Here is a 230,686-nt window from a genome sequence, read left to right as displayed (position 1 = left end):
TGGCCAGTAAGTTCAACCGTCATTATGTATCGGGCAGATGGGCGCAGGTAACGCAGCCGCAGGCTATTCACAAAGAGCAGCACCGCCAGTGTTTAAGCAGGAATCTTTGCATGCGCGGTTGTCCGCTGGGCGGGTATTTTAGCTCAAATGCGGCTACGTTGCCGGCAGCGGAAAAAACGGGCAATTTAACGATCCGGCCTTTTTCTGTTGTGCATTCCGTTATCTATGATGAACAATCCGGTAAAGCAACGGGCGTGAAAGTGATTGATGCCAACACAAAGAAGGAAATCATCTTTCATGCAAAGATTATTTTCCTTAATGCCTCTGCATTAAACACGAACCTGGTGTTGTTAAATTCCACCTCCAGGCGGTTTCCAAACGGACTCGGGAACGATAACGGGTTGCTTGGGAAATACATTGGCTTTCACAATTACAGGGCAGGAATGAGCGGAGAGTTTGATGGTTTTGAAGATAAGTATTACAAAGTATCGAAGCCTTCGGAATGTATTATTCCCAACTTCAGGAATGTGTATCAGAAAGACACAGATTTTGTTGGCGGTTATGTCATCTTTAGCGCTGGTTACCGGGAGAAGTTAAATGATAAAAATATCCCGAAGGCACTGGGCGCTGCATTTAAAGACGCTATTAGTAAACCTGGTAAATGGGGAGCATACATGTATATGCAGGGAGAAACAATTCCCAAAGAAAGCAATCATGTAAGATTAAGCAAAGATAAAAAGGATGAATGGGGAATTCCTTTGTTAATAACATCTGTAGACTATGATGATAATGATGATAAAATGGTAAAGGATTTTATTGAACAGGGCAGGGCTATGCTGGAGGCAGCAGGCGCTAAGAATATTGTGGTAAATGAAAACCGCCAGCCACCGGGATTGGATATACATGAAATGGGCGGCGTACGTATGGGAAAGGACCCTGCCAATTCATTGCTGAATGAATGGAATCAGCTGCATCATTGTAAAAATGTATTTGTTACGGACGGCGCCTGTATGACAAGTACCGGCAATCAAAGTCCTTCTATTCTTTATATGTCACTAACTGCAAGAGCTGCTAACTATGCGGTGGAGCAACTAAAAAAAGGAGCGTTGTAAATGAATCGCCGGGAATTAATAAAAACGATCTCTGTGCTTACAGGCGCAGCATTGGTAGGGGGAGAACTGTTTCTTGCGGGATGCAGGGAACGTAATGAACCGATTTTTGGTGAGCATGACATTGCATTCTTTGATGAAGTAGCGGAAACTATTCTTCCCCGCACAAATACACCGGGTGCAAAGGATGCAGAAGTGGGAAAATTTATTGCATTGTATGCATCGGATTGTTATAATAAGATGCAACAACAAACATTGAAGCAGGGAATTACCCAATTAAATGATGCCTCGCTTAAAGAGTTTAAGGCAACTTTTGTAAAGCTTTCTGCTGAACAAAAAAATGTTCTGCTTACCAACGTGGATAAAGAGGCGAAAGATCACAGCAGGAACAACACTGCATCTCCACATTACTTCATCCTGGTAAAGCAGTTGACTTTACTGGGATTCTTTACATCAAAACCCGGTGCTACGGAAGTATTACGCTACCTGCCTTTGCCCGGGGGCTACCAGGGATGTATAGATTACAATGGAGAAACAGCGTGGAGCTGATAGCACAAGAGAAAGAACAGTATTCAATGAACAAATGAACACATGAAAAGAATTTCGTTAATCTTTGGCCTGGCTGGTTGTTTTTCATTTTCAGCTTTTTCACAGTACAAGGGAGAAGTTGACCGCAACCATTTACCGGCATTAGGCAGTCACTATCAACCGGAATACACCTTCGATAAAACAACCGATGAGCGGGCATGGGCTGCGCAGGGCCACGGCCTGCATGTATCTGTAAGCACTACCGATAAGCTTTATTTCAGAACAGAAGTACCGGTGCAAAAGGCAGTCACCACCTGGGATGCCACCGGCTGGAAGGGAGAAAGACTGAATGCACAATTGCTGGTATGGTCGCCGGACACGCTGAACCAGGTTCGCTTTACATTAAGCGATCTTACCGGCGCCGGCGGCAATGTAATCAGCCGGGAACATACCAGTTTGAACATGGAGCGCTACGTACTTTCTAACTATCCATACGGCGCCAAAGATGCTGTGTGTGGTGAAACGCCGTATAAGAGCGGTTACCTGATGCCGGACCGGTTTGAACCATTTGAGCGTTTTGATGTTCCCGGCGGAACGGTAAGACCGGTATGGCTGTCGCTCAATATCCCGGCCAATACCCCGCCGGGCACTTATTCAGGCACCATACAGGTAAACACGGATAAATACAGCACGGCATTACAGGTCAACATCCGGGTGCAGCCGCAGCTACTGCCTCCGCCGCGTGAATGGTCGTACCGGCTTGATTTGTGGCAGAACCCCTGGGTTGTCGCCTGGCATAATCAACTGCAGCCGTGGTCCGCAGAACATAAAGCACTGTTGAAAAAACATCTGCAATTATATGCCGATGCAGGCGGTAAATATATTACTACCTATGCCGTACATTCCCCGTGGTCCGATAATTCGTACATGATAGAAGGAGGAATGATCGAATGGATAAAACAAAAGAATGGCAGCTGGAAATTTGACTATCATATTTTTGATGAATACATAGAGATGTGTATGGCGTTGGGTATTGATAAAGCAATCACCCTGTATACCGCTATCCCGTGGGCCAACCGGTTCCGTTATATAGACGAGGCCACCGGTAATTACCAGTATGCTTACTGGGCGCCGGAATCGGCAGCATATAAAACGCACTGGCATATTTTTCTCAACGATCTGCAAACGCATCTGCAACAAAAAGGATGGTTTGATAAAACATACCTGGGCATCAACGAGAATGAAATGAAGCAGACATTGGCCGCCATTAAGGTGATTAAAGAACATCCGGCGAAATGGCGTATCACCTATGCGGGAAACTGGCACAAAGAGCTGGATACGCTGCTGGATGATTATTCTTTCCTGTATGGCAATGAACCTGCTGCTGCTGAATTGAAGCAACGCGCCGCACGAGGCGCTTCCTCTACCTTTTATGTTTGCTGCAATCCTGCCAAGCCAAATAATTTTGTTTTCTCGCCTCCTTCAGAAGGACGATGGATCAGCTGGTATTCTGCCGCTGTTGGATACGACGGTTTTTTACGATGGGCATACGACGCATGGGCGGAAGATCCGGTAAGGGATGCACGTTTCGGTTCGTGGCCTGCCGGCGATTGTTTTCTCGTGTACCCGGGAGGTAACAGCTCTGTACGTTTCGAAAAATTAAGGGAAGGCATCGCCGATTTTGAGAAGATCCGCATTTTAAAAACACAGGCGCTGGCATCAAAAGATAAAGCGGTAAAAGCCCTGTGGCAAACATTTGAGCAACATCTGCAACGCTTTGCTGCGGAGAAGGATTTTAATGAAGATAAGATCATCGAAGATATTAATAAAGGAAGAAGCCTGGTAGATGCATTAAGCGATAAGCTGGGCAGGTAAAATGTTATCTGAAAAAAACGGAATAATGCATATCAGGATATTGTTATTGCTGCTTGCAGGTAATATTGTTGGCAAATGTATAGGTCAGCCTGCCACTGGTAAAGTGGCCTGTTCTGAACACAGCGACTACCTGCTTACCCATGTGCTTACGCCCGCCGGCCCGGTTCCCCCGGTGTTTGATCCAAACGGGGTATATCCGTACACCAGTTATGCAGAAACATCCAACAGACCGGTGTTGAAGAAATATCGCTTTGTGACGTTGGAAAATGACCTGCTGAAAGTAACGGTATGTCCGGATCTGGGAGGTAAAGTAGTTTCTATGGTTCATAAGCAATCAGGAAAAGAAGTGTTGTATGTGCCGGATGTAATCCGGCAAACAAGGATACTGCCCCGGTTTTATTTCGTGGCCGGTGGCATTGAAGTGAGTTTCCCGATTTCACATTCACCTTCTCAGAATGAATCTGTGCTTTACAGGATTGACAGTACGCCGGGCAGGACCTATGTTACCTGTGGAGAAAGGGAGCTGCATTTTGGTATGCAGTGGTCTGTTGAATATTCCCTGGGCCCTGCGGATAATTTTTTAACCGAGCGGGTTAAATTTTATAACCCCGGCGCCAACGCCTATCCCTGGATGAGCTGGTCCAATGCAGCACTGCCTTCCGCTGCCGACACGAAATATAATTTCCCTGAAGGCCGGGTATTGTTGCATGCTTCGCATATTGATACCATTGACTGGGCCAGCCAGGGACCGCGGGTGGAAACCGATATCCGGGAAATGACCGGCTATTTCTGGAAAACAAAAAATGCGAATGCCTTTGGCGCCTATACCCCTTCACTTGGCACAGGGTTATATCATATTGCCGATAATGCGGTTGCGCCGGGCATTAAGCTGTGGAGCTATGGTGATGGAGCCGACAGCACATGGGCAATGTTGAGTACCGCACGGCGCGCACCATATATTGAATTGCAGGGCGGCCCTATATCAGATCAATCCATCAAGCTGGAACTGCAGCCGAAAGAAATGCGCTGGCATGTGGAATACTGGATACCTGCGAACCGGGAACTGGATATTCATTCCCTGCAAACGCCTGCTATTAAGCTAAGGCCGGTAACGGACATCCCTTTATTTGACTGGGCCAGGAACACGGACGTGCAGGTTTGGAATGAGCTGGCGAAAGCCTGTGCTGCTAAAACAGCATTGCCTTTGCCTCCGCCTGTTGACCAATATACATGGGCGCCTTCAGGTATGGAAAACATGGACGCTCCCTTTAAATACGCCATCAGTAAAACAAATGGAGAAAACAGGGAGATGTGGGAATTTTATTATGCTGCCTGGGAGGCGGGCAGGGGAAGAAGCAAAGAGGCGATACAAATGCTTACTGCCAACAGGATGGGGCTTGCAAAAGTGCTGCTGGCGAGGCTATTGAAATTAGATGGGAATCTTATAGGCGCCTGGAAAGCAATGGAAGCGATCAGTGAAAAATGGGTACAGTTGCATCCGCAGGTAGTGGTGGAAAGAGATAAGCTGCTGCGCGCTATGGGACCACAAATGATAGCTGAGCGGGAGCACTGGTTATCGGCTGTTGAGGCATTGGCAGATGAATGGGTAATTGAAAGAAGGGTGCAGTTGCTGATCGACAAAAAACAGGTGCAGCAGGCGAAAGACTTACTGCTCTCCACACAATTTCAGAAAGTACATCAAACCTATACCCGTACTGGTTTATGGATGCAGATATGTGAACAGCAGGGAATTCCTGCATTTCCGGTACCAGCGCAGCTGGGAGAGGACCAACTGGCAAGATTCGGCGCTTATAGGGAATATGAATAGTGCCAGGTTGTTCATCATTAGCACTATTCATGGTTTTTTTCTAAATTTGGCCAAACGCGAAAGGTTGGGCAATCAGCATGATCATATCAATATAGCCAGTGATAGGAAAATCCCGGAAGAAGATGTAAGGCAATTCTCCATTTTCTATGATAAATATAGCGCTGCAGTATATAATACCGCTATGGTGTTTACCAAAGGGGATCAGTCGTTATGTGAAGATATTGTGCAGCTTGTTTTTATGCGTATGTGGGAGAACCGTACCAAGCCGGGAACACTTGAAAAACCGGAACATTATCTGTATATACTTGCGCGGAATATTATTTTCGACACCTTTAAAGCGCGTGCGCGTCAGCTGCATCACCAGCTGCAATTGGGCGAATTGCTTCACGACGGCCCGGATTCGCCTATTAAGATTTTAGCAGCCAAAGAATATTCGGGGATTTTGAAGCAAGCGGTTGAAACCCTTACCCCGCAGCAACGTATTATATTTCAACTGGCAAAAGAATCGGGCATTCCCCATGCCGATATCGCAGAACAAATGGGGATTAGTATCCAGACTGTTCGCACCCACCTGAAACTGGCTACCCGTGCGGTTCGTCACTATGTAATGGCCCATATAGAAGACCCCGAGATAATAATGATTTTGTTGGTGTTACTGATGCAATAATCGTCAACCCAAAAATTTTTTCAAATTCAGCTACCCACTTTTTGTGTGGCTGTCGTCTTTATATTGTACCGCTTTAAAAGCTGTTTATGGATGAGATTTATTTCCAATCCTTACTGGATAAATACCGGAAGAATGAAATTTCCGCCGGCGAGTTGTCTGAACTTACCGCAGCTGTAAATACGGGTGTTTACGATGAAACCGTGAAAGCCTCTGTGCAGGCTTCGCTTGAATCAGGGGAGCAGCAGTGGGATAAAACCCGGCAACAGGTTGTGTTCGGGGAAATACTCCGGCAAATTGAAGCAGAAGCGCCTGTAAGAAGAATCATGCCTGAAAAGCGGAGATGGCTGGCTGCTGCTGCCGCCGTGCTTGTTATACTGACTATTGGCTGGTATACCGTTAACCGGTTGAAAACGGGGCAGGTCCGGGAGAACCAGGTAGCTGTACAGGACGTTGCAGCGGGACGGCCTGGTGCGGTGCTTATGCTGGCAAACGGCAGTAAAATAGTGCTGGATACTGCGGGTAACGGAACAGTGGCCTCCCAGGCAGGAGTTGACATCGTATTGAATAACGGGGCGTTGGCCTATGAACATGGTGCACTTGATGAAGCAGGTGCAGAAGCGCTGAATACGGTGCTTACACCAAGAGGAAGACAGTTCTCCATTGTTTTACCGGACGGTTCAAAGGTTTGGATTAACGCGGAGTCCTCACTTCGTTTTCCCGTTCAATTTTCGGGAAAGGAGCGCCAGGTGCAGCTAACAGGGGAGGCTTATTTTGAAGTGGCAGAGAATGCATCCCAACCTTTTAAGGTATTGGTTAATAATAAAACCGAAGTGTTGGTGCTGGGTACTTCTTTTAATATAAACGCATATGCCGGTCAGCCACGGGCAAAAGCCACGCTTATAACAGGTAAGGTAAATATCCGCAGCGGGAAGGCAGCTGCTGTCCTGGTACCCGGGCAGGAAGCCAGTATAGCCGGCGATATTACCGTTGTTGATAATGCAGATATCAATAAGGCTATTGCCTGGAAAAACGGCGCCTTTGATTTCAATAATACTACCATAGAGGAATTGGCTGCACAGCTGGAGCGCTGGTATGATATAGAGGTAACTTATGATCAGCATATTTCGCAGATCCCATTTGGCGGCAAAATAAGCCGGAAGGTCAGCCTGAAAACACTGGTCAGGCTAATGGATGGTACGGGACTTGATTTCCGCCTGGCAGAAGGCCGTAAACTAATAATAACAGAAAGAAAATAACACTTCAGGAAGAAGTATATGTAAGAAAAAACAAGTGCCAACCAAAAGAAAAAACCGGAAGTGATTGGAGCCACTTCCGGTATAAGGTTTAGTCATTAAAGAGCGTGCGGCTCAATTTATCAACCAAACACCTGCAAATTATGCAAAAAACTGCTTATCAGCTAAGCATTTCCGGCGCGTGCCATATGGCGGCGGTCCGGAAAAAAAAGATTATCAACCAAACGTTGCTGGTAATGAAATTAACCATCCTCCTTTTAACAGGAGCTCTTCTACAGGTATCTGCATCCGGGCTGGCCCAATCGGTTACTTTTTCTGCAAAAAAAGCACCGTTGATAAAGGCTTTAAATGCACTGGAACAACAGACGGGCTATTACACTTTTTTTAAAAGCCGCGAAATTCAGCGGCTGATGGAATCCCGTAGTATCACCATTGCGGCGAAGAATATGCCTCTTAAGCAATTCCTGGACGAGTTGCTTAAAGAAACTCCTTTCACCTATGAGCTGGATGATAATACGATTGCACTACAGATGAAAGCTCAGGCGCCATTACCGGAAAAGAAGGAGGTGAGCACCCCCGCAGCTTCACTTTCCGGACAGGTAACAGATCTTGACGGAAACCCGCTTCCGGGGGCAACAGTGATGGTAGTGAAAACAACGATTGCTACTTCCACCGACGGACAAGGCCGTTTCCAGCTGAATGGTTTACCGGATAATGCCAGCATTGTTATTTCATCTATCGGTTATATGCCAATGGGGCTTCGCCTGCTGGACAATAACACTATTGCCACCGATCCGATACGCCTTATAACAGGCAACGGGCAACCTGATCAAACCGAAGGCAATGCCCAAAGCAATTTTCGCATGCTGTCTTCCGGTATGGTAAATGTGCGCCTGGCCCGGCTGATCAAAGGCATTGAAGGAGTAGTGGTAACCGGGCTTTTCCAGCGCTCGGGCAATAATTTTACCGGGGCATCGAAAACAATTTCCGGTGCGGAATTGAAAAAGGTGAGCGCCAATAATGTGTTTGCAGCGGTGTCGGCACTTGATCCTTCTCTCAGGATTGTACCCAACAATGTTGCCGGCGGCAATATTAACCAGCTTCCTGAAATCCAGATGCGCGGGCAAAATTCATTTCCCAATCTCACTGGTGAGCTGTCTGCCAATCCTAATGCACCGTTATTTATCCTTGATGGATTTGAAGTAACGCTCCAGCGTATCGTGGACCTGGACATGAACCTGATCAACAGTATCACTTTGCTGAAAGATGCGTCTGCCACTGCCATCTATGGTTCCCGCGGAGCAAACGGGGTAATGGTGGTTACTACTGTTACACCAAAACCTGGCAGGATCCAGGTAACATTCAACAATGATTTCAGGTTTACCTCGCCGGACCTGTCTGTATATCATCTTTTAGATGCTGAAGAAAAACTTGATTTCGAACAACGGGCGGGGGTATATACTTCTACAAGTTCGCAGGCACAGCACAAACTCAACGTGTTGCGTAATGAAAGATATAAAGCCATGAAAAGCGGGGTGAATACTGACTGGCTCAGGATCCCGGTTCAGGATGGCATTAGTAACCGTAGTTCATTATACCTGCAGGGCGGCGACCAATCGATCCGGTATGGGTTACAGTTTTCTGCCGACTTGCAATCAGGCGTAATGAAAGGACAGGACCGGAAAAATTATTCCGGGCAGTTTGATCTTAACTACGTAGTCAATAAACTACAGTTTAAAAACTCTGTCCGCATCTTCCAGAATAAGTCAAATGAATCTCCTTACGGCAACTTCAGTGAATATGTAACAATGAATCCGTATTGGGCCCCTTACGATGAGAAAGGAAAACCAAAGCAAATGCTGGAGAATCTGTGGATAAATAACACCTACTACAGGCAAGCGAATCCCGCGTATGATGCGGGTCTTCATTCTGTGAACAGCAACCAGTACTTTGGTATTTCCAATAACTTCCAGATGCGTTATACGCCGGTACCATTCCTGTACATGGAAACAAGCCTGAGTATTAATAAACAGAATGCCTCGGGAGACCAGTTTTATTCCGCCCAGGATTCCCGTTTTGCAGAGATAACGGACCTCAGCAGAAAGGGAAGTTATACCGTAAGAAATGAAAATAGTTTTAACTATGAGAGCCTGACAACCGCTAACCTCAATATCTCACGGGGACCTCACCAGTTGTTTTCAATGCTTGGGTTTAATGTTTCCAGCAGTAATAACAACTATTATTCAGTAGTGACTGAAGGTTTCCCTTTTGATAAACTGGATAACCTGTTGTTTGCTGCGCAGTACGAGACAAACGGACGACCAACAGGAGATGAGAGCACCATCAGGAGAGTGGGTGTGGTATACAGTGGAAGTTATAGTTATGACAACCGTTTCCTGGCCGATGTTTCCGCCCGCCGGGACGGATCATCACAATATGGAACTGAAAAGAAATTTGGAACATTCTGGTCGGCAGGTATTGGCTGGAATATCCATAATGAAGCATTTTTCAATAAAAGCAGCCTGGTGAACAGGCTTAAACTGAGAGCCAGTTACGGTTCTACGGGTTCACTCAATATTCCGGCTTACAGCGCCCAATCCCGGTATAACTTTGGTGTAAATACCAGCTATTTCGGAGAACTGGGAGCGGTCCTCATCGGGCTGGGCAACGAGTTCCTGAGCTGGCAGAATGTGTATAAGGCGAATGTTGGTATGGATGCGGTATTATTAAGAGAGAAACTGGATCTCCGGTTGGACTTGTATCGTGAGAATACCAAAAATTCGCTGACACAGATCACCCTTGCTCCATCCACAGGCTTTAGCAGTTTTGCGGAGAATTTAGGCCAGATCCAGAATACAGGGCTCGAATTCTCTGTACGCTATAAAATCCTGGAGAAGCCCGCTAAGGGGCTCTTATGGTCAGTGAACGTAAATGGATTCACCAATAAAAATATTCTGAAAGAGTTATCCAATAAATTGAAGGCTTCCAATAATAAACTCAATGTGGCTAATAGTGATCAGGTCACTCCCAATATACTGTTTGAAGAAGGAGAATCTATTAACACCATTTATGCGGTTCGTTCGCTGGGTGTAGACCCGGCAACCGGTTCGGAAGTCTATCTTACAAAAGACGGAAAAAGAACTTTCACCTGGGACGCAGCAGATAAAGTACCGGTGGGCATTAACCAGCCTAAATGGAATGGTAATTTTGGCACCAACTTTATGCTGAAGGGCTTTGAGGTCAACCTGATCTTCAATTACCAATGTGGTGGCCAGCTCTATAATCAGACACTGATAGACCGTGTTGAATCAGTGAATCCCGCGTTTAACGTAGACCGGAGGGCATATGATCTCGGCTGGTCCGGCCCGGGAGATGTAAGCCCATATACACGTATCGGTGTTTCCACCCAACCTACCCGCCTGACCTCCCGTTTTGTTCAAAACGATAACAACCTGACACTTAGTTCGGCCTCCTTCGGATATAACTTTTACAGGAGTCCGCTTATAAAGAAACTTGGCATGCGGAGCTTACAGGTAACAGCCATCACCAATGACTTTTTCCGTGCAAGCAGTATTCAGATAGAACGTGGTACCAGCAATCCATTTGCCCGTACTTATTCCCTTTCACTCAGAGCCGGCTTTTAAAATTATGAATATGAAAAAGAGTTTGACTATAATAATATGCCTGGTCGCATCTTTGGTGTTCAGCAGCTGTAAAAAATTCCTGGATGTAAAGCCTAAATCCGTTATTTCGGAAGATCAGCTGTTCGCTTCTGAAATTGGTTTCCAACAGGCGCTTACCGGTGTATATTCCCAGCTGGCCAGCCGGGCATTATATGGCGACAACCTGTCAATGGGATTTGTGTCAGCACTGGCGCAAAACTACGCAGTGTCCGGAGCCGGCGCGCCATTTGTTCAAACACGGGCATTGAACTTTGCATCTGCAGAGGTAATTGGATATACCAATAATATCTGGGATACGGCATATGCTGCCATCGCCGGTGTAAACAAGATCATTGCCAGCACTGAAAAAAGAAAAGATGTTCTCTCTGCCACCAGCTATGCGCTTATACGGGGAGAGGCGCTTGCGCTCAGGGCATTCCTTCACTTTGAAGTATTGCGAATGTTTGGTCCTGAGTATACCACAGGCGCAGCGATGAAGGCTATCCCCTATAAAACCACCGTTGACCAATACGCAAAAATACCTTCTGTTACGTCGGAAGTAGTGACATTGGCGCTCGCAGATCTTAGCGAGGCGGCAGATCTGATGAAAGATGCTGATCCTGTTTTAACTGGTTCACAGAACAGGCGCATCAGGATGAATTATTTTGCTGTAAAGGCCCTGGAGGCAAGGATCTGCATTTACGCAGGAGACAAACAGGGCGCTTTCCAGGCAGCTGCTGTGGTAGTGAACTCCGGTAAATTCCCGTTTGTAACCCCTTATGCCGCTTCATCCGCCGCAGGTTACCGGGATCGTCTTTATATTGATGAAGAGATATTTTGTATCCGTGTGCGTGATATAAAGAACTGGGCGGAACGGCAATATTTCCGCTTTAACGGAAGCGCCAGCCAGAAGCTGACAAGAAGTGCCGGCAACTTTAGCACACTTTATGAAACTGCAGCAGGCGGCGCCACTGATTTCAGATTTCTTTACCGTATTGAACAGGACGGAGGCGTCCCCTTTCCTTCTAAATTCTGGCAGACATATCAGTTTAATACACTGGATTCAAACAGACTGGATCAGCATGTACCAGCCATCCGTTTATCTGAAATGTACTATATCATGGCGGAAGCGGCTGTAACACCGGAAGAAGGCGCCGGTTATCTGAATACAGTGCGGAAAAACAGGGCGCTGCCTGAGCTTCAGGCAGGTACCATTACCCAGCAAATACTGGAGAAAGAAATCACTAAAGAGTATCAGAAGGAGTTTTACGCGGAAGGGCAGTTATTCTTTTACTATAAACGAAAAAAGATAACCAAAATGCTGTTTATGACCGCTGAGATTCCGCTTAGTAAGTATGTGCTTCCTATACCTGAGTCTGAACTGGAATTTAATCCTAACTACAACTGATAAATCCTGTTTTATGAAGTACCTGTTATTTCTCAACATATTGTTTCTGATGGCAGCCTGTAAAAAGGAGAATATATCAACCTATAAAGGTCCCGACGGGATTACATTTTATGTAGATGAGTATGAAGCAGACAGCCTCAGTTATTCCTTTGCGTATTCCCCGGTTCTCAAAAACAGGGATACCGTTTTTCTTAAAATGCGTGTGGTAGGCGCGGCAGCCGACTATCCCCGGGTTATTTCCGTAACAGCAGGCGCGGGGTCAACAGCCAGGCAGGGTAAAGACTACGAGCTACCGGAAATTACGTTGCCGGCCGGCGCTTTAACTGTGCTGTATCCTGTGGTGCTGTTGAATTCACCGGAGATGACTACCACCACTTTCCGGCTTGTTGCCCAGGTTGCCCCGGGTAAGGATTTTCAGGTAGGCGCCACAGGGCGTGAGACCGGAGGAACAACCAGCCTCGAAAAAATTATCATTGACGTGAGTAACAAGATCATTAAACCTTCTTATTGGGACGAGGTAGAGAGTGCATTCGGAGCATTCAGTGAGCGTAAGTTCAGGTTTATGGTGCAAGTTACCGGTCTTTCTGATTTTTCTTCCGATGCAATCGGCGTGGATGGTTATTACAATTTGCCGGTTAAATTACGAAATGCCCTTGCCGAATATGAAGCCGTCAATGGGCCATTGATAGATGAATCCGGCAACGTGGTCACCTTTTAGTTCAACTCAAAATTAAATTCATGCGTAAATATATATTCAGAGCATTCCTCGCAATATTGGCGCTGGCCTGGGCTTCCTGTCAAAAGGATAATCAGCGGTTTGTTTATGATAAACTAAACACAGTTTCCATCAAAACAGCTGATTCGTCATTTGTGATAACACAACTGGATACACTTAGTATTCAAACACAACTGACAGAGTCTATACCTTCAGGGGATAGTTATACTTATGAGTGGAAGGCCTATATGGTAGGAGAAAATGCCGTGATATTATCTGATAAGAAAGACCTGAAAGTGGCAGTTAACCTGTCACCAGGCTCATATGACCTGATATATACCGTAACAAGTGTGAAGACGGGTATATCTTCTTTTATGTTGTATCCGCTTACTGTAAACGGAGCATTTTATGAGGGGTGGCTGGTGGCTGCAAACCAGGATGGGAAGGCCCGGTTGTCTTTTATCCGGGCAAACGATTCCGTGTTTTTTTCTCCGGCGGAAGATGTGAACAAGACTACTTACCCTGGAAAGGCCCTGGGGGTCAATGCCGGTATTACCAGTAGCTATGCAAATCTTGCGCTGGTGATGTTTTATACAGACCAGGGTGTTTACAGGTTCAATGCCGACAATTTTATTCAGAATGGTACTACAGCAGATATTTTTCCGGAGCCGAAGCAATTTTCTGCTTCATGCGCGTATGCCATGAGTAAAATACCTTACGATCAGTATATTGTCGCTGACGGAGGACTGTATGCAGGCATCGGACCTTTGTTTTATCCCCAGGATGTGTTGAAGCCTTATTCTGAAAGATTAACAGGTGATTATACCCTTTTCCCGGTGGTGATAAACTCCGCCACTGCTGTCACCTTATTTTATGATAATAAGTACAGGCGATTTATGTCTGTTCCGCTGGGCGACAGAATGTTGAGTCCTGTATCTGCGAGTCCGGGCGCTGTTTTCAATATGGCTGATGTTGGAAAGAAGATGATTGGCTGGGACTATGGAACGCAGTCTGTAATTTCATCTGATGAAATCTACTTTGTTATGCAGGATGATGCCGGTATCCGCTACCTGTACTCGCTTAAAGGGGCAACCCCGGAATTAAGCCAGCAGATCGGCAATAGTCCGGACATAGAGAAAGCCTCCGCTTTTGCTGCTTCCGGGGTTGTAAAGCATCTTTATTATGCTGCAGGTAATAAAATTTATCTCTATGATATACTGGCGAATTCTTCGAAAATGGTATACACGTTTCCCGACGGCGTAAAAATAAAAGACCTGAAAATGTTGTCCATCACCAGTAAAAGAATTGTGGTGGCTACTAACACAGGAACTGCGGGGGAAGTATATTATTTCGACCTGGATAATCTGGGAGATATTATCAATCACACCTATGTTAAGAAATTCACCGGGTTTGGTGAGATTATAAATCTCAGCTACAGATCAGCTAACTGAGATAGGCAATAATTTTTTTCATTTTCTATTATTAACTACAAGTATGAACAGCAATAGACTATTTTTTTTCCTCGGTTTTATATTATTTTCCCTGACCGCGTCCGGACAGCAGAAAAAAAATGCAAAATATACCTTAACCGGTAATATTGAAGGCCTGGTGAGTAAGGCCGGATATGCTAAAGGGAAGAACTTTACAGCAGGGTATGTTTACCTTTCAGGAATAGTACGTAACGGTGCCTACACAACGGATTCCGCCAAACTAACTGATGGCCGTTTTATATTCACGGGAAATGTTGATGAACCTTCCATGGCCTATATTTTCTGTAAGCCCGGAGAACGTAATTCCCCTGTTGTCCTGATGATGTTTCTTGAAAATTCAAATATCTCTGTTACCGGCAAATACAGCCCGGATGAAAATTCAGTAAAGGATCCGCAAATAAAAGGATCTGCAGTACAGGATGAATATGCCGGGTTATTTGAAAATGCGAACAACATTTCAGGAAGAACTGAAATAAGGAGGCAGTATGAAGTAGCCATGAAAAAAAATGATACCGCGAAACTTGCCGCCCTCAGAAAGGAAGGAACAGCAGCGATGGAAAAGTATACTGATTATATGAGAGAATACACAAGTACGCATCCTGCCAGTTTTGTTAATCTGTACCTTTTAAGTGATTACATACCCCGTGAAGAAAGCGGGCTGACGGAACTGGAGAATGAATTGAAGAAGTTCGATAAACAACTTCAATCATCTTTCCTGGCAAAAAATATTATCAGTGCAATAGCTGATCAAAGAAAGCGGTTACAAATTGGACCCGGTATACAGGCAATTGATTTTAGTCAACCTGGTGTTGATGGCAAGATCGTTAAACTGTCCGATTATGCCGGCAAATATGTGCTGTTGGATTTCTGGGCGTCCTGGTGTGGCCCTTGCCGTGCTGAAAATCCCAATGTGCTCAAAGCCTACAACACTTTTAATAAAAAAGGCCTTGAAATATTATCCGTATCATTGGATGAAAACCGGGCAGCATGGTTGAAAGCGGTGAAGGCAGACAAGTTACCCTGGTTACAGGTTTCCGATTTGAAGGGCTGGAAAAATGAAGCCGGTAGCAAATATATGATCCAGTCAATTCCCGAGAATTTTCTGATTGATCCAAACGGGAAAATTGTGGCTAAAGGCTTACGCGGGGAACAATTGCATAAAGAATTAGAAAAGATATTTCATAGAGGCGACATCACTTCCAGGTAATAGCTTAAAAAAAGAGAACGTCCATTTGGACGTTCTCTTTTTTCTTAAAACAAAGTTATTGTTTCACTACTTTCATCGTCTTGCTTTGAGGGCCCTGACTAATATTGATATAATAAATACCTGGTTGCAGGTTTTGACCAACCTGGTAATAGGCACCGGTATTTATCTTTGCAGAATAAATGATGTTGCCGGTGTTATTAACAATAATAAGCAGCGCCGGTGCTTTCGAGGAAGAAGTCATTTTTACATTAAACACGCCACCGGAAGGATTCGGATATACTTCCGTTGTAAAATCCAGTTTGCCATGGTTGTTTAATTTGTTATCCACCACGGAGATGCTGTTTTGATTTTCCGTTATACTTTCCAGGGAATCTGCAGCTGTTAATGTCCGCACTTCGATGGCAGCTATTGAGCCGCTATAAGGATCATACAACCCTGTTTTAGGATAAAACATTACCGTTATCAGACCCGTGCTGTTTGCTGTTGCCCTGATGGTCCGTATAACAGCGGTATTCAACCTGTTGCCTGCGGCCTGGTAGATATTAAAGTCTGTAAGGCTGTCAAGGCCGTTGCTGGCTTTTACACTGAATATCCTTTTGTTTTTTTCCGTCTCCTGTGCTTCAACGAAATGCATCCGGATATTATACGTGGTGTTAGGAGTGAGTCCACGCAGGTAATAACGCATCTGGGAGACATTGCTTTTGAACACGCGTATATACTCGTATACCTGTGGTGGAGCGGGGTCGGTTACATATGACACATTTACGGGGGAAGTCACTCTTTGTACCCAGGTATAGCCTGCATGCCATAGCTTATCGGTACCGGTGGGTCCTTCCGGAACATATTGCGCAAAGGTGGTATTTGCATACGGGCCGGGAGGCGTAAGCGTAGTGCCCGCGTTGATACCATAAACGGCCGATTTATTTGTCTTTAAAACTTCTATACAATAGTCATCCACCCATACTGTGCCGGGTCCAACTTTGGATACCCAGTAAGTAAGCCCTGTTGCACTGTCGGGCACATTGATGGTATCTCTTATCTGGGCCCAGTTCTCCCGGTATGCGGCCACATTGTCTATCTGTTTTGAATAAACGGTATCCGTAGGAGCGCCCAGGCTATCTACAAACCCAATACCATATCCTGACCACCAGGGATAACCACTGGCGTCTTTTTCTACTTTAACCCATTGACTAAATACGATAACGCTGCCGCCTCTCACTGGTATGGAATCTTGTATGTTCAAAGAGGTGTTTGCTGTAGTGAAACCCATTGTGGTGGCTTTGTCGCCGGAATGGCCTTTCCCGCTAACGGTGTATGCAGCGCCTACTGTAGCAATGCGGTCTTTATAAGCTATCCAGTTAATAAGTCCACTTTCAAAACCATAATTGGGTATTCCTCCACATGAATCAAACGGCACCACTGTTACCGGCAAGGCAGCTGAAACGCCTGAGCTGTCCCGGGTATTGACGTTAATGGTAGCGGCGCCTTGTTTAATAGCGGTGACAAGACCGGTACTGTCGACGGTAGCTACTGTTACATTGGAACTACTCCAGCTTACTTTTTTAATGGTGGTATTAGCAGGCAGGAAGTTAACTTTTACCCGTAGTGTATCCTTCTCCCCGATAATGGCGGTAGATGGTTGCAACGTAAGACCGGTAGCCAGCACATTGGCTACATGAATATTGGCCTGTACAGCAATAAGCGGGTTATCGACCGAGGTGGCGGTTACTATTACGTCGCCTTGTTTGATACCGCTGATAGTGCCATTGCTGCTTACTTTGGCGATGGTTGTATCTGAGGATGTCCATACTACTCCTTTATTGCTGGCTTTGGCCGGGTTGATGGTGGCATTCAGCTGGAGGGTTGATCCTGCAAACACATTAGCCGAAGTGCTATCCAGCGTTAAGGATGTAACAGGTATGTAGATCACCGTATAGGTTTTGGCAGCGGTAAAACTGCTTTCCGCAGAGGTAGCGGTGATGGTAACCGTGCCGGCAGCTTTTCCTGTTACCACGCCATTCAGGTCTACAGTAGCGATGGCGTCATTGGAAGATTTGTACACCAGGTTGCGGTTGGTAGCATTTGCCGGTGTAGTGGTCAGTTTCAGCGTATCCGTATAGCTTACATAAAGATTGCTGCTGTCTGAACTGATGCTGATTCCCTGGAGTGGGATGATAGATACCTCAAGGGCGGCTATAGATGCGCTGTAAGGATCGCCGGTGCCAGTTTTAGGAATGAACATCACAGTGATTACACCTGCGTTGTCAGCTTTTGCCTGCAGGGTGCGCGTGATCACTGTATTCAGTTTATTGCCTGCAGCCTGGTAAATGTTGAAGTTAATGAGGCTGTCGCCGCTGGTTTTCACATTAAACACCCGGTTGGCTTTGTCGGTATTGCTGGGCTCAACAAAGTGCAGGCGCAGCGAGTAGTTGGCATTTGGAATCAGGTTGCGGAAGAAATAACGCAGCTGGCTCGCACTAATTTTACCGATGCGCATATACTCATATACCTGGCTGGGAGCAGGTGCTGTTACCTGGCTCTGGTCCATCGTTGCCGCGTTACGAACGCTCCAGGTATACCCTGCATGCCATAGTTTATCGGTTCCGGTAGGCCCTTCGGGTATATACTGGCCGACCGCCGTATTCTGGAGTGGCGTTGCCGGACTTCCCGTGGTGGCTGTTGTACCTGCATTAATGGCTGTTACAATGGTATTCACGACCAGCTGCACGGTTTTAGTGGCGCCTCCGTCTGCGGTGGAAATGGTGAGAGTGGTAGTGCCCAGTTTTAAGCCGGTAACCACGCCGTTGGCATCCACTTTTGCAATAGTACTATCCGCCACGGACCAGTTCAGGGTTTTATTGGTGGTATTAGCGGGTGTAATAGCAGCAGTGATCTGCTTAGGTGTATTCATGGTACCATACGCCACACTGTCTATCGTGATACCGGTGGATATAGTGGGAGGAACGACGACGATCTGTCTTGTATCTGTTTTTCCTCCATCGACCGATGTAACGGTAATAGTAACGGTACCTGCATTAATGCCGGTCACCTTCCCGACCAGATCCACTTTAGCGACGGCGGTATCAGAGGAGCTCCAGGTAACAGCCGGATTGGTGGGATACGTAGGCGTGAGCTTTGTGTTCAGCTTCACAGAGAATCCTTTTACAATAGTGTCTGATGCGGGGTTGACTATTTCTACCGACTGAACAGGGCCGGCTACCGGGGAGCCGAAAAAGATGCCATTCCCGCTGATGGCAAGAAACATTCTTCCCTTATTGTCTGCTGTAATATTCTGCACTACGCCTGGGACCCGGTCCAGGATGGTGGTCCAGGTACGGCCGGTATCATCTGAGCGGAAGGCGCCGTAGGTGATGCCATTGATGGGAAGGACCTGGGCGGTGGCGTACAAAGCCAGGTGCGCATTGGCGGTGGTGTCGGACATGGCGGCAGCTATCCACTTGGGTTTGAAATTTTCGCCACCCACCTTACTGAATGTTTTACCGGTGTCTGAGGTATGATAAAGAGCGGCGTATTGAGGATAGGCGTCATCGTAAAATGCGATCCATACATCTCCTGTTTTCCCCGGCGTTGCTTCAATGTTGGAGGTAGTGGCATAAGAAGAGCCATTGGGATTGCTGCCTGCGTTTGCAGTAAGACCTGTGGCGGTTGTTTTCTGGAATGATCTCCCGCCATTGGCGCTTACATAAAAGGAACCACGGTCCCATATATAGAAATAATCGCCGTTCACCTTATCCGCTACGAGATGGTTTTGCCCGGGATACAGGTTGAACTGCGGGCCCGAGGGTAAGATGCCCGAAGAAGTACCGGTGGATTTTGTCCAGGTGGTGCCCAGGTCTTCTGACCAGTAAACATTACCGGGAGCATTCGCATCTATTTGGGTAAGCCAGAGGATGTTTCTGCGGTTAGCGGATACGGCTACACGCCCACGTAAGCCAGGCGATTTTGGAAAAAGCGTATAGGTATCGCCACCATCGGTGGAGTAACCCGCGCGCGATTTATCGATTTCCGAAGCCGCCGGGCCGTCGCAGCCTACCCGAACAATAAAATCAGGGTCGGTATACTGGAAAGCAACACCCTGCATATTAAACGCGGAGTAGATGCCGTAATGCAGCGCGGTGCCGGAAACGGCGCCCTGGTTCAGCGGCTCCGTAAGGGAACGGTGATGGGCGCCTCCCACATCTGCAGTAGCGGTGAGCAACAGGTTCTTGCCACTGGGAGGAGCTGACATAGGACCTGTTATCACGATTTCTTCCAGGCCCACCACGCGGATCTTCCAGTTGGAAATGGGGTCAAAGATATTATCGGTGCAGAGCACGTCCAGCATATCATTGATCCATATCCTGTTTGGGTAAAAAGGGTCCCAGGTAAAAGCAGCAGCATTATGCCCTGGCGAATTGTAATATAACCCGTCATTCGCCGAGTGCGGCGCTTCAGAATTATCGCGGGTAATTTTTCCCTGTGTATAGGAGCCGGGGGCGCCGCCCTGCCTTGAAATATAATAAGGATCTTTTTGCCAGCTGCCACGGGTGCTTACAACAATATCATTTGAATTAGCGGGGTTCACCGCTACTTTGGAGAAGTACCTATCGCTGTTAATAGGATCAGGATCTAAAGTTACAGGAGAGACGTCCTGCCAGCTACCGTTCTTATACTTGTAGACGCCTTTTTTTTGATTCTCTGTTCCGGCAGATACGTACAGGGTTCCATCTGCGTGAATCGTGGCCCGGGCAGAAAACTGGGGGCTGTTACTCATCAGTGTGAAAGAAGCACCACCGTCATCAGATATGAGTATACCTGTGGACTTGCCGATGTAAATGCGCTTGCTAACATTCTGGCCGTTTATGGAAACCGTACCGGAACTTTTGTCGAAAAGAATAAAAGAGCAGACACCTGTTGCTGTGACGGCGCTTACCTGCGACCAGCTGGCGCCGGCATTCTCCGTTTTCCAGGCGCCATTCTGGTCTGTAACCACCCATACATTGTTACCATTGGAAGGGTCTACCTGAATACGATCCCCGTAATTCTGCGTACTGTTGGGATGTACAACGATGGGAACATTGAGGTCGGTCCAGGAGTCACCCCTGTCGGTACTCTTCATGATAGTACCCAGCGAGCTTGAACCTTTGCCAGGCGAAGGACCGGCGCCATTTTCCACGGTCGCATAAAGAATATTGCCGGTGGCATCGCTGGGATCTACCCCGATGCTGCCGCAACGCTGGTTAACTTCCCAGTTCCAGTAGTTGACGGGTATTTTTTTAAATAGCATTAAATGCTCCCACTTCTGCAGGGTTTTATTCCATCGGTATGGAGTGCCTACATCGGTGGTGATGAAATAAAGATCAGGTACCATCGGGTGCGCCACAAAAGAGGGCAACGAGCCGGACCCGCCTATCCGGACCTGGTTCCAGGTATACGTTTGCGCGCGTATGGCCTGCGAGCCGGTTAAGTAAAAAATTGTTAGCAGTAAAGTGTAGAAAATCTTTCGCATGTTCATAGTGGAATTATTAAAGGATTGTTTAGAATATCCTATTTGGTTACTTGTCCATAGGTCGGAATATGATGTGGCACAGCATGCTGTTCATCCCTGGCAAAAAATCCGGTAACAGTGCGCCGACGTCCAGGTGAAGTTTATCTGAACTTCATTAAAGCCTACGGTAGAGATTATCTGGTTGATAATGTTTAAAGCGACATTATGCGCTGACTACGGATATTTTCTTTGCCTGCTCTTTTAATTAAATGAACCAGGTTTTCATAAATGTTCTACTGTGGCCGTTTTGAAGAGAATCGTGCGTTCTCAATGGAATTACTATGTCCCAGGTACTGCTTTAGTGCATGTATTAAAATTGAAGGGTGAAAGAATAGTAATTGGTTGATAAATAGGTAATACGTTTGTGAAAGACAGACTACGTAGCCGGAACGAAAAAATATTTTTGGAATGGGGAATTCCTGCGCGATCTGCGCAAAACAGGTGAAGGAAGGGGGCTATACGCCTGTTTTAATAATACCCCCGGCATGCTATAAAAAACGGCGGCGTTAAATGAGTTGGTGTTGCTCATTTAACGCCGCCGGTATGGAGGAAGTGGATTATTTTTTTGCGGCTACCCGCCAGATAGTATTGGAGGCATCATCCGATACCAGTAATGCGCCATCTTTAGCCATAGTAACACAAACAGGGCGGCCATGAACCTCACTTTTAACTTCATTTGCGATAAACCCGGTCAGGAAATCTTCTGCTTTACCGGCAGGTTTACCATCTTTGAACGGCACATAGATCACTTTGTAACCAGAGAGATAGTCGCGGTTCCATGAGCCATGTTGACCAATAAATGCGCCGTTGCGGTATTTTTCGGGAAATGCAGTGCCTTTATAAAAGTGCAGTCCAAGTGATGCCGAATGCGCCATCAGGGCAAAGTCCGGCACCAGCGCACTTTTTACCAGTTCGGGCGCCTGGCCTTTAAGACCTGGATCTTCATGCTGACCAAAATAGGAATAAGGCCATCCGTAAAATGCGCCATCTTTCACGCTGGTAAAGTAATCAGGCACGAGGTCGTTACCCAGCTGATCGCGTTCGTTTACTACCGTCCACAGGGTATGTGTGCCCGGTGCCCAGTCCATACCAACCGGGTTGCGTAACCCGCTCGCATATACTCTGACGCCGGTGCCATCCGGATTTACTTCCAGGATGTTAGCCCTGTTTTTTTCATTTTCCATTCCGTGTTCTGCGGCATTGGTGCCGGAACCTACGGAGACATACAGTTTGGTGCCGTCTTCACTCCGGATCACATTGCGCGCCCAATGGTTATTATAACCACCTGCGGGAAGATCTAAAATTTTCTTTCCTTCTGCTTTCATTTCCGTCATGCCGGCAGTGTATGGATATTGTACCAGTGCATCGGTGTTGGCCACATAAAATTTGTCGTTCAAGATCAGCATGCCCATTGGCTGGTTGAGCTTTTCCAGGAAAACATGCCGCTCATCTGGCACTCCGTCCTGGTTGGTATCACGGAACATGGTGATCCTGTTGGCAGTAATGCTGTTATTTTCTGATTTGGATTTGCCACTGACTGAATTGATCACTTCCTGGCTAAACCGTTTGATGGCATGTGCTTCGGAAACAAAGATGTCGCCGTTGGGCGCCACGTAAATCCATCTGGGATTTTTCAGGCCGTCGGCAAACTTGTTGACTACAAATCCTTCCGGGGCAATTGGTTTGCTGTCATCTTTCCAGCCGATAACGTGACTGAAATTGGTGACCGACGGCGTAGCACCGGGGGCAGGCAGTGAGTCGGGGGGCGTGTTGTTGATGATTTCCAGTGAATCAGCTGCTTTATGCAGCGTTTTTGGCTTGCCACCATTGCATCCATTCAGAACAGTGATCAACGCCATAAAACCGGCAGACAGTAATAGTCTTTCCATACTTAGTATCATTTATATTGTCATAGGGCGATTAACGCCGGGATGTACGCCTTGTTCGAACAGCGCATTTAATATTCTTTTTTATTGATTACCCGGGGTTCAGGTTAAATGGAGGCCATATATAGAAACTTACGCCTGGCCTTCGAAAAAAAATGCTGACAGATCCACCCTCGTATTATTCCGGCTTTATGGTATGTTAAATACCTCCGGCTTTAATCCACGTTAAATATAGGATTCTTCTCTGGAAAATTTCTGCTTAAATTGCAGATAATCATAGTCCCCGCAATGGACGGGACCAGATATACCTCGCCCAATGGGAGCTCAAATTCGCTGAAGTGCTCATTTCATTATACGACTTATGCCAACCACTTAGGCTCGTATTCAGTGGCCTAAGTGGTTGGCATAAGTCGTAGTATCCTGTTATTTTACTTCAATTCCTTTTTGTAACCGGCAAGTTTCTTCTCCGATTCTTTAATGGTATCTTCCATAATGAAACCAGCGAATTTACCTTCCTTCAGGAATTGTCTGGCAGTTGCAATGGCTTTCTCCTGGTATTGCACAGCGCTTTTGTAATCATTCATATTTGCATATGCGCCTGCCATCTCCTCGTAGACCATAGATGCCGGCATCTGTGGCACTTGCAGCTGTGCATTCAGCAACTCTAAAGCATATTCATAAGTTGACTTCTTCCATCCCTTTTGCCTTGCAATTACTGCCGCTGTAGAACCTACATATCCGGGTTTAGTAGCTTGCCAGGGTCTTACAAAAGCCATTGCCGAATCTTCACTGACATGTTCAAGTAAGGTTTGGAACTTAAAGAACCCGAATGTTCCGGCAAAGGGAGGCATGGTGCCAATACCCGAATCCAGCAGCTCAATGGCTTTGCTGTACTGTTTATCAGCAATGGCTTTTTCATAGTCCTTCATTAGGTTTTGAAAGGGAGCCGCCGCAGCATCTGACTGTTCATTTCTTTCCTGTATCTTCTTCCTGGCAGCGGCTACATCGTAATTTCCCGACATTACCACATTTACTACGGAATCCAGTTCGACCGGATGACCTATCCACATAATAATGCCATCCTTCACCATAAATGTGCAGGGAATACCACCTTGTCCGGCAGCCTTCATCCATTCATTTCCCATAAACTGGTCTTTGCTGTCAGTGATAACATTGAAGTCCATTTTGTTGCCGATACCCTTCACAAATTTGCTGACTTTGGGAAGCGAAGATTCATAAGGTTTGTCACCGGTTTTTTCCCAGATATTCACAGCAATTACGGTAGCTTCTTTTTTGTGTTCCCGTGCAAATTCAGAAAGATGTGGCATAGATGCAATGCAGGGGCCGCACCAGGTTGCCCAGAATTCGAAAAGATAAAGATGACCCTTTTTGTACTCCTTAACAGGTGTGCCTTTTAACCATTTTCCGTAACGAAGCTCCGGTGCTTTGTCGCCCACAAATAATTTAGCTTTTTCCTGTCCCAATGAAACAACTGTGAAACAAAGGATAGAAAGAAAAGTCAGACACGCAGTCCTCGAAATCTTCAGATTGTAACTCATTTTTTTGTTAGTTTTTGAAATTTTAAATGCAAAATATTGTCCTTTAGAAGCCATTGGGCTTCTATGAAAAAGTTAATTATGACAGTAAGGGCTCTTAGAAGTTCGGTATAGTCAGTACCACTTTAGGATCGTCCGGTTGAATGATCAACGCTTTCCCGTTGTTATCGGCAGCCTTTCTGATCATGGGTAATCCATTGCGGAAATAGTCATATCCGGCATGTCCTTCAAACGCAAGCTCCATACGTCTTTCTTTGAGAATAGCAGCAAGCAGGTCCTGATCGGCGATGCTGGTGATGTCCGATTCGGGCAGTCCTGCACGGGTGTGGATGGTGCTGAGATCGGCCCTGGCCATTGTGTAATTCTTCATTTTAGCATACGCTTCCGCCCTGTTCAGGTACAATTCGCCGGTGCGCAAAAAGATGTTCGGAGCGCGGGTGATGAGCTGGTTTAGCAATACCAGTAATTTGGTGGTTTCCGTCAGCCCCGTTGCGGCATTAACCCTGAAAAAACTACTGCGTATATCCTGTGCAACAAGTAACTGCTTAAGATCCGAAGAAGGCATAAATATTCCACCCATGCCATAAAGCGGATCATAGTTGTAGAGAATGCCGATCCGGGTATTGCCTGTCATGTTGTCAAAGGCAAAGATGATTTCTTTATTGGAGGCAAATTTAGCGCGGCCAATAGATCCATCCTGGTCATCGGCAAACAGGTTTTTATAGTCGTTTCCCTGCAGCAATGCTAATTTCCCGTTGTTTTGAGTCAATGCACTGTCTGCATAGGTTACGGCTGCCTGGTTATAAGTAGCATCCGGATTGATCATGCTGCCGCCCATATACAGGTACACCCTTGATAATAATGCCCATGCAGCCTCTTTGCTGGCAAAGCTGTTTGTTTTTACCACGGGGGTTTTCATCAATTGCGCCGCTATTTTCAATTCTTCTGTGATATAATCGTACACTTCCTTAACAGTAGATGGTGCTGGAATCTCCTTTGTATCACTTGTCTTTTTTAACGCAACACCGGAACTGTTAGCAGCATTCTGATAGTAAGGCTTGCCGTATAATCTGATCAGGTTAAAATAAGCAAGTGCCCTCAGGAAATGATTTTCGCCTTTTGCGTATAATACATTATTCCGGTCGGCTTCGGATGAGGAGGCGAGATTTGCTTTCTCGAAATCAGCGATTCCCTCCAATGTGGTATTAATGCTTACAATTAACTGATAGGAGCCGCGATAGAAGTCATTGCTGAAACCGAGCGTAGGGCTGTTACTGTTTTGATAGAAGAAGCCGTCCGTCGTTTTTTCTGCAGGGCCGAAGATGCGCAAGGTTACATTGTTGCCACGGCTTTCGGACAAGTTTACCAATGGTTCGTCGTAATACGGAGTGGAATTATCGCGTAGCAAGGAATAATTGCCTACTGTAGCTTCTACAATCCCGGCAACAGACGACAGCTCTCCGTCTTTATCAATTTTAATCAATGGGCTGATCTCATCGATCTTTTTATCGCATGCCGTCGCAAGGAGAGATATAAAAAATATAATGGCGTAATTTTTCATTTTAATACTTTTTAACTTTCAACTAAAATGTAACCTGTAGTCCAAATACATATCGCCGTGGGATACTTAACGGGCCGCCCGCATTACCAAAGTCCTGTGCCTGTCCTACAGAAGGGCCTTCGGGACCGGAGGCCACGATATATTTATTGTAGATGGTGTACAGGTTATCGGCACTTACATACGCGGTAAAGTTGGATAATTTCAGGCGGTTGGTCAGCGATTGTGGCAGATCATAACTTAACCGGATATTGCGCAGGGAGGCATTACTGGCATCGCGCATATATTTGCTTGATCCGAAATAGTCAGTAGTTGCCTGGTAATAAAGTTCCGGCTCGGTAGCATTGGTTTGTCCGGGTGTTGTCCAGGGAATTTGGCTTTTAGTATAGGCCAGCTGGTTAAACCGGTCTACATGTGCTACCTGTGAAGACGCCGCATAGTTATCGATGATCGTATATTTCAATGCAAAAGTTATCAACACACTCAGTGAAAAGTTTTTGTAGGTAAAGGTGTTGGTAAGACCACCATAGAACCTCGGCTGGAAAGAACCAATTGTTTGAAACTGCCTGCTGTCTGAAGCTGCGTCTACTTCAGCAATTGTATTTACATATTCCACGCCGATTCTATTACCCTTCGCATCGAAGATCAGCTTTTCAAATCTCGGTTTTCCTGACTGCGGATCCACACCGGCGTACTTAACAGCTTTTAATGCATTGATATCATCTCCTTTAAAAAGATAATAACTGTTCTGCGGGTAATATCCCTGTCTTAATGAATCATTGGCCACACTAACAATCTGATTTCTATTAAAGCTGATGTTGAAGGACGTACTCCAGGAGAAATTTTTTCTGTTTAAATTTTGAGAATTCATCACCAGTTCTATTCCCTTGTTTTCTACTGTAGCTGCATTCTGCCATTGTGTTGGAAATCCCGACAAAGCTGGCAATAACACCTTCTGCAACAGGTCCTGGGAGCGGCGTTTGTAAACGTCTATTGTAGCCGTTAAACGTTTGAAGAATTCCATGTCAATACCTGCACTCCATGATTTGGTTACTTCCCATCTGATATCCGGATTACCTAATACTGAAATGGTGGCTGCTCCGGCTCCGCTGTACGTGTATCTTGGATCGTACAACGTTCTTGTGAGAAAGTTGTCGCCAAGTTGCGAGCCACTGGTGCCATAGTTGGCCCGTAGTTTTAAATAACTGATCCATTTTACATTTTGCAGGAATTTTTCCTCGCTGGCAACCCATGCACCACCTCCGGAATAGAAAGTACCATAGCGGTTATCACGGCCAAAGCTGCTGGATGCGTCCCTGCGTACAGAAGCACTTAAACTGTATTTACCTTCGTAAGTATATCCGGCTTCACCAAACAAAGAATAAATGGCTTTTACATCCTTTCCACCCTCAATATTACCCGCTTTGGTAGTGGGAATACCGAAGATTGATAAATCTGCCGAGCCACCTATTTCCCGGGCAAGAGAGATAACCGGGTAACCGGCACGCACATGATTTACATTTACCAGCATGTCTTCAACGGTGGTTTGTCCGAATTCCATACCCGCCAGGGCACGGAACACATGGTCGCCCGTTTTTTTATTAAAGGTTAATTGGTTTGAGGTGAGGTAAGACATCAGGTTGCCGGTGGTGGTACCCAAAAATCCCTGAGGGGCAAAATAGGAACTGCCTCCGTTGTAAGTTCTCACATCTGTGTACCGGGTGTTTTTAGTATAGTTAAGATTGCCAGAGTTGGTACTGGAGATACTTAGCCAGTCGGTAATTTTATAGTCCAATTTAGCGGATCCGAAAAACAGCTGTGATTGGAGTTTTGAAAAATTATACTGCCTGTTGAACAGGGGATTGTCGATGATCTTCTGTGTCCCGCCCATTTTAAAGTTAAGCGCCTGGGTAACCGACCCATCTGCAGCATAAGGATTTGCCCACGGGATAAGGGTTTGAATGCCATCAACGGTGTAACCCTGGTCCTGACGACCATCATTCATAATGCCATTAATGGAAACAGTGGCTGTAAGCCTGTCTGTTAAACGGCTTTCAAGGTTCAGCCGGAATGTTTTCCGGATTAAACTGTTGAGGATACCGGTAGCCTGCTCGTTGTAGTACGAGCCACCCATATAGTATTTAGTACGGTCGTTTCCTCCGCTGGCAGACAAGTTCACTTCTGTAGTATTGCTGGTAACGAAAGCGTATTTAGTCCAGTCGTAGGAATTATTCACCTGTTCCAGTGTAGGCAGGCGATAGTCCAGATAATTGTCCAGGGTAGGGAACATGGGAGAGAGGCTGGCATTATTCTGCTTATAATCTTCGGTGTAAAAGCGTTTTTGCAGATCATAGAGTTCTGCACCGTTCAGAAATTTCATGCGCCCGCGATTAGGCTGATTAATTCCGTATTTCACTTCGGCGTTAATGCGTGGTTTTGCATTACTTCCTCTTTTGGTGGTGACTACCAGTACTCCGGCTGCTGCTCTTGATCCATAGATGGCAGTAGCGGCTGCGTCTTTCAGTACAATGATGTCCTGGATTTCCTGTGGTGTAACCAGTTCTTTCAGATTTTGATTCGGCATAATTACTCCGTCCAGTACAATGAGTGGGCCGTAGTTGAGTGCGGGTACCACAAATTCATTGACCTGATCTACACCAACTCCCGCCACACTACTCTGGCCCCTTACAAATATTTGTCCCCCGCTGCTGGTGGGGTCGGCGGCATTCTGTTCAGAAATATACAGACCCGCTGCTCTTCCTTTCAGTAAAGATGCGGGATCAGACGATGTAATGCCCCTTCTGATTTCGTCGCCTGATATTTTCTGTATAGACCCGGTCAACTCTCCGGGCTTTTTAGCCATGTAACCGGTGGAAATGACTACTTCTTTTTGTTCGATCGCTTCCTGCTGGAGCGTGAAGGCGAGTTCCAATGGTTTATCTGTTACAATCAGTTTTCTGCTGATCGTGGAATACCCGATACTGGATATTTCCAGTGTATAAGTACCTGGCGGCACATTCGGCAACACAAATATCCCATCTTCATTGGTAGTTGTGCCTATCGTTGATGGCTTTAATTTTACTGATACACCTGGTAGCATTTTACCATCGGACCCCGCAATAATCCCTTTTATGATCACCGGCGTATTGGCCGCATTATTCTCCTGCAACGACGGATCAGTGCGGGGAGTCACTGGCGTCTTAATTGAAAGTGTGATGGTGGTGTTCCTTAAACTGTACTTTAATGGTTGCTCCTGAAAGAGCAGGTCAAGAAACTTTAATAATGGTAAGTCTTTGACCGTAATTGTCACTGGTTTGGCGATAGACAGCAGTTTCTCATCAAAGAAGAAAACATACCCGGTTTGTTTTTCAGCAAGCGCCAATACCGTCGATAGGTCTTTGTCTTTAACAGACATAGACACGTTACCCTGTGCTGCTATCTTTGCACTAACATGCAGTGTGGCAACAAGCATTAAAATAAATGTAATCCTCATAACTCGCAATGTTTGGTAGAGACAACGAGGCCCGGAGCTGCGGGTCCGCATGCTTTTCGCATTTTTTTGCATAATTTTGGTTGGTTTGGTAAATAACAGGATCTGTCCAGACTTGACTTTTGCCAAATTATAGCCGGGTATGTTGACGCATACCGGCTTTTTGTTTTTTGAAACGATTGGTTTTTGATTGTTAATTATATACTACTATTGTTTTTCCCTCCATTTTAAATTTAATATTCACATCCTGGAGTACTTCCAGTACTTGCGTTAAGCTGAGGTCGCGTTTGATTTTCCCTCTGAATATCCGTGATGGAATTTGTCCCTCATAACGCACATCTACATCGTACCAGCGGCTCAGCTCATTCATGACGGATTGCAGGTTAGACCGGTCAAAGTTAAATAGCCCATACCTCCAGGCCATTACCTGGTCGATGTTGGCATCGTTCACTACCTTAATCTCTGCTTTTCCGGCCGCTGCCTGTTGACCTGGTTTGAGTAATACAGGTGAATTGGCCGGGGTGGACATTGATACGGCGCCTTCCAGCAAAGTGGTTTTAATGATGTTTTCCTCCGGATAAGCGTTTACATTAAAATGAGTACCCAGTACTTTTACCTCCGCCCTACCATTTACACTTACTTTAAATGGTTTTTCCTCACTCTTCGCCACCTCGAAATAGACTTCCCCGCTCATTTCTACCCGGCGCTCCTGCCCCAGGAAAGCAGTTGGGTACCGGATAGAGCTGGCTGCGTTTAACCAAACCGTGGTACCGTCCGGGAGAATGACTTTAAATTGCCCGCCACGGGGAGTACGCAACGTATTATATGTTACTGCATCCCTATCCGACGAAGCCGCATATACAAGCTGTCCTCCCTGTTGCCGTATTGACGAGCCGCCTTGTTGTATGGTGCGGTTACCCGCACTATCCAGTTGCACTACGGAGCCATCGTTCAGGGTAAGGGTAGCACGCTCGTAGCCCGGCGTTACCTTTTCTATTTTTGCGACGCCCGTAATTTCCTGCTGATGCTTTAACTGGAAATAGCCGCCAATACCCAGAAGAAGCAATACCGCTGCTGCTGCTGCCCAATGCCAACGTTGCCTTACAGGCTTCATCTGTACCGGTTTATTAAGAATAGCGGCCAACACGTGGGCTCCACTGGGCGTCTGAACCGTGGTTCCCTGCAGTGCTTCCCATCGTTGGCGCATAACCGATTCCAGCAGCACATCGTCCGATTCCATCACGAACTCCATTAACTTCTGGCGGTCGGCATCAGTGGCCGTACCGTCGAAATAACGATTAAACAATTCAGTCAACTGCTCATTCATGTGGAATAAATTAACGGGTATATATAAATGACACCTGGCTTTTCAAAAAGTATATGGGGAATCTTATTTTTTTTCAAAAAAGATAGAAAGTAGAAGAGTCAGGGCAAGACCCAGTGAAGAACGATCTTTTACGTACTGTGTAATCAGGCCGATGGCCTGCTGCATATATTTTTTAACTGTCGGCAATGCAATTCCCAGTGCTACTGCTATTTCTGCCTGCTTCATTTTCCCGATCCGGTTCATGGTCCATACCTGGCGACAATGTTCCGGCAACTGTGTAATCGCCTCGTCTATGAGGGAAAGATGCCATTCCCTGTTTTCTTCCGTTTCGGCGGTGGGGACTTGCCTGGCAAAATCGTCTAACAACGCATTGCGGCGCGCCAGGTTGCGCATGACATTGAGGGCATGGTGACGGGTCATCACCCAGAGGTAAGGACTGAATCGCTCTACATATTGCAAGGTTTCCCGCCCCTGCCAGATCTTCATAAAAATATCCTGTAAAATACTTTCGGTTTCCGGAGCGGATTGGATGATGCGATTGACGTATGTGTAAAGTAACGGGTAATATTGGTCGAATATGATAGCATATGCCTGCTCATCGCCTTCTGCTATCCTCGACAATAGTTCTTTTTCGTTATATGTTTGATTGGCTGACACCCGTTAAATGAAACACAATCTAGGAAAATTTCTGAAAATCCGCCAATATATGTTGGCCCACTAATTTGAATGCAACAATATAACCCATGCCATTTTTTATTGATTTTTTTACCAGTAACTATAAATAGGGCTTCACCTGCAAATTGTTACTGCTATTACAATTGCAGGAGCTTCTTTATGATTCACAATCTACTAAACCGGACATCAACTGTACAAAACCGGACAGGTTGAAAAATACCGGCAACTTTAATTCATTGGTTTTTATAATATTAAAAACTGGTATTTTATTAGCGATGGGAGTATTCAAACCTATCTCCATGTTTAAAAATTATTTTAAACTCGCCTGGCGTAACCTTATCCACAATAAATTATACAGTCTGCTGAATATATTGGGCCTGGCCACGGGGATGGCAGTAGCATTGATCATTGGTTTGTGGATCTGGTATCAGTATTCTTATGACAGATTCCTTCCTGATAGTCAGCAGATCTACAAAGCCGGCTTAAAAGGTACCGCGAGTAATGGAGAGGTATATGCTTACCTTGTTTCACCTATGCCATTGGCTGAAGCATTGAGAAGAGACGTTCCAGGTATCAGGCATGTGGTCATGACGGACTGGATAAAACCGCATGGGCTGGTTGCGGGGGAGAGGAAGATATATCTGCCGGGAATAATAGCTGAAAATGATTTTCTGAAAATATTTCAATATCCTTTGTTAAAAGGCCGTAAAGAGCAGGTGTTAAATGATCCTTATTCGATTGTATTGACGGAGTCGACTGCAAAATCGTTATTTGGAAATGAAGATCCGCTGAATAAGATTGTTCGTATCGATAATCAGAACGATCTGAAAGTGACAGGTGTGTTAAAAGATATTCCGGACAATTCTACTTTGAAATTTAACTACGTTATTCCTTACGAATACCTTATTCAGAACAGCAATACCAAGGATTACCTTAGCATGTGGGGCCAGATTACAGCCAATGTGTATGTGTCATTACAGCCCGGAGTTTCCTACGCGAAGGTTGAACCGGAACTAAAGAAGATCATAGCCAGGTATAACCCCGAAGAATATAAGCATTCGCGTACTGAAGTAATCATGCAGGGGATGAAAGACTGGCATCTTTATACTGAATTTAAAAATGGGGTGGCTACCGGTGGGATGATCAGCTATGTAAGAGTATTTAGTATTACCGGGATACTTGTGTTGCTGATTGCCTGTATCAATTTTATGAATCTTTCTACAGCGCGATCTGAAAAAAGAGCAAAGGAAGTAGGCGTGAGAAAAGTCATGGGCTCCCAGCGATATGAACTGATTTTACAGTTTCTGACAGAATCTTTTGTTATCACTTTTTCCGCATTTATCCTGGCGTTGCTATTGGTACAAACTGCATTACCTTCATTTAATACACTAACACAGGCAACTATCCGCATTCCCTATACGAACGGAATATTCTGGATCGTTATGATCAGTTATTTGCTGCTCACGGGGCTACTGGCGGGCAGCCGCCCTGCTTTTTATCTTTCTTCTTTCAGACCTGTCAGGATATTAAAAGCAGATCGTGGCGCGGTCCGTTCAAGAAAAATGCTGGTATTAATACAATTTTCCTGTTCTATAACACTTATCATCAGCACCATCATTATTTATCAGCAGATAAAATATGCACAGGAACGCCCCGTAGGTTATGATCAGCAGCGGTTGATGATGACAGATGCCAGCAGTGATCTGAAAAAAAATTATCCGGCTTTAAAAAATGATCTGCTGCAGAGTGGTGTGGTAACAGCTGTAACTATGTCTTCAGAAACAGTCATTGCACTCAGGAACTTCAGCAGTATCGAAAACTGGCCTGGAAAAACACCTGTGGAGGAAGTGGGCGCAGCAGTTGTGTTTGTTGCGGATAATAATTATTTCAGAACGATGGATATAGATCTGGCGGCGGGCAGGGACTTTACCGGTAATACAAGCGTCGATTCGTTGAATGTAATTGTGAACGAAGCTGCTATTAAACGGATGAATCTGAAAGACCCGATAGGACAGGTTATTGCTTATAATGGCCGTCATAACTTAAAGATCATAGGTGTTGCTAAGGATGCTATTATGGAATCTCCTTTTTCATCGCCTACTCCCACCGTCTTTATGTATAGTCCTGGCGGAGCAAGATTTATTACCTACCGGTTGTCTCCAAAGGTGAGTACATCAAAAGCGATTGACAGGATTGCCCGGATCTTTGGACAGTATAATACAGCTTACCCCTATGTCTACAATTTTGTTGATGAAGCTTATGCAAAGAAATTTGAACTGGAAATGCTGATCGGTAAATTAACCGGTCTGTTCTCTCTGCTGGCAATTTTTATTTCCTGTCTTGGTTTGTTTGGACTGGCTTCCTATATGGCAGAACAGCGAACGAAAGAGATTGGCATACGGAAAGTATTGGGAGCGTCTATCATGCAGTTATGGGCATTATTATCCCGTGAATTTATTGTACTTGTGATGATCAGTTGTTTGATCGCCTCTCCGCTGGCCTTCTATTTCCTTAATAACTGGCTGGATAAATATGTATATCGCATCAGCATAGGCCCACTGGTTTTTATCCTGGCGGCCATCATCACTGTCGGTATCACAGTGCTTACTGTGAGTTTCCATGCAGTAAGAGCCGCTATGGTCAACCCGGTGCGAAGTCTGAGAGCTGAATAGCTTTAAGATGGACGGGTTTCAAACCTTTCCGGAGATGATGTCAAATTCAATCTCAAACTATATGAAAAAGCCTTCAGACTATTCATCTGAAGGCTTTTAATTTTTTACTTCTCTCCCTTCAAAAGAAATAATTTTTATTGTAACGGATAATTTAATAGTCCATATTTTTTTATCAACCAGCCGGATCCAGCCATTGTCCCATTTATCTTTTCGAATCCATCCAATGCGCACTCACAGTCACCAACAGGCCCAAACATACCGTAATTATATTTCGCCCTGTAGCTCAATCCAGCGAGCTGGAAATAACGATTACCTGCTTTTACAATCACCTGATCTGTAATGCTCACTTTATCAAAAGGCAGCATAACCTTCTGGTATTCAACGACAGGGTTAACATCCACTTTTACCACACTATCCCGCATGATTAATTTGTTCCGAACAAGATAAAAACGAACTTGCCTGATTTCTTCTTTACTGAACCCACTAAGTGTAAAATCAATTTTTCCATTTACCGTTGTTATGGTGTCACAAACCTCTTTTTGATAACGGATTGCCTCTTTCCCTTTTGAATAATTGCCCCATTTCACATTTCCCCAAAAAAGCCCCATAATTAATAGGAGAAGACAGATGAGGGTCAAGATAGCAGCACCAATTATTTTAAAGAATTTATTCATTACTGACTTATTGTTCTATTTTCTTAAAATATAAGGTCGAAGAAATGCGTATAGTGTTTGCCCAATTTTCTTCTCTGTACAATACCAAGCTGTCTTGATCAACTTTCTGTATGCCATAATGGATGGTTTTACCATTTCCCATAAATTGAAGTACGTTGTCATTTACGGAATAGTCATAACTTAACTTTGTTGTATTTGTGGTAATTTCTAAATTTTTAGCTGTTTTGAAATTGAACAGATCGTAGGTAAAGTCTGAAATCTTTACTGTGGTAGTATCAATTTTGGTATCCTTAATTTTATTAACCTCTTTTACAACCTGCCATTTCCCTATAATAGGATCGTTTGTACCAGCTCCGCAAGCGTATATTAAAATAATATATGGAATTAAGAGGCATCTGAATTTAAGCATCGTATATGAATTTTAAAAAGCCCAAAGCGCGGGTTAACGTTATTTAATTTTACCAAGTGTTTGGGCGATTAGGGAAATATGCTCTTTTATTTTTACTATCTGAAGGTGCGCTGCTTTCTCTTGTCCGCCTATACCCAGCAGGGGCACATAACCGAAGCATTCATCATATCCCGGTTCACCTAAATTTGCTTTAGCGGCCACGTAGTTCTTATCATCTAAATTATCCCTTAAAAAGCCCCCGTCGGCTAAATCCATATCAAAAAACCACTCCATATCGTCCCCACTTTCGATAATGGAATCGTAGCCGTTTTTGAAGTAAACAGCCCGTATTGCATCCCCTGTCCATGTCAGGAAATCCCCAAGACCGGTAACAGCAAAAACAATTTCGTTGTTCATATTATTGTAGGCTTCATCAAAAAGCTGTTGAAATTCTGAAGGATCAACCATTTTGAGATAGCCGTTCATATATGTTCCAAATCCATAAGCATTCCAGAAATCCATAAGTTGAATGGGCAGTTTGCCCCTAAACTTATCCAATACATCTACTGTTGGCTTCTGTACGGTTGAATAATCCGGATATTTTTCAAAAAATGTATCAAACATACTTCGTACGTTTTTTTAATCAAGTAAACTCTTGTAAACAGTTTTTTAAAGGAAGGCAATCCAGAATCTTTTTTCTACAAAGGGCTTTTAAAAAGCCTTTAACACTTTTCCCTGAATTTGTCGGGATGCTGCACAAAGGTTTCCATAGCCGTATTGTATTTATAAAAGAATATAAATAAATGTAGCAAAAAGTTCTGTCAATAAAAACAAACAGGTAGCATTATCAACGTCAAATCTTCCTGGCCTCATTATAAAAGCGACCCTTTGGGGCCCCGCCCCCATGTTGCAGAAAGAAAAGAAATACTGTTTGAAATTCCTATTTATTCCTATTATTGTCTAAGTTATTTTTATTGGTCCGACACGTTATATTCAAACTATCTCTTCATCTAAAGGGAGCATTTGCCAATGAGCATCAATTACATACAGGACAATTTGGAGGGTGTGCCTCCTGATCATCTATGGTTTGACAAAGCTGCCTTTAAGGAGTTATTTACAAAACACTATCCCCCTCTTTGTATTCATTGCAAATTGAAATATGGCTTTGATATTCACCTGGCAGAGGAGGTGGTTCATACCGGCTTTATCAAACTTTGGGAAACACGCCAAACGCTTGTTCCTGGCATATCTCCAATATCTTATCTGTATAAAATTATTCACAATCTTAGTTTAAATACTATAAGACACGAAAAAGTAAAGCAACAGCATACGGCCTATTTATTGAAAACAACGGCCGAAGATATTTCGGAAACGGGCCTTAATAGTATTGATTTAAAACAGCTGAGTTCTGCTATCGACGCTGCTATTGCAGAACTGCCGGAACAGATGCGTATCATATTTGAACTCAGAAAATTTGAAGGACTGAAATATACAGAAATAGCCGACCGGTTAAATATATCTGTAAAAACAGTGGATACTCAGATCTATAGGGCTATGATAAAATTGAAGGAGAAACTATCGAAGTTTCTCATTATTCTCATTGTATTGACTTTCAATATTTTATTAAAAAAGTAAGAATATTTTTTTTCGTTGTAGGGAAGAATTCATCATTAGGTGTATATATAATATAGCGCACATGGAAGACAACAATCAATATGACGAGCTTTTGGTCAGGTACTTGTTTAATGAGGAAACAGCAGAGGAGAGAGTATTTGTTGAAAACTGGCTCAATGCCAGTGAGGAGCACCAGCGCTACTTTAATCATTTGAAAAAAGTCTGGCAACTAACAGAGATAAAGCAAGACCTGACATATCTGACGGACGAAGCGACCCTGGAGGAGAAATGGAATCGACTGGAGCAAGATCTGCCAGGGGCAGAAGTCCGGAAAATATCCAGGCCGGTCAACATGCTGGTTGCAGTAGCTGTTGCGGCATCCGTGCTGTTGGTGATTGGTTTGAGCTGGATGTTTTTTAGTAACAAAAAACAGGATCTACCTGTTGTACAACATACCGGAGGAAAGGCGGATAGCCTGATGTTGGTAATGCGGCATGAAGTCAATACAACAGGTAAAGAGAAAAGAATTCAGTTGGCAGATGGCTCCCTGATCGTTTTGGCAAGCAGCAGTGCAGTCACTTATCGCGAATCATTTACCGACAGGCGGGATATAACACTGACCGGTAAAGCGTATTTCAAGGTCGCTCCTGACAAAGCAAAACCTTTTACCGTTATCAGTGGTGATATATCCATCACTGCATTGGGAACTGAATTTACTGTTACTTCCTTTGCCAATTCAACAAATGTGATCGTTCGTTTATATAAGGGAAAAGTGGTTGTGAAGAGAGTAGATAAATCGAATCGTAAAATGAACGAAGACGTATACCTGTTACCTGGCCAATCGTTTGTGTATGGCAGTCGAACAGCTAATGTGAAGACGTTTAAATTAAACAATCATGCTGTTCCGGAGCAAATCATCAACGATGAGTTATCTGACGATAAACCTTCGCTACCCGGCAATACAGAAGGTTCCTGGTATCAGTTCAATAATCAATTGCTGCCGGAAGTATTTGATCACCTGTCGCAAATGTTCAATGTACCAATAGTCTATAAGAAGAAGGATATTCAAAACATATATTTTACAGCCAAATACAACAGAACAGATTCTTTAGAGAGTATTTTAAAAGAAATAGCCGTCCTTCATAATTTAACGATTACTAAGAAGGACAGTGCTTTTATCATAAGTAAGTAAACTGATAACACGTTATAAATTGCATCCTGCAGGATGAACCTTCAGTCATACTGATACAGACTTTTACTTTTATAAAAAAGAATTCCACATGAAATTTGAACTGCTTAAACTCAGGGCTGTTCTACCAGCTCTTCTATTGCTCATACAAATCCTTTCGCCATCCGATACAAAGGCGCAGGAAGCCACCACTATAGTAAAAGGGATTGTGCATGGTAGCGATAATGAACCGCTGGTTGGCGCATCGGTGATTATCCGCAACAACAAAACAAACTTTACATCCGGAACCAAAAGCGATACAGCCGGCGTATTTACCTTTTCCAGTGTGCCTGCCGGTGGTCCATATAGCTTTGTGGTAACAATGGTAGGTTATGAATCGCAAAAATTATCGGGTTATACGCTTAAAGGAGGCGCTACTTTTTCTTTGGTGATTGACATGAAACCATCTGCTACAGGCCTGGGAGAAGTGGTGGTTACCGGGGTGTTCGACAAACGGAAAAAGATGGAAGCCTCAGTAGCTATCAGCACTATTTCTGCCGCCCAGGCATCCAAAATGTCACTGGTAAGCGCAGCCGATATCCTTAAAAATGTGCCCGGTGTGTATGTTAACTCTTCCCTGGGAGAAGTTCGTAATACCGTTTATTCCCGTGGCGTATCAGTGGGTTCCAATGATGGCGCTTCTGGTTATTATTATGTGAGTATGCAGGAAGATGGATTACCAGTAACAAACGTTACGTGCAGTAATTACGGGCCCGATTACTTCCTTCGTGCTGATGCCACAGTAGGACGGTTAGAAGCCGTTCGCGGTGGAACTGCATCTATCCTGGGCGCTAATGCACCGGGTGGTATCTTCAATTACATCACAAAAGAAGGAGGTGAGAAAACACAGGGAGAAGTTGTAGCCAAATATGGCCTGGAAGGAAACGGGAAAAACAGTTTCTATCGTACAGACGTTAACATCGGCGGGCCTTTGGGAAAAGATTGGTATTGGAATGCCGGTGGGTTTTACCGGTATGCTGAAGGGGCCAGATACCCCGGGTACCCGATGAATAATGGTGGACAATTCCGCGGCAACCTGGTGAAAAAATACAAATCAGGCTCACTGAAGTTTTATGCCAAATACTTAAATGATCACAACGGCTGGTTTGAATTTACGCCAACGCTTGGTTTTACGGATCCTAAGCCGGCACCCGGTTTTTCAGGCAATTCCAATGTGCTGATGCCTTCCATTCAGCAAAATTTCAACATCAACAAAACAGGCCAGGACGGTATTTACAATAACAAAGATCTGATTCATTCGACAGATAAATCTGCCGGGTTTAACTGGGAACAGCGGTTTGGTAATGGCTGGTCGTTTAATAACGCCATGCGCTACTCTGATAAAAGCACTACCTGGAATACCAACGGATCTGTTTATCCAATACAACTGACTGATCAGGCGATCTATACCCGTATGAATACGATAGGACAACCGGGTACTTATCACATCCGCGACATAAAGAGCGGCCGGGATCTGGCCACTGTAGCAACGTTGGATGGTCGTAGTTTTACCGTTACCAACAGTGATTTGCCGGGTAGCCAGGTAGTTCCTAATTCATTATTCTACGAACCGCTGCTGTTTGTCAGCAATAAAGCAAAGGAATATCTCGACCAGTTTTCTTTCACCAGGAAGTTAGAGAATATGAGCTTCACTTTGGGAGGATTTTTTGGTACTACCCAACTGGACAGGCTTAACGGGCGCATAGGTTTTGCGCTGGCTACGGTAGAAGAACATCCGCAGGTAGTAGGTATTACACGTACTAATCCTGACGGCACCACCGCATTGGTCACAAATGCAAACGGTGTTATGACCGTTAACAGGGTCGGCCAAACAATTAACCATGCCACTCAAAATCAACTGGCTTTTTTCTTCGGCCACAACTGGCAAATTACACCGGCATTAAACTTCGATTGGGGAGTGCGTTACGAAACAGTACGGGTGAAAGGATACAACAGCCCTTCTGTGGCTAACCAGGATACCGCGGGCGGACTGGATAAAAATCCACTCACCTTATACGACAATGCCTACGCCACCACTCCGGCTACCTTCAACTTTAACGAGAGTTTAAACACTTTTTCTTATTCGGCAGGTCTGAATTATAAGATTAATAGTCACTTCTCTGTTTACGGGCGTTTTTCGCAGGGTAATAAAGCGCCTGATTTTGATCTGTATATTAATGCTACTACCGATTTCCTGGTGAAAACATTAGACCCGCAGGCACAGAAAGTGAGTCAATTTGAATTGGGACTGAAAGCAAAAACCGGTAACCTGAATTTATTTGTAACACCTTTTTACAGCGTGCTGAGTCACGTCCCTAACCTGCAAACATTTCAAAATGCTGACCAGACTAATTATAACCCGGCACCGGTTTATAATAAATACAGGACTTATGGGGTAGAAGTAGAGGCTGATTATAGCTTCGCAAAACATTTCAATATTCATGGCGTACTTACTTTGCAAAGATCAAAAGCTTTAGACTTCAAAACATGGTTGGCAAACAACCCCGGACCACAGGATGATTCTTTGGTGACTACTTTTTCCGGTAATGAAACAGATAACATTGCCAGGAGTATGATCAACATTACTCCGTCGTATAACCTGGATAAATTTTATGCGCAGCTTACCTGGTCATTTATGGGCAAGCGGCAGGCAAATGTGGCCAATGCTTTCTTGTTGCCGTCATTCAGTCAGTTTAATTTTAGCGCTGGTTATGATATATCCAAAAGCTTCCGGCTAGGTTTTATCGTCAATAATATTTTCAACACTTATGGTGTAATGAGTTGGAGCCGGCCCGGTTCATTCAACGAGGCGCTTGACAGGCAAGGATTCACCAAACAAATGTATCAGGATGCTGTTAAGAGTAACCGCCCTTACTCCACCGTTGCTATTGCGCCAAGAGCATATTTCATGACTGCAACATTTAAGTTTTAATTTTTAATCGTTACAAATGCACGAATACGCTCATTCGTGCATTTGTAATATTCATTCATTCTAATTTTATTATTGTGCACAGGACACTAATATTTTTTGTGTTTATTTTTCTCTTTGTCAAAGGAAATGCACAACGGGTAAACAGCGATACCCTCTATAGAAATTTTATTAGCCCGCCCAATGAAGCAAAGCCCCGCGTGTGGTGGCACTGGATGAATGGAAATATTACTAAAGACGGCATCAGGAAAGACCTGGAATGGATGCACCGGGTAGGTATTGGTGGTTTTCATCAGTTTGAGGTGGAACTGGGTCGTTCGGATAAGTCGCAGATAGTTGATAAGCCACTGGTATATATGACACCGGAATGGTTGGATGCTTTCAGATTTGCTGCTAAAATGGCCGATTCTCTGAAGTTGGAAATGGCTATTGCCGCTTCGCCAGGATTTAGCGAAACGGGTGGTCCCTGGGTAAAGCCGGAAGATGGAATGAAGAAAATTGTGTGGACAGAAACCCGTGTAAAAGGTGGCGCCTCAAATATTAAACTAGCCGCAGCACCGGGTATTACAGGGCCTTTCCAGGATATGCCCGTTCAACCTTACGGGGAACGGAAGGTGGATATTTCAAAGGATATTTTATTTTACAGAGATGTGGCCCTGCTGGCGTACAAAGTGCCGCAGGCCGACAGATCGTTGGCCGACTTAGGCGCAGTGGTAACGTCAGGCAGTAATAATTTTACCTTATCTCAACTTACTGATGGTGATTTACATACAAGCGTTCTTTTACCAAAAGATACGGTGAAAGGATATGCATGGATACAATTTGCCTTTCCTCAACCACAAACTATTAAAGCGATAAGCATGGTTGGCGGTGGCAATCCCGGCATGTATGGTAAGGGTGCAGATCCGGCAGATGGCCGTGCGTTGGAAGCAAGTAACGATGGCGTGAATTATCGCTTCATTACCTACATTCCACCAGGCGCCATTTTACAGCAAACCATCCCGGTGCCGGCAACAACGGCAAAATATTTTCGTATCACGGTTAAAAATCCCCCCGTCCCTTTTAACAGGGCGGCCACCATGGGACTCGCCGATAAGAGCAAAAGAAATGTAGCCGGAACTGAGATCGCAGAAATCGTGCTGTATACTGCTGACCGGATAAACAGGTTTGAAGAAAAATCGGCCTTTGCACCAGCAGGCAATTTATTAGATACCAAAACAACTGCTGCCAGTAAAGATGTGGTGAATGCAAACGAGGTGATTGATATCACAGATAAGCTACAGGCCGACGGATCAATCAATTGGACCGTGCCGGAAGGAGGAGAGTGGAGAATAATCCGTTTTGGGTATTCGCTGCTTGGTACGATCAATCATCCTGCTTCTTACCCTGCAACAGGACTGGAAGTGGATAAGCTGGACCCGGTGGCGGTGAAAAATTACTTCACCAACTATTTAGACCGGTATAAAGATGCCACTGGTAGCCTGATGGGAAATAAAGGCCCTTTGCAATATCTTATCACAGATAGTTGGGAAGCGGGTGCACAAAACTGGACGGCTGATTTTCCCGCTGAATTTCAAAAACGCCGCGGTTACAGCATTATTCCCTGGTTGCCTGTAATAACAGGGGCAATCATTAAAAGCGCTGATGCCAGTGAGGCTTTTCTGTTTGATTTCAGGAAAACACTGGAAGAAATGGTGGCAGCATATCATTACGATGCACTGACCAATATCCTGGCACAATACGGTATCAGGCGCTATTCCGAATCGCATGAAGATGGTCGCGCATTTATTGGAGATGGTATGGAGGTGAAAAGAACGGCAGCCATCCCTATGTCTGCATTATGGACACCCAGTCCTGTTATTAATGAAAACGATCAGACAAGATATACGATCGATATCCGGGAATCTGCATCAGTAGCGCACCTGTACGGACAAAACCTCGTAGCTGCAGAGTCCTTAACCGCCCTGGGGATGGGCGGATCCGCATGGGCGTATTATCCCGGAAATTTAAAATCAAGCGCGGATCTGGAGCTGGCAAGTGGTGTAAATCGTTTTGTGATCCATTGTTCACCCCACCAGCCGTTAGATAACAAAATTCCCGGTCTCGGCCTCGGACCTTTTGGCCAGTGGTATACACGCCATGAAACATGGGCGGAACATGCAAAAGCATGGAACGACTATCTGGCCCGCAGCAGCTATTTATTACAACAGGGCAGGTTTGCAGCTGATATTGTTTATTACTATGGAGAAGACAATAATATCACCAACCTGTTTGGTAGAAAACCACCTGCCATTCCTGAAGGATATGATTATGATTTCATAAATACTGATGCGCTTATCCATTTGTTGTCGGTAAAAGACGGCAAATTAGTTACGCCAGGCGGTATGAGTTATAGTGTACTGGTGCTGGACAGCAGCGCCGTTAAAATGACTTTGCCTGCCTTGCGTAAACTAAGGGAACTGGTAAGATCCGGCGCTACTGTTGCCGGTGTAAAACCATTGACCCCGCTAAGTTTAACAGACGACCCCAACGAATTTAATCAATTAGTAAATGAAATATGGGCTTCCTCAAATCCCAAAGTCACCACAGCCAAACCATTGAGGGAAGTTCTTTTTGCTTCAAATATGCTACCTGACTTTGAGTACGCCAAACCACACGATAGTACGCAATTACTATATGTGCATCGCAAGCTGCCGGGTGGCGATATCTACTGGGTAAATAACCGGAGCGACCGGAATGAAGCCGTGAAAGCTGTTTTCCGGGTTAGTGGAAAAACGCCACAGATCTGGCATCCGGAGACAGGGAGCATGGAACCCGCTTCTTACAAAATAGAAAATAACCGCACAACAGTGTCGTTAAAGCTGACACCGAATGATGCCGTGTTTGTAGTATTCCTTTCGCCAGCCACCAGGAAGGCAAATGACCTTCCTGCTAAAACAGAAAAAGAAATCACAACAGTAGAAGGTTCCTGGAGGGTGATGTTTCAGCCCAACCGGGAAGCGCCGGCCAGCGCCACTTTCGACCGGCTCACCTCTTATACGGAAAACAGCGATGCCGGTATCAGGTACTTTTCCGGTACCGCTACCTATACAAAGCATATTAATCTTCGTAAGAGCCTTATCGTGAAAGGTGTACAATTGTGGTTAGACCTGGGCGATGTAAGAAACCTGGCCGAAGTAGTGATAAATGGAAAGCCGCTGGGTATTGTGTGGAAGCAACCCTTTCGTGTAAACGTTACCAGTGTTTTGAAAGCAGGAGATAATAAGCTGGAGATAAAAGTCACCAATCTTTGGGTAAACCGCTTGATTGGTGATGCGCAACCGGGTGTTACCAATAAGCTTACTTATACAACGCTACCTTTTTACCATGCCGATTCGCCCTTGCAGTTATCGGGTTTATTGGGACCGGTGAAAATAATCTCAGTTAAATAAATCTTTATAATACTTTAATCATAACGAGAGTTAATCCGGCTGCTATTCCTGGCAGCCGGTTTCTTTTTACAGGTGCCGTTAGCAGGAAATTTGAAGTAGGTAAGAGTGCTTTTGTGGCATATACTTATGTTGGGGCGGCGCAGTTTTACAGAACTGAACCGGCGCCTGGGTCGCCGCTTTTGGGCTTTGCTACCCGATTGCTATTCAAACTGCCTCAGCGCAAATTCTCTCCCAATCTCTGGTGAAAAGTTGACCCCTCTGTGAAAAACAGAGAAAACCTTCTTAAGAAGCTAGTAGAAGCTATACCTGAATAAATTTTAGAAGTTCAGATTTGATCCGACAGAAAGATAAATTTTTGGGCAGCTGGAGGTGGATCATCCAGCTGCTTTTCTTTTGCCAGATGTAACGTTTTTTCAAAAGTTTGTGCCGGTGTCCTGCCAAAGCAATAATCTATGGTACTTTCTGAATCCTAGAAAAACATCTATTGGCGCTGTACATCGCTATTGGTAGGGAGGCTGTAAATATAATTGCATCTTAGTAAGTGATAGTTAACCTTAATAAGGTAGCAAAAAAAAGCAGGAGAGGATTAACCGGTACCCGACTAAACACCCGACTTAAAATAGAAAACCCGCGACCAGCGCGGGTTTCTTCGAGATTTTGCGGACCGGACGGGACTCGAACCCGCGACCTCCGCCGTGACAGGGCGGCATTCTAACCAACTGAACTACCGATCCTTCCTACAGGCAAGCTTTTCAGCCATTCTGTATTCCCCATTTGGGGCTGCAAATATATAAATAATAAATTCATTTCTCCAAATTTTTATACTCCAGTAATGCCAGCCGTCCGTAATGATCGGAGATCCGGGTGGTTTCCGGTAAGCGGTATTGTGTACAAAGTTTCAGTACAATGTCAGTGGCAGTGGCCAGCGATATTTTATGTCCTGTGGAAACAAATACCGGGTTGGTAGCGGTTTGTGTTCGCAGGGCGTTGCCGATATGTTCATTGCTTTCTATTAGTGGTGCAATGCTGCCTCTTTCTTCCCCGAGGTCGTGATATTCGCCGCATAGCCGTGTTTTGCCACAGCCGATTACGGGTTTGTTAACCGTTACTCCAAAGTGGCAGGCCATTCCAAAACGGCGCTGATGGGCCAGTCCCTGGCCATCGCAAACAATGAGGTCCGGGAGCAGCGGGAGTTTTTCCCAGGCTTTCAGGAGGGGAGGCATCTCCCGGAAGGAGAATAATCCGGGGATATAGGGAAAGGTAACTTCCATGCAATGGGTGGCTACGGCCACTACCTGCAGGGTGGTATAATCCAGCAGTACAATGCTGCCTGCAATCAGGTTGGAATCTTTGTCGTATTCCACATCGGTGCCGGCAATAATTTTAATGGTATCCGGCAATTCATCTGTGGTGATTACCTGCCGGCGTAATTCTTCCTGTATGGCGATAGCTGCATCTTCGGTAAGCATAGGTAACTTTTAAAACAGGTAGAAAGATACCGTTTTTGAGGTAAGATGTACGCTTATAAATATTCTTTCCCGTTTGAAAAAGTAAATTTATATTTGATTGACGCCAATCAGTCCACATTAAATTATCAATCAAAATACAGTAACAATTTAATTTTCAGTTCACGATGAAAAGTACAGGAGCAATGTCACGTCTTCTTGTAAGGTCTTGCTAAATCGATTTTTAAAAAGAAAAGAAGCCTGGAATTCCTAACGTTAATATCCACGTAATATTAGACATTTACTTTTGTAGGGACTGTTATATTCAACTTATGTCTGCGCTTAAGAAAATATCTTTCCATCATACATCCGGAAGTTCCGGCCAGGCTGAATTTGAGGCGGCTGTAGCGGCCTATTGGGATAAGTTACTCGGCATCGCCGTGGCGAAAACCAACCCGCACGACGCCTTTGATATTGTGCAGGATGTACTGCTTTCACTATGGGTGAAATGGGAAGATGTGCCCAAAGATGAAACGCTGGAGTTTTACCTGCTCCATGCCCTGAAACTGCGCATCTTTAAGTACTATCGCACCAATGGCCGTTACCAGGCACACCTGAAAAAACTGGAAGTATTATTAAACGATACACTGGAATCACCGGATGCAATAAACTCCGATGAACTGCATGGACTGAAAGAAACCATTATCTCTGAAGCGCTGGAAATCCTTTCTCCCAGTCAGCGCCAGCTATTTATCCTTCGCGTAAACCATCACTATTCTTACCAGAAAATTGCGCAGCAACTAGGTATAGACGCAGGATCCGCGCGCGTTTTATATAGCCGTGCCCTTAAACAGGTAAAGGCACATATTAAAGCAAATCCGGCTTTGTCTGCCAGCCTTATCTCCTCTTTTTTGTTGTTTACAATTCCTTAACCTTAGATGGAGTTAACATTTTTTGTGTTGCGGGTATTCATTAACAGATGGCAACACAAAAATATCCGAGGGCTGAAGCCCTGTTGAAAAAGTTTCATGAAGGAAAATGTACGCGGGAAGAACTGGCGCTACTGGACAACTGGTATGACGGTTTAAACAGCGAGGCAGACTTGTCTGCCCTGGAATCAAACCTTTACCGGCAGCAGTTCCTGGCTAATTTTCACAGCATGCTCCCGGCAGCTCCGGTAGCCTGGTGGAAGAAACGTTCCATTCAATGGGCCGCTGCAGCCAGCATATTATTACTGGCCGGCGCAGGATTTATGTGGCAGCGTTATTCACAACAACCGCCCGCCCGCCTGGCTTATAATAAGTCATTCCAGGTTACCAATGAAACCAGCGATATTAAACTGGTAGTACTGCCGGATAGCTCCCGTATCTGGCTGAATACCGCGGCCTCCCTTAAATGGAAGGAAGACTATAATAAGCAAAGCCGCAACGTACAACTCACCGGGGAAGGCTTTTTTGAAGTACAAGGCAACCGGAACAAACCATTCGTGATCCACACCAGGGATCTCGCTATCCAGGTACTGGGTACGCAGTTTAACGTGGAAGCCTATGCCGGCGAAGGATTAACCCGTGTATCACTGGTACAGGGTAAAGTAAAAGTATGCTCGGGAAAAGACAGTACCCTACTAAAGCCCGGCTACGCCGCCGCCTATAATAATGAAGATAAAGCACTGAATATTTCCGCTACAGAAGCCGGTAAAGTAGCCGCCTGGAAAGAAGGCGCCTTCAGCGCTACTGATCTGCCTTTCAAAGATGCCGTTATGCGATTGTGCACACGCAACGGTTATCAGGTGAAATGGGAGAACACACAAGGCATCGAAAAGAATGTATCTGTACTCTTCAAAAAAGACAGCTTCGTAAAAATGCTGGGAAATCTATGTTACATCAGCCGTAAACAATTCCGTATTTCCGACAAACAGGTGATCATCTATTAAATAACACGTGAACGCTCCTGAAAATTTCAACACATGAAAATGACATTTACTTCCGCTGATCAGCATACCCGCAGCAGCGGGCGGGCTGTATCCCGCATCAAACAATTCCTGCTAATGGGATGTGCCCTGTTGCCAGCTACCTTCGGATACGCCAGGCAAAACGGGTTGAGCGAAAAAGTGAAACTGGATATTTCCCGTGCCTCCCTCTCCCAGGTGCTGAGCGCACTGGGACACCAGAGCAGCTTTACATTTAACTATGTAAAACAGGACTTCGACAAAATTATTGTCAGGGATTTCAAACCGGATAATATTACGCTGAACGAAGCCCTTAACATGCTCCGTAGTAAATCAGGTATTGAGTACAGCGTGAGCGACAAAGCCATCCTGCTCCGGAAAGCAGAGAAAGATCCGGAAGTACAAACTACCCAGGCAGTTGCCCGCAAAATCACTGGTCGTGTTACCACTGAAAATAAAGAACCGATTCCCGGCGTATCTGTTTGGGTAAAAGGCACTAAAACAAGAACCGTTACAGATGCCGATGGCAAATTTGAAATCACCCTGGAAAGTGATAAAGCCATACTCAGCTTCAGCTATGTAGGCTACGAAACTGTGGAAATGTCTGCCGGTAGCTCAGATACGGTAAACCTTACACTGAAAACCAGCAACAACGCACTGAATGAAGTGGTGGTACTTGGTTACGGCACCGCAAAAAAAGGTGACCTCTCCGCTGCCGTAGCAGTAGTACCAGACATGAAGCAGATCAAGGAACGCCCGGTACTGGATGTGGCCAATATGATCCAGGGTAAAGTACCCGGTATCACGGTGGTAAGCAATGGTGGGCATACAAGTAGTGCCAACAAAGTAACCATCCGTGGTGTGGGTTCCGCTAACAGCGAAAATGTGCTGTATGTGGTGGATGGTGTACCCGGCGCCCCCTACAACCCCGCAGATGTGGAATCGATCACGGTGCTGAAAGATGCGGCTTCTGCGGCTATTTACGGCGCTTTCTCCGGTTCAGCAGGAGTTATCCTCATTACTACCCGCCAGGCGGCAAAAGGGTTGCCTAGTGTACAATATACCGGCTTCGTAGGGGCTAAACAGGCCTGGCGTACGTTGCAGTCGCTTACGGCTGAAGAACAGGGCAGGGTATCCAACCTCGCACAAACCAATGCAGGCAAGCTCCCGCTCGAAGGATGGGATCCTGCTAAGAACCCGGATGGCCTGGTAAACCGCACCAACTGGATGGATGAAATTTTCCGTACCGGCCTTGTACAACGGCACAACATCAGCGTAAACGCCGGAACAGATAAATTTTCTACCCTCTTCCAGGCACGTTATGAAAAAGAAGAAGGTACGCTGATCAATACCTATAATAAAAATATTTCCCTGAGATTTAATGCAAATTACCAGTTTAGTAAGAACGTAAAACTGCGCCAGGATATCTTCTGGAATAACAATGATAACAGGGATGCAGAAACAGCCAGCGGTTACAGTGGCGTAATTCTTTCCGCCCTGTACATGCCCCGTTCTGCTACCCCGTACTACAGCGATGGTACCTTTGGCGGCGTAGGGCCGAGAGGCGCCCAGTACAACGGGATCTATGGAGATGTGATCAACCCGGTAGCTACGCTGCTGAGAAATAAACCCTATAACAAAAGAAATGATCTGCAGTCGGTAACAGAGTTAACAGTGTCTGATATCATCCCTGGTCTTACTTATCTTTCCCGTTTTTCTTACCGTCAGCAAAATGCACTGTGGAAAAATTTTGAACCTAAAAGAACAGAACCCGGAAAACCGAATGAGCAGAATACGTTAACTTATTCTACAGATAAAGGCTACAACTGGATCTGGGAAAACACCCTTAATTATAACAAAATCATCAACCGGCATAACATTGGTGTAATGTTATCTATGACCGGGCAGGAAGAATCCAACCGTAATTTCTCGGCTGCTGCAAAAGGATTTGAAAACGAAGCAGCGTGGGCGCAGTTTTTTACCAACGCCACTATCTTTGACCAGAATTTTCCGGGAGATGATGAATGGAAAGACAGAACAGTTTCCTACGTAGGAAGATTATCCTATAGCTGGGCAGACCGTTACTTTGTAACCGCCAGTTACCGTAACGATGTGGCCGGCAGATTAGCGGAAGGTTACCGCTCCAAAGGTTTTCCCGGTGTAACAGCCGCATGGAAAATCAGCTCAGAGTCTTTCATGGATAATGTAAAATGGCTGGATCTGTTCAAGATCAGGGGCAGCTGGGGAAGAATAGGTAATATTGGTTCTATGGTGCATTACTATGGTTACGCCAAGCTCACTCCGGATTATACATTTCAGGTTGGCGATGGTGCACCCAGAAGCAACTCCCTGGCAATGACAGAAGCCTTCAATCCTACGCTTTCCTGGGAAACTTCGCAGCAAACAGACATCGGTATTGATATCAGCCTCCTGAAACAACGCCTGTCCATTACCGCCGATTATTTTGATAAACTCACCTATGACCTGATCCAGCGGCAGAAAGCCAGCTGGCCTAATACCTTTGGGCTGGATGCACCCTGGGTTAACAAAGGAGAAATCAGTAATAAAGGTGTGGAAGTAGCTGTGTCCTGGAATGATCATATCGGCCAGGTTGGATATAACCTGAGCGCCAATATTGCCACGTTAAAAAACAGGGTGGAATACATAGATGCTGATCCTACTTCTGTAATGATACACGATGATGCCTTCAGAGGTGCACTCACGCCTTTCCGTTCCAAAGTAGGAGAACCATTTTATTCTTACTGGCTGATAAAAACTGCCGGCATCTTCCAATCAGATGACGAAGCAAAAGCCTATCAGAAAGATGGTAAAATGATTCAACCCGACGCAAAAGCCGGTGATCTGAAATTTGTGGATCAGAATGGCGACGGCTCCATCAACGACGGCGACCGCGTATACATGGGCAACGCATTTCCAAAACTCACTTACGGATTCACCGCCAGCTTCACCTGGAAAAATTTTGATCTGAGCCTGTTTATGCAGGGCGTAGGCGGCGTAAAGCTGTTCAATGCTTTCAAGATGACTACCTTAAGCGGCTCCGAACAGGGATACAACCGTTGGGATAAAATCCTCGATGCCTGGTCCCCTGAAAATAAAGGCTCCAACATCCCCCGTATCTCAGCAAATGATCCCAACAAAAATTTCCAGACCAACTCCGACTGGTATCTTGAAAATGGTAACTACCTGAGATTAAAGAACCTGCTGATCGGCTACACCTTTAAGAAAATGAGCTGGAACCAGGGCCTTCGCGTATACTTCAGCGGCGACAACCTCCTCACCTTTACCAAATACACCGGTATGGACCCGGAAGTAGGTGGTGTTGGTCTTGATGGCGGCCAGTTCCCGGTATCACGCGTGTTTTCCCTGGGTGCAAATATTAAATTCTGATCAAACCAAATGCTTTTATGAAAACAACATTCAAACATATATTTCTCGCGGGGTCGCTGATGTTGGGTGCAAGTGCCTGTAACAAATGGGTAGATACAAAACCCAACGGCGCACCTACTACTGCTTATTTCTGGCAGAGTGATAACGATCTCCGGAAGGCTACCAACGACATGTACGTAGCCATGCGTTATGAATCTACCTGGGGACGTGACCTCTTCTGGGTACAGGACGCCAGCGACGACCTCATTGTAGGAAGAGCGAAGGCCGATGGGGAGAATATCAAGAACTTTATTCCAAGCGGCCGTGAAGGGTACCTGAAAAACGGATGGTCCGATCTGTATAAAATGATCAACCGCGCCAACCAGGTGATCCAGAATGTACCTACTTCAAAAAATACCACAGAAGCCGCACGCAACCAGGCTTTGGGCGAAGCGTATTTTATGCGCGGATTTGCACATTTCTGGGTGGCTTATCTCTGGGGACATAAAGACCAGGGCGTTCCTTTCGACGGACCGGAAAATCCTGAATTTGGAAAACGTATCCCTCCTCAGTTGCCATCTGTAACGGATAACTATGCGCAAATTGTCAGCGACATGGAAAAGGCAGCCTCCCTGCTGCCCCTCTTTGAAACATATAGCACCTCCGACCAGGGACGCGCGCACAGAGCTGCAGCCTGGGGGTATATGGTGAAAGTATACGCTTACTGGGCACAGTACGACGCTTCCAAATGGGCGCTGATCCCCGCACTCGCCGATAAGATCAGGGATGAAGGACACCGTGCCCTTATCAAAGGAAAAGAAACCAGCCAGCAGAATTACCGCGCCGTTTTCAGCATTGCCAATAACTGGAGTTCAGAATATATGTGGTCTGTTACCTCCGGTGTACAGGGCGGTTCCGAATTTCCGGGCGTAGTACTGGAAAATACCGGTTGGGCTATCTTCAACGGCTGGGGCTATTTTCAGCCAACGGAAGAACTGTATGAAGAATACGAAGCGAATGATCCAAGACGTGAAGTGACCATCCTGAAATTTAATGATAAGTTCACCTTCTTTGGCCTGGTGCGTTCTTACTACTCTACCAACAGCCTCTCCGGTTTCCAGATGAATAAGTATATGGAGCCATACTCCTATGGTAAAGATGGCGTGGTTAATACCAACACCAATATCAATCAGAGCCCCGATTATCCAACTACTGCACTCAATTTGCCATTGATGCGCTATGCGGAAATCCTGCTCTTTAAAGCAGAAGCGCTGATCAAACTGGGCCGGAGTGGCGAAGCCGCTGCACCGCTGAACGAAGTACGCAGCCGCGTAGGACTGGCAGCTATTGCAAATCCTACGATGGAAAATCTCAAGCATGAACGCCGGGTAGAGCTGGCCTGCGAATGGACCGACAGGCTGCAGGATCTCAAGAGATGGGGTGATTATGCAAAGATCAATGCGCCTTTGCATGGCCGTATCCACAGCGATAAGGTAAACCCGTTGTCTTCTTACGAAATAAAACAGGTATGGCCGGCACGTAATTTTGATCCGGCCAAACATATGGCATGGCCCATGAATCCTGATGTAATAGCGCAGAGTAACGGCGTATACAAACAGGTGCCGGGCTGGAGAAACTAACAGGTAATAGCGAACAATGATACAGGCGGATGGTAAGAGTGAGGATATTTATATATCTTCACTCTTACCATTCGCCTCTTTTGTTTCACTCCTTATGCTCATTGTACTATGCCACGGAATTATTTGTTTACCACCATCGTCTTCTTTACTGCTCTTATGACCGGCTGTGCAGAACATGGTCCTGCACAAACAAGCCAGGCAGCCACCGATTCCATACCGGTTACCAGCCGGCCATTGTTCAGGGATTTTATGGGCATCAACGGGCATCTTACTTTCAAGCCCGATTTATATAAGCAGGTTTGCCGGCTGGTGCGCAGTTATCATAACATCAGCTGGGATGTGAAAGCGCCCGGCGATGCCATTACCATACCTAACACCATCAATAATATTAACTGGAAACGGGATGCCTACGGTCCGTGGAAAGCCGCCGGGTTTGAAACAGATATCTGTATGCAGTTCCTGGGAGTAGGATTGGGCAGTCCGGATTACAAACAATTGTGGGCTGGTAAGGAGCAATGGGCATATGATTACGGGAAAGCGATGGCCGCTTATTATGGGCCTTCGGGGGCGGAAAAGTTATGTACCTCCCTGGAAATTGACAATGAGCCGGGCACCCGGTTTGATCCGGCGCTTTTTAAAATCCTGTTCACAAAAATGGCGGAAGGGGTACGTGCCGGTGATCCGGCGATGAAGATCGTTACGCCGGCAGTGGCGGTAAAAGCAGATCCTTATTCGCAGGGATTGAATGATTTGTATATAGATAAAAAAATACTTCCCCTCTATGATGTGATCAATGTGCATACTTATCCTACCATAGAAAAATCTGCTGATAGTGAAAACAGCTGGAACCGGAGCTACCCGGAAGATAATTCCCTGCAGTATCTCAAAGTAATTGAAGACGCTATTGCATGGCGCAACCAGCATGCAAAAGAGAAGGAAGTGTGGGTAACCGAATTTGGATATGATGCGTGTACGCCGGAGGCTATGAAGCACCGGAAAGACTGGGCGCTGAAACTGAACTGGCAGGGCGCCAGTGATCTGCAACAGGCGCAGTACCTGGTGCGGTCATTCCTGGTGTTTGCCCCGCTTGATATCCGGCGCGCTTACCTGTATTATTATAACGATGAAGACGAAGCCTCTTTTCACGCCGCTTCCGGGCTTACGCGGAATTTTGTTCCGAAAATGTCGTTCTGGGCAGTGAAGCAGTTGTACCAGACGTTGGGCGATTATCGTTTCCGGCGTGTGGTAAAAAAAGAAACGGATTCCCTGTATGTGTTTGAATTTATAAAGGGAGATGATCCGAATTTGCTGGTGTGGGTGGCCTGGTCGCCTACCGGCGCCAGAACCCATCAGCAGAAAGGCTATCAACCGCACGTAATAAATGCGGTACTTGATAACCCACCGTCGTGGCCGGTTAACACTGCTGCCATGACCACGGCCGATGAACCTGCAAAGCAAGTGAAGTGGGAGAAAGCGGGGGATACGGCTATACGTTTGGAGGTAAGGGAGAGCCCTGTGTACATCATGTTTCAAACGGGCCAATAAAAAGGTTTTTTTATATTAGCCGGATGAATGAACAGCAAACCCGCCCACCTGTGAAACGACCATTTGTTTTATCCGGTGGTGGCGCCAGGGGATATGCCCACCTGGGCGTTTTAAAAGCATTTTCCGAACAGGATATTTACCCGGAAGCAATTTCTGCTACCAGTGCGGGTTCTATCGCTGCCGCTTTTATTTGTGATGGATACAGTACCGATGAGGTGAGGGAAATATTCCGGGTGCATAAGCTCGGGTTGTCGATGCACTGGCGGAACTGGCGAGCCGGTTTCCTGTCTCTCAAAAAAGTAGCGGAAGTACTGAAGCAAACACTCAGGCATCAGACATTTGAAGAACTGGATACTCCTTTATACGTAACAGCCACTGATTTTTTAACAGGCAATCAGCGTATTTTCAGTGAAGGCCCGCTGATCCCGGCCATCCTGGCGGCATCTTCTGTGCCGCTGTTGTTTCCGCCCGTGGAAATAAACGGGGTGCAGTATGTGGATGGCGGTCTTTCCGGCAACCTGCCCATAGAGCCGCTGCTGGCGGAATACCGCGATATCATTGGGGTACATGTAAATCCGCTTACGCCTTATAACCCGGCAGAAGGCTTCCTGGCCAATGTGGAAAGAACCCTACACCTGGCTATCCGTGAGCCGGTGCTGAAGAATAAGTTGTTGTGCAGTTATTTTATTGAGCCGGAAGATCTGGGCAAATTCGGCATGTTTGATTTCAAGCGGCTGGAAGCCATTTATACATCCGGCCTGGAATACACCCGCCGCCGGTTACAGGAACAGCCGGTGATGCTACAAGGATAAACAGCCGGTATTATTGATGCGATCTGTTAATTTGTAGTACATTTAAACAAAATATCACACCTGTTTTATGGGAATTGGGAATTTACATATCGATATTGAAAAAGTGAGTTATAAAACGATGGCAGATGAAGTGGAGATGAAGCTGCTGGAGTATCTCAAAAAGCAATCCTTCAAACCCGGGGATGCATTGCCAAAGGAAATGGAGCTGACCGAAGCCCTGGGCGTGAGCCGCAACGTATTGCGCGAAGCCCTCAGCCGTTTGAGGATGCTGGGCATGATTGAAACAAAAAAACGGCGGGGCATGGTGCTGTCCAGCCCCGATATTTTGGGGTCGCTGGAACGGGTGATGGACCCGCTTATCATTGACGATGCCACACTGCAGGATATTTTTGAATTGCGGCTTACGCTGGAAATGGGACTGGCAGACATCTTATATATCCGCAAAACAAAAAAGGATATTGAAGAACTGGAGAAGATCGCCCTCAGCCAGAAAACAACTCCCACCAAACAAAATTTCCGGATCAAACATGAAGTAGAGTTTCATGGCAAAATTTACCAGATGACCGGTAACCGCACCATGCAACGATTTCAGACGATGTTGCTTCCTATTTTCGGCCACCTGGTGAATGAAGAAAAAGTACCGATTGTAGGCAAGGTGTCGCATATCGACCTGGTAAACCTGCTGAAGAATGGTACCCGGGAACAGTTCCGCGAAGGCATGCGGAAACATCTCGAACATCATTTCAAGAAGTTGAAAAAGTAAGCACGATAAGTTACAGCATACCACTGCCTTGCTTTCAAAGTGGCCACAGCATTTACTTTCATACATTATTCCATACACATCCTTTTCTTTTTTTTGAGAAATGTTTTGCGGTATGGATTTTTTTAGGCAATTTTAATATGTAGTACATAAGTATTTAAGAATATTAGTACAAGTTTAATTGTCTAAACAAATTCCCGTATGAAAATTGCTCTCAACAAACTGATGGGGGTACTCCTTGCCATTGCCATCAGTACAATAGCTGTAGCTCAACCAAAGAAAATCACCGGCAGGATCATCTCTTCGGAAGATCAGCAGCCACTACCCGGTGTTAGTATTGTCATCAAAGAAAAGAAAACAGCTGCCATTACCAATGCTGAAGGCTATTTCAGCATAGAAGCCGCACCCGAAGATGTGTTGCGCATTTCCTATATCGGGTTTACGCCGCAGGAAATTGCCGCAGGAAACCGCAGCACGGTAAACATCTCCCTAGTATCTGCTACTTCCAAAATGGATGAAATAATAGTAGTGGGATATGGCACGCAAAAGAAAAGCAGTCTAACGGCATCGGTAGCACGACTGGACAAACGTATCCTCGAATCCGGTATACGCGCCAACCCCGCACAGGCACTGGCCGGTACCATTGCCGGGGTGAGAGTGTCTACCAACTCCGGTAAGCCCGGCGCTATCCCCAACATCATCCTCCGTGGAGGTACCAACTTCGACGGCTCCGGCAGCCCGCTCATCATCATCGACGGACAATTCCGCCCCTCTTTAAGCGATATCAACCCGGAAGATATTGCCAGCATGGAAGTACTGAAAGATGCATCCGCCACCGCCATCTATGGCGCCCGCGCCAGCAACGGCGTAATCATGATCACCACCAAAAGAGGAAAATCAGGGACATCTGAAATAAACCTGAAAGTAAAAACAGGCTTTAACTATTTAAATTCTCCCTATACCCTGCTCACCCCGGAAGAATATTTATACTGGGGCAGAAAAGCATTGGTAGAAACCTATAAGGTAAACGGTAACCAAAGCCTGCTCAATGCTTCCGGCCCACGTGGCACCGGTAACGTTTACAAAGATGCTGCAGGAAATATCATTGACGGCAACTACGACCTCAATGCCTTATTCAGTCCCATGCGCCTAACAGATCAGAACAGAGAACTGCTCTCCGCCAACGATGGCTGGAAAGTGATGAAGGATGCGATCCCCACTAATGCCGCCGGTCAGTATGATCCCAACGGTACCTATGCAGACCTTATTTACAAAGGCTTTAGTTATGGAGACAATGCCTTCAATAAAAAATCACTCACACAGGATTATAATATCAGTATGACCGGTGGCAACGAAAAAGGCGCTTACTACGCTAACCTCGGTTATTATAATGAAGATGGTATTGCGCGCAAGTCGTTTTACAAACGACTGAATTTTACACTCAACGGTGACTATAAAATAAGAACCTGGCTGAAGTCGGAAAGCAACGTATCCTTTTCCCGCGCCAACTCCAGGGACCAGGCGCAAACCAGCGATGTGAATTACTGGGGACGTTTACTGATGGCCGCACCCACCATGCGTGGCAATAACTCCAACGGAGAACCGCTCCTGGGAAGGAATGCAGGCGATGGTAACCCTGCCGTGAACATGGATAAATATTCCCGGAAAAACCAGGCGGACAAGTTTACCCTCGCGCAGTCTTTTAAAGTAGACCTCTATAAAGATCTATATTTCAGAGTGGGCGCTATTCTCATGTACGACGAAAGCTTTAACGAATCATTCAATAAAGATTTCCGTACCGGCGTAATGAGTAAAACAGATCCTAATGCGGGGTGGGACCGCACCCGCAGCAGCAATGCTGCCTTCGACCGCACGGTTCGTCAAACCTATAATGCTACTCTGAACTACACCAAAATTATTCATGATGATCATAGCATCGATGCGATGATCGGTGGTGAATTTTTTGACGCTTATAACTATGGATTATCTGCCAGCGGAAAACTGGCGCCTACGGATGATTTTCCCACACTGGGGTTAACTTCCAGCGACGCCAACACCCGCGGGCAAAATTCGTATCACCTGCGGGAACGCATCCTGTCAGGCTTTGGCCGTATTAACTATGACTGGAAAGGAAGATACCTCGCTACGTTTACTGCCAGAAGAGACGGTTACTCCAGGCTGATAGGCGATAACCAGTATGGCCTGTTTCCCGGTGCTTCCGTAGGCTGGCTGTTGCACAAAGAAAACTTTATGGTGAACACCAGTAAGTGGTTATCCTTCCTGAAACTCCGTGGCAGCTGGGGAAAGAACGGTAACATCGGTGAAGTGGGAAAGCGCTCCGACGGCACTATTGATGTATACTCCCTGCAGGGAGGTTACCCGGCTACTACCCGCTATGAAAGCATAATCGGTTTTTCACTGGGCGGTATCCCCAACCCCGGCTTACGATGGGAGAAAACAAACACCATTGAAGGCGCCGTGGAATATGGCTTATTCAATAACCGCCTGAACGGAAGCATTGCCTATTACAACAGGAATACAACTGATAAAATTGCAAGCGTAAGTTTGCCCGGATCTGCAGGTGTAAACAGTATCCTCACCAACAACGGATCCATGCGGAACAGGGGATTTGAAGCAGACCTGAATTATAAAGTACTGCAGTCGGGCAACTGGAATGTTAGCGTGGGCGCCAATGTAGCGTGGAATAAAAATACGGTGTTGAAACTGCCGTTTAACGGAAATGAAAAGAACCGTCAGAATGGGGCGCAGATTTACGATCCAGCCAGCGGCAGAGTGATATGGGCCGGCGGTTTGCAGGAAGGACAGGAGCCAGGCGAAATATTCGGTTACTTAACGGATGACATCATCAGAACCACCGCTGATTTAGCGGCATATAACAAAATTGATCTCGCCGCCGGCCAGGTGCAGCTGAACAACGCCGCCGGGCGGCCTGTTGCGAGTCAGCAGCTGATAGATAAAAATGGCCTCACCGGTTTCTGGGCCACCAGCCTCGGTGATATGAAATGGAAAGATCTTGATAGAAACGACACCATCGATTTCAGGGACCGCGTATCATTAGGCCGCACTATCCCACGATGGACCGGCGGATTCAATGTAGCCGCCGGCTGGAAAGGCTTACAGTTGTTTGCCCGTCTTGATTACGCCATCGGTTTTATACAGATGGACGTAAAACAGATGTGGGCGTTGGGTAGCATGCAGGGCGAATTCAACGGCACCGACCTGGTGAAAGACACCTGGACACCGGAAAATCCCAACGCAAAGTATCCTATCTATGTAAACCAGGATCAGCAGCTGAAAAAGAACTACGACCGGCACAGCGATATGTTCTGGAAAAACTCCAGCTATCTCGCTTTCCGGGAAGTAACGCTGAGTTATATAGTGCCGAAGAAGATACTCAATAATGCAAACATTGCCGGCTTAACGGTGATGGTAACCGGGCAAAACCTCGGATACATCAGCAATAAAATGCTGGCGCTGCCGGAACGCACCGGGCAACAGGATGGCGTATATACAATTCCTACTTCCCTGGTCTTTTCTGCTAACCTCACTTTCTAACGTATCAAATCAGCACTCATGAAAACAACATATATTTTCCTGCTGGCACTGATATTAATTGCTGCCAGCTCCTGTAAGAAAACATTGCAATTATCGCCGGAAGATTCTTTCGGAGATGCTAACTTCTGGAAGAACGAAGCACAGATCACCAATTACATGGTAGGATTGCATAACGAGTTCCGCAACGACCAGTTCCAGTTTTTCCGGTTGGGTGAAATGCGCGGTGGTGGATTAACTACAGAAGAGGCATTTACCTTGTCGTTGCAGGAAAGCCCCATCATTGAACAACGGCTGGAAGAGAATGTTTCCGGCGTGAATAACTGGGCCGGATTTTACTCACCTATCTTACAAATAAATCTCTTTATACAAAAAGTAGAAGCAGCGGGTTTTTTGGGAGATGATAAAAAGAAGTACCTGCTTGGCCAGGCATATGCCATGAGGGCCTATTACTACTTTCACCTGTTACGTACCTACGGTGGTGTGCCGCTGCGGTTAACCCCTGATGTAGCCAACGGTATAACAGACCCGGTATTGCTGCGCATGCCACGGGCCACGGAAGCAGAAGTGCTTGCATCGGTGAAGTCGGATGTGGATAAGGCGGTTGGCAGTTTTGGTACAGCCACTGCAAAGGGCAAAGGACAATGGTCGCCGGCGGCGGCATTAATGCTGAAAGGTGAAATATATTTATGGTCTGCCAAAGTGTATGGTAACACGGCGGATCTGGCTACCGCAAAAACGGCGCTCAACGCCGTAACAGGTACCAGTTTGTTGCCAAAGTTCAGCGACGTGTTTGCTTATGCTAATAAGAAAAACAGCGAAATTATTTTTGCGATTTCTTTCATGGTAAATGAAGCCGAAATGTCTACGGTGTCATTGTTTACCTACGACCTGCCCGGTATAGCGCAGGACTGGTACGCGGATTCACTCGCCTCTGCGCCAAAGCTCACCGATCCGCTGAACATCGGACAGGTAAATTCAAAACAGATCATTCAACGTTACCGTTATAGCTTCAGATTATTCCAGAGCTATGATAACCTGGACCAGCGCAAAGCAGCTACCTTCTATGATCTTTATAAAGTAGATAAAACCAGTGGCGCCCCGGTGGTGAAAGTAAGGAATACCGTATTGCGTAAATTCCTGGGCACTTTTGATGCGGTAACGCAAAAGCGCTATTTCTCCGACGACTGGCCCATTTACCGCGAGGCAGATCGTTTGCTGATGCTTGCGGAAATAGTGAATGCAGAAGGAGGTGATCCGTCGCCTTACATCAAAGCCGTGCGCGACCGTGCTTTTGGCGGTCCGGGGATAGATCCTGCTCCTTTTGTAAATTCGTTTAAAGATGCCAATGAACTCGCCATCTTCACAGAACGCTGCAAAGAATTTGTACATGAAGGCAAACGTTGGTATGATCTGCGGAGGATGAAATACGGCAATGAGCCACTGGCATTTATCAATGCAGGTCATCCTTTTGGCGTGCTGAATAAAGCCACGCAGGCATATAAAATATTATGGCCAATCGACGCCAATGTATGGACCACCGATTTACTGGTTAATCAAACACCTGGTTACGCTACTTCAAAACCCGAATAACCCAATATAAAAGTATCATTTCATGAAGCATGAACATATCGAAGGACTGATTGCTGCCGCATTTACTCCCTTTCACGGGGATGGTTCCCTGAACCTGGAGCTGATACCTGCTTTAACAGATAAGCTGGTAAAAGATGGTTTAAAAGGAATATTTGTTTGCGGCAGTAATGGCGAAGGTCCTAACATGACCACCGAAGAAAGAATGCAGGTAGCGGAAGCATTTGTAAAAGCAGCCAGGAAGCGTTTGCTGATCATTGTGCACGTTGGTCACAGCAGCATTGCCGAATCCCGGAAACTGGCTGCGCATGCCGCGTCCATCGGTGCGGATGCATTTTCCTCGGTAGCGGCATTTTATTTTAAACCCACTTCCGTACAGGTGCTGGCGGATTGTATGGCAGATATTGCCTCCGCCGCGCCCACGCTGCCGTTTTACTATTATCATATTCCTACGCTTACCGGTGTAGGCATGGATATGATGGAGTTCCTGGAAATAGCCGGCAGCAGGATCCCCAACCTGGCAGGGATCAAATACACTTCGTCCACCATTCAGGAATATCAATCCTGTTTTAATTACCAGAACGGCCGTTTCGATGTGCTGTTCGGGTTCGATGAGTTGTTGCTGCCCGCGCTGGCAGTAGGCGCAAGAGGTGCTATCGGAAGTACGTATACTTTTGCAGCGCCACTATATCTGCAAACAAAAGCGTATTTTGAAAAGGGCGATATAAAGGCCGCACAGCAACAGCATTTATTCATGGTGGAGGTGATCAGGATCTTTGCAAAATACCCGCCTATACCTGCTCAAAAAGCCATTATGAAGATGCTGGGCTGGGACCTGGGGCCGTGCAGGCTGCCATTAACCACGTTTACACCTGCGCAATACGATAAATTGTACCAGGAGCTGGAAGCCATCTCATTTTTTCAGAAAGTACAACCTTCATGAAACGGATACTTTACTCAATATTTATGATAATGACGGTGAACACAATCAACGCCCAGGAAAAGAATGTGGATAAAGTGCAGTGGTCGGTGGCAGCGGTGCTGCCGCCTGCATCCGGGCAATCTGTACAACCCGGTGTAGCCGGGCCGGTAGCAGGCATCAGTAATAATGTAATGATCATTGCCGGCGGTGCTAATTTCCCGGCCGCCATGCCCTGGAATGGCGGTGTGAAAAATTATAAACAGGACATTTATATTTTCCGGAAAGATGAAAAAGGCAACGTGCTGCCCGGCATTGTAAGCCGGCAAACATTGCCGCAACCACTGGCCTATAGCGCCAGTGTGAGCACATCAACAGGACTTATTTACGCCGGTGGTGAAAACGATCACGGTCCCACGGATAAGGTGACGCGACTCACCTGTGATGCTACCGGTCACATTGATTTTGCAACGCTGCCATCGTTGCCGGTGGCGCTCACCAATTTATCAGCTGCGTGTTATCAGCATACGCTGTATATAGCCGGTGGCGAATCGGTGAACGGACCATCCGCTAAATTCTTTTCGCTGGATCTGTCCAGGCAGGGCGCTGCCTGGCAAACGCTGGCAGATATACCGGTGGCCGTTTCCCACGCAGTGATGGCCATACAGGATGGCGGCGTGTACCTGATCGGTGGCCGGCGAAAAAACAGCAACGGCATCAGCGATATTTTTAATACCACCTACCGCTATGATTTGCATACAAAAGTATGGACGCTCAAAGATCCACTGCCTTACCCCGTTTCCGCAGGAACGGGACTGGCCGTGGGGGATCATGAAATCCTGTTTTGCAGCGGCGACAAAGGAGAGGTGTTCAGCAAGGTAGAAGTACTGAATGCCGCCATCATCGCGGCTACTGACAGTATCAAAAAAGAAACGCTGACAAACGAAAAGAAGGCATTGCTAAACGCTCATCCGGGGTTTACAAAAGAAGTATGGTTGTATAACACCACCACCGGCCGATGGAAAGCAATAAATGCTTTAACGATGGAAGGTCCGGTTACCACCACTGCATTTTTGTGGAATGGGGTTATCATGATTCCTTCAGGAGAAATAAAAGCAGGGGTGCGTACGCCGGTAATAATTTCAGGTAAATTATTTTTCAACTGATCTGAGTATCATGTCCAATAAAGGAAGTTATCGCTGGGTAGTAGTAGGATTGCTATGGGTAGTAGCATTGCTGAATTACATGGACAGGCAGATGCTGTCGACCATGAAACCCGCCATGCAGGTGGATATTGCGGCGTTGCAATCGGCTGCCAATTTTGGCTACCTGATGGCCATTTTTCTGTGGATCTATGGATTTATGAGTCCGTTGTCGGGCATTATTGCGGATAGGCTCAACCGGAAGTGGCTCATTGTGGGAAGTCTGTTTGTATGGTCCGGAGTAACGTTTGCAATGGGGTATGCCACTACTTTTCAGCAGCTGTATTGGTTACGTGCTGCGATGGGTGTAAGCGAGGCATTGTATATACCGGCGGGACTGTCGCTCATTGCGGATTTCCATTCCTCTGCCACCCGGTCACTGGCCGTGGGTATTCATATGACCGGGCTTTACATGGGGCAGGCGCTTGGTGGCTTTGGCGCTACTATCGCGGCCAGGTTCTCCTGGCATGCTACCTTTCATACGTTTGGCATCATTGGCATTGTATACTCGCTGATACTGATTGTATGTTTGCGGGAAGCCGTGAAAGATGCTCCCGGTGCGGTGAAGGAGCGGCCGCCTTTCGGGAAAGGGTTAGGTTTACTGATGACGAATATTTCTTTCTGGATCCTCCTGTTTTATTTTGCTATTCCGAGTTTCCCCGGCTGGGGAATAAAAAACTGGCTGCCGACTTTATTTTCTGAAAGTTTACAGATAGATATGTCGGCCGCAGGCCCTTTATCTACCATTACTATCGCGGCCTCCTCTTTCCTCGGCGTTATTTTCGGAGGCATATTATCTGATAAATGGGTACAGCGGAATAACAGGGGGCGAATTTATACCAGTGCCATTGGCTTATCGCTTACTATCCCGGCATTGCTGCTGATAGGACTGGGGCATAGCTTGGTGCATGTAATGGGAGCAGCCATCCTGTTTGGCGTTGGCTTTGGTATGTTTGATGGCAACAACATGCCTATCCTTTGCCAGTTTGTGCCATCGGGTTCACGGGCTACCGCCTATGGGATCCTGAATATGTCCGGCGTATTTGCGGGCGCTATTATCACCGATCTGCTGGGACGCTCCACGGATGCAGGCAACCTCGGACAAAGCTTTGCTATGCTGGCAGGGATTGTACTGGTAGCGATTATCATTCAACTATGCTTTTTACGTCCGCAAACAAATGATATTGACCTGATAAATAAATAATGATGATTAAAAAGATAATGGCTGTGCTGCTGATAATGTGCTTCGGCACTGCGTATGCACAACAAAAAGAAGTACCTGTTTTTATTTCGGGAACCGACGGTTACAAAACATTCCGTATCCCCGCAATTATTGCGTTGCCCGATGGCGATTTGCTGGCCTTTGCCGAAGGCCGGGTAAACGGTATGGATGATTTCGGGGATATTGATATGGTGATGAAACGCAGCAAGGATAAAGGCAAAACCTGGTCGCCCATGCAGGTAGTGGCCGGCGCCGATAACCTGCAGCTCTCCAACCCCGCGCCGGTAGTAGACCTTACCGATCCGGCCTATCCACAGGGAAGGATCTTTCTTTTTTACAACACCGGTACGCACCGGGAAGGGGATATCATTAAAGGCAAAGGGATAAAACATTGCTATTATATCACCTCTGCGGATGGTGGCCGTACCTGGGCCGCGCCGGTAGATATTACGCTGCAGGTGCACCGGCCGAAACAACCGGATATTGACCCGGCGTTTAATTTTGCGGAAGACTGGCGCTATTACGCCAATACCCCTGGCCATGTGATGCAGTTTCCCGAAGGTATTTTTAAAGGAAGAATTTTTATTGCTGCCAATCATACCGCGGGTAAAGCATTGCCCGGCGCGCGGCATTATGTGGCGCATGGTTACTACACCGATGACCATGGTAAAACATTCCACTTAGGCAACAGTATTAATTTGCCCGGCAGCAATGAATCGATAGCGGCTCCGCTCTCCGGCAACAAGCTGATGATGAACAGCCGTAACCAGGCAAAAGATGTGAAGGTGCGGATCGTGTCTATCAGCAGTGATGGCGGCGCCACCTGGGATACTACCTATTTCGATCACCAGCTGGTAGACGCCATATGCCAGGGCAGCATCCTGAATATAGGTACTTCCAAGGGAAAAAATATACTCGCCTTTTGCAACGCTGCCGATTCGCTGGAAAGGGATAACCTCACACTCCGCATCAGCTTTGATGATGGCCGCACCTGGAAAAAAAGCTATGTAATATATAAAGGCGATGGCTCAAAGAAATCCGGTTATGGCTATGCCGCCTACTCCGATATTGTGCAGCTGGCCCGGAAGAAAATAGGTGTGCTGTACGAAAAGGATCACTATTCTTCCATTGTATTTACGGTGGTAAACTGGAAATAAACCGGTATTGCGGAGGCTGTCGCAAACAGGATGCTATTTTGTCGTATTTAGCCATGCCGGGAATAAAATAGAGGTGCTATGTTTGCATTAACAATAACGATTAACATTTAAATCTTAAAAACATGCAAACAGCCAATAGCACAAAGATCACCGTAAGCGCCACTATTAACGCACCTGTTGCAAAAGTATGGGAGTTATGGAATGCGCCTGAGCATATTGTTAAATGGAACACCGCTTCCGACGACTGGCACAGCCCAAAATCTGTAAACGACCTGCGTCCGGGCGGTAAGTTTGAAACACGTATGGAAGCCAAAGATGGCAGCTTCGGTTTTGATTTCGGCGGTGTATACAACGACGTGATAGAACATGAACTCATTACCTACACCATGGGCGATGGCAGAACAGTAAAAGTGACTTTTTCTGCAACAGGTAACACTACTGCCGTTACAGAAACTTTTGATGCAGAGGATACCCACAGCATTGAAATGCAACAAGGTGGCTGGCAGGCCATCCTGGATAATTTTAAGAAATATACAGAAGCGTTGGCGTAATAGTCTTTCTGAATGAAAACCGCTCCTGTTCTGCAGTAATATATAGCCGCATGGATCTATGGGTTCATGCGGTTTTTTATGATGCACTACCTGTTTACCGGTATATTTAAATAACTGTTTGCAGGTATTGCTAAAGTGCCGCGGTATGCCGTCTTTTGGGGGACAATTCTTCCCGTGATTATCATGTTACAGGGATATTAAAAAAGGAGCTTGTTATGAACCGGAAATCACTGCTGATCAGTTGCATATTATACTTTGCATCGGCTTCTATTACGGCGTCTGCGCAGAAAGGGGTGGAATATGTTCTTCCTGCTGCATCCTTCGATGAGGCAGCTACCAGCAAGTTACTGGAGCCAGGTACCGCTACCATCCGGGGCAATGCTTCTCTGAAAAAGAAAGGCAAAGTAAATTTTGCTACAAAAGGCCATAATATCATCCTGTTTCCGGTAACCCCTTATTTTACTGAGTTTGTTGAGCTGAAGAAAAAGTACAACAGCCGGAAGAAACAGGCTACCATGACTAATGATGCCTTCACTTATCGCATAGAAGGCCGTTACCTGGATGACCAGGGCAATTTTGAATTCACTGAATTAAAACCGGGCAGGTATTATCTCGTTACCTGGATTGAGTATGAGCGGAAGAAGAATATGGTTCTCCGCACCGGCACCCGTACCTTTTACAACGTGTATAGCGGCAATGAAGTTGGGTCTGAACCTATTTATAATGCCTATTCCTACCACTATAAAGCAGAAGATGAAGTAGCAGGGTTTGTGGAAGTAAATAAAGAAGGAGAAGTAGTGAATACTGTTATCAGCAATTAAACAAAGCCATGAAAAAGATATTCTTATTTGCTATTCTTTTGATGGCATTGCAAACACAAGCACAAACCATCAAAATTCCGGATGCCAACTTCAAAGCGGCACTCATCAACCAGGGATTTGACACCAACAACGACGGGGAGATACAGGTGGCCGAAGCCCAGAAGGTGACCAGGCTATATGTAAATGGCGCCGGTATTACCAATCTCACCGGTATCAAAAGCTTTACCAGGCTGGAGGAATTCGGTTTTTATGATAACCAGATCAAAACGCTGGACCTCGAAGGAATGAGCAGTCTGAGAAGTATTTATGGTGGTAATAATAACATGGAGTACGCACGTGTGAAAGGCCTCACTAACCTGGAAACCATGTACCTCCATGATAACAAGATCAAAGCGCTGGACCTCACCGGGCTTAATAAGCTAAATGACCTGAAAATGTACAGGAACGCTTTGTTTAAAGTGAACTTCAGTCATCTGCCAAACCTGGAGAATGTGGAACTGCAGTACAATAGCCTGGTGGACTTTGTTGCAGAAGGATCGGGGGTGAAGAAACTAAACCTTAGCAATAATAATATTACTTCCATCGATCTTACTTCCATGAAAAAACTGGAAAGTGTGAACCTCGATGACAATATGTTTTTGTCGACCCTGAAAATCCGTGGATTACGGTCTCTCAGATCATTGTATTGTAGCCCCAATTTAATAAAGAACTTAAATATGAGTGGTACGGTGAGCCTGCGGGAATTCAGCTGGTAAATCTGTTATAGTTTATATGAGGGGGATGTTATATTTTCACGTAAGATCTATTGTCCGCATCATTTAAACTTTTGGCACATGGGACTTACTTTCCTGCAGATTTTACTGGGAATGACGGCTGTCTCCACTGCATTAATGGGAGGACTTTTTTACGCCTATTCCTGTTCTGTAAACCCGGGGCTTGGCCGCTTATCTGATATGGGTTATCTGTCTGCCATGCAATCTATCAACCGGGCTATTCTCAATCCTGCATTTTTCTCTTCTTTCCTGGGTTCCCTGGCTTTGTTGCCTGTTTGTACGTGGGTGTATTTCAGTTATTCCGTGTCGCCGGGAAGCTGGTGTGTATTGGGTGCTACGGTTGTTTATTTTACAGGTGTTTTTGGCGTGACGATGGTTGGCAATGTTCCGCTCAATAATGCGTTGGATAAGGCGGATCTTGCGGCTGCTTCTGCGGGGCAGCTGGCGCAGCACCGGGCGGCGTTTGAGGAAAGGTGGAACCGGTTGAATACCGTACGGACGGTGGCAGCTGTTGTTACCGTGGCGCTGATGGTGGCGGGATGTATTGGGTTTAAATGAGGATATATTTTTAATGTACGCCCGTTTCCCATGCACATAATAATAAAACAATCCTCCGCCAAAGTAAGCTGCCACATCCCGGATATCGCCGGTATAGTCAACAGAAAACCGTGGCATTACCCATTCAAAAACCACCGACATATATAGCGCAATGAACAGCAGGTAAGAGAGGGGATAGGTGTAATGTTTGTCGCGGACAATACAGTTACGCGTAAAAGTAAGCGCAACATGCGCCATAGCAGGTACTGCAATAAAGTCGGTGAGGTACCCGTTGACCAGCGGCACCGGCTGTTGTATATACCTGAAGAAGTGGATGATGCCCCATAGTCCGCAGTAGATAAGGAACAACGGATCCAATAAACCTCTCATCTTACAATACAAACATGATGGCGCCTCCGAGCAGCAGCGTCACAAGTAATGCCATTACGGCAAACAGGTAAAATGCACTGTCTTTCAGCAATTTTACGGATGTGGTATCTGTTGGCTTAACCGGGAAAACGCTGCCTCTTAGTCTTTGCAGTAAGGGTTTATCTTCCTCCTGCTGATCATACGATTCGTTATTCATATCGCCTGTATTTAGAACAAATGTACTAATTATTATTATTTTTAGAACAATTGTTCTAAATTTGGATATGGATACGAGGACAAATATTCTCAAAACGGCGCTGGAACTTTATAACAGCCAGGGTGTAAATACAATTACCAGCAGGCATATTGCGGCGAAAATGGGGATCAGCCCGGGTAATCTTCATTATCATTTCAGGCAGACAGATGAAATCATAAAAACACTTTATGAACACCTGGCTGCTGATTTTGATGTGCTGGTGTCGGAACTGGAGTCAATTCATCCTGTAAGCCTGGATACGCTCCGGGATTTCTCGGTCCGCTCGCTGGAACTGGCATATAAATACCGTTTTATATTTTTACATTTTGTGGAGATAAGTTTGCGTGTACCGGCTATCAGGAAAGACTATTATGCGCTCACACAACGCCGGGAAAAGGAATTCTTTGCTATTTTCAGGCAGTTAAGAAAAGAAGGGATTTTCCGGACTGATCTGCCGGAAAGTATCTGGGAAGCATTGGTGACGCAGATATTTATTATGGGCGACTTCTGGTTGTCAAATAATGAATTAACCGGGAGGCTGAAAGGAAGCAATGCTATAAAACATTACAGCGAAATTTTTTCCGGCATGTTTTATCCCTATCTCACCCCCGCGGCGCAGGCGCGTATGGCGGAATAAATCTGTTCTCCGCCATGTTATTCTTTCAAAAATGCTATAATCATCGCTGTTACCAAAGCAGGTATTTTGCTTTGCTTGCCGGGCGCACAAATTTCCCCGATATAATCGCCGTGGCCGCCCGGCAGGATAGCCAGTTGTGCGTGTGGTAAAGTGCGCGCCAGTAACAGCGCATGTTCCGGCAGGATCGGCTCTGCATAGCCGTTTATCACCAGCGCCGGCGCCTGGATACCTTTTATTTTTTCCGTGCTGATATCTTTAAAATTCTCCATCCTCGCCACATCCCGGTGAAACATCGCTTCAAGTCCTTTGGGATCGGGATTGGCCTCTAAGTATGCCTCCTTTAGTTGCGGCGGCATTTTGTCCATAGTCGCATTTTTGAATCCATCAAAGAAACCGGGAGGCGTGCCATCGCGCCTGTAAAGTGTAGAGGCCAGCACCAGTTTATTTACCAGCTCCGGATGCCGTATGGCGATTTGCAGCGTAGTGGTGCCTCCGTTGCTGAAGCCCATAAAGTTGGCTTTGGCAATATGCAGCTGCCCGAGAAGTGCGGCCACATCATCCGCATCCTGCTCAAAGCTCAATGGCCGGTCGATATCAGGAGTATGACCATGCGCCTGTAGCTCTACGGCAATCACCTGCTGTGTTTTTGCCAGCTCAGGGAGAATAGCGCCGTAATTGGACTTAATGGTGGAACCTCCGCCGTGGAGCAGTACCAGCGGGGCGCCGCTGCCATGGATCTCATAATACATCTTTAAGCCATTCACTGTTGCATAATGGCCTGTTTGTTTTTGCTGTGCGTTCATCTGCAAATGTGTTACGAATAGCAAAAGTATAATAATAATGGAGGTGCGTTGCATACGATATTTATATTTTGATAGGGTAAACCTACATCAAAACGGAGGATACGGATGGGGGCAAAAACGCCAATTTGCAGGGAAATTCCGACAATAGAGTGCATATGCCAGCGTTGCCGCGCATGCGCCTGGTGATGAATATGGCTTTTTTCACAACTTGGCTTATATTAGAGTTGTTTATTTGTATTAACCTACTATTCTTATGACACCAGAAGAGTACAAACAAAGATTCCGCGAAGATGATGCCGTTGGATGGCTTTCAATAGATAGCGCCCTGGAAACGGTTTATGGTAAAACAGAACCACGTCATTATGGCCCGCTCTGCGGCATCCATTTTATGGCCGGAGGTACTGATCCGATAGACGGCGCCAGCATCTACGATTCCAACAAATCTGAATACCACAGGCATATCATCAGTTATGGCATGTCGGAACTTTACTACGATCATGAAAAGGCCGGCGGGGAGTTCAGTAAATGGGGTTTTGAATTTACCTTCAGATTGAAACCATTTGCGGAGGATAAAGATGATCCGTTGTGGACAGTTCATGTAATGAACAATCTTGCGCGATATGTATTTAACAGCGGGAAATGGTTTGAGGAGAATCATTTTATACCTGCCAAAGGTCCCATCCGGCTTGATACCCAGACGGAAATAACCGCTTTTGTACTGGCGCTTGACCCCGAACTGGGCAGGATAGAAACGCCACATGGCGAAGTGTCTTTCCTGCAATTGGTGGGAATAACAAACGCTGAACTGGAAAGGTTAATGCGGAATCCCACCACCACTGAAGTGGCCACGCTGATTAATGAATTGCGGAAAGATAATCCCCTGTTGATAACTGATCTGAACAGGAAATCTTAGTAAGATGCCGGAGTTGTTGTCTCTTCAAAAACAAAAATACAATGCTGGAAAATTTCGATAATGGCCGATAATGAGACAAAGCGACTTTCACGACTGGCTGCAATTTTAACCCAATTGCAAACGAAACGGCTTTTGACAGCACCGGAACTGGCCGGCAAATTTTCGGTCAGCAACAGAACCATTTACCGGGATATTAAAGCGCTGGAACAGGCTGGCGTGCCAATTCTGACAGAAGAAGGAAGGGGTTATACCTTAATGGAAGGGTATAGAATTCCACCGGTAATGTTTACGGAAAACCAGGCCAACGCCTTAATTCTGGCAGAACAATTAGTGCTGAAAAACAAAGACGCTTCTTTTGTTAAGGATTATTCGGAAGCTATTGAAAAAATCAAAGCTGTATTAAGGCATAATGTAAAAGATAAAGCTAATCTCCTGGCCGAACGCACACAATTTGACCAGAATATTAACCGGGAAAGAAACAGCAATAACTTATCTGATCTGCAGTTTGCCCTTACCAATTTTTATGTGACAAAAATTGAATATGCCAATGAAGCCAACAAAGTTACTAGCAGATTGATTGAACCTTTTGCTTTACTAAGCACACAGGAAAATTGGTTATTGGTGGCATGGTGCCGCTTACGCAGTGAATTCCGGTATTTCCGGCTGGACAGGATTAAAAGACTGGAAACCCTTGCTGAAAAGTTTACCCCTCATAAAATGACCTTGCAGGAATACTTCGACAAATATTATTAACTCCTTCCTACCCTTGACATAGGGCTGTCATTACCTCCCTATAATTTTGCTGAAACATTAAATTAGTAAAAATGAATCTGCAAAATTTAGTTACAAATTATGCCGGCTATAATTTGTCGGTAAACCAACAATTCGTGAATTGGTTGTCCAGAAAATCAGATGAACAATTGCACCAGGAGGCGCCGTCGAGTTTTTCCAGTATTCTCAAAACCTTGAATCATATTTGGGGGATGGAGGAATATTGGTATAGTATTATCTGCCAGAAACCAGACTTTGTAAATCGTTATGGTATAGAGGATCTGAAAAGGGAAGAAGTTTTTCAGGGACTGGTGAACAGGTCGCAAATACTGGCAGATGAAATAAAATCATTTTCGGAGCGTGATCTGGTGGAAAAAATAAAAGTGGTAAGTCCGTGGTTTGAAGCCAATCAATCCCGCTATGAATACATACAGCATTTTGTGAATCATGGCACTTATCACAGGGGGCAAATAGTAACTATTGGTAGGAATATCGGAATAACTGATGCCCCAGGAACAGATTATCTCTTTTTTAACTTAATGAAGGAGCAAGAATAAAGTGGTCCGGCATTTTGCTGAATGGCCCCTGCAATGGAAATTTGCAGGGGCTCTTTGTTTTAGGTACTTTTAATTAACTTGCTTTCTCATGCCGGACAACAGGAAGGTCAATAGTTTATTTAACTGATAGCATCTGTTTATGCGTTTTCTTACTTTAATATTGCTTTTATTCGCTGGTAGTGTATCTGCGCAGTTTGCCAATGCTGACCAATTTGTCCGTTCCAGGGAGGGGAAAAATGTGTGGGAGAAAAGTACCATGTTCTGGCGTTGTATGAAGGCCATGAAAGCGGATCCCACAAATAAAGAAGCCGTTCAGATCTGCAATTGCCAGGTAGACCAGATTGATGGATATTTTCCCATGAAACTGATAAAAGAATATGAATATTTATATCCCAATTTATCATTGGCTAAACTTATAGAAGCAGATACTGTACTGCAGGCACGCATCGACCAATGTTACAAAGATGTTTCGCAAACCAACCTTTTTTTCTCACCCGCCCAGATTATATCCTACCGCGATTCTATGGCCGCTTATATTCGCAGGAATAAAAAGGAGGAACTGGATGAGAGCAGGGTAAATTCCTATTGCGATTGTGCCGTATCTGTAATGGCTAAACGAAAAATAAATGCGCAAACCATTAACGATATGAATGATCCCAATTCCATGCTGTTTAATGAAATAGCTTACCGTTGTGGCGGATATCCCTATAAAAGAGTATCAACTACCACCGCCTGGAAAGCCACCGACAGTTTGGATGTAACCAGTAATAAAAGGATCGATTCTATAGATGTAATTACCGTAAGCGCTATGACGAAGCTGAAAGTAAAAATAGGACCGCTGGTAAACGTATGGATGCTCGATTGCGGCGCCACGGATATGCTGGTGTCGGACACGATGATCAATAAATTGCTTCAATTGAAACTGGTTTCCGGAAATGATTTCCTGGGGCGGCAAACATACACCCTTGCCAATGGAAAGGAGATTTTATGTGATGTGTATAGAATCAACAATGTTCAGGTAGGGAAGTTCACCGTTAATAACCTCGTAATTGGCGCTTCAAAAGAAACGGATACCTTTTTGCTGGGTAAAACTTTTCTTAATAAGTTCCGGCGCTGGTCTATTGATAACCAGCGTAACCAATTGATTTTGGAGAGATGATTTTCCTATGTTAAAGCAAATAATTGATTTAATAGTTAAATTACATGATAACCAGTAAAAAACAGATTATGACTGTGGATGAAATTTATTCAAGCATAGGACAAGGTATTTCCAACGCCATCGAAGAAAGTAACTGGACAAATGCCAAACTGGATATAGAAGTTGTCGGAAACGGCGTTGTGGGTTACACCGGTGATTACCAGGTTGATAATACAACCGTTAATCTGTCTGTTAGAAAAATCCCCAGGGATATTAGAAATTGGCTGAAGGAATTACACAGTATTACTACTGAGGGAGGGAAAAATAAATGGAACAGGGCCATTTTCAGATTGGAGCCTGATGGTAAGTTCAGTATAGAATTTATCTGGGATCAGCAGTTACATGACCAGGTTGAAGAATTAAACTAATAACAAAGCCAATATTTAAAACCCTATCATATCCATTTGTTTTTTGTAGTTCCCCGGAGACATCCCGGTGATTTTTTTAAAAATTTTAGAGAAGTAAAACACATTTTCAAAACCCGTTTGTGTGGCAATTTCCGAAAAGGTCATCTGTGTTGTTACAATGAGGTATTGGGCCCTTTCAATTCTTTTTTCGTGTATATACTTTACCGGCCTTTCCCCGGTGTGTTGATGGAAAAGACGCGAAAAATAATCTGTATGCAGGTTTGCTCTTTTCGCCAGGGAGGTTACTGATAAATCGCGACTCAGGTTTAATTGAATATAACTGATAGCATTTAAAATTTTAACCGGCACATGACCTCCGTCTTTATATTTAAATATCTCCTGTGTCAAAAAACGGGAAACCAGTTGTAAGAGAATGCCGTGTGTTTCCGTAAATGTTGACATGCTTTGCAGGTTATTAAGATCCTGATACTCTTTATAGAAGACGTTTTTTTCATATATCCTCGGATTGTCGGAACGATTAATGCCCCTGCCTGGATTTATTTCCAGCAAACGTGCAAAATTCAGTATATCAATATCCGTCGCTTTTACCTTAAAAATGGACCTGTTATTTTCGAACAGGGAAATACCATCCGACGATTCCTCAAAAAACTGGACGAAATACTGACTAAGATGGCTGGGGCAAACCAGGTTACACAATGTAAAGCTTGGTATGATGTACAGAAAATCGGGCTCAAGTTTGATTTTAGCTGAAACGTCCCAGATCTCTCCTTCTCCGCCGTCAATATAATATAGCCTGAAGTATGGGCTGATTACGTTTTTGTAATTCCACCTGGAGTCAAGCTTTACATGATCAACGTTCAATAACGTGAATGTATGTTTTAGCGCTCTTTTAATCATGCTGTATAATTAATTAACAATATCAGTTGAAATGCCCCCGTATGGAAGGCTGCTTCCACTTTTCAGATATTACGTTTTTTTAAACATTACGATTCCGATACAGCAATAATACACAAATAGTCGGTTTTGTATAAAGAAAAGTCCTATTACGCCAAATGTTTGATGAGTATTTCGGAGTAAGTTTGATTTATCAATTATAAGCGGCGGATTATTCATCAATCAACCGGTAAGCCGGAACTTATATTAGAGCTAATAAAATAAATTCCATGAAAAGAAGAACGCTGATAAAAGGCATAGCCACAGGCTTGTCTTCTCTATATCTATCTGATCTTTACGCACACAGTTTGCTGGCATCTCAGCCAATTCCACGCATGGCACCAGGTCCATTTCTACCTACCTGGGACTCACTCAGGCAATACCAGGTTCCGGACTGGTTTCGTGATGCAAAGTTTGGAATCTGGGCCCATTGGGGGCCGCAATGCCAACCGGAACGCGGCGACTGGTACGCCCGCGGCATGTACCAGGAAGGCAGCGACCAGTATAAATATCACCTGGAAAAATATGGACACCCTTCAAAATTTGGTTTTAAGGATGTCATAAACGAATGGAAAGCAGAGAACTGGAACCCGGAAGAACTGGTTGCTTTATACAAAAAAGCCGGCGCCAAATATTTTATGGCGATGGCCAATCACCACGATAATTTTGATCTGTTCCCCAGTAAATACCACAACTGGAATTCTACTAAACTGGGACCCAAAAAAGATATCATTGGCGGCTGGGCAAAAGCAGCCAAAGAACAGGACCTGCCCTTTGGCGTTACTGTTCATGCCTCCCATGCCTGGACCTGGTATGAGGTGGCCCAGCGATCAGACAAGAGCGGCCCCTATGCCGGAGTTCCTTATGATGGTAAACTGACTAAAGCCGATGGTAGCAATAAATGGTGGAATGGTTATGATCCGCAGCAGTTGTATGCTCAAAATCATGCATTGAGTAAGGATAGTCTTAATGATGGCAGCATGGGCGGCTATTGGGATTGGGGTAACGGCGCAAGTATACCTGATAAAGCTTACTGTGACAGTTTTTTAAACCGGACCATTGAACTTATCAATAAATATGGCCCCGAGCTGGTTTATTTTGATGACAATGTGCTGCCGCTTTTACAGGTAAGTGATGCGGGCCTTAAAATAGCCGCTCATTTCTATAACACCAGCGTGAAGAAACATGGAAAATTACAAGCTGCCCTATTTGGAAAAATGTTGAATGAGCAGCAACGTAAATGCATGATCTGGGATATTGAGCGTGGCCAAAGTAACCAGATAGAACCCCTGCCCTGGCAAACGGATACCTGTATCGGTAGCTGGCATTACGACCGCCGCCTGTTTGATAACAAAGGCTATAAGAGCGCCAAAACAGTGGTGCATACCCTGGCTGATGTGGTAAGTAAAAATGGTAATCTCTTACTGAATGTTCCTGTACGCGGTGATGGTAGTATCGACAGTGAAGAACGCGCGGTAGTAGAACAGGTGGCGGACTGGATGAAGATCAACAGCGAAGCAATTTATGGTACACGTCCCTGGAAAACATTTGGAGAAGGCCCGGCGATACAGTCTGTTGTGGCTTTGAGCGCACAGGGTTTTAATGAAGGGAAAGGCAAACCATTTGAAGCAGGAGATATTCGTTTTACTACAAAAGGCAAAACACTTTACGCAATAGTGCTCGGATGGCCGTCAGATAAAGTTACTTTAATTAAATCTTTGGCCCCGGATAATCAGGCGGGAAACGTAAGCCACGTAAGCATGCTGGGAAATGACCGGTTGAACTTTGAGCAAACATCCGAAGGGTTGAAGGTGCAGTTACCTGACCAGCCACCGCGGAAAGAGGCATTTGTGTTGAAAATTGAAGGAGCGATCGTATAAATGTTTTTTTGTTTGATCAGTCAATGTAAATTTTAGATTTTAATATGGCAAAGGCCCGTACACTTTTCCCGTTTATATTGATTACAAGCCTGTTCTTTTTATGGGGTTTTGCACATAATCTTGATCCTATACTTATACCACATTTGCAGAAATCATTTACACTTACCACTGTACAGGCTACGCTGGTTGATTCTGCAGTGTTTATCGCGTATTTTCTCATGGCTTTGCCCGCTGGGTTCATCATGAAAAAATACGGGTATAAAGCAGGGATTATAACGGGACTGCTGGTTTTTGCACTGGGTTCGTATTTATTTATCCCGGCTGCCAATACCCAGCAGTATACCTTTTTCCTGATAGCCTTGTTTATCATTGCCTGCGGACTCACGATCCTGGAAACGGCGGCTAATCCTTATGCTTCCTCGCTTGGCGATCCTGAATCCTCTACCCAGCGGCTCAACCTTGCACAATCATTTAATGGCCTGGCGGCCACACTTGCGCCCGTGATCGGGGCACGCGTTATACTTACAAAAGGTTATACTGCAGCACAATTAAGTACAATGACGGAAGAAGGCCGGAAGCTGGCCCTTGCTGCTGAAGCTGCCACCGTGAAGATGCCTTATTTTATTCTCGGCAGTGTGCTGGTGTTAATAGCTGTGGTTTTTGCGTTTACCCGTTTGCCGGCCATTCAAACAAATGAAGGACATGTAGCCAGTAAGAATATTTTTCACGCTTTTAAACACCGTCATTTAACCTGGAGCGTTATTGCCCAGTTCTTTTATGTAGGCGCCCAGGTGTGCGTGTTTAGTTTGTTTATCCTGTACGCACCAAAGGCCGCCGGTATATCGGAGGTAAAAGCCGCTGATTATTTAGGGTTATGCGGACTGGCATTTTTAATTGGAAGATTTATTGGCACCTATCTGATGCAATACTATAGTTCGGCAAGGTTGCTTGCTGCATATGCCGTCATCAACATTTTGCTTTGTATCATCGCCATCTGGGGATATGGTATGATCACTATCTATACGGTTGTTGGTATTTGCTTTTTTATGTCCATTATGTTTCCTACTATTTTTGCGCTAGGCATAAAAGATTTACGCGGCGATACTGAATTTGGAAGTAGTTTAATTATTATGTCCATTGTTGGGGGCGCCGTTTTGCCAAGAGTATTCGGTTACATAAGCGATGTAACAGGTAATATTCAGTATGGTTACGCAGTACCATTGATCTGTTTTGCGGTAGTGGCCTTTTTTGGAATAAAAGGTCACCGCGTAATAGTGAAGCCTGAAAATTTACCTGTTTCAGCTATTCTTTGAAAATAAGAGATTTTTATATGGAGGAACTCACACTGCCCAAAGTAATTTTTGGCACCAGCGGGTTGGGGAATTTATATGTTGCGCTACCGGATGAAGTGAAACGGTCTATTGTTAATGAAAGCATCAAATATTCCCCCAGGCCGGCTGTATTTGATTCCGCCGGTAAATATGGCGCCGGGCTGGCGCTGGAGTCCCTGGGACGATCCCTGAAGGAATTAAATATCAATCCGAAGGATGTACTGATCAGCAATAAGCTGGGTTGGCTGCGTACTGAATTAAAAACAGCCGAACCCACTTTTGAACCCGGAATATGGAAAAACCTGGAATATGATGCCGTTCAGAAAATAAGTTACGATGGTATCCTGGAATGCTATGAGCAGGGGAATAAACTGCTCGGTAACTATCATGCGCAGCTGGTATCTGTACATGATCCCGACGAATACCTCGCCGCATCAGACGATGAGGAGGATAAAAAAAGGCGCTACCAGGATATTCTGGATGCTTACCGGGCATTAAATGAATTAAAACAGGCCGGCAAAGTTAAAGCGATCGGGGTGGGCGCAAAGGATTGGCGCATCATAAGAAAAATAACGGAGGACGTAAAACTGGACTGGGTAATGATTGCCAATAGTATGACTATTCACAGTCATCCCACGCCGCTGGTGGATTTTATGCAACAACTTTCGCATCAGGGTGTTGCAGTTATAAATTCTTCTGTTTTTAACGGAGGCTTTTTAACAGGATCGGCTTATTATAATTATCAATTGACAGATCCTGAAAAAGATAAAAATTTATATCACTGGCGGCAACAGTTTTATCAATTGTGCGAGGATTATAAAATAAGACCGGTAGAGGCATGCGTAATTTTTGGCCTGAATGCACCCGGAGTTACAAGCATTGCTTTAAATACCACCCAGGCAGAAAGGGTGGTACAAAATGTTGCATTGCCCAACTCAATAATCCCCGAAGGATTTTGGAAGAAGATGAAAGAACGCGGACTGATTGATCAGTTCTATGCTTCCAGCTATTTGTAAAAGTTAATTGAATTTATGAAAAGATACTGTTTAGCCCTCGATTTAAAGGATAATCCGGAGCTGATAGCAGAATACGAGTATTGGCACAGGGCAGAAAATGGTTGGCCGGAAGTACGGAAAAGCATTCTTGATGCAGGGATTGTGGAAATGCAGATCTATAGAACCGGCAATCGCTTAATGATGATCATGGAAACCAATGACCAGTATGATGAAACAGCAAAAAATGCTTCGGATGCAGCCAATCCAAAAGTACAGGAATGGGAACAGTTAATGTGGAAATTCCAGCAACCGTTGCCCTGGGCGAAAGAGGGAGAGAAATGGCTGTTGATGGAACAGATATTTCAACTTTAAAAAATAAAATATAAGGCACCTGGCGTTTTAATGCTTCAACAAAAGAAAAATCGTTACAGCAAATTTGTCATTTGATTTGGACATGTTATCCCAATCATTTTATTATCTTAGTTCTTGATTTTACGGGATTGTAGACCGGACAACGCAAATTTTTATATGTCAAATCAGATGCAATGCGTTACCTTTTTTGGATTATTTTGCTGTTACAATCTCTTTCTGTTTTAGCACAAAGCGAACATTATAATTTTTCCAAGCTCAATACGTATACCGGTTTGTCACATAACCAGGTAAATACTGTGCTAAAGGACCCTGATGGGTTTTTATGGTTTGGTACTACGTATGGACTTAATCGTTATGACGGATATTTCTGTAAAGTATTTCGTAAAGATCACAATGACAGTACTTCCATAAAGGACAACAATATCTTGTCACTTTATGAACTTCCTGATAGAAAAATGTGGATATCCACAATGGGCGGCCCCTGTATTTATAATCCGGATACGGAAAAATTCAATGGCAGCTCTGATGACTATTTACATGCTATCGGTTTGCCGCCTGGTACTATTGCCAATATAGTAAAAGGAAATAATAACAGGTACTGGTTCCTGTATGAGGATAAGGGTTTGTTCCTGTATTCCGCTGACAACAGAATAGTAAAGCCATTCAAACCGGAAGCAACACAAATTTCCGAAAAGATTACTTCCATTGGTGAAACAAACGACGGAAAGTTATGGCTGGTATATCAATCAGGTTTTTTACAGGAGTATGATATAAAGCTGGACAAAATAATTTCTTCCACCACTGCTTTCCAAAAACGTAATAAAGATGATAACCCCTATAAGCTGTTTATAGATAGCGATAATGATCTCTGGCTTTGGCGTTATAACTTCGGTGTTTTTCTTTTTCACCCGGAAGATAACACCATCACGCAGTTTGATAAGAATTCGTATCCGGCGAGATTGAATTCAGAACTGGTAAGCCAGGTGGTTCAGGATGGCAATGGTTTGATCTGGGTAGGAACCGATCATGGAGGAGTAACGTTGATCGACAAAAAGAACCGGCTCAATACCAGTTACCTGCTGAACAACCCCAATGATCCCAAAAGCATCAGCCAGAATACCATTACCACGATGTACAGGGATGATCAGGGGATTATCTGGCTGGGAACTTACAAGCAGGGCGTGAATTATTATAACGGAAACATCGTTCAGTTTTCGTATTACCATCACCAGGAATTAAATGCAAAAAGCCTGCAGTTCGACGATGTAAACCGTTTTGTTGAAGATAAGATGGGTAATGTCTGGATTGGAACCAATGGTGGAGGATTGATCTATTTTGACAGGAAAAATAATACTTTCAAACAATACCTGTACGATCCAAAAAATGAAAACAGCCTGAGCAACAACGTAATTGTGAGCCTGTGCATGGATCATGAAGATGTTCTCTGGATTGGAACCTACCTCGGTGGCCTCAATCGCTTCGATGGTAAGAAGTTCACCCGGTACAGGCATAATGAGAATGATTCCTCCAGTTTGACCGACGACAAAGTTTGGGAAATTTTTGAAGACAGGAACCGGAATTTATGGATCGGTACTTTAGGTGGTGGTTTGGATCGTTTCGACAGAAGGACTAACCAGTTTAACCACTATAAAACCACGCAGGGAGTATTACTGTCCAATTATGTTTCTGCTATTATGGAGGACAGAAAAGGAAATTTATGGATCGGTACAGGTTACGGCATTGCTGTTATTGAAAAGAATAAACCCGCTGCTGTCTTCTACCTGGATACAAATACAGGGAATAGTTTAAGCGATAATGGTGTTATCTGTCTTTTGGAAGACAGTAAGGGACGGGTTTGGGTAGGAACCAGGGAAGGTTTGAATTTGTTTGATGAACAGAAAAAGGAGTTTCGGACATTCACAGCATCAAACGGCCTTCCCGATAATATGATCCTGAATATTCTTGAAGATGACCGTCAGACCCTGTGGATTTCCACGCCCAGTGGGTTATGTAACGCCATTCCCCGCCAGGATAATAAGCATCTTGATTTTTCTGTTATCAGTTATGATGCAACAAACAACCTGCAGAACCGCGAGTTTAACGATAACGCGGCACTAAAGCTGAGGAGCGGCGAATTAATCTTTGGTGGGCCATCGGGGTTTAATATTATCAATCCGGCTGCTATCGGTAATTCTGTTTATCACCCTAAAATTGTTTTCACCGGTTTTCAGATATTAAATAAAAATGTTGAACCCGGAGAACTGGTTAATAACCGCGTGCTGCTCAAACGCTCCTTATCCCAGCTGCAAAGTATTGACCTGAAGTATAAAGAAAATGTTTTTTCTATCGACTTTGCTGCGCTCGATTTTTCTCATAACGCATATGATAAATATGCATATATGCTGGAAGGGTTTAATGAAGACTGGTTGTATGCAGATGGTCATCAACGGAGAGCCACTTATACCAATCTCAATCCCGGGCATTATGTTTTCAAAGTAAAAGTGTTGAACAGGGCTGGTTTGTGGAGTGAGGTGAAAACGCTGCAGATCAATATTGAACCCCCATTCTGGAGAACCCCTGTTGCATACATTATATATCTGTTGATCGCTACGGGATTGTTCCTGCTTATCCGGCGCATTACATTAGACAGGATACATATGCGCTTTGAAGTTCGTCAGCAGCGCAGGGAAGCAGAAAGAGCGCATGCACTGGAGCAGTTAAAAACAAAATTCTTTACCAATGTAAGCCATGAGTTCCGTACGCCGCTGAGCCTTATCATCGCGCCATTGGATAAGATCATTAAAAATACGGCAGATGAAGAGCAGGTAAAACAACTAAACCTGGTACAGCGTAACGCAAAACGCCTGTTAAGCCTTGTTAACCAGCTACTCGATTTCAGGAAAATGGAGGTACAGGAAGTAAAACTACATCCTTCCATAGGCGATATCGTCCGGTTTTGCAGGGAAACCAGTTACTCTTTTACTGATATTGCAGAAAAAAAGAAGATAGGATTTTCATTCTCATCTGACATTGATAGCCTCGAAATTTATTTTGACAAAGACAAAATTGAAAAGATTTTATTCAACCTGTTGTCCAACGCTTTTAAATATACGCATGATGGTGGGATGGTGAGCGTTAATTTAGTGTATAGGCAGCCGGCAGATAATGGTTCCGATGGAACGTTTGCTATTGAAATAAAAGATTCAGGTATCGGCATCCCGGCCGATCAGCATGAAAAGATTTTTGAACGGTTTTTTCAGACAGATGTTCCGGAGAGCATGGTAAACCAGGGAACCGGTATAGGGTTGGCCATCACAAAGGAGTTTGTAAGATTACACAACGGGATCATCACCGTAAAAAGCGAACCGGATCAGGGCACCTGTTTTACAGTATTGCTTCCTGCAAAGAAAGTGTATGTTTCTTCCGGCCGGACCTCAACTACGCCCACATTCCCGGAGGAAACGGAGCAAATAATAGTGGAAGAAAGAAAGAAAGGGGATAAGAAGAAGACAATAATCGTAGTGGAAGACAATGAAGATCTGCGCTTTTATTTAAAAGATAACCTGAAAGGGCAGTACCATATTGAAGAAGCCGCAAACGGGAAGGAGGCCTGGGAGAAAATAAAGCTGTTAAATCCTGATCTTGTGGTAAGCGACATCATGATGCCTCTAATGGACGGCGTTGAACTTGCCCGGAAAATTAAAACCGAAACACTCACGGCTCATATTCCTGTCATTTTGCTTACCGCTATGGGAAGTGAAGAAAAACAGCTGGAGGGATTGAAAGCCGGCGTGAACGATTATATTACCAAACCCTTCACCTTTGAGATCCTGGCTTCGCGGATCAATAATTTGCTGGCACAACAAAAATTATTGCAAAAGAGGTTCCAAAAGCAGATTGAAGTCAACCCCGGGGAGGTGACCATCACCCCTGTAGACGAAAAATTCCTTAAACAGGCATTGGACATTATCGAAAAACAAATAGACAATCCGGAATTTTCCGTAGATGAGTTCAGTAAAGAGATGTACATGAGCAGGGTTACCCTGTACAGAAAGATACAATCGTTAACCGGTAAGTCGCCGTTAGATTTTATCCGTTCAATCCGTTTGAAAAGGGCTATCCAGTTATTAGACAAAAGCGGCATGTCTATTTCAGAAGTTGCCTACCAGGTAGGATTCAATGACCCCAAAATATTCCGTAAACTTTTCAAAGAAGAATTCAAAACCACCCCTTCAGAGTACCTGGCAAATCTTAAAAATAAAGGCCTTTAATAACCCGCCTCCCGAAATCCTACCAGTGATATTCAGGCATTTGTAACATTTGAACCCCTTGGTTGAATCATTTGACGCCCCGGTTTCTGGCGCCATAGCAATAGTTTTACGGCATCTAATCCACGTATATGAAATTACGATTGCTGCTGCTTAGCCTGCTGACTTTTACGTTATTTAATAATTTATTGGCGGCGCCACCTGCTTACATTAAACTTCCGGATGGGGTTATAGTTTTTACAGACTCTCTGCTTACAGGCGCTACAAATGCTGTTAAACTTGAAGTTGTTTCGGATGATATTATAAGAGTGATCGCTGCTCCCGGAAAAGAAATAGTAGCCGGTAACAGCCTGGTAACCGTTTATCGTAAACAACCAGGGCTTACCTGGGATATCAGTACTTCCAAAGAAACACTGACGCTCAAAACAAAGAAATTGATTGTCACCGTCGACCGGGGCACAGGGGCCGTTACTTTCACGGATCTGGCAGGCAAAAAGATCCTGGCTGAGAAACAACCGTTCGGACGGGACTTTCAATCCGCCATATTCGACGGCAAACGGTATTACGCGATTACCCAAACATTTCAGACGGCCGCCGGAGACGCATGGTATGGGCTCGGGCAACATCAGGACGGGATTATGAACTACCGTGGTCAACAGGTCACTTTCTTCCAGAACAATACAGAAGTGGCCGTTCCTTTTATGATCTCCAATAAAAACTATGGTATTCTGTGGGATAACTATTCCCTCACCAGGGCCGGCGATATCAGGCCACTTCATCCACTTTCTTCCATGCAGCTTTTTTCAAAGAAAGGCGAAGCCGGCTGGCTTACTGCCTCTTATTCCAATAATGCGCATAAACCGCAGGAAATAAGTACCGAAAGAGCCGAGACCAATATTAACATGGAGTTCCTGGGAGATTCAAAAGTCCTCTTGCCACGGGAATTTACACCTGCCTCCGGCATGGTGACCTGGGAAGGAAGTCTTTCCAGTTATCTCTCTGGTCTTCATCAGTTCCGTTTCACTTATGGCGGCTCCGTGAAAGTATGGTTGGATGGAAAACTTGTTTTGGATCGCTGGAGAAAAGCATGGAACCCCGCATCTGCACTGGTTTCCTGGAACTTCAAAAAAGCGGAAAAAGTACCTGTCAGAATTGAGTGGATACCTGAAGGCGGCGAATCCTATTTTTCTTTGAAATGGCAGGAGCCATTGAGCGAGGAGCAGCAAAACAGTTTTGGTTTCTGTTCCGAAGCCGGCAAACAGGTTGACTACTATTTCGTGTATGGCAATAATATGGATGAAGTGATTTCGGGTTACCGGTCGCTTACAGGTAAGGCGCCTATTGTTCCAAAATGGGCATTAGGCTTCTGGCAAAGCCGGGAGAGATACAAAACACAGGAGGAGTTACTGAACGCAGTTGCTGAATTCCGCAAAAGAAAGATTCCCATTGACAACATTGTGCTGGACTGGAGTTATTGGAGAGAAGCCGAATGGGGCAGCCAGGAGTTCGACGAAAAACGCTTTCCTTCTCCCGATAGCATGATTGATTTGCTGCATAAAAAGTACAACACTCAAATCATGATATCAGTATGGCCGAAATTTTATGATGGCATATCAGCTTACCATGAATTTGATAAGAAAGGATGGCTTTATAAAAGAAACATCGCTGATCAACAAAAAGACTGGATAGGTAAAGGATATGTTTCTACTTTTTATGATGCTTTCAACAACGCGGCCCGGAAAGGCTTCTGGGAGCTGATCAACGAAAAAATATATAGTAAAGGAATTGACGCATGGTGGATGGACGCCAGTGAACCGGACATTGTTTCCAATGTAAATCCCGAAAAGAGAAAGCTGCAAATGACACCCACTGCTTTGGGTAGCGCGGCAGAGTTTCTGAATGCTTATCCCCTGCAAAATGCAAAAGGAATTTATGAAGGACAACGTTCAACGGATCCGGATAAAAGGGTCTTTTTGCTGACACGTTCCGGCTTTGCAGGTTCGCAGCGCTATGCTGCCGCGATATGGAGTGGTGATATTGGTTCTACCTGGAATGATATGAAAGCACAAATAGCAGCAGGCGCTAATTTCTCTATGTCCGGACTTCCTTACTGGACGATGGATATTGGTGGTTTTGTGGTACCCCGCAAATTTGAAAACCCGGACGCAGCGGGCCTGGAGGAGTGGAGGGAACTGATGACCCGGTGGTCACAGTTTGGCGCTTTCGTTCCTTTGTTCCGGTCTCACGGGCAATTCCCTTACCGCGAAGTATTCAATACTGCTCCTGAAGATCATCCTGCTTATGAAAGTTTCCTTTATTACGATAAGCTGCGTTACCGTTTACTGCCATACATCTATTCGCTGGCCGGGTGGACTTACCACAATGACTACACTATTATGCGGGGACTTGCGATGGACTTTGCAACAGATACCGCCGTATTGAATATTACCGATCAATATATGTTTGGTCCTTCGCTGCTAATAAATCCCGTATATGAATACCGGCAAACGAAACGCGCCCTGTATCTACCCAGGAGTGCAGGATGGTATGACCTCTATTCCGGGAAGTGGTATGCAGGTGGTCAGAAAATTACTGCCGACGCGCCATACGAACGGATGCCTTTATTTGTAAAAGCCGGATCCATCGTTCCCTTCGGACCCGGGTTACAATACACCACAGAAAAACAGGCCGATACCCTGACGTTGAACATCTACACCGGTGCAGACGCGTCTTTCAACCTGTATGAAGATGAAGGGGCCAATTACAATTATGAAAAAGGCGCCTTTTCCATTATCCCGGTAAAATATACCCAGGCAACAGGAACTGTTACTATCGGAGACCGGAAGGGATCATTCAATGGCATGTTACAGAAAAGAACTATCCGTATCAATATTATTGCGCCCAATGAACCCAGGCGTCTGGATCTTGATGCAAAATGTGATAAGGAAGTAGTTTATGAAGGAAGAAAAATAGATATAAAAAAGTAGTCAGTTAAATCCACAATTATGAAATCAGCCAAACTTTTTTACTTGCGAGTATTGCTGCTGTGGGGCGCGCTTTGGGTCTTCGCCCCGGGCAAAAATGCCTATGCCCAAACTTCAAAGGTGAGTGGAACGATCACCAGTCAAAGTACTTCCGTTCCGGTTCCTGCAGCATCAGTAACCGTTAAAAGCACCCGTGTCTCCACCATTGCGGATGATGCAGGAAAATTTACTATTGAGGCATCAATTGGTGATGTGATAGTAATTACATCCGTTGGTTTTGTTGAAAAAGAGGTAAAAGTTACCTCACGCGAATTGAAAGTTCAGTTGCAGGACGCCGAAAGCCAACTGGAAAATGTAGTGGTAATTGGTTATGGCGTACAGAAGAAAAAACTGGTTACAGGCGCTAACATACAGGTAAAAGGCGCCGACATCCAGAAACAGAATACTACCAGTGCAATGCAGGCTTTGCAGGGACAGGCGCCTGGTGTGCAAATCACTTCCTATTCGGGACAGCCAGGCTCAGGAATGAATGTTATCATTCGTGGTAAAGGTACTGTTGGTAACTTTGCTCCTTTATACATTGTGGATGGTGTTCAGACAGGTGACATCGCCTACCTGAACCCGGCGGACATAGAATCCATCGACATCCTGAAAGACGCTGCATCTGCTGCTATTTATGGTTCCCAGGCCGCCAACGGCGTTATCCTCGTTACCACAAGAACAGGAAAAGCCAACCAAAAACCACAGGTCACCCTGGATGTTTTTTATGGCGCCCAACAGCTTGCCCGCAAAGCCAAACTGTTGAATGCAAAAGATTATGCTACCATTATAAATGAAGCCGCTGTTAACTCCGGTAAAGCGCCTTATTTCAGCAATGAGGTAGTCAACAACCTGCCGGTAAACACAGACTGGCTTGACCAGATGTTTAAAAAGAATGTACCGACTCAAAACTATGTATTGGGCGTACAGGGTGGCGGACCTGCTTCCACCTATTCCTTATCCCTGGGATATACCAGCCAGGGCGGCATCGTGGGCGGATCTGATATCTCTTACCTTGACCGCTACACGTTCAGAATAAATTCTGAACATAACTTATACCAGAATATCGTTAAGCTGGGAGAGCATCTTACGTTCAACTATCAAAACAGCCACGGAATTGCTGTAGATGGTCAGTATAATAATACACTACGTTCTGCTTTTACTACCAGCCCGTTCCTACCAATGTATGATACAGATGGCAGTTATTTCAGCAGTGATAAAAAAGGCTGGTATCCGGGAAAACCTGATCAGGCATGGAATAATACAGAAGCCAATCCGTATGCAGTGATGGACTATAACACGCGCAACCGGAACAGCAGCCAGGGCCTATTTGGCGATGTGTATTTACAGGTGGAACCTGTTAAAGGTTTAAAATTCCGCTCCAGCCTCGGTTTAAATTATTCCGCTAACCAAAGTCATGGTTATACACCGGTTTATCATCTTTCTATTTATTCCTTGAATGATACCGCTAAGGTGAGTCAATCAATGGGCAATGGACGGACTATCCAGTTCGACAATTTAATCAGCTATGATTTTGATGTTGCTGCTGATCACCATTTCGGCGTAATGGCGGGTAGCTCTTCGCTGAAAACACAAACTGTTGGTATGAATGGTTCCAACTGGGATCTGCGTGTTGCCGACATGCAACATGCCTACCTTTCTGTTGCTCAGAATGTGACCAGGGGCGCTCCTTATATGAGTCTTGGCGGCGGTCCGTCCGAAAATGCGTTGATGTCTTACTTCGGACGGTTGCAATACAACTTCCGGGAAAAATACCTGGTTAATGTAACATTCAGGGGTGATGGATCTTCCAAATTCGCTCCGGATCATCGCTGGGGATATTTCCCTTCCGTGTCTGCAGGATGGGTAACTTCTATGGAGAACTTTATGGAGGGCGTACAATGGTTGAATTTCCTTAAACTTCGCGGCAGCTGGGGCCAGGTTGGTAATCAGAACGTAGCGGCGTACCAGTTTGTATCTCCCATCAGCTTCAGTAATGCAGGTTATATATTCGGACCGGTAGAAGGAGCCAATACACAGGGCGCTTATCCGAGCCGTATTGCCAATCCGGATGTAAAATGGGAAACATCCGAGCAAACCAATATCGGTTTTGACGCTACCATATTACAGCGTCTGAATGTGACATTTGATTATTATGTCAAAAAAACAAAGGATTGGTTAATTACAGTGCCTATTCTGGCTACTGCCGGAGCAGATGCACCGCTGATCAATGGTGGTGATGTGAAAAACACCGGCGTTGAACTGGCGCTGAATTACCGTAACAGCATCGGTAAAAACTTCCATTATTCAGTTGGTGTAAACGGCGCCTATAATAAAAACAGGATAGGAAATATTCCTACAAACGATCATGTGCTTCATGGCAATACCAACGTGCTGTATGCCAATGCCGGTGAGTTTTACCGGGCAGCAAACGGTGAACCGGTAGGTTATTTCTGGGGACTTAAAACCGCAGGCGTTTTCCAGTCGGATGATGAGGTAGCGGCTTATAAAGGCAAAACAGGAACTCCGATTCAGCCCACCGCTAAGCCCGGAGATGTTCGTTATATCGATTTGAACAACGATGGTGTTATTGATGCCAATGACAAAACCAATATCGGTGATCCCAATCCTGATTTTACCTATGGTTTTAATATATCGCTCGATTACAAAGGGTTTGATCTCCTGGTACAGGCCTCCGGTGTAACAGGTAATCAGCTTGTTCAGTCGTACAGAGGACCGGGCGGCTTTGGTAACTATACTTCAGAAATACTGGACCGCTGGCATGGCCCGGGAACTTCCAACAGAATTCCCAGGGTAACAGAAGACGGTGCTAACTGGGCACAGTTCTCTGATCTGTACGTTTATAAAGGAGATTATCTGCGTATCAACACTATTACCCTTGGTTATGATTTTTCTAACCTGATCAAAAAAAATTACCTGGGCAAAGTAAGATTATATGCTTCCGTGCTGAATGCTTTCCTGTTCACCAAATACAATGGTATGGATCCTGAAGTTGGGTATAACGAGGGCTTTTCATCGGGAGTGGACTTAGGATATTATCCCAGGCCCAGAACATTTATGGTTGGAGCAAACATCCGGTTTTAAATTAAAAATGATTTGGCGATGAAAAACTTGAAATTTTATATACTGGCTTCTGCATTGTTGACATTGATTGCCTGTAACAAGGACTTTCTGGACTCAGAAGATGTAACTGCTGCCACAGAGCAGAATTTTTACAAAACACAGAATGATGCCTGGAAGGCATTGGTAGGCGTATATGATGGATTACAGCGTGTTTGGTCAGGTGGCGTTGCTTTTCCTGTTGCGTCGGAAATCATGTCTGACGATGCATTTGGAGCCACCGGTAATGCTGACGGCTTCGGCTTTCAGATGATGGACGAGTTTGACAAACTCCGTTCGCCCTCAGATCAAAATATGTTTGGAGATAGCTGGGCGCTTTACTACAAGGCTATCTATCGCGCCAATATGCTTTTGTCGCACCTCGACGGAATAGATTGGAAAGGAGATAACAATTTGCGTAAGACATATGAAGCGGAAACCAGGTTTATACGCGCCTATTGTTATTTTGATATGGTCCGGTTATGGGGAAATGTCCCACTGATCACCATACCTACTACCGATAATGTGCCGCAGGCCAGCGCAGACAGCGTTTATAAACTCATTACCGACGACCTGATATTTGCAGCTTCCAATCTTCCTGCTACCGGTTATGGTGCACAAAGCCCCTCTACCCGTGGACGGGTAACCAAATGGGCGGCCGAATCACTGATTGGTCGTGTGTTCCTTTGCTATACCGGTTACTACAATAAGCCCGACCTGGTAGGAACTGTTTCAAAAGCCCAGGCGCTTGCTTACCTCGAGGATGTTATCAGTAATGGAGGATTTGGGTTGGTTGACAAATTTGCCAATTTATGGCCTGCTGCCTCTCTCAATAATTATGTAGGAGAAGATAATAAGGAAACGGTGTTTGCCATCAAGTACACTTACACCAGCGATTGGAATGGAAATGTGGATGGTAACCAGTGGATGGTGATGTTCGGTATTCGCGTTCAAAGTATTTATCCGTATGGAATGGGCTGGGGCGGCGCCACCGTGAATCCAAAACTTTGGAAAGCTTTCCCTGCCGGCGACAGCCGGAGAAATGCCTCTATCATTTCAATAGTGGACGAGGGGCTTGATTTTCAGAACATAAAGGATCAACGGGAGTATACCGGCTACTGCATTAAAAAATATACCCCCATGGCTGATGAGGCAGGAAGAAGTCTTGCAGAAAAAATGGGCGGCGCGAGCTTCATGATCAGCCAGTACCAGGATTATGTATCTATCCGCTACGCTGATGTTTTGTTAATGGCGGCTGAATTGGGCGCCGGCGGCGCGCAGGGTTACTTTGATGATGTGCGCAGAAGGGCACTGGGAACCAGCTTTGTGCAGGTTCCGGTAAGCCAGGCAAATATTATAAATGAAAGAAGGCTGGAATTTGCGGGAGAAGGGATCCGTTACTGGGATCTTCTTCGCCAGGGGCTGAATGTTGCGGCATCAGCTATTGCCGAGTCGGTGACCCTTCAAAATGGCGGTGTGAATACCACCAAAACCATTTTGGCATCGAAGGTAATAGAAACAAAGGGCTTCGTGCAGATCCCTTATTCACAAATTACATTATCGAATAACGTATTAAAGCAAAATGCAGGATGGTAATAAGCTAAACCATTCTATAATATTATCAGGAAGACCGGGTAGGTAGAAAATGTGGTTGTTGGATGAATGCAAGATGGTGGCCCCGGTTTTCCTGGTTTTAAATTCAAGCGCTGTCAAATCATTGGCAGTGATATTCACCGAATTGTAACATTCGGGTCTTATGGTTGAATCAAATGACCCCCTTGATTCAGGCAACATAGCAATAGCTTTACAATATTCAATCCACGTATATGAAACTACAATTGCTGCTACCTTGCTTGCCGGCCTATGTCTCGTATGGAGACTTATTGGCAAGTCCTTCTGCTCATAGTGCAGATCCTGACCACCTGTTTACTTTTTCAATCTCTCTACTTAGTCATTCACCTCAGGCTGTTAAACCTGAGGTCGTCACCAATTACATTAAAAAAGTGACTAATAGGAACTATAGAAGTTGCTGAAAAAGAATTGGCGCTTAACAATTGCCTGGTTCCTGTTACGAGTATTCTGGCCTTATGAAATATCATCCTCGCTGAAAATGCCGCTGAGGATCATCATCCGCACACGTTAAAATGAAAAAAATGAAGTCAACCAAAATGATTCGCTTGCGAATACTACCGCTATTGGGTATCCTTTTGGGATTCCTTTCCAGCACAAACCTCTCCGCACAAACAACAAAAATAAGTGGTAGAATCATCAATAAAAGTAATTCCTCCCCGGTTCCGGGTGCAACTGTTACCTTAAAAAACACCAGCCGCTTCACTATTACCAGTGGAGAAGGAAAGTTTACGATCGACGCTCCCACCGGAAGCGTATTGGTAATTACCATGATAGGTTTTCAGAAAAAAGAAGTGGTGGCCAAAACACCTTCCCTTGAAATAGAAATGAGTGAGAATATTTCACAACTGGAAGATGTGGTGGTGATTGGTTACGGTAAAGCAAAACGGAAGGACGTTACCGGCGCCATATCTTCTGTTTCCGGTGATGAGCTCCGTAAAACACAGCCTGTAACCTTTGACCAGGCTTTGCAGGGAAAGGTTCCCGGGTTAGTGGTGCAACAAATATCAGGTCAACCAGGTGGAGCTGTATCGATACAGATCCGTGGCTTGTCTTCTTTTGGGGGAGGTTCACCTATGTATGTAATAGATGGAATCATTATTGGCGGCACCGCCACATTGGGCTCAGGCGTGAATCCATTGGCGGGTATCAATCCTTCTGAAATTGAAACCATTGATGTATTGAAAGACGCATCAGCCACGGCCATTTATGGTTCACAGGCAACAAATGGTGTAATAGTAATAACCACCAAGAGGGGGCAGGTCGCTCCGCCAAGCATTTCCTATGATATGTATACAGGCTACCAGCAAATACCTAAAAGGTTGCCTGTAATGAATTTAAGGGAATACGCCACTTTTATAAATGAAAGAAATACCGGGTTAGGATGGGGATTTGATACCCGCCCGGAATTTGTAAATCCAAAGTACCTGGGCGAGGGCACCAACTGGCAGAAAGAACTTTTCAGAAATGCCCCGATGACCAACCATACATTATCCATTAATGGAGGAGATACAAGAACACAATACCTCCTGTCGGGCTCCTATTTCAACCAGGAAGGTATTGCGCTCGGTTCCAATTTCCGCAGGCTTTCATTAAGACTCAATCTCGATAATAAAACAACCAACTGGTTAAAGATCGGTACCAGCCTGCAATTGGTTAATATCAAAGAGAACGTAAATTCAACCAGCTCGAATGTAATTAATACCGCATTAAGCCAAACGCCGGATATAGCCGTAAAGAATGAGGATGGCAGCTGGGGAGGAGCCTATAACCCGAATGGATGGGTGAACAGCACCGTGAACCCATATGCGATCGCCCTTATTAATAAAGACGAAGCAAAAAGAAACCAGCTCTTTGGTAATATATATGCAGAAATTGCTTTTACCAAAGACCTGACCCTCCGGAATGAAGCAACAGGAAGTTTTTCAATGGCAACGCAGGACAGGTTTAATCCTTCCTATACATTTGGCCTTGTAAAAAACAATACCAACAGCGGGTCTTATGAATTTTCGCAAAATTTATTTACAACTTTAAGAAACTTCCTTACCTATTCACATCTGTTTAAAGAGAGATACAATGTAAACGTATTACTGGGGCATGAGGCACAGCTAGGCACCAGTGAAGGTTCCAGCGCGTCCAGGTCAAATTTCCCTTCAAATAGTGTGCAGGTAATCAGCAGTGGTGATCCTACCACCGCCACCAATAGCGGCAGTAAAGGACAAAGTGCCCAGGAATCGTACTTTGGCCGTATTAATTTCGGCATCAACGACAAGTACCTGTTTACCGTTAATCTCAGGGCAGATGGTTCTTCAAAGTTTGCTCCTGAAAACCGCTGGGTGAATACCTACTCAGGTGCATTTGCCTGGAAATTGAATAACGAAGAATTCCTGAAAACGGTAAAGGAGGTTAATGAGTTAAAGCTGCGCCTGGGTTATGGATTAACCAATAATCAGAATATCCGGGATTATGCCTATACCTCCACACTGGCTACTGTGGCTACCGGGTTAACGGGTATCGCACAACTTACCCAGAATGTGGGCAACCCTTACGTACAGTGGGAAAAAACAAAATACGCCAACATCGGACTGGAAGGAACGCTTTTTAACTGGAGATTGAATTTCTCTGTTGATTTTTATAATCGCAAAACTGATGGTCTTGTCCTGCAGATCCCTTTACCTATGTATTCCGGAACGGCGATTGGTTATTCGCCAGGCGCGATGGAAGCCCCATATGTGAATGTTGGTACTGTTAATAACAAGGGCTTTGATTTCAGAATCAGTTCCACCAATATTAAAACCAAAAATTTCAGCTGGAAAACTGATGTGACGGTTTCCCGCAATATTAATGAAGTGCTTAAGCTCAATACCGATGGCGCTTCACTGAACAGGCAGTATAGTAAAACAGTTGTAGGCAGATCTATCGGCGAGTTTTATGGCTATGTCATTGACGGTGGCGTATTTGCAACGAAAAAAGATTTTGAAACCCACGCATTACCCACTAAAAATGGTGTGCCATTGCCAGTAGGGGCTGCAGGTGGAAGTATCTGGTATGGTGATCTGAAGTTTAAAGATTTTAATGGCGACGGCGTTATTAATGAATCCGATCAAACCTTTCTCGGTTCACCCATACCTAAATACCAGATTGGTTTCAATAACACTTTCTCCTATAGAAATTTTGATGTGAATATATTTTTCGCAGCAAATATTGGCAATAAAGTATTTAACCAACTTCGCGTAAATGGGGAATACCCAGGTACCAGCTTTGGTTATTTCAAGTCATTAAATGACTATGCGAAACTAACCCTGATTGATCCGAAAGGAAGTGCCACTGATATTAATAATATACAGGTCACTAACCCGGAAACAAGGATAGTCGGCATTAGGAATGATAACACTAATGATAATAACAGGAATTCTGACAAGTTCGTAGAAGACGGAAGCTTTTTGAGATGTAAGAATATTTCCTTAGGATATACCCTCCCCGAAAAGCTGCTTGCTAAAGCCAGCATTAAATATCTGAGAGTTTATTTCAATGTTTCAAATGCATTCATTATTACAAACTATAAGGGAATGGACCCGGAGATTGGATCATGGGACCCGCTGAGTGCTGGTGTTGACGGCGGTTTTTATCCGCAACCCCGTGTGTTTACCATTGGGGCGAACATTAAACTGACTAAATAAAATATTCATCTGTTAATATAAATAGTTATGAGATTAATATTGGATAAAATAATTGCCTTCCTGCTGGTTACGATAGCTATAACAGGATGCTCCAAAAGTTTTTTGGATCGTCCGCCCCTGTCGCAGATAAGTGCTGATAATTTTTATCAAACTACGGGTGATCTCAGGTTGGCAACAGCTGCATTGTATGCTGGTACACCCTGGGCCGACTGGAACTATACTTGTTATTTACCTGTTGGCGAAGTGCTGAGTGGAAATATGGCGGTTGGTTATTGGGGAGATGCTGTGCAGCTGAATACTTTTACAGTTACTGGTTTAAATGGTATCATGATTTCCAATTGGAAAGGAATGTATAATATCATTGCACACTGTAATGTTACCATCAATGCCATCGCGCAAAAAGCGCCGGCTTCCATCACTGATAAGGACAAAAATGCTGCTATCGCTGAAGCCCGCTTCATACGTGGATTTGCTTATTATAACCTGGCGGTATTATGGGGGGCTGTACCCGTTATTGAAGATAACAGCCAGCTGATTGTATCTCCATTGATTAACCGTATAAAAACGGAGGATGTATATAAATTCGCCATTAACGACCTGGCTTTTGCAGCTGCAAATCTCCCGCCTACTGATGCCGCCGGAAGGGTAACTACCTGGTCGGCACAAGGCATGTTAAGCAAGGTTTATTTGACAGTAGCCGGATTAAATCAGCAGGGAGGTACCAGAAACCAGGCTTACCTGGATAGTGCAAAAAAATACGCCGGGAATGTGTGTAAAAACAGTGGCCGGGCACTCGTAAATAATTATGCCGACCTCTTTAAAACCCAGTTTAACGACAATCCGGAGTCATTGTTTGCATTGCAGTGGGCCCCGGGTGGAGGTTGGTTGGAAGGAAATATGCTGCAGATCTATTCTCCGGGAGGTGTAGAAATATCTGCCAATGGCTCGGCTGGCTGGTTTGCTATTAGCCCAACCATAGATATGTACCAACTTTACAAAGCAAAGGATTCTGTAAGGCGTAAAGCCACTTTTATGATTAACGGGGATTATTACCCGGAGTTGAACGCAGCAGGCGGAGGATTTAAGTATACAGGCAGTTCTGGATTGAAGAAGCATATTATCGGCACGAACAAGGATAATAGTGCCCCAACTATGACGCTGACTTCCTCCACAGAGCATAATGCATTATTAAGACTGGCGGATGTTTACCTCATTTACGCTGAAGCCATACTCGGTAACAGTGGTTCTACTGCGGATGGCGAGGCGCTTCACTACTTTAACGAAGTTCGTACAAGGGCCGGGATGGCTCCTGCTCCCAGAATAGATATTGACTCCGTAATTATTGAGAGAAGAATTGAACTGGCGGGAGAAGGACAATATTGGATAGACCTGGTTAGATTATCTTATTATAACCCAGTCAAGGCAATCAGCAAATTAAATGGAGAAAGGCGTGCACCATTTACCATTTCGAATGGTGTTATAACGCCAGGAGATCCATATGGTATTGTTACGCCTGCAACTATTCAAAGTTTCACTTTTCCAATACCTTCTTCTGAGGTTACGGCCAATCCAAAATTGTTGGAAGCTCCGGTGTCATATTATTAAGAACTACTAAAAACATTATACCGTGAATAAAATACTATTCAACCAACGCTATTGGAGGTTGCCGTTTTTGGCGCTTGCTGCTGTTTTTGCACTGATGCAATCAGCCTGTAAGAAAGATGTAACTGAAGCAGCTCCAGTTATAACCTGCGTTAGAAATTATGCAGCTTCTCCTGCCGATACGCTTGTTAATTCAATCATTACCGGGCAATGGGTGGTGCTCGTCGGGCATAACTTAAAGGATGCGGTACAGATCTCTTTCAACGGCGTACCCGCTACTATCAACAGCATCATGTTTTCAGATACCAGTGCTACCGTATTGGTACCGGCTGTGATACCATTTCCGTCGGTACCTGCAGAAAGTCTGAATACCATCCGTTATGTTACCAGGCATGGGGCTACCACTTTTACATTCGGCATCGTGGCTCCACCACCTACTATTACCAGCATTTCCAATGAAAATGCCAAAGCGGGCGATTCCGTTTATATCTATGGGTTAAATTTATTTTTTATAAACGAATTGACTTTTGCCGGCACGCCAATAACCGATTATGCTGCCGCCGGCGATGGTACGTCCATCGGATTTAAACTGCCAACGCTTACACAAAGCGGCCCCGTAGTGATCAACACAAAATCCGGCATAGTGTCCACCGCCTTTAATGTAAACGATCCCACGACTGGGGTTCTCTGCGATTTTGATAATATCAATACGCTCAGCTGGGGCACCGGCACTGATAACAGCAGCACCAATTTTCCTGGCAACAAGGGCTATTATGCAGTGTTAAATAATGACGTGCTGCCTGCCGGCGATGGTAACTGGTGGAACTGGCAACGGAGTATAAATACCAACGACGTGCAGTGGATTCCGGTTGATAGTTTAAGCGTTCCTATTGATCAATATGCCATTAAGTTCGAGATCAGTGTTCCCACTGCATGGACCGGCACTTCTATTTATGTACTAAAAGGTAACTCATTTGATTATATGGCCCGTTATGAGCCGTGGCAAAGCGCCGATGGCGTTATTCCCTTTGTCACGAAGGGTTGGCATACAGTAACCCTTCCGTTATCAGAGTTCAGGGGCAGTGACGGTAAAGGTACGGCAGCGGCAAGTCTGACCACTTTACTGGGTAGCTCAGCTAAAGGATCTGTAAATATTCATACTAAAAACTTTTCTGCATCTCCCTCGGCTTCCGGTTTAAAAGCCGCTATAGATAATATCAGGGTGGTAAAAATTAAATAGCAGGAAAAATTTTTAACCAAATATCATGATTATGAAAACCAGAAACTTGTATGGACTTATCGGACTTGTGGTGTCCGCTGTAATGTTTGCTTATTGTAGTAAGAAGAGCGTCGTCACGCCTGAATTGTCAGTTTCTTCATCTGAAATTGCTTTTCAGGCAGATGGCGGCGCTTCCGATGTAACCATTGCCAGTAACGTGGTATGGAATATTAATAACCCCGCTTCTTCCTGGTTGCAGGTAAGCCAGTCGACCGGTAGCGGCAGCAAGGCTTCTATCCGGTTGACCACCGTTCCCAATACCACAGGCGCAGCGCGCTCCGTTGTACTGGAGGTGAATGCCGGAAGTAGCCAGCTGCGCAGGGTTAAAGTAACGCAGGCCAGCAGCATATACCCGGGCTACAATACATCGCCGGCACCGGCCAATTCAACCGGCATGGGAAGTAACGCGGTGCAGTTGGCCGCTAAATTTAAACTGGGCTGGAACATTGGCAACACCCTGGAAGCTATTGGCGGAGAAACCGCCTGGGGAAATCCTTTGATCAGCGAAAGCTATATACAGGCGGTAAAACAGCAGGGATTTACTGCCATCCGCCTTCCATGTTCATGGAACCAGTACTCCGACCAAACTAACGCTAAGATCCAGGATACCTGGCTCAACAGGGTAAAACAGGTAGTTCAGTATTGTGTGAATAACGATATGTATGTTTTACTCAATATCCACTGGGATGGTGGTTGGCTGGATGCCAATATCAACAGCGCAAAGAAAGATTCCGTTAATGCCAAACAAAAAGCATTCTGGGAACAGATTGCTACTACCATGCGTGATTTTGATGAGCATGTGATGTTCGCCAGCGCCAATGAACCTCCCGCTGAAAATGCGGAGCAGATGGACATCCTCAACAGTTATCATCAAACTTTTATCAATGCAGTCCGTTCCACCGGCGGACGTAACAGCTACCGTGTACTGGTGGTGCAGGGGCCGTCAACCGATATTGATAAAACCAATAACCTGATGAATACGCTCCCCACAGATGCAGTGAGTGGTCGCATGATGGTGGAAGTACACTATTACACGCCATACCAGTTCTGTTTAATGGATGCTGATGCTTCCTGGGGTAAAATATTTTACTACTGGGGCGCCGGACATCATTCTACCATTGAACCTGACAGGAACGCCACATGGGGAGAAGAAGGTGATGTAAATACCGCCTTTGGCAAAATGAAAACCAAATTCACAGACAAACAGATTCCTGTTATAATGGGTGAATACGGCGCTTACAGACGTGGCGGCAGCAATTATGTGCCCAAAGATCTGGCCACCCATAACGATGCCGTGGATTATTGGTTGACCTATGTAACCAGGCAGGCAATCGCCAATGGTATTAAACCCTTTTTCTGGGATACAGGTGGCGCTTTGGACAGACGAAATAATACCGTGCGTGATCAACGCACTATTGATGCGCTTGTAGCTGGTGGCAGATAATTCACCGGCAGATAAATTGTTTCCGGAATGTATAAGGGATGAAGTTTAACGAATCCCTTATACATTTCTTTCGTAAAAACAGGTATGGTTGCGATTGAACGTATTGAAACAGGAAATTAACATAAATGAAAAAAATAGTAAGGCAGTTAGCACTCGGTTTTACCGGCATAATGATGACAGGTATAGCCAGTGCGCAGCTGGTGGTAAACGACAAAATGCAGGAGGAGAAGATCCACTCATTAATCAGGCAGATGACCCTGGAGGAGAAAGTTAGTCTCCTGCATGGGAATTCAAAGTTTTATGTATCAGGAGTAAAAAGATTGGGTATCCCTGAATGGGCATTGAGCGACGGGCCTCATGGCGTGCGGGCAGAAATAAACCGGCACGACTGGGCCTATGCAGGATGGACCAATGATTCGGCCACCTGTTTTCCTCCGGGCACAGCGCTGGCTGCCACCTGGAATCCCAGGCTGGCTTATGAGCGGGGAATTGTATTGGGTGAGGAAGCTCGCTTCCGGAAAAAAGATATTTTACTCGGACCGGGTATCAACATTATCCGTTCGCCGCTTTGCGGAAGAAATTTCGAGTATATGAGTGAAGATCCGTTTCTTATCTCAAGAATGTCGGTTGCTTATATCAAAGCGTTACAGTCAAAAGATGTGGCGGTAAGCGTAAAACACTGGCTGGCCAATAACCAGGAGGAGCACAGGGATTCTATCGATGTATACATGAGCGAAAGAGCATTGCGTGAAATTTATTTACCAGGATTTAAAGCATCCGTAACGGAAGGCGGCGCCTACACGGTAATGGCGGCGTACAATAAATTCAGAGGCGACTGGTGTTCTGAAAATAAATACCTGGACAGGGAAATCCTTCGTAAAGAATTTGATTTTAAAGGGGTGTTAATGACGGATTGGGCGGCTGCACATTCCACTGTAAAGGCTGCTTTAGCCGGGCTTGACCTGGAAATGGGCACAGATAAAAAAGATTACAACGAATGGTATTTTGCGAATCCGCTGATCAAGGCAGTAGAAGAAGGAAAAGTGCCTGTTGCTGTTGTTGACGAAAAGGTTGCCAATGTGTTGCGGGTAATGATAAAAACAAAAATATTTGATGAAGGAAACCGGGAGAAAGGGAAAATGAATACGCCGGAACATCAGCAGGCGGCATATAACGATGCAGCGGAAGCAGCTGTATTATTACAAAACAACGGAAACATACTTCCACTTAATTTCAGTAAAATAAAATCAGTGGCGGTTATTGGCGATAACGCCACCCGCAGGCATTGTGACGGAGGACTTAGTTCCGAAATAAAATCGTTGTACGAAATTACCCCGCTTGAAGCCATCCGGAAAAAGTTTGGGGCTACCGTGAAAGTGAATTTTGCACAAGGGTATGCCAGACAATCCACTTTCAAAGAAGGCAGTAATGCCGGCCAAACAAGCGCAGATAAGATTGATTGGAAATTGATTGAGGAAGCTGTTGAAGTTGCAAAACAGTCGGAAGTAGTGATCGTTTTCGGAGGATTAAATCATGATTTTGATACAGAATCTTTCGACAAGCAGAATATGGATTTACCTTATGGGCAAGATGTTTTGATTCGTGAGGTTGCCAAAGCAAATCCTAATACAGTGGTGGTTATTATTGCCGGATCACCGGTAAAATTATCGGGCATTGTTCAGCGGGTGCCTGCTATATTGTGGTCGTGGTTTGGCGGCATGGAAGGCGGCAATGCAGTAGCCGATCTGTTGAGTGGTAAAATAAATCCCTCTGGCAAACTTCCTTTCACATTACCGGTATCACTGGATCAGTCACCTGCACACGCATTGGGTAATTTCCCGGGAAGAAATCTTATTGTAAATTATGAAGAAGATATCCTGGTCGGATATCGTTGGTTTGATACAAAGAAAATCGTTCCCCAGTTCCCATTTGGTTTTGGTCTTTCTTATGCAGGCTTCTCGATTAATAATTTTTCTACAGACAAAAGTAATTACGGGAAAGGAGAAACCATTCACGCAAAATGCACTGTAAGAAACACGGGTTCCCGCGCCGGAGCAGAAGTGGTACAGCTGTATGTCAGTGATCCGGTTTGTTCTGTGTTGCGTCCTGAAAAGGAATTGAAGGGTTTTGAGAAGATTTTCCTGCAGCCTGGCGAATCAAAAACAGTTGAGTTGACAGTGAAAATTTCAGATCTGGCGTTTTATGACGAAACAAAAAAAGCCTGGAATGTAGAAGCTGGCGATTTTGTATTACACATCGGGAATTCATCACGTGATATTTCAAAATCGGTGAAAGTTTCGGTTAAGTAGTTAAATACAATGGCCTTAACCCATTTTTCCGGGATAGCGCCGCTGCTAAATAAAAAACAATGAATCTTCAGATGAATAAACGTGCAATACTTGTTATTATAACCATTTTAATCTCAGGATTGAATGCAACCTCGCAGGTAGCCAATCGATTTTTTCCTGAGAAGGATCTCACCACTACCGGCATCTATTATTATCCTGAACACTGGAACGAAAACCAGTGGGAACGGGATATAAAGAGAATTGCAGATATGGGCTATGAGTTTGTACATCTGGCCGAATTTGCCTGGTTTAAAATGGAACCCGAAGAAGGGAAATTTGAATTTGCCTGGCTCGACAAAGTGATAAGCCTCTGCGCTAAATACAATTTGAAAGTGCTGATGTGTACTCCTTCCGCAACTACACCGGCCTGGATGAGAGCAAAGTATCCTGAAACTTTTGTGATGGATGGCCATTACATCCGTGGTGAGCACGGCACACGCGGATTAGGATCTATCGTTAATCCGGCCTATCGCAAATTTGTAGAAATAGTGGTGGTTGAAATGGCCCGCCGTTATGGTCAGAACAAAAATGTAATTGGCTGGCAACTTGATAACGAGCCTGATGCCAAACCCGATTACAGTCCGTCTTCGCAGGAGGCATTCAGGCAGTGGCTGCAATACAAATACAAAACGGTAGATGCGTTAAATGCTGCCTGGGGAACCGCTTTCTGGAGCCAGTGGTATAATAATTTTAGCGAGGTTATTATTCCCAATACCAACCTGGTAGGCTGGTGGGGCAATAATCCGCACGCCTTGCTTGATTTTAAAAGATACTCGGCAGATGTACAGGCGGAGTTCCTCGATTTTCAGGCAGCCACATTACGGCGCTCCATTTCGAAGGACCAGTTTGTAACGACGAATTATACGGCCGTTTCCACAGGTGCTGATCCGCGGCGGACAAAACAGCTTGACTTTGCAACCTATACGGCCTATCCCAATGGAGGTACCAACAATATCGGTGATCTCGGATTCAGGCTGGGAAACAGCAGGGTTATCCTGTTTGCTGCCGAATATTATAAAGCAGTTGGCGGGGTATCCGGCGTCATGGAAATTCAGCCGGGCCCGGTAAACTGGGGCAATTACAACCCCTTGCTTTTACCAGGTACCGTACGTATGTGGCTGTACCACACATTTGCAGCAGGCGGAAAGCTTGCCAGTTCCTACCGGTTCCGTCAGATCAATTATAGTTCAGAGCAATATCATGCCGGCGTAATGCAAACAGATGGTGTAAGTCCTTCGCAGGGCGGTGTGGAGTATATGCAATACATGAAAGAAATAAAAGAGCTGCGGAAACAATACAAACCCGGCGCTTCAATGCCTGAAAAACTGGCTGCACGGTCAACGGCTATTCTTTGGAACCTGGAAAATTACTGGACCATCGACCGGCAGAAACAGACTTGGCAATGGGATACCTGGAATTACCCGATTAAGTTCCTGGAGATAGCAAAATCATTTGGTGCACCCGTAGATCTGGTCGCGGAAACGGCTGATTTGTCGAAATACAAATTTGTGATTGTCCCGGCGTACGAAATGGTTGATAGTGCTTTGGTGAAGAAGTGGAAGGAATATGCCGCAAACGGAGGACACCTGATTATTACCTGCCGCACAGCCACCAAAAACCGCATGGGACATTTCTGGGAGGCAGAATGTGCCGCTCCCATATCCACGCTGATAGGAGCGCAGGTGAAAGCAACCGATATGCTTTCAGGCAGCGCCAAAGGAGATATCCTTATGGGATCTACCCATTACAGCTGGAACAACTGGGCCGATTTACTGGCGCCGGATAAAAACACGGAAACCCTTGCAGTATTTGATAACCAGTTTTATAAAGGAAAAACAGCAGTGGTAAAACATAAGGTTGGCAAAGGTGCTGTTACCTATATCGGTGTGGATACAGATGATGCCAGACTGGAAGCGGACGTACTGAAACAGGTTTATACCGGCGCAGATGTTACCACTGAAAATTATCCTCCCGGCGTATTTGTTTACTGGCGGGATGGGTTTTATGTGGCTGTAAATTATTCCTCGGATAATTATGAAATGAAAATACCCGCCGGAGCCAAAATACTGATCGGGAGCAAAGTACTGGAGCCAGCGGGTGTATTGGTTTGGAACGAATAAAAGTAACATTATGAAAAATAAAATGAGTAACAGGTATTTATTTATTTTGATTGTATTTATTGTGGCCGGTCATATCTGCCTGGCGCAAACAGGTAAGGGTTCTTTTAAAACGGACTCTGTTCCCACGTTTCCTGATCCGCCGGCCGGATTTAATGTGCAGCGTAGTAATGTACCTCACGGAAAATTAACCATCGTTCAGTACGATTCAAAAACGCTTGGGAAACGCCGGGAAATGAATGTATATACGCCTCCGGGATATTCTGCTGACAAGAAATATCCTGTGCTGTACCTGTTGCATGGTTTGGGAGCAGACTATCGTCAATGGACGGAATGGTGCCAGGCAGATAACATTATGGATAACCTGATTGCAGATGGTAAAATTCAGCCTGTAATAATGGTTTTCCCAAACTGCGATTCAAAGCTGACAGTGACAGATACATCAACAGCAAACCGTTCCGGGAGGGCGGATGGTTTTGAAGGGTACAGGAAACCATTTGAAGAGGATTTATTGAAAGATATAATTCCTTACATCGATGCACATTATTCCACTATTAGTGACGCTGAACATCGTGCTATAGCAGGTTTGTCGATGGGTGGAGGACAGTCGTTGAATATAGGTTTGTACCACCTGGGAACTTTTGCCTACATCGGCGGATTTTCTTCTGCCCCTAATACGAATATGTTCGGTGGCATGTATACCGATGTGAGATTTGTGCCGGATACTAAAGTGGCCCGGAAAAAGTTGAAACTGTTATGGATAGCATGTGGCAACAAAGACGGTCTTTTTGGGATTAGCGAAAAGGCCCATCAATATCTTAATGAAATAGGTGTCACCCATGTTTGGAATGTGGATACTAACGGGCATGACAACACGGAGTGGGATCGTAACCTGTATCTATTTTCTCAGCGCATTTTTTAAACGGTTATAGAAAGGTAAATATACTTAAAGATGAAAAGAATTTTATTACTGTTAATGCCGCTGCTTTTATCCATTTCAGGAATACTGGTAGCTCAAACCACAAAACAAAAGCAGCCGGCCACACAGGAAAGGATTATCAATATTGACTTCAACAAAACATCCGGAAAGCTGAACAGGATGTTTAATGATTGTGTTGGCGCTGGCCGTGCCAATGAAGGGCTCCGGGCAGATTGGCAACAGCAGCTGGCATATGTAAGAAAGGAATGCGGTTTCAGATACATCCGTATGCACGGTCTTTTAACAGATGATATGGCTGTATATACAGAAGATAGTAAAGGCAACCCGGTGTACAGCTATATGTACATTGATGCTTTATTCGACTATTTACAAAGTATTGGCATGAAACCCTTTGTTGAACTGGGTTTTATGCCTTCCGCACTGGCCAGTGGTTCTAAAACAATCTTCTGGTGGCGCGGTAATGTAACTCCACCAAAGGATTACGAAAAGTGGGCAGCATTGGTGCGGGATCTTACCAGGCATTTTACGGAGCGTTACGGCGCAGAGGAAGTGAAAACCTGGTATTTCGAAGTTTGGAATGAGCCAAACCTGGGTGGTTTCTGGGCCGGTACGCAAGAAGACTATTTCAAGTTATACTCCTATAGTGCAAAGGCCATTAAAAGCGTTAATTCATCTTATCGCGTTGGAGGTCCAGGAACAGCCGGGGCTGCCTGGGAACCTGAAATGATTGCCTACTGCAATAAAAATAGTGTACCGATAGATTTTATAAGCACGCATGCCTATGGCGTAAAGCAGGGATATCTCGATGAATTTGGCAACTCGGGCACAGTACTCGACAAAAATCCCATGAGCGTTAGCGGTGATGTGCTTCAATCACGTAAGGAAATTGCCGGTTCTGCTATGCCAAACCTGGAGCTTCACTACACCGAATGGAGTGCCTCTTATACCCCGGCAGATCCTATCCACGACAGCTATCACGAAGCTGCGTATGTTTTGCAGAAATTAAAACAGGTGGGTAAGGCCGCCAATTCAATGTCGTATTGGGTTTTTACGGATATTTTTGAAGAACCCGGTCCCCGTTTTACACCGTTCCACGGAGGCTTTGGCATGCTGACTACGCAGGGTATTAACAAACCTGTATTCTATGCTTACCAGTTTTTGAACAGGCTGGGAGATATGGAATTGGTAAATAGCGATTCCACTTCATGGGTATGCAGGGATGCTGCAGGAAATATCCAGGCACTCGCCTGGGATTTTACCCATACTCACCCGGGAGATTCCGTACATAATCAGCAATACTATATCCGTGATCTTCCTTCAAAATCAAAAGGAAAGTTGAAGGTCAATATTGCAAATGTACCGGATGGTACCTATACCCTGGAAGTATACAAAGTAGGTTACCATAGCAACGATGCTTATTCCACTTATCTCTCTATAGGAAAACCGGCACAGCTTAACAGGCAGGAAGTTGAACAAATTAAGAAGCTAAATGATGGTTCGCCCGTTACCAGGGAAATTATTACTGTAAAAGCCGGGGTCCCTTTCACAAAGGAGCTGGAGATTCGGGAGAACGATGTTTTCTTCTTGAATATTATCAAACTGTAATGATTGCAAACAACTACTAAAAACAAAACCAATGATCAGGAAAACCCTTTTGTTTTTGTTGTGCCACATCATCCTTTATACAGCCGTTGCACAAAACGTTACTATTTCAGTTAATCCTACACAAAACAAACGCCTGATTTCCCCATACATATATGGCCGGAACGAAGGCTTTGATAAGCCTGCACAATTTTACAAGGATGCAGGTTTACGTTTCGCCCGTATGAATGGAGGTAATAACGCAACATGTTATAACTGGCGCAAAAAAATTACGGTCCATCCCGACTGGTATAATAATGTTTATGGTACCGATTGGGATGCTTACGCACAAAACATTGCGACCAATTATCCTGGTATGCAGGGAATGTTTGCCTTTCAATTACTGGGCAGGGCTGCATCCAACACCAGTAACAACTTCGATGATTGGGCTTTCAACCAGGCGCAGTATTGGGCCGGGGTTGGTCAGAATTTAGCTGGTGGCGGCGTACCCAATACTGCCAATCCTTCCGGTAAGGCGTTGGTAGAGGGGAATACCGATTTGTTTACGCAGACATGGCCTGCCGACTCCTCAGTGGGCATTCTTAATCATTGGTTTGGAGCCAATGGTTTAGGGCTAAACAGAAATCAATTTTTATACTGGAATATGGACAATGAAGTAGATATATGGAATGGCACACATGACTATGCTATGCCAACACAAATATCGGCTTCTGTTTTTATGGATCATTACATAGAATTAGCAAAGAAAGCAAAAGCTTTATATCCCGGCATCAAGCTCTGCGGGCCTGTTACAACCTCGGAATGGCAATGGTATAAATGGTCAAATGAAAGTTTATACATTAATGGCCGGTATTATTCCTGGATTGAGTATTTTATAAAACGTCTTGGAGATGAGTACAAAGCAACCGGTATCAAGCTGGTAGATGTTGTAGATATTCACAACTACCCCTGGTATAATAATGATGACGCTGCGGCATTACAAGGACACCGGATTTATTATGATACGACGTATGATTACCCGGGTTCAAACGGTATCAAAACAAGTACCGGCGGATGGGATGCGTCACTTACCAAACAATATATTTTCAAACGTATCGAGGGTTGGTTAACTGAACATTTTGGCGCCAACCACGGCATAACATGTGGTATAAGCGAATGGGGTACCATGTCAAGCAGCAACCCTAGCCTTGAATCTGTTATATATGCTTCGCATCTTGGTACATTTGCCAACAATGGGGTTGAATTCTTTTCGCCATGGAACTGGTCTGTTGGCATGTGGGAAACATTGCACCTTTTTAGCAGGAATGCAAAAAAGTATAGTGTTTCAAGTACTTCTTCTCTCGAAAACACGGTATCAGCTTACTCTTCAGTAAATGAAAATGCCGACTCGTTAACGGTGATGCTGGTAAACCGGGATAGAACTGCTTCCCGCACTGTTACCATCAATCTAAGTAATTTTACTGTTGCTGATGGGAATTATCAAACATTGCAGTTGTCGTCTTTACCGGCACAGGAAACTTTTGTGTCGCACACGCAGAATGCGCTGAGTCAAAATACAGTGGCGGTAAATTCAAATTCACTTACTATAACTGTACCGGCTCTTTCTACAACGGCAATTCTGCTGGTGAAAGCCGGAGGTGCTGCCAGTTACATTACGCTGACCAACCATGCTACCGGGTTAATGCTTGATGGTATGTACCGGTACTCCGATGGCGCCAATGCGGGGCAATGGAGTAGCAGTGGCAGTGATGCACAGCAATGGGCGCTGGAAACAAACGGAAGTTATGTAAAGTTGAAAAACCGCGCTTCAGGTCTGTATCTTGATGGTATGGGAAGAACCACCAGTGGTGGCCTGGCTGGTCAATGGAGCAATAGCAGCAGCTATAACCAGCAATGGCAACAGGAAACAGCCGGCAGCTATGTGAAACTAAAGAACCGTGCCACCGGGTTGTACCTGGATGGTTTGGGTCAGATTACCAACGGTGCCGATGCCGGTCAGTGGCCGGAAAGCAGTAGTTATAACCAGCAATGGACAACAGGGACTGTTGCACTGGCACGGAGATCGACGGTTATAGATACTTTATCATCATCACTTAAAATGTCTGAGCCTACCAGTAACAATGTGTCAGTATATCCAAATCCTTTCTCATCAACATTCAATATAATGATTGACAAACCTGCTGAGGTAGAACGGATTGCTATATTTGACGTTATGGGCAAGCAGGTTGAAATGGCGAAACGTATCTCAGTTTCAAGCTTAATGTCTATGGGAGGAGCCCTGAAAGCCGGTACGTATATAGTCCGGGTAGAAGCAGCAACATGGTTGAAGACATTTAAAATTGTTAAGGTAAATTAGCAGGAAATAGGTTCTCAAAATAATATTAACAATATGGTTCTTAGTACGATGAGGTATTTGCTGTGTGGAATCGTTTCTTTCCTGTGTTCAATCAGTATTAGCTATTCCCAGGTGAAGGCTCCCGGTCCATTTGGCCCGGTACCAACGGAAAATCAGATGAGATGGCAGGAAATGGAATACTATGCTTTTGTCCATTTTTCTTTAAATACTTATACAGATCAGTCGTGGGGATTTGGCAATGAAGATGTCAAATTATTTAACCCGCAAAAGCTGGACTGCCGTCAGTGGGCCCGTATATGCAAAGAAGCGGGTATGAAAGGAATAATACTTACGGTAAAACACCACTGCGGTTTTTGCATCTGGCCGTCTAAATACACGGAGTATTCTGTAAAAAATGCTCCCTGGAAAAATGGGCATGGAGATGTGGTGAGGGAAATGGCGGACGCCTGTAAAGAATACGGCTTAAAACTGGGAATATATTTGTCGCCCTGGGATAGAAACCACCCGGATTATGGAAAGCCTGAGTATATCACCTACTTCAGGAATCAGCTTACAGAACTGCTCACCAACTACGGACCAATTTTCGAAGTGTGGTTTGACGGGGCTAACGGCGGTTCCGGATATTACGGCGGCGCTAATGAAACCCGTACTATTGACCGCACTACTTACTACGACTGGCAGAATACATATAAACTGATCCGCAGGCTGCAACCGGATTGCGTGATATGGAACGATGGCGGCGACAGGGGAGACCTGCGCTGGGTAGGTACCGAAGATGGTTTAGTGGGTGAAACGAACTGGAGTTTACTAAACGGTAAGGGCGAGGTGGAATGGAATATGTTGCATCATGGCCTGGAGAACGGGGATTCCTGGGTGCCGGCCGAAGTAAATACTTCTATCAGACCGGAATGGTTCTATCATCCACATGAAGATAACCACGTAAAAACAGTGCCGCAATTAATGGAAACGTACTATAATTCTATAGGTCGCAACGGCACCTTGCTGCTAAATTTCCCGATTATGCCAAATGGGCTGATTCATCCAAATGATGAAAAAGCTGCGCTTGGATTGGCCAAAGCCGTAAAGGAAGCATTTGCCGTGAATCTTGCCACCAATAAGAAGGCGGAAGCCTCCAATGTTCGCGGAAATGCGAGGCAGTTTGGAGCAGATATGTCCATTGATAACAATAAGAATACCTACTGGACAACTGATGATGAGGTGACTAATGCGTCGCTAACGATAGATTTGGGTAAACCAACCACGTTCAACCGTTTCCTGGTTCAGGAATACATCCGGTTAGGACAACGTGTGAAAGCTTTCACGGTGGAGGCTTTTGTTGATGGAAACTGGAAACAGCTGGCAACAGCCACCACAATCGGATATAAGCGAATCCTCCGTTTCCCGGCTGTAAAGGCAACGCAGGTTCGTCTTAATATTACCGGTTCGAAAAGTAGCCCTTTAATTTCCAATATCGGCATTTATAATGCACCACAGATTCTCGCCGCTCCTTCCATTATCAGAAATCAATCCGGTGAAATAACTATCACTCCGGCGGATATGGAGTCGGTGGTTTACTACACGTTAGGTAGCGCGCAGCCTACTTCTAAATCAAAAAAATACACTGGTCCCTTTCAATCAGAAGGGAAACTGGAAGTAAGCGCTATTGCTTACGAACCAGCTACTGGTAAAAGCAGCCCTGTGTCCCGGGAGAAATTTGATATTTCCCGGAAGAACTGGAAAGTTATAGCACAAAATGATGAAAAGGCCAACCTGATCCTGGATGGAAATCCATTTACTGCATGGCATCAAAACAAAAACAAAGAAATGCCTATTGATCTGGTGCTCGATCTGGGAAGCGAGCAAAAGCTATGCGGTTTCAAATATCTGCCAGACCAGGGAAATACCTCCGGTGCAATTGCAAAGTATCAGTTTTTTGTTTCGCAGGATAATAAAGAGTGGAAGCTCGTAGATGAAGGCGAATTTGCCAATATAAAAAACAATCCATTATGGCAAACGAAGAGCTTTACAGCAGTAAAGGCCCGTTATATAAAGCTTCGCGCGGTGCGTGAAGTGAATGGTAACAATGATGCCGGATATGCGGAAGTAGATGTGATCACTCAATAGCTGATGTCTGCCCATATACTTTATATGCCGATTTAAATAAAATTTACAAGGATTGTAACGAATGAAAAAGATCAAAGCACGTTAATATTTTTTCTGAGAATCCCTGTTTATATTAAAGAGGATGTATCAAAAGTAATTTAACAGTTTTGAGAAACCGGGTAAATTACTTTTGATACATCCTTTTTATATATTCACTTATTTTGCCTGGATACTTTTGAAAAACGTATCCACCTCTTTCACCCACAATTCCGGCGCTTCCAACGCTGCAAAGTGGCCGCCTTTTTCCATGATGGTGAACCGTTTTACATTAGTTTTTCTTTCCGCCCATTCCCGTGGTGTTGGGGCATCACCGGGGAATATTGCAACGCCGGTGGGGGTATTAACCTTTTGGCCTGAGGCCAGTTGCTGAAAGGAGCCTACGGCATAAGTGCGCATGGAGGAGTTAATCGTTTGGCTTACCCAATAGATCATGATGTTGGTGAGTAGTTCGTCTTTTGTGAAATGATCTTCAATAGTGCCACCCGGAGTACCCCAGGTATTGAACTTCTCAACGATCCAGGACGCCAGGCCTACAGGGGAATCATTCAGGCCATAGGCCTGCGTTTGCGGTTTGGTGGCGTGCAGCATGGCATATGCACCTTCCCGGTACCACCATTGCTGTATAACCTGTCCGAATTCCTGCTCAGCTTTGGACATGGTACTCCAGTCTTCCGAACCGTTGGGATATCCCACGTCCGTCAGGTGGATGGCTGTTACATTTTCAGGATAAAGATTGGCGATTGATTTGGCGATGCCGCTGCCTACGTCGCCTCCGGCCACCAGGAAAGTCTGATAGTTGAGTACCTCTTTCATCAGCGTAGCAAAAATTTTTGCAGAACCGTCGTCTGTCATGGCTACATGACCGGAGAAACCGAAGCCGGGAATGGAAGGCACTATCAGGTCGTAGTCGTCTGTTAACAGGGGAATGACTTTGTAAAAGCGATAAAAACAGTCAGGCCATCCGTGTAAAAGCAGCAAGGGCCTGGCATTTGGGTTTTTACTTTTGATGTGCAGGAAATGAATGGGGAGGCCATCTATTTCCACTGTGAACTGTGGAAATTGGTTAAGGGTGGCTTCCTGCCTGCGCCAGTCGTACCCATTTTGCCAGTAGGCTACGAGGCTTTTGAGAAATTCAGGGTCAGTGCCGTATTGCCAGCCAATGTTTTCAGGCGCATCGGGCCAGCGGGTTTGGCGGAGACGGTTTTGGAGGTCGTCCAGTACAGTTTGTTGTACATCGATTTTGAAGGGCTTTACAATGAACATATTGTTATTTTTTTTGGTTTGCGCGTGGGAGGTTACTGTTATCGTTGCGATGACCAGTAAAATAATGAATTGTTTCATATCTGTGTGTTTGTTGAAACAAAATTATATACGGGTTGTGACAACAGTATGTCAGTTGCAAACCGGCAATTTTATTAATTTTTTTTGACTGCTTTTTAATGACTTTAGAAGATTGGCCCGGTTTGCTCCCTTAGCCCTGATCACATTGGTATCGGGCTTAAGGGAGACGTCAAATTCCCGGGATTTTAGGGGTTGAATATCTTATGGTTTATTATTCTGCTGCTATAACAAATCCTCCATTTGCATTTATGGAAACGGAGAGCATGCCGTTATCCGGGATAGCTGTTTTTTCCTGTTTCAACAGGTTTTTATCATCATCAGAGATCAGTATTGCTTTTTTCTTTTTAAGGAAGGATAAATTAAGAGGAAGGGTCTTTGCCGTGGATTCTCCATTCATTCCGGCAATAAACCATTTCGTGCCTTTCCGTCTGGCAATCACAACCAGTTTACCGGGGTAGCCGTCTATAAAGCGGGTTTCGTCCCAGGTATCAGGCAAGGTGCGCAGATAGTTTTTAGCAAAATCAGGTACATGCTCCATTCCTTCGGGAGACTCCGCCAGGTGTTGAATGCCGGATAGGAAAACAATGGTAGTGGCCAGCTCAAAAGCTGCTGTGGTTTTACGGACACTGGTTGATGGGATTTTGTAAAGATTCATGGGCGTAAAGTCCATCGGATCGAATACGTTCCGGGTAAAAGGCAGCATGGTGGCATGGTTTGCCTCCAGGTCCGCATCCTCCTGGCTGAATGTAATGTACTCAAAACCCCTCACTGCTTCGGCAGTCAGCAAATTCGGATATGTGCGCGCCCATCCTCTTGGCAGTGTTGCCCCATGAAAGTTTACCATCAGGTTATAGCGGGCTGCATCCTGCAGAATGTCGTGGTAATACTTTATCATTGACTGGCCATCGCCTCCAAAAAAATCGATCTTAACTCCTTTTATTCCCATCGACTGTATAGTGGAAAATTCCTTTTCCCTTGCTTCTTTGGTAAGAAGAATATTGCGGGGAGTATATTTTACCGTGTTCCAGTCGCCGGCAGAATTGTACCAAAGTATCAACCCAACATTTTTTTGCCTGGCATAATCCGCCAACTCCTTTATCTTTTCATAACCGATTTTCTGGTCCCAGTTTACGTCTATCAGGCAATACTGCCAATGCATATAGGAAGCAAAATCAATATATTTCTTCTGCTCATCGTAAACAATAAAATCATCTTTACTATTAATCCAGCTCCAGCTTGATTTTCCGGGCTTTATAAACGAAGTATTTGTAATAACGGAGGGAGTGGCAACGTCAGTACCCAATGTTGATTCCACGATGGTTTTTAATGAGCCAATGGTAACAATGCGCCAGGGAGAAAAGCTATTCATTTGCTGCCGCGGCAATAAGCCATCGTGATACATCACTTCCCGGGGATCGGGGAATTTTACCTGGTAGAGAGGGCTTCCTGCTTCACAATTGAGACGGGTAGCGCACCAGTCGGCTCCTACTGCGGCTTCCGTGATCAGCAGCCAGGTATTGTCCACTTTAAATAGTGCAGGATATACAAAGCCGGCGCCGAGTTTTGATGTTGTACCTACGGGAACATCCTGGTAATAGTGTTCTTCATAAGATGGGTTTGCCTTTTCCCAGCCGGATTGAGCAACGGCTATTGGTTGTATGAAGGCTTTGGCAGAGGAAGGAAATTTAAAAGAAGTGTTTTCGGAGCGGACAATCTTAATTTCCGGACCGTCTGAAAACTGGTACCTGAACGCAAGGCCATCATTTGAGACCTGGAATATAATGGTAAACTTCTTACCATCTTTATTCTGAAAGGTGAAACTGGTTTTTCTTGCCTCATATTGAATGGATGATCTTTTGCCACTCAGCATGTTGTAATGATCGTGTACTGTACTGGTAGCCGATACGGTAGTTAATTGTAAGCCATTGGAGAAATTGATTCCGTCAAGTTCAATTCCCAAAGGAGAGGGCTCTAACACCGTTGTCTTACTATATGTGACGGAGTACCGGGGAACACCGTTGTTGTCTACAAACACGGTCACTGCAATCTTTCCATCGGGACTGGATATTTGATTCGTTGCGAATAGCTGCAGGCAAAGCAATATTGGCAATGCCATCAGTATTATGGTTTTTTTCATCAATTGATTATTTTAATATTAATATCTAAAGAAGCAGGATGTTAGTAACAGGTAACGGTTTTTTCATGACGAAGAATTATTTGTATGGAACAATGCATCAAAATTATGCAGTTCTATTGAAAAGAAGGAGTGCAGATGTTTAGAATTAGGGTATGAAATGTTACAATTGTGCGTAGAATGCCAAATAATGGGGCGATACCCGGTTTTATAAAGAATATGGTTTGTTCTTAATTTTTACTCATAAAATGCTCCTGCAATTCCCGCTTGTAGGTTTTACCAACCGGCAATATCAAGCCATTTTCAAGATGCACCTGTGTTCCTGCCAACTGTTGTATTCTTGCCAGCGCAACGATATACGACCGGTGTATCCGTTTAAAGTACCGCTTATCTAACTGTTGTTCTATTTCGATAGTAGTTGATGCACTCAGGTACATTTTCTCATCTGTAAATACCTTGACATAGTTACCATAGCTTTGTATATGTGAAATAGAGCCGGTTATTATCCTGATTATCCCGCCATCAACTTTCAGCATTAAGGAGTTGTTTGCCATCTGTCCTATTGTTGACGCAGTATTACTGGCAACCGGCGGCTTATAACGGGCAAACACTTTATCTATTGCGGCCATAAATTTGGCAAACTCAAAAGGTTTAACAAGATAGTCTACCACCTGATATTTGTATCCTTCCAGTGCATACTGGGTGTAAGCAGTGGTTAACACAATTAATGGCGGATTGGACATTGCCTCCAGCATTTCCATCCCTGATAAACCTGGCATGTTTATATCCAGGAAAAGCACGTCGACGGGATTTTTAAAGATGAAATCCATAGCGTCAACGGCGTTATAAAAATTCCCCGTTAATGCGAGGCTGCTTGTTCCTTTTATATAATGACCAAGAACCAGGTGCGCTCCTTCTTCGTCATCGACGATAATACAACGTAGTGATTCCATAAACTACCGGTGATTTAATAGTATTTTTAAAACGACCCTGAATTCGCTTTCATGCTGAAAAGTATCGAGTTGATAATTTCCTGCGTATAGCAACTCCAGTCGCTCCCGGATGGTTGCCAGCCCAATTCCTGTAGAATCTCTTTTCAGTGCTTCATCTCCTAAAGAATTTACAATATCAACGATTAATGTCCGTTGTTCCAGTTGTATGTTAATATGTACATACCATTTCCGGGTGATGGTAATACTGTGTTTAAATGCGTTCTCAATTAACGTGATGAGGATTAATGGCGCAATGGAAAGCTTATCCGGTTCCAGATCTCCTTGTTGTACAGTATAAGAAATTTCACAACGCTTTCCAATCCGTTCCTTTTCTATGGCTATATAATTTTCGATGAAAGCTATTTCTGCCTGCAGCGCAACGAGGGGCCTGCGCCCATCTTCAAGCTGATACCGTATCAGGTTGGATAGTTTCAGAATTAAATCAGGCACCCGTTCAGGCTCTGCCAAACTCACACCATAAAGATTATTGAACATATTGAAAAGAAAATGCGGGTTCAGCTGAGCATGCAGCAGCCTTATATTCATTTCAGCGAGCAGCAGCTTGTCTTCGGTTCTCTTTCGGATTTGCGACGCATGTTGCCTGATTAAAAACAGGAACATGATGGTACTTATGCTGGCGATACTGATAACAAAATGATAGAGTAAAACAGACATGACACTCTCTTGCTGTAAAATACCCGGTTCAATCCAGAAACAATCTACCGGAAAAAGTACCAGTGTTCCTATGAGCAAGGCACCGAATGTTACGACGGCATATGTTCCATATTTCCTGTTCCAGAATAATGGCAGGATGAAATGCCAGTGAAACTTTGCCTGTGCATATAGAATTACAAAGAAAACCAACCCCTTTATAATGGCATTGAATGAATCCAGCTGGAACCACTGATTCACCATAGTCAAAATGAACATGGCTGCAAAAATTCCGATTTCCTGCAGGTAACGCTTATTAAACCAATTTATCGTATATGCCATCTTCTGTGTTTTTCCGGGATACCCAAAGGTCATTCTTTCATGTAAACAGGAAAAATTCAAATGACGAACGTCGTTCGTCATTTGAATGGCGGTTTTGCTCATTCTCTTTTCCCGCTGAAAAATTAAACTTTTTCCTTTGCCTGTAGTAAGATAAAACTTCATTATTAAAAACTAACAATTCCGATGGCTGGAAAATTTCTTGCTTTATTATTGCTGATACTCGCTTCAGTGGCAGTTAAAGCCCAATCTATACTCTCCGGCGGAAAAGCCATCTTTCAAATCAAAGGTATTGTGATGGACACCGCAGAGAACAAGCCCCTGGACCTGGCCACAATCATCCTGCGATACAAAGATAGCGCTGTAGCTAAAACTGCTGTAACCGGCAATGATGGCCGGTTTATTTTGACGGCGCCCGTACGCGGGACTTATGTCCTGAGTATTTCACACACCGGTTATGAATCATATTCAGGAATTGTAGAGATAAATGTGCCGGACCTTGACCTCGGCAAATTTATCCTGATGAGGCAAAGCAAACAGTTAAATGAGATAGTTGTACAGAGCCGTAAAGCTTTGCTTCAGAACAAGGGGGATAAGCTGGTGTACAATGCTTCCGCCGATATCGGAAATAAGAGCGGGTCGGCAGCGGATGTTTTGCGCAAGGCGCCGATGGTAACTGTTGGCTCAGATGGCGTTGTAAAACTTCGGGGAGATGCCAATGTCAAAGTTTTACTCAATGGCATTCCATCCGGGATTCTCGCTAAAAATCTTAAAGAAGCCCTGAAAGTAATCCCGGCCAGTTCCATACAGTCTATTGAGGTGATCACCGCGCCTTCTGCCAGGTATGAAGCAGAGGGTGCAGCCGGCGTCATTAATATCGTTACGCGGAAAAAAGTACAGCATACATCCGGCAGCCTTAACCTGGGTGCCGGCAACCTGGAACAGTCTGCGAACCTCGGTTTGAACATCTCCCGGAATAAATTTGATGTTAGTCTCATGGCGGGTGGCAATGTTGAAAAGGAACGGAGAAAAACTGACTTAAGCAGGGGGTTACTATACAACGGACTAAATACCGGCAACCTTGTTCAGCGTTCCGACGCGACACAGAAAACCAAAGGGGCAAGTATAGAACTGGGAGCGGAGTACCGTCCTGATTCATCACAAAAGATAGGCGCTACACTTTCTTACTGGCGTGAACAATGGCCCATGAAAAGCAGCTTATATAATTATTATAAGGATGCCAAAGGCATTACCGAGTATAATCAAAACGCTGATCAGCAAGGAAGTTATCACTACTATGATCTTGCACTCAATTATCAGAAGCGTTTTAAACGTAAAAAACAGGAGTTGCAGTTATTGGGAAATCTGAGCCGTTCCACAGATCGCTCTGACTACAGCACAGATCAGTTCGGTCCTGATGGCAGGCATTTCTTTCGGGAGCTGAGTCCTAATAAAGGACGCAGCAGGGATTATAGTTTCCAGTTGGACTATACCCATCCACTCAGCAAAAGCGGAAAAAATTTCCTGGAAACCGGTATGCGTTGGAGTAAAAATAATGCTGCCAGTAACTATACGGTGTTCAATAACCGTAATAACCCCGGTAGCAGTGATCTGCAGCAGGACCTGGAGCGTAGCGATTCGATGACTTATTTCCAGGATATTATGGCGGCTTACCTAAGCACGGCATTTGAAACCCAAAGCGGGTGGCGCTTCCGGCTGGGCGCCCGTTATGAATATACCCGGCTTGGTGCCCGCTTCAGAGGAACAACCCCTTCTTTTGAAATTGGTTTTAGTAACCTGGTGCCCAACATCCTGGTTGCGAAGAAAGTAAGTGAGGAAGAGGAATTTAAATTCAATTATACAGAACGCATTCGCCGGCCTTTTATCTGGGACCTTAATCCCTATGTAGATGCAAGTGATCCCCGTAACCTCATGCAGGGGAATCCCCGTTTACGCCCGGAAATTACGCGTATGCTGGAAGTTTCTCACGCTTACAATATGCCATCTGGTTTTACCCTGATCAGCAGTGTCTACTTCAGTTTTAACTCAAATTCAATAGAGTCTCTTGCAACAGTTGACAGCAACGGTATATCAAGGACCATTCCCCGGAATATTGCCTCCAACAGGCGTTTGGGCGCAAATGTCAATGCCTACACTGTAGTGAACGACAACTGGACCATCAACGGTGGCCTGGAATTTTACCAGGTATGGTTTAAAAGCCAGGCTTTACAGGTTGGTAATAACGGCTTCTTTCACTCTTTTAATATCAACACTTCTTATACCGCTCCCGGTGGTTACATATTCGAACTATCCGGTGATTATAGTAATGGTTTTATTACGCTGCAAGGAAAAAACACTGCTGACTATACCTACCGTCTGGCCATTCAAAAGGAGATCTTGCAAAAGAAGGGAAGTATTACCCTCTCATTCAACAACCCTTTTCAGCATTACGTAAAACGGCGAAGTATGGCTACCGCCCCTTCTTTTCAAAGTGAGGCCACTACGCGGTATTATAACCGCTCCCTGTCGGTAGCCTTTAACTGGCAATTCGGAAGGGTTCATAAAAGTGATGAAGAGAAGACGCCAATTGAGCAGGCAGAGTATCCAGGTCGCCGGAGAAGGAACAGGTAGTGGTTAATCAGAATGGAGGCGGATCCGTTTCCCGTGCATGAAATCTCAGGGCATACATTCGGGCTAATTTAAATCCGAAATTAATCAGCTGGTCTTTCTAGCAACAAATATTTGAACCTTTCAGCAATAAATAGCAATTGTAATTGGTAGAACTTTGCTCTGTACTTTTAAATGAATATAAAATGAGCAAAACAATTTTGATTACAGGTGCGGCAAGCGGTTTTGGGAAAATCGCAGCATTTGATTTGGCGAAAAAAGGACACAAAGTCATCGCAACAGCAGAAGTTTATCCTCAAATGAGTGATTTGATCCGCGAAGCAAAAGAATCGGGTATCGAATTAATCGCGGATAAATTAGATGTAACCAATTCCCGTGATATTGAATACATCGTAAACAAATACAACATTGATATCCTTATCAGTAATGCCGGAATCATGGAAGGTGGTCCCATCGCGGAGCAGCCTTTGGATTTAATCCGCTATATGTTTGATGTGAATGTTTTCGGTGGATTGCAGTTAGCACAAGGATTTATAAGAAAATGGATAGATCAGAAAAAGGCTGCTAAAATCGTTTTCACTACGTCCATGGGCGGTCTTTGGACGGTTCCCTACGTTGCGGCGTATTGTTCTTCCAAACATGCCATGGAAGCCATTGCAGAAGGTTTGAGAACTGAATTGAAAGAATTTAATATCAAAATCGCTACCTGCAACCCGGGCGTCTTTGGTACAGGATTTAACGACCGTGGTGTGGATTCCATTTTCCGTTGGTACAATCCGGAGAAAAACTTTACACCGCCAGCAGCGTTTGACGGCGCGGCAGCATCGCTGAAAGATCAGTTAGACCCTCAATCCATGGCAGAAACGATTGTGAATGTGGCATTGGATGATAACTCTTATTTCAGAAATGTACATCCAAAAGAAACGGAAGATTATGTGAAACAATTGCAAGCGGAAGCCTGGACTGCAAAAAGCTAAATGAAACTTGAAGCACTCTACTAAAAATTACAATTCAAACAAGATGAGTATAACTTATAGCGAGGCAATACAAGTGTTGAATGCTTCGATTGAGAAAGCAAAAGAATTGAATATTCCTGTGAGTATCGCGGTGGTAGATACAGGTGGTCATTTGGCGTCTTTTGCACGATTGGACAGTGTTTATGGTGTAATTGATTTCGCCGTAAAAAAAGCAAAAACAGCTGTGATGTTTGGTGTTGACAGTGATATTATGGGCGCTATTATTGCAGGCGCAGAACTTCACAGCTATGGAATGATTAATTCAAACGACGGACTTTTGACTATTGCCGGCGGTACTGTGATAAAAGATAGAAACGGGAATATCATTGGCGCGGTCGGTTCTTCAGGAGGAACACCCCAGCAGGATAAAGAAATTGCTGAAGCAGGCGCAAAAATGTTTGCTTAATTTTTTAGACATTTGCTTAATGGGAGAAAGTAGCGAAATCATATTTGATAAATTGGTGTATTCCTGTGCATTTGAAAAACGCAGAGGGGACGAAGAGTTTATACCGGAGCATTTTTTGGGATTCCAGTTGTCGGGAGAAACCCACGCTTTTTATGCGGGCGGCAATACGATTATTTCTGAAAATAAAATTGTCCTGGTTAGGAGAAACCAGCTCATCCGTACTGTGAAGTATCCCGGAAAGTCAGGCAAATATCAATTCCTTTCGATTTCATTGGATAGTGAAACCCTTCGCCAGTATGCATTGGAGTTCAAAATAACAGTGGGAAGCAGTAATAACAAACAAAAACTGTTTTTTGAACCTGATGAGTTTCTAAATGCTTATTTTCTTTCACTCAGTCCGTATATCAACAAAACGAAAGAAGCTACACCCAAGCTGGCAAACTTAAAAATCAGGGAAGCCATTGAACTGATCCTTCAAAGCAACCCTGATTTGAAAAACATTTTATTTGATTTTTCCGATCCTTACAAAATAGATTTGGAAGAATTTATGAACCAAAATTATATGTTCAACGTTTCGGTGGAAGCCTTTGCAACATTGACAGGAAGAAGCATTTCAGGCTTTAAACGTGACTTTGCAAAAGTATTCAACACCACACCTAAACAATGGTTGAAAGAAAAACGACTGGACGAAGCGATGTATCGCATCAAACAAAAAAGGGAAAAGCCTGCGGATTTTTATCTCGACTTAGGATTTGAAAACTTGTCTCATTTTTATTTTACGTTCAAACAAAAATTTGGACTCACTACCACCGAAGTATAATGGATTTTAGCCTTAATGAGGTAACATAAAAACGGGAGAAATTTAACCGGACCCCGGCTAATACCCGACTTAAAATAGAAAACCCGCGACTAGCGCGGGTTTATTCGTGTTTCTGCGGACCGGATGGCCCCCAGTTATGAAAGGAACCGGGAATGCTTTGCTGGAGCATTCCCGGTCATTGGCGAAAAAATTGTCAATTAATGACGAGTTTCTTAGTGGAACTAAATCTTTTCGATTCTATCGTGATAATGTAGAACCCTGGATTGAGCCGTGAATCGATCTCTATCTTTTTATTCCCGTGAGTTTTCTTTTCATAGAGCATTCTGCCATGGTTATCATAAATTCTTACGAACGCATTTTCCGGAATTTCCGGAAGAAGAATCGTAAATTTTCCTGTACTGGAAGGATTCGGATATAGGCTAACAGCATCGTCATTAATATTTACGTTCGATGATAATTTGGCTGCCAAAGTACCGCCTGTTCCCGGAATGAAGGGGGAAAGGTAGTTTCCGGCGATTACCTGTTGTGAGATACCAGGACCCTGCCAGGCTACAGATATATTATCTCCACCACTACTTTCTTTATGAAGGACCTCAATGTAGTATTTCTGACCGGCAACCAGGTTAATGGAAGCAGATTGCTGTGTGCTGTATTTATTCCATTCTCTGGAATTGGTCCACCCATTCACATAAGCTATCCTTGAGCTATTGGCTGCGTTGTCGCCGGAGCTCAGGTATAAATCGGCGTTGTCATCTCCCGCTACCCAGAAGGTATAGCTGCCGCTTGCAGGAGGATGGATATATCCACGGATCCTGGTTCCATAGTTATCCGACGAATTTGTGGGGCCTTCCAGGCTGGTGATCTGATCTCTGCCTGTAGGGTTGTTGGGATAATTGGTAGTAGAGGTCAGGCTATTGACAGCAGTTCCGCTAATTCCGGTCCAGGATTCCCTCAGTATGGAGCCGGTCAGGGTAATGCTGAAAGTTTGGGTGCTCTGGCATCCGCCGCTATTGGTATAGGTGGCTACATAGTTCCCTGCCTGGTTAGCCTGGATATTTGAAATGAATACTTCACGGGTAGCAGCACTAAAATTATTTGGCCCGCTCCAACTCCATGATCCTCCCTGCGTAGGCTGAGGGCCCAACTGAATGGTGCCGCCTGCAGTTAAAGAGGCACTGGCTGTTTGCTGCCAGGTTCCGCCATTAATCTGTAAGTACGGGGTAATGGCAGTAGGTGTACAGGCGGATGGATCTCCATAAACGATACCTCTGCCTGCTGTACTCATATATACTCTTCCGAAGATGTTCATATCTCCCTGTACGAATTGCCCGTTACCCGGACCTCCGTATTCATGCGTATCATCATTTACACGAACCCATGAAGCACCCTGGTCTGTGGAGCGATAAACGCCTTTGACATTATTGACGGTACCCCAAATGTAAATCGCAGGATAATTTGCCCCGGGTGCAGCCACCCCAAAACCAACGGCTCCGCAATTACTGACACCGCTTATGGTGGAAAATGATTGCCCTGAATTAGTTGAACGTGCCAGTCCTCCGTTGTTCAAAGCTATCCAAACATGACCTTCCCTTCCAGGCGCCAGGCGAATGACTTTGGAGCCACCGCCCGCAACTGAACCAGCCTGGGAAAAAGAAGATCCACCGTTGGTACTCACCATTACCGCTCCATTTCCGGGATTATAGGCATAAAATTTATCGGAATTGACCGGATCGCCAACCGGCCGTGCTTCATTAAAACTCAAACCACTTACCGCAGACCAGGAGGATCCATTATTAGTTGACCGGTATGTAGCAGAAGATTCCTTCGGGGAGTGCAGCACAGTATTACCATTAGCTGATAATGCCACCTGTCCGTGAGAGCCATTCATACTATTTTGCGTCCAGGTTAACCCCATATCATTGGAATAATACATAGCGTTTCCTACCCGAACAATTTTGTTTGTATTTTGAGCAGCTACTGCCAATCCGCTGGTGGTCCCCATTTGCGGATTATGAATTGGTGCATATTGGCTAACATTGGTGGTGTGTCTGAACCCATCATAGTCGCCAATAACAGAAATCACAGGACCATTGGAGATACTTTCCAGGCCAAGCGGTACCGTTTCTTCCAGCCCTCTTACTGCAAACCGCCAGGTGCCGCTGGAGCTGATATTATCATTTCTAAAAACACCATTACCTGAAGTGACCCAAACCTTTTCAGTATTGAAAGGGTCGAATTCTATTGAGCCTGCCCAATGGATGGCATGACCGCTAACCCAGGTGATACCATCCGGGTCCATGGTAAATCCCCTGTCTACCACATCCACCCAGCTTGAACCACCGTTTGTACTCAGTAACATCCTGTCGCCCCAGGCGCCATTTTGGTTCATATAGGTGTTGATGGTACTAGCCACAATCCTGTTGGGATTATTGGGATCAACGCTGATGCCTCCGAATGCCTTGTTGAAACCGGAAGGTGTAATGTTTGTCCATGCGCCTGTGGAAATGCTGTACTTCCAGATCTGTCCGTTATCCATAGGTTCCGGTAGCGACCAATGCCCGCTTGGCCCCGCACCATTGGCATAAGTGAGATACAGGTTTCCGTTACTTGCTAAAACAGCCCGGTGTGGCATATAAGTGGTGGTAGCGCCGGAAATAGCGGAAAAAGATTGTCCGCCATTATCACTTCTGTACAGGTTGGTACTCCCGCTGCGTGAAACTCCGACAATGATCCTTTGGGTAACTCCTCCTGAAACACTGCTTCCGTCTAAAACCACAAAGCTTATCCCGTTTTCATTAGGGGTTGTGGTTACATCCAGTGAGTTCAGCCTGCTCCATGTAGCACCAGCGTCGGTACTTCTGAATAATCCATTCCAACGGGTACCACAATATAGAATATTGCTGTTGTTAGGGTCTACTACAAGCTTTTCTCCGGTTTGCCGGCCCATACCATTGCCATGTGCCTTGAATTGTGTAGTAACGTTTGTAACGGCAAAGGTATTGCCGTAATCGGTAGACCGGAGTATAGCTGTTTTCCCGCCGTTGAAATAAGAGATACCTACCAGCATATAGACCCTGCCGGGCGATTGGGGATCTATCGCTAAAGACTCGACACCGAGATACCCGACTTCATCGTCCGACACCCAATCTAACAACGGCACCCAACTTGAAGTGGATGCATTCCAGCGGTAGGCTCCTCCCACATCTGTCCTGGCATAAACCAGGTTTTGCTCAGTTTTGCTTGGAATTATAGCGGAAACAAATCCGCCACCACCAATAGCTACATTCTTCCAGGTATAGCTGGCTGTGGATTGGGCCTTCAGTTCATAGGCATGAAACATAATAAAAACGGGAAGTAAATGGAGGATGGCAAGTGATTTTTGCCTGACCTTCGAAAATGTTCCGGTGGATTTAAAAAATCCGAAATCCAAAAGAAGCATAATCGTTTGTTTAAAAGGTGTCTGTGATTTTGTTTTCATAAAGGTTAATGGTTTAAGTAAATTAAGCCCGGAGAAGGCAAAATTGAAAAGATAGTGTTACCCTTTACCTGCCGCTTTTTATCCTCGTCTAAAGTGCCATTTACCAACCCTGGATTGAGTAAAAGTATCATCGCCAGTGATGAAAAGTAATAAAGTACCGATAACAGCAATAGTCGAAAGCGGGTGGTTTGGTTGACTCATATTTACAGATTAATTGAGTGGATAATGGCTACAGAAACACAGCATCCCATCGGTTTAGAATGAGGCTGCAATTTGGAATGGAAAAGAGAAATTGACTTTGTGCGGAGAAAAATTGGTAAAACGATTAGCGCTAACCTTTGTTTGGGTGTATGACGATGGTGCTGACAACATGTCAATACACAAGGGCGTGCCCTGAAGGATTAGTCGCAACAGACATATTTTCATAACTGGAATCTTTCTCTTAATCGAATACTATAAAACTACAGAGATTATCTTTGGGGCAGGGTACTCAAATGTCGCAAATTAGGGGTGGAAATGATACAGATGTGGATTACATGCTGATAGTCATACTCTGGGCAACAACAATCATTTCTCTGACTGTCATACCCGTATTCATGTACCATCCAACAATCTTTCCGCTGGCGAGTCCATGATCGTAATCAGATAAAGCCAGTCGCTTTTTACGATTACGGATACTTAAGTGTCAAAGTGACATGTGTTTCGCCTGTTACATGTGAGGCCGATGGAATGCCGGACATCGTAGGGCATTTCCCTGATAGTTATGACATCATTTTATATATTTTTCAGAAATATTGGCTATTCTTTTTTTCTTTTTATAATTTCAGCAGAAATTAATAATAAGGGAAGTGGATATCATACAAACCACCGATGAGAAGGAGCTGTTACGCAGGTTGCGGGAAGGGAATGAGTTTGCTTTTAAAGCCCTTTATGAAATCTATGCCCCCCGCCTGACTATGAAGTTACTTCAATTGCTGCGATCTGAAGAATTAGCAGAGGATATTCTCCAGGATCTGTTTATTAAGATCTGGGAGGTCCGTCATAGTATCAATCCGGAACTTAGTTTTGGTGCTTTGGTATTTAAAATGGCAGCCAATCTTTCAAAAAACGTATATAGAAGAAGTGTATATGATCAGTTAATGCGCAAGCAAATTAATGCGGATGGTAGTCATAATCCCATAGAAGAATCCCTTAATCAATCTGAAGCCAAAGAGTTACTGTATGCTGCGTTAAATAAACTTACACCAAGGCAGCGGGAGGTATATACCATGCATAAGATAGATGGCCTCAGCTATCAAGAAATAAGCAGCCGGTTAAATATTAGTGCCTCTGCTATCAATCATCACATACAAGAGGCTAATAAGCAGCTAAGAAATATATTAAGATCCAACTACATTTATTTGTTCGCGATGCTAGTCCCGGTTTTTTTTGAAAAATAATTTTTTCCAGGGGTGCTATTTTTTATTTCCCGTGTGTATTTATCTGTAATCATGCATTAACAGGGCTGTTTGCTAAGATGGAAAACATTAATATAGAAGAACTTTTCAAAAAATATATTGAAGAAACAATTACCGATGAGGAATTATCCCACCTGTATGATTTTTTCCAGCGTAAAGAAAATCAGGCAGAACAGGATGCCCTGCTCATATCCCATTTTTTAGGGGAGAACAGCATGTCATCATTACCGGATACAAGAGTCAGGATAGTTAAAGATCAGGCGTGGAATGGTATCCGGGAACAACTAGGTATAACACATGCGCCAAAATATAAGCAAATATCATGGTGGAAAGGGGTAGCCGCCGCCGCAGGCTTACTACTCGTATTGTCGTCCGGATTTTATTTCTATAAAGAGTTTGCACATAACCGATATGCCACCTCGCAGTTGGCCAGCCGTGATATTCCACCTGGTACAAATCGTGCAACCCTTATCGCATCAGATGGAACGGTATATCCATTGAATGGTGAGAAGCAGGAAATTGTGGTAGACAGGGAAAGTATTCATTACAAAGATGGTGATACCCTGTCTGTAAAAGAATCTATCCAACGGGTCACCTTAAGTACGCCAAGGGGGGGACAATACCGTGTTACCTTAAGTGATGGCACACGGGTTTGGCTGAATGCAGCGTCTTCGCTTTCATATCCAACGGTATTTAATGGAAAAGACCGGCGGGTAATCCTGAATGGGGAGGCGTATTTCGAAGTAGCACATAATGCCTCCCAGCCATTTATCGTGCATACATCCAACCAGGATGTAACAGTATTGGGCACTGGTTTTAATATCAACTGTTATAAAGATGAGAACAATACAGTGACCACACTTGTAAGCGGCAGCGTAAAATTAGACGGCAGAGAAGGAGCAGCGTCGGTACAATTGCATCCGGGGGAGCAGGCAGTACTGGATAAAGCAAATTTCGATGTAGCAGTTGTTGATGTATCATTGTACACTGCATGGAAAGATGGTGACTTCCGGTTTAAAGCTACGCCATTGGCTGAGGTGTTGCGCCAGGTAGCACGATGGTATGACCTGAAGGTGGATTACACCGGAGTTCCGGAAGATATTAAAGTTCATGCGTCTATCAGGAGAGATAAAAAATTGTCAACTGTGCTGCACGCACTTGAAAAAATAGGAGATATAAAATTCGAAGTAAAGGAAAGGAATATTAGCGTAGTGCATTAGTAAATTACCAAAATCATTTATTGGCTGTCATTTGGAGTTGCATGTTGATAACATGCCAGCTGGTGGGAATCTTATATTTATAATCAACCAAAAACCAACTATTCACTTATGGGCGCTTCCCTTTTTCGCAAAGGCAAAGGAAGGTATGTACTTTACCGTAAGCATTCGGCAAAGAACAAAGATGGTAGCACATTATCCTTTCCGCACAAATTTTTTTCTATCCTTTTCCCTGTTCTGTTCTTACAACTGTTCACGTCTGTATGGGCGCAAACAGTTACGTTGAATGTGAAGAATGCTCCCTTTGTGAAGGTGGCAGAAGAAATCAGTAAACAAACGAAGTATGATTTTTCTTACAATGACCGCATTCTGAAAAAGACCAGGCCCGTTACACTGAAGCTGGTAAAAGAGCCGCTTACCGGCGCGTTGCAAAAACTTTTGTCAGAACAACCGTTGAGCTATGAAGTCAGAGACGGTTTGATCATCATTACGGAGAAAAATCAAACCGTTGCAGATCAGAATGCCGGTTTATTATCTGACATTAACGGCCGTGTTACCAACGACGCCGGAGTACCACTGGAGGCAGCTACCATAAAAGTCAAAAATACCAACTTCGGTACCAGAACGAATAAAAACGGTGAATTCATCATTCCGGGCAAGTATGCCAATGATATCCTTCAGATACATCTGCTCGGATATGCAGATTTGGAGATAGGCGCTCAGAGAGCCCGGATAGTAACCCTTGCACTGACTACCGCTGACCTTAACGAGGTAAACGTAGTGGTTAATACAGGTTATCTGAAAATAGACAGACGTCATCTTACCAGTGCTGTCACTACTATCAGGATGGACGATATCAGAACCCCCGGAGTGAATACTATTGACAAATTGCTGGAGGGTAGGGTACCTGGAATGATATTCATGCAGAACTCCGGCCAGGTAGGTGCAGCTCCCAAACTAAGAATACGCGGAACATCCACCATTCTTGGCAACCGTGAACCTCTCTGGGTGCTCGATGGTATTGTACTGACTGATCCTGTGAATGTAGATCCGCAGCAGATCAATGACCTCGATTTTGTGAACCTGCTGGGTAATGCAATTGCAGGCCTGAATCCTGACGATATTGAGCAGATTGATGTGCTGAAGGATGCTTCTGCAACTGCGCTATACGGGGCAAAAGCCGGCAATGGTGTGATCGTGATCACTACCAAAAAAGGAAAGCCCGGAAAGCCTATGATATCTTACTCCTTGTCATCCGGGTATACACGACGCCCGAGATATGCTGATAGAGGCATGTATATGATGACTTCCAGGGAGCGCATGGACGTATCCAAAGAAATGGTGGAACGTGGCATGCATTATAACAATATAACACAATGGTCAGGATATGAAAGGGCCTTGCAGGATTACTACGAAGGCAAGATTTCCTATGATGAGTTCAAACGCTTAAGTGATTATTATGCGAATGTGAACACAGACTGGCTGGGACTCATTACACGAGACGCTTTTACCCAAAATCATACGCTAAACCTCTCAGGTGGATCAAATGATATCAAGTATTATTCCTCGATCGGTTATCTCAACGAAAATGGCGTGATCAATGGAGAAAATAACAAACGTTACTCCTCCATGCTGAATGTCACCGCTGACTATAAGAAGTTCATGGCCCAGATCGCATTCAACGGTAGCTACCAGGTGAGGAATTATACGCCATCGGATCTGGGTATCATGAACTATGCCTATAATACCAGCCGTACGATCCCGGCTTATAACCCGGATGGAAGTCTCTTTTATTACCCGCAAACCAATGGGTTGCTCAATTATAATTACAATATCCTGAACGAGCGTGATAACAGTAATGATCATACTGACCTCATTTCTGCCAACATCAAGGCCCTGTTAAAATGGCGGATAACAAAGGGATTAGATGTGGAAGGCACTTTCGCCTTTGGCATCAGCAACAACAACAGGGAATTGTACTATACCAAAGATTCCTATTATATATTTAAGCTGCGCGCTGATCAGACAACCAGGTGGGACCTGGCCCCGGTCGGAGGTGAACTGCAGAAGTATGAAACGCGGAATAAAAGTTATACCGGCCGTTTGCAGGTAAATTACATAACAACATTGGATAAATCCGGCAGACACTCTTTAACAGCTACTGGTGGTGTGGAAGTAAAATCTAATGGATACGATGGGTTCAATATTACCAGGAGAGGTTATTTCAGAGAGATGGGTGGGTACTTTGATATTGTACCTACCACCTACACAGGATATTATCAGCAATGGATGTCAACAAAACCTGCCTTGGGCTATTTTAACCGCCAGCTCACCAATGATTTTGCCTGGTTTGGTACAGCGGGTTATTCGTATGATAACCGCTATCTGCTGAATGTCCATATCAGGGGGGAACAATCCAACCTTTTTGGATCCAGGACCAACAATCGCTTTCTGCCTATCTGGGCGGTTTCAGGCCGGTGGAACATGAAGAACGATGTACTTAGTGATGTAGCCTGGATCAATGACCTTGCGCTCAAAGGATCCTGGGGCTGGCAGGGGAATATGTTGCCTGGCCAGTCTGCCAACATGGTGATCCGCCAGAACCTGAATACAAATCCCTACTATAATGAAACATCTTCCAATATTATAAACTACCCTAACCCGGATCTTAAATGGGAAAAGACGTCATCGTTTAATGCCGGCCTGGAATTTTCGATCTTAAAAGGAAAACTCAGCGGATCGCTTGCCTATTTCTATAAGAGAACCAAAGATGCATTTCTTGACAAAACAGTATCTGAGATCAATGGGGTAGAAAAGTATGTTATCAATAGCGGGACCCTTGAAAATAAAGGTATAGAGGTAGCATTGTCGATAAAGGCTGTTGATAACGCCTCTTTAAGTAGTTCCCGCCGCGGATTTGTATGGCGTATAGATCCGCAATTGGGACAGGTATTGAACAAAGTTTTGAACAGGGCCATCAATAACAGGAACAATGTGCTGGTAGACAACATTACCTATGATGATTTCCTGAATGGTACTGTACAATTGTCCGGGAAGCCGATCAATACTTTTTACTCCTATAAATTTAAAGGTCTGAGCCCTGTTGATGGTTCTCCCATTTTTTATGGTGCAGAACCAGGATTGGCAGATGAATACAACAAGAAATACTCCCAGATGAAAAGGGAGGATGTATATCTGTCCGTGATGAGTGAGTCCGGTCGCAGAGAGCCTTTTATACAAGGTGGTATCTCCAACTATTTCGGCTGGCGTAATTTTGGTCTGTCCTGCAATATTACCTATTCTCTTGGCAACAAGATCAGGATGCTGAAAATAGCGTCCGGATATGCTTCTTCTGTTACTTATCCACAGCAAAACCTGCGGAAAGAATTTGTAGACAGATGGCGCCGGCCGGGTGACGAGAACTATACCAATATTCCCGGTTTACAGGCCACTAACGCTCTTAACGTTCCCTGGTGGAATATTTATCCGGCAAGTGCTTATTCTTTTGCAGGCAGCGTATACGACATGTATGACAACTCGGATGTAAGGCTGGTAAGCGCTGATTATGTGAAACTTCAGTCTGCTTCGTTCAGGTACAACTTCAATGAGAAAATGATGCGGAAGTTAGGATTTGCTTCAGCCTATGTCAGCATTACCGGAACAAACCTGTTCACCATCACCAACAGGCTGTTAAAAGGTCAGGACCCGGAACAGTCAGGCGGCTCTCCCAATATCAACCTTTCGATAAGACCTACCTATACCGGTAGTATTAACGTTTCATTTTAAAATATAAGCACCATGAAAAATGTATTTGTTCTGCTTACGTGCTTACTGTTGTTGTCATCATGCCGCAAATTCCTGGAGGAATATACTACAGATCAAAAGTATGCCTCCACCACGGCAGATCTCGAGAGTCTGATGATCGGCGAAGCTTTTATAAATAATATACAACTATCTATCTACAGCCAGTCCACCCTGTCGGATATATCATCAGAATTGAGTGTCTTTGCTCCATGGCTGCATGTAATGGATGACGACAGTGAAGCATTTGTGGCGGACGTCGTGGAAACAAGTCAGGCCACCCCACTTTACAAACTGTCCGGTTTTCATAACTGGGGCCAGGTGCCTGCGGTTGATATTCTGAACGCCACGTGGGAAGAAACTGCCTGGCGTAGATTGTACAAACGTATTGGAGCTTTGAATGCAATTCTTTTCCAGGCGGCTAAACTGGCCGACGGTTCAGCCCAAAATCTGCAGTTAAAGCATTTACGCGGCGAAGCTTATTTTCTCAGGGGATATTATTATTTTATGCTGCAAAATATTTATGGAGCTCCCTACCGGAAAAGTACTGCTACAACAGACCAGGGTGTACCTGTAAAAGTTTCTGAAAAGATAGACGACCAATATTTTATCCGCGATAATAATGAGAAGGTCTACAATCAGATCATAGCAGATCTTAATGAAGCGGCCACCTACCTGGAAGGGTATAATCCAGACAACAGGATAAGGGTTGGCATTGCAGCTGTTAAGGCTTTGCAAAGCCGGGTATACCTGTATACAGAGCAATATGATAAAGTTGTTGCAACAGTGAAGGGTTTTGAAACAATGGGCTACAACCTTACTGACCTCAATCAGTATGTAGCGGGCAACAGCTTCACCTACCGGGGCGCTGGTGAGTCTATTTTCACCATGGGCTCATATGTTATTCCTGCCGTTTTTATGAACGACTCACTTTCTCAGTGGAGTGGCAATGATAACCGGGTTTCTGCCTTCAAAGCTTCTAATGATTTAGTGAGTATTTATGATACGGCGGATCTGAGACGTGTTGCTTTCTTCAGCAGGGCTGCTAAAAGTAAGTCCTGGTTACCGGCCAAATACCGCGCCTGGAGCACGTATAATGATCCTGACCAGGTATCCTGCATTTTTTCTTTCCGCTACGCAGAAGTAATATTGAATCGCGCAGAAGCATTGGCTATGACGGGGGCGGACGGCGAGGCACGGGCTGAATTACAGCTTCTGCGCATGAAACGCTTCAGGAATGCCGGTACTGACCAGCTCCCTTCATCCAATGAGGCGCTTGTTAATTTTATCCGTGCTGAACGGCGTCGTGAACTATGTTTTGAAGGACATCGCTGGTTTGATCTCAGACGTTATGCGGTGAATTCAAAATATCCATTACCATCTTCCTTTGTTATCAAACATCCTGTATACAGTTATGATGCGCCATCTAACACGCATACGCTGGTGGGTAATTATGTACTTAAATCCGTTGCGGAGGACGGTGCAGGCTGGCAGGTACCAATCCCTGACTATGCCATAGAATTCAATCGTGGCACTCTTACTAATCCAATTCGTCCTGTTCGTCAGATTCAACCACTATAATCCAGTGCACATGAAAAATAAAATATCTCTGATCGCCTTTTCTTTATTGACTTTGGCGGCATCATGCAGAAAGGAGGAAGAAACAGTTTTTCCTGACTATGATAAAAACTGGCTTGTGGTGGCGGATGATCCAAATGATGCAACGATTCATGCCAATTACCTTTTCTACAAGGAAACCGGGATACCTATATACATCAATGATACCATTGGTTCCCAGCAGCGGCGGGATGTGTTTGGACATGATTATACTTATTATGAAGTTTTGTCGATGAGCTACTCATTGGGTGGCCTGCAATCCGGAGCGCCACCAATAGTGCAGTCATTTACTTATTGTTCAAAAGCAGATGCGCCTGCTGCATTGGATTTTCTGAGGGCAGAGATCATACCGGCACTGCCGAAGGGAGTGCATATACCCAGTATCCTGCTTGTAGATACACTGAACAGCAATGCATTTGGTAAATATGCCTTTAAGGGATTCAATACAATTGTTATAGGCGCTGTGCCACAAATCCCAGGTATGAACGAAGCCACCAGGGCTGCTTATAAAGGAGCTATCCTGCGTGCTTTTCTTACCAATGCAGTACTCAGTGATAAATACAGCGCTACCCTGGAAAAATTTTACAATGCCTCCAGAAAATTTGTGACCTCGCGCGATGTATATGGTGTGTATCAATTCCAGCTTGCCAGCCTGGTAACAGGTCTGCCGCCAGGGGTGGCGGCTACACCACAGGCCATTGGATTCCTGGGTACCGATCCAAGAAATACGTATTACACGCCGATTTCAACATGGATGGATGTGTGTATGTACCTGGAGGCCGCGCTGGGCAATTCAGAGGCGCAGTTTAAACAGCTTTATGGAAACCAGGATAATATCATGATTAAATACAGTTATATCAAACAGATACTTACTGATATGGGAGTGCCTCTTAAGTAGCCGGTAAGGAAGCAGATCCCGGCAAAAACATACTATAAATAATAATTAAAATCAAATATGAAAAAGACAGTTTTATCTATCCTGCTGCTGGGTATTTCAGCGGCGGCCTGGGCGCAGCATGCCGTGATCAAAGGTAAGTTTGTGAAAGAAAATACCATTACAATGGGTACCAGCCAGATGTACCTTTTCAAGGCAGCTGATGGTGGTATGGTACCTGTGTCTATGATCCCGGTAGCCAGGCAAGACCATTCCTTTCAGGCGCAGCTGGCAGACAGTGATCTGAATGTGATCCGCTATATCGGATTCGCTGATGAAGTATATCCGGTATATATGCGGAAAGGCGATTCACTGACGATCGATGCAGGCTTAGGGAAGATCACCTACTCCGGCAAAGTAAATGCGGAGAATAAGGTGTTTGCTGATTGGAATAAAATTGTAGCGCCACTTAGAAATTTTAACTATACCAAAGATGGCTGGAAACGGGCAGCGGACGATTATGCCCCTACACTTGATTCCCTGGTAAAACCGGCAGAAGCATTTGTGAACAATATCAAAACAGGCAACACAAAATTTGACCACTATCTAAAAATGATGCTGCCATACAGTTTCAGATACGATGCCTTAGGTCCGTTTTTACAAGGGTTGGGATATGCCCGGCATGATCAATACCCGGCTTTTATTTCCAACATGTTTAAGACCGAGAATTATTCAGATCAGCAGATATGGACACTCCCTTTTGGTTATAGTTATATCCAGAATTCAGCATTTGTAAAACACTTCGTTTATAATTTAGAGAATGGATACCTGGAGAACGTCATTGTTCCTGAGATCACTAACCCAAAAATGAGAGCTGACTATGTGCTTACAGTATTAGCTCGCAAGGAATATCAGAAAATGGCTGCTTTTGTAAGTAAGAACAAACAATATATGGTCACAGATCAGCAGAAGAGCAGGATGAAAGTTTTTGAGAAAAGAGCCATTTTGAAGGAACCCGGCGGCGAGTCAATTGATTTTGCATATCCTGATAGAAATGGTAAAGTACATCATCTTAAAGATTTCCGGGGCAAGGTAGTATTGGTTGATGTTTGGGCTACCTGGTGTAAGCCTTGTCTTGCAGAACAGCCGGCGCTGGAAGCACTCGAGAAATCATTCGAGGGGAAAGAGGTGGTTTTCCTCAGTATTTCAATAGACACCGAGAAGGATAAATGGACGAATATGGTAGAGACAAAGAACTTATCGGGCATCCATTTATACTCTAACAACCAGGGAAGTTTGATCCAGGATTACGAAATAACAGAAGTGCCACGGTTCATCCTGTTTGACAAAAACGGTAAAATGGTGAGTTATGATGCCATCAGGCCCTCTGATCCGAAATTAAAAGAGTTAATCGAGTCAAAAATTTAATACTTAACAGCATATGAAATTTTTTTTCATTTCCATTCTGTTAACAATAGGCGTTTTGGGTAAACAGCATACTATTGCACAGGGAATAATATTCCAGGAGCTGACGCTTCAACAGGCCATGTCGAAAGCTGCTGATCCGGCAACGCCAAAACTGATCTTTGTTGATTGCTATACCAGCTGGTGTGGACCTTGTATTGAAATGGCCAAACAAGAATTTCCTAAAAAAGTATCAGGAGACTTCTTCAATCCTAAGTTTATTCCTGTCAAATTCGATATGGAAAAAGGAGAGGGCATTGATATCGCTAAGAAATATGATGTCAAAATGTTCCCGACATTCCTGATCCTCGATGCAAAAGGGGAGGAAATTAACAGGGTAGTAGGAAAAGCGGGTGCAGAGGAGTTTATTGAAAAGGTGAAGGTGGCTTTAAACCCTGATAATTCAATGGCAAAGTTGAAGGCAGCTTACGAGAAGGATAAGAATTTTCGTACAGGATTGCCTTATGCAAAGGCGCTATACGAAAATGCAAAGGATCCGTCTGTTGTGCTGAGTGAGATTTTTGACAATGCGATGGATTATGAGCGATTCAGTGTTGACTATTTAGAATTGACGCTGGGAGCGGTGGAATTTGGCAGCCCTTTCTTCAGAAAGCTGATGTTAGATAAAAGCAACATTGACAAGGCATTGGGTACAGAGGTTGCCAACAGGATGATCTTTGACAAAGTCCGTAAGCATATGTATCTGATCGCAAATGAAAATGGCGCCAGGTACAATGTGTTTTACACGCCCCGGCAGGTGGAGGATATAGCATATACCATTGCATTGCTGAAGCTGGATCCGATGAAGCAGGAGGCCCACCTCTGCAGGGTTGCGTTGTATGTTGTTAACAAGGACCTGGATGGGATGATTGATTACTATAAGCGGTATATAGTGTATTTACCGGATAATGATGTCTTTAAAGGTATACTGGATGGTATCCTGGCGGGTAAAGTATCTAAGGCTACAGATGCCCAGAAAACTGCTATCAGGGAGTATTTTCAGATGGGAAGCAGGAATGCTGAAAGGCAGGCAAAGCATTATAAGTCCCAGTTAGAAAGCATCAGTAAATAAGGGGAAGCATTGAGGTCCCCGGAATTTTAAAAAGAAGTCAAATGAGTTTTTTTTCGAAAGGATATGCAATCAAATGGACCGTTTTATTGGCAGTGAATATTTTATTTATAGCTGGTATAGCGGTCGGACAGACGTTTACGGACGATGCAAAGATAGCTGCCGGCTTCCTGAAATCTTTCGATTCCTTATCTGCAAAAGAAAGGAGTATTAGTGCAGAAGACGCACAAAAGGCACTTATTGCAGAACGGAGCGGGGTAACGGCGGACCTGGTGAAGCCGGTTTCAAAAGAGCTGTCAGCCCATACCCTGTACGAAAAGGCAAAAAACGCAACCGTTATTACCGGGGTGGCCTATCTGTGTCCCAGGTGTGAAAACGTGCATCTGAGCGAATCAACAGGATATATCATTGATCGCAAAGGAATCATGGTTACCAATTACCATGTTGCGGCTTCCTATGCCTTTATGAAAGACGGCAATAAACCAAAAGGCTTTGTAGCGCGTATGGCTGATGGACGTACCTATGCAGTAAAGGCCGTTCTTGCATCGTCTAAGAAGAATGATCTTGCCGTCCTTCAATTGGATACCCATGGTGACGTCTTACCCGCTCTTTCGCTGGCTGATTCAGTTGAAGTTGGCGACAAGATCTATATACTTGGTCATCCCAAAGGAATACATTATTTCTTTTCCCAGGGGAATGTGAATAATAGGTATTTGGAAGAAGTTGGTGAGGGCGACCAAAAATTCTTCCGCGAGATGATATCTGTATCAGCTGACTACGCCACCGGTTCCAGCGGCGGACCTGTAATGGATATTTACGGTAATGTGGTTGGCACGGTAGCCAACACACGTATGTTTTTGCATAGTGATATAAATGCAGGTGTACAAATGGTGCTGAAGAATACGGTGCCTGTTGAATCACTGTGGAAGCTGATACGGGAATAGTTTTTACGCGTGGGATTTTTATTGGCCCCTCTGGTTTATTGGAGGATCGTTTTTTAAAAACGATCCTCCAATTTTGTTAAAAAGTATCGTTCAATACTCGGAGCAGGACGGGGTGCTTCCTGGGAATTTGAGAAGGCTTTTAATTTTCTGAATGGAATTGAAACAACTTCTGCAGAGCAATTTTCAATTATCAGGTATGGGTGTTATATTTACCCCCCAAAGTATTAAGCGCGATTATGAAAAAACTCCTTCTTTACGGTATTGTGTTGCTGTTGCCTGCGGTACTTCATGCCGCCATCAGGTTACCGGCACTCGTTGGCAGCAATATGGTGCTGCAGCAAAACGACAGCATAACCATCTGGGGATGGGCAAGCCCTTCAGAAAAGATTACGGTATTTACAGGCTGGGATAACAAAACGGCGACTGTTACCACCAGCGGAGATGCGAAGTGGGCTTTAAAAGTACATACTCCGGCAGCAGGAGGACCTTATGAAATAAGACTGAAAGGATCCAATGAGATTATTCTGAAAAATGTCCTGATCGGCGAGGTATGGCTATGTTCAGGGCAATCCAACATGGAATACAGTTACTATAACGGTATCCGGCAGATAGCTGCCGAATTGCCTGTTTGCAGTAACAATAACATCAGGTTCTTTAACATACCCAAAACTACTGCGCCATATCCACAGGACGATTGTCCGGGAAGCTGGGAAGTATGCGACAGCAATAGCCTGAAGCCTTTCAGTGCAGTAGGATACTTTTTCGGGGTACGCCTTCAGAAATCGTTGGGAGTACCTGTTGGCCTGATCAATGCCAGCTGGGGAGGAACACCAGCAGAAGTATGGGCGCCGGAGCATCTTGTAGCCGATCAGCAACAACTTTCTGCAGCCGCTGCCAAGCTGGCCCCGGCCGCATGGTGGCCACATAAACCAGGTTATGCTTACAATGCGATGATAGCTCCTCTTATCAATTTTAACATAAAGGGAGTTATCTGGTACCAGGGAGAAGCCAATGTGAACACCGCCGATACCTACATGCCATTGTTCACCGGCATGATACAGGCATGGCGTGAGGCGTGGCATAAGCCGCTGCCCTTTTACTATGTTCAGATTGCACCATTTACCTACGAAAAGGAGTATCAGGCTGCATTCCTTCGGGAGGCACAGGCACGCAGCAGCGTCCTTCCCGGAACTGGTATGGTTGTAGTATCTGACGTTACAGAAAATGTGAAAGATATTCACCCGCAGGATAAGAGATCAGTTGGTAACAGGCTGGCCGCCTGGGCCCTGGGGGAGAACTATGGCAAAACAGGGTTTACCTGGAAAAGCCCTGTACTCAAAGAAATGAGCATCAGCAAAAACAAAGCAGTACTTCGTTTCACCAACGTTCCCACTTCTCTCCGGATCAATGGCAAAGCACCGGTTGCCCTGTATATAGCAGGAGCGGACCATATTTTCTATGAAGCATCCGCAAAGGTGGAGAAAGGTGCACTGATCGTTTGGAGTAAAAAAGTAGAGAAGCCAGCATCGGTGAGATACGCTTTCTCCAATGCTGCTATCGGTAATGTTTTTTCTTCCGAAGGTTTACCTGTTGGTCCTTTCCGTACTGATAGCTGGCCAGTTGCACAGTAAATGAAAATAGGAATTGGGAAAAGCTGAAAGCTTGTTTTTCAAAGCCGGAGTGAAGAAGTCGTTGATGCCGATTATTGATGCCATGAACCAATGGGGTAATGCTAATCGCAGCTTTTGGGAGAATGTTATTAAGAATGATCCTAAGATTGGAGAAACTTCAAAAGCGACGTGCCAGAATTATAGGAGCATGAATATAGAGCGTAAGATCGATCGGATGAGGGTTTCTCAAATTCTTCAGAAAAAAAAGCCTTCAAATCTTTCGACTTGAAGGCTTTAAAGCTTGTGGCCCCAGGTATCGTAACCTCGAACAAATTATGCAGGATTGGGTGGATTTGGGAGGTGTTGTAGTTTAGCCATGCTGATATGCTTCCTGCAAAAACGTTGTTATCGGAGTTAGTTTTCTGCCGATAAGTTTTTCCATATCATCACTTACCATCTCTGCATCGCCCTGCGCTTGTGCCAAAATAATACTAATGTATTCTTCAGGAATGCTTACGCCTTGTTGCTGCAATGTTTTCCTGAATTCTTCTTCCGTCGGGGAGATATAATTAATGGTCTTTCCTGTGAACTCAGAAATATATCTTGCTATATCTTCATATCCGTAGGCTTCCGTATTCACAAAATGATAGGACTTGTTTTCATGTCCTTCCATAGCAAGAATGGTTGCGGTTGCCTCCGCCATTTCTGAACGTAAGGCCACACTTATTTTCCCGTTGCCTGCGGGCAGATAAATTATTCCAGTTTCCAGCACATTACCAATAAAGTAGGGTATATACTCCATATACAAACCGTTTTTCAGAATGGTATAGGTTAATCCGCTTTCTTTTAACCACTTTTCAGTTTTAATGTGCGCTTCAACGAAGTTCCATAGTGGAGAATCCTGACCTTCTATCCTAAACTCGCCGCTAGTGTAAATGATATGTTTAACACCTGCATCCATCGCTGCTTTTAGAACCTGTTCATGTTGGGAAGTGCGATTGGGTATGTCAGTTCCAGAAACAAATAGTAACTTATCGATACCTCTGAAGGCTCTCACCAAAGATGAGTAATCATTATAATCTCCCACACGGATGTTTATGCCTTTCTCGTTTAGATCTGTCGCTTTTTCTGTATTACGCACTAGTACGGCTATCTGACTGGTTTCAATTCCTTTCTTCAACAAAAAATCAATGGTTAATTTTCCGAAATGTCCTGTTGCTCCTGTTATTAAAATCATCTTTTTGAATTTTTACTTTTAAAAAATACATTTGTTACCTAAAGGAACTATAATAGTTTCAGATGTTAACCTGTTACAAGAAGGTAACAGGCAAAATAGTGGTAACGATATGGTAACTAAAGAACGCAGTTGTAATGACTTTAATAATTGCCCAATAACGACGGCAATGGAGATAATCGGTGGAAAATGGAAACCGGTAATTTTGTATAATCTTCTTTCTGGTACGAGACGGTTTGGTGAAATCGCAATTCGTATTCCGACCATTTCAAGAAAAATACTTACTGAACAATTGAAGGAATTGGAAAAAGACGGATTGGTCATACGTAAACAGTACCAGGAAAACCCACCCCGCGTTGAGTATTCTCTTACTGATAAAAGCAAAAGTCTTATATCCGTGTTTGAGAGGATTGCTGATTGGAGCAATGAACACCTATTGACGAAGTCCCCTCCGGATAGTAAATGATAAACAACCTGAAATCGAACATGGTTTCAATGGCATACTATCTATAATATCCCCCATGCGCTCTGAGCAAACATTTTGAATAAGCAAAAAAATTACGGTTAGTGGTGAGCAGGCTTATGATTTTGAAGAAGTGGCTCAGCTCATTTCTGAGGCAAGTGGCATTAAGATCAATTACGTTTCTCCATCGGAAGCCGAATTGAAAAAACACTAAAAGATTACGGCCTTCCTCCAACTTTAATCGAACTGAGTTCATTATCTGCTAAGGTAATAGTTGAAGGCGAATTTGATAAAACATCAGATCCATTTGAACTGATCAGTGGCCGCAAGCCGATCAGTTTAGCAAACTTTCCAGGCCAACAATATGGTGATGAAAACAATTAAGTAATATTCTATAATTCAAATCAGCTGCGGGGACCCCGCCCCGTCAAACATGGGATCTTTATTTGAAGGCAAACACCCACCAAAGAAAAAAGGACAAACTATCTTTCGATAATTTGTCCTTTCTTGCGGACCGGACGGGACTCGAACCCGCGACCTCCGCCGTGACAGGGCGGCATTCTAACCAACTGAACTACCGATCCTTAATACAGACGGGCCTTTCAGCCGATCTATATCCCCCTTTGGGGAGTGCAAATGTAGCAACATTATTTTCAAACAACCAAATTTTTTTGAAGAAAATCAGAAATTTATTTCCCTGCGGGAGAAATGCAGATCGCTGTTACCCGCTACTGTAGGATATTTTGGACGTAAGCATCTAACGGGAACGGTTATATCACCGGGAAAGAACTATCACCCGGATTTTGATATATTTAAAGTATTTCACATATTGCAGAGGTGTTTGTAAACGACCCGTAAATAAAATGAGTTATACCGGTATCATCACCCTGGCAATTATTCTTACTAATGTGGTTATTTCCTGGAAAGGATTTAAAAGCCGCGCCTTTTTCAATAAGTATGAATTTGAAGTGGAGAGGATCCGGCTATACAGGGAATACCGGCGTTTAATCACCTGCGGATTCCTGCACGTGAGCTGGAAACACCTGATCTTTAACATGATCTCCCTCCTGCTTTTCAGCGGGATGCTGGAAGCGGATATGGGGCCTGCAGCTTACGTTTGTATTTACCTGGGAAGCCTTATCGGGGGGAACCTGCTTTCCCTGTACATTCATCGGCGTGAAAGCGACTATAGTGCAGTAGGCGCATCCGGGGCGATCTGTGGAATCATTTTCGCTTCCATCGTCCTGTATCCGGGTATGATGGTGAGCTTCTTCGGACTGTTTCCCGTGCCGGGATGGGGGTATGGCATCGTGTATATATTGTATTCTATTTACGGCATTAAGTCGCGCCGCGATAATATAGGCCACGACGCCCACCTGGGAGGTGCTATGGCGGGCATGCTCATCGGGCTGATGATAGAACCGGCGGTGATCATGCAGCATATCGCTGTTATCATTGCGCTTACGGTACCCTGTGTATTCTTCATGTATGTAATTATCCACAAACCTCACATTATCCTGGTTGATAACTACTATTATAATCAACACCATGTGCTGGCGGATATCGATGATGTATATAATGTGGAAAAAGCCAACCGCCAGAAAGAACTGGATGCTATTCTCGACAAAATTCATCACAAAGGGATCAACAGCTTAACCAAAACAGAAAAGGAAAAGCTGGAACGATACTCCCGCCAGATAAGTTAATAACGGAGCAGCCGACGGCCGGTTTCCTGGATGAAACCTGATCCATCCGGACCGGCAGATAGGTAGGGGGCATGTGTATCCGCCCAATTTTCATTACTTTAGTGGCGATACCACCAACCTTATCAACCATCAGCGTATTCTGCAACGATAATGCACGATAATATCTATATTGACAAATCACTGTTTCAGCGCATTTCTGAGGGCGATGAAGCGGCATTTGGTATCCTCTTCAATACTTCCCTGACAACGCTGGAGCCATTTATCCGGAAAATGGTGAAGTCGCCCGAAAACGCCAAAGAAGTGATCCAGGCTACTTTCCTGCGGGTATGGCTTAGCCGCGACAAGCTTGCGGACATCGATCATCCGAAAGCCTGGCTTTATAAAGTAGCCGCCAACGAATGCTACACTTACCTGAAGAAAGAAGCTACTGAATACCGGTTGCGCGGAACAGTAGCGGCAACAGCCGACGAAACCGACACCGCTACCAGGCGGCTTACCTTAAAAGAATTGCATACTATTATTGAGGAAGCCGTGATGTTACTGTCGCCGCAACGCCGGCGTATTTACCAGATGAGCCGCAACCGGGGCATGAAGATCCCGGAAATAGCCACTGAACTGGATTTGTCGCCCAGCTCCGTAAAAAATGCACTGGTATTTTCCCTGAAAGCCATAAGGGAACACCTGCGCCGCAACGGGCATGCCATCCCGCTTGTTTACCTGATCTTTATCTGTAAGTAAAAAAATATTTTTAAACAGATAGGTCCTTTATGTCGTCAGCCTATTCTTAATACCGGGGAGCCGTTTAAATCCCGGTTTTCTTTTTACGCATGCAGGAGCAAAGGGTTATATATTTATTGCAGCAGCGGCTTTCCGGGAACGAAACCGCCGCAGAGCAGGAAGAGTTGTACACATTGCTGGAAGATGACGGCAATATGGAAATACTCATGGCCGCGCTCACGGATCTGATGTGGCAGGCCCCTGCTGATACAGCAACGCCGGATACAGCCGCCCGCACCGCTTTACTGCAAAGTATTACCGGCGCAGATCTTACCACTCCCTTTGTGGAAACAGCACAACCCGTGAAAACAGTGTACCGCTTCTGGTGGGCTGCCGCCGTTGTGGCCGGCCTGCTGTTCGCCACCGGTTTATATTTCCTGTTCCGGCCGGTAGCATCCGTAAAACCCACTCCTGCACTCGCACAGCGTTATAAGAACGATATCGCCCCCGGCGGCAATAAAGCCATGCTTACCCTGGCAGATGGCTCCCGCATTGTACTCGACGAAGCCAAAAATGATACACTCGGCAAACAAGGCAGTACCAGCATCATCAAACTGCAAAACGGACAGGTGCTGTACCATGCCACCGGCGCCACCGCCCCGGTTACTTACAATACATTAAGCACGCCCCGCGGCGGACAATACCAGCTTACCCTGCCGGATGGCACACGGGTATGGCTCAATGCGGCCAGCTCCCTGCATTTCCCCACAGCCTTTACAGGTAGCAACAGAACAGTGGAACTCACCGGCGAAGGGTATTTTGAAGTAGCGCCACTATCCGGAAAACCTTTCCTGGTAAAGGCCAACGGCGCCGATATCACGGTGCTGGGCACTCATTTTAATATCATGGCTTACACCAATGAAAGCGCCCTGGCGGTAACCCTGCTGGAAGGCGCCGTAAACGTAGGCCGTAACGGTACCATAAAGAAACTGCTGCCCGGACAACAGGCACGCATCAGCAACAATAACAACATCACGGTAACAGGCGCTGATGTGCAGGAAGCCGTAGCCTGGAAGAACGGCTTTTTTATCTTCGACCGCGCCGACATTACCACCGTGATGCGGCAGCTGGAACGCTGGTATGATATAGAAGTAGTGTATGAGGGCACGCCGCCTCAAATGCGCTTTGGTGGTGGTATGCAGCGCAGCCTCCCGCTGTCGGGTATCCTGAAAATCCTGGAAAAGAATGGAGTACTGTTTAAAATAGAAGGAAGAAAAATAACCGTATTACGATCGTAAACAAGCCATATTTTTTAACACTTAAATCTGACCAGCTATTGTATTAGAAGTAATCAGGATCAACTAAAACCAGCGCCATTAAAAAACCAGTGATGGGCAAACATCACTGGTTACAGGCAATAAATTATTCGTGTAAACTCATTTTTATCACCGAAATCAAATGTATGATTTTAACTGCTTTGTTCCAAAACAGAGAAGAGGGATCGTATTCCCTTGTCCGCAGGCCTGATCATCACCACATCAACACTTCCGGAAAGCATCACCACCAATGCAGATCTTACACACCGGTATTTGCCGGTACAATGAAAAAAAATAATCTGCCAACCAAAATTTGGAGGATCATGAGGTTATCTGCTTTATTACTAATGGCAGGCATGCTGCAGGTCAGCGCAAAAAGCACTGCACAACGCGTAACACTGTCTGTCAGAAACACACCGTTATCAACGGTCTTTAACACTATCAACCGGCAAACGGGGTACATCGTTTTTTATAACTACGATGCACTGCAAAGTTCCCGCCCCGTTACGCTGGATATGAAAAATGCTACTATCCAGGAATTACTGCATGCCTCGCTGATGGGGCAGAACCTGGAGTATGCCATCGAAGACAAAACCATTACGGTTACCCGCATCCTGCCGCGCACACCGGAACTGCCTGCTGCTCCGGCGCAGATAGTGATCACTGGCCGCATTACCGATGAAAACGGTGTTCCGCTGCCCGGCGTTTCTGTAGTGGTGAAAGGCACAGCCAAAGGCACACAAACCAATAACAACGGAGAATATACCGTTGTGGTGAGAGATGAAAATGCCGTGCTGTCGTTCTCTTATGTTGGCTATGAAAAACAGGAACTCGTAGTGGGTAAAAGTGGCGTCATCAGCATACAGCTGAAGCCATCCAATAATAAACTCACCGGCATCGATGTGGTGAACACCGGCTACCAGACCATTTCCCGCGAAAGGGCCACCGGCTCGTTTTCCGTGATCGATCCCTATCGCCTCCGTGCTAAACTGAAGCCGGATGTAAAGTCGGCCCTCGAAGGACAAGCCACCGGCGTGGTACTCACCAAAGAAGGCAACCTGGAAATCCGTGGCGTGTCTACCTTGCTGGGCACTGCCGCCAGCGCACCGCTGTTGGTAATTGATGGGTACCCTTCCAGCGCAGGACTGGAATCTCTCAATATCGATAATATAGAATCGATCACCGTGTTAAAAGATGCGGTAGCCGCTTCCATTTACGGCGCCCGCTCTTCCAATGGCGTGATCGTAATTGCTACCCGCTCCGGCAGAAAAGGCGCGTTGCAGGTGGAGTACAAAGGATCTACCGGCATCACGCTGAAACCGGATCTGTCGAACCTCAACAGGGCCTCATCCGCCGATTACGTGGATGCGGAAATAGAACTCTATAACCAGGACCCTAACAGCTACCTCACTACCTATAATAACTATGGCAGCACTTCCCGTGTCAACTACCTGATGATCGCCAAATCACAGGGATGGATGAACGAAAAAGATGTGAACGCCGAGCTGGATGTGCTGAAGAAAAACGACGGACTGGCGCAGATGGAGAAATATTATTTCAGGAACCAGTTCACGCAGCAACACAATATTTCTTTATCCGGCGGCAGCGAAAAAAGTATGCTCAACGCCGCGGTAAGATATATATCCAATCAGAATAACACGGTCCGGAATTCAGACAACCGCCTCATCTTTGATGTGAAAAACGACTGGCAGCCACGCAAAGGTGTGAACATCCGCCTGTTCTCCAATGTGAACTACGCCACCTCCGCTTCGCCGGTACGTGGCTGGCAGGATATGCTGGCGTTTACCAACACATCTTTGGTACAGCCGTATAACCTGCTGGTAGACCCGGCCACAGGGGAAACACTGAATGTGCCTTCTAAAAACCAGAAGAAGGAAGACCGGTATGCAGCCTTAACCGGGTTGAAACCACTGTACTACAATCCGCTGGATGACCTGGGACTGGAAACCTATAACACAAAGGCGTTACAGATCCGGTTGGGCGGCAGCGTGAATGTAAAAATCTTCGACGGGTTAAACGTAGAAGCAGGTGGTACCTGGAGCCGCGGCGATGCACAAACCCGCTCACTGTACGATAAAATGTCTTACCGGGTGCGGCTCTGGTACGATGATAATACCTCCATCTCCAATGGTTCCAAACATTATATTCCCGATGGTGCAGTGGTGAATGAAGCCCGCAACTTCAACCAGAGTTACATGTTCCGCACACAGCTGAACTTCAACCGGGTAATTGCCACCAAACATCGTGTAAGTGCTATTGCCGGTAATGAAATAAGCCGGAACACAGCGGATAACAATGCCCTGCCAACCCGCTTTGGATATAACGATCAGGCAGGTACGTTTTCTACTTTTAACTATGCCGATTATAATGCCGGTTCCTATAATGCTGATATGCTGGGCACCAGCAGACCTACCGCCAGTTTAGGCAGTTATGCTTTCCAGGATAACCGTTTTGTTTCCTGGTATGCCAACGGTTCCTATGAGTATAATAACCGCTTTATTCTCAGCGGAAGTATCCGGCTGGATCAAACCAATTTCTTTGGCACCGATCCGCGTTACCGCTACAAACCATTGTGGTCGGCCGGCGGCACCTATAAACTGGCAGAGGAAAAATTCTTCCAGGTACCATTGATCGATCGCCTGGACCTGCGGGCATCTTATGGTATCAACGGAAATATTTCCCTGAACTCAGGGCCTTTCCTGATCATTACCCCTGGCAGTTATTCCAATTATACCGGAGATGTATCTTACAGTATCTCTTCACCACCAAATAACTCGCTCCGTTGGGAAAAAACAAAAAGCACCAACTTTGGTGTGGATATCTCCCTGCTGAACAGGCGGATCAATGTAACCGCAGATTATTACCTGCGTAACAGCAGTGACCTGCTGGCATCTGACGCCATTGATCCTACCCGTGGCTTTAGTTCCCTGGTAAAGAATATCGGGGAAGTAAGAAATACAGGCTATGAAATCTCCCTGAATGCGGATGTATTACGTAAACGTGATTTCGTTTGGAATACCTTCCTCAATTTCAGCTACAACAAGAACACGGTAGTTACCTACAATGTTACCTACCAGTATCCTTCTACCATCACCAGTGGCGCTATCAAAAAAGCCGGTGATCCGCTGGATGCCCTGTACAGCTACAAGTATGCCGGCCTGGATAACAACGGTGTGTCGCAGTTTTACACGGCCAAAGGAGAAAAAAGTGGCGGTGGCAATGTGGCGGTAGGCGACCTGATTTACAGCGGTACCCTGCGTCCGAAATATGCGATCAGCTTAACCAACTCCTTCCGCGTACAGCGTTTCGATTTGTCTTTTATGCTTATTGCAAAACTGGGAAATGTGTTAAGGAGAGATGCCTTTAGCGGATCTAATATCCTGAATAAACATGTATCGGAAAGATGGAAGCAACCGGGTGATGAAGCCAAAACCATTTATCCGAAACTCAGCAGCTGGAATATGGATATGTTCTATTTCCCTTATTCAGATATTCTGATAGAAAGCGCCAGCTACATGAAGCTCCGGGATGTAACATTAACCTACGATCTGAATCCGCAGCTGCTGAAACGTATCGGCTTCACCAGTACCCGGATTTATTTCCAGACAAGGAACCTGTTCATGATTACCGCCAACAGCGATCACCGCGATCCTGAAACATCGGAACTGAACCTGTCCGGCGGCACCGGCGCATTTACGGAACAAGGATTTTCTTCCCTGTCGCTACGGCCGGAATTCTATGTAGGGTTATCATTCAGTCTTTAACAATTAATTACGGCGATCATGAAACAGCGTATACTCATACTGGTTATTATCATGGCAGGAAGTATCAGCTCCTGCACAAAATTCCTGGATGTAAAACCAAAAGGAAAACTGATCCCTTCAGAGGTGGCAGACTTTGATCACCTGCTGGATAACAGCAACATTGCACAATGGGTGTTTATTGACAATAACACTGGTTGTAACCTCGGTTACTTAACAGATAACCTGTCGCTTTCCGATGGGATTGGTAATATTAATTATAAGGCCAACAACCATCCTAACATCGACCGCTATTGGGCGTATGTTTTCAGGCAGCCTTACAAAAATCCGTCTACATCGGATTATTTCTGGGACTGGGGCACTTACCGCTCTATGGCTTATTTTAACAACGTGATTGATGGCGTACGGGCTATTCCCAATCTCAGTACAGAAAATCAGCAATATGCCAAAACGGTAGTGGCGCAGGCGTTGGTAAACAGGGCATGGTCGTACTTTATTACCACCCTGGTATACGGACCTGTATATAAGCCCGGTTCTCCCAACGATACCAAAACCATTCCTTATGTAACCAGCGCTGATATGGGCGCGCCGTTGCCGGATCTGTCCACACAGGAACAAGCCTTTGCACAGGTACAGAACGATGTGCTCACCGCTTTGCCGGACATGCCGGAAGTAACCAACTGGCCTTCCCGTCCGAATAAAACGGCGGCGCATGCATTGCTGGCGTACTATCACCTGTTTACACAGAAGTACGACAGCGTGGTGTATTATGCCAATCTCGCGTGGACGGCAGCCAGCAAAGGCGGCACCGATAAACTGATCTATGACTACAACAGCTTTTCGTGGACGGACCCAACCAACCTTATCAACAGCACCATTAAAGGACCGGATAACTTCCTGAGCGCCGCCAACAGCCGCGAAAACCTGTTGTACCGCAACCTCGATGCCGGCGCTGGCAGGTCTTCTTCCAGCTATCCTTCCGATGAAGTGATTGCGTTGTATGACCAGGCCAATGACCTGAGGTTTAAATATTTCTTTTTAACAGCGCCAGGTTATAAAACTACCTACAATAATGTGGTGTATGACGACGGTAACCGTATCCAGTATTATCGCGGTTCCAAAACCAACATGACTGCCGGGTTCAGTTACCCGGAACTGCTGCTGATGCGTGCGGAAGGATATGCCCGCACCAATCAGCTGGCCGTTGCCATCGACGACCTTAATACCCTGCGCCGCTACCGCTACAAAACCGGTACGCCCACGCTTCCGGTAGGTACCAAAGATGAAGTGATCCAGCAGGTGCTCGATGAAAGAAGAAGAGAGCTGCCCCTGGGTTCATTCAAACGTTTCCTGGACCTGAAAAGACTTTGCCTCGAAACCGGCAAGCCCTGGTGCAAGCCCAAAATACAACATAAGATAGGCACGGAAACACACGAAGGAACCGTGGATTCGAAAGATTTTATTTTAACCATCTCCAACGTGATATTGAAGTTTAACCCGCAATGGAATATACCGTTGGATGGAAGACCATTTTAAATCATAAAATTAAAAACCACATGAAACACATCTTAGTATCAATGCTGGCTTTATTCCCTGCCGCACTGCTGGCCCAGGACGGCACCTACGTGCTGAAAGGGAAAATAGGGACATTGGATGCTCCTGCCAAACTGTTTCTCACTTACCGGGCCAATGGCACTACCGTGAGAGATTCTGCCGCGTTGCAGCAGGGCGTATTTGAATTTAAAGGCAAAGTGGGCGACCCGGTGAAAGCCTCGCTGGTATTGCGTCATGGCCCGCCTACCAATATCATGTCTTATAAATCAGATCTGTTACAGGTATATCTTGAAAAAGGCACCATTATCGTTAGCGGCAAAGATTCCGTATACAACGCCGCCATCAAAGGTTCCCGTCTCAACGACGATCAGCAGCGCCTGCAGGCAAAGCTGAAAGCCACGGCTGCACAAAGGGATCAGCTTACGGAAGATTACATTGCCGCTAAGGAAGAAACCCGTAAATCGCCGGAATTCCGTAAATCTTACGATGAAAAAAGTAAGGCCATCCGCGAAGAAGAGAAGAAAATATACCAGGCGTTTATAAAAGAAAATCCTAAATCACCGGTAAGCCTGGATGCCCTGCAAAGCAGTGCCGGCAGCATTCCTGACAATCCTGCTGAACTGGAAACGGTTTTCAATACTTTATCTGCTGCTGTGAAGGAAAGCAAAAAAGGAAAAGAAGTAGCAGCGCTGATCAATGGCTGGAAACAAACTGCTGTTGGCGCTACCGCACCGGTGTTTACACAAAATGATACATTGGGCAAACCGGTAAACCTCACCGATTTCCGCGGCAAATATGTATTGGTTGATTTCTGGGCCAGCTGGTGTGGTCCCTGCCGTGCAGAAAATCCGCATGTGGTGGCAGCCTTTAATAAATATAAAGATCAGTCCTTCACCATCCTGGGCGTATCGCTGGATCAGGCCAACGGGCACGATGCCTGGCTGAAAGCCATTCACACCGATCAACTCACCTGGACGCATGTATCTGATCTGAAATACTGGGAGAATGAAGTAGCGAAATTGTACGGTGTTCGCGCGGTACCGCAAAATTTCCTGCTGGACCCCACCGGGAAAATAGTGGCTAAGAACCTGCGCGGGGAAGACCTGGATAAAAAACTGGCAGAAATACTGCCGCATTAATAACAGCCGGGTTAATCCCGGCCGTTATTGGTTAAAGGGTTACTACGATCTTTCCTTTCGTAGTACCCTTTTTCATTTCATCGAAGGCGGCGCGCATCTGTTCAAACGGGAATACTTTACCGATGTAGGATTTTATTTTTCCTGATTGCAGCAATCCGGCGATAGCATCAATGGCTTTTTCATCGGAGGTAACGCCGGTGAAGCGCACATCAAAACCCTTTGATTGATAGTATTGGGTGGTGGCTGCCGGCAGGCCATGCGGCAGGAAGAACAGGGCAGCGCCGGGAGCAAAATGTTTTTCATAGAGAGCAGCCGGGAATCTTCCGCCGATGTCCAGTACCAGGTTCAGTTGCAGGCTGCCGGCCTCTTCAAAATTGAAGTGGTTATAATCGATGATGTCGTCTGCCCCCAGCTGACGTACCCAGTCGGCATTAGCGGCGGTAGTTACTGCTATTACATGGGCGCCTGCCGCTTTGGCCATTTGCACTGCATAATGTCCTACGCCGCCGGCCGGTGCAGTGACGAGCACACGGTCGCCTTCTTTTGTCTGGTAATGTGTATGCAGGTTTTGCCATGCCGTAATAGCGGCGAGTGTTGCTGCCGCTGCTTCTGTAAAGGATATGTTGACCGGTTTTTTAGCGAGATGGATAGCCGGCGCCGCAACGTAGTCCGCGAATACGCGGCCATGCCCCGGCATCTTTATCATCCCGAATACTTCGTCACCTGTATTGAATTTGGTGACAGCGCTGCCCACAGCCGTTACCACGCCGGCAACATCTGATCCCAGGATCAGCGGTGAAATACCGTCCAGTGCGGGCGCCCAGCTGGCGCGTAATCCGTCGGGAGTGGTATAGTCTTCCAGTGTTTTATAATCTACCGGGTTAATACCAATCGCTTTGGTTTCAATGAGTACTTCGTCTGCAGCAATAGCAGGTATGGCAGTGTGTGAAATGGTGAGGGGGGCGTTTTTATCCAGTCTCTCTAAAATAATTGCTTTCATGTGATCTCCATTTTTTATGAAAGCAAAGCTAGTCAGCCGCCTGCCGTTATACCCGTACTGTAAAAGGAAACAGCAGTAACAGGATGGGATGCCCCTTACGCAGCGGCAGTTTATTACTTACATTTACAGTATGGAAAAGGTGCACGACCCATTTAGCATCAGCGTTACCACCCTGGAGCGCTGGGAAAAACGTAACCGCAGGAACAACTTTTTTGAGCTGGTGTATATCCTCGAAGGCAGCGGGGAACAGCAGGTAGAGTATACCCGTTCCCGTTACAGCAAAGGAAGTATTTTCCTGTTGCCGTCTTCCGACTGTCATACCTACCGGATAGACCAGCCCACTACTTTCCTGTTTATTCAGTTCAATGCCAGTTTTTTTTCGGGAGAACAGGACTGCGTGATAGATTTCGGGAAATGGTTCTGCCGGCTCAATTTCATTATTGGGAATTATAACCGCAAAGCAGGGGAGCTGATCAGCGGGGAGAATGATAAACAGCATCTCATCCGTTTACTGGAGTTGCTGATGTATGAGCAGCAGCGTTCCGACAATCATTCGCGGCGCATTATGCAGGGGCTGATGGTGGCGGTGCTGGAACTGATAGCCCGCAATGTGGCGATGGTATTGCCCGGGGAGCAGGGAGTGGAAGGCAAACGGTTCGCGGAAGTGCTGCTGCATATCCAGTTCCATCTGCTCGACGAAGAAAAAATTACGTTGTCTTATTTATGTCAGCGTTTCAATATCTCCGCTACTTATTTCAGTGAGTATTTCAAACGGAACGCCGGTGAAACCTACCAGGAGTTTGTACTCCGTTCCAAATTAAAACTGGCCGAGGCAAAGGCATTGTACACCGACCTGTCCTTTAAGGAAATTGCGTGGGATCTTGGCTTCACCGACAGCAGTCACCTGAATAAAATGATGAAACGGTTTTACCAGAAGGGGATGAGTGATATCCGGAGGCAGGCTATGCACGGCGCCGCCTGATGGTTATCTGACTTTTTCAAAATCATAATGTCCTTTGATGTGTTTGTTGAGATAGATGCCCTTTGAGCCGGACGACTTCATAGCTAAGTATACCGCTTCGGGCATGTCTTTATAATCATATACCATTCCTGATACGAATATGATCCGGAGTGTACGCGTGCCTGCGCTATATATCATATGGGCTATCACAGATGAAGGCATACCGGGGCCGGTTCAATTATCATACCGGTGCGTTCATCACTGGATGGGTTCCGGCGGCTCCCGGTAATTAAAATGCAAACGTTTGTCATTTTACAGCACCTGGAATTATTTTGCTTTTTTCTGATGGAAAATTAACATTAACTTAATAAGTTCTTGCATAATTTGGATAATTATATCCAACTAATTAAAATTTTCATAGAAGTTATTGTAAAATTTAAAGAAGTTTGCCTACCTTGAATCAACATTTCGCTGATAATGTTGTTCACTTGTACCAAATTGATGTAGATTTAAAACTGTAAGCAAACAATCATCTAAATGGTGTCTGATCGCCAGGAAATATTCAAGAAAACGTTATTAAAACACCTGTACTTTAACAAGGAATTGTCCTGTGCTGATCTCACGCTGCTCACCGGCAGGAGTCTTCCGCATACCACCAAAGCCTTGAATGAACTCGTGAAAAGTGGTTTGGTGCTGGAATCGGGGTATGCCATTTCCACCGGCGGCCGGCGCCCGCAGATGTACTCTGTGAAGCCGGACTACATGTACATTTTATCGGTAGCGATGGACCAGTTTGTAACCAGTATCAGCATACTGGATATGCAGAACAGGATCGTGGGAGAAGAACTCCAGGTGTCGCTGGACTTATCAGCGCATCCGGATGCCATTGCACAACTGGGCCAGGAACTGAAAACATTTATTGATCATTCAGGAATACCTGTGGAAAAGTTTGCGGGTATTGGCATCGGAATGCCGGGTTTTGTAGATGTAACAAAGGGCATCAACTATTCTTTTTTCGACAGGCAATACGGCAGCATCAATGAATACCTCGAAGCGCTTACCGGCGTACCGGTTATCATTGACAATGACTCCAGTTTAATTGCGCTGGCAGAATGGAAGCTGGGAGCAGCCCGCAACAGGCAAAATGCACTGGTTATTAATATAGGCTGGGGTATTGGTTTGGGGATGGTGCTGAACGGTGATCTTTTCAGGGGAGAAAACGGGTTTGCCGGAGAGTTCTCGCACATCCCGCTCTTCACTAACAATAAGATCTGCAGCTGTGGAAAGATGGGATGCCTGGAAACGGAAACATCACTATCAGTGATTGCGGAAAAAGCAGTGGCAGGTATCAATGAAGGAAGAACTACCGTTATGAAAGATTTGTCGATGGACAACCGCGACAACACGTTTAGAAAAATTATGGATGCAGCGTTGAAAGGAGATAACTACGCGGTGGAATTATTATCACAGGCAGGTTATCACATCGGACGCGGGATCGCTATCCTTATTCACTTGTTGAATCCTAACCTGATCATCTTAAGCGGGAGAGGAACATTGGCCGGAAAATTATGGCTGGCACCTGTACAGCATGCGTTAAATGAACATTGTATACCAAAAATTGCTGAAAATATTGAAATAATAATCTCGCCTCTGGGGTATGCGGCGGAAAGACTTGGCGCTGCAGCACTTGTTATGGAACACCTCGATAAAGGCCAACTGTAGTAAAGCAAAAACGTTCACTTGTATCAATCAAAAATGAGGCAGTAACTACCTGCAGCATGCGGGCTTCCCATGCCATCAGAGAAACTATGCCTTGATTATTCATCTTCATCTAAATTCACACTAATGAAAAGGTGGCTAGGCTTCCTGCTGCTAACATGTTTAGTGGCTACGTGCTATCAAAGCGTTTCCGCACAGGAAAAAAAATGGGTATCCGGTACCCTGAAAGACGCTTCCGGCGCTCCCGTAATCTATGCAACAGTCATTGAAAAGGGTACAACCAATGGCGCAACAACCAATGAAAAAGGGGCTTTTAAGCTCCAGGTAAATCCAGGTGCAGTACTGGTTATTTCCAGCGTAGGATTTACCACACTTGAAGTACCTGCAACTGCTAATCTCAACCTTGCAATGGAAGATGCATCCAAAGGTTTAAACGAGGTAGTAGTAACTGCATTAGGCATTTCCCGGCAGAAGAAATCACTCGGTTATTCTATGCAGGAAGTAAAAAGCACGACGCTGGTGGATGCGCATGAAACCAATATTACCAACGCATTAACCGGCGTAGTAGCAGGTTTGCAGGTAATCCGTTCCAGTACAGGCCCTGCAGGATCCTCAAAAATTAACCTGCGTGGTAACACTTCTTTAACCGGTAAAAATCAACCGCTGATTGTTGTAGACGGTATCCCTATCGATAACTTTATCGGAGCAGAGAACAATGATATGTGGAATCCTGGTATGGACATGGGTAATGGTTTGGCTGATCTGAATGCCAATGATATTGCCAGCATGTCTGTATTGAAAGGGCCTGCTGCTGCTGCATTGTATGGAAGCCGCGCGGGTGATGGTGTAATATTGATTACCACCAAAACTGGTAAGAAATCAAAAGGTCTGGGACTTACTGTTTCTTCTACGCTTGGATTCGAAAGTATTTTCACCAACCCTGAAATGCAGAATACTTTCGCACAGGGTTCTGATAACATTTTTAATCCGATTGATGGAAACAGCTGGGGACCAAAAATTGCGGGCCAGAGCTTACCTAACTGGCAAGGCAAATCAGAGCCGCTTCGTGCTTATGATAACCTCGGAAGCTTCTATAAGACAGGTGTGAATCACAACGAGAATATCTCCTTTCAGCAACAGCTGGATAAAACTTCTGTGTATACTTCCCTGAACTACATGAATGATAACAGCCTGATTCCCGGTACCAAACTTTCCAGGTTGAATCTCACCACAAGGGTAACAACGAAATACGGAGAATCAGAAAGATTATCCACAGATTTCAAAGTACAGTACTCTAATTCCAATGCCAGGAACAGGCCAACCACCGGGGTGAATAGCAGAAACTATTCTAACCTCCTGTACACCATGCCCGTTTCTATGGATATCACACAGTTTAAGAATCCAAAAACTGAATTTGGTGACATGTACTGGTATGGCATCGGTAACCAGGTTAATCCATATTGGTCGAGCCTTTATAATCTGAATGAAGATATCCGTAACCGCTTTATCATGAATGGTAGCATAAAATACCAGTTTACAGACTGGTTGAATGCAGAAGTGAAGGCAGGGGCTGATCTTTATAATACCAATACAGAAACAAAAGTTTACGCAGGTAGTCCACTTGCTACAAACGGTAGCTACAGCAATGGAAAATATTCTTTTTCAGAAGTAAACTACAGCACATTGATCACTGCCAGGAAAGATAATCTGATCGGCAAATTAAGCGGTAACATCAGTGTAGGGGGGAACCTCATGCGCCAGGAAACTTCCCGGGTGGGTAACAGTGCAGCCAACCTGGTTGTGCCTAACCTGTTCCTTATCAAAAATGTGAAAGGAACAGTAACCAATACGGATGAAATGTCCCAACAGGCTATTAATTCTCTGTATGGTACAGCAGGAATTAACTGGGATGGATTCCTATTCCTGGATGCAACACTCCGGAATGACTGGACTTCTACCCTGAGTAAAGAAAATCGGTCGTTTATTTATCCTTCTGTGAGTCTCTCTTACCTGTTTACCGAACAGTTTAAAACACTGCCACAGTGGTTAAGCTACGGTAAAGTAAGGGCTTCCTATGCTGCGGTAGGTAATGGTTTGAAACCTTACCAGGTGTATAATACTTATCTTATTGATCGTGATCCTAATGGTAACACCACTGCTTCGAGAGGTAAAACTTTATTTGACCCATCTGTGCGCAGCGAGTTAATCAAGTCATTTGAAGTGGGAACTGAATTGCGGTTTGTGGAAAACCGTTTCGGACTGGATTTCACATATTATAAATCCAATGCAACCCGGCAGCTGATAGATTTGCCAATGGATCCTGCCAGCGGATATGAGTTTAAGAAAATCAATGCAGGCAATATCCAGAACAGTGGTTTCGAGATCATGGCAGATGCTAAGATCCTGCAGAACCCGAAAAGCCTGATCTGGAATATCTCTGCTAACCTTTCCATGAACAGGAACCTGATCGTTGATATCAACAGTAAAGATAATGTGAATAACTACCGCCTTGGCGGCTTTGATGATATTTCAGTTATGGCCATCACTGGTGAACTTTATGGTGAAATTTACGGCAGTAAATTCCTCCGGGTTACTGATCCCAAGAGTCAGTACTACGGTCAGTTACTGTTAACGGCTGAGGGGCGCCCACAACGTGGCGAACAAAACGTTCGTTTGGGTAATCAGCAATCAAAAGCGCTGATCGGTGTTACGAATAGTTTTGGTTTCAAAAACTTTAGTCTTGCTTTCCTGATTGATGCACGCATCGGCGGAGATATGTTCTCAGTAACCCAATCCATGATGCAGAGAAGTGGTACTTCCGCGAAAACTGCCCCTAACGGCGAAAGGAATGACATGGTTGTAAGTGGAGTTATACCTGATGGTAACGGAGGCTACACACCTAATACCAAATCAATTACCACCCAGCAATACTGGAGAGCTGTAAACACAGACGTTAGTAACCTCGGTATCTCTGAATTGAATATGTACGATGCCTCCAATATCCGCCTGAGAAATGTTCAGCTGAGCTATAATCTGTCTAAAAAAGTATTGGGCAAATTACCAGTTCAGTCAGCCAAGGTGGGTGTATCCTGTAACAATGTTTGGCTTATTTCCAGCCACATGGACGGGCTTGATCCGGAATCAGTTTTTGCAGTAGGTACAAACGCTACCGGTTTTGAAAACGGTGCGCCTCCTACTACCCGTACCTTCCTGGTGAATCTGAGCGTTAGTTTTTAACATTTAATTGCATTAGAAATGAAAAAGATACTCATAAAATCAAGCTGGGCATTGGCTGCCTTTGTGATGCTGATGTCTGCCTGTAATAAATTCGAAGAGATCAATACAAACCCGAAAGAAGCGGACGATAGCCAGGTGCAGTTGGAATACCTTATTAACAGCTCTATTATTGGCGCACAGATGGATCCGAATATTGCGGAGCGCTCATTTGTGTTGTACTGGAAAACCGCTAGCCGCCAACATTTGAGTGGAGGCTTGTCTTCAGGCGCAGTAGATGATGGCTGGAGTACCGAATATTATCGTTACAGCGCTGGTTGGCTTAGTAATATCAATACTGCGATCCAGTTTGCTGATGAAAGGATAAAGACCGGCGATATTAAACCTTACACCGATAATCTGAAACAGGTAGCCCGTATTTGGAGGGCATACCTGATGAGTGAACTGTCCGATAACTTTGGTCCGATTCCTATCAACGGTTTCAAAGGTTCAAACCCGGATTTTGCCGGCGTAAAAGAAGTGTACTATTTTTTATTGGATGAACTGAAAGATGCCAGCTCCAAATTAAATACTGCAATTGTTCCTTCAGATGACCTGAAAGTACTGGACCCTGCCTATGGATATGATTTCGCAAAGTGGAAACGTTATGCAAATTCCATGCGCCTCCGGTTGGCAATGCGTTTATCTGAAGTGGATCCGGCTAAAGCAAAAGCCGAATTTGAAGCAGCAGTCGGTGGTGATCTTATTACCGACGCCGATGCTACTTTCCAGGTAGCAGAGAAGCCAGGATGGGACGCGCTCTCAGGTGTAATGAGCCGCGAATGGAATTCCCAGATCCTGTCTACTACACTGGAAAATATTTATACCGGTTTAGGTAGCGTGAAAACGGCAGACCAGTTGGGGGCAACTTTTCAATCTTATATTAAGCCTGCTGATTGGGCCGGATTACAGTTAACTGATCATTTCTCTACCATGACCAATGATCCGTTTGCCGGCTTCTGGTTCGATGGGTTGCCGGAAACAATTGACCCACGCGCCTATAAAACTTTTATTCTGGCAGGGGATTTTACAAATCCCAACTTTAGTAAGTACCCTTCTTACGACCAGCCAACATGGGAAACGACTGCGCGTAACCTGGTAGATGGCGCTGGTGCAACTGTAAAAACACTGGATGGTAAATTTACCTGGAATGGTTCCAATGCCGGTGCATGGGGAGCCAAAGGAACAAAAAACCAATGGCGTGCCTTCCCTGGTGCAGCACCGCGTTTGGGACAGCAGTTCAGAAACAGCCTGAATAAACGCATCTTCTTTGCTGCATGGGAAACCAACTTCCTGATAGCGGAGGCCGCCGTGAGAGGATGGAATGTACCACTGTCCGGTAAGGCAGCTTATGAGAAAGCAATCTCTCAGAGCTTTGAGTATTGGGGTGTGTCCGGTTTTCTGGGCACCTACCTGGCTTCTACTGCCTATAATATGACAGGAACTTCAGTAAGCTGGGATCACACCGCAGAGCCACCAGCCACACATGCCATGAACTTTAAGAATGGCTATACCGGAACTCCAGGCACCATAGCTATTAAGTACCCGGTGAATAATCTTTATAAAAACGGAGCTGTTAAAAACGATCTCATAACAAAGATCATCACTCAAAAATATATCGCACAGGTTCCGTGGTTACCGCTGGAAGGATGGAATGATAAACGCAGATTAGGTTTACCATTTTTCGAAAATCCAACGGTGGAAGACGCATTGGCAACATTACCAACGCTTAACGCTTCCACTTACATGACCAGCAATGTGAAATTCTTCCCGCAACGAATCAAGTATCCTTCTTCCCTGAAGAATACCAATGCCAGAGGGTATGAGCAGGCTGTAGCTGCATTGTCAGGTGGCGGCGATGAAGTTTTAACACCATTATGGTGGGCTATTAAGCAATAGTTTGCTGTTCACTTATATTAAAAAGAGCTGACCGACTGTAAAACCGGTCAGCTCTTGCCTTTAAAGCAAGCCGGACCACGGCCCGGAAAAAAACTCTTTAGGTGATACGGATATATAAGTCTACCTTGTGAGCAAATACAATATAATGCAACAAGGTACAGTTAAATTTTTCAATGAATCCAAAGGATTTGGTTTCATTACCCCATCAAATGGTGGACAGGATATTTTCGTTCATATTTCCGGTACTACTGGCGAACTTCGTGAGAATGACACCGTAACGTATGAAGTTGAAAATGGTAAAAAAGGTCTGAATGCAGTTAACGTAAAAGTTATCTAAGTTTACATATCTTATTTCTGGAGGGGCTGATCAGCAGATCAGCCCTTTTTTTATGCATATAGGTCAGCCTTCGCTTTTCTTGTCACGGAAGGCTTTGGGCGTTTGCTGGGTGCGCGCCTTAAACACGGTGGAAAAGTAAGCAGGGGAGGAAAAGCCGCACTCATAGGCTATTTCCGCTACCGATAGCGTTGAATTCACCAGCAGGTACCTGCCCTTTTTTACCCGTGCATCCAGGATATAGTCGTTTACATTACAGTTCAGCAATTGCTTCACTTTGCGGTACAGCTGCATTTTTGAAATAGCCAGCTGCTGGCAGATATCCTCTACTCCAAACTGGTCGTTGCCGAGGTTGGCCTCCACAATGGCGGTAAAGTCATTCACAAATTTACGGTCTGGTTTGCTGGACTGGGTGCTGTGTACCCGTGTTTCGGGTTCCGCGATATAGTGATCTTTCAGTAAAGCCCGGTTATTGAGCATGCTGCTGATGCTTTCCGCCAGGTATTTCAGGTGGAAAGGTTTACTGATATAGGCGTCTGCATTGTGTTGCATACCTTTTATGCGTTGTTCCTCGCTGCTGTTGGCGCTCAGCAGGATTACCGGGATATGGGAGGTACGGATATCCTTTTTTAGTGTTTCCAACACCTGGATCCCATCCATGCCCGGCATCATAATATCACAAAGGATGAGGTCCGGCACATGCTCAAAGGCCAGTTTCAGCCCGTCGGCGCCGTTGCCGGCATGAAACACTTCATACTGCCCGCTGAGGAAATCGGCCAGGAAATGATTCAGATCGGGGTGGTCTTCAATCAGCAGCACGGAATGCGGATGTGCCTGTACCGTCAGTGGCAATTCTTCCGCGGGCGTGTCGTTGAGGTCATCGGTATAGCTATGCAGGGAGTGATTGATCACATTCATGTGTTCATCTTCCTGCTGAATTTCTTCCGGTGCAAAGGGGGCGGAGGTACCCGGCAGGGTGATACTGAAAGTGGTGCCGGCGCCTTTGCTGCTTTTTACAGTGATGCTGCCGTGATGCAGGGAAATAATTTCACGGGTGAGCGCCAGCCCGATACCGGTGCCTTTATGCTCGTTGTTCCGGCTCTGGTAAAACAATTCAAAAGCATGGGCCAGGGTATTTTCATCCATGCCGCTGCCGTCGTCTTCAATACGTATTACTGCTTCCTGCCCGGTTGTGGCCTGTTCCAGGTATATATGCACCTTGCCGTAGTCGCTCGTAAATTTGAAAGCGTTGGACAGCAGGTTATACAGTACCCGGTCAAACAGGTGCTGATCAAACCAGGCTTTAATGCCGGGTTGCCGGCTGATAAGCCGGAAATCGATATGTTTTTTAACCGCGATGCCTTTATATGCTTCCATAATATCCAGCATAAAGGCGGGCAGGTCATTTTCAGATACTTTCAGCTGCAGCTTGCCGCTTTCAATCCGGCGGAACTCCAGCAACTGGTTCACCAGCCGCATCAGGTGGATCACATTTCTGCGCATCAGCTCCAGCTGTTGCTTTTGCGGAGAGGAGAGCTGCCTGCTGCCCATCAGGTTTTCCAGTGGCGCCTGTATGAGGGTTAAGGGGGTACGGAATTCGTGCGACAAGTTAGTGAAGAACGTAAACTTGGCCTCTGTGGCTTCCTGCGCACGGGCGGTCATTTCTACCAGCCGATCCCGTTGCTGGAGGATTTCATCCCGTTGCTGTTTCAGTTGCTGGTTGATACGGCGGTTGGTGCGCAAAATAAAGATCAGCACAATACCGAGCAGGAAGGCGATGCCCAGCGTGGTAACCACTATCCGCAGCAGGTGTTGCTGATCCTGGTACAGTGATAGCTGCTCCTGCAGCAACGATTGCTGTTTTTCTATTTCCTGGTGCTGGGCCTGTATCTTATCTATCTGTAACCGCATCAGCTTTACATTGCTGCTGTCGATCAGTACGGTTTGGAGTAATGTATTGCGGGGCACCTTTTTTCCGGCGAGGATGTCCGCGGCCATGCTGATGGCTTCTTTGCCGCCGCTGGGATACAGCAGCGAGGCGCTCAGTACGTGGCGCGATACGAGGTCGATGCCGGCGTCGGGGTAGGGAGAGGCATCCACGCCAATAAACCGGGTATGTGTGAGGCCCTTTTCCCGGCAATAACGGTACATGCTATACGCCATTACGTCGTTCTGTGCAAAGATCACATCTGCCTGTTGCACGGCGGAGTCGTTGCGGGCGGCGGCTTCCCGAGTTTTTTCGGCCACCCAGCTGCCTTCGAGGGTGGCTATCACTTTCAGGCCGGGGTAGTGCGCAAGGGCATCCCGGAACCCCTGGTGTCTTTCCACAGTGGGAGAAGAGCCACGAAGCCCTGTCACCTCTATAATACGCCCGTGGCCATTCAGCCGGGCGGCAATATATTCCGCTGCCAGTTTGCCGATGTTGTAGTTGTCGCCCCCGATGTAAGCGGTGAACGAGTCGGTGGCAGCCTTACGGTCCAGGATGATCACCGGGATGCCTTTGCCATAGGCAGCTGCAATTACCGGCGCCAGTGGCGCTGCCTCATTGGGCGATACCACCAGGATGTCTATTTTCTCCGCCAGCAGTTCCTGGATCTGCTGTACCTGCCGTTTGCTGTCACTTTCTGCATCACGGTACAGCAGCTGCATCTCCGGATGATAGAAAAGTTCCCGCTTCATTTCTGTGAGCATGTTCCGGCGCCAGTCGTCGTTGCCGGTACACTGCGAAAACCCGATCCGGTATTTCGGTCCTGTTTCCGGCCGGCATCCTGCGGCATACATCAACAGTGGAAGAATTATTAAACAGAGATATCGTTTTAATACTGCTGGCAAGTGGGAATGTTTTTGGTTTTATTTCTAAAAACAATGATACAAAATTGAAAGAGATCTCCCTGAAATATATCCATCTTAATGTATAAAATATTATTTATCAAGATATTATTCTGTTTTATACCCTTTGTTATAATTTCGAAAGAAAGCGGTGCTATACGATAACAGCAGCCTTTTTCAAAGGAGTAGGTTTGACCTATCGATCAAAACTTATTTCTACGTTATGAACAACAAGATTGTTTTCTTCTGGGCTTTTGTGGTAGCACTTGGCGGTTTTCTTTTCGGTTTTGATACCGCTGTCATCTCTGGTGCGGAGCAACATATTCAGCAATACTGGCATTTAACGGAAGTACAACATGGATTCACCGTATCCATTGCATTAATAGGAACGGTGTTTGGCGCATTGGGAGGCAGCACGCCTTCGGATAAACTGGGGCGCCGTGCTACCCTGCTGCTGGTAGCGCTGGTATACCTGGTGTCGGCAGTAGGTACGGCGATGGCAACCAACTGGTACTTTTTCCTCGTATGCCGTTTTATAGGTGGCCTCGGTGTAGGCGCTTCATCTGTAACGGCACCGGTATATATTTCAGAGGTGTCACCAGCTTCTTATCGTGGCCGAATGGTCGCTTTATTCCAGTTTAACGTGGTTTTTGGCATCCTGGTGTCTTATTTATCCAACTATTTCATTGGCGGATATGGCGGTGAAAACTCCTGGCGCCTGATGCTGGGCATCCAGGCATTCCCTGCGGCCCTGTTCCTGTTGCTGCTCCGCTGGGTACCGGAAAGTCCGCGCTGGTTGCTGCTGCACGGCAAAAAGGAAGCCGCCGCCATTAAAACCCTGCAAATCATCAACCCCGCCGGTTATGCGGACGATATCGCCACCATCCGGCAGTCGAGGCACCAAAGCATTGGCGCGCCAAAGGAACGGCTGTTCTCCGGGAAGTACCGCACTCCGGTAGTGCTGGCGGTATTGTTTGCCATTTTCAACCAGGTATCCGGTATCAACGCTATCATTTATTATGCGCCGCGTATTTTTGAAATGTCCGGTTTGGGTACAGCGTCTTCTTTGCTCTCTACAGTCGGACTGGGCATCGTGAACTTCATTTTTACGTTAACGGCTATACGGTTTATCGACCGCATCGGCCGCCGGCAGCTCATGCTGATAGGCACGGTTGGCCTTATCGCTACACTCGGCCTCACCGCCATTTCCTTTTATATGCATACCGGCGGTATTGCCGTGATCTCTTATCTGCTGGTATACATGGCCTTCTTTGCCTTCTCGCAGGGCGCTGTGATATGGGTATTTATCTCAGAGATATTTCCAAATGCCGTACGCGCCAAAGGTCAAACGCTGGGCAGTTTCACTCACTGGATCATGGCCGCTCTTATCGCTTTTACCTTTCCCTGGCTGGCCAGCCACATCGGCGGTGGTCACATTTTCGCCTTCTTCTGTGTGATGATGGTATTGCAACTGCTTTTTGTATGGCGCTGGATGCCGGAAACAAAAGGACAAACCCTGGAAGAAATTGAAATGACAATGGTCATGCATTAAACAAACATTTTATGACAAAGTATAACATCGCCTGCCTCGGGGAAATATTGTGGGACATCTTACCGGATCAGGAATTGCCGGGCGGCGCACCCATGAACGTAGCGTATCACTTGCAGAAACTGTCGCAGTCCGTTGCGATGGTATCGGCCACAGGTACAGATGATCATGGCACGAGGCTGCTGCAACTCATGAACAACATGCAGCTCTCTACCGCTTACGTACAAACGAATACTAACTACGCCACCGGCAAAGTAAATGCCTGGATGGACGCGCATAACGATATGCAGTATGATATCCTGTACCCCGTGGCCTGGGATCATATTGCCTGGAATGCTTCCCTGGAGGCTTTATTAACGGGAGATGACCTGCAGTATATTGTTTTTGGCAGTTTGATGGCAAGGCATGAGATCTCCCGGAATACGCTCCGTAAAGCATTGCAGTCAACCGCCATAAAAGTGCTGGACATCAACCTGCGTGCGCCCTGGTACTCCCGCGAAACACTGGAATGGCTCATGAGCAGCTGCGACCTGCTGAAGCTGAACATCGCAGAACTGGAGCTGATCAGCGCCTGGTACGGTACCTGGCCGACGCACGAAGAACAGGTACGGGCATTGTCTTCCCGATTTAACATCCCTACTATAGTTGTCACCCTGGGAAGCAAAGGCTGCATGGGGTACATCGACGGGGCTTTTTATTACCAGGAAGGCCAGTCCGTGATAGTAGCAGATACCATTGGCAGCGGCGATGCTTTCCTGGCCGGCTTCCTCGTATGCCGGCTGCAACAACGTTCCCCTGCCTGGAGCCTGGCGTATGCCAATGCACTGGGCGCACTGGTGGCATCGCGCCCCGGTGGCTGTCCGCAATATGATCCATCCGAGATATACAGCCTGATGAAAATACCACAGCACACTTAGCCAATTATTACATTTCCACACCACCATTTCACAAATTCCATTATGAAAAAGTTGTTTTACTTATTACCGATGTTGCTGTTCGGCCTCTTCGCCATTGCACAGCAACGGAACATCACCGGTACCGTTGTCAGTAAACAAAACAGAACACCTTTGCCCGGTGTAACCGTACAGGCGGGCAACAGGAACACCATTACCAATGGCAGCGGGCAATTCACACTGCCGGCTGCCGTGGGGGAAGTGCTCAACTTCTCTTATATAGGCATGAAGCCTATGTCGTTAAAAGCTGCCGAAGGCAATATGTCCGTAGAAATGGAAGATAATGCCACCGACTTGAACCAGGTAATCGTAACCGGTTACCAGACACAGAAAAAGGCCGATCTTACCGGCGCTGTATCTGTAGTGAATGTGAGCGAAATAAAAGACATTCCGCTCGGCAACCCGGTGAAAGCCCTGCAGGGCCGCGTTCCCGGCGTATTCATTACCTCCAACGGCGATCCCAACAGCAATGCCACGGTGCGTATCCGCGGTATCGGTACCCTGGGTAACAACGATCCGCTGTATGTAATTGATGGTATCCCCACCAAAAGAGGATTGCAGGAACTGAACCAGAATGATATTGAATCCATCCAGGTATTAAAAGATGCTTCTGCTGCTACCATCTATGGTTCCCGCGCGGCAAACGGCGTAATCATTGTTACTACCAAAAGAGCGAAGAAAGGCTACAGCCGCATCACTGCAGATGTATCTGCCTCTTTGCAGGATTACAGTACCAAATTAAAAACACTGAATACGGAAGGCCGCGGCCGCGCCTACTGGCAGGCTGCCGTGAATGACCGTACTGATCCCAACAACAACCAGATTTATCAGTACGACTGGAACGGCGATTATAACAACCCCGTGCTTAACAAAATTAACCTGCCGGAATTTATTGATGCCGCCAAAACCATGAAGCCGGCCGATACCTACTGGTACGACCAGATTGCACAAACTTCCCTGCTGCAAACCTACAACGTGTCTATTGCCAACGGCAACGAAAGAGGGAACTCCTATTTTTCGGTTGGCATGTACAATAACAAAGGCATCGTAAAAGAAACACAGCAACGGAAAATAACTGCCCGCTTTAATACGGATTATTCCTTTTTTAAAGGCCGGCTGAAAATAGGAGAGAACCTGTCTGCTACCTATATCAGGGATGCGCTGGTACCTGCCACCGACATTCTTTTTGCAGCATTGGTACAACAACCGGTAGTGCCGGTACATACCGTTGATGGCGGCTGGGGCGGCCCTGCTCCCGGCATGACCGACAGGCAGAATCCCGTTCGGCTTATTGAAGATAACCGGCAGAACAAAAGTAATTTCCTGCGCTTATTCGGTAACGTATATGCCGACATAGAAATTATTCCCAACCTTCACTTCAAAAGCAGCTATGGTATAGATTACAATGGTACTTATCAGCGTACATTGCGTAAATCGTATACTTCCGGGTTCCTTTCTGATCCGTCCAACTTCTCCCAAACCTCACAGGATTATAATGGTAACTGGGTATGGCAAAATACGCTCACTTACAACGTAGCACTGCAAAAGCACCGGTTCGATTTCCTGTTGGGAGAAGAACAGATTAAATACATGGCGCAGAATTTTTACGCCAGCAGACAAGGGTATGCGTTGGAGAATATCGACTATGCCTACCTCAATGCAGGATCTTCCAATAAAGATAACGGAGGTACCGGTAGCGGCTATACGTTATTATCTTATTTTGGTAAAGCAAACTATTCTTACGATAATAAATACCTCGCTTCGGTTACCTTGCGCCGCGATGGCTCTTCCCGCTTTGGTAAAGAAAACCGTTTCGGGATGTTCCCCGCGGTATCTCTCGGATGGCGCGTGAGCGAAGAAAATTTCATCAAACAAAACCTGCCTTTCCTGTCGGACCTGAAACTCCGCTATGGCTGGGGCAGATCGGGCAACCAGGAAATTGCCAATAACGCCACCTATACTTTATACTCCGCTATTTATGGTATAGATCCTACCTGGGATTTCGACAGCGGCAGCGCGTATGATCTTGGTGGCGCAGGCTCCGGGCAGTTATCGTCCGGATATACACTGATCCAGCAGGGCAACCCTGCGCTGAAATGGGAAAGCACGATGGAATCCAACGCCGGAATAGATTTTGGCTTGTTTAATAATCACCTTAGCGGTTCCGTAGATTATTTTATTAAGAAGACATCCGACATCCTTATCAGCCCGGCTTACCTCGCAGTGATCGGTGAAGGCGGCACCAAATTCGTGAACGGCGCCTCTATGCAAAATAAGGGACTGGAAGTATTGCTGTCGTATAACGGCAACATTGCACCTGGCCTGGCGCTCACCGTTACCGGCAACGTAGCCACTTACCGCAATAAGATCACCAAACTGCCGCCGGAAGTACTTACGTCCTATCCCGGCAACGGACAGGATAAAACCATTCTCGGCCACTCTATTAATTCCACCTTCGGGTACGTGGCAGATGGATTATTCCGCTCGCAAAAAGAAGTAGATGACTATGCCACACAAATTGGGAAAGGCGTGGGCCGCATCCGGTATAAAGACCTGAACAGCGACGGCGTTATCGATGACAAGGACCGCGATTATATCGGTAAGGGAGATCCTGATTTTACCTACGGACTGAATGTAACACTGGAGTATAAACACTTTGATCTGACCTTCTTCCTGCAGGGAATACAAGGCATCCAGGTATATAATACTTACAAAACATACACCGACTTCTCCTCCATCTGGCCCGGAACTAACTGGGGCGCACGTACGCTGGATGCATGGACACCACAAAATCCAAACGCTTCCATTCCTGCGCTTACACTGGTAGACCGTAACAATGAAAACCGGACATCTACCTACTTCCTGGAATCAGGTTCCTATCTCAAACTCAGGAACCTGCAACTGGGATATAGTTTCCAGCACCTGTTCAGCAAGCGTTTGCAAACAGCACGGGTATATCTGCAGGGCAGCAATCTGCTCACGTTAAAGAACAAAGGTTTTACCGCCACTGATCCGGAGAATCCCAACAACGCATATCCTATTCCGGTGATTGGCACGATCGGCTTAAACCTGTCTTTTTAAACACACAACACAGCCACCATGAAGTACACACAATATATTCTTTTACTCAGCTGCCTGTTGCTCGGCGCTTGCAGCAAATTCCTGGATCAAACGCCACAGGGCGTTATTTCAGGCGACGACCTGAACTCGCCGGCCAATCTCGAAAAAATGGTGACCGCCGCCTATGCATCGCTGGGTAATGATCACTATACGGCTCCTTATTCCAGCATGTGGCCCTACGGAAACATCCGCAGTGGCGATGCGTATAAAGGCGGTGACGGCGCCGGTGATATCAGCGACTACCACTTTTACGAAACCTTTTCCCTGAACAGGGTGGATAATGGCTCCTCCGACCTGGTGTGGTTTCGCCTGTATGTATGCATTGGCCGTGTAAACGATGCGCTGGCACGCCTGAACAAAGCCACTGAAACCCAATTTCCGGAAAAGGTAGTACGGCAGGCAGAGATGAAGTTCCTGAGAGGACACTATTATTTCCTGTTGAAAACATTATTCAAATATGTTCCTTACATCGATGAAAATGCGCCAAAGGAAACCTATGATACCATTTCCAACCGCACTTATTCCAATGTGGAACTATGGACGAAGATCGCAGATGATTTCACTTTTGCCGCTTCCCATCTTCCCGATATACAACCGCAAATAGGAAGAGCCAATAAATTCGCGGCAAAAGCCTACCTGGCTAAAACCCTGTTGTATGAAGCCTATAAGCAGGATGAAAATAACCATGTAACCGGTATTGACGCTGCCCTGCTGCAACAGGTAAATACCTTGTGCGATGAAGTGATTGCCTCCGGTAAATACCAGCTGGCTATTGATTATGCAAATAACTTCCTGTCGAAAAGTGAAAATGGTCCGGAGTCCCTTTTTGCTATCCAGTATTCAAAAGATGATGGAACGCCCAAAGGCCGCCTTGATTACGGACATGCGCTGGATTACCCGATGAACCAGGAGTATGGCTGCTGTGGTTTTCATTCGCCCAGCAGTAACCTGGTGAATGCTTTTCAGACAGGCGCCAACGGGCTCCCGATGTTTGAAACATTCAATAACGTGAACATCACCACGGAAGCAGATTTTCATACCCATACCTTTGATCCGCGTTTAGACCATACCGTGGCTATTCCCGGGCATCCTTACAAATACGATCCCGCTTTTCTGTACAAGCGCGCCTGGGCCCGTGCGCCGGAAGTATATGGCAGTTACCTGAGTCTCAAAGAAGCGGTGTTACCCGGTGATGCTACTTTTCAGAAGGTGCCGCCTTTTATGTCGAGTTCCAAAAACTGGGAAATTATCCGTTATGCCGACGTACTGTTATTTAAAGCAGAAGCATTGATAGAACTGGGACGCGCTGCCGAAGCATTGCCACTCATCAACCAGGTGAGGGGAAGAGCCGCTGCCAGCACCGGCTTATTAAAACAGGCAAATGGTACCTTTACATCCAGTTATAAAATGAATACCTATCAGCCGGGTGTTAACTGCACCTGGTCCACCGACTTTGCCCGGCAGGCTTTACGCTGGGAGCGCCGGCTGGAATTTGCGATGGAGGGCTCCCGGTTCTTTGACCTGGTACGCTGGGGTATTGCGGCAGATTATCTCAATGCTTATTTTGCCGTGGAAAAAACACGCCGGGCTCACCTGAATGATGCTTCCTTCAAAAAAGGCAGGGACGAATACCTGCCCATACCATTAAACCAGATTAACTACAGCAAAGGGTTATATAAACAAAACACCGGCTGGTAAAATTAAATATCATTGTTATGAAGAAGAGACTTTTTTCCATATTACTGGCAGGATTATTACCCGGATGGCTACACGCCCAGGAGGCTACACCGCAATGGCGCCCCGTGTATCATTTTACGGCGCCCAAAAACTGGCTGAACGATCCCAATGGATTGATCTATATAGATGGGGTGTATCATTTGTATTACCAGCATAATCCATTTGAAAACAAGTGGGGCCACATGAGCTGGGGACATGCTACCAGCAAGGACCTGATTAACTGGAAACACCTGCCCGTTGCTATTCCGGAAATAGAAAAGAAAGATACCACCACCTGGATCTTCTCCGGTTCCGCAGTATTGGACGAACATAACAGCAGCGGTTTTGGTAAAAATGGGAAAGCCCCCATTGTGGCTATTTATACCGCAGATCAGCCAAAGCAGCAAAAGGAATCACAATTTATTGCCTTTAGTAACGATGGCGGTTTAACCTACACCAACTATAGCGGCAACCCGGTAGTAGATATTCAGAAGAAGGATTTCCGCGATCCAAGCGTGATCTGGCTGGAAGACCAGCACAAATGGCTCATGACAGTAGCCGTACCTGCCGAGCATAAAGTACAGTTCTACTCATCAGAAAACCTCAAGAACTGGGAGCTGCTGAGCGAGTTCGGCAACCAGGGCGATACCCGTAAAATATGGGAGTGTCCTTCTTTAACGCCCCTGTATGTAGATGGTGATCCTGCAAAAAAGAAATGGTTGCTGATGGTATCTTCCGGCAACCAGGACGCCGCTACTGGTATGCAGTATTTTACCGGGGACTTCGACGGCAAAACATTCACCAATGATAACAAGCCGGAAAGCCAGCTGTTTGTGGATTACGGCAAAACCTTCTACGCTGCTATACCCTACAATCATCTGCCGGATAACCGGCAAATGATGATCGGCTGGCTCATGCCATTTGAAACGCCTACCTCACCGTGGCGCGGACAGATGTCGATTCCGCGCGATCTGCAACTGAAAACTACGGCATCGGGTATACGTTTATTCCAGCAACCATCTGCAGCGATCAGCACCTATCTTCATAAATTACCTGCCGCTAAAAAACTAACACTGAAAGCGCAAACCATTAATAGCAAAGCGCTGGAGTTGAGCAGCAGCAAAGGTTTCAACACCAATACCAATTGGGTGGATGCTGAGTTTACCATTGGCACCGCCGCTGATTTTGGCTTTAAAATAGCACAGCAGGTAGTGGTGGGGTATAATGTACAACGGAATGAACTGTATATCCGCGATGGAAAAGATGTACAACAGGTAAGCATTCCACCGGCTAACAATAAAATCAGGTTACAGGTGCTGGTGGATAAATCATCTGTAGAAGTATTTGTAAACGACGGAGAAAAAGTGCTCACCACTTTAATATTCCCGGATAAAGCGGCTACAGGATTAGCAGTGTTTGCAGAGAACGGAGATGTGCAGTTGAATACATTGAAAGCGTGGGATCTGAGTAAATAAGGGGGAGTTGTTTTATAGACAGGCGCCGGCTCTTTTTTGAGTCCGGCGCTTTTTGTATTAACTTGGGGGAATAAAGTTTGTTTCATGCCCTTTGGTAAGCAAAAAAATGTGGTTAACATTGGAATAGCCCTCGTGTGGATGATAAATGGCGTATTTTGTAAGGTGCTGAACTATGTTCCACGACACCAGTTAATTGTTGCAAGAATACTTGGTGAAACCCATGCAGCTTTACTTACCCGTACCATTGGCATCCTGGAAGCCGGGATGGCGATATGGATACTTTCCAGGATAAAATCCCGCTGGTGTGCTATCGCGCAAATCCTGCTGGTAGCGGCTATGAACGTCATAGAGTTTATAGCAGCCCCCGACCTGTTGTTGTTTGGGAGAATAAATATCATCATCGCTGCCGTTTTTATATTTATTATTTACCGGAACGAATTTAAAACCCATGTTAGCCTTTCTTAAAAATCATCCCTTTGCCGTGGAAGCTTTTTTTGAAAGCTCCCTGGTGCTTACTTACGCCCTCCCAATAGCGGTTTTGGAACCGTTGATACCCCCGCAGCTGGAGTTGGATGTATTCCAGGAACAGTGGGCATTTATTGCTATTGCCATAGTGAAAACAAAGCACCTTCGCCCCAAAGGGTTTCCTGCTTTTATGGGAAGTGATTTTGTGTTAACCGGTTACCGCGTGTTTGTACGTTATTCTAATAGCGAAGGAAAGCGGTTGCGGGGTTTGTATATTTTGAAATCAGAAACAGACAGTAAGAAGATGGAGTTTTTCGGAAATCTGTTTACCCATTATAGTTATACCACTACAGATATCAGCATTACGGAGGAAAACGATATGATGATTGTTAAATCAGCGGCATCGGGATTGGATATCACGGTTGATACCGGCAATGAAACAGCGGCATTGCCGGCAGAATCGCCCTTTAATAACTGGAAGGAGGCGAGGCGGTTTGCGGGTCCGCTGCCATTTACATTTACCTGTAACAGGCATTCTGATGAAGTGTTGATCATTGAAGGCGTGAGGGAAAACTGGACGCCTGTACCGGTATCGGTATTACATAACGAGGCAGGATTTTTAAACGCTCCCGCATTACAGGGCGCCCGGCTGGCGAATGCATTCATCATCCGGCAAATTCCCTATTACTGGAAAAAAGGAAAAGTAGATCTATGGAAAAGATAAACAGAACGCCGTTTCAGGGCATCGTAAATATTGTCCGTTTTAACTGGCATTTGTATGTGTTGTTTTTGCTGTTACTGGTAGGAGGTTTGCTATTCACGCAATACACGTTAACCCGGCTGATGTTGTGTGGCGCTGCCATTGCTACCTTATCGTCGTTAGTCGTCTCCTGGTATATTTATGACGGTTCAGATTTATATACCTTACTGTGGCTGGACGATATGGAGCTTCGGCCATACGGGCGAATAGTAAACATTCACGCAGGGTTTGATGAAACCAGCCAGTTGTTGGCGAATAAATACCCGGAAGCCGACTTACAGGTATTTGATTTTTATAACAGGGAGATGCATACAGAGATTTCTATTGAACGTGCCAGGAAAAGATATGCGCCTTATGCTGGCACGAAAACCATCAGCACGGCCGCTGTTCCGCTGGAGCCTGCATCGGTGGATGTAGTGTTTCTTTTGCTGGCAGCACATGAAATCAGAGATCCTGTGGAAAGGACCATATTTTTCAAAGAGCTGCGTCGTTGCCTGGCTGCTGATGGCAGAATTGTGGTACTGGAGCATTTACGGGATACGCCTAACTTTATAGCATATACGATTGGGTTCCTGCACTTTTTTTCGGGTGCCAACTGGAGGCGGACTTTTGAAGGAGCGCAGCTGACCCTGGAAAAAGAAAAGAAGATCACCCCTTTTTTATCGGCCTTTATATTGCAGAAAAATGGAATTGCATCTTAAAATTACCGGTTATATACTGGTGCTATTATCCCTGGCACATATTTTCTTTCCACGGTATTTTAACTGGAAGAAAGAGTTCACGGCGATTAGTCTTTTGAGCAGGCAGATCATGTATGTACACACCTTTTTTATTGCATTGATGGTTTTGCTGATGGGAATAGGGTGTATTTATGCTACCGAAGATATCCTGTATACGCGCCTGGGGCATGTGCTGTCGTTCGGATTATTTGTTTTCTGGCTATGCCGGCTGCTTTTCCAATTCTTTGTTTACTCTCCGTTGTTATGGAAGGGCAAACGGTTTGAAACCATTGTGCATGTCCTGTTCTCATTGACATGGGGATATTTCAGTATAGTGTTCCTGCTCGTATTTCGTGCGGATGCGTCATAATAAAGTATTTTGATTTAAAAAGAGGCAATTTCTGAAGCTATGCCTGTTAAGCTTTATACAGGATTGTATTCCGGAATACGAAGGTATACATTGACGAAGCAGGGGAAAAACAAATCCGCCGTTTTTGCCGCTTTTTGTCGGTTTATGCCGGAATCGGTAGGTCCGCAAAAGAGTCATAGTGTATGGGGAGTGTATTGGAAGTGTATTATGAGTGTATAGTAAGAGTATGGGAAGTGTATGGGGAGAGTATAGGGACTGTATGGGGACTGTATGGGAAGTACGACGCATAGACGAGTCCTAAGTATCTGAGAGGTATCTGAGAAGTATGCGAGAAGTAATGGACTTATATATTAAAAAATATAAAGCGACGCTTGCAACCATTCGCACCGATTCCTCCAGGGTAAAGCCCATAAATTATAAGATGGATTTGAAATTAAATTTCCGTAATATTTGAAGCCAATGAAAATACTAACGTGTCTTTGTATCGGTTTTTTGGGGATCGTTAATAATGTTGATAATCCCGGTATTTATAATTTACTTCAACATTGGAATAAAATGAGTTTGTCTGTGTTGAAAGAGAATGCAGCATCAGCAATTACTGGACAAGAGAGAGAACTGTATCAGAATAGATTGGAAGCAATGCCGGAAGCATGGGAAGGAGTTGACAGTATTAATTATAAATCAATAAGATTGCTTTTCCTGGAACAAATCAGCGCTGATTTTAATTGGAAAGATAAGAAGTGGGCTGTCATTGAGGTTGTAAAAAACGGCGAAATAAAGCGATTGGTAAATTATCTAATATATTATAATGGAAGTCAGGCAAATATTATTGCATATCGCTACTATCTTGATAAGTGGATCAAAATTCATGAATGGCAGGAGCATTTAAAGATGGTTACACTCTTTAAAAAAAAGGATAAGGTCCCTATGGATAAAGGAAGTAATGCGGGCGATGTTATTGTTACGAGTTTTAATTCGGGGTTTCCTCTACAATCAGCGTATTTTGTCGAAAATACTTTGGACCAGGGAAGCATGATTAAGAGCATTATTTCACGCTCATATTGACGAGCAAGTTTTGATTTTTCGGGAAGCAACGGAATAGTCCACATCTACAATAGTACCGGAGTGATTGCAACTGTTCCACAAGATAATCTTATAACGCATAAGAAGTAATATATGAAAGTAGCCTTTTTTATAACAATAATACTAGTCTGCGTTTTAACGGTTCATGCGCAGCAAAGTAAAGACGACTATAAAACAATGGTTGATTCAGCCATCACCATGATGTATACACAATTTTTGGAGACGAGTAAAAAACAGAAGAGTTGGCATTATCTTGAAAACCTGCATTTGTTAAATGAGCATAATCAGCCATTAAGTTATGTGTCATCTAATAGCAAGTTTAAATTTATTAATATTTATGATGACCGGAATAGGAAAACACTGTCAAAAGGTATTTATGCCTGGAAAGTATTTACTGCATTAAATAAAAATAAGTTTGTAGTTACTATTATCGACTTTTACATAACCTATAAAAGTCGCAATTATAGCTTTTCCAATGGAGGAGGGGCAGAAGCAGTATTTGAATATTCTTGCGATGAAAATAAATGGAAGTTAATTGCTTTCGATAACCGGGGCATTTAGTCGCAACATAAAACTGCAGGTATTGCTTGCGGCTTTATGGTTTACATTAACAACCATTTCTGCAAGCTCGCTATAACTTTTCAAAATCACATATTAATTGGAAACTTTCCAAGTATACCAGGTAACCTCTCTAAATAAGCTATCTATTGGTATTGGGTGCACATGGCAAGTATCCGTAATTAAAGCAACCGGCTTTTCTACTGGATTTACATATTATACTTACAGTATAAGACCTATCTGACAACATAATTATTTAAAACCAAGAAGGTGCTTATAGATACTGTGAAGTTGATACATTCCCTTTCTATCCAACATATCTGTACAATCAGATGTGAAAATTCCTTTTATGTAATGCTTGCTGGTATTGGCTGAAAAGGTAATTCTGTTGAATGAATGAACAAAATTTTTACAGTTAGAAAAATTTATAGTCGTATCCATCTTCGCCATCTCAATGCATTTGCCATAATTCACCTTGTCCTCCTTTGTTAGCCTTAAATTCCTAAAATCTGAACCCAGCTTCCCTTTGTAATAACACTTTGTGCCTTTTATTTTCCCGTCTACTTCATAAAGTATTACGATAGTACCCGCGTCTGAAAATAGATACAAATAGTTTACAACACCTACAGTTTCAAGGTGTTTTAACTTATTAGCTATTAACTGTTGAGCATTTATACTGTCTTCTGCATATCGCTGACTTTGAGAAGAAGCAGATAAAGTAAGTAAGCTAAAACAAAATAATATTACTGTTTCTTTTAACGCCATAATACTCGCATAAGTGTTTGCATTAAGAAATAATTATTCGTTTGTTGTAAATAAGTTGGAACTCCACTGCCTTGCGGGTATGTTAGAGGTATTCCTGTGGTTCCGCCATGAGAGGTGCCATCTCGATACAGGTTTCCTGTACCAGTTACCCTATGATACAAGTTTGTCAATTGAATTGCATTTAAAAACTGACTGCCGCCAGCGTTGAAATTTGTTAATCCATGTCCTATTAATTCATGTGCTAATAATTCACCTTTGCTAGAAGTTGTGCCTGGAACCAGATTGCCCGTGCTGTTATCCCGATAATCTGGTATTTGTGCCGTTGAATTCATAACGATTACAGTATGAGTTCCATTAGGAGTCGTTACGTTGAAACCTCCACCAGAACTAGCATCAACATCAGCCCCGGTCCTATCCTTAAATTTAGTGCTATTAGCATCTTTTAAGTTTTCACCTCTTCGCACAACCTCCACTGTATTAACCTGAGTGCTATTAATTGCATCAGTATATCCTTCAGCTAAAGCTCTTTGGTCCTGATTAAGTCCTTCGGTGGCCTTTAAAAAATCAGCCTGATTAATACCTGCAAAAGTACTTCCATTTCTTTTAAACAAACTCCTTAATTCCCGCATTCCCTTACCTCTAAAAGTTTGCCTGATTATCCTACTAATTCTCCTGGCATCTTGTCTGTTTGAACCACGTAAGGTATCTCCCAGAGGATCAGAATTTAAAATTGGATTGTTGCCCATCATTGAATACAGACTTTCACCCATATTCGGTTTGGGATCTGTTTGCCACCATCTACCCAACTGTGGATCGAGGGTACGGTAAAAAGCATCATATTGATTAAGGTCAAGATCAGTTGTATGCTCTATGCCATTGTATTCTTTCCTGTTTTTCGGATAGTTACTTCCCCTCAACGCATTCGAACTAATCCCCACCATCGTCAACCCAAACGGATAATAATGCGTTTCCTCCAGTAATGGCCCCGCTGCCTGGGTTACCACCACATCGTCAAAATATACATCCTGGCCACTTTCATTGCTGGTATATACATAAAGGAATCCACTTTTCTTTATGGGCATCTTATCCTTTATCAATTTCTGCAGCTCATCGGGAGATGCAATTACCCGCTTTACACCGCTATTTTCTTCTACTAATTTAAACTGATCATCAAACAAAACAAAATTAAGATAAGCTTTGGGTCTATCGGGGTTTTGCTGATCAGGTTCTTTTTCTTTCAATTGTTGATAGTCGTTGTTATAAAAGCTACTGGTAAATGGTGCCGCCATTCCTGCATCAGAGTTACCGTGTGTGACTGTAGTAGCTGCATTACCATTAAAAGCCTGTATAAGATCTGCCAGCATATTGGTGGCGGAAGAGGGTGCTTTATCCTGCTGAGGACCAGTGGATTTATAGAATGCATTGGTAGAAATAGCAATGGTGTCACCAGTCATTACCCGGAGTACAAGGGATGGCCCGGTTTTTTTTCCGTTACCGGCGGGTGTTAACTTAGCCACACTTTTATTACTGCTGTCTGTGGCTGGATAACCTGCTGGTTTTGCAGCACGGGTATTATCAATGTTGCTGAACAACTGGGTTTCAGTAGCAGCATTTCCCGTTTCCATAGAGGCGGTATATACAGAAAGATCGGTTTGTTCGGTAAGAACCATTCTTACATTACCCAGGTGATCTTTCAAAAAGTAGTCATACCAATAGCTGACAGGTTGATTGGTAACGTATACCGGACGTATACGACCATCTTCATGACCAATAAATTGAAGCGTGTCATTCTGATATACAAAATTATTTATATAGTCGGTGGTGATCATTCGTTTAATTGTACCTGTGCTGTCTGCGACTATCTTTCTGAGCTTTGTACCATTGGCATCATATAAGTAAGAAATTTTCCCTTTTCCGGTGATAGTTATTGTTTCTGCTAAATTGAGATGATTATAGCCAACGGTATTTATTTTTTTGTTTTCATCTTTTATCAGATTTCCGTTGGCATCATATGCGTAGTCATCGTTGGTATTGATGCCATCCTCAAAGTCGCCTAGCTTATCAGTGGAAACAGGGATTACGTCCTTTACTTTCATTAGCTTATTGCTGTTACTTTGATAGGTATAAGTCAGCTGATCGATTACTCCTGAAGAACTACCCCGTTTCCCGGATTGGTTCATGGTATTGATATTCCCATTTGCATCATAGGTGAGGTTGCTAACGGAAAAATCAGTGTTAGTACGATTCCAGACTCCGCTGTTGTTTTCTGTAAAATTTGCCCCGGTTAACCGGTTTACTTTGTCGTAACTATATCCATAGGCGCGTGCTTTGCCGTCTGATTTGCTTTTCCATTTCGCGCCGGCGATGTTACCGGTATATTGTGGGCCATCAAACCCGTAATCGTAACTTAATTCCTGTCCAAACCAGTTGGCTGTGCTTTGGTCGCTGTTTACAAAGTCTTTGTTAATATTTTTGAGCCATCCGTGGATATTGTACTCGTAATTTAATGTTTCGAGTTGTCCTGACCCATTAATGCCTAATCGTTTGCTTGCCAGTTGCCCTAATTCATTATAAGCATTGATTTCAATGGTTTTCTCCTGAGACGCAACATCGTTTAAACGTTTCCTGATACTGGCAACCCTGCCGGTAGCATCATAGACGAGGATTGTTAATAAAGTAGTTTGTGGGGTCGCGTTGCTTCTTTGATTACGATGCCGGAAATAATTGCTTAGTAGCTTTCCGTTAAAATCATAGAGGTTGGTGTTAACGTCACTCCCACCAGAAATATTATTGGATACTGACTGTATCAATCTTCCTTTGTTATTATAATAATTCGTAGCAGTGAGCCATTGATCTGTACCAAGTATCCTGGTTTTGGTACCGGTGAGCATACCATTTACTGCTGCGGCTGGTGTGGCCGGTAGTGCTTCCGGATAAGGGTTGCCGCCTGCTTCAACTTTGTCCTTATCGCCGGCAACATAATTTTGTTTTCCTGGGAAAGTATAATTTCCATAGAAGAGGTAGGTGAGTGGTGTTAATGAAGCTGTGGGAATGTTCGGTAATGGATTAGTAACAGTAAGAGATATATTTCCATTGTTGGCAGTGGTACTGATTTCTGCTGTCATTTCCGTGCCGGTGCCTGTATCAAAGCCATCCGTCATGGTAATGCTCTGCGTTGCCTGATAGAGCAGTGTGCCGTCGTGGTTATTCAAAAAAAGGTCTGTTGCTGCAGGAAAAGTATAAGGTAATGTTTGCGTATTAGAAGTGGCACTGTTCATGGTACTTTGTAATGCAGATCTTTCTGCAGCCGAATTATATAAGGCTGTCATAACCGGTCGATTTATATTATCGTAAAAAGTAACCAACCAATTTTTGTCTTTCATATTACCATTACGTGAAAATACAACCCTGTCCCGCACATCGTATACCAATTCTGTGGAGTCTGCACCCGGTATTTTCTTTACTATCATCCGTTGTCTTTCATCATAGCGGTATACAAAACATAGTTCTGCCATCAAGGCAGCGGTCAGACTCCAGTTACCTGTGATAGCTGCCGTTGCCCGGGGGGAGATCACTACACGCAGATTATTCAGGTCATCATATATATAATAGGTACACAACCATCCCATGTGAGCTGTTCCAATAGCAGCCAGTTGCTGCACCTTCTTTAGTATGACCCGTCCGGCTTTGTCCTTGTACTCAACTACCTGGTTTTTTGCTTCGTCTGTGATTATATTCTTGTATAATTGCCCTGCATCGTATATAGCAGTAGTGGTAGGAATAACTGAGCCAGGGCTCATCTTCCATAGTCTGACAGAATCAGCAAGCGTATTTATCTGCTGCGAGATTATTACAGGGAGGTTACCTCCAACTTCACCAGTGGCGGCATCGGCCTTTGCCCAACTATTGCCAGGCGAATACTGTTTAAGTTCCCTGTTTAGTGGAGACGCTTCATAATCTGTTCTGGCATAGAATATTTTTTCTCCTGCTACACCCGGAAGCAGCGTGCCGTTCTGATAAAACGTCTGTTGCGCTGCAAATGGTGCGGTCTTGAATTTCCCGTCACTGGTATTTCCGGATTGAGGTGCATAAGGTAGATATTTTAAAACCTCACGGTCAAATGCATCATAGACCACGGGCGATACAAGATCCTTTCCTGTGCCACTGATCCCTTTTGCCACGCTTTGAACTAACCTTCCCAGTCCATCAAAGTATTGGGTGGACTGTTTTACTTCTGCGGTTGTTCTTGCCGCTGCCGTTACCGCGGCCGGATCAGAGGATGGCATAGAAGGCTCCCAGGTTCGTATATAATTAATAGCGGTATTCGTGTAGGCCGCTGGTAAAGCTACCGGTGTCGCCGCCGGAGGCTGGCTGGATGAAGGAACCTGCCCTTTTAATAATCCGGTTCCCAGTAAACAAACAATAAAAATTGGGAGTGCGAAACGTAAGAGAATATTACACATATTACCGGGTATTATTGAGATATAGGTTGCTGATATTGATAGTTAAATACTTTGAGTATTTTACCATCATTGTCTTTAATTCTTATTAATCTGCCTAGTCCATCATACTCATAAAAAGTGGTTTTTCCCGTGGGATCAGTTTCACTTGTTATGCCTATCTGCGGAAGATAGGTATAATAAGTAATGAGCGCTGTAGGGAACTGGAGCCTCAATGCTGACAGATGATCCCGCAGCTGCTGGTCACTCGCCGGATTATTCAACAGGCTTTGATTCACATAAGGCTTGACTGTATTATAATCCGTTCCGATGATCTTTGCCACAGGATAGGTTGATTTGTAACCCCACAAGTACGTTTCCGCTGCATCATTGCTTTTATGAAGTCCTTGAACATTGCCGACCGAGTCGTAAACATCGAAGTAAGCCTGGGTTTTATAGGCGGGGTGCATGACAGGAGTACCATTGGATGCAAAAGATGATTCCTGCAGATTTGTCGCCGGTTCTGCTGTCTCAATATTATATACTATTTCAGGTTTGAAAAACCTGCTGTTATACTTCTTATAACTGGTATAGGTGCCACCAAGTAATTTGGTGTCTGCTCCATTCTGAATAAAGGTTTGTGATTCCAGCACGGGACTGATCAGATGTACATTCCTCATTTGATCTGCAAAAGATGGAGTAGCGGTTGCCGGGTAGTCTCCGGGGCGTTTGAACTTCTGCACCATCAGCCTGCCATCACTTTGATCAATATCTATTCTGGTAGGGGACCGGTGTGTATTATTATCATAATAGTATCTTTTCGTAGTGATCAATTGGCGTGTTCCATCAAACAATGTTTCCTTTTCTGTAACAGGTACAGTCCAGCTGGAAACATTGTTGTAGTATTTCATCAGATAAAAATAGACTGGTGACTCAGCGGCAATAACATTCCATATTTTAATGCCTTTTAAAATATCATTTTCCTTTACCTGATAGGTGTAGTCATTTCTTTTCACCGGTTGTCCGTTAGCATTGTATACAATCACGGAATCAGGTTTGCCATTTAATGGATCGCCAACAGTAGGAGTGCTTGGGAAAAGGGTCGTCGCATCTTCATTGTTATGGTAGTAATAAATAGTTTTCCCATTTTCTCCGTTCTCCCCATCGAGCTCGGTGACTTTAGTATATCCCAATACGCCGGATTTTGAAGAAAGACCTGGAACAAGTCCCGGTTGCGCAAGAACTGCATTAAAATCAGCTACTAAACTGCAACTGGATACATTTCCAATACCAATATTATACTCGGTGCCACCTACCTGGTAATGACAGGCATACAATGGAGGGGTCATCAGAACGCCGGATGATTTTCCGTTATCACCTTTATAGGTATAACGCTTCACCCGTTTGGTTCCCATACCATCATCATCAGTTATCCTCATAATCCTGATCCCTGCGCCTTTGCGATTATCAATGGCTACCGGTTCTTTTTCTTCCCAGGAAATGGACATATAAAAAGACCATCCGGAGGTAGAGAGCAGGTGTATCTTATAATTGCCGCTGTCTATATTTCTATTTGTAAAAACAGGACTGGGGTTAGGCTGATTGTAGTTGGCGGAAGTACATCCTCCCATAATTTCCAAACTGTTATCAGGTCTTATTCTCCAGAAATTAGAGTATCCCAGGCTGACAATATCACTTACGTTTGGATTTACCTTCTGATAACTGCACTGAATAGTAATAGGTATCTGATGATAAGGTTCTCCTAATGGTGGAGGAATATGGAATGTTACGTCTGTAATATCCCCACCGGGATTAATATCCGGATTGGAACGAACAGTAGCGGAATTAGAAATGGTTCTATAAGCTTGCTCGCCATGCAGGTTGGAGTAATCATTTAGTTCATATTCAAATTTGGTACTGCCTCCTGTGGGATATTTTATATCGGATAACGCACCATTCATTGGGTACATATGTAAGGTATCAGCACTGCGGTCCGCGCCATAAAAAGAGGACGGTGCATTGATGAAAATGCTGGTAGGCAGAAATGTAGCGTTATTGATACCGTTATAATACCCCCAATGGTCCACGGCTTTGCTGTATTTGTCCGGCAGTGCCCCCAGATTGTAATAGGTAAATACATGAGGTGACTTCTTTTCCCCGCCGCTACCGGATTCAACAAGGGAATCCAGCTTCAGGCGTCCTTGTATGGATGCTCCATTAAAGTAATTGTAGTAAAACGACCAGGCTTTTAACTTTGTGCCGGCAGTATTTCTAACAATAATGCTGTCCAGCTTGGAGGGTACTATTTGTTCTGGATAGCGGTTTGCCAGATATTCAATATCCATCCGCTGGGAGTATTTCATTTCTATCGAACCATTCGTATACAGTATCCGCTTTAAGTATACATCCCGCAGTTCCTGGCGGCTGGCATCATAAGAATGTTGCTCACTTTGAAACTGTGTATAAATTTCAGGAGAACAACCGCTTGAACCAGGGGTTATTCCTCCCAGCTTCTGTAAAGTCTCACTCTGCTGCACAAGGCTCAGGCTTTTGCCAAGTATATATTCAAATGTAATTTTTCCACCAGTAGGCGCTACAATAGAATCAATATACCAGGCTGTTACCGGAAATGAGCTGATGCTCATGTTGAGGCCATTTATTCCGTTGAAAGAAGTCAGCTCAACGGAGGAAGATCTGCTATAATCTTGCGTATGCTCAGGAGTGCCCAGATAAAATTTATACCCCTTCGCATCCGTTACCTCCCAATGCCCGCTGGTATATATAAGATCCATATTGTTCTTATCATCATAATAAACAATAGAACCGGCATTTCTTTTTCCTAAAACAAATTTTCCCGAATAACCGGCAAAATTATAACTGAAAACGTCTGGTTCAGCATCTGCCTGATTCAGATAAACATCATCAAAATATACTCTGTCGAGGTTACCGCGGGCGGGATCATACGCATAATCATTGCCGGGAGTACTTGGGGGTAATGCGGCATAATTATAATATCCATGTCCCGAAAAATCATCTCCCTGTCGTACCACTCTGGTGATGGCGCCACCGGCATTCAAGGACCAGCCTAGTCCTACGAGAGAGGCATCCTGGGCTACCTTTGTTCCGCTGGCATCATACTGAAGGCCAATGTCCAGCGATTGATCAGCAGTACTAATATTGTAAATAGGAATGGAAATATTTGGAGTGCCTTTGTATAAACTTACCGGCGTATTACCATATTTCCCTAGTGATGCTGAGGTGGGAGATGGCGGGATTACTTTGGCAGCACGATATAAAGAATCCTGGGCATTTACAACCCCGGTCAAACAAAACAACCAAACCAGTAAAGAACGAAACTTATAGGGACACATATAAAAAATCAGTTAACAAATAAAAGGGTAGGGTATCAATTCTGTCTACCAATATAGCATATATATTCTTTCTCCCGGTAAATTTTTTAACGCTGATATTTGACAACGATAGTCATGGTATTACCCGGTTTTAACCTGCAAGTTCCCCCACCTGCCTCGCCGCATCATTTTTTTTCTTTACTTTGTCCACAGAAGCAGCTAATCACTTTCACTTTATGTTCCACGCGAATGAAATAAAGGAATGGCAGCGTCGTATCGGCTTATACGACGACGAGGTAGCGTACAGGGAACTGTTCCTGCACTTCTATAAGCCACTGCTGAAATTCGCCACCTCTTTTGTAAAGTCTGCCGAAACAGCCGAAGAAGTGGTGTCCGACGTGTTCATCAGCCTCTGGGAACGCCGCCAGCAGCTGGAAAACGTGAATAACCTGCAGGTATACCTGTATGTAAGCGTAAAAAATACCTCTCTGAAGTACCTGCTCAAACAAAAGAAGCAGTCTGCTATTACGATTGATGAATTATCCGTAGAGCTGGCAAGTCCGCACCAGAACCCCGAACAGATGCTGCTGACGGCAGAAATGCTCTCGCGCATTGAGGCCGCTATCGAAGGATTGCCGCCCCGTTGCAAGATCATTTTTAAGCTGATCCGTGAAGACGGCCTGAAATATAAAGAGATAGCCGAAATCCTGAATGTGTCCGTTAAAACCATTGACAACCAGCTGGCTGTTGCCCTCGCTAAAATAGCCAGGGTACTGAATGTGCAGCTGAAGAAATCCTCCCGCTGATACCCCGTCCCAAAAATATTTTTGTTTCCTTTAGTAGATATTGATTCCAAATGGTACCTATATACAGAGTAGCTATCGAAATCGTTATGAATAATAAGCGCGTATGGGAACTGATAGGCAGGAAACTGGCCGGAGAAGCATCTGCAGAAGAACTGCAGGAGCTGGAAGGTTTATTGCGTGCCCATCCTGATCTTCACTTTCCCGTGGAAGCCATTACAGATATCTGGAAAACAACGCCGGATCCGGCCGACAGGGCGGAAGGAGAGGACGCGCATATCCGTCTTATCAGCCGCATGCAGGAGAAGGGGATAGCTATTGGTTTACCAACGGAAGAACAGCAGGCTGCTATTTTCCAGCTGGAAACCCGGACAAGAAGCCCCTGGCTGCGTTACCTTGCGGCCGCTGCACTTGCCGGCATCCTCATCACAGCAGCTGCCTGGTGGTGGCGGCCCGCAGGAAAAGCCGTTCATTCACCCGCTATCAGCGAAGTAACTACCCGCAATGGTTCCCGCACTTCCATACAACTGCCCGACGGCTCCCATGTGTGGCTCAATGCCGGCAGTAAACTAACATACAACAAAGATTTTGGCAATAACAACCGCGAGGTAAACCTCAGCGGCGAAGCCTTTTTTGATATCGCTAAAAACGCGGATTACCCCTTTATTATCCACACCGCCCGCATGGATGTGAGAGTATTGGGAACCCGGTTTAACCTGAAAGCTTATCCGGGCGATAAAATGACCGAAGCCACGCTGCTGCAGGGCAGTATTGAGGCCTCTCTCGCCAGCCGCCCCGGCGAACGGATCATTCTGAAACCCACGGAAAAAATCCTGGTATCGGACGACTCTTTACATGAGGTGAAAACCAATGATCCGGTAATGGCCGTAAAACATCTTACTTACTATGCAGAACAAGAAGATGCGATTGTAGAAACTTCCTGGATGGAAAATAAACTCGTATTCCGCGATGAGTCATTCGCATCGCTGGCCGCCCGCATGGAGCGCTGGTACGGGGTAACTATTCAGTTTGCTGATAAAAAGAAAGAAGAGCTGCGGTTCACCGGTGTGTTTGCACAGGAAAACATTCAACAGGCATTGCAGGCATTACAAATGACTGCTGCATTTAATTATACCATCCACGGTACAGAAATTATTATTAACCAGTAATATTTCCGTTATGAAAAAAGGACACAGATTTAATTCGTCTTGAGCTACTGGTAACTAAAAAGGGAAATGCGCCAACATTTCCCTCCTGAAGCATAACAGGAAGCTTCGCCAATCCTTAAAAACAGCTGGCTTCCATTTTATTACCTCTAGATCTAAAAGTATGAAAAAATCGCTAACAACTGCGAAGCGACCCTCCCATGCCTTCAAAAAAGTCTTATTAATTATGAATTGGACCGCCGTACTGCTGCTGGCAGGTGTGCTCCAGGTATCTGCCAATGCGAAGGGGCAGGGAACGATAACTCTCCGGCTCAAAGAAACGGAGATTGCCAAAGTGCTCAGTAGTATTGAGAAACAAGGCGAATACCGGTTCCTGTATAACAACGCATTGAAAGACATCAGGAAGAAAGTGGATGTGGATGTAACCAACACACGTCTGGCTGACCTCATGAGCGAAATACTCAACAATACCGGCCTGAAATATAAAGTAATTGAGAATAACCTGGTGGTCATCATGGCCAACACCGGGGAATTGCAGGACATCAAAATTACCGGTAAGGTAACCAGTAAAGATGGAAATACACCGGTGCCCGGTGCTACCATCAGCATCAAGGGAACCTCCCGCGGAACCGTTACCGGCGTGGATGGCACCTATACGCTGACGGTGCCGGAAAACGCTACGCTGCTGGTATCCTTTATTGGCTTCACCAGCCAGGAAGTACCGGTTAACAGCCGCTCTGTGATCAATATCTCCCTGGTAGAATCAGTAAGCATGGTGGAACAGGTAGTGGTAGTGGGTTATGGCGTACAACGCAAGGTGGATGTTACCGGCGCTATCAGCCAGATTAAAGGAGAAGAGATCAATAAGCAGCCTATCAATAACGCGGTAAGCGCCCTCCAGGGAAAAGTGCCCGGCGTAACCATTACCAATATGGGAAAGCCCGGCGCAGCGCCTGAAATCAAGATCCGCGGTACAGGTACCATCTATGGCAGCGCCAACCCGTTGTATGTAGTAGATGGGGTGTGGTATGATGATATCAACTTCCTCAACCCCGCCGATATCGAAAATATGAGTATCCTGAAAGATGCTTCCAGCGAAGCTATTTACGGTATACGTGCGGCAAACGGTGTAGTGCTCATCACCACAAAAAAAGGAAAATCCGGCAAACCAGTCGTGAATTATAACGGCTACGTAGGCTATCAGAAAGTAACCAACGAGGTGAAAATGGCTGATGCCAGTCAGTATGCCACCCTGGTAAATGAACTGCAGGAACGCAACGAGAATAAACCCCCGCTGTTCGATGATCCTTCCCAGTTTGGAAGAGGCACCGACTGGTACCATCAAACCCTCCGGAATGCACTGGTAACCAATCACCAGCTGTCTGTAAGTGGTGGATCAGAAAAATCTACCTATAATTTCTCTATAGGTTATCTGCACCAGCAAGGTTTAGTGAATACCAACGACTTTACCCGCTATACCGCCCGGTTACAAAACGACTTCCAGGTATTTGAACCACTGAAGATTGGTTACACGGTTACGGCGTCTGCCAATAAATCAAATGACGTTCCCGACTTTATCTGGCGCCAGTTGTACAGTGCCGGCCCCGTAGTACCGGTGCATTATGCCGATGGTACTTATGGTGATCCGAACGATTATAACCTCGGTGAAGGTGCAAACTTCAACCCACAGGCAACCCTCGACTTTTTCAACCAGTTCACTAAAAAACAAACCGTTACAGGTAGTTTATACGCTGACCTGCGGTTTGCCAAACACTTTACTTTTCACACCAGCATTGGTGGTGAATATGGCGAAAACCTGATGCGCAACTATGTGCCCGTGTTTGCGGCTACCATCGCACAACGCGCTACCAACAGTAAACTCACCCGCGAAAATACCGATACCCGCAACTGGATCGTGGAAAATACACTGACCTATCAGAATAAATTCAAAGACCACGACCTAAGAGTATTGCTGGGCCAGGGCGCACAGCGTTATCAAACTTATAAGCTCACTGCTACCGCACCTAATGTGCCGAATAACAGTGAAGGAGATATGTACCTGAAACTTGGCAGCACCGCCGGCAGGGAAATAACAGATGAAGGAGATATCTACACCGTATCTTCTTATTTCGGAAGAATCAATTATTCCTTTAAAAACAGGTATCTCCTCAATGCTTCGCTGCGTGCCGACGGCGCCTCCCGGTTCTATGGCAATCAACGCTGGGGTTATTTCCCTTCTGTAGGGGTGGGCTGGATCATCAGTGAGGAAAGCTTTATGAAGCAACAACATTTCTTCGATAACCTGAAACTGCGTGGCAGCTGGGGCCAGATAGGCAATGCCTCTGTTACTTCCAATATCTCCATATTGAGAGTAGCCCAGGACCCTTACCTCACTGCTGTCTTTGGTGGTAATGTATACACCGGCGCCAGCATCAACTCCGTAGTACCGCCTACTACCTACTGGGAAAAAGGCGTAGGTACGGATGTGGGATTGGAAGCCAGTATGCTTAATAACCGCTTGTACCTGGAAGCAGGTTACTATAACCGGAAAACAGTGCTGGCCATTTTTGATGTAAACATTCCAGGTTCTGTGGGTACCAATTCCGGTACTATCATCGCCAACCAGGCCAGTCTCCAGAACCGCGGCCTTGAATTTGCAGTAACCTGGAAAAGCCAGATAAAGAAAGACTTTACCTACTCCGTTGGAGGTAACCTCGGTTATAACGAAAACAAAGTATTAAGCGTGGTATCCGGTAAAAATCCTATCTATGGCGGCGGCGGTGGCCTTACCAGTGGCGCACTGAGTACCCGTACTATGGTCGACAGGCCCATAGGTGAGTTTATAGGCTATATGGTAGATGGAATTTTCCAGACAGATGCGGAAGCATTAAACTCCGCACAGCCCAAAGCAAAAGCAGGGGACTTTAAATACAGGGATGTAAGCGGACCAAAAGGCGTGCCTGATGGTGTTATTGATGCAAACGACCGCGTGCCATTGGGTAACCCGAACCCCCGCTTCAGCTATGGCATTAATACCTTTTTTTCGTGGAAACAATTTGATCTTACCCTCGATTTCCAGGGCGTGGCAGGTGTAGATGTATACAATGTAAATCTCGGTGCGCGTTTTGGTAATGAAAATTTCACCAAAGATTTTTACGATAAACGCTGGCATGGACAAGGTACTTCCAATACCTATCCTTCTGCTTTCATCGGCGGCCGCGATAACTACCTGCCTAACTCTTTCTTCGTGGAAAACGGCAGCTACTTCAGGATCAGGAACATCCAGCTGGGATATAACTTCCCCGCTACTATGACGGAAAGATGGGGCATGAAAAACCTGCGCGTATTTGCAAACGCACAGAATGCTTTCAACTTCTTCCAATACCGGGGATTCACACCGGAAATTGGTGGTAAGCCCAGGGAAGCCGGTATCGATAACAACGTATACCCACTCTACGCAACCTACAATTTTGGTGTAAATGTTACTTTCTGATAATAAAGCAGACTTGTTATGAAACGAAATACTCAACTTAATATACAACGTTTAGCCGGTGGCGTTATATTGCCGGCATTATTGGCCATCGCTGGTTGTGGGAAATCATTTCTCGATGTACCCCCACAGGGACAGCAACCCAGCGAACAGTTCTGGAAAAATGAAGCAGATGCCACCAAAGCAGTAAATGCTATTTATGCTAACCTCCGCGAATGGAAACAGGTAGCATTTGCCGCCATCGCTATAGAAAGCCTGGGCTCCGACGATGCCGAAAAAGGAAGTAACGCATCCGATGCCAGCTTCCTCAATAAGTACGACGATTTTTCGGTAACCGCCACAGAAGGACAAATCCTTGATTTCTGGAAAGGACAATACCAGGAAATTAATTTCTGTAACCAGGTACTGGATAATATTCCTGCCATCAGTATGGACGATGCACTGAAAAACCGCTACCTCGCTGAAGCAAAATTCGTACGTGCGTATGCGTATTTCCGGCTGGTACGCGCCTTCGGTGATGTGCCCCTGCGCCTGAAAATAGCAGTGGACGCCAGCGAATATAATTTACCAAGAACGCCAAAGGCAGAAGTATGGGCAGCTATTGAAAAAGACCTCACGGAAGCAGCAGCGGTATTGCCGCCGGCATATCCCGCCTCCGACGCAGGACGTGCTACCAAAGGCGCCGCACTGGCCCTGCATGCAAAGGTGGCCATGTACCTCAAAAAATGGCCGGATGTGCTCAATTATACCAACCAGGTAATGGGACTGGGATATACCCTGTATCCTAACTATGAGCAACTGTTCCGCATTGCGAATGAAAATTCCAAAGAATCCATTTTTGAAATCCAGTGCCAGCTGATCCTGAACAGTAAAGATGCCTCTAATTCCCAGTACTCACAAATACAGGGCGTTAAAGGTGTTGTAGGCGGTGGATGGGGCTTCAACGTTCCCACACAAAGCCTCGTAAGTGAATATGAACCCGGCGATCCGCGAAGGGATGCTACCATCATTTTCAGGGGAGAAACCACACCGGAAGGCGATCTTATACCCCCTACCGGCGATAACCCGATGTTCAACCAGAAATCGTATGTGCCTTTCCGTTTGTTCGTAACCGGCTACACAGAAGGCGCCGATCAGAATGTACGCGTGATCCGTTATTCGGAAGTGCTGCTCATGAACGCGGAAGCTGCCAATGAACAAGGTAACACCGCCCTGGCACTCACTTCGTTGAACGCTGTAAGGGCCCGCGCACGTGGCAACAATGCCGCCATTCTCCCGGATGTAACTACTACCAATAAAGAAGCATTACGTAATGCAATATGGCATGAAAGAAGAGTAGAGCTGGCAATGGAAAACGACCGCTACTTTGATGTGATCCGCCAGGGAAGAGGCGCTGCCTTATTTGGCACTAAAGGCTTCGTGGCCGGAAAAAATGAGGTATGGCCTGTTCCGCAGAATGAAATTGATATCAGTGCAGGAACACTGACACAAAATCCGGGTTACTAATCTCTAATAAAACTATTATGAACTTCAGATATCAATCATACGTACTGCTGGCAGCCATCACGCTGTTCGCGTCGTCTTGCTATAAAAAGTTTGATGCCGACAGCTATAAACCGGCATTGTCTATCGGTGGTTATACCAGCGCATCCGAAATTGCTCCGGGCAACCTGGTGGCCTACTGGGGATTCAACGATAACCTCACCGACAGCATCTCTAAAACAAACTGCGACAATAGCGGTACCTCTTTCACTACAGGTATCAAAGGACGCGCCCTTAAAGGCGCAGACAAAGCATATGCGCTGTTCACACCAGGAACTGCTATCACCGGTCTCAAAGCATTTACTATCACGCTGTGGGTAAACAACCCGCAAAATACCAACGGTATCGTAGGACTGCTCAGTCTCAGCAATACAAAAAGCTTCTGGGGCAACATCGATATCTTTTTTGAAAATGGCAGTACCGACACAAAGGCGATACTGAAAATGCACGTAGCCAGCGCACAGGGAGAAGCATGGCTGGGTAACTATGAGTTGCAGAATGTTTGGGACAGGTGGACCAACCTCGCATTGTCCTACAACGGTGTGGATTCTTTTAAGGTATATGTAAATGGATTAAAGATCGCCACACACGTGATGAGCGGAGCCGGTCCGATCCAGTTCCTGAACCCGGGCAAAATGGTGTTTGGTACTTCCCAGTTCCAGACCGTTCCCAGTCTCACCTCTGAAGCTACGGCGCAGGACTGGGCCAGCTACCTCACTGGTGGTCTGGATGAAGTAAGAATCTATAATAAAGCATTGGAAGAAGCAGATGTCAGCGCCCTGGTTAAACTGGAAGGGCGGGGTAAATAGTTTGATATGAAATGGATAGCTTGTTTATTATTGATAATAACAGCAGGCTGCGGTAAGAGCGGGGGCGACAATACGTCGCCTCCGCCCGTTACGCCGGCCTCCTTCAGCTTTCAGGCGCAGAGCGTGGATAGTGTGTCTGCCGGTTTTTCTTACTACGGTACCGGTACACAACCCGCTGTCAGGATTTCTTTTTCCGATGCAGTGTTGCGTAGTTCTGTTGCTGCTGCCTGTTCTTTTACCGCTAAAAGCGGTGATAACGTGCCTTATAACGTAACGTGGGAGCACGGCGACAGTACCCTTGTACTGAAACCCGTTGCGCCACTGTCTAACCTCACCGCCTATACGGTTACTGCGGGCACCACTTTGCTGTCGGTGAAGAAGGCCAAACTTCAAACAGCTGTTTCATTGTCGCTGGTAACCGCTATAGATACCACCGATAAATTCCCGCGGATCTCTGATGATGCACTGCTCACGTTGGTGCAACAGCAAACATTCAAGTACTTCTGGGACTTTGGTCACCCGGTAAGTGGCCTTGCACGCGAAAGAAATACCAGCGGCGAAACCGTTACTTCCGGTGGCTCCGGCTTTGGCATCATGGCTATCATCACCGGGATAGAACGCCATTTTATTACCCGCAGCGAAGGACTGGCACGCATACAAAAAATAACCACTTTCCTCGGCACAAAGGCGGCGCGCTTTCACGGCGCCTTCCCGCACTGGCTCAATGGCAGCACCGGCGCAGCTATTCCTTTCAGCACAAAAGATAACGGCGCCGACCTCGTGGAAACGTCCTATCTCATCCAGGGACTTTTAACCGCACGCCAATACTTTAAAAATACAGATATAACGGAAACGCAGCTACGAAATGATATCAACGCGATCTGTAATGCAGTAGAATGGAACTGGTTCAGGAAAGATAATGCAAACGTGCTGTACTGGCACTGGAGCAACGAGTATAAGTGGGACATGAACCTGCCGGTGAAAGGATGGAATGAATGTTTGATTACCTATATCCTCGCGGCCTCCGCACAAACGCCGGTACCCAAAGCTACTTACGACAGCGGCTGGGCAAATAACGGCGCCATACGCAACAACAATTTATATTACGATATCAAACTGCCGCTGGGACCCGCTTTGGGCGGACCGCTGTTTTTCTCGCACTACTCTTTCCTCGGCATCAATCCCAAAGGATTAAAAGATACGTACGCAGATTATGAAGAACAGGTGGTAAATCATACACGTATCAACTACGCCTATTGCGTTGCCAACCCGGGAAAGAACTATGGCTATGGCGCCGATTGCTGGGGCCTCACCGCCAGTGATATCCCCAACGGCTATACGGCAAGCTCGCCTGTCAATGATGTAGGCGTTATTGCGCCTACTGCTGCCTTATCGTCGTTTCCATATACCCCGCAGGAATCCATGCGGGCGCTGAAATTCTTCTATTACAAACTGGGCGATAAAATCTGGAAGGAATATGGCTTTACAGACGCCTTTTCCCTTCAGCACATCTGGTTTGCCAATTCATTCCTGGCCATCGACCAGGGGCCGGTGATAGTGATGATAGAAAACCATCGCAGCGGGTTATTGTGGAACCTGTTAATGAGCTGCCCGGAAATAAAAACCGGTATGCATAACCTGGGCTTTACCAGCCCCCATCTCTGAAAAAAAGAAAAGTAATGAAGTATATCCTGTTTATCGGCTGTTTGTTTTTCCTGCTGCAGCCGGCAATGGCACAAAAGAAAATAGCGGTGAACCGGCAAAAAATGTCGGACGAACAATTATTGGAGCTGGTACAAAAACAAACCTTCCGTTACTTCTGGGATTTTGGTCACCCGGTATCCGGTATGTCGCGCGAACGCAGCAATAAATCCTTTGATTATGGCGATGAAGTAGTGACCACCGGCGGCACCGGCTTCGGCGTAATGGCGATCATTGTGGCCGCAGAACGTAAATGGATCACAAGGGAAGCCGCCGCACAACGGCTCCTGAAAATTGTGGACTTCCTCCGGAAAGCAGATAGCTATCATGGCGTTTTTCCACACTGGCTGAATGGCAATACAGGTAAAACAATTCCCTTCAGCCGTAAAGATGATGGCGGCGACCTGGTGGAAACATCTTTCCTGTTTCAGGGTCTCCTTTGCGCGCGTCAGTATTTCAACAACGACACACCAACGGAAACGGAGCTACGAAATAAGATCAACTGGACCTGGAACGAAACAGAATGGAACTGGTACACACAGGGCGGACGCAATGTATTGTACTGGCACTGGAGCCCTAACAACGGCTGGAGTATGAACCACGAAATAAAAGGATGGAACGAATGTCTTATTACTTATGTACTGGCCGCTTCCTCCCCCCGTTACGCCATCAGCCCGGAAGTATATCACCAGGGCTGGGTGAATAATATTTATTTCAGGAACGACCGTACCTTTTATGACATCAAACTCCCGCTGGGATTTGATTACGGCGGACCGCTCTTTTTCTCACATTACTCCTTCCTCGGGTTAAATCCGCACGGATTAAAAGACCGGTACGCTGATTACTGGGAACAAAACCTGCATCATACGCTTATCAACCGCGAACACTGCGTCCGCAATCCAAAAGGATTTAAAGGATACGGCGCCAACTGCTGGGGGCTCACCGCCAGCGACACTTATGACGGGTATAATGCACATTCGCCTGAAAACGACTGGGGCACTATCACACCCACCGCAGCACTATCCGCGTTCCCCTACACGCCTGAATATTCCATGCAGGCGCTCAAACATTTTTACTACGATCTGGGCGATAAAATCTGGACGGAGTATGGCTTTACCGATGCATTCAACGAAACAAAGCAATGGTACGCATCTTCACACCTGGCCATTGATCAGGGCCCTATTGTGGTGATGATAGAAAATTACCGCACCGGTTTGTTGTGGAAGTTGTTTATGAGTTGCCCGGAAATTAAAGAGGGGTTGAAGAAACTTGATTTTGAAACTACGGTAAAATAGTTATGATGAGAAGATGGATATATGCGCTGGTGGTCATGTTCATATGCATGGATACCACTGCGCAAACTACCTATTGTAACCCCGTGAATATTGATTACGGCTATTGTCCTATTCCCAACTTTACTACCTGGGGGAAACACCGTGCCACCGCGGATCCGGTGATTGTAAATTATAAAGGCGACTACTACCTGTTTTCCACCAATCAATGGGGATACTGGTGGAGCCCGGACCTGCTCAACTGGCATTTTGTAGAACGGAAATTCCTGAAGCCGTATCATCATGTATACGATGAACTATGCGCACCCGCAGCGTGGGTAATGGGCGATACCTTGCTCGTATTCGGCTCTACCTATACCAGCGATTTCCCCATCTGGATGAGTACCAATCCCAAAGGAAATGAATGGAAAGAAGCGATCGACTCCCTGCAGATAGGTGGCTGGGACCCTGCTTTCTTTGCAGATGACGATGGCCGTTTGTATATGTACAACGGCAGCAGCAACCGCTATCCGTTGTATGGCGTGGAAATGAATCGCAGTACCCTGCAACCAAAAGGCACGAGAAAGGAAATGTACCTGCTGGAGCCGGATCGCTATGGCTGGCAGCGGTTTGGGGAAAACCTGGATAATACTTTCCTGGACCCCTTCATTGAAGGTGCCTGGATGACAAAGCACCACGGAAAATATTACCTGCAATACGGCGCGCCCGGAACAGAGTTCAGTGGCTATGCCGATGGAGTAGTGGTAGGCGATCATCCGCTGGGGCCCTTTACACCGCAATCTGACCCCGTTTCGTATAAGCCTGGGGGTTATGCCCGTGGCGCAGGTCATGGCGCTACATTCCAGGATAATAAAGGGTTTTGGTGGCATGTATCTACAATGGTAATTGCTGTGAAAAACAGTTTTGAACGCCGTATCGGCTACTGGCCCGCCGGTTTTGATAAAGAAGATGTGATGTTTTGTAACACCTCTTTCGGCGACTACCCGCATTATATTTCAAGAAGCGCCGATACCACCGCTTTTGATAACGCCGGGTTTACCGGCTGGATGCTGCTGAATTATAATAAACCAGTTACCGTATCTTCCGTGTATGGCAGTTATCTCCCCAATAACGCTGTAGATGAAAGCATAAAAACATACTGGAGCGCGGCCACTGGCAACAAAGGCGAATGGATACAAACAGACCTCGGAAAAGTTAGCCGTGTAAATGCAGTACAGGTAAATTATGCCGATCAGGATGCGCCATTTTTAGGTAAGCAAACGGATATTTATCACCAGTATATACTTTGGTTTTCGGAAGATGGAAAACATTGGAAGATGCTGGCCGATAAAAGCAAACAACGGAAAGATGTGCCGCACGATTATATCGAATTAACAAAACCGGTACAGGCGCGTTATATCAAAATGGAAAACATCCATATGCCCGGCGGAAAATTCGCACTCAGCGGGTTAAGGGTATTTGGCAACGGCAACGGCGCTACACCGGATACGGTGAAAGACCTGCTGGTGCTTCGCACGGAGAAGGATAAACGAAGCGCCTGGATCAAATGGTCGCCGGTAGATAATGCGTACGCATACAACATTTACACCGGTACCTCACCGGATAAATTGTACAGCTGCATCATGGTGCATAACAACAACGATTATTACTTCAAAGGCATGGACAAAGACCGCCCCTATTATTTCTGTATAGAGGCCATCAATGAAAACGGCGTATCTGCCAGAACAAAAGTGATAAAAGCAGAATAAAACAAACAGTATGAAACATACACATACCCTTTTAAAAAGCGCGCTGGTAGCGCTGGCCCTGTCGGTTGCCGGCCAGGTACAGGCGCAAACAACAGACGCGAAAATGAATACGTTTGTGAGCGCGCTGATGGGAAAAATGACATTGGAAGAAAAGATCGGGCAGCTGAACTTACTCACACCAGGTGGTGGTGTGCTTACCGGTTCAGTGGTAAGCAGTGATGTGGAAGCGAAGATCAGCAAAGGCAATGTAGGCGGTTTGTTTGGCGTGATCGGTGTGGAAAAGATCCGGCAGGCACAGGAACTGGCGGTTACTAAAAGCAGGCTTAAAATTCCGCTGATCTTTGGATCGGATGTGATCCACGGATACAAAACCACTTTCCCTATTCCGCTGGGATTATCCTGCAGCTGGGATTTGCCGCTGATTGAACACAGCGCCCGGCTGGCGGCTACGGAAGCCAGTGCCGATGGTCTTTGCTGGGTGTATTCCCCGATGGTGGATATCGCCCGCGATCCGCGCTGGGGCCGCGTTGCGGAAGGCTCCGGGGAAGATACTTATCTCGGTTCAAAAATAGCTGCCGCTATGGTACATGGCTACCAGGGCAACCGGCTGGGTGATAAGAACAGCGTGATGGCGTGTGTAAAACACTTTGCCCTGTATGGCGCCGCAGAAGCCGGAAGGGATTATAACACTACCGATATGAGCCGCATCAAAATGTATGAATACTACCTGCCGCCGTATAAAGCGGCCATAGATGCCGGCGCCGGTAGCGTCATGACTTCCTTCAACGAAATTGATGGCATCCCCGCTACGGCCAATAAATGGCTGCTGACAGACCTGCTCCGCAAACAATGGGGCTTTAAAGGCTTTGTGGTAACGGATTACACCGCTATCAATGAAATGATGGCGCATGGCCTCGGCAACCTGCAAACGGTATCGGCGCTGGCATTAAAAGCCGGCGTGGATATGGACATGGTAGGCGAAGGTTTTGTTACCACCTTACAACAATCCCTGAAGGAACATAAAGTAACGCTCCCCGAAATCAATGATGCCTGCCGCCGGGTACTGGAAGCAAAATACAAACTCGGCCTGTTTGAAGATCCATACCGCTACTGCAACACTGCTACCGCCACCAAAGAAGTGCTGAGCGCAGATAAAAGACAGGCGGCAAGGGAACTGGGCGCCCGTTCCTGCGTGTTACTGAAAAATGACCGGCAAACATTGCCACTGAAAAAATCAGGTACCATCGCACTGGTTGGGCCACTGGCCAATAATAAAAGCAATATGCTGGGTACCTGGGCGGTAAGTGGCGATGCGCAGTTATCGGTACCCGTACTGGATGGCATGAAGCAGGTAGCCGGCAGCGGTGTGAATATCCTCTACGCCAAAGGTGCTAACATCAGCGATGATACCAGCTTTGCCAAAAAAGTAAATGTATTTGGAGAAAGAATAGATATCGATACCCGCACACCGGAACAACTGCTCACAGAAGCACTTACCACCGCCGCCAAAGCAGATGTAGTGGTAGCCGTAGTGGGTGAAGCATCAGAAATGAGCGGAGAGGCGGCCAGCAGATCAGATATCGGTATCCCCGAAAGTCAGCGTAAACTGTTAGCTGCACTGGCGCAAACCGGCAAACCGCTGGTAGTGGTACTCATGAGCGGCCGGCCGCTCACCCTCACCACCGAAAATGAACAGGCTACTTCCCTGCTGGAAGTATGGTTCCAGGGTCATGAAGCTGGCAACGCCATTGCAGATGTCCTCTTTGGCAATTACAATCCTTCCGGTAAACTCACCATGAGCTTCCCCCGGAATGTAGGACAGATTCCCATCTACTATAATTATAAAAATACGGGCCGTCCGCAGCCGGAAGGACCTACGCAGAAATTCCGCTCCAACTACCTCGATGTAGCCAACGACCCGCTGTTTCCTTTTGGGTACGGACTTAGCTACACCACCTTTAAATATGAAGGTCTTACACTGAGCGCCAATAAAATAAGCAGTGGCAAAACCATTGATGTAGCGTTTAAACTCACCAACACCGGCGCTTATGCCGGCGAGGAAATAGTACAGCTGTACCTGAGAGACCAGGAAGCATCCGTTACCAGGCCGGTGAAAGAGCTGAAAGATTTTCAGAAGATAAAGCTGCAGCCGGGAGAAAGCAAAACTGTTCACTTCACGATCGATAAGGAAAAGTTGTCGTTTTTTAACAGCCAGCTGCAATGGGTAGCCGAACCGGGTACATTCGACCTGATGATCGGCGCGTCATCGGCTGATATCAGGCTGAAAGAAACCTTTGAATTATTGTAGGGCGCATATGGTTTTTTACTGGTTAAAATAAGCAGGGTCGCCCGGAAGGGCGGCCTTTTGCTTTTGGGGTGCTGAAAGCTTATATTTGAGCACTGACCATTAGCACTTATTTTATGGAACCTATCACTGCAATACAACTAAAAAGTATTCCTGCTCTCAAAGAGGTGCCGCTGGAACAGCTGCAGTGGCTGATCTCCCAGTCGGAAGAAAAGCTGGTGCCGGAAGGCGAACTGATGTTTAAAGCCGGCGATCCGGTGATCGCCACCATCATTGTGATTTCAGGAAAGGTACGTATCTCCGCCACCATCAACGGCCATTACCGGGAAATTGTAGAGCTGAACGACGATAACATTACCGGCTGGCTGCCGTTCTCCCGTGTGAAAACTGCAATGGGAAATGGCCTGTGCCTGAAAGATACCAGGATCCTGATTTGCCCCGCGGAAAAGATCAAAGCGCATATTGAGCAGCATTACGAACTAACGGAAGCGCTGGTGCATATCATGACAAGCCGCGTGCGGGAAACCACTTCCTCACAGCAGCAGAATGAAAAAATGATGGCGCTGGGAAAATTATCCGCGGGCCTGGCCCATGAACTGAATAACCCGGTAGCCGCCATTTGCAGAAGCTCGGATAAACTCTTTGAAAATATCAGCCATATCCCCGCCATATTTAAAGAGATGGCGGCATTGTGTTTATCACAGGAACAGGCCACCGCCATTGTTGATAACCTGCAGCAGTGGTGGAGCAACAAGCCATCAAAAGCGCCATCCCTGCTGGAACTATCTGATAAAACAACTGCTATCGAAGACTGGCTGGAGAACAAAAACATCTCCCGGATAGAAATAGCAGAAATACTGGCGGAATATGGTGTGGAAACTACCACCCTGGATGATTTCAGCCGGAAGTTTGATCCGGCCCACCTGGATGTGATTTTCAGCTGGATACATGGTGCACTGGAAGCCAACAGGATGGTAGGTGACCTGCAGATCTCTTCAAAAAGAATATCCGACCTGGTAAGCGCCGTGAAAAGATATACCTACATGGACCAGGAGCCGGATAAACAATTCATTGATATCCACAGCGGTATCAGCAACACACTCATTATGCTGGATTACCGCCTCAAAAAAGGCAATGTGGAACTGGTGGAAAATTTTGATACCTCACTGCCAAAAATAAAAGCGCTGCCCGGAGAACTGAACCAGGTATGGACCAATCTCGTGGATAATGCACTGGATGCAATGGAGCCCGCAAAAAAAGGACGGCTGGAAATAGCCACCACAAAGGACCGCCAGTGTGTGCATGTAACCATCACCGATAACGGGCCAGGTATCCCGGAGGAAATACAATCGCGTATATTTGAACCTTTTTTTACCACCAAAGACCTGGGAAAAGGAACGGGGCTGGGACTGGATGTAGTAGCGCAGATCGTACAGCGCCATCGCGGATCTGTGAAACAAACTTCCGTACCCGGTAAAACTATTTTTACCATTTCATTTCCCATAGAGAATAATTAATGTAGAAGATATGAGTCTGCCTATAATATTTGTTATTGATGATGATAGACAGGTGCTGAACGCCATCACGCAGGACCTGAAATCGTATTACCGGAAGTCGTACCGCATATTAAGCACGCTGTCTGCCAACGAAGCGCTGCAAAGCCTGGTGGAACTGAAAAACAGGAACGACACCGTAGCTATATTTATTTCCGATCAGCGGATGCCGGAAATGGAGGGTGTTGATTTTCTGCAGCAGGCAATGGAAATATTTCCCGCCGCCAAAAGGGTATTACTCACCGCTTACTCCGATACCAACGCTGCCATCAAAGCCATCAATGAGCTACGGCTGGATTACTATCTTCAGAAACCCTGGGACCCGCCGGAAGAAAAGCTGTATCCCATTATCAATGATCTGCTGGACGATTGGCAAACCGACTACCGGCCCGAATTTCAGGGGATTAAAGTAGTAGGTTATCCTTTTTCGTCAGATGCCTACCGCATTAAGGAATTTTTGGCGAGCAACCTGATTCCCTATCATTCCATTGATGCTAATGGCGACGAAGGAAAATTGCTGTTGCAGCTGAATAACCTCGATACATCTGCTTTACCCGTAGTCATACTGGAACAGGGAGAAGTAATGAAGGCGCCCGCTATCATTGATATTGCGGCGAAAATAGGATTGAATCCAACGCTTAAAAATGAGATCTACGATGTAGTGATCATTGGCGCCGGCCCTGCAGGATTGGCCGCCTCTGTATACGGCGCCTCCGAGGGATTAAAAACCCTGCTGATAGAACGCCATGCACCCGGCGGACAGGCAGGCACCAGCTCCCGTATTGAAAACTACCTGGGCTTCCCATCGGGATTGAGCGGCGCAGAACTCACCCGCCGCGCTATTACGCAGGCCACCAGGTTTGGTACGGAATTTTTATCGCCACAGTCGGTGAAAGAAATTAAACTCAAAGCAGATTACAAAATTGTTTGCCTGGAAAACGGCACAGAAATAAATGCACGCGCCGTTGTAATCACCACCGGCGTGGATTACCGTAAGCTGGATACCGTTGGTATAGAAAAGTTCACGGGCGCAGGAATCTATTACGGCGCCGCTACCACGGAAGCGGCCTCCTGCCGCGACCGCAGCGTGTACATCCTGGGAGGTGGTAACTCCGCCGGCCAGGCGGCAGTGTACCTGTCTAAGTTCGCAAAGGAAGTATTCATCCTTATCAGGAAAGAAAACCTCAACGCTACCATGTCGTCGTACCTGATAGATCAGATCCGCGATATCCCCAATATCAGCATTCTGAATAACAGCGAAATAGTGGAGGCTTCGGGCACCGACCGGCTGGGAAAACTGAAGATAGAAAACCTGCAGACACATGAAGTAAAAGAAGTGCCTGCGGATGCGTTATATATTTTTATCGGTGCAAGACCTTATACCGATTGGCTGGGAGATCTCATCATCAAAGATGAAAAAGGCTATGTGCAAACCGGCAGGGAAATGAAATCATTTGATTATTTTGGTAAACTCTGGAAGCTCGACCGCGAACCTTATCTGCTGGAAACCAGCTGTCCCGGCATATTTGCAGCCGGTGATGTACGGTCCGGCGCTATGAGCCGCGTGGCCTCCGCCGTAGGAGAGGGCTCCATGAGTATTAGCCTGGTGCATAAGTACCTGGCAGAAGTTTAAAATCTTTTTTTATGGCTTTATGTTCACACCTTGAGGCAATTACCGAAGTAAAAGTTAGCGCCAACCATGTTTGCGAAGAATGCGTAAAGCATCATGGCAAATGGCTGCACCTGCGTACCTGTCAAACCTGCGGTGTTACGCTTTGTTGCGACGACTCGCCCGCAAAGCACATGACGCAGCATTATCATCAAACGGATCATCCGGTGATATCTTCTGCGGAGCCGGGAGAACAGTGGTTGTGGTGTTATAAAGACGGGGCGTTTGCGGAGTATTAAATAAAAAAAGAGGGAGACAATCGTCTTCCTCTTACACTACCGTTACTTTTACGCCCATATCTTCCATTTTCTTCACAATATGTTCGGAGATACCGCTGTCGGTAATAACTTCATCTATTTCTTCCAGGGAGCAAATGCGCCCGAAACCACGTTTTCCGAATTTGCTGGAATCCGCGAGTACAATGGTTTTTTGCGCGGTGGCCATCATTTTCTGGTTCAGGTGCGCTTCCATGATATTGGTGGTGGTGAGTCCAAACTCCAGGTCGATACCATCCACGCCGAGGAATAATTTACTACACGAGAAATCTTCCAGAATTTTTTCTGCATAAGATCCGGTAACAGAAGTAGAGCTGTTACGGAGATGTCCGCCGAGCTGGATCACTTCAATCTCCGGCCGGCGCAGCAATTCCAGCGCTACGTTCAGTGCGCCGGTTATTACGGTAAGATGCCCTTTGGGTTGGATATTTTTTGCCAGCGCCTGCACAGAAGTACCGGAGGCTATAATGATAGCATCATTGGGTACGATGAGCGCGGCGGCGGCCTGCCCTATAATTTGTTTTTCCTCCCGGCGTATATTTTCCTTTTCATTCACCGGTTTGTCCATTGTATATGGATTGTGCACCGTAGCGCCTCCGTGTGAACGGAATAACAGTGACTTGTCCTCCAGCAGCTTGAGATCTTTTCGTATAGTCACGCCCGATACATCCAGCTCCTTACATAGTTCCAGTACATTAACATATCCTTTCTCGTGCAGTTTGCCGAGAATAAACTTATGACGTTCCGCAATATTGATCATAGACATATCAGATAAAAATAACGTATTAAAGTGTGTTGACACGGGATAATCTGAAAAAAATGCGCCTTACAAATATCCGGTAATTTTGTTTCAATTAGTTAATTATGGTTACATATTTGATGGTTAGTATCCTTCGTTTTTATCTCATAAAATAAGATATGAAATAAAATGAAGTTATAGAGACGTTATAATTATATGTAATAATATTGATTTATAGTAATTTATATTTTTCTTTTTGTTTCTTTTCCGCTCATCAATAACTTTTTCACCTTTTTCATTTTATTTTATACTTTGGTTTCGAATTATTTCTTTTTGTTTTTATTACTATTGTAAAGAAAACAAATGAAACTAATTAAAAGTTATAGGGAGATAAAATGAAAAGAACTGAATCAATCAGGCAATTAAAGGAAGCAGGTGAACAACCGTGGGATCTTATCATAATAGGCGGCGGCGCTACCGGTCTTGGTATCGCTATGGATGCCGCCACCAGGAATTACCGGACCCTGTTGCTGGAACAGGCCGACTTCGCCAAAGGAACTTCCAGTCGCAGTACCAAACTGGTACATGGCGGCGTAAGATACCTGGCGCAGGGCGACATCGCCCTTGTACGGGAAGCCCTGTATGAAAGAGGACTGCTGCTTAACAACGCCCCGCACCTGGCCCATAACCAGCAATTTATCATCCCGCAGTATAACTGGTGGCAAGGCCCCTTTTATACCATCGGCCTCAAAATCTATGATCTCCTGTCCGGGAAACTGAGCCTCGGACGCTCCCGGCATATCGGCAGGGCAGAAGTGATCAACAGGTTGCCCACCATCCGGAAAGAAGGACTGAAAGGAGGGATTGTTTATCACGACGGACAGTTTGATGATGCCCGCCTGGCAGTAGACATCGCACAAACCGCCGTTGAAAACGGCGCCGTACTGCTCAACTACTTCAAAGTAAACGGCCTCGTTAAAAACAGCGCCGGCAAAATAAGCGGTGTCCGCACACAGGACCTGGAAACCAATGAAACCTTCACCCTCCGGGCCAAAACAGTGATCAACGCCACCGGCGTATTTGTAGATGAAGTACTGCAACTGGACAACCCCGCAGCGCCTAATATGGTGAAACCCAGTCAGGGTGTACACCTGGTGCTGGACCCTTCTTTCCTCAACAGCAAAAGCGCTATCATGATCCCGAAAACGGACGATGGCCGCGTACTGTTTGCCGTGCCCTGGAATAATAAAGTACTGCTGGGAACCACCGACACACCGCTCGATGAACACAGCATGGAACCCATTGCACTGGAAGAAGAGATCAGCTTTATTTTAAATACCGCAGGCAAATACCTCGATCGTCCGCCCGCACGTGAAGATGTACTCAGCGTATTCGCCGGGTTACGTCCGCTGGCAGCGCCACAAAAAGAAACCGGCAGCACAAAGGAAATTTCCCGCAGTCATAAAATACTGGTAGCCCCCTCCGGACTGATCACCATCACCGGCGGTAAATGGACCACCTTCCGCAGGATGGCAGAAGATACAGTGGATCAGGCCATCAAAACCGGCGGACTGGTACCGGTTGGATGCAAAACAAAATCGCTGCATATCCACGGGTACCAGCAACAACCTTCCGCGCCCGCACCACTGGACGTATACGGCAGCGACGCTGCCAGGATACAGGCATTTATGGCACTGTACCCCGGCACGAAAGAACAGCTGCACCCACGCCTGCCCTACATCAAGGCACAGGTGATCTGGGCAGTAAAACATGAAATGGCCCAAACCGTGGAAGATGTGCTGGCCAGGCGTTTGCGCGCACTTTTCCTGGATGCGCAGGCTGCTATAGACATGGCGCCCGCAGTAGCTGCTATCATGGCTGCAGAAATGAACAAAGACATCACCTGGCAACAAAAACAGGTGAAGGATTTTATGCAGGTGGCACAACACTACCTCCTGAAAAACGGTACTACCTATAAACAACTGAAGGTTACGGCATAGACTAAACGAAAAAGAATACATCCACGTAAACATCCACGCAGAAAAAGAAAAACATGATCAGATACATTATGGCAATGGATCAGGGCACAACCAGCTCACGGGCCATTATCTTCGACAAAGCCGGCGTAATTATTTCCACGGCGCAGAAAGAATTCACACAACTGTTCCCGCAACCCGGATGGGTGGAACACGATCCCGCTGAAATATGGAGCAGCCAGATCGGCGTAGCCACAGAAGCAATGGCGAAAGTAGGGCTGGAAGGCGGCAACATCGCTGCCATTGGCATCACCAACCAACGGGAAACCACCCTGGTATGGGACCGCGAAACCGGTAAGCCGGTGTACAATGCCATCGTATGGCAGGACAGGCGCACTGCCGCTTTCTGCGACGATCTTAAAGCTGCAGGCAAAGAAACGCTGGTACGCGAAAAAACGGGTCTTGTTATTGACGCCTACTTCTCCGGAACAAAAATCAGGTGGATCCTGGACAATGTACCCGGGGCACGGGAACGCGCCAACGAAGGCAAGCTGGCTTTCGGAACAGTAGACTCCTGGCTGATCTGGAACCTCACTCACGGCGCCGTGCATGCGACCGATATCACCAACGCTTCCCGCACCATGCTGTTTAATATCCACACACAGGCATGGGACGATGAACTGCTGGCCATGCTGGATATCCCGGCATCTATGCTGCCGGAAGTAAAACAATCCAGCGAAGTATGCGGCGAAACCGCGCCCGGCATCTTTGCCGTACAAATCCCCATTGCAGGTGTTGCCGGCGATCAGCACGCGGCCCTCTTCGGACAAATGTGTACCGCTCCCGGCATGGTGAAAAATACCTATGGAACCGGTTGTTTTATGCTGATGAACATCGGCGACACACCCATCATCAGCAAAAATAATCTCCTCACTACAGTAGCCTGGAAAGTAAACGGACAGGTACAGTACGCACTGGAAGGCAGCATCTTTATCGCCGGCGCTATTGTGCAGTGGCTGCGCGACGGTCTTGGTATCATCCGGGCCTCTTCTGAAGTGGAAGCCCTGGCCGCCAGCGTGGAGCAAAACGACGGCGTATACCTGGTACCCGCCTTCGCAGGGCTTGGCGCCCCGCACTGGGACCAGCACGCACGCGGTACCCTCGTAGGCATGACACGCGGCACCAACGCCGCGCATATTGCACGCGCCGCACTGGAAAGCATCGCCTATCAAACCATGGAAGTGCTGAAAGCAATGGAAGCAGATGCCAACATCAGCATAAAGGAATTAAGAGTAGATGGCGGCGCTACCGGCAACAACCTGCTGATGCAATTCCAGGCAGATATCCTGCAAACAAAAGTAGTGCGCCCGGGCATTACAGAAACAACCGCCCTGGGAGCAGCCTATCTCGCCGGACTGGCTACCGGCTACTGGCAGAACCTGGAAGAAATTGCCAGCCAGTGGAAAATGGAAAAATGCTTCTCTCCAAAACTGGAACAGGAACAACGGCAGCAATGGATCAACGGATGGAACCGCGCAGTAAATGCCGCAAAAGCATGGGCTCACCAATAAAATTATAAACTATGTATCCTTATTTAGCTGAATTCATAGGTACCGCCTTATTGCTGCTGCTGGGAAACGGCGTGGTAGCCAACGTGGTACTGCATCAAACGAAAGGTAACAGCAGCGGCTGGATCGTGATCACCACCGGCTGGGCGCTGGCCGTATTTGTTGGAGTAGTGTTCGCCGGCCCGTACAGCGGCGCGCATCTTAATCCCGCTGTTACCATCGCACTGGCCACAGCCGGCAAATTCAACTGGGCTGATGTGCCTTTGTTTATTGTCATGCAGATGCTGGGCGCTATGCTGGGCACTACACTGGTATGGCTCAATTACAAAGACCATCTCAATAACACACCGGACAAAGGATTGCAACGCGCCGTGTTTTGCACGGAGCCGGCTATACGAAATATCTGGCGCAACTTCATCTGCGAAGCTACCGGCACCTTTGTATTGCTTTTTACCATCTTCTATTTCACCAATGCAGAAGTAGGACCGGAGAAAACACCGATGGGCCTGGGATCTCTCGGCGCACTGCCGGTAATGCTGCTGGTATGGTCTATCGGGTTGTCGCTCGGCGGAACCACCGGCTATGCCATCAATCCGGCCAGGGACCTGGGGCCGCGTATCATGTATGCGCTGCTGCCTATAAAAGGAAAAGGACACAGCGACTGGAACTATTCCTGGGTACCCGTTTTCGGACCAGTGGCCGGCGCTGTACTTGCTGCTTCATTATACCTGTTACTGAAGTAAATAACGTTTACCTATATACGCAATTAATAACACGTTAGAACCACGTACAATGAAAAAAAAGATCAATATCAGCCTTATAGGCAGCGCACTGGCAGTTGCCGCGGTATGCACCTTTAACGCCTGTAAAACAACCAAAACAACTACGGCTGCAAAAAATGGATATCCTTCTTTTTATACAGTAGGACATCGCGGCACAAGGGGCCTGATGCCGGAGAACACCATTCCCGCTATGTACCGCGGCTTGACCGAAGGCGCCAATACTATTGAGTTTGATGTACATATCACCAAAGACGGACAGGTAATGGTATACCACGATGCCTCTTTTACACCATCGTATACCACCATGCCGGATGGAAAAGATATCCCTGCGGAGAAACACACGGACTATGTTTTTTACCAGATGAACTATGCTGACATCCGCCCGTTTATCATCGGTGAAAAACCATACCCGGCCTACCCGGAGCAACAGCGCATGCGCTCCTACGCACCACTGCTGTCTGAAATGATAGACTCCGTGGAAGCCTATACGAAAGCGCATCACCTGCCCGCGCCTTATTATCTGCTGGAAATAAAATCTTCCGAAAAAACGGATGGTAAGGAACAGCCGGCGCCGGAAGAGTATATGGACAAACTGATGGCCGTAAAACAATTACAACCGCTTGGGAAACGGCTGCTGGTGCAGTCTTTCGACATGCGCCCACTACAGGTACTGCACCGCAGGTATCCTGATATGGCACTTGGATTTCTGACAGCTGATAAAAAGAACGGGTTCGATCAGCACCTGGCGCAACTGGGCTTTACCCCGTTTTTTTATAATCCATACTATAAGCTGGTAACACCGGAGCTGGTGAGCAAATGCCACGCTAAACATATTAAAATTGTTCCGTGGACAGTGGACGATGTTAACGAAATGAAAAAACTGAAAGCACAGGACGTTGATGGTATTATAACCGACTATCCGAACAGGTTACGCGAAGCAGGGCTCTGACCATTATTTATCTACCAGAATACTAACAAAAAAAACAAACACACTTATGAAATTCTTTTCACGATTCCGCCTGTTAAAGCCGGCGACTTTCCTGTTGCTGTGTATCGGGATCATTGGCGCCGGCAGCCTATCCCTGCATGCGCAGGATATTCCCGTTACCGGTAAGGTAACTGCTGCCAACGGCACTCCGCTGATAGGAGTGAACGTTCAGGTAGCGGGTACCAGCCGCGGCGCCGCCACCGACGTAAACGGTGCTTTTAAATTAACTGCACCTAAAGACGCTACACTGAAATTCACCTTTATAGGCTACCTGCCCAAAGAGGTGAAAGTAAAATCCGCTACTGTACTGGTAGTACTGCAGGAAGACATTCAAAAACTAAACGACGTAGTGGTAGTAGGTTATGGCACGCAGAAAAAAGCCACCCTCACCGGCGCCATTACTACGGTAAATATGGTGGACAAAGAAGGCCAGCCGCTTACCAACGTGAGTAACGCACTGCACGGCGTACCCGGCGTATTCGCTAACCTGAGCAACAGTCAGCCGGGTGTGGATCGCAGCACCATCCGCATCAGGGGATTGAACACCTTCGGCAGCAGCGATCCCAGGGCCAACGACCCGCTGGTATTGGTAGATGGTATTGAATACTCTATGGATGAACTCAATCCAAACGATATTGAAACCGTTACGGTACTGAAAGATGCTGCTGCAGCCATTTACGGCTCCCGCGGTTCCAACGGCGTTATCCTTGTTACCACTAAAAAAGGAAGAGGTACCTCCCGCGTAAACTACAGCTACTACTACGGTCAGCAGAAAGCTACTTACCTGCCGGATGTGATCACCGATCCCATCGCGTACATGAAACTGAAAAACCAGGCGCTCATCAATGAAGGAAAAGCAATTGAATATGCAGAAGCGGATATAGACGAATACCAGAAAGGAATGGCTACAGATCCTTTCACCTATCCTGCAAACGATTGGTATAAGATTGCCCTGAAAAACGGCGTGATCCAGAAACATGACCTGAGCATTTCCGGTAGCTCCGATAAATACCAATACCGCCTGTCACTCGGCTATCTCGATAGAAACGGTATCCTCTTCGGACCAGGCAACCATGAAAAGAAATATTCTGTGGGGCTGAATGCTTCAATGGATGTAACCAAACGTTTACGCGCAGGTATCACCATGGATGGTTACTACAGAACCTACACCACACCATTTTATACGGACACCTGGAACTACCTGGCCCGTACATTGCCTATTCTCACGGATACGCTGCGGGACGGCCGCTACGGCAACTCCTGGCTCAGAACCGCCGGTCGTAACAACTGGGAAAACCCACGTATGCTGGCATACAACGGTTTACAGACCAAACAGATCCAACGCTTCCTGACTACCGTTTTTGCAGAGTATAAACTGCCTTTTGATATCAATTATAATATCAAATTTGGTGTGGATAAGTATGATGGTTTGCTCAGCGGCTTTACACCACGTATGCAAACCTTTAATCCTAAATCAGGCGCGCCTATCAACTGGAACAGTCCCGCTACTGCACCACGGTCAGCTAAAACGGATTATAACGATATGAACATTCATTTCTATAACACGCTCGACTGGAAACACCAGTTTAAAGAGAAACATAACCTCTCTGCCATGCTGGGCGCCAGTTATGATAACTTCGATTCTGACTCATGGGCAGCCAGTATGTATGGCTACCTGGATGGACGACTGGATGCTTTAAGTGTAGGTACCACCTGGAACGCTACCTCAGGAAATCTTACCCGTGATGTACTGGAATCTTATTTTGGTCGTGTTAACTACGATTACGATGGTAAATACCTGTTGGAAGCTACCTTCCGTTATGATGGTTCCAGCCGCCTCGGAAAGCATAGCCGCTGGGCATTTTTCCCTTCTGTATCCGCCGGCTGGCGTATCGATAAAGAAGCCTTCTTTCATTCTGATTTCATCAACGTGCTGAAGCTGCGCGCTTCCGCTGGTAAATTGGGTAACCAGGCCATTGCACTCTACACTACAGAGCCAATGGTAAATCTTGGTGAAGACTATAGTTTCGGCGGCGTATTAAATTCCGGAGCCGCAAAAATTGCAGATGCAGATTCTACCCTCAGATGGGAAATTACCAATGCATACAATGTCGGTGTTGATGTTAACCTGTGGAATAATCGTATAGGCCTTACCGTTGATGCATATAAGAAACGCACAAACGGTATCCTTCGTGAAGTGGGCATGCCTTCCCAGGTGGGTAACCTTGCCGGCGCCAAACAAAACGTAGGTACGGTAGATAATACAGGTTTTGAAGTAACGGCACAATACCGCGATCATATCGGCGAAGTGGATTTGAATGTGTATGGAAGTGTGGCTTACAATAAAAATGAAGTAGTAGACCTGCATGGTGAAATTATTTATGGTACAGGTACCATCACACAGGCAGGATCTCCTATTGAATCTTTTTATATACTGCAGGCAGAAGGTATTTTCCAGAACCAGGCAGAAATAGCTGCCAGTGCAAAACAATCTGCCAATACAAAACCAGGTTACATCAAATTCAGGGATGTTAATAACGATGGTATTATTAATGGCGATGATCGTGTAATTGTGAACAGCTCTTCCTCTGTACCAAAGTATACTTATGGTTTCGGGTTTAATGTAGGCTACAAAGGGATCACGCTCAGTGCTGCATTTCAGGGTATTGGCGGTGTAAAGGTATTGCCTACTGCCAACCTTGCCTATCCGTTCAACAATGGCGCCAATGCCACCTGGGAATGGACAAGGGATGCCTGGACGCCTGAAAAACCAGATGCACGTTTACCAATCGTAACCACCAGCACCGGCAGCATCGATAATTTCCAGCGCTCTACTTTCTGGTTAAGGGATAACTCATACCTGAGAATGAAAAACATCCAGTTGGGCTACGCACTGCCGCAGCTATGGTTGTCGAAAGCAAAGATCCAGAAAGTGAGTGTGTTTATCAACGCAGAAAACCTGCTGACTTTCTCCCGGTATAAAGATTTCGATCCGGAATCCATACTGGATCAAACCACGTTGTATACTTATCCAATGTTGAAAACCTTTAACGGTGGTATTAACGTTACCTTCTAAACATCCAAATCATGAATAGTATGAAAAAGATATATCTCTTACTTTCCTGCACAGGTCTACTTGCTGCAGGTTGCAACAAAAGCCTGCTGGATACTTCTCCTCACGACCGCTACCCGGAATCAACGTTCTGGCAAACACCGGAAGCGGCCAATGCCGGCCTGGTAGGCTGCTACTCCGTGTTGCGCAACCAGGGCGTCTTTGGTGGTAAAACTTCCAACAATGCCACCGCGCTTTGGGAAGAAACCCTTTCTCCCAACGCTTACAACCAAACGGATGCGATGAGCTTTAACTCTATTGCCCGTGGTACACAGATGTCGAGTACCGGTGGTATCGTTACCGCCCGTTACTCTGATTGCTACAGCGGTATTGGCCGTTGCAATACCTTTTTGAAGAAAGTAGATGAAGTAACAGCCATTGATGAGGCCACACGGAGAAGAATGAAAGGAGAGGCTTACTTCCTGCGTGGACTGTACTATTTTATCCTGGAAAATTATTACGGTGCGGTGCCGCTAATCCTGGACCCGCCGGATAAAAGCACCCAGGCTAAACTGCCGCGCACACCACGTGCAGAAGTGGTGACCAGTGTGTTGAAAGACCTGGACAGCGCTGCAGCTATATTACCGGTAAAATTCACCGGGGCAGATCTGGGTCGTGCCACCAAAGGCGCAGCTATGGCGTTGAAAGCAAGGATCCTGTTATACGAAGCCAGTCCGCTGCTAAACACTTCCAACGATCTGGCGAAATGGAAAGCAGCTGCTGATGCCGCCAAAGCAGTGATGGATTTGCCGGGTACAGGCTACGGACTCTTTGCCGATTACCGTGGATTGTTTTTACAACCCAATGAAAATAACAAGGAAGTTATTTTTGATGTACAGTATGTTTTCCCGCAGCAGGGTAGCTCATTTGACCTGATCTGTGCGCAATACAACACCAACGCGCCTTTGCTGGATCTGGCCAAAACCTACTACATGAATAATGGGCTGCCTGTTACTGATCCGGCTTCAGGATACAAGGCCGACAGTCCGTATCTCCGTCGTGATCCGCGTTTATACGGTACCTTCACTTACCCGACCGATATGTACCGCGGTGCTGTTATTTCTGCCACCCGTTTTGCTATTACCGGTTATGGTATGAAGAAGTATAGCCTCTATGATAGCATTGCTCCGCCAAAAGATAAGGCAGATCTGAAAGACGGCCAGTCTGATATCAACTTTATTGTACTGAGATATGCCGACATCCTGATGATGTACGCAGAAGCGCAGAATGAAGTAAGCGGCCCGGATGCTTCTATCTTTGCGGCACTCGACAAGATCCGCGACAGGGTGAAGATGCCGCATATTTCCAATACTTTATCCAAAGACGCGCTGCGTGCGGAAATCCGTCATGAGAGAAGGGTGGAATTTGCCGGTGAAGGATTGTATTACAACGACATCCGCCGCTGGAAAACCGCTGAAACCGTGATGAATGCGTCTATTGAGAATTACAACGGGAAGAAGATTGAAACCCGTACGTTCGATAAACTACGCGATTACTGGTGGCCGATCCCGGTAGGGGAAAAAGATCTGAACCCTAACCTGGAACAGAATCAGGGATATTAATTGTCAGGTATGTTATGCAGATATGCAGTTACACAGTAGCTGCATATCTGCATTTTTTATTAGTCATAGATGGATACGTCGTCAATGGAGAAGTCTTCCTCCAGCTGTACTTTGATCTCCGAACCCGGAAAGATTTTTTCAGAGATAAAATTAAGCATGAAACCCTCCGGAAATACTTCAATGCCTGCTAAGGTAAGGTCATTTATGAGGGCCGTCAGCTCATCAGAAGAGGGCGGCACATCCTGTTGCCCATAGGCGCTTTCGTTGATCTCCTTTGCAACGGCGTCAACAATTTCCTGGTACTTCCCACTATCCAGGTAGGCCACCAGCTTTTTTGCTTCTTCCACCAGGGGCGCAAAGTCGTCCGGTTCAGTACTCACCGTTTCCGGGTCTATCATCAGGGAAACGGGCTCCTGTATGGCGGCCAGCTTTACTTTGGCGGTAAGCATATTTTCTTCGATATGGCCATCTATAATTTCAGGGCCAAAACTATGTTTCTTTGCCATCTTGTTGAAATTGACCGAATATAACAAATCGACGGGAATATAGGGCCGGACTTTTACCGGATTTTTTCTTCAGGAGATATAAAAAGGGAATGTTATTTTTGTTGGTATAGAATAGGACAGCAGCTTTGTTTTCCTGAAAACGCAATTTAACAGTGACAATTTAATTAACCCGGTATGAACCACGTATTTGAACAGGTTTACGAGATGGAGGCGGTAAGCGGATTATCCAAACATGAACAATTGGTGAATGGTATTTTAAACGCCATACAAAATAAAGGTTTGGCACAGGGGGATATGTTGCCTTCTGTAAATGAACTGATCAACGAGTTTGGTTTCGCGCGGGAAACAATTGCAAAAGCCTATAAGGAGCTGGTAAGCAGGGGGATTGTAGAGCCCAGGAACCGGGTTGGCTTTTTCGTGGCCAATGTGAATATAAAGCAACACCTGCGCATCGCCCTCGTACTGTTTGCATTTGACGCCTTCCAGGAAATGTTCTATAAAACCTTTCGCGCCGGCTTAGGCAAGGATGTGCATATCGATATTTTCTTCCATCATAATAATATAGAGGTACTGCAAAGTATCGTGAACAGCATAAAAGGAAAGTATGGCATGTACGTGGTGGCGCCCATTCCGCACAACAAAACCGCCGGTATCCTTGGCGTGTTGCCTATGGATAAGTTCCTGATGATTGATCGCTACGAACCTATTCCCGGTGAATACTCCTATGTGGCACAAGAGTTTAAGCAGTCTTCCTACAAAGCCTTTTCTGCCCTGGCAGGCGTGATCAAGCAATATAAAGGAATGGTGTATTATCACCGGCCCGTAGCCGATACCCCCATAGAGATCCTCCAGGCATTTAAAAAGTTTGTAAAAGATTTTAATATCAAAAGTGAGATAAAGCCGGAATACCTGCCTGGCACCCTCGAGAAAGGAAAGGTGTATTTCACTATCAACAACGCTGAGCTGTGGACCATGCTCAAGGATTGCAAGCAAATGAAACTCAAGCCCGGTAAGGATATCGGTATCCTGTCGCACAACGATGATATTGTAAAAGAACTGATTTTCGACGGGATCACCACCTATACCACCGATTTCAAGCTCATGGCGGAAAAGGCCGCTGCTTTTGTACTAACCCGCGAAAAGATCCAGGAAATAATCCCCACTGTACTCATCAGGAGAAAGTCGTTATAAACCGTTTTATGAATGTTTTTATGTGTAAGGGATACGTGTTAAACGTATCTCTTACGCTTCTTATGATATTGTTTTAGCCTAACCTGATTGCCGTTTAACCCTTCCTCCCTTTTTTTGCAGCGCTGTAAAAAATAATCCCGCATTTCTTTTGGCGGTTATGAAAAAAATATATATTTGCTATAGGATAGTATAGGATAGTACAGTATAGAATCGCATTCCTTTTTCACGTGATACCAGAATCAATCATTAATTACGATAGAACTATAGTTTCCAGGTTATGATGGAATGAATGAAGCAAACGTTATGAAATAAAACTTTTTCTCCCTTTTACATTAATTACTGAATGCCACGTACACTTATGATGGCCGTTTATCCTGCTGGGTATCCGGAAGCGTCATGATGCTTTAATACACGTTATGGTTTTTTATTCTTCCAATAATTGCTCTTAATATGTTCAGGAAATTTACTTGCTACAAGAAGAGATTTACTGCCGCTTTGCCAACGGCATTATCCACTCCCCGCTACCTTTTGATCCTGCTGCTGTTGATGCTGGCAGGCAACGTTCATGCGCAAACACCGGCCAGGGTAACTATTACCGGATCGGTGTCCGATACCACCGGCAGATCCCTGGAAGGCGCTACTATCTCGGTAAACGGCAGAAGTTCCAGCGGAACAGCCACCGACCGGAATGGTAAATTTATCCTTGATGTACCGGTAGGCGCTACCATTCAGGTAACCTTCGTAGGCTTTATCGAACAGCGGTTTGTGGTAAACGCCACGCAAAAAGATTATCATCTCCGGATGAAAAGTGTGATCGCCTCTGTAGATGAAGTAGTAGTAACAGCCTTCGGCCGAAAGCAACGAAAAGAAGCGGTAGTTGGCTCGGTTACCAGTATTAATCCCGAGGACCTGAAAATTCCTACCAGTAACTTAACCAACGCCCTGGCCGGTCAGATGGCCGGCGTAATCGCCTTCCAGCGCGGTGGTCAGCCCGGGGCAGATAACTCGCAGTTCTTTATCCGCGGGGTTACCACCCTCGGGTACAGCGCCAGTCCGCTTATCCTTGTGGACAACGTGGAACTGAGCGCCAACGATCTGGCCCGTTTACAGGTAGATGATATCGCCAGCTTTTCTATTTTGAAAGATGCGAGTGCTGCAGCCCTGTACGGCGCCAGGGGCGCCAACGGCGTGATCCTCGTTACTACAAAAGAAGGTAAACCGGGAAAAGCCAGGGTAAGTGTACGCCTGGAAGATGCCATCTCAACACCCACACAAAACCTCAAACTGGCAGACCCGATTACTTTCATGAATCAATACAATGAAGCCGTAACTACCAGGAACCCATTGGCTACACCGTATTTCACGCCTAACACCATACTCGCTACCAAAGCTACCATCGATAAAGCACCGGGCAGCAATCCGTATGTATACCCGGCGGTAGACTGGATGAAGACATTGTTCAAAGATCAAACTACCACCAAACGCGCCAACTTCAGCGTGCAGGGCGGATCAGATGTTACCAAATATTATATCGCCGGCTCTTATGCCCGCGACAACGGCATCTTACAGGTAAACCCGGTGAATAACTTTAACTCCGGGATGAAGTTCGAAAACTACCAGCTGCGTTCTAACGTGAACGTAAAAATTACTAAAACAACAGAAGCAGTGGTGCGTCTATGGGGTAACTTTAACGACTATACGGGACCTATTACAAGCGATGCCTCCGGATTGGCCACCGACCTGTATTCCAGGGCGCTGCATACCAGCCCGGTGGCATTTCCAGCCTATTATGAACCGGATGCGGCAAATGCCAACACCAATCATATCCTGTTTGGCAGCGCCTACGGTAACGATGGCTCCCTGTTAAATAACCCCTACGCCAACCTGATGTACGGGTATAAAAACTTTTCTGAATCCAGGATGTCGGCGCAGTTTGAGCTGAACCAGGACTTCAACTTCATCACAGAAGGACTTACCTTCAGAGGTATTTTCAGCACCAACCGCTATTCTTATTTTGACCTGAGCCGCTCCTACAAACCATTCTATTATGGCGTGGGCAGCTATGATCCCGATGCCAATTCGTATGTACTCAACTGGCTGAACAGCTCACCCGGCCAGGCACAGGAATTCCTCGGTTATTCTGAAGGCGCCAAAAACATTTACAGCTACATCTATTTACAGGGCGCTATAGATTATAACCGCGACTTCGGGAAAAGTAACCTGAGCGGAACGCTGATAGGTACCCGTCAGCAAACATTGTACGGCAATGCCGGAAGTTTGTTAGGATCACTACCTTATCGTAACCTCGGTTTTTCCGGAAGGGCAACTTATTCATTCGATAAAAAGTATTTCGTTGAGTTTAACTTTGGTTACAACGGATCGGAAAGATTTGCACCGCAACATCGCTGGGGCTTCTTTCCCACCATCGGCGGCGCCTGGGTGGTATCCAATGAGTCATTCTGGGAAGGCGGCATCGCAAAAATTATTTCCCGCCTGAAGATCCGCGGCAGTTACGGATTGGTAGGGAATGATAATATCGGTAACCAACGCTTTTTCTATCTCTCCAGCGTAACCCCGGATGATGCCAATGGTCCCGGTGCTACCTTTGGTACCAACAACAGCTTCACGCTGAAAGGTACTACCATACAGGCTTATCCTAACCCGGATGTGACCTGGGAAACCTCTAAGAAAGGCAACCTGGCAGTAGAAATGACCATCGCCAACAAACTCAATGTAACCGCGGAAGTATATAACGAAAACCGTTACAACATCCTGATCAAACGTGGCTATATCCCTGTTACCGCCGGTATTGAAGGTTCAGCCTCCGATAATCTCCAGGCAAACCTCGGAAAAGTGGATTCAAAAGGCTTCGATCTTCATCTCGATTACAAACAAAATTTTTCAAAAGATATGTGGCTGACGGTGATGGCCAACCTCACAGTAACAGATAATAAAGTTCGCTACTTTGAAGAGCCGGAGTATAAATATGCTTACCGCTTCTCTACCGGTAACCCGGTTAACCAGCAGTTTGGATATGTGGCCGAACGCCTTTTTGTAGATGATAAAGAAGCCGCCAACTCACCTGTGCAAAACTTTGGCAGCGAGTTTCCTAAAGGTGGTGATATCAAGTATAGAGATATTAATGGCGATGGAGTAATTAACCAGGACGACCAGGTGCCCATCGGTTTACCTACCACACCACAGATCATTTATGGTTTCGGTTTTTCCTTCGGGTATAAGAGTTTCGATGTGAGCGCTTTTTTCCAGGGACTGGCAAGAGAATCCTTCTTCATTAATCCCAAAACTACCGCGCCATTCGTAGACAACGCCCAGTTGTTACAGGCATACGCCGACAATCACTGGTCGGAAGAAAACCAGAACCTCTACGCCCTGTGGCCGCGGTTGTCTACCTCACACATTGCCAACAACGAACAAAGCAGCACGTGGTGGCTGCGTGATGGAAGTTTCATGCGGTTGAAGTCTGTTGAAATGGGTTATTCACTCCCAAAAAGATGGATCGCGCCATTACGGTTAACCAACTTCCGCGTATACTTCAGTGGTCTGAACCTGCTCACCTTCAGCAAATTCAAACTGTGGGATCCGGAGCAGGCGGGTAACGGCTTTGCCTACCCGATCCAGAAAGTATTCAACCTGGGTGTAAATCTTAATTTCTAAGTATAAAAAATATAAAACAATGAGATTTTTTAAAAGAACATTGTTGGTAGTATTGCCGGTCATCTTATCAGTATCCTGTAAAAAATACTTAGATGTAACACCGGACAATGTGGCTACGCTGAACAGCTCATTTGTGAACGCAAATGAAACGCAGGCTTACCTGTTTGGTTGTTATTCCAACATGCAGGGCCTGGCTGATGTAAGGCGTAACGCGGGCTTCACCAGCTCGGGCGAGGTGATTTTCCCGATTGACCTGCTGGATAAAAACACACTCGGCGGTGCAGGCGGCGACAACGGTTTTAACGTTATGCGCGGTTTGCAGAACAGCCCCAATCCTATATTAAACTACTGGGATGGTTATAACATGGGGTTAAACCTGTGGCAGTCTATCCGCATGTGCAACACCTTCCTCGATAACGTAGATAAGCCGCTGGATCTCCCGGAATACCAGCGCAACAGGTGGGTGGCAGAAGCGAAGTTCCTGAAAGCATACTATCACTACTGGCTCATCAGGATGTACGGCCCTATTCCTATTTCTGATGTGGCCCTGCCGGTGAATACGCCTACAGAAGAAACCAGGTTGAAACAACAATCCGTGGACTCCTGTTTTGGTTATGTAGTGAGCCTGCTGGATCAGGCTATTCCCAACCTGCCGGATGTAATACAGAATGCCGGCGCAGAAGCGGGCCGCATTACTGCTGTAATTGCAAAAGCAGTGAAGGCAGAAGTGCTGGCTACACAGGCAAGCCCGTTGTTTAACGGCAACCCTGATTACGCATCCATCAAAGGAAAAGAAGGACAGAGCCTTTTCCCTGTGGCATATGATGCCACAAAATGGCAACGCGCCGCAACAGCCTGCAAAGCAGCAATTGATGCAGCAGTAGCCACCGGTGCAGCGATCTACCAGTTCAGGGCCAGCGGAGGTATTGTGCATATGTCCGACAGCACCAGGCAACTGGTAACAATACAGGGCGCACTCACCGATCAGTGGAACACCGAACAGATCTGGACCCTCAATCCGCAATTCGGCTGGCAGTATATGGCTTCCCCAAGAGTAACGGCGGATGCGGCCTCCAACGGTTTTGCCGTATACTCTAATTTCTCGGTTCCAATGGCGCAGTCGGAATTGTTCTATACACAAAACGGCGTGCCTATCAACGAAGACAGAACCTGGGATTACGCCAACCGCTATAAATTACAGGCCGGCGACGACGCACACCGCTATTATATCCGCAAAGGCTACACTACCGCCCGTGGTAACTTCTACCGCGAAGCGCGCTATTATGCCGATGTAGCCTTTGATGGCAGCACCTGGTTTGGCTCCGCCAATACCGATGATAACAACGCCAACTATGTAAACGCCGTAAATGGTTTTGCTGCGTATACCCCTACCCGTTATAACGTTACCGGCTATTGGCCAAAGAAGCTGGTGCCGTGGCAAACAGCGTTCGGACAAACATCCGTGCAAACCAATTACTCCTGGCCCTTCATGCGCTTACCCGCACTGTGGCTGTTGTACGCAGAATGCCTGAATGAAGTAAATGGTCCGGGTGCAGAAGTATACAGCTATATCGATAAGGTAAGGGAAAGAGCCGGTTTGCCGGGGGTAGTCCAGGCATGGTCCAACTTCTCCCGTAATCCTGCCAAATACGGTTCTAAAGAAGGGTTAAGAGCGATCATCCACCAGGAAAGAAGAATAGAACTGGCCTTTGAAGGACAGGCAGGATGGGACCTGAGAAGATGGAAAGAATTACAGGCAGTACTCAACGGACCTTTCCAGGGATGGAACATAAGACAACGTACCACGCAGGGATTCTACCAGGTGACAAACGTTTATCAACCGGTATTCGGACTAAGAGATTACCTGTTTCCTATCCAGGACTACGACATGCTGACCAATCCCAACCTGGTGCAAACACCTTATTGGTGATAACACACAGGCCGGACAAAATCATTTCAAACCAGTTTTCAATTTTTTATATGGATGCTATATATAAAATATTCCGCGTGTTGATACCGGTAGTTACATTACTGATGCTCCAGTTTTCCTGTAAGAAAAACGATGGATACAATGATGTAATTTCTGACGATAAAACAAAACCACAGCCGGTTTCCAATATACAGGTGATCAATAAAAACGGCGGTGCCTATATCACCTATACATTACCGGATTCCAAAAATGTACTCTATGTACAGGCAGAGTACATGATCAATGATACCAAAAGCAGGCAAACCAAATCGTCCTTTTATTCCGATACCATCGCAGTAGGCGGCTTTGCGAAAAGCCAGGATTATATAGTAACGCTGTACACCGTTACCCGCGCGGATGTAAAGTCCGATCCCGTAAAAGTAACCGTGCATCCCGGCACGCCCACTTATCTCCAGGCATTGCCTACCGTGGTAATGCGTGCAGATTTTGGTGGTATCAACATCAGTGTAACCAACACCGCTAAAGATAATATCGGGGTAGTTACCATCACGGAAGATGCGACTACAAAGAAGATGGAAATCAAAAATCAGAACTATACCAACCAGGAAAATATCAACTACAGCATCCGGGGCTATGATACCATCCCCAGGAAATTCGGCATCTACCTGGCAGATGAATTCGGGAATATATCGGATACCGTGTATGCTACTATTAAACCTATCTATGAAACGATCATGGATAAATCAAAGTTCAATGTGTACAAACTCAATTCTGACGACGGCTCCAGCTTTGGATGGGAGCTGCGTTATATGTGGGACAATAATCTCGGCAGACCAGGCTATCACTCTACTTATCCTACCACCGCACCATTGCCCAAATGGGTAACATTTGACATGGGGCAGGTAGCAAAGCTGAGCAGGTTTACCATGTGGGGCAGGGGCCTGGATGATGGCAATTATCTCTGGGGATACGGTAACCCGGATACCTGGGTAATGTGGGGCCGTGCAGATGAGCCGGTAGATGAAATATTGCCGGATACCACCAACCTCCCGGCATTAGGACAGGCAACACCCGGCGGATGGATCAATATGGGCGTTTATCATTTGCCCGCGCAACCATCCGGACTGGTATCACCGGCCTATAACAATGCTGATCTGGCTTTCTGGAACGCAGGCTTTGGATATAACTTTTCGCTGAATCTGCCCAAAGTAAGATACATGCGGTTTGAATGTGTTACTAATGCAGCGCATAGTAATGAATTCTTTCACATCATGGAACTCAGTATTTGGGGCGATAACAGGTAGCGTATTATTTACCTGATCTCCCTTACCGGTATTGTTTAAAGTTATTTTATTAAAAATATAAAGAGATGAGAAAGTATCATATAGCTGCAAAACTCCTCTTACCACTTTGCGGTTTATTTTTCTTCATAGCCTGTACGCGGAAGGCAACTGACTTCCGGGATTTCCTCGGCAATACGGAGGTGCAGTATCCCGGCACCGTATCGGGTATTACGCTGTTCCCCGGCAACGGCCGCCTGATGATAGGATGGAAGCCCAGCCCGGATCCCAGCATCAGCAAGTACGTATTGTTCTGGAACAACCGGCAGGACTCCATAACCATTAACGCCACCTCGCATAATCCTACCGATACCGTGCGCTGCCTGATCACCGGGTTAAACGAATACGCCTATACGTTTTTTCTGTATTCCTACGATGCGGCCGGCAACCGCTCTATTGTAACGGAAATAGATAATGCACATGTATACGGCAACATTTATAAAAGCACGCTCCACAACCGCCTGCCCGACGCTGCCACGCCTTATAAAGTACGTGACGATGGCTCTGTAACATTGTTCTTTACAACGCCCGATACTATTAATATCAGCACCAGCATCAGGTATACCAACGCCGCAGGTGTGGCTGCCGTAGCAACAATTGCCGGCAACCAGGATTCTGTTAATTTACCCGGCTATAAAGCTGGCCAGGCGGTAACTTATCAGTCGTCCTATATCCCTTCAAAAGGCGCACTGGATACTTTTTATACCAACAGCTACGATACTTTTCCTGATATCTACAAACTGGTGGCCTGTGATAAAAGCTTATTCCAGGAACACGACCTGCCAAATGATATGGGCATCTACCAGTCGGATACCCGCGTCAGCAAATTATGGGATGGCAGCGTAGGGCCACAGGGCTACCCTAACATCTTCCATAGTGATGATAATGGTTCCAACGATCCATTACCGCGCACCCTTACTTTCGATATGGGCAAATTATACAACCTGGGTCAGATCGAAGAAACAGGCAGGAACTGTTGTAATAATCCTTCCGAATTTGAAGTATGGGGCATTGCGGATATCACCAATGCAGCTACTTCGCTGAAAAGCACTGATCCGGGATGGGCCGCTGAAATGAGCAGTAAGGGATGGACACTGTTAACCACAGCCATCAGGGGCGACGACGGAAATGAAGCGATGAAATTTAACTTCATCCCACAGGCGCCACCGGCACGTTATATCCGCATCAGGGTGTTGCATACGGTGAATAATTCCAATTCGATAAACATGAGCGAAGTTACCATGTACAGTAAGCAGTAAAGCAGTTGGCTGTCATCATAAAAAGCAGCAGGCGGAAAGTAATATACTTCTGCCTGCTGCTTTTTAAATGATGATACCCACATCAATTCAGAAAAATTTCTAATTTCGCTGGCGGACTAAATGTCCGAAGCCTGAGTATGCAGCATAATAAATGTCCCAATTGCGGCGCCACTGTGTTTTCGCAGCCTATCACCGATGATAACCAACCGCAGGTAATTATTCACTGTGAGTATTGCGGCTCGCAGTTTAATGTACAGAACCCGTTTTACAGGCCGGAGCCGGTGGTGCATACCACTACCTTTAGCAGTTATTCCACCACCTACACTTACAGTAATATTTCTCCCCGGAAATCCGGTGGATGGAGAAATGCAAAAGACCGGGAGCATAAGGTAGCGCGCTTCCTGGGCTATGCTATTGGTGGTCTTATGGCGCCCTTTGTGCTGGGGATGTGGTTTGTGTCTTTCTCTAAACCGAAGGATCTGCCGGTAGAGGTAACAGCTATATTAACCGGTTTAATGTTATTCTTTTTCTTTCTTGCCCGCGCCAGTGGAAAGGAATTGAAGAGAAGGAGAATGGAAGGGGAGATAATGTAAAGCAAAAAGAGTCTTTAAGGTTTTCCCGTTAATTTTGATATTTTAAGTGTGGGTCAGATTAAACCTCTTCAGTAGCATTAGCGGAGCTAAAGGGATTAGCCAATATTTTGCCCAATCAAAACATACTACTTAATGCGGTTATCCTGAAAGAAGCAACAGCAAGTTCGGAAATTGAAAATGTAATCACGACTCAGGATAAATTATACCAGGCGTTATCTACCACCGGAAGTCAAATGATTCTGTCCTTGACTACCAGGTAAATATTAATTATGTTTTGGGACTGTGATTTTTTAGCGTTTTAAAGGCATTATTTCCAAGCAACAGGAACATCTTTATAGGTTACCCTTATATTCTTATAATTGGAAAGAGAGGTAAAATACTCAACTGAAATAAGTTTAAAAATCGCTACAGAGGGGTCAACTTCTTTAAATTGAAAAGTAAACTTTAAAGGCACATCCTTAATGATTTCGGTAAGATACACTTCAGTTCCTATTTTAATATTTCCGATTCCATAAGCATTACCTTGGAGATCAATCCCCTTGGCATATTTGTCAGGTGAGAACTGAATGTCTTTATTGACATCTTTGTTTGTTAGTAAAAATTCCAGTGTAACAGTTTGATTGGCTTTACTCCCTGTACATTTTACCAACTGAAAATCGATATTATCGCTTGATGTAGTTTTAAGGCTGGATGTAAAGATGTCTAAGGTTTTTCGGAAATAATCATTGTCATGTTTTAATGCTTCTATTTCTTGCTTTAATTTTTTGTTTTGCTCTTCTACAGTCTGCCCGGAGACATTTATTGATTGGATAATTACAAGCATTAAAACCAATGCTTTAAAAAGATGGATCTTCATAATGGTGATTTTGGGTTATTATTGATTTTTATTCCTTGTCTGCTACTTTGTACGAGAAGTTAAGAAATTTACCACTAAATATGATATAAAGGCGTTGCATTTATATAGAGTCTTAGGTAAGAATGGTTTGGTATATCAAATATGTATTATGTGAATAGTCATGTGAGGAACTCTACATGAAGTAAAGGATCTTGTTAGGTCTATTTTACTCTCTTCAAAAGGAAGCTACCTGTAAGCAAAACTCAATACTGACTAATAATTTTGAAATCCAATTAGAGATTATATATTGAGTTGCCAACCTATACCAACTAATGAAATATTTTTTAGTTTTCTCTTCCTATTCTATTCGATGAAGCTAACTTTTAACGCACTTGTAATATCCCCATAAATTAATCCTGTAATACCCAATTTATTGCTCTAACTTTAGCAAGGTTGCATTTGACTTCTTCTGATTTAGTTTAGGGTCTTTTTTCTTCCTCAGCCCCTGTTTTTTCAGTAGCATGTATATTTAATTAAAATTATATTTGTGAATATTTTTGTAGGTAATATAAGTGACAGAACAACTGAAGATGAGATATGGTCTTTATTTGACCCATTTGGAGTTGTATATAGTATTAATGTGGCTTATGATAAGTACAGTGGCCGTTCTAAAGGCTTTGCATTCGTTGAAATGCCCGACGATTCCAATGCAGTACTGGCAATTAAGGAATTGAATAATTCAGTAGTTGCTGGCCATACAATAGTAGTGTATGAGGCTCGTCCAAAACCTGAAAGACCAGAAAATAATCGTTTCTCCAGATCCAGCCCAAGCCCTGGATTTAGACCCAGATACTAGTTGGATGTTTTAAAACGTCGATTACCTTTATCTGTTAAGAAAGCAGAAGAGCAAAGCCGCAAAATACGTTAAGTAGTTCGTAGCTTTGCTCTTACTTTTCTATGTACTGGATAGCAGCAACCCAAGCTGAATTTTCCACTTAATTTTCTAATTATACCTTTAATAAACCTCAGTAAGGCACCATTCTGCTTACAATCCAACAGTAGTACAAACTAAAAAGCGGGGAAAATGGGAAAAAGGATTTTGTTTTTGGTTACAAGCCGTGATTCTTTTCTTTTGGTCAAGTGTCGTTTTTAACGGTTTTTACCGCTTTCTCACACTATTATTGACACGTCAAATGCCCCCAAAATTGCTGGCATTGGATCAACGTACGCCATTGGAGAATCACTAACGGGGAAAGAATTAATCCGGACTCGATTAAATACTCGACTTAAAATAGAAAACCCGCGACTAGCGCGGGTTCCTTCGAGATTTTGCGGACCGGACGGGACTCGAACCCGCGACCTCCGCCGTGACAGGGCGGCATTCTAACCAACTGAACTACCGATCCATTCCATTTTGATCCTAAGAACTTGTGTCCCAATTCGTTGTGTTGTTCCGTTTTGGGATTGCAAAGATAGCAACAAAGTTCCCAATTAAGCAAATCTTTTTTAAAAAATATTTTCAGCATTATCTTTACACCCGATCTTTAACCAATTTAATCAAATTATGCAATTCCTGGATTTCGAGAAACCTATCGCTGACTTATACGATCAGCTGGAGAAGCTGAAGGAAAATGGTGAAAAATCAGGTGTGGATGTTTCTGCTACTGTTAGCGAGTATGAGCAAAAAATTGCTGATACCCGCCAGAATATCTACGACCACCTCACCGCCTTCCAGCGCGTACAGCTGAGCCGTCATCCGGATAGGCCCTATACGCTGGCGTACATCGAAAAAATGTCCACCAATTTTACGGAACTGCATGGCGACCGGAATGTAAAAGACGATAAAGCTATGGTAGGCGGCTTCGCCGACCTGGATGGCGAAACGGTCATGTTTATTGGTCAGCAGAAAGGCGTAAACACCAAAATGCGCCAGCTCAGAAACTTTGGTATGGCCAACCCGGAAGGGTACCGCAAGGCCCTGCGCCTGATGAAACTGGCCGAAAGATTTAATAAGCCCATTGTTACCCTCATCGATACTCCCGGTGCTTATCCCGGTCTGGAAGCGGAAGAAAGGGGCCAGGCGGAAGCCATTGCCCGCAACCTTTTTGAAATGGTAAAACTCCGCGTGCCTGTAATCTGTATCGTAATCGGGGAAGGCGCTTCCGGTGGCGCATTAGGCATCGGCATCGGCGACCGCGTATTTATGCTCGAAAACAGCTGGTATACGGTGATCTCTCCCGAAAACTGCTCCACAATTCTCTGGCGTAGCTGGAATTTCAAGGAAAAAGCCGCAGAAGAGCTGAAACTGACCTCCGATTATATGAGCCAGTTTGGCCTGGTAGACGGCATCGTGCGCGAACCACTCGGCGGCGCACACGTAAACCCTGATGAAATGGCCCACCTGCTGAAGGTCCGCATCAAGGAAACACTCGCAGAATTAAAGAAAATTGATCCGGATACGCGCATAGAACAACGGATCGATAAGTTCTCCCGCATGGGTTTCTACGAAGAGAAATAAAAAATATTTAGAGATAACAATAAAAATTTCGAATTTCGGCCTTCGAAGTTCGAAATTTTTATTTTCCCGTAAACGCAATATGGAACAACTAAAAGGCACCGGGGTGGCATTGGTAACACCCTTTAAAGCAGATGAAAGCATCGATTGGAATGCTTTGGAAAAGTTGATCAACTACGTGATCGATGGCGGCGTGAACTATGTTGTGTCTTTAGGCACAACTGGCGAAACACCTACTCTTTCTGCAGATGAAAAGCTGGATTTGATAAAATTCACTTTCGAAAAGGTGTCGAAGCGGGTGCCGGTAGTGATTGGCGTTGGCGATTATAACACAAGAGATGTGGTGAAACGGCTGGAGAAATGCCCGCTCGACGAAGCGGCTGCCATCCTCAGCGTAGCGCCTTACTACAGCAAACCTACTCAGGAAGGCATTTATCAGCACTATAAAACCATTGCTGCCGCCTCTCCCAAACCGGTGATCCTGTACAATGTTCCAGGCCGTACCGGCAGGAATATGACAGCAGAAACCACCCTGCGCCTGGCGCATGAGGTGGAAAACATCGTGGCCATGAAGGAAGCTTCCGGCGATATAATGCAGTGCATGCAGATTATCCGCGATAAACCAAAGGATTTCCTCGTTATCAGCGGCGACGACGCACTGGCGTTGGGACAGCTGGCCTGCGGCATGGACGGCGTTATTTCGGTGGCCGCCAACTATTTTGCGACCGATTTTTCCAGCATGGTACACGCTGCCCTGTTAAACGATTATCCCGCGGCTCGGACGCTCAATTACAAAATGCTGGAAGGATTTGAACTGATGTTCTCCGAAAACAATCCCGCCGGCATCAAGGCATTCCTGCATTATGCAGGGATTATGGAAAATACTTTCCGCCTGCCTGTAATGCCTGTTAGCGACGGACTGTATAGCAAGATAGCTGCCTATCTGAAGAACTACTAACAGTAAAATGTAAATAAAAAAGCAGCAGCGGTCCACCCGGATCGCTGCTGCTTTTATTTTATAACCCTAAATAATATACGTTACGCCCTCTTCCGCAATTTCCGTATTCCCGAAAACCGGCCTGGATTCATCCAGGAAAGGTTGTAATTCGGTGTACTTGGAAGAAAAATGACCGATCAGCAGCCGTTTTACTGCCGCTGCAGCCGCCAGGGAGGCCGCCTGTACAGAAGTGCTGTGAAACCGCTCTGCTGCCCGTTGCTGTAAGTCGTGCAGGTAAGTGGTTTCATGATACATCAGGTCCGCATCCTTCAACACCGGCAACAGATTCACGTCATACAGGGTATCGGCACAGTACACATACCGTTTGCCGGGAGGCGGCGGCAAAGTTACCCAGTCGTTTTTCACCAGGGTGCCGTCTTTCCGCTGATAATCGGCGCCATCCTGCAATTTGCTGAAGTAGGCAGCCGGTATTTCGTAAGCCCTGGCCTGTTCCGGGATCAGCTTACGCTTGCGCTTCTGCATTTCAAAAGAAAAACCAAAACAGGTGATCCGGTGCTGGGTGGGAAAACAGCTTACCGTCAGGTCCTTATCTTCCAGGATGATACCGCTGTATCCCGGTTGCAGGGGCACAAAGCTCAGTTCAAATTTCAGTACCGTACCCGAACAATCCAGCTGGAGCTGGATAATTTGTTCCAGCTCCGGTGGCGCATACACGCTGATAGGATCGGTACGGCCCATCAAACTGAGCGTATTCAACAGGCCAATCAGCCCGAAATAATGATCTCCGTGAAGATGGCTGATAAAAATATATCTCAGCTTACTGCGCCTGATCCGGTACTGCGCGATCTGTAATTGTGTGCCTTCTCCGCAATCTACCAGCAGGAGCTGCTCATTGCAGGTAACTACCTGGGCGGTGGGGTGCCTGTCCAGGGTGGGGATAGCAGAATTGTTACCTAATATCGTGACTGCGAACATGTAAATAGCTTTAATCGTTCAATTGCCTTTTTTTTAAAATCACCCTTACGTGGGAGTAAAAAAGAGCGGCAATCCATCCTTATTCCAATCCATTCAGTAATTCTCTTTCCAGCTCTTCCATCATTACAAGGTCTATTGCCTCTGCCATCGTAGGAGCCAGATTGAGCATATCATTCCCTGCAGATTTCAACTCAGCTGTTAAAGTGTTGTTAAGGCCGGTGATTGCACAGGATAAATTATTGTCATACATACGCTGATAAACTGTTAAAATGGCTTCAACGCCCTTTGCATCAATTTTTTGTACCAATGTCATATCCAGTATGAGATTGCGTCCCTCCAGCTCCGGCAGCGCGGTTGCAGTGGCCACAAAGTCGTCTGACAAATTAGCATCCAGAACTGTTTCTTCCGGACAAAAAACGACTATTTTTTCTTTGGTATCAATTTTGAATTTCATGCGTTGGACGTTGTTTTATACTTTTAGTAAATAAATTTTGAACAGAGGGAACCCGCCTATAAAATATAACCGCAAGAGATCGAAAACAAAAACCTCTTTTTCTTCGTAGATATTTTTAAACGAACGTACCCGCATCACCGCAAAAATAATCTTATACTATTAAAGTGTAAGTTGTTTAAGTTTAAAAAGGAATAACTTCATTTCCGTACAAAGCGTGATAATCTTAAGTCAGAATTATTCGTTATTATTGTATAAGCAAGCCCCCGTAAGGGTTTTTGATAATTTAATAATCTCACAATGGACCAGAATTTTTCACCGCAAGTTAAGGAGATCATTTCGTTCAGCAGAGAGGAAGCTTTACGCCTGGGAAATGACTTCATAGGTACTGAACACCTGCTGTTAGGTATTATTCGAGAAGGCGAGGGCACGGCCGTAAAGATTCTGCAGGCTTTGAACGTAGATCTGTATGAGTTACGCAAGGAAGTAGAACTGGCTGTTAAAGATAAGACAGGAAAGAATATCGCTAACATCAATAGTCTCCCGCTTACCAGACAGGCAGAGAAAGTTATACGGGTTACCGTACTGGAAGCCAAAGCACTGAAAAGCGCTACGGTGGAAACGGAACACCTCATGCTTTCCATACTCAAGAATAAGGAAAACGTTTGTACACAAATCTTACAACAATTTGACGTGGACTACGATACTTTTAAAAACG

152 protein-coding genes, 3 tRNA genes and 2 pseudogenes (2 of these 157 running past the window's edge) are annotated in these 230,686 nt (G+C 45.5%); 123 read left to right on the top strand and 34 right to left on the bottom strand.

Annotated features, from left to right (window positions below):
* The 11 genes from V7S65_RS16785 to V7S65_RS16735 all read left to right on the top strand — a co-directional run.
* A protein-coding gene (locus V7S65_RS16785; protein ID WP_336387352.1) for a GMC family oxidoreductase crosses the window boundary here: on the top strand, positions 1-1,112 show its 3' portion. The gene continues 607 nt to the left of window position 1, outside the view; the window shows 1,112 of its 1,719 coding nt (coding positions 608-1,719); its start codon lies beyond the left edge, outside the window; the stop codon is at positions 1,110-1,112.
* A complete protein-coding gene (locus V7S65_RS16780; RefSeq protein WP_336387351.1) occupies positions 1,113-1,658 on the top strand; it encodes a gluconate 2-dehydrogenase subunit 3 family protein in 546 nt (181 codons plus the stop codon).
* A 42-nt stretch (positions 1,659-1,700) separates the two neighbouring features.
* Complete coding sequence (locus V7S65_RS16775; protein WP_336387350.1) at positions 1,701-3,512, top strand: DUF4091 domain-containing protein; 1,812 nt, start codon at positions 1,701-1,703, stop codon at positions 3,510-3,512.
* A 25-nt stretch (positions 3,513-3,537) separates the two neighbouring features.
* A complete protein-coding gene (locus tag V7S65_RS16770; RefSeq protein ID WP_336387349.1) occupies positions 3,538-5,340 on the top strand; it encodes a DUF5107 domain-containing protein in 1,803 nt (600 codons plus the stop codon).
* Positions 5,341-5,386: 46 nt separating this feature from the next.
* Positions 5,387-6,007, top strand: coding sequence for an RNA polymerase sigma factor (locus tag V7S65_RS16765; RefSeq protein WP_168771234.1), 621 nt, complete (start codon positions 5,387-5,389; stop codon positions 6,005-6,007).
* Between the two features lie 86 nt (positions 6,008-6,093).
* The gene (locus tag V7S65_RS16760; protein WP_336387348.1) at positions 6,094-7,263 is read left to right on the top strand and encodes a FecR family protein; all 1,170 of its coding nucleotides are present in this window, start codon (positions 6,094-6,096) and stop codon (positions 7,261-7,263) included.
* Between the two features lie 140 nt (positions 7,264-7,403).
* Complete coding sequence (locus V7S65_RS16755) at positions 7,404-10,904, top strand: SusC/RagA family TonB-linked outer membrane protein (RefSeq protein WP_336387347.1); 3,501 nt, start codon at positions 7,404-7,406, stop codon at positions 10,902-10,904.
* A gap of 10 nt (positions 10,905-10,914) precedes the next feature.
* Positions 10,915-12,330 (top strand): RagB/SusD family nutrient uptake outer membrane protein, encoded by a 1,416-nt coding sequence (locus tag V7S65_RS16750; RefSeq protein ID WP_336387346.1) that lies wholly within the window; start codon positions 10,915-10,917, stop codon positions 12,328-12,330.
* Positions 12,331-12,343: 13 nt separating this feature from the next.
* Positions 12,344-13,048 (top strand): DUF4843 domain-containing protein, encoded by a 705-nt coding sequence (locus V7S65_RS16745; protein WP_336387345.1) that lies wholly within the window; start codon positions 12,344-12,346, stop codon positions 13,046-13,048.
* Positions 13,049-13,068: 20 nt separating this feature from the next.
* Positions 13,069-14,496 (top strand): PKD-like family lipoprotein, encoded by a 1,428-nt coding sequence (locus V7S65_RS16740; RefSeq protein ID WP_336387344.1) that lies wholly within the window; start codon positions 13,069-13,071, stop codon positions 14,494-14,496.
* A gap of 43 nt (positions 14,497-14,539) precedes the next feature.
* Positions 14,540-15,742, top strand: coding sequence for a TlpA disulfide reductase family protein (locus V7S65_RS16735; RefSeq protein WP_336387343.1), 1,203 nt, complete (start codon positions 14,540-14,542; stop codon positions 15,740-15,742).
* 55 nt (positions 15,743-15,797) lie between these two features.
* On the opposite strand, the gene V7S65_RS16730 is transcribed toward V7S65_RS16735, so the two are convergent.
* The 7 genes from V7S65_RS16730 to V7S65_RS16700 all read right to left on the bottom strand — a co-directional run bounded on the left by V7S65_RS16730 (position 15,798) and on the right by V7S65_RS16700 (position 31,764).
* On the bottom strand, positions 15,798-21,251 hold the full coding sequence (locus tag V7S65_RS16730) for an Ig-like domain-containing protein (protein ID WP_336387342.1): 5,454 nt from the start codon (positions 21,249-21,251) through the stop codon (positions 15,798-15,800).
* A gap of 596 nt (positions 21,252-21,847) precedes the next feature.
* Positions 21,848-23,179 (bottom strand): PQQ-dependent sugar dehydrogenase, encoded by a 1,332-nt coding sequence (locus V7S65_RS16725; RefSeq protein ID WP_079469224.1) that lies wholly within the window; start codon positions 23,177-23,179, stop codon positions 21,848-21,850.
* Positions 23,180-23,604: 425 nt separating this feature from the next.
* Entirely contained in the window at positions 23,605-24,735 is a 1,131-nt protein-coding gene (locus tag V7S65_RS16720) for a TlpA family protein disulfide reductase (protein WP_336387341.1), read from the bottom strand.
* Positions 24,736-24,829: 94 nt separating this feature from the next.
* Complete coding sequence (locus V7S65_RS16715) at positions 24,830-26,293, bottom strand: RagB/SusD family nutrient uptake outer membrane protein (RefSeq protein ID WP_336387340.1); 1,464 nt, start codon at positions 26,291-26,293, stop codon at positions 24,830-24,832.
* A gap of 22 nt (positions 26,294-26,315) precedes the next feature.
* Positions 26,316-29,783, bottom strand: a complete 3,468-nt coding sequence (locus tag V7S65_RS16710) for a SusC/RagA family TonB-linked outer membrane protein (RefSeq protein WP_336387339.1) — start codon at positions 29,781-29,783, stop codon at positions 26,316-26,318.
* Between the two features lie 190 nt (positions 29,784-29,973).
* Positions 29,974-31,107: a FecR family protein gene (locus tag V7S65_RS16705; protein WP_336387338.1), complete on the bottom strand. Its 1,134-nt coding sequence runs from the start codon at positions 31,105-31,107 to the stop codon at positions 29,974-29,976.
* Positions 31,108-31,170: 63 nt separating this feature from the next.
* A complete protein-coding gene (locus V7S65_RS16700) occupies positions 31,171-31,764 on the bottom strand; it encodes an RNA polymerase sigma factor (protein WP_079469219.1) in 594 nt (197 codons plus the stop codon).
* A 317-nt stretch (positions 31,765-32,081) separates the two neighbouring features.
* Between V7S65_RS16700 and V7S65_RS16695 the strand changes: the two genes are divergently transcribed.
* A complete protein-coding gene (locus V7S65_RS16695; RefSeq protein ID WP_339546056.1) occupies positions 32,082-34,454 on the top strand; it encodes an ABC transporter permease in 2,373 nt (790 codons plus the stop codon).
* Between the two features lie 134 nt (positions 34,455-34,588).
* Here V7S65_RS16695 and V7S65_RS16690 read toward each other — a convergent pair whose 3' ends face one another.
* Genes V7S65_RS16690 through V7S65_RS16680 form a run of 3 tightly spaced genes read right to left on the bottom strand, consistent with a single transcriptional unit; the run spans position 34,589 to position 36,140 of the window.
* Positions 34,589-35,128, bottom strand: a complete 540-nt coding sequence (locus tag V7S65_RS16690; protein WP_336387336.1) for a hypothetical protein — start codon at positions 35,126-35,128, stop codon at positions 34,589-34,591.
* Between the two features lie 7 nt (positions 35,129-35,135).
* The gene (locus V7S65_RS16685) at positions 35,136-35,537 is read right to left on the bottom strand and encodes a hypothetical protein (protein WP_336387335.1); all 402 of its coding nucleotides are present in this window, start codon (positions 35,535-35,537) and stop codon (positions 35,136-35,138) included.
* A 39-nt stretch (positions 35,538-35,576) separates the two neighbouring features.
* Positions 35,577-36,140, bottom strand: a complete 564-nt coding sequence (locus V7S65_RS16680; RefSeq protein ID WP_336387334.1) for a T6SS immunity protein Tdi1 domain-containing protein — start codon at positions 36,138-36,140, stop codon at positions 35,577-35,579.
* Positions 36,141-36,545: 405 nt separating this feature from the next.
* On the opposite strand from V7S65_RS16680, the gene V7S65_RS16675 reads away from it, so the two are divergent.
* The 4 genes from V7S65_RS16675 to V7S65_RS16660 all read left to right on the top strand — a co-directional run bounded on the left by V7S65_RS16675 (position 36,546) and on the right by V7S65_RS16660 (position 44,718).
* Positions 36,546-37,151 (top strand): RNA polymerase sigma-70 factor, encoded by a 606-nt coding sequence (locus V7S65_RS16675; protein WP_336387333.1) that lies wholly within the window; start codon positions 36,546-36,548, stop codon positions 37,149-37,151.
* Between the two features lie 61 nt (positions 37,152-37,212).
* Positions 37,213-38,322, top strand: a complete 1,110-nt coding sequence (locus V7S65_RS16670) for a FecR domain-containing protein (RefSeq protein ID WP_336387332.1) — start codon at positions 37,213-37,215, stop codon at positions 38,320-38,322.
* An 88-nt stretch (positions 38,323-38,410) separates the two neighbouring features.
* Positions 38,411-41,290, top strand: a complete 2,880-nt coding sequence (locus V7S65_RS16665; RefSeq protein ID WP_336387331.1) for a TonB-dependent receptor — start codon at positions 38,411-38,413, stop codon at positions 41,288-41,290.
* Between the two features lie 98 nt (positions 41,291-41,388).
* Positions 41,389-44,718 (top strand): glycosyl hydrolase, encoded by a 3,330-nt coding sequence (locus tag V7S65_RS16660; protein ID WP_336387330.1) that lies wholly within the window; start codon positions 41,389-41,391, stop codon positions 44,716-44,718.
* Between the two features lie 660 nt (positions 44,719-45,378).
* Here the strand turns inward: V7S65_RS16660 and V7S65_RS16655 are convergent.
* Both V7S65_RS16655 and nfi read right to left on the bottom strand, forming a co-directional pair.
* Positions 45,379-45,452: transfer RNA gene (locus V7S65_RS16655), tRNA-Asp, on the bottom strand.
* 69 nt (positions 45,453-45,521) lie between these two features.
* Positions 45,522-46,187 carry a deoxyribonuclease V gene (gene nfi / locus V7S65_RS16650; RefSeq protein WP_336387329.1) on the bottom strand — a complete coding sequence of 222 codons (666 nt, stop codon included), beginning with the start codon at positions 46,185-46,187 and terminating at the stop codon, positions 45,522-45,524.
* Between the two features lie 308 nt (positions 46,188-46,495).
* Here nfi and V7S65_RS16645 point away from each other — a divergent pair, with 308 nt between their 5' ends.
* From V7S65_RS16645 to V7S65_RS16565, 17 genes are all read left to right on the top strand, one after another.
* The gene (locus V7S65_RS16645; RefSeq protein ID WP_079469196.1) at positions 46,496-47,095 is read left to right on the top strand and encodes an RNA polymerase sigma factor; all 600 of its coding nucleotides are present in this window, start codon (positions 46,496-46,498) and stop codon (positions 47,093-47,095) included.
* Between the two features lie 47 nt (positions 47,096-47,142).
* Complete coding sequence (locus V7S65_RS16640) at positions 47,143-48,096, top strand: FecR family protein (RefSeq protein ID WP_336387328.1); 954 nt, start codon at positions 47,143-47,145, stop codon at positions 48,094-48,096.
* Positions 48,097-48,129: 33 nt separating this feature from the next.
* Positions 48,130-51,519, top strand: coding sequence for a SusC/RagA family TonB-linked outer membrane protein (locus V7S65_RS16635; RefSeq protein ID WP_336387327.1), 3,390 nt, complete (start codon positions 48,130-48,132; stop codon positions 51,517-51,519).
* Between the two features lie 17 nt (positions 51,520-51,536).
* Positions 51,537-53,138 (top strand): RagB/SusD family nutrient uptake outer membrane protein, encoded by a 1,602-nt coding sequence (locus tag V7S65_RS16630; RefSeq protein WP_336387326.1) that lies wholly within the window; start codon positions 51,537-51,539, stop codon positions 53,136-53,138.
* Between the two features lie 108 nt (positions 53,139-53,246).
* A complete protein-coding gene (locus V7S65_RS16625; protein ID WP_336387325.1) occupies positions 53,247-54,683 on the top strand; it encodes a hypothetical protein in 1,437 nt (478 codons plus the stop codon).
* 23 nt (positions 54,684-54,706) lie between these two features.
* A complete protein-coding gene (locus V7S65_RS16620; protein WP_079469192.1) occupies positions 54,707-55,495 on the top strand; it encodes a patatin-like phospholipase family protein in 789 nt (262 codons plus the stop codon).
* A gap of 67 nt (positions 55,496-55,562) precedes the next feature.
* The gene (locus V7S65_RS16615; protein ID WP_079469191.1) at positions 55,563-56,258 is read left to right on the top strand and encodes a FadR/GntR family transcriptional regulator; all 696 of its coding nucleotides are present in this window, start codon (positions 55,563-55,565) and stop codon (positions 56,256-56,258) included.
* A gap of 198 nt (positions 56,259-56,456) precedes the next feature.
* Positions 56,457-59,831: a SusC/RagA family TonB-linked outer membrane protein gene (locus V7S65_RS16610; protein WP_336387324.1), complete on the top strand. Its 3,375-nt coding sequence runs from the start codon at positions 56,457-56,459 to the stop codon at positions 59,829-59,831.
* 18 nt (positions 59,832-59,849) lie between these two features.
* Complete coding sequence (locus V7S65_RS16605; RefSeq protein WP_336387323.1) at positions 59,850-61,421, top strand: RagB/SusD family nutrient uptake outer membrane protein; 1,572 nt, start codon at positions 59,850-59,852, stop codon at positions 61,419-61,421.
* Positions 61,422-61,443: 22 nt separating this feature from the next.
* Positions 61,444-62,361 carry a dihydrodipicolinate synthase family protein gene (locus V7S65_RS16600; protein ID WP_336387322.1) on the top strand — a complete coding sequence of 306 codons (918 nt, stop codon included), beginning with the start codon at positions 61,444-61,446 and terminating at the stop codon, positions 62,359-62,361.
* A gap of 29 nt (positions 62,362-62,390) precedes the next feature.
* The gene (locus V7S65_RS16595; RefSeq protein WP_336387321.1) at positions 62,391-63,503 is read left to right on the top strand and encodes a kelch repeat-containing protein; all 1,113 of its coding nucleotides are present in this window, start codon (positions 62,391-62,393) and stop codon (positions 63,501-63,503) included.
* 10 nt (positions 63,504-63,513) lie between these two features.
* A complete protein-coding gene (locus V7S65_RS16590) occupies positions 63,514-64,743 on the top strand; it encodes an MFS transporter (protein WP_336387320.1) in 1,230 nt (409 codons plus the stop codon).
* Between the two features lie 2 nt (positions 64,744-64,745).
* Positions 64,746-65,918: a sialidase family protein gene (locus V7S65_RS16585; RefSeq protein ID WP_336387319.1), complete on the top strand. Its 1,173-nt coding sequence runs from the start codon at positions 64,746-64,748 to the stop codon at positions 65,916-65,918.
* 122 nt (positions 65,919-66,040) lie between these two features.
* Positions 66,041-66,469 carry an SRPBCC family protein gene (locus tag V7S65_RS16580; RefSeq protein ID WP_079469184.1) on the top strand — a complete coding sequence of 143 codons (429 nt, stop codon included), beginning with the start codon at positions 66,041-66,043 and terminating at the stop codon, positions 66,467-66,469.
* A gap of 215 nt (positions 66,470-66,684) precedes the next feature.
* Entirely contained in the window at positions 66,685-67,290 is a 606-nt protein-coding gene (locus V7S65_RS16575; protein WP_336387318.1) for a hypothetical protein, read from the top strand.
* A gap of 8 nt (positions 67,291-67,298) precedes the next feature.
* Positions 67,299-68,045: a leucine-rich repeat domain-containing protein gene (locus tag V7S65_RS16570; RefSeq protein WP_111576594.1), complete on the top strand. Its 747-nt coding sequence runs from the start codon at positions 67,299-67,301 to the stop codon at positions 68,043-68,045.
* Between the two features lie 78 nt (positions 68,046-68,123).
* The gene (locus tag V7S65_RS16565; RefSeq protein WP_336387317.1) at positions 68,124-68,621 is read left to right on the top strand and encodes an anthrone oxygenase family protein; all 498 of its coding nucleotides are present in this window, start codon (positions 68,124-68,126) and stop codon (positions 68,619-68,621) included.
* Between the two features lie 370 nt (positions 68,622-68,991).
* Here the strand turns inward: V7S65_RS16565 and V7S65_RS16560 are convergent, their stop codons facing one another.
* Positions 68,992-69,186 carry a hypothetical protein gene (locus V7S65_RS16560; protein ID WP_079469180.1) on the bottom strand — a complete coding sequence of 65 codons (195 nt, stop codon included), beginning with the start codon at positions 69,184-69,186 and terminating at the stop codon, positions 68,992-68,994.
* A 67-nt stretch (positions 69,187-69,253) separates the two neighbouring features.
* Here V7S65_RS16560 and V7S65_RS16555 point away from each other — a divergent pair, with 67 nt between their 5' ends.
* Positions 69,254-69,862, top strand: coding sequence for a TetR/AcrR family transcriptional regulator (locus V7S65_RS16555; RefSeq protein ID WP_111576592.1), 609 nt, complete (start codon positions 69,254-69,256; stop codon positions 69,860-69,862).
* A 17-nt stretch (positions 69,863-69,879) separates the two neighbouring features.
* On the opposite strand, the gene V7S65_RS16550 is transcribed toward V7S65_RS16555, so the two are convergent.
* Positions 69,880-70,665, bottom strand: a complete 786-nt coding sequence (locus V7S65_RS16550; RefSeq protein ID WP_336387316.1) for an alpha/beta fold hydrolase — start codon at positions 70,663-70,665, stop codon at positions 69,880-69,882.
* Between the two features lie 253 nt (positions 70,666-70,918).
* On the opposite strand from V7S65_RS16550, the gene V7S65_RS16545 reads away from it, so the two are divergent.
* The 5 genes from V7S65_RS16545 (at position 70,919) to V7S65_RS16525 (ending at position 74,472) form a co-directional block, all read left to right on the top strand.
* The gene (locus tag V7S65_RS16545) at positions 70,919-71,578 is read left to right on the top strand and encodes a suppressor of fused domain protein (RefSeq protein WP_079469177.1); all 660 of its coding nucleotides are present in this window, start codon (positions 70,919-70,921) and stop codon (positions 71,576-71,578) included.
* A gap of 60 nt (positions 71,579-71,638) precedes the next feature.
* The gene (locus tag V7S65_RS16540) at positions 71,639-72,331 is read left to right on the top strand and encodes a helix-turn-helix transcriptional regulator (RefSeq protein WP_111576590.1); all 693 of its coding nucleotides are present in this window, start codon (positions 71,639-71,641) and stop codon (positions 72,329-72,331) included.
* A gap of 71 nt (positions 72,332-72,402) precedes the next feature.
* Complete coding sequence (locus V7S65_RS16535) at positions 72,403-72,906, top strand: DinB family protein (protein WP_336387315.1); 504 nt, start codon at positions 72,403-72,405, stop codon at positions 72,904-72,906.
* Positions 72,907-73,045: 139 nt separating this feature from the next.
* Complete coding sequence (locus tag V7S65_RS16530; protein WP_336387314.1) at positions 73,046-74,065, top strand: retropepsin-like aspartic protease; 1,020 nt, start codon at positions 73,046-73,048, stop codon at positions 74,063-74,065.
* Positions 74,066-74,133: 68 nt separating this feature from the next.
* Positions 74,134-74,472 (top strand): hypothetical protein, encoded by a 339-nt coding sequence (locus V7S65_RS16525; RefSeq protein ID WP_336387313.1) that lies wholly within the window; start codon positions 74,134-74,136, stop codon positions 74,470-74,472.
* Between the two features lie 15 nt (positions 74,473-74,487).
* On the opposite strand, the gene V7S65_RS16520 is transcribed toward V7S65_RS16525, so the two are convergent.
* A complete protein-coding gene (locus tag V7S65_RS16520) occupies positions 74,488-75,369 on the bottom strand; it encodes a helix-turn-helix domain-containing protein (protein ID WP_336387312.1) in 882 nt (293 codons plus the stop codon).
* Positions 75,370-75,635: 266 nt separating this feature from the next.
* Between V7S65_RS16520 and V7S65_RS16515 the strand changes: the two genes are divergently transcribed.
* The 19 genes and pseudogenes from V7S65_RS16515 to V7S65_RS16430 all read left to right on the top strand — a co-directional run bounded on the left by V7S65_RS16515 (position 75,636) and on the right by V7S65_RS16430 (position 111,515).
* Entirely contained in the window at positions 75,636-77,285 is a 1,650-nt protein-coding gene (locus tag V7S65_RS16515; protein WP_336387311.1) for an alpha-L-fucosidase, read from the top strand.
* Positions 77,286-77,329: 44 nt separating this feature from the next.
* Positions 77,330-78,598, top strand: coding sequence for an L-fucose:H+ symporter permease (gene fucP, locus V7S65_RS16510; protein ID WP_079469170.1), 1,269 nt, complete (start codon positions 77,330-77,332; stop codon positions 78,596-78,598).
* A gap of 17 nt (positions 78,599-78,615) precedes the next feature.
* Positions 78,616-79,632, top strand: coding sequence for an aldo/keto reductase (locus tag V7S65_RS16505; RefSeq protein ID WP_336387310.1), 1,017 nt, complete (start codon positions 78,616-78,618; stop codon positions 79,630-79,632).
* A gap of 15 nt (positions 79,633-79,647) precedes the next feature.
* Positions 79,648-79,983, top strand: a complete 336-nt coding sequence (locus V7S65_RS16500; RefSeq protein ID WP_079469168.1) for an L-rhamnose mutarotase — start codon at positions 79,648-79,650, stop codon at positions 79,981-79,983.
* A gap of 173 nt (positions 79,984-80,156) precedes the next feature.
* Positions 80,157-80,315 (top strand): annotated as a pseudogene (locus V7S65_RS32240) (two-component regulator propeller domain-containing protein); the annotation flags it as partial.
* Between the two features lie 123 nt (positions 80,316-80,438).
* Positions 80,439-84,254: a hybrid sensor histidine kinase/response regulator transcription factor gene (locus V7S65_RS16495; RefSeq protein WP_336387309.1), complete on the top strand. Its 3,816-nt coding sequence runs from the start codon at positions 80,439-80,441 to the stop codon at positions 84,252-84,254.
* A 128-nt stretch (positions 84,255-84,382) separates the two neighbouring features.
* Positions 84,383-87,238, top strand: coding sequence for a TIM-barrel domain-containing protein (locus V7S65_RS16490; protein WP_336387308.1), 2,856 nt, complete (start codon positions 84,383-84,385; stop codon positions 87,236-87,238).
* Between the two features lie 18 nt (positions 87,239-87,256).
* Positions 87,257-90,379, top strand: a complete 3,123-nt coding sequence (locus V7S65_RS16485) for a SusC/RagA family TonB-linked outer membrane protein (protein ID WP_336387307.1) — start codon at positions 87,257-87,259, stop codon at positions 90,377-90,379.
* An 18-nt stretch (positions 90,380-90,397) separates the two neighbouring features.
* Entirely contained in the window at positions 90,398-91,990 is a 1,593-nt protein-coding gene (locus V7S65_RS16480) for a RagB/SusD family nutrient uptake outer membrane protein (protein ID WP_336387306.1), read from the top strand.
* A gap of 557 nt (positions 91,991-92,547) precedes the next feature.
* Positions 92,548-95,703 (top strand): SusC/RagA family TonB-linked outer membrane protein, encoded by a 3,156-nt coding sequence (locus tag V7S65_RS16475; protein ID WP_339546044.1) that lies wholly within the window; start codon positions 92,548-92,550, stop codon positions 95,701-95,703.
* A gap of 27 nt (positions 95,704-95,730) precedes the next feature.
* Entirely contained in the window at positions 95,731-97,308 is a 1,578-nt protein-coding gene (locus V7S65_RS16470) for a RagB/SusD family nutrient uptake outer membrane protein (RefSeq protein ID WP_079469162.1), read from the top strand.
* Between the two features lie 22 nt (positions 97,309-97,330).
* Positions 97,331-98,545, top strand: coding sequence for a glycan-binding surface protein (locus tag V7S65_RS16465; protein ID WP_336387304.1), 1,215 nt, complete (start codon positions 97,331-97,333; stop codon positions 98,543-98,545).
* 31 nt (positions 98,546-98,576) lie between these two features.
* Positions 98,577-100,028, top strand: a complete 1,452-nt coding sequence (locus V7S65_RS16460; protein WP_336387303.1) for a cellulase family glycosylhydrolase — start codon at positions 98,577-98,579, stop codon at positions 100,026-100,028.
* A gap of 125 nt (positions 100,029-100,153) precedes the next feature.
* Complete coding sequence (locus V7S65_RS16455) at positions 100,154-102,337, top strand: glycoside hydrolase family 3 C-terminal domain-containing protein (protein ID WP_336387302.1); 2,184 nt, start codon at positions 100,154-100,156, stop codon at positions 102,335-102,337.
* A 119-nt stretch (positions 102,338-102,456) separates the two neighbouring features.
* Positions 102,457-104,496 (top strand): beta-galactosidase, encoded by a 2,040-nt coding sequence (locus V7S65_RS16450; RefSeq protein ID WP_339546042.1) that lies wholly within the window; start codon positions 102,457-102,459, stop codon positions 104,494-104,496.
* 10 nt (positions 104,497-104,506) lie between these two features.
* Entirely contained in the window at positions 104,507-105,415 is a 909-nt protein-coding gene (locus V7S65_RS16445) for an alpha/beta hydrolase (protein ID WP_336387300.1), read from the top strand.
* A 30-nt stretch (positions 105,416-105,445) separates the two neighbouring features.
* On the top strand, positions 105,446-107,038 hold the full coding sequence (locus V7S65_RS16440) for a GH39 family glycosyl hydrolase (RefSeq protein WP_336387299.1): 1,593 nt from the start codon (positions 105,446-105,448) through the stop codon (positions 107,036-107,038).
* A 31-nt stretch (positions 107,039-107,069) separates the two neighbouring features.
* Entirely contained in the window at positions 107,070-109,391 is a 2,322-nt protein-coding gene (locus tag V7S65_RS16435) for an RICIN domain-containing protein (RefSeq protein WP_336387298.1), read from the top strand.
* 156 nt (positions 109,392-109,547) lie between these two features.
* Complete coding sequence (locus V7S65_RS16430; protein WP_336387297.1) at positions 109,548-111,515, top strand: alpha-L-fucosidase; 1,968 nt, start codon at positions 109,548-109,550, stop codon at positions 111,513-111,515.
* A gap of 195 nt (positions 111,516-111,710) precedes the next feature.
* On the opposite strand, the gene V7S65_RS16425 is transcribed toward V7S65_RS16430, so the two are convergent.
* From V7S65_RS16425 to V7S65_RS16410, 4 genes are all read right to left on the bottom strand, one after another.
* Positions 111,711-112,895, bottom strand: coding sequence for an epoxide hydrolase family protein (locus tag V7S65_RS16425; protein WP_336387296.1), 1,185 nt, complete (start codon positions 112,893-112,895; stop codon positions 111,711-111,713).
* 211 nt (positions 112,896-113,106) lie between these two features.
* Complete coding sequence (locus V7S65_RS16420) at positions 113,107-115,032, bottom strand: glycoside hydrolase family 97 protein (protein ID WP_336387295.1); 1,926 nt, start codon at positions 115,030-115,032, stop codon at positions 113,107-113,109.
* Between the two features lie 227 nt (positions 115,033-115,259).
* Positions 115,260-115,982, bottom strand: coding sequence for a LytR/AlgR family response regulator transcription factor (locus tag V7S65_RS16415; protein WP_336387294.1), 723 nt, complete (start codon positions 115,980-115,982; stop codon positions 115,260-115,262).
* A gap of 3 nt (positions 115,983-115,985) precedes the next feature.
* Complete coding sequence (locus V7S65_RS16410) at positions 115,986-117,014, bottom strand: sensor histidine kinase (RefSeq protein WP_336387293.1); 1,029 nt, start codon at positions 117,012-117,014, stop codon at positions 115,986-115,988.
* Positions 117,015-117,197: 183 nt separating this feature from the next.
* Between V7S65_RS16410 and V7S65_RS16405 the strand changes: the two genes are divergently transcribed.
* From V7S65_RS16405 to V7S65_RS16390, 4 genes are all read left to right on the top strand, one after another.
* A complete protein-coding gene (locus V7S65_RS16405) occupies positions 117,198-119,642 on the top strand; it encodes an outer membrane beta-barrel protein (RefSeq protein ID WP_336387292.1) in 2,445 nt (814 codons plus the stop codon).
* A 182-nt stretch (positions 119,643-119,824) separates the two neighbouring features.
* A complete protein-coding gene (locus tag V7S65_RS16400; protein ID WP_336387291.1) occupies positions 119,825-120,616 on the top strand; it encodes an SDR family oxidoreductase in 792 nt (263 codons plus the stop codon).
* Between the two features lie 43 nt (positions 120,617-120,659).
* Positions 120,660-121,061, top strand: a complete 402-nt coding sequence (locus V7S65_RS16395) for a GlcG/HbpS family heme-binding protein (RefSeq protein ID WP_336387290.1) — start codon at positions 120,660-120,662, stop codon at positions 121,059-121,061.
* The gene (locus tag V7S65_RS16390; RefSeq protein ID WP_336387289.1) at positions 121,030-121,881 is read left to right on the top strand and encodes a helix-turn-helix domain-containing protein; all 852 of its coding nucleotides are present in this window, start codon (positions 121,030-121,032) and stop codon (positions 121,879-121,881) included. The genes V7S65_RS16395 and V7S65_RS16390 overlap by 32 nt, the downstream gene beginning before the upstream one ends.
* Before the next feature lie 193 nt (positions 121,882-122,074).
* On the opposite strand, the gene V7S65_RS16385 is transcribed toward V7S65_RS16390, so the two are convergent.
* A complete protein-coding gene (locus tag V7S65_RS16385) occupies positions 122,075-125,359 on the bottom strand; it encodes a PA14 domain-containing protein (RefSeq protein WP_336387288.1) in 3,285 nt (1,094 codons plus the stop codon).
* Positions 125,360-126,207: 848 nt separating this feature from the next.
* Here V7S65_RS16385 and V7S65_RS16380 point away from each other — a divergent pair.
* From V7S65_RS16380 to V7S65_RS16340, 9 genes are all read left to right on the top strand, one after another.
* A complete protein-coding gene (locus V7S65_RS16380) occupies positions 126,208-126,798 on the top strand; it encodes an RNA polymerase sigma factor (protein ID WP_336387287.1) in 591 nt (196 codons plus the stop codon).
* A 77-nt stretch (positions 126,799-126,875) separates the two neighbouring features.
* On the top strand, positions 126,876-128,036 hold the full coding sequence (locus V7S65_RS16375; protein WP_336387286.1) for a FecR family protein: 1,161 nt from the start codon (positions 126,876-126,878) through the stop codon (positions 128,034-128,036).
* A 108-nt stretch (positions 128,037-128,144) separates the two neighbouring features.
* A complete protein-coding gene (locus tag V7S65_RS16370) occupies positions 128,145-131,819 on the top strand; it encodes a SusC/RagA family TonB-linked outer membrane protein (RefSeq protein WP_336387285.1) in 3,675 nt (1,224 codons plus the stop codon).
* 12 nt (positions 131,820-131,831) lie between these two features.
* Positions 131,832-133,415 (top strand): RagB/SusD family nutrient uptake outer membrane protein, encoded by a 1,584-nt coding sequence (locus V7S65_RS16365; RefSeq protein WP_336387284.1) that lies wholly within the window; start codon positions 131,832-131,834, stop codon positions 133,413-133,415.
* A gap of 10 nt (positions 133,416-133,425) precedes the next feature.
* Positions 133,426-134,349: a hypothetical protein gene (locus V7S65_RS16360; RefSeq protein ID WP_336387283.1), complete on the top strand. Its 924-nt coding sequence runs from the start codon at positions 133,426-133,428 to the stop codon at positions 134,347-134,349.
* A gap of 57 nt (positions 134,350-134,406) precedes the next feature.
* On the top strand, positions 134,407-135,753 hold the full coding sequence (locus V7S65_RS16355; protein ID WP_336387282.1) for a TlpA family protein disulfide reductase: 1,347 nt from the start codon (positions 134,407-134,409) through the stop codon (positions 135,751-135,753).
* A 13-nt stretch (positions 135,754-135,766) separates the two neighbouring features.
* Positions 135,767-136,861 carry a thioredoxin family protein gene (locus V7S65_RS16350; RefSeq protein WP_336387281.1) on the top strand — a complete coding sequence of 365 codons (1,095 nt, stop codon included), beginning with the start codon at positions 135,767-135,769 and terminating at the stop codon, positions 136,859-136,861.
* Between the two features lie 41 nt (positions 136,862-136,902).
* Positions 136,903-137,802, top strand: a complete 900-nt coding sequence (locus V7S65_RS16345) for a S1 family peptidase (protein WP_336387280.1) — start codon at positions 136,903-136,905, stop codon at positions 137,800-137,802.
* A 236-nt stretch (positions 137,803-138,038) separates the two neighbouring features.
* Entirely contained in the window at positions 138,039-139,433 is a 1,395-nt protein-coding gene (locus V7S65_RS16340) for a sialate O-acetylesterase (RefSeq protein WP_336387279.1), read from the top strand.
* 349 nt (positions 139,434-139,782) lie between these two features.
* On the opposite strand, the gene V7S65_RS16335 is transcribed toward V7S65_RS16340, so the two are convergent.
* On the bottom strand, positions 139,783-140,649 hold the full coding sequence (locus V7S65_RS16335) for an SDR family oxidoreductase (RefSeq protein ID WP_079469137.1): 867 nt from the start codon (positions 140,647-140,649) through the stop codon (positions 139,783-139,785).
* Between the two features lie 31 nt (positions 140,650-140,680).
* On the opposite strand from V7S65_RS16335, the gene V7S65_RS16330 reads away from it, so the two are divergent.
* Positions 140,681-141,112, top strand: a complete 432-nt coding sequence (locus tag V7S65_RS16330) for a winged helix-turn-helix transcriptional regulator (RefSeq protein ID WP_227024382.1) — start codon at positions 140,681-140,683, stop codon at positions 141,110-141,112.
* Positions 141,113-141,619: 507 nt separating this feature from the next.
* Here V7S65_RS16330 and V7S65_RS16325 read toward each other — a convergent pair.
* A tRNA-Asp gene (locus tag V7S65_RS16325) sits at positions 141,620-141,693 on the bottom strand.
* A gap of 279 nt (positions 141,694-141,972) precedes the next feature.
* Here V7S65_RS16325 and V7S65_RS16320 point away from each other — a divergent pair.
* The 6 genes from V7S65_RS16320 to V7S65_RS16295 all read left to right on the top strand — a co-directional run bounded on the left by V7S65_RS16320 (position 141,973) and on the right by V7S65_RS16295 (position 151,323).
* Complete coding sequence (locus V7S65_RS16320) at positions 141,973-142,815, top strand: rhomboid family protein (RefSeq protein ID WP_111576556.1); 843 nt, start codon at positions 141,973-141,975, stop codon at positions 142,813-142,815.
* A gap of 150 nt (positions 142,816-142,965) precedes the next feature.
* Positions 142,966-143,553, top strand: a complete 588-nt coding sequence (locus tag V7S65_RS16315; protein ID WP_079469135.1) for an RNA polymerase sigma factor — start codon at positions 142,966-142,968, stop codon at positions 143,551-143,553.
* Positions 143,554-143,642: 89 nt separating this feature from the next.
* Positions 143,643-144,830: a FecR family protein gene (locus tag V7S65_RS16310; RefSeq protein WP_336387278.1), complete on the top strand. Its 1,188-nt coding sequence runs from the start codon at positions 143,643-143,645 to the stop codon at positions 144,828-144,830.
* Positions 144,831-145,171: 341 nt separating this feature from the next.
* On the top strand, positions 145,172-148,633 hold the full coding sequence (locus V7S65_RS16305; RefSeq protein ID WP_336387277.1) for a SusC/RagA family TonB-linked outer membrane protein: 3,462 nt from the start codon (positions 145,172-145,174) through the stop codon (positions 148,631-148,633).
* Positions 148,634-148,651: 18 nt separating this feature from the next.
* On the top strand, positions 148,652-150,166 hold the full coding sequence (locus V7S65_RS16300) for a RagB/SusD family nutrient uptake outer membrane protein (RefSeq protein ID WP_336387276.1): 1,515 nt from the start codon (positions 148,652-148,654) through the stop codon (positions 150,164-150,166).
* 20 nt (positions 150,167-150,186) lie between these two features.
* Positions 150,187-151,323, top strand: coding sequence for a TlpA disulfide reductase family protein (locus V7S65_RS16295; protein WP_336387275.1), 1,137 nt, complete (start codon positions 150,187-150,189; stop codon positions 151,321-151,323).
* Between the two features lie 31 nt (positions 151,324-151,354).
* Here the strand turns inward: V7S65_RS16295 and V7S65_RS16290 are convergent, their stop codons facing one another.
* Positions 151,355-152,323, bottom strand: coding sequence for an NADP-dependent oxidoreductase (locus tag V7S65_RS16290; RefSeq protein ID WP_336387274.1), 969 nt, complete (start codon positions 152,321-152,323; stop codon positions 151,355-151,357).
* A 130-nt stretch (positions 152,324-152,453) separates the two neighbouring features.
* Here V7S65_RS16290 and V7S65_RS16285 point away from each other — a divergent pair, with 130 nt between their 5' ends.
* Complete coding sequence (locus V7S65_RS16285; protein ID WP_079469130.1) at positions 152,454-153,305, top strand: AraC family transcriptional regulator; 852 nt, start codon at positions 152,454-152,456, stop codon at positions 153,303-153,305.
* A 3-nt stretch (positions 153,306-153,308) separates the two neighbouring features.
* On the opposite strand, the gene V7S65_RS16280 is transcribed toward V7S65_RS16285, so the two are convergent.
* Positions 153,309-153,506 carry a KTSC domain-containing protein gene (locus V7S65_RS16280; RefSeq protein ID WP_336387273.1) on the bottom strand — a complete coding sequence of 66 codons (198 nt, stop codon included), beginning with the start codon at positions 153,504-153,506 and terminating at the stop codon, positions 153,309-153,311.
* Positions 153,507-153,821: 315 nt separating this feature from the next.
* Between V7S65_RS16280 and V7S65_RS16275 the strand changes: the two genes are divergently transcribed.
* From V7S65_RS16275 to V7S65_RS16260, 4 genes are all read left to right on the top strand, one after another.
* Positions 153,822-155,006, top strand: coding sequence for an ROK family protein (locus V7S65_RS16275; protein ID WP_079469128.1), 1,185 nt, complete (start codon positions 153,822-153,824; stop codon positions 155,004-155,006).
* A gap of 123 nt (positions 155,007-155,129) precedes the next feature.
* Positions 155,130-158,240, top strand: coding sequence for a SusC/RagA family TonB-linked outer membrane protein (locus V7S65_RS16270; RefSeq protein ID WP_336387272.1), 3,111 nt, complete (start codon positions 155,130-155,132; stop codon positions 158,238-158,240).
* A gap of 18 nt (positions 158,241-158,258) precedes the next feature.
* Positions 158,259-160,175 (top strand): SusD/RagB family nutrient-binding outer membrane lipoprotein, encoded by a 1,917-nt coding sequence (locus V7S65_RS16265; protein ID WP_336387271.1) that lies wholly within the window; start codon positions 158,259-158,261, stop codon positions 160,173-160,175.
* Between the two features lie 145 nt (positions 160,176-160,320).
* The gene (locus tag V7S65_RS16260) at positions 160,321-160,512 is read left to right on the top strand and encodes a cold-shock protein (protein WP_079469125.1); all 192 of its coding nucleotides are present in this window, start codon (positions 160,321-160,323) and stop codon (positions 160,510-160,512) included.
* 63 nt (positions 160,513-160,575) lie between these two features.
* Here V7S65_RS16260 and V7S65_RS16255 read toward each other — a convergent pair whose 3' ends face one another.
* Positions 160,576-163,341, bottom strand: a complete 2,766-nt coding sequence (locus V7S65_RS16255; RefSeq protein ID WP_336387270.1) for a hybrid sensor histidine kinase/response regulator transcription factor — start codon at positions 163,339-163,341, stop codon at positions 160,576-160,578.
* Positions 163,342-163,561: 220 nt separating this feature from the next.
* Here V7S65_RS16255 and V7S65_RS16250 point away from each other — a divergent pair, with 220 nt between their 5' ends.
* From V7S65_RS16250 to V7S65_RS16200, 11 genes are all read left to right on the top strand, one after another.
* Complete coding sequence (locus V7S65_RS16250) at positions 163,562-164,890, top strand: sugar porter family MFS transporter (RefSeq protein WP_079469123.1); 1,329 nt, start codon at positions 163,562-163,564, stop codon at positions 164,888-164,890.
* An 11-nt stretch (positions 164,891-164,901) separates the two neighbouring features.
* Entirely contained in the window at positions 164,902-165,804 is a 903-nt protein-coding gene (locus tag V7S65_RS16245; protein ID WP_336387269.1) for a carbohydrate kinase family protein, read from the top strand.
* A 42-nt stretch (positions 165,805-165,846) separates the two neighbouring features.
* Entirely contained in the window at positions 165,847-168,921 is a 3,075-nt protein-coding gene (locus V7S65_RS16240) for a SusC/RagA family TonB-linked outer membrane protein (protein WP_079469121.1), read from the top strand.
* An 18-nt stretch (positions 168,922-168,939) separates the two neighbouring features.
* Positions 168,940-170,658 carry a RagB/SusD family nutrient uptake outer membrane protein gene (locus tag V7S65_RS16235; protein WP_336387268.1) on the top strand — a complete coding sequence of 573 codons (1,719 nt, stop codon included), beginning with the start codon at positions 168,940-168,942 and terminating at the stop codon, positions 170,656-170,658.
* A 17-nt stretch (positions 170,659-170,675) separates the two neighbouring features.
* Positions 170,676-172,151, top strand: a complete 1,476-nt coding sequence (locus tag V7S65_RS16230) for a glycoside hydrolase family 32 protein (protein ID WP_336387267.1) — start codon at positions 170,676-170,678, stop codon at positions 172,149-172,151.
* Positions 172,152-172,235: 84 nt separating this feature from the next.
* Complete coding sequence (locus V7S65_RS16225; protein WP_079469118.1) at positions 172,236-172,616, top strand: DoxX-like family protein; 381 nt, start codon at positions 172,236-172,238, stop codon at positions 172,614-172,616.
* Entirely contained in the window at positions 172,600-173,340 is a 741-nt protein-coding gene (locus tag V7S65_RS16220; RefSeq protein ID WP_336387266.1) for a DUF2071 domain-containing protein, read from the top strand. The genes V7S65_RS16225 and V7S65_RS16220 overlap by 17 nt, the downstream gene beginning before the upstream one ends.
* Positions 173,328-174,077 (top strand): class I SAM-dependent methyltransferase, encoded by a 750-nt coding sequence (locus tag V7S65_RS16215; protein WP_336387265.1) that lies wholly within the window; start codon positions 173,328-173,330, stop codon positions 174,075-174,077. Before V7S65_RS16220 ends, V7S65_RS16215 begins: the two co-directional genes overlap by 13 nt.
* A complete protein-coding gene (locus V7S65_RS16210) occupies positions 174,061-174,465 on the top strand; it encodes a hypothetical protein (RefSeq protein ID WP_336387264.1) in 405 nt (134 codons plus the stop codon). The genes V7S65_RS16215 and V7S65_RS16210 overlap by 17 nt, the downstream gene beginning before the upstream one ends.
* A 459-nt stretch (positions 174,466-174,924) precedes the next feature.
* Positions 174,925-175,530 carry a hypothetical protein gene (locus tag V7S65_RS16205; protein WP_336387263.1) on the top strand — a complete coding sequence of 202 codons (606 nt, stop codon included), beginning with the start codon at positions 174,925-174,927 and terminating at the stop codon, positions 175,528-175,530.
* Positions 175,531-175,641: 111 nt separating this feature from the next.
* Positions 175,642-176,109: a hypothetical protein gene (locus tag V7S65_RS16200; RefSeq protein ID WP_336387261.1), complete on the top strand. Its 468-nt coding sequence runs from the start codon at positions 175,642-175,644 to the stop codon at positions 176,107-176,109.
* Between the two features lie 249 nt (positions 176,110-176,358).
* Here the strand turns inward: V7S65_RS16200 and V7S65_RS16195 are convergent, their stop codons facing one another.
* From V7S65_RS16195 to V7S65_RS16185, 3 genes are read right to left on the bottom strand one after another with little or no spacing between them, the layout of a single operon-like run.
* On the bottom strand, positions 176,359-176,871 hold the full coding sequence (locus tag V7S65_RS16195) for a hypothetical protein (protein ID WP_336387260.1): 513 nt from the start codon (positions 176,869-176,871) through the stop codon (positions 176,359-176,361).
* Positions 176,862-181,334 (bottom strand): DUF6443 domain-containing protein, encoded by a 4,473-nt coding sequence (locus tag V7S65_RS16190; protein ID WP_336387259.1) that lies wholly within the window; start codon positions 181,332-181,334, stop codon positions 176,862-176,864. The genes V7S65_RS16195 and V7S65_RS16190 overlap by 10 nt, the downstream gene beginning before the upstream one ends.
* Before the next feature lie 11 nt (positions 181,335-181,345).
* Positions 181,346-184,681, bottom strand: coding sequence for an RHS repeat domain-containing protein (locus tag V7S65_RS16185; protein ID WP_336387258.1), 3,336 nt, complete (start codon positions 184,679-184,681; stop codon positions 181,346-181,348).
* Positions 184,682-184,896: 215 nt separating this feature from the next.
* Between V7S65_RS16185 and V7S65_RS16180 the strand changes: the two genes are divergently transcribed.
* From V7S65_RS16180 to V7S65_RS16125, 12 genes are all read left to right on the top strand, one after another.
* The gene (locus V7S65_RS16180; protein WP_079469111.1) at positions 184,897-185,466 is read left to right on the top strand and encodes an RNA polymerase sigma-70 factor; all 570 of its coding nucleotides are present in this window, start codon (positions 184,897-184,899) and stop codon (positions 185,464-185,466) included.
* Positions 185,467-185,516: 50 nt separating this feature from the next.
* On the top strand, positions 185,517-186,632 hold the full coding sequence (locus V7S65_RS16175; protein WP_336387256.1) for a FecR family protein: 1,116 nt from the start codon (positions 185,517-185,519) through the stop codon (positions 186,630-186,632).
* 223 nt (positions 186,633-186,855) lie between these two features.
* Positions 186,856-190,122, top strand: a complete 3,267-nt coding sequence (locus tag V7S65_RS16170; protein WP_336387255.1) for a TonB-dependent receptor — start codon at positions 186,856-186,858, stop codon at positions 190,120-190,122.
* Positions 190,123-190,140: 18 nt separating this feature from the next.
* Positions 190,141-191,625, top strand: coding sequence for a RagB/SusD family nutrient uptake outer membrane protein (locus V7S65_RS16165; protein WP_336387254.1), 1,485 nt, complete (start codon positions 190,141-190,143; stop codon positions 191,623-191,625).
* 17 nt (positions 191,626-191,642) lie between these two features.
* Entirely contained in the window at positions 191,643-192,470 is an 828-nt protein-coding gene (locus V7S65_RS16160) for a LamG-like jellyroll fold domain-containing protein (protein ID WP_079469108.1), read from the top strand.
* 6 nt (positions 192,471-192,476) lie between these two features.
* A complete protein-coding gene (locus V7S65_RS16155) occupies positions 192,477-194,135 on the top strand; it encodes a glucoamylase family protein (protein WP_336387253.1) in 1,659 nt (552 codons plus the stop codon).
* Positions 194,136-194,149: 14 nt separating this feature from the next.
* A complete protein-coding gene (locus V7S65_RS16150) occupies positions 194,150-195,466 on the top strand; it encodes a glucoamylase family protein (protein WP_336387252.1) in 1,317 nt (438 codons plus the stop codon).
* A gap of 5 nt (positions 195,467-195,471) precedes the next feature.
* On the top strand, positions 195,472-197,211 hold the full coding sequence (locus V7S65_RS16145; RefSeq protein ID WP_336387251.1) for a family 43 glycosylhydrolase: 1,740 nt from the start codon (positions 195,472-195,474) through the stop codon (positions 197,209-197,211).
* A gap of 10 nt (positions 197,212-197,221) precedes the next feature.
* Complete coding sequence (gene bglX / locus V7S65_RS16140; RefSeq protein WP_336387250.1) at positions 197,222-199,519, top strand: beta-glucosidase BglX; 2,298 nt, start codon at positions 197,222-197,224, stop codon at positions 199,517-199,519.
* 113 nt (positions 199,520-199,632) lie between these two features.
* Complete coding sequence (locus tag V7S65_RS16135; RefSeq protein ID WP_111579404.1) at positions 199,633-201,033, top strand: ATP-binding protein; 1,401 nt, start codon at positions 199,633-199,635, stop codon at positions 201,031-201,033.
* A gap of 10 nt (positions 201,034-201,043) precedes the next feature.
* Positions 201,044-202,702, top strand: a complete 1,659-nt coding sequence (locus tag V7S65_RS16130; protein ID WP_079469103.1) for an FAD-dependent oxidoreductase — start codon at positions 201,044-201,046, stop codon at positions 202,700-202,702.
* Positions 202,703-202,713: 11 nt separating this feature from the next.
* Positions 202,714-202,977, top strand: a complete 264-nt coding sequence (locus V7S65_RS16125; RefSeq protein WP_079469102.1) for a UBP-type zinc finger domain-containing protein — start codon at positions 202,714-202,716, stop codon at positions 202,975-202,977.
* Positions 202,978-203,008: 31 nt separating this feature from the next.
* On the opposite strand, the gene V7S65_RS16120 is transcribed toward V7S65_RS16125, so the two are convergent.
* Positions 203,009-203,779, bottom strand: coding sequence for a DeoR/GlpR family DNA-binding transcription regulator (locus V7S65_RS16120; protein ID WP_336387249.1), 771 nt, complete (start codon positions 203,777-203,779; stop codon positions 203,009-203,011).
* Positions 203,780-204,147: 368 nt separating this feature from the next.
* Here V7S65_RS16120 and V7S65_RS16115 point away from each other — a divergent pair, with 368 nt between their 5' ends.
* Genes V7S65_RS16115 through V7S65_RS16090 form a run of 6 tightly spaced genes read left to right on the top strand, consistent with a single transcriptional unit; the run spans position 204,148 to position 213,740 of the window.
* Complete coding sequence (locus tag V7S65_RS16115; protein ID WP_336387248.1) at positions 204,148-205,752, top strand: glycerol-3-phosphate dehydrogenase/oxidase; 1,605 nt, start codon at positions 204,148-204,150, stop codon at positions 205,750-205,752.
* Positions 205,753-205,805: 53 nt separating this feature from the next.
* Positions 205,806-207,299 carry a glycerol kinase GlpK gene (gene glpK, locus V7S65_RS16110; RefSeq protein WP_336387247.1) on the top strand — a complete coding sequence of 498 codons (1,494 nt, stop codon included), beginning with the start codon at positions 205,806-205,808 and terminating at the stop codon, positions 207,297-207,299.
* Positions 207,300-207,310: 11 nt separating this feature from the next.
* Positions 207,311-208,039, top strand: a complete 729-nt coding sequence (locus V7S65_RS16105; protein WP_336387246.1) for an MIP/aquaporin family protein — start codon at positions 207,311-207,313, stop codon at positions 208,037-208,039.
* 49 nt (positions 208,040-208,088) lie between these two features.
* A complete protein-coding gene (locus V7S65_RS16100; protein ID WP_336387245.1) occupies positions 208,089-209,027 on the top strand; it encodes a glycerophosphodiester phosphodiesterase family protein in 939 nt (312 codons plus the stop codon).
* Between the two features lie 46 nt (positions 209,028-209,073).
* Positions 209,074-212,142 (top strand): SusC/RagA family TonB-linked outer membrane protein, encoded by a 3,069-nt coding sequence (locus V7S65_RS16095; protein WP_336387244.1) that lies wholly within the window; start codon positions 209,074-209,076, stop codon positions 212,140-212,142.
* A gap of 20 nt (positions 212,143-212,162) precedes the next feature.
* Positions 212,163-213,740: a RagB/SusD family nutrient uptake outer membrane protein gene (locus tag V7S65_RS16090; RefSeq protein ID WP_336387243.1), complete on the top strand. Its 1,578-nt coding sequence runs from the start codon at positions 212,163-212,165 to the stop codon at positions 213,738-213,740.
* 59 nt (positions 213,741-213,799) lie between these two features.
* On the opposite strand, the gene V7S65_RS16085 is transcribed toward V7S65_RS16090, so the two are convergent.
* A complete protein-coding gene (locus tag V7S65_RS16085) occupies positions 213,800-214,246 on the bottom strand; it encodes a hypothetical protein (protein WP_079469093.1) in 447 nt (148 codons plus the stop codon).
* A gap of 174 nt (positions 214,247-214,420) precedes the next feature.
* Between V7S65_RS16085 and V7S65_RS16080 the strand changes: the two genes are divergently transcribed.
* The 7 genes and pseudogenes from V7S65_RS16080 to V7S65_RS32235 form a co-directional block, all read left to right on the top strand.
* Entirely contained in the window at positions 214,421-215,437 is a 1,017-nt protein-coding gene (locus V7S65_RS16080; RefSeq protein ID WP_336387242.1) for a GntR family transcriptional regulator, read from the top strand.
* Positions 215,438-215,887: 450 nt separating this feature from the next.
* Positions 215,888-219,112 carry a SusC/RagA family TonB-linked outer membrane protein gene (locus V7S65_RS16075; RefSeq protein ID WP_336387241.1) on the top strand — a complete coding sequence of 1,075 codons (3,225 nt, stop codon included), beginning with the start codon at positions 215,888-215,890 and terminating at the stop codon, positions 219,110-219,112.
* 19 nt (positions 219,113-219,131) lie between these two features.
* On the top strand, positions 219,132-221,042 hold the full coding sequence (locus tag V7S65_RS16070) for a RagB/SusD family nutrient uptake outer membrane protein (protein ID WP_111579412.1): 1,911 nt from the start codon (positions 219,132-219,134) through the stop codon (positions 221,040-221,042).
* Positions 221,043-221,092: 50 nt separating this feature from the next.
* Positions 221,093-222,346 carry a DUF4959 domain-containing protein gene (locus V7S65_RS16065; RefSeq protein ID WP_336387240.1) on the top strand — a complete coding sequence of 418 codons (1,254 nt, stop codon included), beginning with the start codon at positions 221,093-221,095 and terminating at the stop codon, positions 222,344-222,346.
* A 65-nt stretch (positions 222,347-222,411) separates the two neighbouring features.
* Positions 222,412-223,641, top strand: coding sequence for a DUF4998 domain-containing protein (locus tag V7S65_RS16060; RefSeq protein WP_336387239.1), 1,230 nt, complete (start codon positions 222,412-222,414; stop codon positions 223,639-223,641).
* A gap of 137 nt (positions 223,642-223,778) precedes the next feature.
* A complete protein-coding gene (locus V7S65_RS16055; protein WP_079469087.1) occupies positions 223,779-224,234 on the top strand; it encodes a hypothetical protein in 456 nt (151 codons plus the stop codon).
* Between the two features lie 80 nt (positions 224,235-224,314).
* Positions 224,315-224,494, top strand: a pseudogene (locus V7S65_RS32235) (Fic/DOC family N-terminal domain-containing protein); the annotation flags it as partial.
* Positions 224,495-224,541: 47 nt separating this feature from the next.
* Here V7S65_RS32235 and V7S65_RS16050 read toward each other — a convergent pair.
* Positions 224,542-225,090, bottom strand: coding sequence for a hypothetical protein (locus V7S65_RS16050; protein WP_336387238.1), 549 nt, complete (start codon positions 225,088-225,090; stop codon positions 224,542-224,544).
* 526 nt (positions 225,091-225,616) lie between these two features.
* On the opposite strand from V7S65_RS16050, the gene V7S65_RS16045 reads away from it, so the two are divergent.
* Entirely contained in the window at positions 225,617-225,925 is a 309-nt protein-coding gene (locus V7S65_RS16045; RefSeq protein WP_111579417.1) for an RNA recognition motif domain-containing protein, read from the top strand.
* 476 nt (positions 225,926-226,401) lie between these two features.
* Here V7S65_RS16045 and V7S65_RS16040 read toward each other — a convergent pair.
* A tRNA-Asp gene (locus tag V7S65_RS16040) sits at positions 226,402-226,475 on the bottom strand.
* Between the two features lie 158 nt (positions 226,476-226,633).
* Between V7S65_RS16040 and V7S65_RS16035 the strand changes: the two genes are divergently transcribed.
* Complete coding sequence (locus tag V7S65_RS16035) at positions 226,634-227,587, top strand: acetyl-CoA carboxylase carboxyltransferase subunit alpha (RefSeq protein ID WP_079469072.1); 954 nt, start codon at positions 226,634-226,636, stop codon at positions 227,585-227,587.
* Positions 227,588-227,666: 79 nt separating this feature from the next.
* On the top strand, positions 227,667-228,542 hold the full coding sequence (dapA, locus tag V7S65_RS16030; RefSeq protein ID WP_111579419.1) for a 4-hydroxy-tetrahydrodipicolinate synthase: 876 nt from the start codon (positions 227,667-227,669) through the stop codon (positions 228,540-228,542).
* 66 nt (positions 228,543-228,608) lie between these two features.
* On the opposite strand, the gene V7S65_RS16025 is transcribed toward dapA, so the two are convergent.
* Positions 228,609-229,517, bottom strand: coding sequence for a ribonuclease Z (locus V7S65_RS16025; protein WP_111579420.1), 909 nt, complete (start codon positions 229,515-229,517; stop codon positions 228,609-228,611).
* A gap of 79 nt (positions 229,518-229,596) precedes the next feature.
* Positions 229,597-229,971: an STAS domain-containing protein gene (locus V7S65_RS16020; protein WP_336387237.1), complete on the bottom strand. Its 375-nt coding sequence runs from the start codon at positions 229,969-229,971 to the stop codon at positions 229,597-229,599.
* 297 nt (positions 229,972-230,268) lie between these two features.
* Between V7S65_RS16020 and V7S65_RS16015 the strand changes: the two genes are divergently transcribed.
* On the top strand, positions 230,269-230,686 hold the 5' portion of the coding sequence (locus V7S65_RS16015; RefSeq protein ID WP_079469069.1) for an ATP-dependent Clp protease ATP-binding subunit. 2,117 nt of this gene lie beyond the right edge of the window; only the first 418 of its 2,535 coding nucleotides appear in the window; the start codon lies at positions 230,269-230,271; its stop codon lies off the right edge, out of view.

It is taken from the genome of Chitinophaga sp. CCNWYY40 (genome assembly GCF_037483205.1).
GTDB classification, from domain to species: Bacteria; Bacteroidota; Bacteroidia; order Chitinophagales; family Chitinophagaceae; genus Chitinophaga; species Chitinophaga ginsengisegetis.
This window is presented reverse-complemented; position numbering and strand designations above follow the sequence as displayed.

Excerpts from the sequence above, each read along its gene's own strand:
- V7S65_RS16695 (WP_339546056.1), top strand. The coding sequence starts at position 32,082 with ATGTTTAAAAATTATTTTAAACTCGCCTGGCGTAACCTTATCCACAAT.
- V7S65_RS16350 (WP_336387281.1), top strand. The coding sequence starts at position 135,767 with ATGAAATTTTTTTTCATTTCCATTCTGTTAACAATAGGCGTTTTGGGT.
- V7S65_RS16240 (WP_079469121.1), top strand. The coding sequence starts at position 165,847 with ATGAAAAAGTTGTTTTACTTATTACCGATGTTGCTGTTCGGCCTCTTC.
- V7S65_RS16535 (WP_336387315.1), top strand. The coding sequence starts at position 72,403 with ATGAATCTGCAAAATTTAGTTACAAATTATGCCGGCTATAATTTGTCG.
- V7S65_RS16225 (WP_079469118.1), top strand. The coding sequence starts at position 172,236 with ATGCCCTTTGGTAAGCAAAAAAATGTGGTTAACATTGGAATAGCCCTC.
- V7S65_RS16740 (WP_336387344.1), top strand. The coding sequence starts at position 13,069 with ATGCGTAAATATATATTCAGAGCATTCCTCGCAATATTGGCGCTGGCC.
- V7S65_RS16365 (WP_336387284.1), top strand. The coding sequence starts at position 131,832 with ATGAAAAATGTATTTGTTCTGCTTACGTGCTTACTGTTGTTGTCATCA.
- V7S65_RS16565 (WP_336387317.1), top strand. The coding sequence starts at position 68,124 with ATGGGACTTACTTTCCTGCAGATTTTACTGGGAATGACGGCTGTCTCC.
- V7S65_RS16400 (WP_336387291.1), top strand. The coding sequence starts at position 119,825 with ATGAGCAAAACAATTTTGATTACAGGTGCGGCAAGCGGTTTTGGGAAA.
- V7S65_RS16260 (WP_079469125.1), top strand. The coding sequence starts at position 160,321 with ATGCAACAAGGTACAGTTAAATTTTTCAATGAATCCAAAGGATTTGGT.
- V7S65_RS16505 (WP_336387310.1), top strand. The coding sequence starts at position 78,616 with ATGGAGGAACTCACACTGCCCAAAGTAATTTTTGGCACCAGCGGGTTG.
- V7S65_RS16475 (WP_339546044.1), top strand. The coding sequence starts at position 92,548 with ATGAAGTCAACCAAAATGATTCGCTTGCGAATACTACCGCTATTGGGT.
- V7S65_RS16500 (WP_079469168.1), top strand. The coding sequence starts at position 79,648 with ATGAAAAGATACTGTTTAGCCCTCGATTTAAAGGATAATCCGGAGCTG.
- V7S65_RS16720 (WP_336387341.1), bottom strand. The coding sequence starts at position 24,735 with ATGAGTTACAATCTGAAGATTTCGAGGACTGCGTGTCTGACTTTTCTT.
- V7S65_RS16160 (WP_079469108.1), top strand. The coding sequence starts at position 191,643 with ATGAACTTCAGATATCAATCATACGTACTGCTGGCAGCCATCACGCTG.
- V7S65_RS16195 (WP_336387260.1), bottom strand. The coding sequence starts at position 176,871 with ATGGCGTTAAAAGAAACAGTAATATTATTTTGTTTTAGCTTACTTACT.
- V7S65_RS16485 (WP_336387307.1), top strand. The coding sequence starts at position 87,257 with ATGAAATCAGCCAAACTTTTTTACTTGCGAGTATTGCTGCTGTGGGGC.
- V7S65_RS16275 (WP_079469128.1), top strand. The coding sequence starts at position 153,822 with ATGGTGTCTGATCGCCAGGAAATATTCAAGAAAACGTTATTAAAACAC.
- V7S65_RS16020 (WP_336387237.1), bottom strand. The coding sequence starts at position 229,971 with ATGAAATTCAAAATTGATACCAAAGAAAAAATAGTCGTTTTTTGTCCG.
- V7S65_RS16320 (WP_111576556.1), top strand. The coding sequence starts at position 141,973 with ATGAGTTATACCGGTATCATCACCCTGGCAATTATTCTTACTAATGTG.
- V7S65_RS16685 (WP_336387335.1), bottom strand. The coding sequence starts at position 35,537 with ATGCTTAAATTCAGATGCCTCTTAATTCCATATATTATTTTAATATAC.
- V7S65_RS16645 (WP_079469196.1), top strand. The coding sequence starts at position 46,496 with ATGTCTGCGCTTAAGAAAATATCTTTCCATCATACATCCGGAAGTTCC.
- V7S65_RS16235 (WP_336387268.1), top strand. The coding sequence starts at position 168,940 with ATGAAGTACACACAATATATTCTTTTACTCAGCTGCCTGTTGCTCGGC.
- V7S65_RS16025 (WP_111579420.1), bottom strand. The coding sequence starts at position 229,517 with ATGTTCGCAGTCACGATATTAGGTAACAATTCTGCTATCCCCACCCTG.
- V7S65_RS16285 (WP_079469130.1), top strand. The coding sequence starts at position 152,454 with ATGGAAAAGGTGCACGACCCATTTAGCATCAGCGTTACCACCCTGGAG.
- V7S65_RS16585 (WP_336387319.1), top strand. The coding sequence starts at position 64,746 with ATGATTAAAAAGATAATGGCTGTGCTGCTGATAATGTGCTTCGGCACT.
- V7S65_RS16065 (WP_336387240.1), top strand. The coding sequence starts at position 221,093 with ATGGATGCTATATATAAAATATTCCGCGTGTTGATACCGGTAGTTACA.
- V7S65_RS16595 (WP_336387321.1), top strand. The coding sequence starts at position 62,391 with ATGACGGTGAACACAATCAACGCCCAGGAAAAGAATGTGGATAAAGTG.
- V7S65_RS16095 (WP_336387244.1), top strand. The coding sequence starts at position 209,074 with ATGAAATTCTTTTCACGATTCCGCCTGTTAAAGCCGGCGACTTTCCTG.
- V7S65_RS16425 (WP_336387296.1), bottom strand. The coding sequence starts at position 112,895 with ATGAAACAATTCATTATTTTACTGGTCATCGCAACGATAACAGTAACC.
- V7S65_RS16605 (WP_336387323.1), top strand. The coding sequence starts at position 59,850 with ATGAAAACAACATATATTTTCCTGCTGGCACTGATATTAATTGCTGCC.
- V7S65_RS16550 (WP_336387316.1), bottom strand. The coding sequence starts at position 70,665 with ATGAACGCACAGCAAAAACAAACAGGCCATTATGCAACAGTGAATGGC.
- V7S65_RS16630 (WP_336387326.1), top strand. The coding sequence starts at position 51,537 with ATGAAAACAACATTCAAACATATATTTCTCGCGGGGTCGCTGATGTTG.
- V7S65_RS16210 (WP_336387264.1), top strand. The coding sequence starts at position 174,061 with ATGGAATTGCATCTTAAAATTACCGGTTATATACTGGTGCTATTATCC.
- V7S65_RS16420 (WP_336387295.1), bottom strand. The coding sequence starts at position 115,032 with ATGAAAAAAACCATAATACTGATGGCATTGCCAATATTGCTTTGCCTG.
- V7S65_RS16570 (WP_111576594.1), top strand. The coding sequence starts at position 67,299 with ATGAAAAAGATATTCTTATTTGCTATTCTTTTGATGGCATTGCAAACA.
- V7S65_RS16070 (WP_111579412.1), top strand. The coding sequence starts at position 219,132 with ATGAGATTTTTTAAAAGAACATTGTTGGTAGTATTGCCGGTCATCTTA.
- V7S65_RS16545 (WP_079469177.1), top strand. The coding sequence starts at position 70,919 with ATGACACCAGAAGAGTACAAACAAAGATTCCGCGAAGATGATGCCGTT.
- V7S65_RS16725 (WP_079469224.1), bottom strand. The coding sequence starts at position 23,179 with ATGGAAAGACTATTACTGTCTGCCGGTTTTATGGCGTTGATCACTGTT.
- V7S65_RS16335 (WP_079469137.1), bottom strand. The coding sequence starts at position 140,649 with ATGATTTTAATAACAGGAGCAACAGGACATTTCGGAAAATTAACCATT.
- V7S65_RS16415 (WP_336387294.1), bottom strand. The coding sequence starts at position 115,982 with ATGGAATCACTACGTTGTATTATCGTCGATGACGAAGAAGGAGCGCAC.
- V7S65_RS16750 (WP_336387346.1), top strand. The coding sequence starts at position 10,915 with ATGAAAAAGAGTTTGACTATAATAATATGCCTGGTCGCATCTTTGGTG.
- V7S65_RS16395 (WP_336387290.1), top strand. The coding sequence starts at position 120,660 with ATGAGTATAACTTATAGCGAGGCAATACAAGTGTTGAATGCTTCGATT.
- V7S65_RS16590 (WP_336387320.1), top strand. The coding sequence starts at position 63,514 with ATGTCCAATAAAGGAAGTTATCGCTGGGTAGTAGTAGGATTGCTATGG.
- bglX (WP_336387250.1), top strand. The coding sequence starts at position 197,222 with ATGAAACATACACATACCCTTTTAAAAAGCGCGCTGGTAGCGCTGGCC.
- V7S65_RS16460 (WP_336387303.1), top strand. The coding sequence starts at position 98,577 with ATGAAAACCAGAAACTTGTATGGACTTATCGGACTTGTGGTGTCCGCT.
- V7S65_RS16730 (WP_336387342.1), bottom strand. The coding sequence starts at position 21,251 with ATGCGAAAGATTTTCTACACTTTACTGCTAACAATTTTTTACTTAACC.
- V7S65_RS16610 (WP_336387324.1), top strand. The coding sequence starts at position 56,457 with ATGAAAATTGCTCTCAACAAACTGATGGGGGTACTCCTTGCCATTGCC.
- V7S65_RS16370 (WP_336387285.1), top strand. The coding sequence starts at position 128,145 with ATGGGCGCTTCCCTTTTTCGCAAAGGCAAAGGAAGGTATGTACTTTAC.
- V7S65_RS16305 (WP_336387277.1), top strand. The coding sequence starts at position 145,172 with ATGAGGTTATCTGCTTTATTACTAATGGCAGGCATGCTGCAGGTCAGC.
- V7S65_RS16090 (WP_336387243.1), top strand. The coding sequence starts at position 212,163 with ATGAAAAAGATATATCTCTTACTTTCCTGCACAGGTCTACTTGCTGCA.
- V7S65_RS16085 (WP_079469093.1), bottom strand. The coding sequence starts at position 214,246 with ATGGCAAAGAAACATAGTTTTGGCCCTGAAATTATAGATGGCCATATC.
- V7S65_RS16170 (WP_336387255.1), top strand. The coding sequence starts at position 186,856 with ATGAATTGGACCGCCGTACTGCTGCTGGCAGGTGTGCTCCAGGTATCT.
- V7S65_RS16640 (WP_336387328.1), top strand. The coding sequence starts at position 47,143 with ATGGCAACACAAAAATATCCGAGGGCTGAAGCCCTGTTGAAAAAGTTT.
- V7S65_RS16115 (WP_336387248.1), top strand. The coding sequence starts at position 204,148 with ATGAAAAGAACTGAATCAATCAGGCAATTAAAGGAAGCAGGTGAACAA.
- V7S65_RS16120 (WP_336387249.1), bottom strand. The coding sequence starts at position 203,779 with ATGTCTATGATCAATATTGCGGAACGTCATAAGTTTATTCTCGGCAAA.
- V7S65_RS16150 (WP_336387252.1), top strand. The coding sequence starts at position 194,150 with ATGAAGTATATCCTGTTTATCGGCTGTTTGTTTTTCCTGCTGCAGCCG.
- V7S65_RS16670 (WP_336387332.1), top strand. The coding sequence starts at position 37,213 with ATGGAAGACAACAATCAATATGACGAGCTTTTGGTCAGGTACTTGTTT.
- V7S65_RS16155 (WP_336387253.1), top strand. The coding sequence starts at position 192,477 with ATGAAATGGATAGCTTGTTTATTATTGATAATAACAGCAGGCTGCGGT.
- V7S65_RS16745 (WP_336387345.1), top strand. The coding sequence starts at position 12,344 with ATGAAGTACCTGTTATTTCTCAACATATTGTTTCTGATGGCAGCCTGT.
- V7S65_RS16180 (WP_079469111.1), top strand. The coding sequence starts at position 184,897 with ATGTTCCACGCGAATGAAATAAAGGAATGGCAGCGTCGTATCGGCTTA.
- V7S65_RS16245 (WP_336387269.1), top strand. The coding sequence starts at position 164,902 with ATGACAAAGTATAACATCGCCTGCCTCGGGGAAATATTGTGGGACATC.
- V7S65_RS16250 (WP_079469123.1), top strand. The coding sequence starts at position 163,562 with ATGAACAACAAGATTGTTTTCTTCTGGGCTTTTGTGGTAGCACTTGGC.
- V7S65_RS16340 (WP_336387279.1), top strand. The coding sequence starts at position 138,039 with ATGAAAAAACTCCTTCTTTACGGTATTGTGTTGCTGTTGCCTGCGGTA.
- V7S65_RS16715 (WP_336387340.1), bottom strand. The coding sequence starts at position 26,293 with ATGAAAAATTACGCCATTATATTTTTTATATCTCTCCTTGCGACGGCA.
- V7S65_RS16680 (WP_336387334.1), bottom strand. The coding sequence starts at position 36,140 with ATGTTTGATACATTTTTTGAAAAATATCCGGATTATTCAACCGTACAG.
- V7S65_RS16050 (WP_336387238.1), bottom strand. The coding sequence starts at position 225,090 with ATGAAGATCCATCTTTTTAAAGCATTGGTTTTAATGCTTGTAATTATC.
- V7S65_RS16530 (WP_336387314.1), top strand. The coding sequence starts at position 73,046 with ATGCGTTTTCTTACTTTAATATTGCTTTTATTCGCTGGTAGTGTATCT.
- V7S65_RS16520 (WP_336387312.1), bottom strand. The coding sequence starts at position 75,369 with ATGATTAAAAGAGCGCTAAAACATACATTCACGTTATTGAACGTTGAT.
- V7S65_RS16675 (WP_336387333.1), top strand. The coding sequence starts at position 36,546 with ATGAGCATCAATTACATACAGGACAATTTGGAGGGTGTGCCTCCTGAT.
- V7S65_RS16105 (WP_336387246.1), top strand. The coding sequence starts at position 207,311 with ATGTATCCTTATTTAGCTGAATTCATAGGTACCGCCTTATTGCTGCTG.
- V7S65_RS16435 (WP_336387298.1), top strand. The coding sequence starts at position 107,070 with ATGATCAGGAAAACCCTTTTGTTTTTGTTGTGCCACATCATCCTTTAT.
- V7S65_RS16635 (WP_336387327.1), top strand. The coding sequence starts at position 48,130 with ATGAAAATGACATTTACTTCCGCTGATCAGCATACCCGCAGCAGCGGG.
- V7S65_RS16575 (WP_336387318.1), top strand. The coding sequence starts at position 66,685 with ATGAACCGGAAATCACTGCTGATCAGTTGCATATTATACTTTGCATCG.
- V7S65_RS16705 (WP_336387338.1), bottom strand. The coding sequence starts at position 31,107 with ATGAATGAGCAGTTGACTGAATTGTTTAATCGTTATTTCGACGGTACG.
- dapA (WP_111579419.1), top strand. The coding sequence starts at position 227,667 with ATGGAACAACTAAAAGGCACCGGGGTGGCATTGGTAACACCCTTTAAA.
- V7S65_RS16540 (WP_111576590.1), top strand. The coding sequence starts at position 71,639 with ATGGCCGATAATGAGACAAAGCGACTTTCACGACTGGCTGCAATTTTA.
- V7S65_RS16770 (WP_336387349.1), top strand. The coding sequence starts at position 3,538 with ATGCATATCAGGATATTGTTATTGCTGCTTGCAGGTAATATTGTTGGC.
- V7S65_RS16220 (WP_336387266.1), top strand. The coding sequence starts at position 172,600 with ATGTTAGCCTTTCTTAAAAATCATCCCTTTGCCGTGGAAGCTTTTTTT.
- V7S65_RS16620 (WP_079469192.1), top strand. The coding sequence starts at position 54,707 with ATGAATGAACAGCAAACCCGCCCACCTGTGAAACGACCATTTGTTTTA.
- V7S65_RS16190 (WP_336387259.1), bottom strand. The coding sequence starts at position 181,334 with ATGTGTAATATTCTCTTACGTTTCGCACTCCCAATTTTTATTGTTTGT.
- V7S65_RS16625 (WP_336387325.1), top strand. The coding sequence starts at position 53,247 with ATGCCACGGAATTATTTGTTTACCACCATCGTCTTCTTTACTGCTCTT.
- V7S65_RS16555 (WP_111576592.1), top strand. The coding sequence starts at position 69,254 with ATGGATACGAGGACAAATATTCTCAAAACGGCGCTGGAACTTTATAAC.
- V7S65_RS16060 (WP_336387239.1), top strand. The coding sequence starts at position 222,412 with ATGAGAAAGTATCATATAGCTGCAAAACTCCTCTTACCACTTTGCGGT.
- V7S65_RS16280 (WP_336387273.1), bottom strand. The coding sequence starts at position 153,506 with ATGCCTTCATCTGTGATAGCCCATATGATATATAGCGCAGGCACGCGT.
- V7S65_RS16455 (WP_336387302.1), top strand. The coding sequence starts at position 100,154 with ATGAAAAAAATAGTAAGGCAGTTAGCACTCGGTTTTACCGGCATAATG.
- V7S65_RS16310 (WP_336387278.1), top strand. The coding sequence starts at position 143,643 with ATGCAGGAGCAAAGGGTTATATATTTATTGCAGCAGCGGCTTTCCGGG.
- V7S65_RS16300 (WP_336387276.1), top strand. The coding sequence starts at position 148,652 with ATGAAACAGCGTATACTCATACTGGTTATTATCATGGCAGGAAGTATC.
- V7S65_RS16690 (WP_336387336.1), bottom strand. The coding sequence starts at position 35,128 with ATGAATAAATTCTTTAAAATAATTGGTGCTGCTATCTTGACCCTCATC.
- V7S65_RS16385 (WP_336387288.1), bottom strand. The coding sequence starts at position 125,359 with ATGAAAACAAAATCACAGACACCTTTTAAACAAACGATTATGCTTCTT.
- V7S65_RS16470 (WP_079469162.1), top strand. The coding sequence starts at position 95,731 with ATGAGATTAATATTGGATAAAATAATTGCCTTCCTGCTGGTTACGATA.
- V7S65_RS16760 (WP_336387348.1), top strand. The coding sequence starts at position 6,094 with ATGGATGAGATTTATTTCCAATCCTTACTGGATAAATACCGGAAGAAT.
- V7S65_RS16440 (WP_336387299.1), top strand. The coding sequence starts at position 105,446 with ATGAAAAGAATTTTATTACTGTTAATGCCGCTGCTTTTATCCATTTCA.
- V7S65_RS16295 (WP_336387275.1), top strand. The coding sequence starts at position 150,187 with ATGAAACACATCTTAGTATCAATGCTGGCTTTATTCCCTGCCGCACTG.
- V7S65_RS16445 (WP_336387300.1), top strand. The coding sequence starts at position 104,507 with ATGAAAAATAAAATGAGTAACAGGTATTTATTTATTTTGATTGTATTT.
- V7S65_RS16055 (WP_079469087.1), top strand. The coding sequence starts at position 223,779 with ATGCAGCATAATAAATGTCCCAATTGCGGCGCCACTGTGTTTTCGCAG.
- V7S65_RS16430 (WP_336387297.1), top strand. The coding sequence starts at position 109,548 with ATGAGATGGCAGGAAATGGAATACTATGCTTTTGTCCATTTTTCTTTA.
- V7S65_RS16515 (WP_336387311.1), top strand. The coding sequence starts at position 75,636 with ATGAAAAGAAGAACGCTGATAAAAGGCATAGCCACAGGCTTGTCTTCT.
- V7S65_RS16315 (WP_079469135.1), top strand. The coding sequence starts at position 142,966 with ATGCACGATAATATCTATATTGACAAATCACTGTTTCAGCGCATTTCT.
- V7S65_RS16755 (WP_336387347.1), top strand. The coding sequence starts at position 7,404 with ATGCAAAAAACTGCTTATCAGCTAAGCATTTCCGGCGCGTGCCATATG.
- V7S65_RS16360 (WP_336387283.1), top strand. The coding sequence starts at position 133,426 with ATGAAAAATAAAATATCTCTGATCGCCTTTTCTTTATTGACTTTGGCG.
- V7S65_RS16490 (WP_336387308.1), top strand. The coding sequence starts at position 84,383 with ATGAAATTACGATTGCTGCTGCTTAGCCTGCTGACTTTTACGTTATTT.
- V7S65_RS16710 (WP_336387339.1), bottom strand. The coding sequence starts at position 29,783 with ATGAGGATTACATTTATTTTAATGCTTGTTGCCACACTGCATGTTAGT.
- V7S65_RS16665 (WP_336387331.1), top strand. The coding sequence starts at position 38,411 with ATGAAATTTGAACTGCTTAAACTCAGGGCTGTTCTACCAGCTCTTCTA.
- V7S65_RS16215 (WP_336387265.1), top strand. The coding sequence starts at position 173,328 with ATGGAAAAGATAAACAGAACGCCGTTTCAGGGCATCGTAAATATTGTC.
- V7S65_RS16265 (WP_336387271.1), top strand. The coding sequence starts at position 158,259 with ATGAAAAAGATACTCATAAAATCAAGCTGGGCATTGGCTGCCTTTGTG.
- V7S65_RS16075 (WP_336387241.1), top strand. The coding sequence starts at position 215,888 with ATGTTCAGGAAATTTACTTGCTACAAGAAGAGATTTACTGCCGCTTTG.
- V7S65_RS16480 (WP_336387306.1), top strand. The coding sequence starts at position 90,398 with ATGAAAAACTTGAAATTTTATATACTGGCTTCTGCATTGTTGACATTG.
- V7S65_RS16165 (WP_336387254.1), top strand. The coding sequence starts at position 190,141 with ATGAAACGAAATACTCAACTTAATATACAACGTTTAGCCGGTGGCGTT.
- V7S65_RS16780 (WP_336387351.1), top strand. The coding sequence starts at position 1,113 with ATGAATCGCCGGGAATTAATAAAAACGATCTCTGTGCTTACAGGCGCA.
- V7S65_RS16145 (WP_336387251.1), top strand. The coding sequence starts at position 195,472 with ATGAGAAGATGGATATATGCGCTGGTGGTCATGTTCATATGCATGGAT.
- V7S65_RS16410 (WP_336387293.1), bottom strand. The coding sequence starts at position 117,014 with ATGGCATATACGATAAATTGGTTTAATAAGCGTTACCTGCAGGAAATC.
- V7S65_RS16230 (WP_336387267.1), top strand. The coding sequence starts at position 170,676 with ATGAAGAAGAGACTTTTTTCCATATTACTGGCAGGATTATTACCCGGA.
- V7S65_RS16345 (WP_336387280.1), top strand. The coding sequence starts at position 136,903 with ATGAGTTTTTTTTCGAAAGGATATGCAATCAAATGGACCGTTTTATTG.
- V7S65_RS16175 (WP_336387256.1), top strand. The coding sequence starts at position 185,517 with ATGGTACCTATATACAGAGTAGCTATCGAAATCGTTATGAATAATAAG.
- V7S65_RS16495 (WP_336387309.1), top strand. The coding sequence starts at position 80,439 with ATGTGGATATCCACAATGGGCGGCCCCTGTATTTATAATCCGGATACG.
- V7S65_RS16125 (WP_079469102.1), top strand. The coding sequence starts at position 202,714 with ATGGCTTTATGTTCACACCTTGAGGCAATTACCGAAGTAAAAGTTAGC.
- V7S65_RS16135 (WP_111579404.1), top strand. The coding sequence starts at position 199,633 with ATGGAACCTATCACTGCAATACAACTAAAAAGTATTCCTGCTCTCAAA.
- V7S65_RS16560 (WP_079469180.1), bottom strand. The coding sequence starts at position 69,186 with ATGAATAACGAATCGTATGATCAGCAGGAGGAAGATAAACCCTTACTG.
- V7S65_RS16615 (WP_079469191.1), top strand. The coding sequence starts at position 55,563 with ATGGGAATTGGGAATTTACATATCGATATTGAAAAAGTGAGTTATAAA.
- V7S65_RS16600 (WP_336387322.1), top strand. The coding sequence starts at position 61,444 with ATGAAGCATGAACATATCGAAGGACTGATTGCTGCCGCATTTACTCCC.
- fucP (WP_079469170.1), top strand. The coding sequence starts at position 77,330 with ATGGCAAAGGCCCGTACACTTTTCCCGTTTATATTGATTACAAGCCTG.
- V7S65_RS16100 (WP_336387245.1), top strand. The coding sequence starts at position 208,089 with ATGAAAAAAAAGATCAATATCAGCCTTATAGGCAGCGCACTGGCAGTT.
- V7S65_RS16205 (WP_336387263.1), top strand. The coding sequence starts at position 174,925 with ATGAAAATACTAACGTGTCTTTGTATCGGTTTTTTGGGGATCGTTAAT.
- V7S65_RS16290 (WP_336387274.1), bottom strand. The coding sequence starts at position 152,323 with ATGAAAGCAATTATTTTAGAGAGACTGGATAAAAACGCCCCCCTCACC.
- V7S65_RS16735 (WP_336387343.1), top strand. The coding sequence starts at position 14,540 with ATGAACAGCAATAGACTATTTTTTTTCCTCGGTTTTATATTATTTTCC.
- V7S65_RS16035 (WP_079469072.1), top strand. The coding sequence starts at position 226,634 with ATGCAATTCCTGGATTTCGAGAAACCTATCGCTGACTTATACGATCAG.
- V7S65_RS16580 (WP_079469184.1), top strand. The coding sequence starts at position 66,041 with ATGCAAACAGCCAATAGCACAAAGATCACCGTAAGCGCCACTATTAAC.
- glpK (WP_336387247.1), top strand. The coding sequence starts at position 205,806 with ATGATCAGATACATTATGGCAATGGATCAGGGCACAACCAGCTCACGG.
- V7S65_RS16200 (WP_336387261.1), top strand. The coding sequence starts at position 175,642 with ATGAAAGTAGCCTTTTTTATAACAATAATACTAGTCTGCGTTTTAACG.
- V7S65_RS16080 (WP_336387242.1), top strand. The coding sequence starts at position 214,421 with ATGAACCACGTATTTGAACAGGTTTACGAGATGGAGGCGGTAAGCGGA.
- V7S65_RS16270 (WP_336387272.1), top strand. The coding sequence starts at position 155,130 with ATGAAAAGGTGGCTAGGCTTCCTGCTGCTAACATGTTTAGTGGCTACG.
- nfi (WP_336387329.1), bottom strand. The coding sequence starts at position 46,187 with ATGCTTACCGAAGATGCAGCTATCGCCATACAGGAAGAATTACGCCGG.
- V7S65_RS16775 (WP_336387350.1), top strand. The coding sequence starts at position 1,701 with ATGAAAAGAATTTCGTTAATCTTTGGCCTGGCTGGTTGTTTTTCATTT.
- V7S65_RS16405 (WP_336387292.1), top strand. The coding sequence starts at position 117,198 with ATGGCTGGAAAATTTCTTGCTTTATTATTGCTGATACTCGCTTCAGTG.
- V7S65_RS16525 (WP_336387313.1), top strand. The coding sequence starts at position 74,134 with ATGACTGTGGATGAAATTTATTCAAGCATAGGACAAGGTATTTCCAAC.
- V7S65_RS16355 (WP_336387282.1), top strand. The coding sequence starts at position 134,407 with ATGAAAAAGACAGTTTTATCTATCCTGCTGCTGGGTATTTCAGCGGCG.
- V7S65_RS16375 (WP_336387286.1), top strand. The coding sequence starts at position 126,876 with ATGGAAAACATTAATATAGAAGAACTTTTCAAAAAATATATTGAAGAA.
- V7S65_RS16130 (WP_079469103.1), top strand. The coding sequence starts at position 201,044 with ATGAGTCTGCCTATAATATTTGTTATTGATGATGATAGACAGGTGCTG.
- V7S65_RS16185 (WP_336387258.1), bottom strand. The coding sequence starts at position 184,681 with ATGTGTCCCTATAAGTTTCGTTCTTTACTGGTTTGGTTGTTTTGTTTG.